233 protein-coding genes, 2 tRNA genes, 2 other RNA genes, 2 pseudogenes and 1 other annotated feature (2 of these 240 cut by a window edge) are annotated in these 227,994 nt (G+C 52.1%); of the genes and pseudogenes, 125 read left to right on the top strand and 114 right to left on the bottom strand.

Features of this window, described 5'->3' with window-relative positions:
- On the top strand, positions 1-666 hold the 3' portion of the coding sequence (locus tag ACI2J2_RS04965; protein WP_404759552.1) for an LLM class flavin-dependent oxidoreductase. 306 nt of this gene lie to the left of the window's left edge; 666 of the gene's 972 nt are visible here — the last part of the coding sequence; its start codon lies off the left edge, out of view; it ends in the stop codon at positions 664-666.
- A gap of 8 nt (positions 667-674) precedes the next feature.
- Here the strand turns inward: ACI2J2_RS04965 and ACI2J2_RS04960 are convergent, their stop codons facing one another.
- Positions 675-1,979, bottom strand: coding sequence for an aminotransferase class I/II-fold pyridoxal phosphate-dependent enzyme (locus ACI2J2_RS04960; RefSeq protein WP_404759551.1), 1,305 nt, complete (start codon positions 1,977-1,979; stop codon positions 675-677).
- 68 nt (positions 1,980-2,047) lie between these two features.
- Between ACI2J2_RS04960 and ACI2J2_RS04955 the strand changes: the two genes are divergently transcribed.
- From ACI2J2_RS04955 to ACI2J2_RS04945, 3 genes are read left to right on the top strand one after another with little or no spacing between them, the layout of a single operon-like run.
- Positions 2,048-2,302, top strand: a complete 255-nt coding sequence (locus tag ACI2J2_RS04955; RefSeq protein WP_209633635.1) for a hypothetical protein — start codon at positions 2,048-2,050, stop codon at positions 2,300-2,302.
- Complete coding sequence (locus tag ACI2J2_RS04950; protein ID WP_265553382.1) at positions 2,299-3,015, top strand: glutamine amidotransferase; 717 nt, start codon at positions 2,299-2,301, stop codon at positions 3,013-3,015. Before ACI2J2_RS04955 ends, ACI2J2_RS04950 begins: the two co-directional genes overlap by 4 nt.
- Positions 3,016-3,855, top strand: coding sequence for a PfkB family carbohydrate kinase (locus ACI2J2_RS04945; RefSeq protein ID WP_404759550.1), 840 nt, complete (start codon positions 3,016-3,018; stop codon positions 3,853-3,855).
- Between the two features lie 40 nt (positions 3,856-3,895).
- Here ACI2J2_RS04945 and ACI2J2_RS04940 read toward each other — a convergent pair whose 3' ends face one another.
- From ACI2J2_RS04940 to ACI2J2_RS04925, 4 genes are all read right to left on the bottom strand, one after another.
- On the bottom strand, positions 3,896-4,609 hold the full coding sequence (locus ACI2J2_RS04940) for a flagellar brake protein (RefSeq protein ID WP_209633641.1): 714 nt from the start codon (positions 4,607-4,609) through the stop codon (positions 3,896-3,898).
- 74 nt (positions 4,610-4,683) lie between these two features.
- The gene (locus tag ACI2J2_RS04935) at positions 4,684-5,466 is read right to left on the bottom strand and encodes an N-formylglutamate amidohydrolase (RefSeq protein ID WP_404759549.1); all 783 of its coding nucleotides are present in this window, start codon (positions 5,464-5,466) and stop codon (positions 4,684-4,686) included.
- Positions 5,467-5,565: 99 nt separating this feature from the next.
- Entirely contained in the window at positions 5,566-7,287 is a 1,722-nt protein-coding gene (gene olsF, locus ACI2J2_RS04930) for an ornithine lipid synthase OlsF (protein WP_404759548.1), read from the bottom strand.
- A 172-nt stretch (positions 7,288-7,459) separates the two neighbouring features.
- Complete coding sequence (locus tag ACI2J2_RS04925; RefSeq protein WP_404759547.1) at positions 7,460-9,121, bottom strand: DUF4091 domain-containing protein; 1,662 nt, start codon at positions 9,119-9,121, stop codon at positions 7,460-7,462.
- Between the two features lie 464 nt (positions 9,122-9,585).
- Between ACI2J2_RS04925 and ACI2J2_RS04920 the strand changes: the two genes are divergently transcribed.
- The 11 genes from ACI2J2_RS04920 to ogt all read left to right on the top strand — a co-directional run bounded on the left by ACI2J2_RS04920 (position 9,586) and on the right by ogt (position 20,589).
- Positions 9,586-10,839, top strand: a complete 1,254-nt coding sequence (locus ACI2J2_RS04920; RefSeq protein WP_209633650.1) for a sugar ABC transporter substrate-binding protein — start codon at positions 9,586-9,588, stop codon at positions 10,837-10,839.
- Between the two features lie 80 nt (positions 10,840-10,919).
- The gene (locus ACI2J2_RS04915) at positions 10,920-11,861 is read left to right on the top strand and encodes a carbohydrate ABC transporter permease (protein ID WP_265553389.1); all 942 of its coding nucleotides are present in this window, start codon (positions 10,920-10,922) and stop codon (positions 11,859-11,861) included.
- A gap of 12 nt (positions 11,862-11,873) precedes the next feature.
- Complete coding sequence (locus tag ACI2J2_RS04910; protein WP_209633654.1) at positions 11,874-12,692, top strand: carbohydrate ABC transporter permease; 819 nt, start codon at positions 11,874-11,876, stop codon at positions 12,690-12,692.
- A gap of 22 nt (positions 12,693-12,714) precedes the next feature.
- Positions 12,715-13,827, top strand: a complete 1,113-nt coding sequence (locus ACI2J2_RS04905; protein ID WP_209633656.1) for an ABC transporter ATP-binding protein — start codon at positions 12,715-12,717, stop codon at positions 13,825-13,827.
- Between the two features lie 19 nt (positions 13,828-13,846).
- The gene (locus ACI2J2_RS04900) at positions 13,847-15,130 is read left to right on the top strand and encodes a Gfo/Idh/MocA family protein (protein ID WP_209633659.1); all 1,284 of its coding nucleotides are present in this window, start codon (positions 13,847-13,849) and stop codon (positions 15,128-15,130) included.
- 18 nt (positions 15,131-15,148) lie between these two features.
- Complete coding sequence (locus ACI2J2_RS04895; protein ID WP_209634215.1) at positions 15,149-16,057, top strand: ROK family protein; 909 nt, start codon at positions 15,149-15,151, stop codon at positions 16,055-16,057.
- A 332-nt stretch (positions 16,058-16,389) separates the two neighbouring features.
- Positions 16,390-17,160, top strand: a complete 771-nt coding sequence (gene agaR / locus ACI2J2_RS04890) for a transcriptional repressor AgaR (RefSeq protein WP_209633661.1) — start codon at positions 16,390-16,392, stop codon at positions 17,158-17,160.
- A gap of 26 nt (positions 17,161-17,186) precedes the next feature.
- On the top strand, positions 17,187-18,353 hold the full coding sequence (locus tag ACI2J2_RS04885; RefSeq protein WP_404759546.1) for an SIS domain-containing protein: 1,167 nt from the start codon (positions 17,187-17,189) through the stop codon (positions 18,351-18,353).
- A gap of 9 nt (positions 18,354-18,362) precedes the next feature.
- Entirely contained in the window at positions 18,363-19,217 is an 855-nt protein-coding gene (locus ACI2J2_RS04880) for a tagatose bisphosphate family class II aldolase (protein WP_209633666.1), read from the top strand.
- Positions 19,218-19,534: 317 nt separating this feature from the next.
- Positions 19,535-19,846 carry a hypothetical protein gene (locus tag ACI2J2_RS04875; protein ID WP_404759545.1) on the top strand — a complete coding sequence of 104 codons (312 nt, stop codon included), beginning with the start codon at positions 19,535-19,537 and terminating at the stop codon, positions 19,844-19,846.
- Between the two features lie 218 nt (positions 19,847-20,064).
- On the top strand, positions 20,065-20,589 hold the full coding sequence (gene ogt, locus ACI2J2_RS04870; RefSeq protein WP_404759544.1) for a methylated-DNA--[protein]-cysteine S-methyltransferase: 525 nt from the start codon (positions 20,065-20,067) through the stop codon (positions 20,587-20,589).
- 48 nt (positions 20,590-20,637) lie between these two features.
- Here ogt and ACI2J2_RS04865 read toward each other — a convergent pair whose 3' ends face one another.
- Together ACI2J2_RS04865 and ACI2J2_RS04860 are read right to left on the bottom strand one after the other, a co-directional pair.
- Entirely contained in the window at positions 20,638-21,174 is a 537-nt protein-coding gene (locus tag ACI2J2_RS04865) for a glycine zipper family protein (RefSeq protein ID WP_404759543.1), read from the bottom strand.
- An 18-nt stretch (positions 21,175-21,192) separates the two neighbouring features.
- Positions 21,193-21,552, bottom strand: a complete 360-nt coding sequence (locus ACI2J2_RS04860) for a hypothetical protein (protein WP_209633674.1) — start codon at positions 21,550-21,552, stop codon at positions 21,193-21,195.
- 415 nt (positions 21,553-21,967) lie between these two features.
- Between ACI2J2_RS04860 and ACI2J2_RS04855 the strand changes: the two genes are divergently transcribed.
- Entirely contained in the window at positions 21,968-22,732 is a 765-nt protein-coding gene (locus tag ACI2J2_RS04855) for an FNR family transcription factor (protein WP_404759542.1), read from the top strand.
- Between the two features lie 127 nt (positions 22,733-22,859).
- Positions 22,860-23,822 (top strand): universal stress protein UspE, encoded by a 963-nt coding sequence (gene uspE, locus ACI2J2_RS04850; protein ID WP_209633676.1) that lies wholly within the window; start codon positions 22,860-22,862, stop codon positions 23,820-23,822.
- Positions 23,823-23,874: 52 nt separating this feature from the next.
- Here the strand turns inward: uspE and pntB are convergent, their stop codons facing one another.
- Positions 23,875-25,269, bottom strand: coding sequence for a Re/Si-specific NAD(P)(+) transhydrogenase subunit beta (gene pntB, locus ACI2J2_RS04845; RefSeq protein WP_209633678.1), 1,395 nt, complete (start codon positions 25,267-25,269; stop codon positions 23,875-23,877).
- A 10-nt stretch (positions 25,270-25,279) separates the two neighbouring features.
- Complete coding sequence (pntA, locus tag ACI2J2_RS04840; RefSeq protein ID WP_209633680.1) at positions 25,280-26,809, bottom strand: Re/Si-specific NAD(P)(+) transhydrogenase subunit alpha; 1,530 nt, start codon at positions 26,807-26,809, stop codon at positions 25,280-25,282.
- 539 nt (positions 26,810-27,348) lie between these two features.
- Between pntA and ydgH the strand changes: the two genes are divergently transcribed.
- Positions 27,349-28,299: a DUF1471 family protein YdgH gene (gene ydgH, locus ACI2J2_RS04835; RefSeq protein WP_209633682.1), complete on the top strand. Its 951-nt coding sequence runs from the start codon at positions 27,349-27,351 to the stop codon at positions 28,297-28,299.
- Positions 28,300-28,543: 244 nt separating this feature from the next.
- Entirely contained in the window at positions 28,544-29,935 is a 1,392-nt protein-coding gene (locus ACI2J2_RS04830) for an amino acid permease (protein ID WP_265553413.1), read from the top strand.
- 29 nt (positions 29,936-29,964) lie between these two features.
- On the opposite strand, the gene ACI2J2_RS04825 is transcribed toward ACI2J2_RS04830, so the two are convergent.
- Positions 29,965-30,381, bottom strand: coding sequence for a hypothetical protein (locus tag ACI2J2_RS04825; protein WP_037415624.1), 417 nt, complete (start codon positions 30,379-30,381; stop codon positions 29,965-29,967).
- A 126-nt stretch (positions 30,382-30,507) separates the two neighbouring features.
- On the opposite strand from ACI2J2_RS04825, the gene folM reads away from it, so the two are divergent.
- From folM to ACI2J2_RS04795, 6 genes are all read left to right on the top strand, one after another.
- Positions 30,508-31,230 (top strand): dihydromonapterin reductase, encoded by a 723-nt coding sequence (gene folM / locus ACI2J2_RS04820; RefSeq protein ID WP_209633687.1) that lies wholly within the window; start codon positions 30,508-30,510, stop codon positions 31,228-31,230.
- Between the two features lie 74 nt (positions 31,231-31,304).
- Positions 31,305-32,030, top strand: a complete 726-nt coding sequence (gene rstA / locus ACI2J2_RS04815) for a two-component system response regulator RstA (protein ID WP_037415986.1) — start codon at positions 31,305-31,307, stop codon at positions 32,028-32,030.
- The gene (gene rstB / locus ACI2J2_RS04810; RefSeq protein ID WP_404759541.1) at positions 32,027-33,331 is read left to right on the top strand and encodes a two-component system sensor histidine kinase RstB; all 1,305 of its coding nucleotides are present in this window, start codon (positions 32,027-32,029) and stop codon (positions 33,329-33,331) included. The genes rstA and rstB overlap by 4 nt, the downstream gene beginning before the upstream one ends.
- Positions 33,332-33,398: 67 nt before the next feature.
- On the top strand, positions 33,399-34,898 hold the full coding sequence (locus ACI2J2_RS04805; RefSeq protein ID WP_404759540.1) for a carboxypeptidase M32: 1,500 nt from the start codon (positions 33,399-33,401) through the stop codon (positions 34,896-34,898).
- Between the two features lie 381 nt (positions 34,899-35,279).
- The gene (asr, locus tag ACI2J2_RS04800) at positions 35,280-35,570 is read left to right on the top strand and encodes an acid resistance repetitive basic protein Asr (protein ID WP_265553419.1); all 291 of its coding nucleotides are present in this window, start codon (positions 35,280-35,282) and stop codon (positions 35,568-35,570) included.
- 302 nt (positions 35,571-35,872) lie between these two features.
- The gene (locus ACI2J2_RS04795) at positions 35,873-36,694 is read left to right on the top strand and encodes a serine protease (protein ID WP_061806348.1); all 822 of its coding nucleotides are present in this window, start codon (positions 35,873-35,875) and stop codon (positions 36,692-36,694) included.
- A gap of 1 nt (position 36,695) precedes the next feature.
- Here ACI2J2_RS04795 and ACI2J2_RS04790 read toward each other — a convergent pair whose 3' ends face one another.
- Positions 36,696-37,514: an AraC family transcriptional regulator gene (locus ACI2J2_RS04790; protein ID WP_404759539.1), complete on the bottom strand. Its 819-nt coding sequence runs from the start codon at positions 37,512-37,514 to the stop codon at positions 36,696-36,698.
- 102 nt (positions 37,515-37,616) lie between these two features.
- On the opposite strand from ACI2J2_RS04790, the gene ACI2J2_RS04785 reads away from it, so the two are divergent.
- A complete protein-coding gene (locus tag ACI2J2_RS04785) occupies positions 37,617-38,762 on the top strand; it encodes an MFS transporter (protein WP_404759538.1) in 1,146 nt (381 codons plus the stop codon).
- Here ACI2J2_RS04785 and hrpA read toward each other — a convergent pair.
- On the bottom strand, positions 38,740-42,627 hold the full coding sequence (hrpA, locus tag ACI2J2_RS04780) for an ATP-dependent RNA helicase HrpA (protein ID WP_404759537.1): 3,888 nt from the start codon (positions 42,625-42,627) through the stop codon (positions 38,740-38,742). The genes ACI2J2_RS04785 and hrpA overlap by 23 nt on opposite strands.
- A 269-nt stretch (positions 42,628-42,896) precedes the next feature.
- Here hrpA and azoR point away from each other — a divergent pair, with 269 nt between their 5' ends.
- The gene (gene azoR, locus ACI2J2_RS04775) at positions 42,897-43,502 is read left to right on the top strand and encodes an FMN-dependent NADH-azoreductase (RefSeq protein ID WP_037415646.1); all 606 of its coding nucleotides are present in this window, start codon (positions 42,897-42,899) and stop codon (positions 43,500-43,502) included.
- A 127-nt stretch (positions 43,503-43,629) separates the two neighbouring features.
- Here the strand turns inward: azoR and ACI2J2_RS04770 are convergent, their stop codons facing one another.
- The 3 genes from ACI2J2_RS04770 to ACI2J2_RS04760 are packed head-to-tail and all read right to left on the bottom strand — an operon-like array spanning position 43,630 to position 46,768.
- Entirely contained in the window at positions 43,630-43,953 is a 324-nt protein-coding gene (locus ACI2J2_RS04770; RefSeq protein ID WP_209633702.1) for a YdbL family protein, read from the bottom strand.
- Positions 43,954-43,961: 8 nt separating this feature from the next.
- On the bottom strand, positions 43,962-44,159 hold the full coding sequence (locus ACI2J2_RS04765; protein WP_209633704.1) for a YnbE family lipoprotein: 198 nt from the start codon (positions 44,157-44,159) through the stop codon (positions 43,962-43,964).
- Complete coding sequence (locus ACI2J2_RS04760) at positions 44,156-46,768, bottom strand: YdbH family protein (RefSeq protein ID WP_404759536.1); 2,613 nt, start codon at positions 46,766-46,768, stop codon at positions 44,156-44,158. Before ACI2J2_RS04760 ends, ACI2J2_RS04765 begins: the two co-directional genes overlap by 4 nt.
- Positions 46,769-47,304: 536 nt before the next feature.
- Here ACI2J2_RS04760 and ACI2J2_RS04755 point away from each other — a divergent pair.
- A complete protein-coding gene (locus tag ACI2J2_RS04755; RefSeq protein WP_209633709.1) occupies positions 47,305-48,297 on the top strand; it encodes a 2-hydroxyacid dehydrogenase in 993 nt (330 codons plus the stop codon).
- Between the two features lie 144 nt (positions 48,298-48,441).
- On the top strand, positions 48,442-48,870 hold the full coding sequence (hslJ, locus tag ACI2J2_RS04750; RefSeq protein ID WP_209633711.1) for a heat shock protein HslJ: 429 nt from the start codon (positions 48,442-48,444) through the stop codon (positions 48,868-48,870).
- Positions 48,871-48,913: 43 nt separating this feature from the next.
- Here the strand turns inward: hslJ and ACI2J2_RS04745 are convergent, their stop codons facing one another.
- Complete coding sequence (locus tag ACI2J2_RS04745; RefSeq protein WP_209633713.1) at positions 48,914-49,174, bottom strand: DUF333 domain-containing protein; 261 nt, start codon at positions 49,172-49,174, stop codon at positions 48,914-48,916.
- Between the two features lie 491 nt (positions 49,175-49,665).
- Positions 49,666-49,998 (bottom strand): SMR family transporter, encoded by a 333-nt coding sequence (locus tag ACI2J2_RS04740; protein WP_209633715.1) that lies wholly within the window; start codon positions 49,996-49,998, stop codon positions 49,666-49,668.
- Between the two features lie 251 nt (positions 49,999-50,249).
- Here ACI2J2_RS04740 and nifJ point away from each other — a divergent pair, with 251 nt between their 5' ends.
- Positions 50,250-53,783 carry a pyruvate:ferredoxin (flavodoxin) oxidoreductase gene (gene nifJ, locus ACI2J2_RS04735; RefSeq protein ID WP_404759535.1) on the top strand — a complete coding sequence of 1,178 codons (3,534 nt, stop codon included), beginning with the start codon at positions 50,250-50,252 and terminating at the stop codon, positions 53,781-53,783.
- Position 53,784: 1 nt separating this feature from the next.
- Here the strand turns inward: nifJ and ACI2J2_RS04730 are convergent, their stop codons facing one another.
- Positions 53,785-55,029: an alginate lyase family protein gene (locus ACI2J2_RS04730; protein ID WP_404760271.1), complete on the bottom strand. Its 1,245-nt coding sequence runs from the start codon at positions 55,027-55,029 to the stop codon at positions 53,785-53,787.
- A gap of 263 nt (positions 55,030-55,292) precedes the next feature.
- Here ACI2J2_RS04730 and umuD point away from each other — a divergent pair, with 263 nt between their 5' ends.
- The 4 genes from umuD to ACI2J2_RS04710 all read left to right on the top strand — a co-directional run bounded on the left by umuD (position 55,293) and on the right by ACI2J2_RS04710 (position 58,581).
- On the top strand, positions 55,293-55,715 hold the full coding sequence (umuD, locus tag ACI2J2_RS04725; protein ID WP_209633720.1) for a translesion error-prone DNA polymerase V autoproteolytic subunit: 423 nt from the start codon (positions 55,293-55,295) through the stop codon (positions 55,713-55,715).
- On the top strand, positions 55,715-56,983 hold the full coding sequence (gene umuC / locus ACI2J2_RS04720; RefSeq protein WP_404759534.1) for a translesion error-prone DNA polymerase V subunit UmuC: 1,269 nt from the start codon (positions 55,715-55,717) through the stop codon (positions 56,981-56,983). The genes umuD and umuC overlap by 1 nt, the downstream gene beginning before the upstream one ends.
- A gap of 127 nt (positions 56,984-57,110) precedes the next feature.
- On the top strand, positions 57,111-58,043 hold the full coding sequence (gene ttcA, locus ACI2J2_RS04715; protein ID WP_404759533.1) for a tRNA 2-thiocytidine(32) synthetase TtcA: 933 nt from the start codon (positions 57,111-57,113) through the stop codon (positions 58,041-58,043).
- Between the two features lie 139 nt (positions 58,044-58,182).
- On the top strand, positions 58,183-58,581 hold the full coding sequence (locus tag ACI2J2_RS04710) for a VOC family protein (protein WP_209633726.1): 399 nt from the start codon (positions 58,183-58,185) through the stop codon (positions 58,579-58,581).
- Positions 58,582-58,798: 217 nt separating this feature from the next.
- Here ACI2J2_RS04710 and zntB read toward each other — a convergent pair whose 3' ends face one another.
- Positions 58,799-59,782 carry a zinc transporter ZntB gene (zntB, locus tag ACI2J2_RS04705; RefSeq protein WP_209633728.1) on the bottom strand — a complete coding sequence of 328 codons (984 nt, stop codon included), beginning with the start codon at positions 59,780-59,782 and terminating at the stop codon, positions 58,799-58,801.
- Between the two features lie 193 nt (positions 59,783-59,975).
- On the opposite strand from zntB, the gene ACI2J2_RS04700 reads away from it, so the two are divergent.
- Entirely contained in the window at positions 59,976-61,049 is a 1,074-nt protein-coding gene (locus tag ACI2J2_RS04700; RefSeq protein WP_404759532.1) for a hypothetical protein, read from the top strand.
- 193 nt (positions 61,050-61,242) lie between these two features.
- Complete coding sequence (locus ACI2J2_RS04695; protein ID WP_209633732.1) at positions 61,243-61,491, top strand: hypothetical protein; 249 nt, start codon at positions 61,243-61,245, stop codon at positions 61,489-61,491.
- Between the two features lie 171 nt (positions 61,492-61,662).
- Here the strand turns inward: ACI2J2_RS04695 and ACI2J2_RS04690 are convergent, their stop codons facing one another.
- Together ACI2J2_RS04690 and ACI2J2_RS04685 are read right to left on the bottom strand one after the other, a co-directional pair.
- The gene (locus ACI2J2_RS04690; RefSeq protein WP_209633734.1) at positions 61,663-63,297 is read right to left on the bottom strand and encodes an ABC transporter substrate-binding protein; all 1,635 of its coding nucleotides are present in this window, start codon (positions 63,295-63,297) and stop codon (positions 61,663-61,665) included.
- Positions 63,298-63,456: 159 nt separating this feature from the next.
- A complete protein-coding gene (locus ACI2J2_RS04685; RefSeq protein WP_265553442.1) occupies positions 63,457-63,807 on the bottom strand; it encodes a hypothetical protein in 351 nt (116 codons plus the stop codon).
- Positions 63,808-64,139: 332 nt separating this feature from the next.
- On the opposite strand from ACI2J2_RS04685, the gene mpaA reads away from it, so the two are divergent.
- On the top strand, positions 64,140-64,847 hold the full coding sequence (gene mpaA, locus ACI2J2_RS04680) for a murein tripeptide amidase MpaA (protein ID WP_209633738.1): 708 nt from the start codon (positions 64,140-64,142) through the stop codon (positions 64,845-64,847).
- Between the two features lie 5 nt (positions 64,848-64,852).
- Here mpaA and ycjG read toward each other — a convergent pair whose 3' ends face one another.
- Positions 64,853-65,824: an L-Ala-D/L-Glu epimerase gene (ycjG, locus tag ACI2J2_RS04675; protein WP_404759531.1), complete on the bottom strand. Its 972-nt coding sequence runs from the start codon at positions 65,822-65,824 to the stop codon at positions 64,853-64,855.
- 224 nt (positions 65,825-66,048) lie between these two features.
- Here ycjG and tpx point away from each other — a divergent pair, with 224 nt between their 5' ends.
- Entirely contained in the window at positions 66,049-66,552 is a 504-nt protein-coding gene (gene tpx / locus ACI2J2_RS04670) for a thiol peroxidase (protein ID WP_037415704.1), read from the top strand.
- A 64-nt stretch (positions 66,553-66,616) separates the two neighbouring features.
- On the opposite strand, the gene tyrR is transcribed toward tpx, so the two are convergent.
- The 7 genes from tyrR to pspA all read right to left on the bottom strand — a co-directional run bounded on the left by tyrR (position 66,617) and on the right by pspA (position 72,616).
- Positions 66,617-68,188 carry a transcriptional regulator TyrR gene (gene tyrR / locus ACI2J2_RS04665; RefSeq protein ID WP_404759530.1) on the bottom strand — a complete coding sequence of 524 codons (1,572 nt, stop codon included), beginning with the start codon at positions 68,186-68,188 and terminating at the stop codon, positions 66,617-66,619.
- Between the two features lie 329 nt (positions 68,189-68,517).
- Complete coding sequence (locus ACI2J2_RS04660) at positions 68,518-69,579, bottom strand: TIGR01620 family protein (RefSeq protein ID WP_404759529.1); 1,062 nt, start codon at positions 69,577-69,579, stop codon at positions 68,518-68,520.
- Positions 69,576-70,973 (bottom strand): YcjX family protein, encoded by a 1,398-nt coding sequence (locus ACI2J2_RS04655; RefSeq protein ID WP_209633746.1) that lies wholly within the window; start codon positions 70,971-70,973, stop codon positions 69,576-69,578. Before ACI2J2_RS04655 ends, ACI2J2_RS04660 begins: the two co-directional genes overlap by 4 nt.
- The gene (pspD, locus tag ACI2J2_RS04650; RefSeq protein ID WP_265553456.1) at positions 70,954-71,220 is read right to left on the bottom strand and encodes a phage shock protein PspD; all 267 of its coding nucleotides are present in this window, start codon (positions 71,218-71,220) and stop codon (positions 70,954-70,956) included. Before pspD ends, ACI2J2_RS04655 begins: the two co-directional genes overlap by 20 nt.
- An 84-nt stretch (positions 71,221-71,304) precedes the next feature.
- The gene (pspC, locus tag ACI2J2_RS04645) at positions 71,305-71,664 is read right to left on the bottom strand and encodes an envelope stress response membrane protein PspC (protein WP_404759528.1); all 360 of its coding nucleotides are present in this window, start codon (positions 71,662-71,664) and stop codon (positions 71,305-71,307) included.
- Positions 71,664-71,891, bottom strand: a complete 228-nt coding sequence (gene pspB, locus ACI2J2_RS04640; protein ID WP_012145351.1) for an envelope stress response membrane protein PspB — start codon at positions 71,889-71,891, stop codon at positions 71,664-71,666. Before pspB ends, pspC begins: the two co-directional genes overlap by 1 nt.
- Positions 71,892-71,950: 59 nt before the next feature.
- The gene (gene pspA, locus ACI2J2_RS04635; protein WP_037415723.1) at positions 71,951-72,616 is read right to left on the bottom strand and encodes a phage shock protein PspA; all 666 of its coding nucleotides are present in this window, start codon (positions 72,614-72,616) and stop codon (positions 71,951-71,953) included.
- Positions 72,617-72,800: 184 nt separating this feature from the next.
- On the opposite strand from pspA, the gene pspF reads away from it, so the two are divergent.
- Positions 72,801-73,808: a phage shock protein operon transcriptional activator gene (gene pspF / locus ACI2J2_RS04630; protein WP_209633752.1), complete on the top strand. Its 1,008-nt coding sequence runs from the start codon at positions 72,801-72,803 to the stop codon at positions 73,806-73,808.
- A gap of 195 nt (positions 73,809-74,003) precedes the next feature.
- Here the strand turns inward: pspF and zigA are convergent, their stop codons facing one another.
- From zigA to folE2, 3 genes are read right to left on the bottom strand one after another with little or no spacing between them, the layout of a single operon-like run.
- Positions 74,004-75,191: a zinc metallochaperone GTPase ZigA gene (gene zigA, locus ACI2J2_RS04625; protein ID WP_404759527.1), complete on the bottom strand. Its 1,188-nt coding sequence runs from the start codon at positions 75,189-75,191 to the stop codon at positions 74,004-74,006.
- Between the two features lie 12 nt (positions 75,192-75,203).
- Positions 75,204-75,764: a carbonate dehydratase gene (locus tag ACI2J2_RS04620; RefSeq protein ID WP_265553463.1), complete on the bottom strand. Its 561-nt coding sequence runs from the start codon at positions 75,762-75,764 to the stop codon at positions 75,204-75,206.
- Complete coding sequence (gene folE2 / locus ACI2J2_RS04615) at positions 75,754-76,683, bottom strand: GTP cyclohydrolase FolE2 (protein ID WP_404759526.1); 930 nt, start codon at positions 76,681-76,683, stop codon at positions 75,754-75,756. The genes ACI2J2_RS04620 and folE2 overlap by 11 nt, the downstream gene beginning before the upstream one ends.
- Positions 76,684-76,888: 205 nt before the next feature.
- Here folE2 and sapA point away from each other — a divergent pair, with 205 nt between their 5' ends.
- The 6 genes from sapA (at position 76,889) to ACI2J2_RS04585 (ending at position 83,810) form a co-directional block, all read left to right on the top strand.
- Positions 76,889-78,538: an ABC transporter substrate-binding protein SapA gene (gene sapA, locus ACI2J2_RS04610; RefSeq protein WP_209633760.1), complete on the top strand. Its 1,650-nt coding sequence runs from the start codon at positions 76,889-76,891 to the stop codon at positions 78,536-78,538.
- Complete coding sequence (gene sapB, locus ACI2J2_RS04605; RefSeq protein ID WP_209633762.1) at positions 78,535-79,500, top strand: putrescine export ABC transporter permease SapB; 966 nt, start codon at positions 78,535-78,537, stop codon at positions 79,498-79,500. Before sapA ends, sapB begins: the two co-directional genes overlap by 4 nt.
- Positions 79,487-80,377 (top strand): putrescine export ABC transporter permease SapC, encoded by an 891-nt coding sequence (gene sapC / locus ACI2J2_RS04600; protein ID WP_404759525.1) that lies wholly within the window; start codon positions 79,487-79,489, stop codon positions 80,375-80,377. The genes sapB and sapC overlap by 14 nt, the downstream gene beginning before the upstream one ends.
- Complete coding sequence (gene sapD / locus ACI2J2_RS04595) at positions 80,377-81,369, top strand: putrescine export ABC transporter ATP-binding protein SapD (RefSeq protein ID WP_209633768.1); 993 nt, start codon at positions 80,377-80,379, stop codon at positions 81,367-81,369. The genes sapC and sapD overlap by 1 nt, the downstream gene beginning before the upstream one ends.
- Position 81,370: 1 nt before the next feature.
- Entirely contained in the window at positions 81,371-82,183 is an 813-nt protein-coding gene (gene sapF, locus ACI2J2_RS04590) for a putrescine export ABC transporter ATP-binding protein SapF (RefSeq protein ID WP_209633770.1), read from the top strand.
- Positions 82,184-82,610: 427 nt separating this feature from the next.
- Positions 82,611-83,810 carry a CMD domain-containing protein gene (locus tag ACI2J2_RS04585; RefSeq protein ID WP_404759524.1) on the top strand — a complete coding sequence of 400 codons (1,200 nt, stop codon included), beginning with the start codon at positions 82,611-82,613 and terminating at the stop codon, positions 83,808-83,810.
- On the opposite strand, the gene ACI2J2_RS04580 is transcribed toward ACI2J2_RS04585, so the two are convergent.
- The 24 genes from ACI2J2_RS04580 to ACI2J2_RS04465 form a co-directional block, all read right to left on the bottom strand.
- On the bottom strand, positions 83,802-84,698 hold the full coding sequence (locus ACI2J2_RS04580) for a LysR family transcriptional regulator (RefSeq protein ID WP_209633775.1): 897 nt from the start codon (positions 84,696-84,698) through the stop codon (positions 83,802-83,804). The two genes, ACI2J2_RS04585 and ACI2J2_RS04580, sit on opposite strands and share 9 nt — an antisense overlap.
- A 573-nt stretch (positions 84,699-85,271) precedes the next feature.
- On the bottom strand, positions 85,272-86,030 hold the full coding sequence (locus ACI2J2_RS04575; RefSeq protein WP_404759523.1) for a hypothetical protein: 759 nt from the start codon (positions 86,028-86,030) through the stop codon (positions 85,272-85,274).
- A 7-nt stretch (positions 86,031-86,037) separates the two neighbouring features.
- Positions 86,038-88,179 (bottom strand): hypothetical protein, encoded by a 2,142-nt coding sequence (locus ACI2J2_RS04570; protein ID WP_404759522.1) that lies wholly within the window; start codon positions 88,177-88,179, stop codon positions 86,038-86,040.
- Positions 88,180-90,675: a host specificity factor TipJ family phage tail protein gene (locus ACI2J2_RS04565; RefSeq protein ID WP_404759521.1), complete on the bottom strand. Its 2,496-nt coding sequence runs from the start codon at positions 90,673-90,675 to the stop codon at positions 88,180-88,182.
- Positions 90,623-91,027 carry an NlpC/P60 family protein gene (locus ACI2J2_RS04560; RefSeq protein WP_404760270.1) on the bottom strand — a complete coding sequence of 135 codons (405 nt, stop codon included), beginning with the start codon at positions 91,025-91,027 and terminating at the stop codon, positions 90,623-90,625. Before ACI2J2_RS04560 ends, ACI2J2_RS04565 begins: the two co-directional genes overlap by 53 nt.
- A gap of 19 nt (positions 91,028-91,046) precedes the next feature.
- On the bottom strand, positions 91,047-91,517 hold the full coding sequence (locus ACI2J2_RS04555) for a DUF1833 family protein (protein ID WP_404759520.1): 471 nt from the start codon (positions 91,515-91,517) through the stop codon (positions 91,047-91,049).
- Complete coding sequence (locus ACI2J2_RS04550) at positions 91,518-91,985, bottom strand: hypothetical protein (RefSeq protein WP_404759519.1); 468 nt, start codon at positions 91,983-91,985, stop codon at positions 91,518-91,520.
- Positions 91,986-92,041: 56 nt separating this feature from the next.
- On the bottom strand, positions 92,042-95,524 hold the full coding sequence (locus tag ACI2J2_RS04545; RefSeq protein WP_404759518.1) for a tape measure protein: 3,483 nt from the start codon (positions 95,522-95,524) through the stop codon (positions 92,042-92,044).
- A 43-nt stretch (positions 95,525-95,567) separates the two neighbouring features.
- Positions 95,568-95,921, bottom strand: coding sequence for a hypothetical protein (locus ACI2J2_RS04540; protein WP_404759517.1), 354 nt, complete (start codon positions 95,919-95,921; stop codon positions 95,568-95,570).
- 70 nt (positions 95,922-95,991) lie between these two features.
- Positions 95,992-96,666, bottom strand: coding sequence for a DUF6246 family protein (locus ACI2J2_RS04535; protein ID WP_404759516.1), 675 nt, complete (start codon positions 96,664-96,666; stop codon positions 95,992-95,994).
- A gap of 54 nt (positions 96,667-96,720) precedes the next feature.
- A complete protein-coding gene (locus ACI2J2_RS04530; RefSeq protein WP_404759515.1) occupies positions 96,721-97,476 on the bottom strand; it encodes an Ig-like domain-containing protein in 756 nt (251 codons plus the stop codon).
- Between the two features lie 65 nt (positions 97,477-97,541).
- Positions 97,542-97,922, bottom strand: coding sequence for a hypothetical protein (locus ACI2J2_RS04525; RefSeq protein WP_404759514.1), 381 nt, complete (start codon positions 97,920-97,922; stop codon positions 97,542-97,544).
- Positions 97,919-98,287 (bottom strand): HK97 gp10 family phage protein, encoded by a 369-nt coding sequence (locus ACI2J2_RS04520; protein ID WP_404759513.1) that lies wholly within the window; start codon positions 98,285-98,287, stop codon positions 97,919-97,921. The genes ACI2J2_RS04525 and ACI2J2_RS04520 overlap by 4 nt, the downstream gene beginning before the upstream one ends.
- A gap of 1 nt (position 98,288) precedes the next feature.
- A complete protein-coding gene (locus tag ACI2J2_RS04515; RefSeq protein WP_404759512.1) occupies positions 98,289-98,639 on the bottom strand; it encodes a hypothetical protein in 351 nt (116 codons plus the stop codon).
- Positions 98,640-98,736: 97 nt separating this feature from the next.
- A complete protein-coding gene (locus ACI2J2_RS04510; protein WP_404759511.1) occupies positions 98,737-99,117 on the bottom strand; it encodes a hypothetical protein in 381 nt (126 codons plus the stop codon).
- Between the two features lie 2 nt (positions 99,118-99,119).
- A complete protein-coding gene (locus tag ACI2J2_RS04505; RefSeq protein ID WP_404759510.1) occupies positions 99,120-99,449 on the bottom strand; it encodes a hypothetical protein in 330 nt (109 codons plus the stop codon).
- 35 nt (positions 99,450-99,484) lie between these two features.
- Positions 99,485-100,516 carry a major capsid protein gene (locus ACI2J2_RS04500; RefSeq protein ID WP_404759509.1) on the bottom strand — a complete coding sequence of 344 codons (1,032 nt, stop codon included), beginning with the start codon at positions 100,514-100,516 and terminating at the stop codon, positions 99,485-99,487.
- An 11-nt stretch (positions 100,517-100,527) separates the two neighbouring features.
- A complete protein-coding gene (locus ACI2J2_RS04495; protein ID WP_404759508.1) occupies positions 100,528-100,962 on the bottom strand; it encodes a hypothetical protein in 435 nt (144 codons plus the stop codon).
- Positions 100,962-102,350, bottom strand: a complete 1,389-nt coding sequence (locus ACI2J2_RS04490) for a DUF2213 domain-containing protein (RefSeq protein ID WP_404759507.1) — start codon at positions 102,348-102,350, stop codon at positions 100,962-100,964. Before ACI2J2_RS04490 ends, ACI2J2_RS04495 begins: the two co-directional genes overlap by 1 nt.
- 42 nt (positions 102,351-102,392) lie before the next feature.
- Positions 102,393-103,298 carry a phage minor head protein gene (locus ACI2J2_RS04485; protein WP_404760269.1) on the bottom strand — a complete coding sequence of 302 codons (906 nt, stop codon included), beginning with the start codon at positions 103,296-103,298 and terminating at the stop codon, positions 102,393-102,395.
- 61 nt (positions 103,299-103,359) lie between these two features.
- Positions 103,360-104,775, bottom strand: coding sequence for an anti-CBASS protein Acb1 family protein (locus ACI2J2_RS04480; protein ID WP_404759506.1), 1,416 nt, complete (start codon positions 104,773-104,775; stop codon positions 103,360-103,362).
- An 11-nt stretch (positions 104,776-104,786) separates the two neighbouring features.
- Positions 104,787-106,343, bottom strand: a complete 1,557-nt coding sequence (locus tag ACI2J2_RS04475) for a terminase (protein WP_404759505.1) — start codon at positions 106,341-106,343, stop codon at positions 104,787-104,789.
- On the bottom strand, positions 106,340-107,362 hold the full coding sequence (locus tag ACI2J2_RS04470) for a terminase small subunit (RefSeq protein WP_404759504.1): 1,023 nt from the start codon (positions 107,360-107,362) through the stop codon (positions 106,340-106,342). The genes ACI2J2_RS04475 and ACI2J2_RS04470 overlap by 4 nt, the downstream gene beginning before the upstream one ends.
- Before the next feature lie 103 nt (positions 107,363-107,465).
- Positions 107,466-107,708, bottom strand: coding sequence for a DUF2560 family protein (locus ACI2J2_RS04465; RefSeq protein WP_404759503.1), 243 nt, complete (start codon positions 107,706-107,708; stop codon positions 107,466-107,468).
- A gap of 182 nt (positions 107,709-107,890) precedes the next feature.
- Between ACI2J2_RS04465 and ACI2J2_RS04460 the strand changes: the two genes are divergently transcribed.
- Positions 107,891-108,082, top strand: coding sequence for a YnfU family zinc-binding protein (locus tag ACI2J2_RS04460; RefSeq protein ID WP_404759502.1), 192 nt, complete (start codon positions 107,891-107,893; stop codon positions 108,080-108,082).
- Between the two features lie 70 nt (positions 108,083-108,152).
- Positions 108,153-108,314, top strand: coding sequence for a YnfU family zinc-binding protein (locus tag ACI2J2_RS04455; protein ID WP_404759501.1), 162 nt, complete (start codon positions 108,153-108,155; stop codon positions 108,312-108,314).
- A 471-nt stretch (positions 108,315-108,785) separates the two neighbouring features.
- On the opposite strand, the gene ACI2J2_RS04450 is transcribed toward ACI2J2_RS04455, so the two are convergent.
- From ACI2J2_RS04450 to ACI2J2_RS04395, 12 genes and pseudogenes are all read right to left on the bottom strand, one after another.
- Positions 108,786-109,157 (bottom strand): hypothetical protein, encoded by a 372-nt coding sequence (locus tag ACI2J2_RS04450; protein ID WP_404759500.1) that lies wholly within the window; start codon positions 109,155-109,157, stop codon positions 108,786-108,788.
- The gene (locus tag ACI2J2_RS04445; RefSeq protein WP_404759499.1) at positions 109,154-109,639 is read right to left on the bottom strand and encodes a lysozyme; all 486 of its coding nucleotides are present in this window, start codon (positions 109,637-109,639) and stop codon (positions 109,154-109,156) included. Before ACI2J2_RS04445 ends, ACI2J2_RS04450 begins: the two co-directional genes overlap by 4 nt.
- A gap of 2 nt (positions 109,640-109,641) precedes the next feature.
- Complete coding sequence (locus ACI2J2_RS04440) at positions 109,642-109,884, bottom strand: phage holin (RefSeq protein ID WP_404759498.1); 243 nt, start codon at positions 109,882-109,884, stop codon at positions 109,642-109,644.
- 248 nt (positions 109,885-110,132) lie between these two features.
- Positions 110,133-110,945: an antitermination protein gene (locus tag ACI2J2_RS04435; protein ID WP_404759497.1), complete on the bottom strand. Its 813-nt coding sequence runs from the start codon at positions 110,943-110,945 to the stop codon at positions 110,133-110,135.
- A complete protein-coding gene (locus ACI2J2_RS04430) occupies positions 110,942-111,298 on the bottom strand; it encodes a RusA family crossover junction endodeoxyribonuclease (RefSeq protein ID WP_404759496.1) in 357 nt (118 codons plus the stop codon). Before ACI2J2_RS04430 ends, ACI2J2_RS04435 begins: the two co-directional genes overlap by 4 nt.
- Positions 111,295-112,266 (bottom strand): DUF968 domain-containing protein, encoded by a 972-nt coding sequence (locus tag ACI2J2_RS04425; RefSeq protein ID WP_404759495.1) that lies wholly within the window; start codon positions 112,264-112,266, stop codon positions 111,295-111,297. Before ACI2J2_RS04425 ends, ACI2J2_RS04430 begins: the two co-directional genes overlap by 4 nt.
- 569 nt (positions 112,267-112,835) lie before the next feature.
- Positions 112,836-113,285, bottom strand: a pseudogene (locus ACI2J2_RS04420) (helix-turn-helix domain-containing protein); the annotation flags it as partial.
- Complete coding sequence (locus ACI2J2_RS04415; protein ID WP_404759494.1) at positions 113,282-113,458, bottom strand: DUF4222 domain-containing protein; 177 nt, start codon at positions 113,456-113,458, stop codon at positions 113,282-113,284. The gene ACI2J2_RS04415 and the pseudogene ACI2J2_RS04420, both read right to left, overlap by 4 nt.
- 2 nt (positions 113,459-113,460) lie before the next feature.
- Positions 113,461-114,147, bottom strand: a complete 687-nt coding sequence (locus tag ACI2J2_RS04410; RefSeq protein WP_404759493.1) for a phage antirepressor KilAC domain-containing protein — start codon at positions 114,145-114,147, stop codon at positions 113,461-113,463.
- Between the two features lie 20 nt (positions 114,148-114,167).
- On the bottom strand, positions 114,168-114,446 hold the full coding sequence (locus tag ACI2J2_RS04405) for a hypothetical protein (protein WP_404759492.1): 279 nt from the start codon (positions 114,444-114,446) through the stop codon (positions 114,168-114,170).
- Between the two features lie 8 nt (positions 114,447-114,454).
- Entirely contained in the window at positions 114,455-114,769 is a 315-nt protein-coding gene (locus tag ACI2J2_RS04400) for a hypothetical protein (protein WP_404759491.1), read from the bottom strand.
- 17 nt (positions 114,770-114,786) lie between these two features.
- Positions 114,787-115,020 carry a helix-turn-helix domain-containing protein gene (locus ACI2J2_RS04395; RefSeq protein ID WP_404759490.1) on the bottom strand — a complete coding sequence of 78 codons (234 nt, stop codon included), beginning with the start codon at positions 115,018-115,020 and terminating at the stop codon, positions 114,787-114,789.
- Between the two features lie 98 nt (positions 115,021-115,118).
- Here ACI2J2_RS04395 and ACI2J2_RS04390 point away from each other — a divergent pair, with 98 nt between their 5' ends.
- Genes ACI2J2_RS04390 through ACI2J2_RS04380 form a run of 3 tightly spaced genes read left to right on the top strand, consistent with a single transcriptional unit; the run spans position 115,119 to position 116,577 of the window.
- Positions 115,119-115,781 (top strand): XRE family transcriptional regulator, encoded by a 663-nt coding sequence (locus tag ACI2J2_RS04390; protein ID WP_404759489.1) that lies wholly within the window; start codon positions 115,119-115,121, stop codon positions 115,779-115,781.
- Positions 115,782-115,837: 56 nt separating this feature from the next.
- Positions 115,838-116,284, top strand: a complete 447-nt coding sequence (locus tag ACI2J2_RS04385) for a hypothetical protein (protein ID WP_404759488.1) — start codon at positions 115,838-115,840, stop codon at positions 116,282-116,284.
- The gene (locus ACI2J2_RS04380; protein ID WP_404759487.1) at positions 116,284-116,577 is read left to right on the top strand and encodes a hypothetical protein; all 294 of its coding nucleotides are present in this window, start codon (positions 116,284-116,286) and stop codon (positions 116,575-116,577) included. The genes ACI2J2_RS04385 and ACI2J2_RS04380 overlap by 1 nt, the downstream gene beginning before the upstream one ends.
- A gap of 29 nt (positions 116,578-116,606) precedes the next feature.
- Here ACI2J2_RS04380 and ACI2J2_RS04375 read toward each other — a convergent pair whose 3' ends face one another.
- Positions 116,607-116,816 carry a hypothetical protein gene (locus ACI2J2_RS04375; RefSeq protein WP_404759486.1) on the bottom strand — a complete coding sequence of 70 codons (210 nt, stop codon included), beginning with the start codon at positions 116,814-116,816 and terminating at the stop codon, positions 116,607-116,609.
- Positions 116,817-117,174: 358 nt separating this feature from the next.
- On the opposite strand from ACI2J2_RS04375, the gene ACI2J2_RS04370 reads away from it, so the two are divergent.
- The 25 genes and pseudogenes from ACI2J2_RS04370 to ACI2J2_RS04250 all read left to right on the top strand — a co-directional run bounded on the left by ACI2J2_RS04370 (position 117,175) and on the right by ACI2J2_RS04250 (position 128,898).
- The gene (locus ACI2J2_RS04370; RefSeq protein ID WP_404759485.1) at positions 117,175-117,336 is read left to right on the top strand and encodes a hypothetical protein; all 162 of its coding nucleotides are present in this window, start codon (positions 117,175-117,177) and stop codon (positions 117,334-117,336) included.
- Positions 117,337-117,355: 19 nt separating this feature from the next.
- Positions 117,356-117,838 (top strand): hypothetical protein, encoded by a 483-nt coding sequence (locus ACI2J2_RS04365; protein ID WP_404759484.1) that lies wholly within the window; start codon positions 117,356-117,358, stop codon positions 117,836-117,838.
- Between the two features lie 382 nt (positions 117,839-118,220).
- Positions 118,221-118,805, top strand: a complete 585-nt coding sequence (locus tag ACI2J2_RS04360) for a pentapeptide repeat-containing protein (protein WP_404759483.1) — start codon at positions 118,221-118,223, stop codon at positions 118,803-118,805.
- A gap of 124 nt (positions 118,806-118,929) precedes the next feature.
- Positions 118,930-119,133 carry a DUF551 domain-containing protein gene (locus tag ACI2J2_RS04355; protein WP_404759482.1) on the top strand — a complete coding sequence of 68 codons (204 nt, stop codon included), beginning with the start codon at positions 118,930-118,932 and terminating at the stop codon, positions 119,131-119,133.
- Between the two features lie 123 nt (positions 119,134-119,256).
- Positions 119,257-120,294, top strand: coding sequence for a cell envelope biogenesis protein TolA (locus ACI2J2_RS04350; protein ID WP_404759481.1), 1,038 nt, complete (start codon positions 119,257-119,259; stop codon positions 120,292-120,294).
- 24 nt (positions 120,295-120,318) lie between these two features.
- Complete coding sequence (locus ACI2J2_RS04345) at positions 120,319-120,456, top strand: protease FtsH-inhibitory lysogeny factor CIII (protein WP_404759480.1); 138 nt, start codon at positions 120,319-120,321, stop codon at positions 120,454-120,456.
- Between the two features lie 112 nt (positions 120,457-120,568).
- Positions 120,569-120,739 carry a hypothetical protein gene (locus ACI2J2_RS04340; RefSeq protein ID WP_404759479.1) on the top strand — a complete coding sequence of 57 codons (171 nt, stop codon included), beginning with the start codon at positions 120,569-120,571 and terminating at the stop codon, positions 120,737-120,739.
- An 8-nt stretch (positions 120,740-120,747) separates the two neighbouring features.
- The gene (locus tag ACI2J2_RS04335; RefSeq protein WP_404759478.1) at positions 120,748-121,425 is read left to right on the top strand and encodes a Rad52/Rad22 family DNA repair protein; all 678 of its coding nucleotides are present in this window, start codon (positions 120,748-120,750) and stop codon (positions 121,423-121,425) included.
- A complete protein-coding gene (locus ACI2J2_RS04330; RefSeq protein WP_404759477.1) occupies positions 121,426-121,902 on the top strand; it encodes a single-stranded DNA-binding protein in 477 nt (158 codons plus the stop codon).
- A gap of 31 nt (positions 121,903-121,933) precedes the next feature.
- On the top strand, positions 121,934-122,311 hold the full coding sequence (locus ACI2J2_RS04325; protein WP_404759476.1) for a hypothetical protein: 378 nt from the start codon (positions 121,934-121,936) through the stop codon (positions 122,309-122,311).
- 19 nt (positions 122,312-122,330) lie between these two features.
- Positions 122,331-123,167, top strand: coding sequence for a hypothetical protein (locus ACI2J2_RS04320; RefSeq protein ID WP_404759475.1), 837 nt, complete (start codon positions 122,331-122,333; stop codon positions 123,165-123,167).
- Between the two features lie 13 nt (positions 123,168-123,180).
- The gene (locus ACI2J2_RS04315) at positions 123,181-123,642 is read left to right on the top strand and encodes a hypothetical protein (RefSeq protein WP_404759474.1); all 462 of its coding nucleotides are present in this window, start codon (positions 123,181-123,183) and stop codon (positions 123,640-123,642) included.
- Positions 123,639-123,821 carry a hypothetical protein gene (locus ACI2J2_RS04310; RefSeq protein ID WP_404759473.1) on the top strand — a complete coding sequence of 61 codons (183 nt, stop codon included), beginning with the start codon at positions 123,639-123,641 and terminating at the stop codon, positions 123,819-123,821. The genes ACI2J2_RS04315 and ACI2J2_RS04310 overlap by 4 nt, the downstream gene beginning before the upstream one ends.
- Positions 123,818-124,363: a hypothetical protein gene (locus ACI2J2_RS04305; protein ID WP_404759472.1), complete on the top strand. Its 546-nt coding sequence runs from the start codon at positions 123,818-123,820 to the stop codon at positions 124,361-124,363. The genes ACI2J2_RS04310 and ACI2J2_RS04305 overlap by 4 nt, the downstream gene beginning before the upstream one ends.
- The gene (locus ACI2J2_RS04300; protein ID WP_404759471.1) at positions 124,350-124,865 is read left to right on the top strand and encodes a class I SAM-dependent methyltransferase; all 516 of its coding nucleotides are present in this window, start codon (positions 124,350-124,352) and stop codon (positions 124,863-124,865) included. The genes ACI2J2_RS04305 and ACI2J2_RS04300 overlap by 14 nt, the downstream gene beginning before the upstream one ends.
- Positions 124,866-124,983: 118 nt before the next feature.
- A complete protein-coding gene (locus tag ACI2J2_RS04295) occupies positions 124,984-125,124 on the top strand; it encodes a hypothetical protein (RefSeq protein WP_404759470.1) in 141 nt (46 codons plus the stop codon).
- 18 nt (positions 125,125-125,142) lie between these two features.
- Positions 125,143-125,328, top strand: coding sequence for a hypothetical protein (locus tag ACI2J2_RS04290; protein WP_404759469.1), 186 nt, complete (start codon positions 125,143-125,145; stop codon positions 125,326-125,328).
- A pseudogene (locus ACI2J2_RS04285) lies at positions 125,318-125,647 on the top strand (ead/Ea22-like family protein); the annotation flags it as partial. The gene ACI2J2_RS04290 and the pseudogene ACI2J2_RS04285, both read left to right, overlap by 11 nt.
- 8 nt (positions 125,648-125,655) lie before the next feature.
- The gene (locus ACI2J2_RS04280; RefSeq protein ID WP_404759468.1) at positions 125,656-126,204 is read left to right on the top strand and encodes an HNH endonuclease; all 549 of its coding nucleotides are present in this window, start codon (positions 125,656-125,658) and stop codon (positions 126,202-126,204) included.
- On the top strand, positions 126,205-126,519 hold the full coding sequence (locus tag ACI2J2_RS04275; protein WP_404759467.1) for a hypothetical protein: 315 nt from the start codon (positions 126,205-126,207) through the stop codon (positions 126,517-126,519). It begins immediately after the preceding gene.
- A 57-nt stretch (positions 126,520-126,576) separates the two neighbouring features.
- Positions 126,577-126,834, top strand: coding sequence for a hypothetical protein (locus ACI2J2_RS04270; protein WP_404759466.1), 258 nt, complete (start codon positions 126,577-126,579; stop codon positions 126,832-126,834).
- A 303-nt stretch (positions 126,835-127,137) separates the two neighbouring features.
- On the top strand, positions 127,138-127,683 hold the full coding sequence (locus tag ACI2J2_RS04265) for a hypothetical protein (RefSeq protein WP_404759465.1): 546 nt from the start codon (positions 127,138-127,140) through the stop codon (positions 127,681-127,683).
- A 15-nt stretch (positions 127,684-127,698) separates the two neighbouring features.
- The gene (locus ACI2J2_RS04260; protein WP_116690639.1) at positions 127,699-127,881 is read left to right on the top strand and encodes an ANR family transcriptional regulator; all 183 of its coding nucleotides are present in this window, start codon (positions 127,699-127,701) and stop codon (positions 127,879-127,881) included.
- A 2-nt stretch (positions 127,882-127,883) separates the two neighbouring features.
- Positions 127,884-128,546, top strand: a complete 663-nt coding sequence (locus ACI2J2_RS04255; protein ID WP_404759464.1) for an MT-A70 family methyltransferase — start codon at positions 127,884-127,886, stop codon at positions 128,544-128,546.
- Between the two features lie 172 nt (positions 128,547-128,718).
- Positions 128,719-128,898, top strand: a complete 180-nt coding sequence (locus tag ACI2J2_RS04250) for a helix-turn-helix domain-containing protein (protein WP_187961430.1) — start codon at positions 128,719-128,721, stop codon at positions 128,896-128,898.
- Here ACI2J2_RS04250 and ACI2J2_RS04245 read toward each other — a convergent pair.
- Both ACI2J2_RS04245 and dacD read right to left on the bottom strand, forming a co-directional pair.
- Entirely contained in the window at positions 128,884-130,110 is a 1,227-nt protein-coding gene (locus ACI2J2_RS04245; RefSeq protein WP_404759463.1) for a tyrosine-type recombinase/integrase, read from the bottom strand. The genes ACI2J2_RS04250 and ACI2J2_RS04245 overlap by 15 nt on opposite strands.
- A 322-nt stretch (positions 130,111-130,432) precedes the next feature.
- On the bottom strand, positions 130,433-131,602 hold the full coding sequence (dacD, locus tag ACI2J2_RS04240; RefSeq protein ID WP_404759462.1) for a serine-type D-Ala-D-Ala carboxypeptidase DacD: 1,170 nt from the start codon (positions 131,600-131,602) through the stop codon (positions 130,433-130,435).
- A 281-nt stretch (positions 131,603-131,883) separates the two neighbouring features.
- Between dacD and ACI2J2_RS04235 the strand changes: the two genes are divergently transcribed.
- On the top strand, positions 131,884-134,190 hold the full coding sequence (locus ACI2J2_RS04235) for an FdhF/YdeP family oxidoreductase (protein ID WP_265553478.1): 2,307 nt from the start codon (positions 131,884-131,886) through the stop codon (positions 134,188-134,190).
- A 15-nt stretch (positions 134,191-134,205) separates the two neighbouring features.
- Here ACI2J2_RS04235 and ACI2J2_RS04230 read toward each other — a convergent pair whose 3' ends face one another.
- The gene (locus ACI2J2_RS04230) at positions 134,206-135,060 is read right to left on the bottom strand and encodes a LysR family transcriptional regulator (RefSeq protein ID WP_209633781.1); all 855 of its coding nucleotides are present in this window, start codon (positions 135,058-135,060) and stop codon (positions 134,206-134,208) included.
- A 99-nt stretch (positions 135,061-135,159) separates the two neighbouring features.
- On the opposite strand from ACI2J2_RS04230, the gene gloA reads away from it, so the two are divergent.
- The 4 genes from gloA to ACI2J2_RS04210 all read left to right on the top strand — a co-directional run bounded on the left by gloA (position 135,160) and on the right by ACI2J2_RS04210 (position 140,927).
- Positions 135,160-135,687, top strand: a complete 528-nt coding sequence (gene gloA / locus ACI2J2_RS04225; protein WP_265553482.1) for a lactoylglutathione lyase — start codon at positions 135,160-135,162, stop codon at positions 135,685-135,687.
- A gap of 184 nt (positions 135,688-135,871) precedes the next feature.
- Positions 135,872-137,806, top strand: a complete 1,935-nt coding sequence (locus ACI2J2_RS04220; protein WP_209634221.1) for an exoribonuclease II — start codon at positions 135,872-135,874, stop codon at positions 137,804-137,806.
- A 172-nt stretch (positions 137,807-137,978) separates the two neighbouring features.
- Positions 137,979-138,644 (top strand): CPBP family intramembrane glutamic endopeptidase, encoded by a 666-nt coding sequence (locus ACI2J2_RS04215; RefSeq protein ID WP_209633785.1) that lies wholly within the window; start codon positions 137,979-137,981, stop codon positions 138,642-138,644.
- 225 nt (positions 138,645-138,869) lie between these two features.
- Positions 138,870-140,927, top strand: coding sequence for a carbon starvation CstA family protein (locus ACI2J2_RS04210; RefSeq protein ID WP_404759461.1), 2,058 nt, complete (start codon positions 138,870-138,872; stop codon positions 140,925-140,927).
- 59 nt (positions 140,928-140,986) lie between these two features.
- Here the strand turns inward: ACI2J2_RS04210 and fsa are convergent, their stop codons facing one another.
- Complete coding sequence (fsa, locus tag ACI2J2_RS04205; RefSeq protein ID WP_265553487.1) at positions 140,987-141,652, bottom strand: fructose-6-phosphate aldolase; 666 nt, start codon at positions 141,650-141,652, stop codon at positions 140,987-140,989.
- Between the two features lie 146 nt (positions 141,653-141,798).
- Between fsa and ACI2J2_RS04200 the strand changes: the two genes are divergently transcribed.
- From ACI2J2_RS04200 to ACI2J2_RS04190, 3 genes are read left to right on the top strand one after another with little or no spacing between them, the layout of a single operon-like run.
- Positions 141,799-142,698, top strand: a complete 900-nt coding sequence (locus ACI2J2_RS04200) for a glycyl-radical enzyme activating protein (protein WP_404759460.1) — start codon at positions 141,799-141,801, stop codon at positions 142,696-142,698.
- A 4-nt stretch (positions 142,699-142,702) separates the two neighbouring features.
- Positions 142,703-145,135, top strand: a complete 2,433-nt coding sequence (locus ACI2J2_RS04195) for a formate C-acetyltransferase/glycerol dehydratase family glycyl radical enzyme (protein ID WP_404759459.1) — start codon at positions 142,703-142,705, stop codon at positions 145,133-145,135.
- Between the two features lie 48 nt (positions 145,136-145,183).
- On the top strand, positions 145,184-145,930 hold the full coding sequence (locus ACI2J2_RS04190; RefSeq protein WP_209633795.1) for a DNA-binding transcriptional regulator YciT: 747 nt from the start codon (positions 145,184-145,186) through the stop codon (positions 145,928-145,930).
- Positions 145,931-145,977: 47 nt separating this feature from the next.
- Here ACI2J2_RS04190 and araD read toward each other — a convergent pair whose 3' ends face one another.
- Positions 145,978-146,673, bottom strand: a complete 696-nt coding sequence (gene araD, locus ACI2J2_RS04185; RefSeq protein ID WP_404759458.1) for an L-ribulose-5-phosphate 4-epimerase — start codon at positions 146,671-146,673, stop codon at positions 145,978-145,980.
- A gap of 364 nt (positions 146,674-147,037) precedes the next feature.
- Here araD and osmB point away from each other — a divergent pair, with 364 nt between their 5' ends.
- On the top strand, positions 147,038-147,256 hold the full coding sequence (gene osmB / locus ACI2J2_RS04180) for an osmotically-inducible lipoprotein OsmB (RefSeq protein WP_004945176.1): 219 nt from the start codon (positions 147,038-147,040) through the stop codon (positions 147,254-147,256).
- A gap of 205 nt (positions 147,257-147,461) precedes the next feature.
- Here osmB and yciH read toward each other — a convergent pair whose 3' ends face one another.
- Both yciH and pyrF read right to left on the bottom strand, forming a co-directional pair.
- Positions 147,462-147,788 carry a stress response translation initiation inhibitor YciH gene (gene yciH / locus ACI2J2_RS04175; protein ID WP_404759457.1) on the bottom strand — a complete coding sequence of 109 codons (327 nt, stop codon included), beginning with the start codon at positions 147,786-147,788 and terminating at the stop codon, positions 147,462-147,464.
- 10 nt (positions 147,789-147,798) lie between these two features.
- Positions 147,799-148,527: an orotidine-5'-phosphate decarboxylase gene (gene pyrF / locus ACI2J2_RS04170; RefSeq protein WP_265553499.1), complete on the bottom strand. Its 729-nt coding sequence runs from the start codon at positions 148,525-148,527 to the stop codon at positions 147,799-147,801.
- A 327-nt stretch (positions 148,528-148,854) separates the two neighbouring features.
- Between pyrF and ACI2J2_RS04165 the strand changes: the two genes are divergently transcribed.
- Both ACI2J2_RS04165 and ACI2J2_RS04160 read left to right on the top strand, forming a co-directional pair.
- Positions 148,855-149,115 carry a YdgH/BhsA/McbA-like domain containing protein gene (locus tag ACI2J2_RS04165; RefSeq protein ID WP_209633803.1) on the top strand — a complete coding sequence of 87 codons (261 nt, stop codon included), beginning with the start codon at positions 148,855-148,857 and terminating at the stop codon, positions 149,113-149,115.
- A 170-nt stretch (positions 149,116-149,285) separates the two neighbouring features.
- Positions 149,286-149,582: an Arc family DNA-binding protein gene (locus ACI2J2_RS04160; protein WP_209634223.1), complete on the top strand. Its 297-nt coding sequence runs from the start codon at positions 149,286-149,288 to the stop codon at positions 149,580-149,582.
- 55 nt (positions 149,583-149,637) lie between these two features.
- Here ACI2J2_RS04160 and lapB read toward each other — a convergent pair whose 3' ends face one another.
- From lapB to pgpB, 3 genes are all read right to left on the bottom strand, one after another.
- A complete protein-coding gene (gene lapB / locus ACI2J2_RS04155; protein WP_209633805.1) occupies positions 149,638-150,807 on the bottom strand; it encodes a lipopolysaccharide assembly protein LapB in 1,170 nt (389 codons plus the stop codon).
- Between the two features lie 6 nt (positions 150,808-150,813).
- Positions 150,814-151,116 (bottom strand): LapA family protein, encoded by a 303-nt coding sequence (locus ACI2J2_RS04150; RefSeq protein ID WP_404759456.1) that lies wholly within the window; start codon positions 151,114-151,116, stop codon positions 150,814-150,816.
- Positions 151,117-151,410: 294 nt separating this feature from the next.
- A complete protein-coding gene (pgpB, locus tag ACI2J2_RS04145) occupies positions 151,411-152,175 on the bottom strand; it encodes a phosphatidylglycerophosphatase B (RefSeq protein WP_404759455.1) in 765 nt (254 codons plus the stop codon).
- 278 nt (positions 152,176-152,453) lie between these two features.
- Between pgpB and ribA the strand changes: the two genes are divergently transcribed.
- Positions 152,454-153,047, top strand: a complete 594-nt coding sequence (gene ribA / locus ACI2J2_RS04140; protein ID WP_209633811.1) for a GTP cyclohydrolase II — start codon at positions 152,454-152,456, stop codon at positions 153,045-153,047.
- A 46-nt stretch (positions 153,048-153,093) separates the two neighbouring features.
- On the opposite strand, the gene acnA is transcribed toward ribA, so the two are convergent.
- Complete coding sequence (acnA, locus tag ACI2J2_RS04135; protein ID WP_265553505.1) at positions 153,094-155,766, bottom strand: aconitate hydratase AcnA; 2,673 nt, start codon at positions 155,764-155,766, stop codon at positions 153,094-153,096.
- 276 nt (positions 155,767-156,042) lie between these two features.
- Here acnA and ACI2J2_RS04130 point away from each other — a divergent pair, with 276 nt between their 5' ends.
- Both ACI2J2_RS04130 and ACI2J2_RS04125 read left to right on the top strand, forming a co-directional pair.
- The gene (locus tag ACI2J2_RS04130) at positions 156,043-157,794 is read left to right on the top strand and encodes a hypothetical protein (RefSeq protein WP_404759454.1); all 1,752 of its coding nucleotides are present in this window, start codon (positions 156,043-156,045) and stop codon (positions 157,792-157,794) included.
- A 416-nt stretch (positions 157,795-158,210) separates the two neighbouring features.
- Positions 158,211-158,816, top strand: a complete 606-nt coding sequence (locus ACI2J2_RS04125) for a hypothetical protein (protein WP_404759453.1) — start codon at positions 158,211-158,213, stop codon at positions 158,814-158,816.
- A 156-nt stretch (positions 158,817-158,972) separates the two neighbouring features.
- Here ACI2J2_RS04125 and cysB read toward each other — a convergent pair whose 3' ends face one another.
- Positions 158,973-159,947, bottom strand: a complete 975-nt coding sequence (gene cysB / locus ACI2J2_RS04120; protein WP_209633818.1) for an HTH-type transcriptional regulator CysB — start codon at positions 159,945-159,947, stop codon at positions 158,973-158,975.
- Positions 159,948-160,306: 359 nt separating this feature from the next.
- Complete coding sequence (gene topA, locus ACI2J2_RS04115; RefSeq protein ID WP_265553507.1) at positions 160,307-162,910, bottom strand: type I DNA topoisomerase; 2,604 nt, start codon at positions 162,908-162,910, stop codon at positions 160,307-160,309.
- 426 nt (positions 162,911-163,336) lie between these two features.
- Between topA and ACI2J2_RS04110 the strand changes: the two genes are divergently transcribed.
- The gene (locus ACI2J2_RS04110) at positions 163,337-163,588 is read left to right on the top strand and encodes a YciN family protein (RefSeq protein WP_037415813.1); all 252 of its coding nucleotides are present in this window, start codon (positions 163,337-163,339) and stop codon (positions 163,586-163,588) included.
- 45 nt (positions 163,589-163,633) lie between these two features.
- Here ACI2J2_RS04110 and sohB read toward each other — a convergent pair whose 3' ends face one another.
- A complete protein-coding gene (gene sohB, locus ACI2J2_RS04105; protein WP_209633822.1) occupies positions 163,634-164,680 on the bottom strand; it encodes a protease SohB in 1,047 nt (348 codons plus the stop codon).
- Positions 164,681-165,040: 360 nt separating this feature from the next.
- Here sohB and ACI2J2_RS04100 point away from each other — a divergent pair, with 360 nt between their 5' ends.
- Together ACI2J2_RS04100 and cobO are read left to right on the top strand one after the other, a co-directional pair.
- Positions 165,041-165,802: a YciK family oxidoreductase gene (locus ACI2J2_RS04100; protein WP_404759452.1), complete on the top strand. Its 762-nt coding sequence runs from the start codon at positions 165,041-165,043 to the stop codon at positions 165,800-165,802.
- 12 nt (positions 165,803-165,814) lie between these two features.
- Entirely contained in the window at positions 165,815-166,405 is a 591-nt protein-coding gene (cobO, locus tag ACI2J2_RS04095; protein WP_404759451.1) for a cob(I)yrinic acid a,c-diamide adenosyltransferase, read from the top strand.
- A gap of 37 nt (positions 166,406-166,442) precedes the next feature.
- On the opposite strand, the gene rluB is transcribed toward cobO, so the two are convergent.
- The 5 genes from rluB to ACI2J2_RS04070 all read right to left on the bottom strand — a co-directional run bounded on the left by rluB (position 166,443) and on the right by ACI2J2_RS04070 (position 170,539).
- Complete coding sequence (gene rluB / locus ACI2J2_RS04090) at positions 166,443-167,339, bottom strand: 23S rRNA pseudouridine(2605) synthase RluB (RefSeq protein WP_209633828.1); 897 nt, start codon at positions 167,337-167,339, stop codon at positions 166,443-166,445.
- Positions 167,340-167,548: 209 nt separating this feature from the next.
- Positions 167,549-168,361: an alpha/beta fold hydrolase gene (locus ACI2J2_RS04085; protein ID WP_404759450.1), complete on the bottom strand. Its 813-nt coding sequence runs from the start codon at positions 168,359-168,361 to the stop codon at positions 167,549-167,551.
- Between the two features lie 148 nt (positions 168,362-168,509).
- Complete coding sequence (locus ACI2J2_RS04080) at positions 168,510-168,869, bottom strand: Rap1a/Tai family immunity protein (protein WP_404759449.1); 360 nt, start codon at positions 168,867-168,869, stop codon at positions 168,510-168,512.
- 114 nt (positions 168,870-168,983) lie between these two features.
- Complete coding sequence (locus ACI2J2_RS04075; RefSeq protein ID WP_209633835.1) at positions 168,984-169,604, bottom strand: L-threonylcarbamoyladenylate synthase; 621 nt, start codon at positions 169,602-169,604, stop codon at positions 168,984-168,986.
- 47 nt (positions 169,605-169,651) lie between these two features.
- On the bottom strand, positions 169,652-170,539 hold the full coding sequence (locus ACI2J2_RS04070; protein WP_209633836.1) for an RNase RNM: 888 nt from the start codon (positions 170,537-170,539) through the stop codon (positions 169,652-169,654).
- A 243-nt stretch (positions 170,540-170,782) separates the two neighbouring features.
- Positions 170,783-170,886, top strand: a sequence feature (Trp leader region).
- A 24-nt stretch (positions 170,887-170,910) separates the two neighbouring features.
- On the opposite strand from ACI2J2_RS04070, the gene ACI2J2_RS04065 reads away from it, so the two are divergent.
- From ACI2J2_RS04065 to ACI2J2_RS04035, 7 genes are all read left to right on the top strand, one after another.
- Complete coding sequence (locus ACI2J2_RS04065; protein ID WP_265553517.1) at positions 170,911-172,473, top strand: anthranilate synthase component 1; 1,563 nt, start codon at positions 170,911-170,913, stop codon at positions 172,471-172,473.
- Entirely contained in the window at positions 172,473-173,054 is a 582-nt protein-coding gene (locus tag ACI2J2_RS04060) for a gamma-glutamyl-gamma-aminobutyrate hydrolase family protein (RefSeq protein WP_404759448.1), read from the top strand. The genes ACI2J2_RS04065 and ACI2J2_RS04060 overlap by 1 nt, the downstream gene beginning before the upstream one ends.
- 14 nt (positions 173,055-173,068) lie before the next feature.
- On the top strand, positions 173,069-174,067 hold the full coding sequence (gene trpD, locus ACI2J2_RS04055) for an anthranilate phosphoribosyltransferase (protein ID WP_209633841.1): 999 nt from the start codon (positions 173,069-173,071) through the stop codon (positions 174,065-174,067).
- Between the two features lie 3 nt (positions 174,068-174,070).
- On the top strand, positions 174,071-175,432 hold the full coding sequence (gene trpCF / locus ACI2J2_RS04050; RefSeq protein ID WP_404760268.1) for a bifunctional indole-3-glycerol-phosphate synthase TrpC/phosphoribosylanthranilate isomerase TrpF: 1,362 nt from the start codon (positions 174,071-174,073) through the stop codon (positions 175,430-175,432).
- 31 nt (positions 175,433-175,463) lie between these two features.
- The gene (gene trpB / locus ACI2J2_RS04045) at positions 175,464-176,654 is read left to right on the top strand and encodes a tryptophan synthase subunit beta (protein WP_006321162.1); all 1,191 of its coding nucleotides are present in this window, start codon (positions 175,464-175,466) and stop codon (positions 176,652-176,654) included.
- Complete coding sequence (trpA, locus tag ACI2J2_RS04040) at positions 176,654-177,460, top strand: tryptophan synthase subunit alpha (protein WP_404759447.1); 807 nt, start codon at positions 176,654-176,656, stop codon at positions 177,458-177,460. The genes trpB and trpA overlap by 1 nt, the downstream gene beginning before the upstream one ends.
- Before the next feature lie 219 nt (positions 177,461-177,679).
- Positions 177,680-177,994, top strand: a complete 315-nt coding sequence (locus tag ACI2J2_RS04035; protein WP_209633845.1) for a BON domain-containing protein — start codon at positions 177,680-177,682, stop codon at positions 177,992-177,994.
- A 47-nt stretch (positions 177,995-178,041) separates the two neighbouring features.
- Here the strand turns inward: ACI2J2_RS04035 and ompW are convergent, their stop codons facing one another.
- Complete coding sequence (ompW, locus tag ACI2J2_RS04030) at positions 178,042-178,686, bottom strand: outer membrane protein OmpW (RefSeq protein ID WP_115185164.1); 645 nt, start codon at positions 178,684-178,686, stop codon at positions 178,042-178,044.
- A gap of 283 nt (positions 178,687-178,969) precedes the next feature.
- On the opposite strand from ompW, the gene ACI2J2_RS04025 reads away from it, so the two are divergent.
- Positions 178,970-179,410 carry a YkgJ family cysteine cluster protein gene (locus ACI2J2_RS04025; RefSeq protein ID WP_209633847.1) on the top strand — a complete coding sequence of 147 codons (441 nt, stop codon included), beginning with the start codon at positions 178,970-178,972 and terminating at the stop codon, positions 179,408-179,410.
- A gap of 39 nt (positions 179,411-179,449) precedes the next feature.
- Entirely contained in the window at positions 179,450-180,202 is a 753-nt protein-coding gene (locus tag ACI2J2_RS04020) for a YciC family protein (protein WP_037415868.1), read from the top strand.
- Between the two features lie 46 nt (positions 180,203-180,248).
- Here the strand turns inward: ACI2J2_RS04020 and ACI2J2_RS04015 are convergent, their stop codons facing one another.
- Positions 180,249-181,952: a SulP family inorganic anion transporter gene (locus ACI2J2_RS04015; RefSeq protein WP_265553528.1), complete on the bottom strand. Its 1,704-nt coding sequence runs from the start codon at positions 181,950-181,952 to the stop codon at positions 180,249-180,251.
- Between the two features lie 234 nt (positions 181,953-182,186).
- On the opposite strand from ACI2J2_RS04015, the gene ACI2J2_RS04010 reads away from it, so the two are divergent.
- Both ACI2J2_RS04010 and yciA read left to right on the top strand, forming a co-directional pair.
- Positions 182,187-182,726, top strand: a complete 540-nt coding sequence (locus tag ACI2J2_RS04010) for a septation protein A (protein ID WP_037415874.1) — start codon at positions 182,187-182,189, stop codon at positions 182,724-182,726.
- 75 nt (positions 182,727-182,801) lie between these two features.
- Positions 182,802-183,230: an acyl-CoA thioester hydrolase YciA gene (gene yciA, locus ACI2J2_RS04005; RefSeq protein WP_012145405.1), complete on the top strand. Its 429-nt coding sequence runs from the start codon at positions 182,802-182,804 to the stop codon at positions 183,228-183,230.
- A 179-nt stretch (positions 183,231-183,409) separates the two neighbouring features.
- Here yciA and tonB read toward each other — a convergent pair whose 3' ends face one another.
- Together tonB and ACI2J2_RS03995 are read right to left on the bottom strand one after the other, a co-directional pair.
- The gene (gene tonB / locus ACI2J2_RS04000; protein ID WP_209633854.1) at positions 183,410-184,156 is read right to left on the bottom strand and encodes a TonB system transport protein TonB; all 747 of its coding nucleotides are present in this window, start codon (positions 184,154-184,156) and stop codon (positions 183,410-183,412) included.
- 237 nt (positions 184,157-184,393) lie between these two features.
- Entirely contained in the window at positions 184,394-185,047 is a 654-nt protein-coding gene (locus ACI2J2_RS03995; RefSeq protein WP_209633856.1) for an epoxyqueuosine reductase QueH, read from the bottom strand.
- A 181-nt stretch (positions 185,048-185,228) separates the two neighbouring features.
- Between ACI2J2_RS03995 and ACI2J2_RS03990 the strand changes: the two genes are divergently transcribed.
- Positions 185,229-185,525 (top strand): YciI family protein, encoded by a 297-nt coding sequence (locus tag ACI2J2_RS03990; protein ID WP_209633858.1) that lies wholly within the window; start codon positions 185,229-185,231, stop codon positions 185,523-185,525.
- Between the two features lie 273 nt (positions 185,526-185,798).
- Entirely contained in the window at positions 185,799-186,062 is a 264-nt protein-coding gene (locus ACI2J2_RS03985) for a DUF1471 domain-containing protein (protein ID WP_209633860.1), read from the top strand.
- An 80-nt stretch (positions 186,063-186,142) separates the two neighbouring features.
- On the opposite strand, the gene ACI2J2_RS03980 is transcribed toward ACI2J2_RS03985, so the two are convergent.
- Entirely contained in the window at positions 186,143-186,694 is a 552-nt protein-coding gene (locus tag ACI2J2_RS03980; protein ID WP_209633862.1) for a TetR/AcrR family transcriptional regulator, read from the bottom strand.
- 124 nt (positions 186,695-186,818) lie between these two features.
- On the opposite strand from ACI2J2_RS03980, the gene ACI2J2_RS03975 reads away from it, so the two are divergent.
- Positions 186,819-188,291 (top strand): MFS transporter, encoded by a 1,473-nt coding sequence (locus tag ACI2J2_RS03975; protein WP_404759446.1) that lies wholly within the window; start codon positions 186,819-186,821, stop codon positions 188,289-188,291.
- 196 nt (positions 188,292-188,487) lie between these two features.
- Entirely contained in the window at positions 188,488-188,979 is a 492-nt protein-coding gene (locus ACI2J2_RS03970) for a Dps family protein (protein WP_209633867.1), read from the top strand.
- Positions 188,980-189,025: 46 nt separating this feature from the next.
- On the opposite strand, the gene ACI2J2_RS03965 is transcribed toward ACI2J2_RS03970, so the two are convergent.
- Positions 189,026-189,202, bottom strand: a complete 177-nt coding sequence (locus tag ACI2J2_RS03965) for a YciY family protein (RefSeq protein ID WP_071593055.1) — start codon at positions 189,200-189,202, stop codon at positions 189,026-189,028.
- 252 nt (positions 189,203-189,454) lie between these two features.
- On the opposite strand from ACI2J2_RS03965, the gene cls reads away from it, so the two are divergent.
- Entirely contained in the window at positions 189,455-190,915 is a 1,461-nt protein-coding gene (gene cls, locus ACI2J2_RS03960; protein ID WP_209633868.1) for a cardiolipin synthase, read from the top strand.
- 177 nt (positions 190,916-191,092) lie between these two features.
- The gene (locus tag ACI2J2_RS03955; protein ID WP_004945300.1) at positions 191,093-191,416 is read left to right on the top strand and encodes an HI1450 family dsDNA-mimic protein; all 324 of its coding nucleotides are present in this window, start codon (positions 191,093-191,095) and stop codon (positions 191,414-191,416) included.
- 63 nt (positions 191,417-191,479) lie between these two features.
- Here ACI2J2_RS03955 and oppF read toward each other — a convergent pair whose 3' ends face one another.
- The 7 genes from oppF to ACI2J2_RS03920 form a co-directional block, all read right to left on the bottom strand.
- On the bottom strand, positions 191,480-192,481 hold the full coding sequence (gene oppF, locus ACI2J2_RS03950; protein ID WP_209633870.1) for a murein tripeptide/oligopeptide ABC transporter ATP binding protein OppF: 1,002 nt from the start codon (positions 192,479-192,481) through the stop codon (positions 191,480-191,482).
- Positions 192,478-193,494, bottom strand: coding sequence for an ABC transporter ATP-binding protein (locus tag ACI2J2_RS03945; protein WP_209633872.1), 1,017 nt, complete (start codon positions 193,492-193,494; stop codon positions 192,478-192,480). The genes oppF and ACI2J2_RS03945 overlap by 4 nt, the downstream gene beginning before the upstream one ends.
- A gap of 11 nt (positions 193,495-193,505) precedes the next feature.
- Positions 193,506-194,414 carry an oligopeptide ABC transporter permease OppC gene (gene oppC, locus ACI2J2_RS03940; RefSeq protein WP_209633874.1) on the bottom strand — a complete coding sequence of 303 codons (909 nt, stop codon included), beginning with the start codon at positions 194,412-194,414 and terminating at the stop codon, positions 193,506-193,508.
- A gap of 14 nt (positions 194,415-194,428) precedes the next feature.
- Entirely contained in the window at positions 194,429-195,349 is a 921-nt protein-coding gene (gene oppB, locus ACI2J2_RS03935; RefSeq protein ID WP_209633876.1) for an oligopeptide ABC transporter permease OppB, read from the bottom strand.
- A gap of 83 nt (positions 195,350-195,432) precedes the next feature.
- The gene (gene oppA / locus ACI2J2_RS03930; RefSeq protein WP_209633878.1) at positions 195,433-197,070 is read right to left on the bottom strand and encodes an oligopeptide ABC transporter substrate-binding protein OppA; all 1,638 of its coding nucleotides are present in this window, start codon (positions 197,068-197,070) and stop codon (positions 195,433-195,435) included.
- A 150-nt stretch (positions 197,071-197,220) separates the two neighbouring features.
- On the bottom strand, positions 197,221-198,858 hold the full coding sequence (locus ACI2J2_RS03925; protein WP_404759445.1) for an ABC transporter substrate-binding protein: 1,638 nt from the start codon (positions 198,856-198,858) through the stop codon (positions 197,221-197,223).
- Between the two features lie 690 nt (positions 198,859-199,548).
- Complete coding sequence (locus ACI2J2_RS03920) at positions 199,549-200,193, bottom strand: YchE family NAAT transporter (RefSeq protein ID WP_037425714.1); 645 nt, start codon at positions 200,191-200,193, stop codon at positions 199,549-199,551.
- A gap of 525 nt (positions 200,194-200,718) precedes the next feature.
- Between ACI2J2_RS03920 and adhE the strand changes: the two genes are divergently transcribed.
- On the top strand, positions 200,719-203,391 hold the full coding sequence (adhE, locus tag ACI2J2_RS03915) for a bifunctional acetaldehyde-CoA/alcohol dehydrogenase (protein ID WP_209633882.1): 2,673 nt from the start codon (positions 200,719-200,721) through the stop codon (positions 203,389-203,391).
- A 124-nt stretch (positions 203,392-203,515) separates the two neighbouring features.
- On the opposite strand, the gene ACI2J2_RS03910 is transcribed toward adhE, so the two are convergent.
- Positions 203,516-204,100 (bottom strand): thymidine kinase, encoded by a 585-nt coding sequence (locus tag ACI2J2_RS03910; RefSeq protein ID WP_261444212.1) that lies wholly within the window; start codon positions 204,098-204,100, stop codon positions 203,516-203,518.
- Between the two features lie 699 nt (positions 204,101-204,799).
- Between ACI2J2_RS03910 and hns the strand changes: the two genes are divergently transcribed.
- The gene (hns, locus tag ACI2J2_RS03905) at positions 204,800-205,207 is read left to right on the top strand and encodes a histone-like nucleoid-structuring protein H-NS (protein ID WP_006321188.1); all 408 of its coding nucleotides are present in this window, start codon (positions 204,800-204,802) and stop codon (positions 205,205-205,207) included.
- A gap of 209 nt (positions 205,208-205,416) precedes the next feature.
- Here the strand turns inward: hns and ACI2J2_RS03900 are convergent, their stop codons facing one another.
- The 5 genes from ACI2J2_RS03900 to rssA form a co-directional block, all read right to left on the bottom strand.
- Positions 205,417-206,427 carry an NAD-dependent epimerase gene (locus tag ACI2J2_RS03900; RefSeq protein WP_404759444.1) on the bottom strand — a complete coding sequence of 337 codons (1,011 nt, stop codon included), beginning with the start codon at positions 206,425-206,427 and terminating at the stop codon, positions 205,417-205,419.
- Positions 206,428-206,436: 9 nt separating this feature from the next.
- Positions 206,437-207,780 carry a UDP-glucose dehydrogenase family protein gene (locus ACI2J2_RS03895; RefSeq protein WP_404759443.1) on the bottom strand — a complete coding sequence of 448 codons (1,344 nt, stop codon included), beginning with the start codon at positions 207,778-207,780 and terminating at the stop codon, positions 206,437-206,439.
- Between the two features lie 43 nt (positions 207,781-207,823).
- Entirely contained in the window at positions 207,824-208,741 is a 918-nt protein-coding gene (gene galU / locus ACI2J2_RS03890) for a UTP--glucose-1-phosphate uridylyltransferase GalU (RefSeq protein ID WP_404759442.1), read from the bottom strand.
- A gap of 199 nt (positions 208,742-208,940) precedes the next feature.
- The gene (gene rssB, locus ACI2J2_RS03885; protein WP_404759441.1) at positions 208,941-209,954 is read right to left on the bottom strand and encodes a two-component system response regulator RssB; all 1,014 of its coding nucleotides are present in this window, start codon (positions 209,952-209,954) and stop codon (positions 208,941-208,943) included.
- 105 nt (positions 209,955-210,059) lie between these two features.
- The gene (rssA, locus tag ACI2J2_RS03880) at positions 210,060-210,965 is read right to left on the bottom strand and encodes a patatin-like phospholipase RssA (protein WP_209633895.1); all 906 of its coding nucleotides are present in this window, start codon (positions 210,963-210,965) and stop codon (positions 210,060-210,062) included.
- A 142-nt stretch (positions 210,966-211,107) separates the two neighbouring features.
- On the opposite strand from rssA, the gene ACI2J2_RS03875 reads away from it, so the two are divergent.
- From ACI2J2_RS03875 to ACI2J2_RS03835, 9 genes are all read left to right on the top strand, one after another.
- The gene (locus tag ACI2J2_RS03875) at positions 211,108-211,572 is read left to right on the top strand and encodes a YchJ family protein (RefSeq protein ID WP_209633897.1); all 465 of its coding nucleotides are present in this window, start codon (positions 211,108-211,110) and stop codon (positions 211,570-211,572) included.
- A 125-nt stretch (positions 211,573-211,697) separates the two neighbouring features.
- A complete protein-coding gene (purU, locus tag ACI2J2_RS03870) occupies positions 211,698-212,546 on the top strand; it encodes a formyltetrahydrofolate deformylase (RefSeq protein ID WP_209633899.1) in 849 nt (282 codons plus the stop codon).
- A 158-nt stretch (positions 212,547-212,704) separates the two neighbouring features.
- A tRNA-Tyr gene (locus tag ACI2J2_RS03865) sits at positions 212,705-212,789 on the top strand.
- Between the two features lie 195 nt (positions 212,790-212,984).
- Positions 212,985-213,069 (top strand) — tRNA-Tyr (locus ACI2J2_RS03860).
- Between the two features lie 44 nt (positions 213,070-213,113).
- Positions 213,114-213,239: non-coding RNA, RtT sRNA (locus tag ACI2J2_RS03855), on the top strand.
- Positions 213,240-213,283: 44 nt separating this feature from the next.
- Positions 213,284-213,409, top strand: a non-coding RNA gene (locus ACI2J2_RS03850) — RtT sRNA.
- Positions 213,410-213,631: 222 nt separating this feature from the next.
- On the top strand, positions 213,632-214,204 hold the full coding sequence (locus ACI2J2_RS03845; RefSeq protein WP_265553572.1) for a TIGR00730 family Rossman fold protein: 573 nt from the start codon (positions 213,632-213,634) through the stop codon (positions 214,202-214,204).
- A 102-nt stretch (positions 214,205-214,306) separates the two neighbouring features.
- A complete protein-coding gene (gene xthA / locus ACI2J2_RS03840) occupies positions 214,307-215,113 on the top strand; it encodes an exodeoxyribonuclease III (protein ID WP_404759440.1) in 807 nt (268 codons plus the stop codon).
- 45 nt (positions 215,114-215,158) lie between these two features.
- Positions 215,159-215,560 carry a pyrimidine (deoxy)nucleoside triphosphate diphosphatase gene (locus ACI2J2_RS03835; RefSeq protein WP_404759439.1) on the top strand — a complete coding sequence of 134 codons (402 nt, stop codon included), beginning with the start codon at positions 215,159-215,161 and terminating at the stop codon, positions 215,558-215,560.
- Positions 215,561-215,578: 18 nt separating this feature from the next.
- On the opposite strand, the gene ACI2J2_RS03830 is transcribed toward ACI2J2_RS03835, so the two are convergent.
- The 5 genes from ACI2J2_RS03830 to ACI2J2_RS03810 all read right to left on the bottom strand — a co-directional run bounded on the left by ACI2J2_RS03830 (position 215,579) and on the right by ACI2J2_RS03810 (position 220,662).
- A complete protein-coding gene (locus ACI2J2_RS03830; RefSeq protein ID WP_209633907.1) occupies positions 215,579-215,872 on the bottom strand; it encodes a DUF1496 domain-containing protein in 294 nt (97 codons plus the stop codon).
- On the bottom strand, positions 215,869-217,794 hold the full coding sequence (locus ACI2J2_RS03825; RefSeq protein ID WP_209633909.1) for a DNA topoisomerase III: 1,926 nt from the start codon (positions 217,792-217,794) through the stop codon (positions 215,869-215,871). Before ACI2J2_RS03825 ends, ACI2J2_RS03830 begins: the two co-directional genes overlap by 4 nt.
- Positions 217,794-218,912, bottom strand: coding sequence for a tRNA 2-selenouridine(34) synthase MnmH (gene mnmH, locus ACI2J2_RS03820; protein ID WP_404759438.1), 1,119 nt, complete (start codon positions 218,910-218,912; stop codon positions 217,794-217,796). Before mnmH ends, ACI2J2_RS03825 begins: the two co-directional genes overlap by 1 nt.
- Complete coding sequence (gene selD, locus ACI2J2_RS03815; RefSeq protein ID WP_209633913.1) at positions 218,912-219,955, bottom strand: selenide, water dikinase SelD; 1,044 nt, start codon at positions 219,953-219,955, stop codon at positions 218,912-218,914. The genes mnmH and selD overlap by 1 nt, the downstream gene beginning before the upstream one ends.
- Positions 219,956-220,110: 155 nt before the next feature.
- Positions 220,111-220,662 (bottom strand): NAD(P)H nitroreductase, encoded by a 552-nt coding sequence (locus tag ACI2J2_RS03810; RefSeq protein ID WP_404759437.1) that lies wholly within the window; start codon positions 220,660-220,662, stop codon positions 220,111-220,113.
- A 160-nt stretch (positions 220,663-220,822) separates the two neighbouring features.
- Here ACI2J2_RS03810 and sppA point away from each other — a divergent pair, with 160 nt between their 5' ends.
- The 4 genes from sppA (at position 220,823) to ACI2J2_RS03790 (ending at position 225,954) form a co-directional block, all read left to right on the top strand.
- Positions 220,823-222,679, top strand: coding sequence for a signal peptide peptidase SppA (gene sppA, locus ACI2J2_RS03805; protein WP_404759436.1), 1,857 nt, complete (start codon positions 220,823-220,825; stop codon positions 222,677-222,679).
- Between the two features lie 93 nt (positions 222,680-222,772).
- Positions 222,773-223,789: an asparaginase gene (gene ansA, locus ACI2J2_RS03800; protein WP_209633921.1), complete on the top strand. Its 1,017-nt coding sequence runs from the start codon at positions 222,773-222,775 to the stop codon at positions 223,787-223,789.
- Positions 223,790-223,812: 23 nt separating this feature from the next.
- Positions 223,813-224,445 (top strand): bifunctional nicotinamidase/pyrazinamidase, encoded by a 633-nt coding sequence (gene pncA / locus ACI2J2_RS03795; protein ID WP_404759435.1) that lies wholly within the window; start codon positions 223,813-223,815, stop codon positions 224,443-224,445.
- A gap of 228 nt (positions 224,446-224,673) precedes the next feature.
- Positions 224,674-225,954, top strand: coding sequence for a glycoside hydrolase family 18 protein (locus ACI2J2_RS03790; protein ID WP_209633925.1), 1,281 nt, complete (start codon positions 224,674-224,676; stop codon positions 225,952-225,954).
- 38 nt (positions 225,955-225,992) lie between these two features.
- Here ACI2J2_RS03790 and ACI2J2_RS03785 read toward each other — a convergent pair whose 3' ends face one another.
- Complete coding sequence (locus ACI2J2_RS03785) at positions 225,993-226,265, bottom strand: YeaC family protein (protein WP_037419701.1); 273 nt, start codon at positions 226,263-226,265, stop codon at positions 225,993-225,995.
- A 63-nt stretch (positions 226,266-226,328) separates the two neighbouring features.
- On the bottom strand, positions 226,329-226,742 hold the full coding sequence (gene msrB, locus ACI2J2_RS03780; RefSeq protein ID WP_037419703.1) for a peptide-methionine (R)-S-oxide reductase MsrB: 414 nt from the start codon (positions 226,740-226,742) through the stop codon (positions 226,329-226,331).
- Positions 226,743-227,090: 348 nt separating this feature from the next.
- On the opposite strand from msrB, the gene gapA reads away from it, so the two are divergent.
- Positions 227,091-227,994: the 5' portion of a glyceraldehyde-3-phosphate dehydrogenase gene (gene gapA / locus ACI2J2_RS03775; protein ID WP_404759434.1), read on the top strand. Its footprint extends 92 nt past the window's final position; 904 of the gene's 996 nt are visible here — the first part of the coding sequence; the start codon lies at positions 227,091-227,093; its stop codon lies beyond the right edge, outside the window.

The raw sequence follows: 227,994 nt of genomic DNA, 5'->3' as shown, positions 1-227,994 counted from the left end.
GTCGATCTGGGGGTGGGCAAAGCGCCGGGGGGGCTGCCACTGTCGACCCAAGCGCTACAGGCCGCTCATGACCAACAGAATAAACCGGATTTTCCTCAGCAACTCGCGCAGCTCAATGCCTATCTGAATGATGACGCGCAACCGGGCCTGAGCGCCACGCCGCAGCCGTCACAACCGGCACAACGCTTTCTGCTGGGTGCCAGCGAAGAAAGTGCTCAGTTGGCTGCCGAACACGGTTGGGCCTTTGTCTTTGCTGCTCACCTCAATGGCAATCAGGACGACATTAAACGGGCGCTAGTCCATTACGCCACGCAAAGCGGTGGCCGCAACGCCCTGCTGGCTGTCGCGGTGATCGTCGCCGACAGTGCCGAACAGGCCAACGCACTGGCGTCAGGGATCCAGCAATACCGAGTGCACGTAACCGGTGGCCAAAGCGTGACGGTCGGCAGCCTGGAACAGGCGGAGAGTTTTGTGCAACAAGCTGGCGCGACCGATTACCGCATTGAACCCCGCGAAAGCCATATCCTGCGGGGCACCGCTCAGCAAGTACGCCAGCAGTTGAACCAATTGCACCAGCAATATGGCGTGGAAGAGTTTGTGATTGATACCCCCATCACCCAGCCCGCCGCCCGTCTGGCCTCTTTACGGCTGTTGGCGCAGGTTTGATTCCGGGGTTAGTTCACCAGAGTACCCGCACCGATAGCGACAACCAGATCCTGCGCCAGTGTTTCCAGCTGTGCTGGGATCAGGTTAGCCAAACTGACACGGATCGCCGGGCCGCTTTTCAGGCGGAACGGCTCACCGCTTTGTACTAACCATCCGCGCTGCGCCATGATTTGACTGGCTGCGGCCTCTGAACGTACCGGCAACCAAATATGGACGCCTTCGCCCGGCGGCAAGGGGGTACCACTCAACGCATGTAACCGTTCCGTCAACGTATCCCGCCGTTGCTGATAGGCATGTTGCGCCCGCACCAGCAAACCATCGCGCTGCGCTTGCGCCCAGAGTTTAACGGCAATCTGCTGCAAGATATGGCTGACCCAACGCTCGCGAATGTATTGATCCGCACGCATCGCTTGCAACAGTGGCGGCTTGCCGCAGGCCAGTGCAATACGCAGATCCGGGCTGAGAAACTTACTCAAGGACAACACATACAAACCGTTATCCATGTCACAGGGCAAATACAAAGGCTGCTGTGACAACGGCCCCCAGAAATCGTCAACGATCGCCAAACACGCAGGATTGGCCGCTAAAAATTCACGCCAACTTTTGGCGCGAGCGGCGCTTAGCGACATGCCTGTCGGGTTCTGTGCTCGCGGCGTCAGTATCACCGCGCACCCTTGCGGGCCGGCCTCTTTCTCGGGCAAGCGGCACCCTTGATCGTCTATCGGCAAGGGCAGCGGTTTGAGGCGAAGATGCCGCAACAGCGTCAGTAATGGCGGCCAGCAAGGGTCTTCCACCCACACCGAGGCTCCCGGCGTAGCATGGCTACGCAGTGCCTTCTCAATGGCATCAAGCGCGCCGGAAAACACCGACATCTCACCTGACGATGCCCCTTGTTGGGTTAGCCATTCGCCTGCACGTTGACACAGCGCCGGCAAATCGCCGCTAACGTCATAGCCGTTCTGCTGTGGGAAGACATCTTCTGCACCGAGCGACAGGGCCGGTAACAGTGTGGCGTCCAGGTTGCCGCTGGCCAAATCACGCATACCTTCAGGCACTTGCCTGACATTTCGCGCAGCCATCAAGGGTTGCTCAAGCACTTGTGTCCCTGCACGGCCGCGGGTAGCGACCAAACCGGCATCTCGTAGCTTGGCGTAAGCACTGGCGACCGTATTGGGATTGACCCCCAATTCCACAGCCAGTTGGCGCACAGGTGGCAGCAAATCACCCGGTTGCAAATCACCCTGCTTTATCTGCGTGCTGAACTGTTCAGCAATCTGGACAGCACTGCCGCCTTTTGCATACAATGAACCCATACATAAAACCTTTTTGTATTAGTTCAAACAAGATTACCTGTTTCGAACGTAAAAGTTAAGGGGTAAAGATGGAAAAACATTACGTACTCGATATTCAACATGACGGAAAAGCCTTCGCCCGTCTGCAGATGCTCACACCTTGGGCAGAGGCTCATCTGCAACAGGCTCAGGCGCTGTTTCCCGCCGAACAGGGTTATCAGTTGCAGGTAAACCAGGTCAAAGAACGCCGGATAGTTTATCAAAGCGGTATCGGCGGCATCACAATTTTGGGCGATACCCTGGAACTTGCCCCTTACCCCAACACCACAGAGGGACAACAATGAAAAAAGTGGTCGCTATCAGACATGTCAATTTCGAAAATCTCGGTATTTTGGGTTCACTGCTTTCATTACGTGGCTATCAGATTGATTATTACGATGCCGGTCGTGACGACATCCGCGCCATCGATAATGAGGAAACCGATTTGTTGGTGGTGCTTGGCGGGCCGATCAGTGCCGCACAGCATTTTGCCGGCCAACAGCACTATCCGTTTCTTAATGACGAGCTGGCGCTGGTCACACAGCGGTTGCAGCAAAAACGGCCTACACTCGGCATCTGCCTTGGTGCACAGGTGATGGCTCAGGCCTTGGGGGCTGATGTCATCTCGCTCGGCGTGAAAGAAATTGGCTTCGCCCCCCTGACCTTAACGACACATGAAGACTCCGTGCTGGCCCCCTTGGGCGCAACGCCAGTGCTGCACTGGCACGGCGACATGTTTATGATCCCGGAAGGGGCAACCTGTCTGGCAGGGACCGAGATTTGCCCTAATCAGGCATTCGAATACCAGGATTTTGCCCTTGGGCTACAGTTTCATTTGGAAGCCGATCATCGCGACATTGAACGCTGGCTGGTGGGCCATGCCTGTGAGTTGGGGTTGGCGGGGGTCATTCCGCAGCGTTTACGCCAGCAGGCCGCGCGTTACGGCACAGAGTTAGAACAACGCGCTCGGCAGGTGTTTGCACAGTGGTTGGATAAAATTGAACCAAGGAAGTCCTAGATGCATCAGATTTCTCAACTACAACCACCGCAGATTGATGTGATCAGCATTCAATCCCAAGTGGTGTACGGTAGCGTCGGCAACGGTATCGCCTACCGCACCTTACTGAAAAAAGGGCTGGAAGCCTTGCAGGTACCCAGCGTGCTCTTTGGTTGCCCGCCTTACTATGGCGCCCCCAGTGGAGGTGTCATTTCCGCGGAATGGTTCAGCGGTTTTCTGGAGGATTTGTTGACCCGCGGTGTCATGTTGCGCACCCGAGCCGTCATTGTTGGCTATCTGGGCGATGTCCGTCAGTGCCACATACTGGAAAACTGGTTACAGCGTGTACGCACTCTCAATCCGCAGATAAAGATTTATATCGATCCGGTGATGGGCGATTACGGCGAAGGCATTTATGTCGATGAACGCATCGTCGGCTGCTACCGCTCCCCCTTCCTGACGTTAGCCAATGGTCTCACCCCTAACGGGTTCGAGCTGGAGCAACTGTGCGGGCACCCATTACTCAGCCGCGAACAAACCCAGCGTGCCGCAGGGGCATTGTTGAATGACACCACCGAGTGGGTGTTGGTAACCAGCGCGCCGGGGGTAGCAGAAAACGACGACGAAGTAGGGTTGCTGCTGGTCAGCCGCCACGAAGTGCAAAGCTATACCCACCCTAAAATCCAATCGAAGGTCAAAGGCACCGGGGATATGTTCACAGCTTTGCTCGTAAGCCACCTTCTACAGGGTAAAAACCTCAACGAGGCCATTGTCACGGCAAGTGGCGAGGTATGCGACGTGTTGGCAGAAGCGGAGCATTTTGGTTGGGAGGAAATTGGCAGTTTGCGTGCCTTGAAATAGGCCGGGGGTGACGGGGCAGCTGGCTGCCCCACTCGTCTGCTTAACGCTTTTTCTTTTTATTGAAGTCCAATTCGAATGCAAACACTGCGCTCTGAATTTTTCTTTCCATTGCCAAACCCAACTTCATAAAACGGCATGACAGGCGCGAAAAATGCACTAATTTGTCGTCGTCATCCAGCTCTTGATCTTCGTTGATCACCACCAGTTCCATATTGACCTTGAAGCTGCCGTAGCTGCCAAGATCCAATAACGCCTTTTTGAACTGGAAGCCAGGCTGAAGGTTTTCCGGCAATGGGCCATCTACGCGCAAACCGACGCCACCCGCAGAGAGATCGTGGATCCTCAGTTGGTACTCGCTGCCGTCGGCATATTCGCCGCTGCAGAGAAATTCACGCCAGTGTGGCGTCGTCACGCGGAACTGACGACGGCGCTGAATGTAGACCAGTTCCTTCGGCAATTGAGTTGAACATGCATTAACGCCCTGATGATGAGTGGTTTCCGCCTTACCGACAGAGAACTCGATCTTCGCATCATGGCTTTCGATCACAATGGTACATTCGCCGTCGACAACCGTCTCCGCCTCATCGCCACTGAACACGATGTTATCCGGCCCGACACTCAGCAACAGACTCTGAAACTGCTGTCGTTCATTGACGACTCGCAGTGGCGTGCGCTGTTTACAAATTTCGCGCAAAATCGCCAGCACTTCAAAGCGCTCCTGCTTGATAAACAATCCGTTATCATTTTGCTCCACTCGTCGCTCCTGACTCTTCCCAATGACGATTTACATATTCCTTACAGTTATCATCTCTGGGAATATTCCTAAAGTCAAATTTGCCAACGATGCCAAGCCTGTGGCAGCAGTCTGGCGAAGCGTTTTGCCCAGTTCTGCTGGCCTTGTTGATCGGCGATCAGATCCTGGCGGATCTCAATGCCGACATAGGGAAGCTGCCGCCGCTCTGCATGTACCGGCAGCGTGTAATCCGTGGCGTCGGTCATGGCGTAGGGTTCGTTGATCCCCACGTCCAAATCCCCTTCTTCTCGCAACAGTTCAGCCAACAGCAAGGCGAATTCCGGGTGGCGATTAAACAGCAGCCCCACCTGCCATGGCCGCGTACTCCCTTTAAATACCGGCGTGAAACTGTGCATCGCAATAACCGCCGTCGGTAAACCGGCACGTTGACGCTCGTCCAAGGTATCGGCAATGGTGCGGTGATAAGGCAGAAAAATCTCATGTTCACGGGCTAAACTTTGTTCAGCAGGAATACCGACATTGCCGGGAATTGGCGTCAGCTCGGACACCTGTGGTATCGAGCTGACAATGCCGGGTGTACGGTTACAGTCAATCACTAATCGTGAGTAACGCTGGTGAATCAGTGTGGTATCCAGTTGGCGGCTGAGGTGACGTGAAACGCCTAGTGCGCCCATGTCCCAACCGATATGGCGGTCAATCTCCCCCGCCGGCAAGCCCAGATCACCCAAACGTTGGGGGATTGCCTGGCCTGCGTGATCGCACAGCAATAAAAAGGGAGCGATACCCTTTGCTGTTTCAACCGCCACGGCGGCGGGGTCATCCAGGGTTAATAAAGACGGGACAAACGACTGTGGCATGAAAGACTCCGACGCTGGAACAAAGCCTTATCTTAGGCTATATCCCACCGCCGGCGCCAAGGCTCGGATTAGATCAAAAATGCATGAATGAGAAGCTAATCATTCTATGCACGCATCCTGGGGCTGATGTACCGCAATGTAACGCTGGAAACGCGCCGGTTTAAGCCGGGTCAGATCGACCAATACCAGACCATCAATGCAGTTATTGAATGCCGGGTCGGTACCAAAATCAATAAACTGTACCCCGCCCGGTTCACACAGCTCGGTATATTGCTTGTATAGCGTTGGGATAGAGCAACCAATGTTGCTCAGCAGGCTTTTCAGTCTGACCAGGTCTTCCTGATAGTTATCGCCGGCAAACTGCGCCAACACCTGCGGCAATGAGGCAGGATAAGGTTGACGAGACTGCGCCAACGCATGATTGGGCGAGAAGTACAATCGGTAGAAGGCAATCAACAGGTCACGCGCTGTTACCGGCATACCGCCGGAAATGGAAACCGGGCCAAAGAGATAGCGGTACTGTGGGTATTTTGCCAGATAAGCGCCAATGCCAAGCCACAGATAGTCCAGCCCGCGCTTGCCCCAATAGGCCGGCTGAATGAAGCTGCGGCCCAACTCAATGCCCTGCGCCAGTATGGGTGCCATATCGCGGTCATAATGGAAGAGGCTGTTACTGTAGATGCTTTCCAGCCCTTTGCGTTCTAGCTGCTCGGCGGTTGGAATAAAACGGTAAGCACCGACGATTTCCAACTCGTCCGCATCCCACAACACCAAGTGGTAATAGTCGTCGTCATAGCTATCCAAATCCCGACGACGTCCTGACCCTTCACCAACGGCCCGGAAGGCGATTTCACGCAGCCGACCCAGTTCACGCAGGATGGGCGTACGCGCCTCATCCTGACGGCGATACAGGAAGATCTCTTTGCCGTCCGGCGTTACCCCTAACCGCTCACAGTTTGCCAGCGCCTTTTTCAGTTCCAACCGGTCTTCCGGCAAGGCAATCGGCGATTCACTGGCAAACAGTCCTTCTTTCCCCTGACCCAGTCGGTATACGTGACGACGGAAGCGTTCCGCCAGATCTTTAGCACTGGTGTGCCCATCGTGCCAGTTGGCGAACGGGATACGCCCTCCAACACGGATTTTGATACGACCACCTTGCTGTTGGAACATTTCCCGCACCAGCAAGAGCGTCGACAGAGGGCGATAAACCATCGACGTGAAATAAAACAGGTTGCTGTTCCGCGCACTGATGTGAATGGGCACAATAGGCGCACGTGCCTTCGCCGCCAGGCGCAAGAAGCCGGTATGCCAGTGACCATCACGTATGCCTTTCGGGCTCAAACGTGATACCTCTCCGGCGGGGAACAGGATCAATGCGCCCTGTTTATCCAGCTGCGCCTGCATGCCTTCAATTTGCTTGCGGCTGGTCTTATACCCCACATTGTCTACCGGCACGAACAGGCTGCGCAGCGGTTCAATGTAGGTCAACAATTGGCTGGCGACCACTTTGACATCCGGACGTACCGCCGCCACCGCACGCAGCAGCACCAGCCCATCAAGCGAGCCGATCGGATGGTTCGCGACTAACACTACCGGACCTTGGCTGGGAATATTTTCCAGATCGCCATCCACTAATTCACAGCTGAGGTTGAAGTAGTCCACCACCTGCTCGATCAAATCCAGCCCTTTAAGGTGTGGATAGTCGGCGGCAAACTGTTTGAACTCTTTTTCGAAGAGTAATGATCTCAGCAGGCTACGCTGCCAGGCAGGGGTTTTGCGGTGTGGAAATGCATCATGCAACAGAGAGTCCAAGCTAAACATCGCGTTATCTCCTGGCTTAGTCGCTGCAAACTTAAGCCAGCGCTATGACCCTAACATGTCAGTATCATGACAAAAAAATGAAATCCCTCGACCTATCAGGTATAGCAAATAATTGAAAACTTGGTGGCAAGGGTGTGTCCCTCGCCACCTGCGTCGCATTTTATGCCGCTCCCTACAGCAAGGCTTCGATACGTTTGTTGACCGCTTCGCGTAATCGCAGCAGTGGATCCGCCTGATGCGGGTAGTGTTTAAAGGTGATGCGCATCCCCAATTCCTGTTCAATCAGCGCCTCTACCGCTGCACGATCGGTCAGGCTTTCCAACAGTTGCAGAGCGCGCATGTCCTGCAACCCTTGATGCAACACCCGCAGGCGTAACGACTCCACGGGCTCCCGATTATCGCCGGGATAGACCACAAAGGCATCGCCAGACGGAAACGCGTTCCGGCAGTCCGTCACGGCATAGGGATCGAGTTTTTCTCGTGAATGGCCGCTGTTATAGAAGTTGAAGCCCCAATGCAGAAAACCCGTGATGTCGTACAAATAAAGCTGGATACCCAAAATACGGTTGCGTGCCGAGGGCTGGGCGAAGAAACGGTTGGCTACCTCCGTTTTTTGTACGCAGCAGTAATAAGCCCATAACCCCGGCACCCGGTTTTCAATAAAAGGTTCTATATGATCGGTCGCCGCAACCGGTGTCTCCACCAACCCCTGCTGGTAAAACGCATAGTCTGACAGGGCATCAAACGTATGGAATCCCGCCAGTAGCGGACGTAACGTCATACTGGCGCGTTGGTAAGCGGCGATGTTTTCCAGCGTCGGTTCGTCAGAAATATGGAACCACACGCGCTGCTGCAACTGCCTATCGCGGAACCAGCCAGTCAGCGCCGGCAACAACGCCTGCAGGAACTGTTGATACTCTTGCGCATGTGCGTCGGTATGCCAGCCAAACAACGGACGCAGTTGCCCTTCAACCTCCACCATAATTTTCGGCGCATGCGCGGCACCCCATTGGGTAAACAACGGCGCAATCTCAAAGTGTTCAATACCTTCCTCCTGAGCCAGATCTACCCACTGGGCCAGGCGTTGGAAATCAAACCGATACCCTTGTGTTGACTGCTGCACCCCCACCAGTTGCACGGTGGTTCGTTCCCCACCGATGGCGGTATCCAGCGGTGGCGTGAAGATTGGCGTCAACAGCATGTTGACCCCACTGTTGACTGCGCTGCGGACAAAATTACGCACCGCCAGCCAGTATTCGGGGCTGAATACCTCGAGACGGTAATAGTCCGCCAGGCAATCAGAATGCAGCCATTCGGTGTGCAACAGGGTTTGCGGGGGCAGCACCGCGGGGACGATATGCAGCGTCAGCGTCGCGCTGGCCAGCACTTCATCAGTCGCAACATCAGACAGCGTGAGGGTTAACGGAGAGTCCCCACCGGCAACCGGCGTCGACGGTGGCGTAAGGGTCAGCCACAGGCTGCCATAATAATGGGTGCCGGCAAAGAAACGACAATCGGTCACCGGGGCCAACGGATCGGGAAATAACCCCGGTTCAGTCCGCAGGTAGTTCTCATCGGTCTCGGCATAACAGGGAAAATGACTGGGTACAGACTGAACCTGACGCACGCTGATATACTCTGCCAGCGGCCCTTCGAGGCGGTACCTTAATTCTCGCCGCGTTTCATTACCCGTCGGATGTAAACAATAGACCCCTTGCCAGGAAACTATTTCGTTACTCAGCCCACTGAGTGTATTTATCTGTGAAATCTGTGGTGCATTGCGGCTATGAAATACCTTTTCCAGACAATGGGTAAAGGTTAATGAAAGGCGCATAACATTAATCTCTCTTTAATTGTTAAATACCGATGAGTGATTTTCAGGCTAAACCCTTTTATCGCGGCAAACAATAGCGGCAATCAAAAATCGATGACAAGCCTGTTCAGGCGTTGCGATATACAATTTTTTTGTTTATTTGCATCACAAAAATGAAAGATAGCCAAGCCTGCACAATAATAATGTTTTTAATCCCCATTATGGTGCAAGGGTTATCACTTATTCCTATGACCGCCACAGTCCGTAAATGGCGTGCGGCAGGGCTAAAATCACCCCAAAAGGTTAATGACTTGTAAACGAATGGTGCTTTCGGTTTGACCCTAAACCCTTTCGATTTTAACAACAACGAAACATTCCCGCCCCATTTTTGGGCAGATCGGGGTGTATTGACACATTGAAAGTTAAGGGATAGAAAGAATTCACGTTACGAAAATATTTATTCGTCGTTCACCGAGGGGAAAGCAATGTCACCGATAAAAAATACCGGCCGTCTTCTTGTGCACTCTGCCATCGCGGCTGCGTTATTATTACCAACCATGTTATATGCCGCAGATCAAATAACTTTGCGCTATGCCGTATGGGACAGAAACCAATTACCTGCCGAACAAGAAATTGCCAAACGATTTGAAAAAGAAAACCCTAACATCAAAATAGCGATAGAATTAACCCCATCAGCGCAATACTTTGTAAAATTAGATTCAGCAGCGGCTGGCGGCGTTGCCCCTGATATATTCTGGATAAACATGCCCTATTTTGTGCAATATGCCAAGAATGGCATTATGCAACCCTTAACACCTTATATGACCGGCAGCAGCGTTAACGTAAATAACATCGTCGCCAGTTCGGTGAAGGCTTATCAGTATGACGGTCAGCAGATGGCTATCCCCCGCGACGTAGACTCCATCGCAGTTTGGTACAACAAAAAGCTGTTTGACCAGGCTGGCGTCAGCTACCCCACCAACGACTGGGATTGGGACACGCTGAAAAGCAAAGCGGCAGCGTTGAAAACCGGCTTGAAAGGCAGCGCCTTCCCCCTGGTGATGGATCTGAGCATTGACGGCCAGGACAGCTATATGAATCTGCTGTTCCAGAACGGCAACCATATTGTGCCGAAAGACGGCCAGCCAACCGATATTGCCAACGATAAGTCGATCTGGGTGTATCAGCAGTTGCAAACCATGATGAAAGACGGGCTGATGCCAAGCGCTCAACAAATGAGCGAAGTCAAAACCGAAAATATCTTCCAGTCCAACCGTGCAGCAATGGTGTATGCCGGCTCATGGTTGGCCGCGCCCTTCGCCAATAACCCGCTGATTAACGACCATATCGGCGTAGTGATGATGCCAAAAATCGAGCGTCAGTCTGGCGTCGCACACAGCCTGGCATTCGCCATGTCCGCCAACAGCGCCCACAAACAGGAAGCCTGGAAATACATCGAATTTATGAGCTCCGAAGCCTCGCAAGCCGAGCTGGCGAAGGTGGTGATCCCAGCCAACAAGGTGGCTGCCAAAGTCTGGGCTGCGGAGATTAAAAAAGTCGATGTCACGCCGTACATTCAAACCCTCAACGTGACCGAGGCTTACCCAACCGCCGGGACCAACACGCCAAAGTGGCAGAATATGTGGATTGCCAGCCTGAAGAAAATCTTCATGGGCGCGGATGCCAAGTCTGAAATGGACAAATCGGTCAAGAAGATCGAACGCGTCATGGAGCAGTAATCACCCCGTGCCGGTAGCGCCTGCCCGAGGGCGCACCGGCTGCGGACACCGCAGAGCAGTTACAGGTGAGGAATGGCAACATGTCGCTGGCAGAAACGGCTACGGTCACCCTAAAACAACAAAAAAGTGTCCCTCGACCGGCACTCAGCCGCCTGGAGCGCGCCGAGCGCTTTTGGGGATGGGTAATGATTTTACCGCTGCTGATTGGGTTGATGGTTTTCTATTTCATCCCTTTTTTGCAGAACATCTTTTACAGCTTCACCGATCTTAATCAGTTTATGCGCTGGACTACGTTCAGCGTTGATAACTACGTCAATCTGTTTGAGGACGACGATTTTTATACCGCCGCCGCTAACACGCTGTTCTACGTGGTGGTCTGCGTCCCTGTCAGCCTGAGCCTATCCCTGTTGCTGGCGATTGGCTTGAACCAGAACATCCGCGGCAAAGCGGTGTTGCGCACGTTACTGTTCCTGCCTGCAGTCACCATGCCTGCCGCGGTGGCGATGGTTTGGCAATGGCTGTTTAACAAAGACTTTGGCCTGATTAACCAGGCGATGGGTTTCTTGGGTATTTCGCCGGTGGCCTGGCTGTCCGATCCGGACGTGGTGCGGATCAGCGTTTCCATCATCATTATCTGGTCGTCACTGGCGCTGAAAATCATCATTTTGCTGGCCGGGTTACAAAGTATTCCACGCCAACTGTATGAGGCCGCAGACATTGACGGCATCAGCACCCTGCGCCGATTTTTCTGTATCACTCTGCCGATGATGGTACCGACGCTGTTTTTCGTCTCAGTAATGAGCTTTATCGAGATCCTGCAAGTCTTTGACGTGGTGTTCCTGATGTTTGACCGCGCATTGGTGGAAAGTGACGTGATGACTGTCACCAACCTGTTCTACAAATATGCCTTCTATCTGCAGGAGAAAGGCTACGCCTCTGCCATAACCGTGGTGCTGTTCGCCGTCACCCTACTGATCACCCTGATTCAAATGGTGATTGGCAAACGCCTGAAAGTCAGCTGAGGAGCCATGACGATGAGCATAAGTAAAAAAACACTGGTTTATCTGTTTATGGCCCTGGCGGCGCTCGCCTCTGTCGTCCCTTTTATCTGGATGCTGGTTACCTCACTGAAAACGCAGGCCGAGAGTATTCAGATCCCGCTAACACTGCTGCCGACGCACCCCAGCCTGCAGGCCTACGGCAAGATCATGCATGAAATTCCGTTTACTGATTTTTATGTGAACTCGCTGCTGGCGACATTCTTTACCGTCACACTACAAATGGTCATCGCCACCATGGCCGCTTACGGTTTCTCGCGCTTGCATTTTCGCGGCCGCGACGCGGTGTTCCTGGTCTGTATTTCCATTCTGATGGTGCCTGGTCAGGCGTTTCTGATCCCACAATTCCTGGTAGTGCAGAAGTTGGGCTTGGTAAACAGCATCACCGGGCTGGTGTTGCCAGGCATTTTCAGTATTTATGCCACTTTCCTGTTGCGTCAGTTCTTCCTGGCAGTGCCAAAGGAGATGGAAGAAGCGGCGTTGATCGACGGCTACAGCTACTTCGCTATTTTCTGGCGCATCATGCTGCCCCTGATTCGCCCCGGCATCATCGCCTGCATCATTATTAATGGCCTGTGGAGCTGGAACAACCTGATGTGGCCGCTGATCGTCAACACCACCACCGAGAAACTGACGCTGCCCGTTGGACTGGCATCACTGTCAAGCCGTGCCGGGGTGGAATATCCGTTACTGATGGCCGGCGCGCTGATGGCGGTCATCCCCATGCTGATGCTGTTCATTCTTTTCCAACGCTACTTCATCCAAGGCATCGCCAGCGCTGGGGTAAAAGGCTAACCGCGAATACAAGGTAACTAACATGGCCGGTATACAGTTAAACAATGTGAAGAAGGTCTATCCCAATGGGTTCAATGCTTTGCATGGGGTCGATCTGGACATCAAAGACGGCGAATTTATGGTATTTGTTGGCCCCTCCGGCTGCGCAAAATCCACCCTGCTGCGAATGATCGCCGGCCTGGAAAGCGTCAGCGAAGGCCAGATCCTGATTCACGACCACTGCGTCAACGACACCATGCCGAAAGATCGCGGCATTGCGATGGTTTTCCAGAACTATGCGCTCTATCCCCATATGACCGTCTACAAGAACATGGCGTTCGGTTTGATCGGCAAAGAAAGCAAAGCCGAAATTGATCGCCGTGTGCGGGATGCGGCCGAAAAATTGGAAATCACCAATCTGCTGCAGCGTAAGCCAGGTCAGTTGTCGGGTGGCCAGTGCCAGCGTGTGGCGGTCGGCCGCGCTATCGTGCGTAAACCCAAGGTGTTTTTGTTCGATGAACCCCTGTCGAATTTGGATGCCAAGCTACGCGTCTCGATGCGCGTGCAGTTGATTGAATTGCATAACCAGCTGAAACAGGAAGGTGCGGCTGCCACCATGGTCTATGTCACGCACGATCAGGTAGAGGCCATGACCATGGGAGACCGTATCTGTGTGATGAACCGTGGCGCCATCATGCAGGTAGACAAACCGATCAACCTGTATCACCAACCCGCTAACCGCTTTGTCGCCGAGTTCATCGGCAGCCCATCGATGAACCTGCACGATATGGCGATTACCCGCACCGCTCAGGGAATTGGGCTACGCATCGGTAGCGAATATCCACTCGAACTGCCACCGGCGCTGCAACAGCAATTAGAAAAATACCCGCACCCGCGCGTATGCCTCGGCATTCGTCCAGAGTCCTTGCGGTTGTGCGCTCCCGGCAGTGCCAACTGCTTCCCGGCAAAGATCGTCACCATCGAACGCATGGGCAACGAAGAATTGCTGCACTGCGAGCTGGCTGAGCTGCGGTTTGTGCTTCGTATGGCGTCACAACCAGACTGGGAACCGCGTTTGGGAGAACAGATCCACCTGGCTTTCGATCTGTCCCGCGCACACCTGTTTGATGAAATCAGCGGCCAAAACCTCAAATAACAAGATCGGAGAATGTGCAATGTCGTCATCTCAACAAAATGGTTATGCCGGTCGCCCGGTGAAGGTACTGGTTATTGGCGCCGGAGCGCGTGGGGAAATTTATTCACGTTACGCGTTGGCACACCCGGATTTAATGCAGGTGGTCGCCGTGGCAGAGCCGCGTGATGTTTATCGGCAACAGTTTGTCGAACAACATGGCATAGCGGCAGATAAGGTATTCACTGACTGGCAGCAGGCTGCCAACGCAGGAAAACTGGCCGATGCGGTGCTGATCTGTACCCAAGACACGTTACACCTCGAGCCCGCGCTGGCCTTCGCCAGGCAGGGTTACGCCATGCTGCTGGAAAAACCGCTGTCACCGGATGCCAGTGAATGCCGCACCATCGTTGAAGAAGTGATACGTCAAAAGCTGATTTTCTCGGTTGGCCATGTGTTGCGCTATACGCGCTATACCCAGAAACTGAAGCAGCTGCTGCGTGATAACGTGATTGGTGACATTGTCAGCCTGCAGCACCTGGAACCGGTCGGTTACTGGCACCAGGCTCATTCCTTCGTCCGCGGTAACTGGCGCAATGACGGTGAAGCCGCCTTTATGCTGCTACAAAAATCCTGCCACGACATCGACTGGATCCGCTACATCATGGAGCTGCCCTGCGAGCAGATCAGCTCGTTCGGTGGTTTGCGTCACTTTCGCCAGGAAAATCAACCTGCGGGCGCGGCGGACAATTGCCTGGACTGTTCAGTGGAAGCCCATTGCCCTTATTCCGCTAAACGTATCTATCTGGGCGACGACCACAAAGCGACACCGGGCTTCCTGCGGGTGTTAACGCCAGAGGTCAGTCAGCCACACCTGTTGGCGGCCCTGCGCGAGGGGCAGTATGGCCGCTGTGTCTACCGTTGCGACAACAACGTCGTTGATCATCAGGTGGTCAACATGCAATTTGCCGGTGGACGCACCGCGTCCTTCACCATGACGGCGTTCACCCGCCTTGAAGATCGCAAAACCCGCATTTTCGGCAGCCACGGTTGTCTCGAGGGCGACGGACGCTTCATCCGTATCACTTCGTTCGTTGACGACAGTGAAAAGGTCTACGACGTTGATGAGGCTGAAGATCTGCATACCATGTCCGGTCACGGCGGCGGCGATTATTATCTGATGCAGCATTTTATCGACGCTATTCGCACGAACGACCCTTCACAGGTGCTGTCAGGCCCAGCGGAAACGTTGGAAAGCCATTTGATGGTGTTTGCGGCTGAACGTGCTCGCCGTGAATCTGCCGTCATCACCCTGAGCGGAGCCTGAAACGTGGAGATATCACAGATGCGCTACGGCTTCGACATTGGGGGAACCAAGATCGAAATGGCAGCCTATGACCAACAGCTTACGCAGGTGTTTTGCCAACGCGTCAGTACCCCTACGGGCAATTACCGCGAATTTCTGTCCTGTATCCACCAATTGGTGGATCGTGCCGACCGCGAATTGCATACCCAAGGCAGTATCGGCATCGGCTTACCCGGCGTAACCGATCCTCGCAGCCGCCGGCAACTGGCCGTCAACGTGCCTTGCCTGACCGGTCACTGTCTGGCTGACGATCTGGCCCAAGCATTGTCGCGGCCGGTTGAAATTGAAAACGACTGCCGTTGCTTCGCCCTTTCCGAAGCCAGCACGCCACAGACAGAGCATCTGGCGCTGGTGTTCGGCGCGATTATCGGTACCGGTGCCGGCGGTGGCCTGGTCATGAACAAACAGTTGCATAAGGGCCGTAACGGTCTGGCCGGTGAATGGGGCCACACGCCGATCTCTGCTCAGTTGGCACAACGTTACGATTTGCCGCTATTCACCTGTAATTGCGGCCTGACCGCCTGCTTTGAGCGCTACGTATCCGGCAGTGGGTTGCTGGCGTTAAGCCGCCACTTTGGCCACCCTGCCGATACGGTACCGGCGCTGATCGCCAGTTACCGGCAGGGACAGCCAATGGCACAGCACCTGATGGTGATGTATGTCGATATTCTGGCCAGCGCGTTGGCAAGTCTGCAGCTGTTACTGGACGTGGACGCCTTCGTGCTCGGCGGTGGGCTGTCGAACGTCAAGGAGTTGTATTCCCTCCTGCCGCCGGCCATGGGCCAGTGGTTGTTGCCCGGCACGGAACCGGCGGCAGTCTACCCGCCAGTGCACGGTGACAGCAGTGGCGTACGCGGTGCTGCGCTATTACGTCAAAGCTGGCAATAAAAAACAATGAAAAGGCGAACAACAAGAAATGAATGACGCAGCTTTCACCCTGCTTTTGGTAAATGACAGCAAGCGATGAGTTTTCGCCTGATTAATAACGGATTACCCATTTTCACTTTATTTATTCGCTGCTTTCGGTTTGACCGCAATCGAAAGATAAAATCAACATAAGCAATTGATACATATGATTTTTTATAAAATAACCGATTGCATTTCACTGTTTCGTTTGCTGTAATTCGACACGAACAACTGAAAGCACTCCTGCCAGATTAGCTGCGACGCATTGCGCCGCGGCCGGGTATGACTACAGCTAAATCAGGAGTCACGCGTTTATGATCAATACCGTAAAACGACGGGAATTAATTATCGACCAGCTTTGTCGCGAAGGCTCGGTGCGCGTCGAACAACTCAGCGCCCAGTTTTCGGTTTCCAGCGTCACTATCCGCAGCGATCTGCGCCAGTTGGAAAAAAGCGGCTGCGCCGTACGTGCCTATGGGGGCGCAATGCTCAATAAGCAGTTCGCCTTCGATCGCCCGTTGCAGGACAAGGGCCGTATCAATCGCGATGTGAAATTCGCCATTGCCTGTGCGGCAGCCGAATTGGTCAATGACGGCGATGCCATCATTCTCGATTCCGGCTCCACCACCAGCCAAATGGCACAGCAGTTAGCCGGCAAGAAAGATCTGGTGGTGATGACCAATGCATTGAATATCGCTTTCGAACTGGCCAACAACGAACAGGTGGATTTGATGGTGGTCGGCGGCAGCGTACGGCGTAAATCCTGGTCGCTGTATGGACCGGCAGCAGAGCAGCACATGCGCCAGTTCCGGTTCGACAAGCTGTTTCTCGGCGTTGACGGCTTTGATCTGCTCAGTGGTATCACCACACCAGACCCCGGAGAAGCGCAACTCAACCGCGCTATGTGCGATGTCGCACGCGAAGTGATCGCCGTCGCAGACGCCAGCAAATTTGGCCGCACCAGCTTTTGCATGATCCGTGAAATCGGCCAAATCCAACGTTTGGTCACTGACAGCCGCATTCCGGAAAGCTACCTGCATGCGCTGAAGCATTTAGGGGTCGACGTCATTATCGCCGACCGTTAACAGACGTTTCTTAAGGAGTTTTCAACATGAATGGTTATTTTGCTTACGATGCGGGCTGGCTGGAGCAACGGCATGCGTTGCATACCGCACGTGAAATCTGGCAGCAGCCGGACCTCTGGGCCGCCCTGCACCAGCAACTACACGCGCAACAGGCGCAGTGGCAACCTTTCCTTGCCCCGTTACTGTCGAATCCCCGTTTGCAGATTGTGCTTTGCGGTGCGGGCAGCTCCGCCTTCGCCGGCCGCGCGCTGGCGCCATGGCTCCGCGAGAAAACGGGCCGTGATGTGGTGGCTTATGGCACCACCGATATTGTCGCTAACCCGCACCAATACCTCGACTTGACGCGCCCTACGCTGCTGGTTTCTTTCGCCCGCTCCGGCAACAGCCCAGAAAGCGTGGCGACGGTGGAATTGGCCGATCAGTTGCTGCCCGAAAGCTATCACCTGATGCTGGTGTGCAACCCGGACAGCAAGCTAGCGCAGTACGCACACCAACGCGATAACGTTTGTTCGCTGGTGATGCCGCAAGGCTCCAACGATCAGAGCTTCGCCATGACCTCCAGCTTTAGCTGCATGATGCTGTCCGCAGCGCTATTGCTGGGCCCCTATTCCCTTGCCGACGCGCAACGGCCACTGACCGCCATGGTGGAACGCTGTCGTGAACTTCGCGAGACACTGCAACCTCAGGTGAAAACCTTGGCTGCCAGTGGGTTCAGGCGCTACATCACGCTGGGTGGCAGCTGTTTTACCGGGCTTGCGGAAGAGGCATCGTTAAAGATGCTGGAACTGACAGCCGGTCAGATTGTTACCCGCTACGACTCCCCGCTCGGTTTGCGTCACGGGCCCAAATTTATGGTCGATAGCCAGACGTTAGTCCTTCTGATGTTCTCCAGTGGCGACTATGCCCGTCAATACGATCGCGATTTGTGGAACGAACTGCAGCGTGACGGTTTGGCGATGCAGATGGTCGGCTTGACCGGCAGCACACAACCACTCAGCGACATGATACTGAATCTGCACCATGCCGAGGATGACGTCTGGTTACTGTTCCCCTACTTGTTATTCACTCAGATGCTGGCATTTGAAAGCTCGCTGGCGCTGGGCCTGACGCCGGATAATCCGTGCCCGACCGGTGAAGTTAACCGCGTGGTGAAAGGCGTTACCATTTACCGCTATCCGTCTTCTGTGGCGTAAGGAGCCCCTATGTACCTGATATCCAATCGCGAAATGCTGTTAAAAGCGCAGCGCCAGGGTTATGCCGTACCCGCGTTCAACGTGCATAACCTGGAAACTGTACAAGTGGTGGCGGAAACCGCCGCAGAGCTGGGATCCCCGGTGATCATGGCAGGAACGCCCGGCACTTTCAGCTATGCCGGTACCGACTATTTGATCGGCATCTGTCAGGCGGCAGCGCACCGTTACGATCTGCCCTTTGCGCTGCACCTTGATCATCATGAAGAAATGGATGATATCGAGTTCAAGGTCAAAAACGGCATCCGCTCAGTGATGATTGACGGATCGCACTTGCCCTTCGCACAGAACATCGCCAAAGTCGCCGAAGCCGTCGCCTTATGCCACCGCTATGGGGCCAGTGTGGAAGCAGAGCTGGGTCGCCTGGGTGGCCAGGAGGATGACTTGATTGTCGACTCCGCAGACAGTTTCTTTACCGATCCCGCCGCCGCGCGAGAGTTTGTCACCGCTACCGGCATAGACTCGCTCGCGGTAGCCATTGGTTCTGCCCATGGGCTATACCAGGGTGAACCCAAACTGGATTTCGAACGCTTGGCGCTGATCCGTGAGCACGTCGACATTCCCCTGGTGTTGCACGGCGCATCCGGAATTCCTGAAGCCATGGTGAAACGCGCGATTTCGCTGGGTGTATGCAAGGTCAACGTGGCCACTGAACTGAAAATCGCCTTTGCTGATGCCGTGAAGAGCTATTTCGCTCAGCATCCGGACGCCAACGATCCACGCAAATACATCGTACCCGGCAAGCTGGCAATGAAAGAGGTGGTCGCAGAGAAGATCCGCATTTGCGGTAGCAGCGGTATGCTGTAACCCAGAATAGTGCTTTATGTTTGGCCGCAGTGGCATTGGCAACTGCGGCCAGGGGCGTTTTTACCGTGACACAGTTCACAGTACATCCGCCACGTTCGCCTGCTAATCATTAAGCCGCCTTCACTATGATCTAAATCATGGTTTTAGCCACACCCCCTCCCTATTATTAAATCCGCAACACAAAGAATTAAGAATAGTATATAAACCATTCGCAATTGCGCTGCGCAAACTTGTTCGAGAATCGTCATTAACACCTATTTTGTTTTTATTTAATTGGCACCACTTATTTGTTTTTCATTTTAGAAGAGGAGTTAATAATGAAGCGTTCTCTTATCGTACTCGCACTTCTGACCCTTATTCCCGCAACCTTACAGGCCGCCACAGGCTCCAGCCACCCTGTAGCCTCAGGCACCATTCGCTTTGTCGGCGAAATCACGTCGCCAGCCTGTAACATTAAACAGAGAAATGAAGAACTCGTTTCCAATTGCTTCGGCACAGGTTCAACAAACGGCAACGGCATTGTCACAACGTCATTAAACAATATGCCATCTGAATTGGTTTCTAATGTAACCACCGAATCAGTAAATAATGACCATCGATTAAAGAACATCACGATAAGCTACAAGTAACTCGTAGTGATGTTTATTGTTAACACTGTTTTAACTGATAAAATAATATTTGTATTTTATAAATTTATTTTATCACTTCGCACCCTGAACTATGCTCTGTTCACATCATTACGTTGGAATGGGCAACCCCCGGTTGCCCATCTTCATGTCCGAAATCCGCCATCGCTCCGCTGCATTTCATGTAATAATCTGCCCATCAAACGAGAGGAGTGATCAAAATGCAGACTTTTTTTATTGACCGTATGGCGACGCCAGTGGGCGAGCTGGTTTTGATTGCCGATGAGCAGGACCGCTTGCGCGCTATCGACTGGACCGAACACCAAGTTCGCCTGATGAAGCTGCTGAACACACATTACCGGGCCGATCGTTTTCAACTGGTAGACAAGCACAATCCTGGCGGCCTGACTGACATCATGCAGCGGTATTTCTCCGGTGAGTTGGACGTGATCAACAGCGTGCCGGTAATGACAGCAGGCACAGAATTCCAGCGCACGGTGTGGCAGCAGCTGCGCCAGATCCCGTGCGGTGAGATCATTACTTATGGAGAATTGGCAAAGCGCATCGGTCGCCCAACGGCCTCACGGGCGGTCGGCATGGCAAACGGCTCTAACCCAATCAGCATCGTGGTGCCTTGTCATCGTGTGATTGGTTCACAAGGTGCCTTGACCGGCTATGCCGGCGGTGTTCAGCGCAAAGCGTGGCTGTTGAAACATGAAGGGTATTTGCAAAACGATCTGCTTTAATCAGCCATTGGCGGGATATCGCAGGAAAAGTGCGATATCCCGGCGCTATTAGCGTGGGACGTAATCCGGCGGTGCCCCGCGATCCGTTGGCGGTGGGTAATAGTCCGGCGGAACCGGTGAGGCTTGTTGCATATCCGCGCTGCCGTAGCCATAGGCCACCGGTACTTTATTGCCTTTGGCATACATACATTGGCTGTAGACCGTATCGTAGCGATCTTGCAAATCTCCAGAACTCTCCGACGCGCTGCCGCTGGCCATTGAACTGCCTACCAATAATCCACCGCCGGCACCAATAAGCGCCCCTGGCCCCGCATTACCCGATGCCGCACCGATTAATGCCCCCGCGGCCGCACCCACCAGCGTACCCGCTGCGGCAGTACCCGCCGCATTATTAGACGCGCTCTGGGCACCGCCATTCACGCTATTTTGCGCATAGCCGCGGCACATCGCCTCATCGCGATTAAATTGTTCATAGCTTTTGCCGGTGCCCGGTAAAGCCATCACATCTGGGCCGGTCGGCGGCGAAACGCAACCACACAGCCCGGTAGCCAAAGCCAGTAACGTAAAAACAGGAAATAATTTCATCACTGATCCGCCTTAGAGTCACCGAGATGTCGGGCCATCTGTTACCACTTTCATCCAACCGTCAGGGCAACGTGCTACTTGCGGGTAATAGCCCGCGGGACGTCGGCAGTAGTACGCGTAATTGGGTGCCTTTTCTATGTAGTTCTGTGGCGGCGGCGGTGCTACATACACCACCGGCGGTGGCGCATAATAAACCGGAGGGGGTCCCCAAGGGATACCTATCACCACATTGGGACCGTAGTACCCGTGGCCATAGTATCCGTGGCCATAATAACCATGACCGTAATAGCCATGCCCATAGTAGCCGTGTGCAAACGAGGCAGCGCTGGCCGACATTAATGCTCCGGCCGCCAGCATCAATAACATGACCTTTTTCATCATTCACTCCTGAATCTGATTGTCACCACACCCATAGTGAGCAAGATAACGCCACGGTGCGTTTTATCTGCGGCAACGATTGGGATGAATGCGATCGGTTTTCGCCAGTAAATGTGTACAAATATTGACTTGATACGGCGGAAAGCACCTTGGATGAGCAGGGTTAAATATTGCTTACCTAAAAATCCGCTGTATGGGCCTGACTTTCTCTTTCACCTGCGGTCACCAGCGCATCGGCAATCTGCCGGTGTAAGTAACAAATAAATCAAAACATTTCAGGTAACTACAGAATAATCGGCGGCATGGTCGCGTGAAATTCGCACAGAATGCCCCCGTTCTTATTAATGCCACCCTTATCACCTGCCGGAAAAGATGTTAAAATTGACGCATATCAATTATTGAATGAGCGTAATCTATGATCCCGGAAAAACGCGTGATTCGTCGTATCCAGTCTGGTGGTTGTGCGATCCATTGTCAGGATTGCAGTATCAGCCAGCTGTGTATTCCTTTTACTCTTAATGCCCATGAGCTAGACCAGCTCGACAACATTATCGAAAGGAAAAAGCCTATCCAGAAGGGCCAGACCCTGTTCAAGGCCGGCGATGAACTGAAATCGCTGTACGCTATCCGCTCCGGGACAATCAAGAGCTACACCATCACCGAACAAGGTGATGAGCAAATCACCGGCTTCCATCTGGCGGGCGATCTGGTGGGTTTTGATGCCATTGGCGGATTAAAACACCCGAGCTTTGCTCAGGCGTTGGAAACGTCCATGGTGTGTGAGATCCCTTTCGAAACGCTGGATGATCTCTCGGGTAAAATGCCGAATCTTCGCCAACAAATCATGCGTCTGATGAGCGGCGAGATCAAAGGCGATCAAGACATGATCCTGCTGCTGTCGAAGAAAAATGCCGAAGAACGCCTGGCGGCGTTTGTCTACAACCTGTCACGTCGTTTTGCTGAACGCGGCTTCTCACCACGCGAGTTCCGCCTGACCATGACCCGTGGCGATATCGGCAACTACCTTGGCCTGACGGTAGAAACCATCAGCCGCCTGCTTGGCCGCTTCCAGAAAAGCGAGATCCTGAGCGTTAAAGGCAAATACATTACCATCGAAAACGTCGACGCCCTGTCGGTGCTGGCCGGTACGCCACGTATTAACGTGGCCGTAAACGCCTGATCCTATGCTGGGTTAGTAATTCCACAGAATTATTGACCCAGCACAACCTCTGCTGCTGTTCTGTTTTTCAATGTTGGGTTACTCTGTAAATTGACAGACTGTTGATTTTCAGCTGTAAGGAGGCCCTATGGCGAAGTATCAGAATCTTCTGGTGGCTATTGACCCCAATCAGGATGACCAGCCGGCATTGCGTCGCGCGGTGTACCTGATAAAACGCAATGGCGGGCGCATTAAGGCCTTCCTGCCTATTTACGACTTCTCATACGAGATGACGACCCTGCTCTCTCCAGACGAAAGAACGGCGATGCGGCAAGGCGTTATTAGCCAACGTGCCGCATGGATCAACGAGCAATGCCGTTTTTACCTCGACGAAGGCGTTCCTATTGAAATCAAAGTGGTCTGGCATAACCGCCCTTATGAGGCGATTATTCAGGAGGTGATCGCCGGCAAGCACGATTTGCTGCTGAAAATGGCGCACCAACATGACCGCCTCGAATCCGTCATTTTCACCCCAACCGACTGGCATCTTTTACGCAAATGCCCTTGTCCAGTGTGGATGGTTAAAGATCAACCCTGGCAGGACGGCAGCAAAGCCGTGGTTGCCGTCAACCTGGCCAGTGAAGAGCCCTACCACGATCCGTTGAACATCAAGCTCGTCCAAGAAACGGTTGAGCTGGCGCACAATGTTAACCAAACGGAAGTTCATCTGGTCGGCGCCTACCCGGTTACCCCGATCAATATCGCCATTGAATTGCCCGATTTTGACCCCAGTGTTTATAACGACGCCATCCGTGGGCAACATCTGATCGCCATGAAGGCGCTAAGACAAAAGTTCTGCATTAACGAAGAATTTACCCACGTTGAAAAAGGCCTGCCTGAAGAGGTCATTCCCGATTTAGCGGAACATTTACAGGCGGGTGTGGTGGTGTTGGGTACGCTAGGCCGTACCGGCATTTCTGCAGCCTTTATCGGTAACACGGCAGAACACGTGATCGATCATCTAAAATGCGATCTGTTGGTCATTAAACCGGATAACTTCAATTGCCCGATCGAAGCTGACGAAGACGACGAGCACGACGACGAAGATTGATGTTTGCCGCATAAAAAAACGGGCCTGATAGGCCCGTTTTTATTTGCTTCCGTTACGCCTGCAGCGCACGCAGTATCGCTTCCACACTCTCTTTGGCATCGCCAAACAGCATTTGAGTGTTCTCTTTAAAGAACAGCGGGTTCTGCACGCCGGCATAGCCGGTGTTCATTGAACGTTTAAAGGCGATGACGTTCTGCGCTTTCCACACTTCAAGCACTGGCATACCGGCAATTGGGCTGCGCGGATCTTCCAGCGCGGCTGGGTTCACCGTGTCATTAGCCCCGATCACCAACACGGTATCGGTATCGGCGAAATCGTCGTTGATTTCGTCCATCTCCAGCACCACGTCGTACGGCACCTTGGCTTCCGCCAACAGCACATTCATGTGCCCCGGCAAGCGCCCAGCGACGGGATGAATACCGAAGCGCACCTTGACACCACGTGCACGCAGTTTCTCGGTAATCTCCGCCACCGGGTATTGTGCCTGCGCGACAGCCATACCGTAGCCTGGGGTGATGATCACCGACGTTGAGTTCTTCAACTGCTCGGCCACGTCTTCCGCCGTGGTTTCGCGATACTCGCCCATTTCTTCCGCATTACCGGTCGACGAGCCGTCAGTCCCGAAACCACCGGCAATCACGCTGATAAACGAACGGTTCATCGCCTTGCACATAATGTAAGACAGAATGGCCCCTGAAGACCCCACCAACGCACCGGTCACGATCAGCAGATCGTTGCTCAGCATGAAGCCCGCCGCCGCCGCCGCCCAGCCAGAATAGGAGTTGAGCATCGACACCACCACGGGCATATCGGCACCGCCGATGGAAGCCACCAGATGCCAGCCAAACGCCAGTGCAATGGCAGTCATCAGCACCAATGCCACAGCCTGCCAGCCCACGCTGTCGGCACGAACGAACACCACCAGCAACAGGAAGGATACGACCAGTGCAGCCAGGTTCATTTTATGACGATTTGGCAGCGCCAGCGGTTTGGACGAGATAATGCCGCGCAGTTTACCGAACGCGACAATCGAACCGGTGAAGGTCACCGCACCGATAAAGATCCCGAGGAAGACTTCGGTCAGATGGATATTTTCCATCACCGGCTCCATCGGTGCGCCGTGATCCAGGTAGCTATTTAAACCCACCAGCACCGCCGCCAGGCCAACAAAGCTATGCAACACTGCCACCAACTCTGGCATTTCGGTCATTTCGACCTTTTTCGCCAGATAGACACCGATAGAGCCACCGATAATCATCGCAATGATTATCCAGCCTACGTTGCCGGAATCCGGCCCGAGGATGGTGGCGATCAGCGCAATGGCCATCCCGGCAACGCCGAACAGGTTGCCCCGTTTCGACGTTTCATGGCGCGACAGGCCTGCCAGACTGCAAATAAACAAAATAGCGGCAACAATGTATGCAGCTGTAACTAATCCTCCAGACATGTGTTACCCCTTAGTTCTTGCGGAACATCTTCAGCATGCGCTGAGTGACGGTGAATCCACCAAAAATATTGATGCTGGCGATCAGTACGGCGATAAAGGAGAGGAAACTCACCCAGCCACCGTGACCAATCTGTAATAACGCACCGACCACGATAATCCCTGAGATCGCATTGGTGACCGACATCAACGGGGTATGCAATGCATGGCTGACGTTCCACACCACGTAGTAACCCACCACGCAGGCCAGCGCAAACACGGTAAAGTGAGACAGGAACTCTTTCGGTGCGGCGTCAGCCAACCAGCCAAACAGAATAATCGCCAGCGCCATCAGGCCGTACTTCAGCCAAGGTGAAACCGGTTTTTCCACTGGTTTGGCGATCGGGGCCGCTGCCTGTGCCTGTTTAGGCTGGGCGGAGACCTGGATTGGCGGGGCCGGCCAGGTGACTTCGCCACTGCGCACCACGGTAACGCCGCGGATAACGGTATCGTCGAAGTCGACATCGATTTCACCGTTTTTCTCTTTCGACAGCAGCTTCAGCAGGTTGACCAGGTTGGTGCCATAAAGCTGTGAGGATTGGGTCGGCAGGCGGCTTGGCAGATCGGTATAACCTATGATTTTCACGCCGTTGTCAGTCACGGTGACGCGATCGGCGACGGTTAGCTCACAGTTACCGCCGTTTTGCGCAGCCAGATCGACAATCACGCTGCCTGGCTTCATCGACGCCACCATCTCTTTGGTGATCAACTTCGGCGCAGGTTTACCTGGGATCAAGGCGGTGGTCACAATAATGTCGACCTCGGCTGCCTGTGCAGCAAACAAGGCCATCTCGGCCTTGATGAAGGCCTCGGACATCACTTTGGCATAGCCGTCGCCACTGCCCGCTTCTTCCTCAAAATCTAACTCGAGGAATTCCGCGCCCATGCTCTGCACTTGCTCTTTTACTTCCGGACGGGTATCAAAGGCGCGAACAATCGCCCCCAGACTACCTGCCGCGCCAATGGCCGCCAGACCCGCTACGCCAGCACCGATGATCATCACCTTGGCCGGTGGAACCTTACCGGCAGCGGTAATCTGGCCGGTGAAGAAGCGGCCAAATTCGTGTGCGGCTTCAACAATTGCCCGGTAGCCTGCGATATTGGCCATTGAGCTTAATGCATCCATAGATTGCGCACGTGAGATACGCGGTACCGAATCCATCGCCATCGCTGTGACATTGCGTGCAGCCAGCTTCGCGATCAATTCAGGATTTTGCGCTGGCCAAATAAAGCTGACCAGGGTGCTGCCCTCACGCATTAACGCGATTTCGTCCTCAAGCGGCGCGTTAACTTTCAAAATCAGATCTGACTGCCAGACATCGGCAGTATCGGTAATCGTCGCCCCTGCCGCTTCATAAGCGACATCGTCAAAGCTTGCCAGTTTACCCGCCCCGCTTTCGATCGCGACGGTAAAGCCCAGCTTCAGCAGTTGTTCCACCGTTTTCGGCGTTGCTGCAACCCGAGCTTCATTGGCCAACCGTTCTCTTGGTACACCAATACGCATAATGTTCCCTTCTCACCTGTCTTTGATGATGTTTATTATCTTCTACCCCATAGCGATGGCGCCGGCTGACAGGTTTTTTCTTAACCTTGTCGGCAGCAAATTAAGGCGTCATCTATAACCTACTGAAAATATGATCGATGATCCATAATTGCTTACGTATTCAGGTCTGTTTTTACATAAAAATCTGGGCAACGTTATGACAAATCGCAATTTAAAGTTAAAAAGCCCGCTGGAATGCCGTTTTAACGGGCACATTGTGATTGTCTTTCACTGGATGACATCTGGCATCACGCGGCTGGAACGCATGAAAGTTATAAAATTGTGAATAATTAACACTTATGACATCAAAGGCTTTATTATTGAAACTTATGGTGATTCTGCACAAAATAATCGGCACTCGCCTTTGTGGGATTTGTCTCATGGGATGACATAAAATGCTGAGACACTGGTCGAGATTACATGTAATAATCGGCGGCTGAATTACACCTAAACAGTTCAGCACGTTATAAACGTTAATGCGCTAGGCGAAAGGATTTTTTATGAAGCTGAAGAACACGATCATCGCATCAGCCTTGTTATCACTCACTGCCCTGTCTGCTCATGCAGCGCAAGAGTTAACTCCTGAAAAAGCAGCGGCGTTGAAGCCGTTTGATCGCATCACGATTACCGGCCGCTTTAATGCCATCAATGAAGCCGTTGATGCCGTTTCTCGCCGTGCAGACAAGCTGGGTGCAGACGCCTTCTACATTCAGGATAGCAATAACAGCAACAATGGCGGCAACTGGCGCGTCACCGCAGACCTTTATCATAAAGATGCGCCAGAAGTGAGCAAAGAGCCAAAATACCGCGTTATTAATGGCGTCACTGAACTGCCGAAAGAGCAAGCCTTCCTGCTGGAGCCTTACGATACGGTAAGCGTCAGCGGCTTCTACCGCAGCCAGCCAGACATCAACGATGCCATCACCAAAGAAGCGAAAAAGAAAGGCGCAGCCTCCTTCTTTATCGTGCGCCAGGTTGATGCCAACCAGGGGGGCAACCAGTTCATCACGGCTTACATTTACAAAGCCGATGCTCCTAAGCGTGTTGTTCAGAGCCCGGATGCGATCCCTGCCGACTCTGATGCCGGTAGAGCCGCGTTAGCTGCCGGTGGTGCTGCTGCTGCCAAGGTTGAAATCCCGGGCGTGGCATCTTCAGGTTCGCCAAGCCGCGACGTAGGCCGTTTCTTCGAGACGCAGTCTTCTACCGGTCAACGTTATACCGTCACGCTGCCAAATGGCACCAAGATCCAGGAAGTGAACAACGTGACTGCTGCGCAGATGGTGCCGTTTGATTCTGTGACCTTCACTGGCCACTTCAACAGCATGACTGACGTCTCCACCGAAGTGGCGAAACGTGCAGCCGAGAAAGGCGCCAAGTACTATCACGTGACCCGTCAGTGGCAGAACAAGAGCGGCGGCAACCTGACCGTCAGCGCCGACTTGTTCAAATAAGTTCCACTTTAAGGTTTACCATCGGGCAGCCATTGAGCTGCCCGTTTTTTTGTTGCATATCCCCTCACTCAATTGAATAGTTTTTTGTAAATTTCGCATATTCAATCATTGCATCCACGCCGATCCATCCGTAAAATTTGCGCCAATTTTTAGGGCTATTGTCTATTTGTTCAGTAATTGCCATTACGTTGTTACTGCCAAGCAGTTCCCTCCCAGTTGTTTATTCTGCGTTCAGGATCCGTCATTGGAAAAAAAACTAGGTCTTACCGCGTTAACGGCATTGGTACTCAGCTCAATGCTGGGCGCCGGCGTTTTCAGCCTGCCGCAAAACATGGCGCAGGTCGCCAGCCCTGCCGCGCTGTTGCTGGGTTGGGCGATTACCGGCGTGGGCATCCTGTTCCTGGCTTTTGCGATGCTGTTACTTACCCGCTTACGGCCTGATCTGGACGGCGGTATCTTCACCTATGCGAAAGAAGGTTTCGGTGAGCTGGTGGGTTTCTGTTCTGCCTGGGGTTACTGGCTATGTGCGGTGATTGCCAACGTTTCTTATCTGGTGATCGTATTCGCTGCACTGAGTTTATTCACCGATCGCGGCGGCGAGGTCATTCTGGGTGACGGTAATACCTGGCAGGCACTGTTGGCCGAGTCTGTGCTGCTGTGGATCGTGCATGCATTGGTGTTACGCGGCGTACAAACGGCCGCCAGCATCAATCTGGTCGCAACGTTGGCCAAGTTGTTGCCCCTGGGAATGTTCGCCGTCTTGGCGGCGATAGCGTTCAACATGGATGTGTTTACCCTGGATTTCCACGGTGTCGCGCTGGGTAAACCCGTGTGGGAACAAGTAAAAAACACCATGCTGATTACCCTGTGGGTATTTATCGGGGTAGAAGGTGCCGTGGTGGTTTCGGCGCGGGCACGTCATAAAAAGGATGTCGGCCGTGCCACCATGCTCGCGGTGATTTCTGCGCTGGCCGTGTATTTGCTGGTCACGCTGCTATCCTTGGGTGTTGTGCCACGCAGTGAATTAGCCGAGATGCGCAACCCGTCCATGGCCGTGCTGATGGTTGATTTGATTGGTCCCTGGGGTGATGTGATCATCGCTGCCGGATTGATCGTGTCAGTCTGTGGCGCCTACCTGAGCTGGACAATCATGGCCGCCGAAGTGCCGCTTCTGGCCGCACAACATGGTGCCTTCCCCAAAATATTCCGTAAGCAAAATAAGAATCACGCGCCGTCAGCGTCCCTTTGGCTGACCAACATTGCGGTACAGTTCGCTCTGGTGTTGATTTGGCTCACAGGCAGCAACTACAACTCCTTGCTGACTATCGCGTCAGAAATGATTCTGGTGCCCTATTTCCTGGTCGGCGCCTTCCTGTTCAAAGTGGCAATCCGTCGTCAGGATAAACGCCTGATGTTCGCTGCGACAGGTGCCTGCTTGTATGGGATTTGGCTGCTTTACGCATCAGGATTGATGCACTTGCTGATGTCGGTTCTGTTATATGCACCAGGGTTATTGGTATTCATCTATGCCAGACGTGGGCATGATGACGTCAAGCTGCTGAATCAACTGGAAAAAGGCAGTATTCTACTCTTGCTGGTGGCAACGGTGCCGGCGGGCTGGTTTATGCTGCAATAAGTCGTGTATGACCGGGTGGGACCACCCGGTTAATTACCTTGGGAGATGCGCAGACTGATCGTCATGCGTTCTTCAACCTGAGAAATGATAACGCCCTCGACACACTCTTGTTGAATGGTCGCCAATTGCTGCGTATCCAATGCATACGGCAATTTAATCTCAAATACCGCCAAGCCCTGCTGCTGAGCCAGATCTATCAGGCGTACAATATTGGCTTCGTCGCTGACCTGGGTGGACACGACCTGCAACGCCAACGCCTTCAAATGCTCTTTCCGCGTTTGTGTGGCACTTGCCTGAGACTTCAATACCATGCCAAAAAATGGCATCACACCGTAGATTGCATCAACAAATCGCCAGTGCTTCTTGCACGATGCAGACAGAAATTCCATGTAATCAAAGCAGATTTTTTCACTGCGGGCGACGGGTGCAAGGTGACTGCTGTTCATCCCTTCCTCTCATTGCCTGGGTATTACATCCTGAAATGGATAATCGATGCGAAGCTTTAACGAATTTCCGCCGTATAATGGCATAATTCCCCTATTGTTTGCCAGTCTGTCCAGGAGCTTTAATCAATGGAACATCACAACTCAGCCCCGGTGCTGATAACAGGCGGCGCACGCCGGATTGGTCTGGCACTGGCCAAGTCATTCTTGCAACGCGATATTCCCGTTATCATTGCCTATCGCAGTGACTACCCGGCGTTGAACGAGCTGAAAGGACTGGGGGCAATCTGCATTCAGGGGGATTTTTCAACGCACGACGGTATCTACCTTTTTGCCGAGCAAGTCCGTCTAATCGCGCCTAAACTGCGTGCCGTGATCCACAACGCCAGTGCCTGGCAGGCAGAGTCGCCAGAAGTGCCGCCAGAGCAAGTCATGGCAGCGATGTTGCAAATTCACGTTTACACGCCTTATTTACTGAATCAATTGCTGGAACCCTGCCTGCTGGGTCAGGGACAAGCCGGGGCGGATATTATCCACCTGACCGACTATGTGGTGGAAAAAGGCAGCGATAAACACATTGCCTATGCGGCCAGTAAGGCTGCATTGGACAACATGACGCGTTCATTTGCCCGCAAGCTGGCACCAGAGGTTAAAGTGAACGCCATCGCGCCGGCGCTGATTATTTTCAATCCAGGCGACGATGAGCCTTATCGTCAGCAGGCACTGGCAAAGTCACTGATGAAAATCGCCCCCGGCGAGAGTGAAGTGGTTAACCTGGTGAACTACTTGCTCAGCAGTCGTTATGTCACAGGCCGTACCCACGGCGTTGATGGCGGACGTCCGCTGCGCTAGCACAAAGATCTGCATGGCGTATCGCGGAACCCCGCGTTATGCTGAACGCCGTTATTCTGATAAAACCGCTGAATATGCATAAAATTGTTTTTGTAGAAGACGATCCTGAAGTCGGCAAGCTGATTGCCGCCTATCTGGGCAAACACGACATTGAAGTGTTGATTGAGCCGCGTGGCGACAGTGCGCAGGCACGCATCGAGCTGGAACAGCCGGATCTGGTCCTACTCGACATTATGTTGCCTGGTAAGGACGGCATGACGCTGTGTCGCGATCTGCGTCCGACCTTCCCTGGCCCGATCGTCCTGCTTACCTCACTCGACAGCGACATGAACCATATCCTCTCCCTGGAAATGGGCGCCAATGATTACATCTTGAAGACCACACCGCCTGCGGTGTTACTGGCTCGGCTGCGACTGCACCTGCGTCAGCACAGTAATCAACCCAAGGAAGAGTCGAGCCAGCCGATCACCCAGCACAATGCGTTGCACTTTGGGCTGTTGTGCATCGACCCGGTCAACCGTCAAGTGACGCTGGGCGAAGAGACCATCACCCTTTCCACCTCAGATTTTGATCTGCTGTGGGAATTAGCCACTCACGCAGGTCAAATCATGGATCGTGAAGCCTTGTTGCAGAACCTGCGCGGCGTGAGCTACGACGGCCTTGATCGCAGTATAGACGTGGCCATTTCGCGCCTGCGTCGCAAACTCTATGACAATACCCTTGAGCCATTCCGCGTAAAAACCGTGCGCAACAAAGGCTACCTGTTCGCTCCGAACGCCTGGGAGTTCGTGCAGCAATGAGAAAGCTCTTTGTCCAATTCTTCCTCTTGCTTTTCGTGTGCTTCCTGGTGATGGCAATGCTGGTTGGGCTGGTGTACAAAGTCACCGCCGAACGCGCCGGTCGCCAGTCGATGGACGATTTGATGAAGAGCTCCCTATACCTGATGCGCAGTGAACTGCGGGAAATTCCACTGAAAGACTGGAATAAAACCATCGCGACGCTGGACTTAAATCTGTCGTTCAAGCTGCACATCGAACCCCTCGGTAAACAGGATCTGAGTGAGGATCTGAAGAAACGGCTTCGTCTTGGGGAGATCATCGCCCTCGACGATCAATACACGTTTATGCAACGCATTCCGCGTAGCCACTACGTGCTGGTTGTCGGTCCCATACCCTATTTGTTCTATCTGCATCAGATGCGGCTGCTGGATTTGGCACTGCTGGTGTTTATAGGCATGTCGCTGGCGTTACCGGTTTTCCTGTGGATGCGACCGCACTGGCAAGATTTGCTCAAGCTTGAAAACGCGGCTCAGCGACTCGGCGCCGGGCATCTTGACGAGCGCACCCATTTTGACCCAACGTCCAGTCTGAACCGGCTGGGGGTGGCGTTTAACCAGATGGCGGATAACGTCAATACCCTGATCGCCAGCAAGAAGCAGTTGATCGACGGTATCGCTCATGAATTGCGCACACCGCTGGTTCGTCTGCGCTACCGACTGGCAATGAGTGAAAACCTGTCAGATAGCGAACAACAAGCTCTGAACCGCGACATCGGCCAGTTGGAGTCGCTGATCGACGAGCTGCTCACCTATGCACGGCTTGACCGTCCGCAGGTCGCACTCAATATAGAACCGCTCGATTTACCCAAGTGGCTGGAAGATAAGGCTGACGATCTGCGCCTAATCCACCCTGAGCGTGAAATAGAGCTGGATATCCCCCATACCGGTGATTTTGGTGGCGTTGATTTGCGGTTGATGGAGCGGGTGCTGGATAATCTGGTAAACAATGCGCTGCGCTATTCCGAACAACGCCTGCGTATCGGCTTGTGGTTTGATGGTGACAACGCCTGTCTCCAGGTAGAAGACGATGGGCCAGGCATTCCGCCGGAAGAACGAGAGCGGGTATTCGAACCCTTTGTCCGTCTGGATCCAAGCCGTGATCGCGCCACGGGTGGCTGTGGGCTGGGGCTGGCCATTGTCCACTCTATTGCTGTCGCCTATCAGGGCCAGGTTTACGTCGATGCCAGTTCTCTCGGCGGCGCTTGCTTCCGCTTCTGTTGGCCGGTCAAACCCAATTTCAATTTAAAAGCAGACCCGGTGTAACCCTGCCTACGCAATTGCTTGAAAGGCCTGGAGGGTTCTCCGGATTACAATAATATGGAGCTAAACGATGACATCTGCACATACCCCTTCACCTTCATATGACGAGCTACGCGCCCTTTTCACCCGGTTGTCGCGTTTCGGTCACCTGTCAGCCATTGCCGGTTGGGACATGCAAACCATGATGCCATCGGGCGGCAGTAAAGCACGCTCAGAAGCACTGGCGGAACTGAGTGTCTTGCAACATCAAATTTTGACGGCAGAAAAAACCGGTCGCCTGTTTGAACGTGCCCGACAAGAAACACTTGATGACATCGATCAGGCCAATCTGTTGGAAATGCGCCGCCAATATGACAACGCAGTGCTGGTGCCTGAGTCATTGGTTGAAGCCAAATCGCTGGCGGGTGCTCGTTGTGAACACGCCTGGCGCGCCCAACGTCCGGCCAATGATTGGGACGGCTTTTCAGAAAACCTGCGTGAAGTGGTCAAACTGAGCCGCCAGGAAGCACAGATCCGTGCTGAAGCGGCAGGTTCCAGCCGTTATGACGCCTTGCTGAACCTGTACGAACCGGGTATGCGCAGCAGCGATATCGACCGCATCTTTGGCGATCTGAAAACCTGGTTGCCTGACCTGCTGCAAAAAGTGGTGGCCAAACAGGCTCAGGAACCCTGCCTTATTCCGCAAGGCCCGTTTAATGTCGATACCCAACGCCAACTGAGTTTGAGCGTGATGAAACTGCTCGGCTTTAACTTTGATGGTGGCCGCGTGGACGTCAGTGCACACCCATTCTGCGGCGGCGTTCCGGAAGATGTGCGCATTACCACTCGCTACAACGACAAAGAATTTCTGACGGCCCTGCTCGGTATTGTGCATGAGACTGGCCATGCCCGTTATGAGCAAAATCTGCCGCGTGAATGGCTGGGTCAGCCCGTAGCACAAGCGCGTTCTACCGCTATTCATGAATCGCAGAGTTTGTTGTTTGAAATGCAATTGGCGCGCAGTAGCGACTTTCTCAAGATTCTGCGTCCACTGATCATCAAACAATTCGGTGAGCAACCGGCACTGGAAGAAAATAACTTCATCCGCCTCAACCAACGCGTGAAACCCGGTCTGATTCGTGTAGACGCTGATGAGGTGAGCTACCCGGCCCACGTGATCCTGCGTTATGAGATCGAGAAAGCCTTGGTCGAAGGCGACATTGAAGTGGAAGACATTCCAGCGCTGTGGGGCGAAAAAATGCACCGCTACCTTGGTTTGGATACTGTCGGTAATTATCGGAATGGTTGTATGCAGGATATCCACTGGACCGACGGTGCCTTCGGTTACTTCCCGACTTACACTCTCGGTGCCATGTATGCAGCGCAGCTTTTCCAGACCATCGGCAAAGCGCTACCTACACTGAACAATGATATCGCCGAAGGCAACCTGACCCCACTGTTCCAGTGGCTGAAGCATAATATTTGGCGTCACGGCAGTCGCTTCCCTACCGATACACTGATCACCAATGCAACCGGTGAACCCTTGAATCCAAGCTACTTCCGTAAGCATCTGGAAAGCCGCTACCTGTAATGCATTCCCCAGGCACGGCTAACCCCGTGCCTTTTTCCCCTGTTTGACCGTCATTGCGTCATAACGCACTGTCCCTACTTGCGACACCTTGGTTACAGAGTGGGGGTTGGCTACTCACTTAATGTATGTTGTAACTAAAATAAGATTAAGTGATAACCGCCGCAAAGGTGTATATCCGCTCATTTATCATCGCCATTCGCGCCAGACAGCGCATATGCCGGTTGATATTCGCCCCGCCATCCGGGCCCCAAAAACCACGATGTACATTAGGTTACACGCCGAAACCAATCACTCACGGAAAGCATTCCGCTGTTTGCCTACTATCTTAACACCGGCCCCGCAGTGGGCTTGATACATGATGAGTAACTTGAGGAATCAACAATGAAAAAAGTATTAGCTCTGGTTGTTGCCGCTGCAATGGGTCTGTCTTCTGTTGCTTTCGCTGCTGACGCTGCCACCACCACGACCGCACCTGCGGCGACCGCTACCACCACCATGGCTGCACCGGCCAAAACAACTCACGTGAAAAAACATCACGCGAAGAAAGCACCGGTACAAAAAGCGCAGGCGGCTAAAAAGCACCACAAAGCCACAGCCAAAAAAGCCCCTGCTCAGAAAGCACAGGCAGCCAAAAAACACCACAAAAAATCCAGCCATAAAAAAGCTGCGTAACAGCAATCTGATGTGAGGCTCCCCTCACCAGTCCAGGCTTGAGTTTTCCAACACCCGGTTCGCCGGGTGTTTTTTCATCGGGGGTTCTCATCATGCTGCGTCGCTACTTATTTGAAATTATTTTGGCCACTCTGATCCTCTGCGGACTGATCGCCGCCTTTTTTTATCTGTAGCTGCACAGCCTTTCTGGATTAGAAATTATTGAAAAATCAATCACTGCCCATCCACACGGCAACGAAATCAGTCTATAGTTACCATTCAGTGTGTTTATGGATGACCCGTATTTTCCAGGCAAGAAACTTATGCGCATAACCGTTTTGCTGTTGCTGTGCTCATTTCCGCTCGCACTTTCCCTTTCAGCTCGGGCTGATAGCCCATCCGACGCGTCGGCTGCTGAGCAAACCCGCCTATTTTTTGGCAAAGATGAACGCGTTAAGGTCACTGAAACCGACGGTTGGCCGTGGCAGGCGATTGGGCAAGTGGAAACCGCCAGCGGTAACCTGTGCACCGCCACGCTTATTTCCCCTCATTTGGCACTTACTGCCGGTCATTGTGTACTGGCACCTCCGGGCCAACTGGACAAAGCTATCGCGCTGCGTTTTGTTGCCGGTAATAAAACGTGGAAATACCAAACGAGCAATATTGAAACGTTAGTTGACCGCAAGCTGGGCAAAAAGCTCAAACCTGACGGTGATGGCTGGATTGTTCCCCCCGCGGCGGCGGCTTATGATTTTGCGCTGATTCGCTTGAAGGATAAAAATACCTTGCCGATTAAACCGCTGCCACTGTGGCAAGGCGACAGCAAGGCGCTGACCCAAGCGATGAAACAAGCCAAACGCTTAATTACTCAGGCGGGGTATCCGGAAGATCATTTGGACGACCTTTATAGTCACCAAAACTGTAAAGTGACAGGTTGGGCCCAGCAAGGTGTTCTGTCGCATCAGTGCGATACACTCCCTGGCGATAGCGGCTCTCCGTTACTGCTGAAAACGGCCGATGGGTGGTCGTTGATTGCCATTCAAAGCTCCGCACCGGCGGCTAAAGATCGTTACCGTGCCGATAACCGAGCGCTGGCCGTCACCGGCATTCGTGATGCGCTCGACGCATTGGCAGCCGGAAAGTAAGCTATTCCCCTCCGGCGTGGGTCTCCGCGCCGGTTGTTTCTCTTTCGTCTCCTTTCATAAACCGCTTGGGTGTCGTGCCGGTAAACTGGCGGAAGAAAGCGATAAAGGCACTGTCGCTGGAAAAACCCAAACGCTGCGCCACTGAACTGACCGACGGCATTTCCGCCAACAGCGCTATCGCCCGCATCAACCGCCATTGCTGACTCCATTGTTGATAACTCAGCCCAGTCTCGCGCTGGAAAATACGCGTTAGCGTTTTGGCGTGCAAATTCAGTTGCTGTGCCAATACACTCAACCCCGCTAATTCATCGTGCCTATCGAGATCCTCCAGCCAAAGGGCCAGACGAGAGTCGCATGGCAGTATCAGGCCGGTACTCTCAAGCCGCGCCATATGCAGTTCGTTAACCAGTACCGGCACCAGATCTCGTGCTGACGGGCATTCAATAACCTGGTTGAGTGGCCAGTAAGCGATACGCTCAATCACCGCGGCCAGCAAAGGATTGGCCGCCAATATTGCACACTCATGCGACATGTTGGGCGCTAACGCAGGCTCCAGATAGATCGAGCGATAGGCTACCTGTCCGTGCAGTTGAACCCGATGCCGGATACCACCGGGGATCCACAAGCAACGCGTTGGCGGCAAAATCAGCCAACGGTCGGCCAGCGTCACCGTCATGCATCCACGTGCGGCATACAGCAACTGCGCACGTCGATGTTCATGCTCTTCAGAATCATGTTTGGCCAATTCCGCTGCAATCCCCAGCAACGGGGCCGGCAGAATATCAGGGTCAAACACATCCTGCTGGGTAATGAATGCCATCGAATTGTCTCTTTTTCGTTGTTTTTTGTCCTTATGATTGTAATCGAGCATGTAGCCTTTCCCTATACTGGCGCGATTATTCACTCGTAAAGGTTTATCTCCATGTCACGCTTACCATTGCCATTAATGGTTGCCGCCATAATGGCTCCACAAGTGCTCGAAACACTCTATAGTCCGGCACTCACGGCAATCCGTGCCGATTTCAACGTCAGCGCTGCTCAGGCCAGCCAGACGCTGTCGATCTATTTCTTTGCTTTTGCCTTAGGCGTTGCCTTCTGGGGGGTGATGTGCGATCGGCTCGGCCGCAGAATGACAATGCTTGCAGGGCTGTCGTTCTATCTTGGCGGTGCCGTTATGGCGCTGTTGAGCAACGATTTCACGCTGCTATTGGCCGCCCGTGCCACCATCGCGTTTGGTGCAGCAGTCGGTTCCATCGTAACGCAAACCATGTTGCGAGATGTTTACCAGGGGCATGCTCTGGGGAAAATCTTTGCCACCCTCGGTATTGCCCTCTCTGTCAGTCCGGTGTTGGGCATGTTGGCGGGGGGAATATTGGTCAACTGGGGTGGCAGTATGGCGATATTCGCCGCTCAATGGGTGCTGGCTCTGGTGCTGTTGATTTGGTGTTGGGCCGCACTGCCGGAAACACAGTCGGCAGACTCCTCGACGGTTTCTTCGGCAAGAAGCGGCTGGATTATCCTGCGGGACCGACATATCTGGTCTTGCGCGTTATTAGTGGCGGGCTTCAATGTCATGGTGTTCAGCTACTTCAGCCTGGCCCCCTTTATGTTCGAACGATTGGGGCTGAGCAGCCAGCAGTTTGGTTACTCGGGCATTGTTCTGGCACTGGGCAGCCTGCTCGGGGCGCTGGTGAACCGTCATCTGTTAGCCAGGGGCATCGGCGCTGAACGTCAGATCCTGATGGGCAGTCTGTTAGCATTCGGCGCCGCACTGGCTTTATGTTACTGGCAAGACAGCCTGATGATGCTGCTACCCAGCATGTTGATCACCCTGGCTTTCGGGTTGGCGATCCCCAACGTATTGAGCCAGGCGCTGAATAACTACCGACAGCAATTGGGCACCGCCGGCGCAATTTTTGGCCTGCTCTACTACCTGTTGATTGGTGCCGGGCTCTCTCTGGCTGCCCTTGGGCAAGACCTGGCAGCAACACTGCTGGTGTGCAGCCTGCTGTGTCTGAGCTGTGCAGGCTGCCTGTTAGCGTCGCTTAACCAGAAAGCTGCTCCATAGTCTGCATAATACGTTTGTCAGAGATGGGGTAAGGTGTACCCAGCTGTTGAGCGAACAAGCTCACGCGCAGCTCTTCAATCATCCAGCGTACCTCTTTCACCTCATCATCCTGCTGTCGCTTCGGCGGCAGCTTGTTCAGCCACTGTTGCCAGGCCTGCTGTACCTGTTCCACCCGCAGCATCTGTGCACGATCGCGGTGTGGATCGACAGCCAACTTCTCCAGGCGACGCTCAATCGCCTGCAGATAACGCAGCGTATCCGGCAAACGCTTCCAGCCGTTGTTGGTCACAAAACCGCGATACACTAAGCCACCGAGCTGAGCTTTAATATCCGACAGCGCCAGTGCCAACGATATATCCACCCGGCCTTTCAACCTTTTGTTGATGTTAAACACTGCCGTCAGGATTTGCTCAACCTGCTTAGCGACCCCAACCACGGTTTCGTTCAGCTCGCCACGCACCAATTCCTGCAGGCGGGCAAAGTTTTCCTCCTGCCACACTGGCCCGCCATGTTCTGCGATCAGTTTGTCGATGCCACACGAAATGCAGTCGTCGATCAGATCCAACACTTTGCCGTAGGGGTTGAAGTACAACCCCAACTTGGCTTTGTTAGGCAGTTTTTCATGCAGATATTTGATTGGTGAAGGAATATTCAGTAACAGTAAGCGGCGAGTACCCTGCCACATTGCTTGCTGTTGCTCTTGTTCGCTGTCGAACAGGCGGATCGCTACGCTGTCTTTTTCGTCCACCAGCGCCGGATAGGCTTTCATCGAATAGCCGCCGCGTTTCTGCTCATAAAACGCCGGCAATGTACCAAAGCTCCAAATGTGCAGATTGCTTTGTTCCAACCCGTCGTCCGCCACCGCAGATAGCGTCTCTTGCACTTTGTCCTTCAGTTGTAATTTCAGCGCCGTCAGATTTTTTCCTTCGAGCAGGGTTTTGTGTTTTTCACCCACCACCCGGAACGTCATCTTAAGGTGATCGGGCACCTGATCCCATTGCCAATCATCACGTGACACCGTCACACCTGTCATGCGACGGAGTTCGCGTTCTAACGCATCAAGCAACGGCAATTCCAACGCAGTCACTCGCCCAAGGAAGGCTTCTGCGTAATTGGGTGCCGGTACAAAGTTGCGGCGGACGGGTTTGGGTAACGACTTAATCAAGGCAATCACCAATTCACGGCGAACGCCCGGAATTTGCCATTCAAACCCCTTTTCTTCTACCTGGTTCAAAATGGGCAACGGAATATGCACCGTAACGCCGTCGGCGTCGGTACCCGGCTCAAACTGGTATGTCAGACGCAGTTTGAGATTGCCTTGGTACCACGTGTTCGGATAATCCAGCGCGCTGACCTTATTGGCGCCATCCTTGATCAGCATCTCTTTTTCAAAGCTGAGCAGATCCGCATTCTGCTTACTGGCGTTTTTCCACCAATGGTCGAAATGGCGCCCGGACACCACATCATTCGGGATGCGCTGGTCATAGAAACTGAACAGGGTTTCGTCATCCACCAGAATGTCACGGCGACGCGATTTATGTTCCAGCTCTTCCACTTCTGCTCGCAGCTTCAGGTTGGCGCTAAAGAACGCATGGCGCGTTTGCCAGTCGCCCTCCACCAACGCATGACGGATAAACAACTCACGACACAATAAAGGATCGATGGTGCTGTAGTTCACCGCGCGCGCGGCAACAATCGGCAAGCCGAACAGCGTCACTTTCTCACTGGCCATGACCGCTCCCTGGGATTTCGACCAGTGCGGTTCACTGTAGCTATGCTTCACCAAATGCTGAGCCAGCGGCTCTATCCACTCCGGCTCAATCCGCGCGGCAATTCTTCCCCACAGGCGGCTGGTTTCCACCAGTTCGGCCACCATGGTCCATTTCGGTGGTTTTTTGAACAACCCTGAGCCAGGGAAGATCGAGAAACGTGCGTTGCGGGCGCCGGTGAACTCCTGTTTGTCGGCATCTTTCTGACCGATATGTGACAGCAAGCCGGTCAACAGCGCGGTGTGCACGCTGCGATAATCGGAAGGCTCACTGTTCACCGGCAGCCCCAATTCTTTCACCACCTGGCGCAATTGGGTGTAAATATCTTGCCATTCACGTACCCGCAGGTAGTTCAGGAAGTCATTGCGGCATAGCCGGCGGAACTGACTGGAAGAGTGTTCTTTTTGCTGCTCTTTCAGCCAGTCCCACAGATTCACGTAGGCCAGGAAGTCGGAGTCTTTATCAGCGAAGCGGCGATGTTTTTCGTCCGACGCCTGCTGTTTGTCCATTGGTCGTTCACGCGGATCCTGAATAGACAGTGCCGCGGTGATGATCATCACCTCGCGCACGCTGCCGCTTTTTTGTGCCTCCAGAACCATACGCGCTAACCGGGGATCAATGGGTAACTGTGCCAATTGACGCCCTTGCGGGGTGAGCTGGTAATGGCCGTTTTCCGCTGTTTTAATCGCCCCCAGTTCTTCCAGTAGGCGCACGCCATCCAGAATATTACGCTTGTCCGGGGCCTCCACGAACGGGAAAGCGGCGATATCGCCCAACCCGAGTGAGGTCATCTGCAGGATGACCGACGCCAGGTTGGTACGTAAGATCTCCGGATCGGTAAACTCAGGCCGTGACAGGAAGTCTTGTTCCGCATACAGGCGAATACAAATACCGTCCGATACACGCCCACAGCGGCCTTTACGTTGGTTAGCCGACGCTTGCGACACCGGCTCGATCGGCAAACGCTGCACCTTGGTGCGGAAACTGTAGCGGCTGATACGGGCGGTACCCGGATCAATGACGTACTTGATACCCGGAACGGTCAGTGAGGTTTCTGCCACGTTGGTCGCCAGCACAATACGCCGGCCGTGGTGCGACTGAAATACTCGGTTCTGTTCGCTGTTCGACAGCCGAGCATAGAGGGGCAAGACTTCGGTATGTGGCAGATTCAGACGGTTCAGCGCGTCGGCGGTGTCGCGGATTTCGCGCTCACCGCTCATAAAGATCAGGATATCCCCCGGCCCTTCGCGGCCGAGCTCATCTACCGCATCAAAAATCGCCTGCAGTTGATCGCGATCGGTATCATCGGCGTCATCCACGACGGGACGATAACGTACCTCCACCGGATACGTACGGCCGGAGACTTCGATAATCGGCGCATTATTAAAATGGCGCGAAAATCGCTGCGGATCGATAGTGGCGGAGGTGATGATAACTTTAAGATCTGGCCGCTTAGGCAACAATTCACGCAAGTAACCGAGGATAAAATCGATATTCAGGCTACGTTCATGCGCCTCATCGATGATCAACGTATCGTACTGCATCAGCAGCCGATCCTGTTGGATCTCTGCCAACAGGATGCCGTCGGTCATCAGCTTGACCAGGGTATTTTCCCCAACCTGATCGTTAAAACGCACCTTATAACCGACACTGCCACCCAACGGCGTTTCCAGCTCGTCGGCAATGCGGTTAGCGACGGTACGTGCCGCCAAACGCCGTGGCTGGGTGTGACCAATCAACCCCTTCACCCCGCGCCCCAGCTCCAGACAGATCTTCGGTAACTGGGTGGTTTTCCCCGAGCCGGTTTCACCGGCGACAATCACCACTTGATGATCGCGGATGGCCTGCAGAATATCCTGCTTTTTCTGGCTGACCGGCAGATTTTCCGGGTAGGTGATTTTCGGGCATGTCGCCGCACGCGACTGCACTTTACGCAGCGCGGTGGTTATGTCACTTTCGATTTCAACGGCCGCCGCCAACTGAGCATCGGTATTTTTGATTTTTCGTGCGCCTTGCAGGCGACGTTGCAGGCGTTGTTGATCACGGAGCATCAGCTCGCCCAGTTGGGCAGACAATGCCGCGAGCGGAGATTTCACGTTCGGTATTCCTTGTTTCATCGCTGCTGTATCAAGCGTTAGCAACGGTATAATGATGTTTTAGCCATTTTTCAGCGTTAGCCGCGCAGAATATCACAAGCCGCTTTCTCCCCATAATCCCGCTGTTTATGTCTCAACAGGTTATTCAATAAAATCGAACAAAGGTCTCGAAATATTGCGCTATCACTGATGAAAAAATGTGAATAGAGTGTACTGCATGCAAGGGACGCTTCGTCCTGATGTCACTGTCATAACGTAAGGAATTAACGATGAGCAAAGTATTGGTTCTCAAATCAAGCATCCTGGCGGGCTATTCTCAGTCAAACCAACTGGCCGATTTCTTCGTTGAACAGTGGGCCAATACCCATGGCAACGACACCATCACCGTGCGTGACTTGGCTGCACAGCCAATTCCGGTGCTGGACGGTGAGCTGGTTGGCGCGCTGCGCCCTTCTGATGCGCCGTTGACTCCGCGTCAAATCGAAGCACTGGCGCTGTCCGATGAGCTGATCGCTGAGTTGCAGGCCAATGACACTATCGTTATGGCAGCACCGATGTACAACTTCAACATCCCAACCCAGTTGAAAAACTATTTCGACCTGATTGCCCGTGCCGGCGTCACTTTCCGCTACACCGAAAATGGCCCTGAAGGCTTGGTAAAAGGTAAACGTGCCATCATCCTGACCAGCCGCGGTGGCATTCACAAAGGTACGCCAACTGACCTGGTAGAACCTTACCTGCGTCTGTTCCTGGGCTTTATCGGTATCACTGACGTTGAGTTCGTGTTCGCGGAAGGCATCGCCTACGGCCCAGACGTCGCGACCAAAGCACAAGCCGATGCCAAGGCTGTGCTGGCACAGGTTGTTGCCGCCTGATGCCCCACGCAGGGGCGTTATGCCCCTGCGAAGCCGCAACGGAAAGCCCCAAGTCCTGTCACACCTGCATTACCCTCATAAAAATCCAATGCTGTATTTTATTGCGCGCCTGATGGCGCGCTTTTTTTTATTTCTTCAGCCATTGACCGTTAATGCCACGTACATACTCCCCTGCGGGTGCACGCGACACCAGTTTCTGCCCGGCCATACGCGCTACATCGTCGATGGCGATATGGTTACCATCCGCAACTTGCTGGTATTTTTCAGTGCGCCCGGCATTGATGCTTTTCACCAACGTCAGCGTTTCGGCATCCTGCTTCACCGGTGCGATATAACCGCTGAGCGTTTCCCCTACGCGCCCCTGCAGCTTGGCTTCATCCAGTGTCAGTGCCATCGCCATGCTGCTGAACAACCAACCGGCGCCAATCAAGCCTAAGTAACGTTTTTTCATGTTGGCTCCTAGAATAAACCGCTTTGGTCTTTCAGCAGATTTTCGACGTCTTTATCCACTTTGATGTGAATTTCATGTTCGATCTTCACATTCATGTTGATGGTGATCGGATCTTTAGGTGTTGCGACCTCAATGCGCGGCACGCAGCCGCTCAGCATAGACGTGCTCAGCACGGCAACCAGTAAAGGTCCGCTAATAATTTTCATGGTTGTTCCCCTGGTTTTGAGAGGGCCTGCTCAAGCCACTCCTGTAAATTGTCGCCAAAGCGCAAACTGCGCCAAAGCTGAAACACGTTTTCTTGATGGCTATAGTTCAGGATAACCTCCCGCTTGGCGCTTTTTTGCGGATTGACGCCGTCAATTCGGGCTTTCAGCGTCAACTCACCGAGGTTGTCGAGATCAACGCGGGCCTGTGAGCGGTTGATCTCCATATAGCGCAGCCAATCAATCGCCGCACCGGTCGCCAGATTGTTGCTGCCAATCGCATCGGCCATGTCTTTGTCCAGCCGTAGCGTCAACATGCCTGAATTGGCGATCCAACCGTTATGCACCAACCATTTGGGGTGATTCAGGTACAGCGGTAATTCACCGTCAACCCGCCCGGACATCGCAAACTGTTTTGGCTTCAGGGCGGTAAACAACGCGCTGAGGTCAACTTTGTCTAGTTTCAATACGGCGGCGTCATGCTGCGGCATTCTCAGCGCCGACAGGCTGATATGCCCATTCAAGGCGTCCATGCCGACATTGCTCAATGTCAGAGGGGCTTGATCGCTGTAAGGATAGGTGCCTTGAAGATCGGCAGTGATGTTCTGCACTTCAAACAGGTTACTGAATGATTTGATGCGCAGCATCACCGGTCGCTTGGCACCCAACTGCCACAAATGGTTTTTCAGCCGGTACGACATGACGAAATCCAGACCGCTCATCTCACCGTCTTTCAACCACATACCGCCATTTTTCACCACCCAATGGCCCCCCGCCTCAAAGCCTTGTTCCCGAGCGGCGGAAAATGCAGATTGAGCGTAAAACTCACCATCGCGCAGTTTGATATTCAGATCGGGCGAAATCAGTGGCTGGAACACGTTCAGCGGCTGTTTAGGCCACCAGCCTTCACCACGTAAACGTTCACCGTCCCAGCGGCCACGTAACGCGATGGGCCCTATTTGCTCAGCCTGCAACTTGCCCTGTAACTGAAAACTGTCCGGCGTCTTGCCCTGCAGTTGCAGTGACAGCACGGGCGCGGGCAGGTAACCACCCTGAGTGAAGTTCACCTTGCCCGAGACCAGTTGCAGCTCACCGTTGAACGCGGGATTTTGCTCATCACGCTGCCATCGCAGCGGCTGACTGAGACTCAGGCGCGGCGCATCTACCGTCACGATGCTGTACTTCAACTGGTCAAAACCGGTAGAAAGGCGATCGAGAGTCAGTGTACTGTCCTGCCAACTGCCGCTGCCGGCGACGTCCCAGGTGGCTTGTAACGGTGGCAATTGCCCATTGCCCCAGTAGCGCCATTGCCAGTTACCGTGATCTGGCCAAAAGTCCTGCGCTTTGCCATCCAGATGCAGCTTGAAACGGCCCCAGTAACTGTCACTGGCGTTAATAATGGCCTGCAAACGCCCCGTAATACCGGCAGCAGTGACTTTTACGCCAGCCAGCGGCAAACGAGCCTCTTCCAGCTTCATTTCTGGCGTAGCGCTCCCCCACAGGCGTAGCAACGCCCCTGGCTGTAATACCAGCGTCGGGTTGAGGATAGTGCCGCTGATAATGCCGGGAATCGAGGCGGTCATCGAGAAGTCGGCCAGATTCGCCTGTCCGGTCAGTTGGAAGCGCAGATTACTGTCGATCAGCCCGATTTTACCCGGCCCCAACGTCAACACCGCATTGCCTTTGCCATTGTGACCGTCGGTGATAACGTTCAAACGAGCGCTGATCTGGGTTTCATCAAACCCTTTGCTCCAATCGTGCAGTGCAATGCTCACCCCGCCGTTAAGCGGCTGCTGGCTGTATGGCCAGTGCCACTCACCCTGCGTAATACTGACCTGCTGCGCGTTGATTTCCCACGGCAATGTTGCCAAAGGTTTGTCTTCACCCTTTTCCGTCAGCGTCAGCACACCCTGCTGCTGTTGCCAGCGCATATCCAACAGCAACGGCTTTTTCAGGTAACCGGTCTGCATTTCACCCTGCAGGGCCCCCTGAGCCGGGATGCTGTCCAAATCCAGCGGAATGGCGATTTTGCCCGTTAGATGCAACGGCTGCGGGCTGTTTGGTGCAGACAATGTCAGGTCGTTGAGTGTCAATTGTTGATGCGGGTCCAACAACGCGTCAACGCTGATGTTTGGCCCTTGATACTGTAAACGCTGGCCCTCTGCGGAGGAATGGACCTGCAGTTTTCCGGCATAGTATTGCCATGGGGTCACTGCGAGATTCTTGATGGTGATATCCAATAGCGGCAATTGCTTTTGCAATTGATCTAACGCCAGTGGCGCACTGCTGGCGTCACCGGGAGGCAATTTTGATAAACAGGCACTATCGATAGTCAGCGTGTCGCTGACCAGTTGCCAACGCCCTTGATGATAAGCCAAACGTGTCGGTCCGACGGCGGCAAGTAAGCAGTCCTGCGCTAAAAAACGGGCGCCATCCAACTGCAATGCCCCTTGTTGCCACTGCAGTTTGCCCTGCAAAACCAACTGGCTACCTTGCGGCAACCAGTGAGAAAGCACGCGGGGTAGCCAGCGCGGCAATGTTTGCCATAGCGCCAGCAGCAGGATCAACGTGCTAACCACAATCCCTATGAATACTTTCAATCGCTTAGTCATTAAATGATTGCTTCATTCCTGAGTGAGGCACTCTTTTTCGGACCCAAGGCCGTTTAGGGTAAGTCTATGCCTGAATTAGCAATAATGATGGCATGAATTTGACATAGGGTGAAGCCGAGGCCGACGAAGATACCCCGTACAGGCACTTTTACAGGCATTGATACGGAGCCTGTAAGCTTTAGTTACATATTCACCGCATGTATATGACCTGTTTCAGACTTTTGTTATTGTCGTTACATTTGATCATTAATAGTCTTGCAATCATTCTAACAAAAGTCAGCTGCTAGCTAACTATACTAGAGAAGCCATTCCCCACTCCCCCGTGGGGATTTTTTTTATCCTCTGCTCAGCAACGTCCCTTACCCTCCTGCACACACTGAATATCCTGCCTGTTTCAGCGTCGCCAGCTACCTTTATTGATACAGCTTCACCTGATGACCCATACCACTTTTTAGCGTTACCGACATGGGCTAACCAATTGTAGAATTTACCAAAATCTGTTAAATTGATCACAAAATCACGCGGGAGAAACCACGATGAAATTGGCGATATACAGCACCAAACAGTATGACCGTAAATATCTCGAACTGGTGAATCAGCAGTTTGGCTTCGAGCTGGAGTTCTTTGACTTCTTGCTTAGTAAAAAAACCGCCAAAAACGCCGCCGGCTGTAAAGCTATCTGCATCTTCGTCAACGACGACGGTAGCCGTGAAGTCCTTGAAGAGCTGGCGGCATTAGGCGTCGAAATCCTGGCGCTGCGCTGTGCGGGCTTCAACAATGTGGATTTGGATGCCGCCAAAGAATTGGGCATCAAGGTGGTGCGCGTACCGGCCTATTCACCCGAAGCCGTTGCTGAACATGCGGTAGGGATGATGATGTGCCTTAACCGCCGTATTCACCGCGCCTACCAACGCACCCGTGATGCCAATTTCTCGCTCGAAGGGCTGATTGGGTTCAATATGCATAACCGCACTGCCGGGGTCATCGGCACCGGTAAAATTGGCGTCGCCACCATGCGTATCCTGAAAGGGTTCGGCATGAAACTGTTGGCTTATGACCCATACCCAAGCGATGAGGCTCTGGAATTGGGTGCAGAATACGTCGATCTGAAAACGCTGTACGCACAGTCTGACGTGATCACCCTGCACTGCCCGCTAACGCCGGAAAATCACCACCTGCTGAACACCGACGCTTTTTCAGCCATGAAAGATGGCGTGATGATCATCAACACCAGCCGTGGCGGTCTGATTGATTCATCAGCAGCGATTGATGCGTTGAAACAGCAAAAAATCGGCGCTCTGGGTATGGACGTGTATGAGAACGAACGTGACTTGTTCTTCGAAGACAAATCCAATGACGTGATTCAGGACGATATTTTCCGCCGCCTGTCAGCCTGCCACAACGTGCTGTTTACCGGTCATCAGGCTTTCCTGACGGAAGAGGCGCTGACCAGCATATCGGAAACCACGTTACAAAACGTGAACCTGTTGGATCGCGGCGAGAACTGCCCTAACCAGCTCAATGCCTGATTTTTATACCCTGGATAATTGGCGTTGCGTCGAGGCGGCAAGCCTGTAAATCCCCGGGAGCCTGGTCAACCAGGTAACCGGGGTGAGCAGACGCAGCCAACAAAGAGGCAGTTTCAAGTATGACGGGTATAGCAAGGAGAGCCGATGAACAAGCCTATCTTGGTGGCGTTAACGGTGCTGCTGTTAGCCGGGTGTGGAATGAATCAGAAAAGTAAGACGGTGACAGAAAGCGATCTGTTGCATCATCACTTTGTGCTGCAAAGTGTCGACGGTATAACGGTGACGCCAGGGCACGGCAATGGGCCTAATATCGAGTTCGGTGAAACAATGCACGTTTCCGGTGCCATGTGTAACCGCTTCTTCGGCAATGGCCAATTGCAAGACGGCGTATTGACGGTGCAAGGCCTGGCCTCTACCCGCATGCTGTGCACCGATCCGCAGCTCAACCAGTGGGACGCAATGATCGGCGACGTGCTGAGCAACGGGGCAAAAGTAACCCTCAGCGCACAGCAGTTAACGCTGAGCGGCGGTGACCATACCCTGGTTTATAAACTGCGCGATTGGGTGCAGTGATCCCTGTGCACCAGGCTGCCCGGCGGTCTGGTGCGCTTTTACGTTAGCCGGCGCTCGCGCAGGCGCCCCGGCCCAACGTGGATTCTTCGCACTGTTTGCCATTCGGCATCTGACACATTCTGATCGCCTCGCCGTTCAAGTTGTGGGTCACGGTAGTGACGCCGCCAACGATGGCGCAGTTTGCGCTAGTCTGTAAGCTATTGATTCTTGCACTGTTGCCTTGTTGGACTGGTTCTTCATTCTTGCTGCTGCAGGCTGCCAAAAGCAATACGGCACTGGCCAGCACCCATTTAGATGTTGTCATTATTCCACTCCTGAACCCGGAACTTCGCTGTGTAAAATCGCCATTGCTGATAACTCGCATCACTTTATTGCGGACGCGTTTTGTTATCTTTGATGCAAACCTATTTAATCTAGCCTGATATATAAATAATGAAAATATATTCCTGCAATTATTTGGCGTTTATTTGAACAGCGCAGTGATTATTATGGTTACCGGGTTTTTCCGTCTTGTCGGCAGCGCAGATGTCGAACCCTCAGTGCGAGGCCCGAGAGCGGGTTAACCTTGGGCGAATTGAGGGGACGGTTGAGGACCTGCAGGCGATTTCAGCTACGCCGAATGGCACAAAACGCAGGCGAGAAAACAGTGCTGATGTTGCTGACAGATGCAGGTGAAACACTGCCGAGAGAAAAGCAATGATTATAATCAATCCATTATTTTCAGTTATTTATTACTGCAATTTTCAGCCAGCGCCGCTGAATGTCACGCTGGCTATTTTTATGTTGGAATAAGGATCAATGCGCGGCAGTTTTTGACAGTAAATTAATCACCAGTACCCCGGCAATAATTAATCCCATGCCAAGTACAGCAGGCAGATCCAGCTTTTGTTGATAAACAAATACTGCCGCAATCGACACCAGAACAATGCCCATGCCCGACCAGATAGCATAAACAATCCCCAATGGCATGGTTTTCACCACCATTGACAGCCCCCAGAAAGCCACACCGTAACCAATCACGACCACCAGTGACGGCCATAGGCGGGTAAAGCCCTCAGAGGCTTTCAGCATGGTTGTCGCGATCACTTCTGCAACAATTGCCATGGCCAAATACATAAATCCACTCATCGTTTTTTCTTCTGTAAGTTTGCCGTTTTACCAGTATGACGTGCCGGAAATAAATTGTCGTTAAACAAGCATGACAATTCTCCATCACAGAACGGTCTCAATTCAAGAAATATCCGTTTACACCGATTTTTGTCGATTTATCGTCCGCCACACAAACGCGATAAAGAGCCAATATATCCCTCTGCTAGACTTTTGTTAATTATTGCAAGAGGTGACTCCTGCAGCTTTTTGAGCAATGAAAGGTAAAGTCGATGATTACTACAGATGGTAATAACGCAGTCGCTTCCGTCGCCTATCGCGCCAGCGAAGTGATTGCCATCTACCCAATCACCCCCAGTTCGACCATGGCAGAGCAAGCCGATGCCTGGTCCGGTGACGGCCGCCAGAATATCTGGGGAGACGTACCGCGAGTGGTGGAAATGCAGTCCGAAGGCGGCGCTATCGCCACGGTACACGGGGCGTTACAAACCGGTGCGCTGTCGACGTCGTTTACCTCATCGCAGGGCCTGCTGTTGATGATCCCGACGCTGTACAAATTGGCCGGCGAACTGACGCCCTTTGTACTGCACGTCGCCGCCAGGACGATTGCAACTCACGCGCTGTCAATTTTCGGTGACCATTCAGACGTCATGGCCGTACGCCAAACGGGGTGCGCCATGCTGTGTGCCAGCAATGTGCAGGAAGCGCAGGACTTTGCGTTAATTTCTCAAACCGCCACCCTCAACAGCCGCCTGCCATTTATTCATTTTTTTGATGGTTTCCGTACCTCGCATGAAATCAACAAGATCATACCGCTGAGCGACGACGTTCTGCGCCAAATGCTGCCACAGGATGCGATTGATGCACATCGCAGCCGCGCCCTGTCGCCAGACCACCCCGTGGTACGCGGCACCTCCGCCAATCCGGACACGTATTTCCAGTCGCGTGAAGCCACCAACCCTTGGTACAACGCCGCGTGTCAGCATGTGATTGATGCCATGGACACATTCGCCCAAATTACCGGGCGGAAATACCAACCTTTTGAATATTATGGCCACCCGCAGGCCGAACGCGTAGTGATCCTGATGGGTTCTGCTATCGGCACCTGCGAAGAAGCGATCGACGCCCTGCTGACCCGTGGTGAAAAAGTCGGCGTGTTGAAAGTCCGGTTGTTCCGGCCATTTTCCGCGCAGCATCTGCTCAGCGTTCTGCCGGAGAGCGCAAAAAAAATCGCCGTACTGGATCGCACCAAAGAGCCGGGGGCATTAGCGGAGCCGCTCTATCTGGACGTGATGACCGCGCTGGCCGAAGCCTTCAGCCGTGGTGAACGTGCCAGTATGCCAATGGTCATTGGCGGTCGTTACGGGTTGTCCTCAAAGGAGTTCGGGCCAGACTGTGCATTGGCGGTATTTAACGAACTGGCATTGGAAAAACCGCGTCCGCGCTTTACCGTCGGCATTTTCGATGATGTCACCGGCCTTTCTCTGCCACTCAGTGAAGACCCCCTACCGCAGCGTGCTTCGTTGGAGGCACTGTTCTACGGCTTGGGCAGCGACGGCTCCGTATCCGCCACCAAGAACAACATAAAAATCATCGGCAACAGCACACCGATGTACGCGCAGGGCTATTTCGTTTACGACTCTAAAAAGGCCGGCGGCCTGACAGTGTCACACCTGCGCGTCAGCGAGCACCCGATCAACTCGGCCTATCTGGTCAGCCGCGCCGACTTTGTAGGCTGCCACCAGTTGCAATTTATCGATACCTACCAGATGGCGGAACGCTTGAAACCAGGGGGTATCTTCCTGCTCAATACTCCATACGGTGCCGAAGAGGCCTGGTCACGTCTGCCGCAGGAAGTGCAGGCGGTGCTGCTGCAACGTCAGGCGCGTTTTTACATTATCAACGCGGCAAAATTGGCGCGTGAATGCCGGCTCGGTGCGCGTATCAATACCGTGATGCAGATGGCGTTCTTCCACCTGACCCAGATCCTGCCAAGCGACGTCGCGCTGCAGCAATTGCAGGACGCCATCGCCCGCAGCTACAGCAGCAAAGGTCAGGACATTGTTGAACGTAACTGGCAGGCGCTGGCCGCCACGCTCGACGCACTGGTTGAAATCCCGCTGCAGCCGGTTAACGACAATAGCCCAATGCGCCCTCCCGTGGTCTCCGACGCGGCACCCGACTTTGTCAAAACCGTGACTGCCGCGATGTTGGCCGGACTGGGTGATGCACTGCCGGTGTCGGCCTTCCCGCCTGACGGTACCTGGCCGGTTGGCACCACCCAGTGGGAAAAACGCAATATCGCCGAAGATATCCCCATTTGGCAGCCGGATCTGTGCACCCAATGCAACCACTGCGTGGCCGCCTGCCCGCACTCCGCGATTCGCGCTAAAGTGGTACAACCGGAAGCGATGGAACATGCTCCTGCCTCACTGCAATCGCTAGATGTGAAGGCACGCGATATGCGTGGCCAGAAATACGTCCTGCAGGTAGCCCCGGAAGACTGCACCGGCTGTAATCTGTGCGTTGAGGTGTGCCCGGCGAAAGATCGCCAGAACCCGGACATCAAAGCGATCAACATGGCGCCGCGCCTGGAGCATTTGGCTGAGGAAAAAGCGCATTACGACTTCTTCCTGCAACTGCCGGAGATCGATCCTGCACAGCTCGAACGGATCGACATTCGCACGTCGCAGCTGATCTCACCGCTGTTCGAATATTCCGGTGCCTGTTCCGGCTGTGGCGAAACGCCGTACATTAAGCTCTTGACCCAACTTTATGGCGATCGACTACTGATTGCCAACGCCACCGGCTGCTCATCTATTTACGGTGGCAACTTGCCTACCACCCCTTACACCACCAATGCCGAAGGCCGCGGCCCTGCCTGGGCCAACTCGCTATTTGAGGATAATGCAGAGTTTGGTCTCGGTTTCCGATTGACGGTCGATCAGCATCGCAGCCGCGTGTTGCGTCTGTTGAACACCCTGGCACCGCAGTTGCCGGCACAGTTGGTTAATGCCCTGCAGATGGATGATATCGCTCCGGAACCTCGCCGCCAGCAGATTGCTGAACTGCGCAGTCTGCTGATGCAGATTGAAGGTAACGACGCACGCCAGCTGGCGACCGACGCCGATTATCTGGTGGACAAATCTATCTGGCTGATTGGCGGCGATGGCTGGGCTTACGACATCGGATTCGGTGGGTTGGATCACGTCCTCAGCCTGACCGAGAACGTCAACGTACTGGTGCTGGATACCCAATGCTATTCCAATACCGGCGGTCAGCAGTCGAAGGCCACCCCACTGGGCGCCGTCACCAAGTTCGGCGAGCACGGCAAGCGTAAGGCACGTAAGGACTTAGGCGTCAGCATGATGATGTACGGCCACGTGTATGTCGCGCAAATCTCGCTGGGTGCGCAGCTCAACCAGACGGTGAAAGCGATTCAGGAAGCCGAGGCCTATCCGGGCCCGTCCCTGATTATCGCCTACAGTCCTTGTGAAGAGCACGGTTACGATCTGGCACTCAGCCACGATCAAATGAAGCAGTTGACCGCCACTGGCTTCTGGCCGTTGTATCGCTTCGATCCGCGTCGTGCAGATGAAGGTAAAGCAGCACTGGCACTGGACTCACGGCCACCCAACAGCAACCTGACCGAAACCCTGCTCAAAGAGCAGCGCTTCCGCCGCCTGAACTCACAGCAGCCGGAAGTCGCCAGCGCGTTGTATCAGGCCGCCGAGAAAGAGCTGAAGGAAAAGTACGACTTCCTCAGTCTACTGGCCGGTAAAGGAGAAAAAACCTCCGCTGAGTAAATCATTGGGGCGCGACCGGTTCGCGCCCCGCTTCCAGCCAGCTTTGCCGCTGCGCCTCTTTCACCGCACCGCGTACGTAACTGCTTTTGCCCTGCCATTGCCTGACGTCAAATTGCGCTTTTTCAATCACCGTTTGATAGCGTTTGGTTTTCAGCATGCTGTCGGTTTGGATCAGCAGCGGAACAAGACGAACCCCGACCCGATCCAGACTCGGATAAGGCCACGGGTGCGCCGCATCAACATAAGGCGCCATAAAATCCAGCGCAGCCAATAATGAGCTGCCCTGTTCTGTAGGGTAATGCCAGAGATCGATGCCCTGTCGCTGTGCCAAACCCGCCATCAGGACCAAGGCTTGCAGATTAAAGTAACTGTAGTGAAACGAACGAGTACGCAGCAGTTCCTGCGGTTGCGTCCCGTTGACGGCAAGCTGCACATCCAGCTTATGCTGCATCAAAACGGCCATATCACGCACCACGTCGTCACGCCCGAGCCAGGCAGCAATGCCCGCTACCTGCACGGTATACCAACTGCCGTGATTATTCTTTGCGGCGCCCTCCTGTTTACCGGCTGGGCTGTGTAACAACCAGTCGAGGTAACGGGCAAACCATTGCCGCATCTGGCTTTCATCTTGCGCCGTCCACCCCGGAGTCTGTTGCAGCAATAACAGGCTGTCGACAATGCGAATGGCAAAATAGCGCCCATCGAGAATGCCATTACCGCGCCCGCTGTCGCGGCCCGGAATACCCTGAGCGTAGTTGAGGTTTGGGTTCATCCGCGTTGATGGATCGATGAACCAGGTACGGATCAGCCTAATCGCCCGATCGCTGTAACGTTGCTGGCCGGAGAAATACCCCGCCAATGCCAGTGTTTGTACCCGCTGGGTGAACTCTGCCAGCCGCACGCCATCACTCTGTTCATTTTTACTGGCCGGGTTCACCTGCCCATCGCGACGAACCCAAGGCAACCCATTGGGTTTACTCGCATCCGGCCACCAATAGGCCCCCAGGCTCAGGTAGTCATGCCTGTCTCCGCTCGGCGGGGTCAGGCCTTTATCAGTGACGCTGAGCAACGGCTTTCGCAGTGCACTGTCAGCATCACGTATCAGGCGTTGATAGTTGGCATCCCCCTGAGTCTGTGCTTTTACCTGTGACAACTGCGGCTGCTGCAAGAAAATACAGCACTCAACGGCGTTAGCGGTAAAAGGCGTCAGGCAAAGCAAGAGGGCTGCACGCAGGCAGGTACGTATCATCAGGCAGGTACCCCATTATGATCATGAGTGACTGAGAGTATCCTGCCCGGTTTTGTGTGTCCCGACAGATAAAAAACGTTTCTGAGCGTAAAAACGCACGGACACTGGCGCTTGTGAGCCACCCCCTAAAACTTTTCCGAGAGGATCATCTTGCCCAACAAGGGGATAACTGACGATCGTCTCGCCCCTGACTTTCTTTATGGTTGTAATGGCTAAAATTCGATTATACTGTATATAAAAACAGTATAGAGAAATGCACCATGAAACACTTTTTACCCACACCAACCCCAGAGAAACAGCGCATTCCGCTTTACGCCGATAATGTCCCGGCTGGCTTTCCCAGCCCCGCGCAAGACTACATACACGCACGGATTGACCTCAACGAATACTGCATTAGCCACCCTTCGGCGACGTACTTTCTGATCGCTTCCGGAGAAAGCATGATCGAAGCCGGGATCACCGACGGATCCATGCTGGTGGTTGATCGAAGCATTGGCGCCTGCCACGGCGATATCGTGATCGCCAGCATCGCAGGCGAGTTCACCGTTAAGCGCCTGTGTCTGCATCCTGTCGCGCAGCTTGAGCCGATGAATCCGAAGTTCCGGCCAATACCGCTGCGGGATGACAACGACGAGCAGAATATCGTCGGCGTGGTCGTTTCAACCATCACGAGGCTGAAATAATGTACGCCCTGGCCGACGTGAACAGTTTTTATGCGAGCTGTGAAATACTGTGGCGCCCAGACCTCCGTGGGCGGCCCGTTGTTGTGCTGTCTAACAACGACGGCTGTGTGGTGGCGCAGAGTAAAGAGGCTAAAGCCCTGGGCCTGAAAACAGGTGCGCCCTACTTCAAAATAAAGCATGATTTTGAACGTGCAGGCGGTATCGCATTCAGCAGCAACTATGAGCTGTACGCCGATATGTCGATGCGAGTGATGGCCGTGCTCGAAGAAATGGCCCCCCGTGTTGAAATTTACTCCATTGACGAAAGCTTCCTTGATCTTGCCGGCGTACAAAATTGTGTCGATTTGACAACGTTCGGGCACCAGGTTCGCGACCGCGTTTTGCAATGTACCGGCCTCACCGTCGGTGTCGGTATTGCCCAGACCAAGACGCTGGCAAAACTGGCGAACTTCGCAGCGAAAAAATGGGAACAAACCCGCGGTGTGGTTGATCTTTCCAATCGGGAGCGGCAGCGAAAATTAATGGCGAAAGTGCCGGTGATGGAAGTCTGGGGTATCGGAAGACGCCTAACCAAAGAGCTGCAAAATATGGGGATCGAAACCGCACTGCAATTGGCGGAGGCAAGCACCACAATGATCCGCAAGCATTTCAGCGTGGTGATTGAACGCACGGTACGTGAACTGCGCGGTGAACCCTGCTTGTCGCTCGAGGAGTTTGCCCCAACCAAACAGCAGATTATTTGCAGCAGATCATTTGGTGAACGCGTCACCGAATATGGTGATATGCATCAGGCAATCTGTATGCATGCTTCCCGCGCGGCAGAAAAACTGCGTGCAGAGCACCAATATTGCCGGAATATCAACGCATGGGTTAAAACCAGCCCCTTCTCGGCCAACGAAAAGTATTATGGCAACACCGCGAACATCATGCTCAGTACGCCAACGCAAGATACGCGCGACATCATCGCAGCAGCGATTCGGTGCCTTGATAAGATTTGGCAGCCCGGCCACCGCTATCTAAAAGCCGGCGTTATGCTGCAAGACTTTTACTCGCAAGGCGTAGCTCAGTTAGACCTGTTCGATGAATATCAGCCACGCCCCAACAGCGAACGTTTGATGGCCGCCCTGGACAAAATCAATCAGTCCGGGCATTCAGGGGTGTGGTTTGCCGGACAAGGAAACCAGCAAACATGGTCGATGAAGCGTGAGTTTCTCTCTCCGGCTTACACCACACGGGTGGAAGATTTACCGCGTGCTCGCGTGTACTGAAAATCGGCAATCAGCCTTTGCGGCCAAGAGCGTATGGATGAAATACCCAATCAGCCCATAGAATGCTAAACTCGCTGCCTAAAACGTCATGCCCATAGTGCCCCCAATTGAGAACGAGCACGATTTAATGTCAGAAAATCAAACCATTAGCCAAAAAGAGCAGTACAATCTCAACAAGTTGCAAAAGCGTCTGCGTCGTAACGTGGGCCAAGCGATCGCCGATTTCAACATGATTGAAGAAGGTGACCGTATTATGGTCTGCCTGTCCGGTGGCAAAGACAGCTACACCATGCTGGAGATCCTGCGTAATCTGCAGCAGAGCGCACCGGTCAACTTCTCACTGATTGCGGTAAACCTCGACCAAAAACAGCCTGGTTTCCCCGAGCATATTCTGCCAGCCTATCTGGAAAGCCTGGGTGTGGAATACAAGATCGTTGAGGAAAATACCTACAGCATCGTCAAAGACAAAATTCCCGAAGGCAAAACCACCTGTTCGCTGTGTTCACGCCTGCGCCGCGGGATCCTTTACCGCACCGCCACCGAACTGGGCGCGACCAAAATTGCCCTTGGCCACCACCGTGACGACATTCTGCAAACGTTGTTCCTCAACATGTTCTATGGCGGTAAGCTGAAAGGCATGCCACCGAAACTGATGAGCGACGATGGCAAGCACGTGGTAATTCGCCCGCTGGCTTATTGCCGTGAAAAAGACATTGAGCGTTTCTCGATCGCCAAGGCATTCCCGATTATTCCATGTAACCTGTGTGGTTCGCAGCCTAACCTGCAACGCCAGGTCATTGGCGATATGTTGCGTGACTGGGATAAACGTTACCCGGGCCGTCTGGAAACCATGTTCAGCGCAACGCAGAACGTCGTGACCTCGCACCTGAGTGACTTTAACCTGTTTGATTTTAAAGGTATTCATCACGGTAGTGAGGTTGTTGACGGCGGGGATTTGGCCTTTGACCGCGAAGACCTCCCCATGCAACCGATCGGCTGGCAACCGGAAGATGCGGATGACGCCGCCCCGGTGCGTTTAGACGTTCTCGAAATTAAGTAAGTCGATATACCGCCCGCACTCTGCGGGCGGTTCCTTTCCTTCCCCGTTTTTGATCCCGCTCGCAATTTCAGCAGAATTCGTCGGACAGTGCGGTTTTTATCCTATACTGTGTTTTTATACAGCAACCAGGAGATTACCGATGAACATCACCCCCTGCTTATCCCACGTTTCTCTCGGCAGCAATAATTTTGAAGCCGCAGCTGATTTTTACGATCGCACGCTTGCCGCATTAGGCTGCCGACGGGTGTTAGAACATCCTGGTGCTATTGGCTATGGGCGTGATTATCCGGAGTTCTGGTTGCAGATCCCGATCGATGGTAAACCGGCGACAACCGGTAACGGTCTGCATGTGGGATTTTTCGCCACCAGCAAACAACAGGTTGATGATTTCTACCGCCAGGCGCTGCAGGCCGGCGCAAAAGATGAAGGTGCTCCCGGCTCACGACCGCATTATGGTGAGGCCTACTATGGCTGCTTTGTGCGCGATCTGGACGGGCACAAGATCGAGGCCAGTTTTTGGGATGAGAGTGCCGCCTGACGGGGAAAATGACAGACAAAAAAATGCCGGTGATTAAACCGGCATCGTATGAATCAATGTGCTATGCAGTAATTCTAAATATAAGAAAGTAAGACAATTATGGAGCACAACGCCCATCGCTTGACGTTGCATTCACCTGCGGGAGAGATCATGCCCCATTTCCCCCCCGGAAAAGTTGATATCGCTCAATGTTAACCGGGTTTTCAGGGCTTTTTGGTTACAGCCAACGACGCCGCTTCAGCCACCAGCCCACGCCTAGCACCAGAGCGAGCAGCATCAGGCAAAACGACCCAAAACCAAAGGGCGCTGTATTGCCAGGGATGCCACCAAGGTTGACACCAAACAGCCCGGTCAAAAAGGTGGTCGGTAAAAACACCATCGCCAACAAAGACATTGTGTAAGTACGGCGATTCATCGCATCGGCCATTACGGTGGTGATTTCGTCGGACAGGATCGCGGTACGTGCAATGCTGCCGTCCAGGTCATCCAGCCCTCGCCCCAACCGGTCGGCGATATCCTGCATACGGCGACGATCATCATCGTTCATCCAGGGCAGGCGATCGCTTGCCAAACGGGAAAATACGTCACGCTGCGGCGCCATGTAGCGACGCAGTACAATCAATTGTTTGCGGATCAACGCCAACTGCCCGCGTTCAGGGATTTGTTGCTCTAACAGCGCATCTTCCAGATCGATGATCTTATCGTGCAAGTCTTCGATAAATTCACTGGCATGGTCTGTCAGCGCATCGGATATTTCCACCAGCCAATTACCACTGTTGGTCGGCCCGCTGCCATTTTGCAGATCGTTCACCACCTGATCAATGGAGTACACCTTACGGTGACGGGTAGACACGATCAGTTTGTCGGTCATATAAACACGGATCGTCACTAACTGATCCGGCCGCGAGTTAGTGTTGAAATTGATACTGCGCAGCGTGATCATGGTGCCATCGCCAACCCGACTGACGCGCGGTCGCGAACTTTCTCCAGATAACGCCTCCCTTACCGCATCCGGCAACAGCGGCGTGGTGGTCAGCCACTCGGCGCTAGCTGAATGAGCATAATCGAGATGCAGCCAGCAAGGTTCGTCGCAGGTGACTTTATCTTCGTAATCAATCGGTGTTACGCCACCCTTGCCGTCAAGCTGGTAAGCATACACTGCGTCAGGAACCTGTAACTCGCGCCCCTCAATGACTTCCATTCCTCATCCCCTCTGCTTTTCAGTTATCCGAGAGTCTAGCGTTATTGGTATGCAGATCAAAGACCAAGCTGTAAGGGTTGGTTTCTCCCACGCTCCGACCCGAACTCACTATACTTGTGCATACCAAGGAGTGACTGAATACCCGGTGGGAGAGAATCATGTTTGACAGTAGTGCAACGGCAGAATGATGATAATGAAAACAATAACGCGGCTCTGCCGTCTGGTGAGCCTGTCTGGGCTCTTGTACGCTTTCTGCCTGCACGCCAGCCCAGCACTGAACCACTATGCTGAAACTTACCCGCTACAACTGGCGGGGTCAGGCCAACTGCCGTACTTTGTGGCTAAACCGCAGGCTAACTCCCCACGCTCTGCTTTGGTCGTCATTCATGGCCACCCGCGAGATGCCGGTAAAACACTGCAGGCCGCCATTAAGGCCGCCCAACTGTCTGCCAGAACGGGGGACACGCTGCTGGTCGCCCCTCTGTTCCCCGTCAGTGGCAGCCAGGCCACGCACTGCCATTCACCGGGAGTCCCAGCCGCTCAGGCAGGCGACGCGCTGTGGAGTTGCAGTTCCTGGATCGAGGGAGGCCTCGACACTCTGGGGCAAACCAGCTCATTTACCGCACTGGATCGTCTGGTTGCCGAACTGAAAATAAAATGGCCGCAAATACAGTCGATCACCGTTGCTGGTTTTTCCGCCGGTGCGCAATTTGTGCAACACTATGCTGGATTTGCCAAACCGCCTGCCGGCGTGGCGCTGCGTTATGTCATCGCTGACCCAGGCAGCTGGCTCTATTTTGATCGCCAACGGCCACAACCGATAGAGAACACACACCCTGCCGACTGGCGCAACTGTAACCAAAAAGGACGCTGTCGCTTTGATTGGGTTGTGAGCAATACGGACGCTTGCCCGAACATCAATCGTTGGAAATACGGCATTGATTCTATGCCCCCTTTTCTCGGACAAAGCCCAGAGTCTGTACGTCAACGCTATGCAATGGCAGATATCACCTACATTGAAGGCGAGAAAGATACCGGTAATGCACCAGGCACGTTCTACAAGATACTCGATAAATCCTGCGCGGCGCAGGCTCAAGGCCCTTATCGGCTGCAACGCGGTATCGCTTATGCCGCTTACGATCGGCAATTTATCGCCCCGCACGCCAAGCGTGACTTACTGATTGTGCCCGGCTGTGCGCATGACGTGGCCTGCGTATTTCCGTCTTCTCTTGGCCGCAAGGCATTATTTAAGCAAGACGCAGACTAATAATCACCGAGATGAAATAAAATCATTTCCAATCTTGGCGAATAGAGTGAATAAAGCGCTGGCGATGATGCCATTATTATGACTTAACATATTCACAGCAATTTTAATTCAAAATAACAATAAAAAATCAACATAAAGCTGTTCCAGCTCAAATTTCAGAGGCATATACTTCCCTAACTACGAGGAGGTAGTTATGTTACGTGACCATTTAAAATTAGATGACAGCGATACGCTGGAAAAAATCCGCAGTGTCAGTTTTCAAAATCAGGGCCAAGAAGAAATCAGTGAATTTATCGTCAAGAACGCCCAGGGCGCACACGTTGGCAACGTCTCAGTCCATGACCATTTGAGTACCCGCCGTTCCTATCCAACCAGTTATCGCATTACCCAAACAGATATGACAGGTCGCGTACTGGTCGATGCCATGCGGGACAGCTTATAAGCGATAAATAACGCTACGCGTCGTACCAGGATTAATTGTCCAAATAAAAATAAGCCCATTTTGCTTGAGCCTGAATGATTGCCATGGATGAAATAAACGCCAGAGGCTTATTTTATTCTTCGGCAAGCAAACGTAATCCGGCCCCGATTAACGGAGCCGGATTAACTGTCATTAATGTTGGGTAATATACATCGTTTGGCTGTAGGCCACGTCTTCCGGATTGGTGATCGGATAGCCTTTCACCCAAGGCTTGATTAATCGACCATTGGTGTACTGGTAAATTGGCGCAATCGGTGCCTGTTCGGCGATGATCTGTTCCAGCTTGTTGTAGTCTGTGGTCAGGGACGCGGGATTGGTTTCACGGCTGGCCTGTGCCAACAGTTTGTCATAATTCGCACTTTTGAATTTGGCGATATTGCCGCTGTGGGTAGAGCTCAACAACGACAGGAAAGTCGATGCCTCGTTGTAATCCCCCACCCAAGAAGCGCGCACCACGTCGAAATTGCCGGTATTACGGCTATCAATGTAGGTTTTCCATTCCTGGTTTTGCAGCTTGACGTCGATACCCAGCGTTTTCTTCCACATTGAGGCCACGGCAATCGCTATTTTCTGATGACTTTCTGAGGTGTTATACAACAGTGTCAGCTTCAATGGATTATTCGGGCCATAACCTGCGGCCTGCATCAATGCCTTGGCTTGCGCATCCAGCTCCGCCTGCGGTTGTTGTTGTAACAAGCTCACTTCAGGTTTAAACCCGGCGGTGACGTCCGGCGTGAAGTGGTAAGCCGGTTTCTCACCGGTACCCAGCACCTTCTCGGCGATAATCTTGCGGTCGATGGCGTAAGACAAGGCTTTACGCACCCGTACATCGTTGGTGGGTGCACGTTGGGTGTTAAACGCATAATAGTAGGTACCAAGCTGATCCGGCGTGTAGACCTGCCCCGGAATATCTTTCAGCAACTTTTGATACATATTCTTCGGGAAGGACTCCGTGATATCGATATCGCCGGCCAGATAACGTTTGGTGGCGTTGGATTCCTGGTTGATCGGTACAAAGGTCACTTTCGTCAATACCGTATGCGCGTGATCCCAATAGTGTTCATTTGGCGTCAATACCAGCTTCTCGTTGACCACCCGCTCTTGCAGTTTGAACGCACCGTTACCGACCAGATTGCCGACTTTCGTCCAATCGTTGCCAAATTTCTCCACGACGGTCTTGTTCACCGGGAACAGACTGAAGTTGGCAGTCAGGCTGACAAAATAAGGCACCGGCTTGTTCAACTGCACTTTGAAGGTGTAGTCATCCAGCGCCGTGACGCCCAGTTTGTCGGCAGGTAATTTACCGGCAATGATCTCATCCGCATTCTGGATACCCGCCAGTTGAGCAAACCAGGCAAAAGGGGACAAGTTTTTGGGCTCAACCAGCCGTTGCCAGCTATAAACAAAATCCTTTGCCGTGACAGGGTCACCATTGGACCAGCGAGCATCTTTGCGCAACGTGAAGATATAGGTTTGGTTATCTGCAGTTTGCCAACGCGTGGCAACACCAGGGATCACCTTTCCGTTGGCATCCTGATTCACCAATCCTTCAAACAAATCGCGCGCTAGCTGCGCTTCCGGCAACCCCACCGCTTTGATGGGATCCAGTGAGGCCGGCTCATCTTTAATATGACGAACAATTTCCTGTTTTTCCGCCAGAATGGTGCCTGGGGGAACCTGTGCGGCCATCGCGCTGTTCAATCCTGCGCCGATCGCCACTGCACACAATGCCAAACGAAAACCCTGTTGAATTTTTTTTCTCGTCATTCTGATTCATCCCCAGTTAACCATCTGAATTTTTTATCTTATAGCACAAGAGTAGACTCACATAGAGTTCGAGACGGACAAGATGCAAAAACTGGGGGCCAGGCAATAAAAAATGCCCGCACGACAATGTCGATACGGGCATTTTTACTTCAGACGTTTTTACTCGTAAAGGTGAATGCTATTGATGCGGTAGCTGAACTCTTCACCCTCTTCTTCATCAAAAATGGTGAAGAAACCTTTTTCAGCCAGTGGTTTGGCAGAAATATCGGTTTTCTGCATCTGGCGCGATTCGGCATCATCATAGCCATAATCGAGATAGAAGCTGTTTTTCTGGTAGTCGACGTGCAGGGTAAACGGATAGTTTGACTCATCTCCACGCCCGTCGTCGTTCTTCACCACGCCAAACCACTCCCCCTGACGGATCTGGTTTTCTTCGTCCACGCCACACAGCAACGTAATGGTATCCTTATCATTTTCGCTATAGCTGGCGACTATTCTGGCTACTGGCATGTTAAATCCCCTTGCTGGTTATTGGCTTAGCTTCTGCCGTTAGTATATACCCGTAATACTTGAAGCTGCATCTTTGTTGGCTGCCCTTACTCACCCGAATCACTGACTTGAGTAAGCTCATCGGGATTCATGCGGTTGCCGCCTCGATGCAACTCCAATTATTTGGGGTATAACAACAGCAACCTGCCTGGTGCGGTTTTATTAGCATTTTCGCTGCAGCCGGTTCACACATTGCGCAAAGGGTGCACAAATGCTCTGGGAAAGAGAAGCAAAACCGTAATACACTGAATAAAATGATAATCACTCTCGACCTTTAAATCAGGGACTACAGCATGATCCAGCATCGACCGCGCAGTGAACGTGGCCAATTGGCCGTTGCAGGAGAGAATTACGGCAGTTCGCTGTTGGGCGCGCCGCTCCTCTATTTCCCAGCGGCCATCAGTGGCCCAGAAACCGGGCTGATCATCGCTGGCACCCACGGTGATGAGGGTGCCGCGATCGTTACCTTGTCCTGTGCACTGCGCAGCATCGCGCCAAACCAATTACGTCATCATGTTGTGCTGGCGGTCAATCCCGATGGCTGTCAGCTTGGGCTACGTGCCAATGCCAACGGCGTTGATCTCAACCGTAATTTTCCTGCGGCCAACTGGCGTTCAGGCGACACGGTTTATCGCTGGAACAGCGCAGCAGAGGCCCGGGATGTCAAGCTCTCGACCGGCGGTCGCCCTGGCTCCGAACCTGAAACTCAGGCACTGTGTCATCTGATCCATCGGCTGAAACCACACTGGGTCGTGTCGTTCCACGAGCCCTTGGCCTGTATTGAAGACCCAGCCAGCTCTCGGCTAGGCGTTTGGCTTTCACATAAGTTTGCCTTGCCGCTGGTAACCAGCGTTGGCTATGAGACGCCAGGGTCATTCGGCAGCTGGTGCGCCGATTTGTCGCTGCCCTGCATTACCGCAGAATTCCCACCGATATCAGCCGATGCCGCCAGCGAAAGTTACCTTGATGCCATGGTAGAGTTGCTGACTTACCCGGACTAAACCGGTTATGGGGCGAGGTTAATCGCCCCACATTCAAAATCCAGCCCTGGCTCAACGTCCTTCGCCAACCAGGTCGGCCCATCCAGATCGACAAAACGCGCCCCCGGCGCCAGCGGCAACGCGGCATTGATCGCCCGCGAGGTGCACAGCATGCACCCCAGCATAATGGCAAATCCGTCTTCCCGTGCCTTCTCAGCCAGCGCAAGCCCTTCCGTCAAACCACCGGTTTTGTCCAGCTTGATATTGATCATTTGATAGCAGCCAACCAATTTGGCGAGATCACTGCGGGTATGGCAACTCTCATCAGCACAGATCGGTAACGGATGGATAAAGTTTTCTAGTGCGCCGTCATCCGTCGCCGGTAGCGGTTGTTCCAGCATCGCCACGCCCAAATCCGCGAGCAGTTGGCAACGGGCCGCCAGGCCTTCGACCTGCCACGACTCATTGGCGTCGACGATCAACGTCACATCCGGCACTGCCGAACGGATCGCCACCAGCCGTTCGCTGATCAAATGGTTGTCCAGTTTGATCTTCAGCAATCGCGCGCCCTGCTGCTCAAGCTCCCGTGCGGCGAAAGCCATCGCTTCCGGCGAACCGATACTGACGGTTTGCGCCATCAAAATACGTTCTGGTTCTACAACGCCACTGCGCTGCCAAAGATTATGACCATTCAATCGGCATTCCAAATCCCACAATGCAGAATCAACAGCATTACGCGCAGCACCTGCTGGCATGAGGGCTTGCAGTTGCTCACGCGTCACGCCTTGCTCGACGGCCGGCACCACGTCAGCAAGCTGCGCCATCACCGAAGTTTCACTTTCACCATAGCGGGGATATGGCGTACATTCACCGATGCCACGCACGCCTTGCTGTTCAATTTCGACCACCACCACATTGGCTTCAGTACGGCTGCCGCGGGCAATAACAAAGGCAGTATGCAACGGCCAGGCTTCTGGGTAAAAACGCATGCTTCTCATAGCGGCTCCTGGGCGGAAATAGCGCATAAAGTCGGACAGATGCGCGGGCGGTTTTTTCAACACACTCTAATATATACAACTATTTAGCAAACTTTATATATCCAACCCACAATTGTTGACATAAACTGAGGCCAGGGTGTGAACCTAATGTTAAACACGGGCCGAAAGGCACGTCTATTAGGCTCATGCCCTTTGTACGTACCCAAAATAAAGGAATCAAGCTAATGACTCAGACAGTACATTTTCAAGGTAACCCGGTAAGCGTTGCAGGACACCTGCCACAGTCAGGCGAACAAGCCAAAGCCTTCTCACTGGTTGCCAAAGACCTGTCAGACGTAGCGCTGAGCAGCTTCGCAGGGCAACGTAAAGTCCTGAACATTTTCCCAAGTATTGATACTGGCGTTTGCGCGGCGTCAGTACGTAAATTCAATCAACTGGCCAGCGGTCTGGATAATACCGTTGTGCTGTGCATTTCCTCCGATCTGCCATTTGCACAGTCACGTTTCTGTGGCGCAGAAGGCCTGAGCAACGTCGTCACTCTGTCTACCCTGCGTGGCGCAGAGTTCAAACAGGCTTACGGTGTTGAAATCGCTGAGGGTCCGTTGGCGGGTCTGACTGCCCGTGCCGTTGTGGTGTTGGATGGTCAGGACAACGTGCTGTACAGCGAACTGGTGAATGAAATCACCAACGAGCCAGACTACGATGCAGCGCTGGCTGCGCTGAACTAATAAAAAAGACCGGTAATTCACCGGCCTTTTTACCTTGAAACGGGCGCTTATTGCGCCCGTTTTTTTATTCTTCGCTTTCCTCTGCCGGCTTACGGCTACTTAAGCCATACTCCCGCAGTTTATTGGCGATCGCGGTATGCGAAACCCCCAAACGCTTTGCCAGTTTTCGCGTACTGGGGTAAGTACGGTACAACCGCGTCAGCACTGAGCGTTCAAAACGTTTGCTGATGTCGTCAAGCGAACCGTCCAACACTTCATCACCCAGTGACATCTCAACTTCAAACTCCGGCAATACAATATCTTGTGGGCGTAATTCGAAGCCTTCGGTTTGTGTCAACGCACGGTAGATTGCGTTTTTTAACTGCCGCACGTTGCCCGGCCAGCCATATTTACTGAGGAAACTGCCCAGATCGCTCGCCAGCTTTGGTCGCGCTACACCCTGCTCATCGGCAAAGCGCGCCACAAACAGCTCGGTCAGCGGCATAATGTCTTGCGGGCGTTCACGTAACGGCGGAATGGTAATGGTCAGTACGTTAAGGCGGTAATAGAGATCCTCGCGGAACTCACCGCGCTGCACCAGCTCAATCAGGTTTTTCTGCGTCGCGCAGATCACGCGCACATCCACATGCACTTCGTGTTCTTCACCGACCCGGCGGAAAGTGCCATCGTTAATAAAGCGCAGGAGTTTTGTCTGCATGCGCGGGGACATTTCACCGATTTCATCCAGCAGCACTGAACCACCGTGCGCCTGCTCGAAGAAGCCCTTCTTGCCTTCAAGCGCATTGGGATACGCACCCGCGGCATGGCCGAACAGTTCACTTTCCGCGACATCATCCGGCAATGCGGCACAGTTCAATGCCAGGAACGGTTGCTTGCCCCGCGGGCTACGCAGGTGACAAGCACGGGCCAGAATATCTTTGCCAGTACCGGTGTCCCCCACAATCAGCAGTGGTGCATCCAGCATCGCTAACTTGCGGGCCTGGTCCAACACGTGACGCATTTTCGGGCTGGCGGCGACGATATGATCAAACTCGGTATCATCATTCACCGACAAATTCTGTAGCTGACGCCCCATACGTGCCGTAGATTTCAACATCACTACCGCGCCTACGGCGGCACTCTGCTGGTTTTCGTCTTCCAGATAGATTGGCGTGATATCCATCAGGAAATCCTGGCTGCGGATCACGACACGTTCAGATTGCGGCGTCGTCTGTTCGCTCTCCAACCAGCGGTTGAAGTTATAACCCCCAATCAATGCAGTCGCGGTCTGATTACGGATCTTGTCTTCGCTGAAACCGAACAATGCTTGCGCTGCCGGGTTGGCCAGTTCAACCTTGCCTTTCATATCAATTGAAAATACCGGCTCCGGCATTGACTCCAACAGCGCACGTAGCGCACGGTGCTCACGCTCCGACGGCATGAAATTCACAGTACGGACATCTGTCACGCCGGCAATACGGCGGATCTCCGCCATCAGCGCACGGAAGGTGTCAAAGTCCAATTGGGAAAAGTTGAGGTAAATGCGGCCAATGGGATCGATTTCGATGCCACGTAAATCGATGCTGCGCAATACCAAAAGATCGAGCAACTCTCGAGTCAGACCGAGACGGTCTTCGCAAAAAACTTCCAAACGCATCAGTATTGGCCTTATCTCAGCAGGTGCGGGGATGACTGGCGATGATGATACTCTCTCACCTCAAGCGGTAGAAGCAATCTGTCAGCAAAAGTTGACAGAACTCTGATTTATCGCTGTTGTTGATGATTTTAAACGCAAGTGAATAACACCATCGGCGTCATTTTAGCTTATCTGTAGAGTGTTATCACAACCATCAATAAATTAGCAGATAAATATAATGCATTTGCAGGGGGATCGTCTTTCGTCAAGTGAGGGTTACGTCTTGGCGTTATCAAGGGCTGATCGAGGGCGAAATAAACAACGGCGCCAAAAGAGGCGCCGCCGATCGGTTATTTGGCTTTGTTGTCGCTTTTTTTCAGCGTGTCTTTCAATTGCCCCACCAATTGGCTGCGGAAATCACCCAGCTTTGGTTTTTCCCCTTCAAGCCAGGGCAACGGGCGGCATAGTTCCATCGCCTTGATACCCAGTCTGGCAGTCAGTAAGCCGGCCCCGATCCCCTGCGCCGCACGGGCAGAGAGTCTGGCCGCTAAATCTTGCGACATCCAATCCATACCCACTTCACGCACCAATTCTGACGCGCCGGCAAAGGCAATATTCAACAACACCAACCGGAACAACCGCAGACGACTAAAGTAACCCAGTTCGATGCCATACAACGCCGCAATGCGGTTGATAAGACGAATATTACGCCACGCGATAAACGCCATATCCACCACCGCCAGCGGACTGACAGCGATCATTAACGTAGACTCGGCTGCCGAGCGGCTAATTTCACGCCGCGCCTGGTTATCCAGTACCGGTTGTACCAACTTGGCATAGAGCGCGACAACTTCACGATCGTTTTGAGTTTCATGCAGCGATGCCTGCCAACGTTGCAATGCGGGGTGCCCCTGATCAAGGCCTGCCTGGCGCGCCAGTTTTTCACAAAACTCACGGCCTTTACCCAGCCCGTGGCTATGCAGCAGCTCACGCGCGACATCGCGTTCTTCTGCACGCTGGCGCAACCGATATAACCGGCGCCACTCGGTCACGACCGAGCCCACACCGGCAAAGACGATCAAACCGCCTGCCACGCCGCCGCCCAGGGCGATCCAATCCTGCTGTACCCAGGCGGTATGCACCCACTGTACGCCCTGTGCCACCACGCTAATGCCAAACAGCCCCAGCCCAGCGGTGACCATTTTGCGCCACAGACTGCGTTTGGGTTTCAGCGCCGCGTTAATAATGCCTTCGGCGCGCCCTTCTTCCTCTTCTTGTTCTAACTCCGGCGCCGCAGGGAAAAAGTGCTCAGCCTGCTGTTCGTCAAACGCCACATTGGCGCGCAACACAGGCTCTTGCGGCGCTTGTAACGGTTCTTCAAAATCGATACGCGGTTTTATCGGCTCGCTCATCGCAATTTATCTCCCAGTAAAAACTCCATTACCGCGTCCAGACGAATATGCGGTAATGGACTGTCCACACTCATGGCGCGTGGACGAAACTCATCGAAATGGAAGCCCTGATTCTGCCAAAATGCCGGCCCCGGCAAACGCGCGGGGACTTCGCCGGGGAATACCGTCAGCGGTGCGCCGTCGTTCAGGCGGTTGCCCTTTAACGCCGGGATCCGCTGCCCCTGATGGTCAACAATGCCACTTTCAGTGGCCTGCACCGAAGCCAGCCCGACGCAATCCATGCTGATCCCCTCAAACGCGGCATTCTGCCATGCCTCCTGCACTAACTGTTGCAACAGCGACACCAAATTGGCGTGTTGGTCGGCAGTGATGTGATCGGCCTTGGTGGCAGCGAACATCAGTTTATCGATGGTGGGTGAAAATAACCGGCGAAACAGCGTACGCTTACCGTAGTGGAAGCTCTGCATCAATTGGGTCAGCGCCAGCCGCATATCGTTAAACGCCTGTGGACCGCTGTTGAGTGGTTGCAGGCAATCCACCAGCACGATCTGACGATCGAACCGGACAAAATGTTCTTTATAAAAGTTTTTGACGATCGTCTGGCAGTAATAATTGAAACGCGCTCGCAGCATGCCGATGTTGCTGTGTTTATCTGCCTGTGCCAGTTTCGACTCACCGAGACTGTCCACATTTGGCCATGGGAAGAACTGCAATGCGGGTGCGCCTGCCAGATCGCCCGGCAGTACAAAACGGCCCGGCTGAATAAAATGCAGCCCTTCGCTTTTACAGCGCAATAGGTAGTCGGTATAGGCTTGGGCGATCGCCGCAAGCTTGTTTTCATCAGCCGGGGCGAGCGGATCACAACTTTTGCACAGTTCCAGCCAAGGTTTGGCCCACTCGGCACGATCGCCCTGCAGTAAGCCCGCCATTTGACGCGACCAGGCCAGGTAATCCTGTTCCAGCATCGGCAAATCCAACAACCACTCCCCTGGATAATCAACAATCTCCAGATACAGCGTTGAGGTGTCTTTGAAATGGCGGAGCAGTGAATCATTGGAGCGGTAACGTAGCGCCAGCCGAATTTCGCTGACGCCACGGGTCGGGGTTGGCCAACTTGGCGGTGTGCCATAAAGCTGTGCCAGCCCTTCATCATACGTAAAACGCTGAATGCCAAGATCGCGCTGCGGGATACGCTTTACACCCAGCAGCCGCTCTTCACGCACGGGTGAGAACAGCGGCATGCGCGCACCGCTGTGAACGTGCAGCAATTGATTGACGAAGGCAGTGATAAAAGCCGTTTTGCCGCTACGGCTAAGGCCGGTTACCGCCAGACGCAGGTGGCGATCCATTCCGCGGTTGACCAGCGACGTTAACTCATTTTGCAGTCGTTTCATTGTTCTCCTTGGCATAACGCCCAAATACTTTGTTCAGGCCTTTGCGGAACAAGGGTTCCAGAACCAGCGCCAGTACAAAGCGAATCGGTTTGCGACCGACGGTCCGCAACAGCCAGCCGGCCGCGCCTGCAGGACCGTAATTCAGTAACGCTATGATGATGACTTTAGACAATGTCTTCAACATTGCACCGGCTCCTTGTTTAAATCCACCGGATTTAACGGTGTTTACGGCATGGATTTTGTTCACTATCAATGCCCTCCGGCACAGTTGGGTTCAAAAGGATGTCACGGGTGCAATGCCTGACCTGCGCCAAGCGCAGGCCTTCGCACGCTATAACTTGCGGAAACGACTCTGCACGCCAAAGGTATCCGACGTCACATAACGCTCAACCTGCCGCAATTGCTGTTCGCCACTGCCCAATTCATATTCAAGCTGGTCAAGCAACTGCCGCGGTGATTTTTGCTGTTCGCCTTCGAAGCGGCTGGCCGGTGCTACGTCCAACACAAACACCAACGCGAAATACGCGATCAAGGTGAAGAAAAACAGCCCGAAGAACATCGATAACACCACAATCACGCGGATCAACCGCACCGGCACGTCAAAGTAATGGGCTAAACCGGCGCAGACCCCCTTCAGCATCCCTTCCTCAGGAACGCGATAAAGCTTTTTGCTGCCCAGAGTCGTGTTCATCAAGACTGTCTCCAGTTCGGGTGTTCTGCATCGAGGATCTCTTCCAGCGCCTGGATGCGTTCACGCATGCGCTTGGCATCTTCGGCCAACTGCGCCAACCGCTGCATTTCCTGATGGCTTAGCTGGATGCCGTTTTGTTGCCGATTGCTGTAATGCAGCCAAAGCCAAATCGGTGCGACAAACAACACAAAGATTGTCAACGGAATGGCAAGTAATAGAGCACTCATTTCTTTTCCTTCTCAATGCGTCTTGGGTTGGCGGCCACACCACCGTGGCCGCTGCCGCCTTACTCAGAGCGGTTCATTTTAGCTTTCAGCGCCGCCAGTTGCTCACTGATCGCGTCGTCAGCTTTTAATTCGGCAAATTCTTGATCCAGAGACTTCTTTTTGCCGATGATGACGCTTTCTGCCTCGGCTTCCATATGGTCAATGCGGCGTTCGAACTGTTCGAAACGCGCCATTGCCTCATCCAACTTGCCGCTGTCGAGCTGACGGCGTACGTCGCGGGAAGACGACGCGGCCTGATGGCGTAATGTCAGGGCCTGCTGACGAGCACGAGTTTCGGTTAGCTTGTTTTCCAGCTCGCCGATTTCGCTTTTCATACGGGCCAGCGTTTCTTCTACGGTAGAGACTTCATGAGTCAACGTAGCGATCAGGTCAGCCACTTTTTGTTTTTCGATCAGGGCCGCACGCGCCAGATCTTCTTTATCTTTACGCAGTGCCAGTTCAGCTTTGTCCTGCCAGTCGCTAAGCTGGTTTTCACCCTGCTCAATGCGGCGCAGCAATTGTTTCTTCTCCGCCAGCGCGCGTGCTGAGGTAGAGCGGACTTCAACCAACGTGTCTTCCATTTCCTGGATCATCAAACGCACGAGCTTTTGCGGATCCTCTGCCTTATCCAGCAGCGTATTAATGTTGGCGTTCACGATGTCGGCAAAACGAGAAAAAATACCCATAATTCACTTCCTCTTGGTTCTGATGGCGTCTGAAGCGCCGCGTTAGGTCATACAGATTGCCCAAAGACTTAATCAAAACCCGTGCCAACTTTTATATTGTTGAATATAAACGATTATTTATTTTTGACTCTCTACACACATACTGTAGAGTGATTATTTTCACCAAACATTGGCGAATTTCATCATGAGCGAACAGTTAGAAAACCTGCTGGGCGAAGCAAACGCCTTTGTCGAAGTATTGGAGCAAGTCTCGAAACTGGCAAAGCTGAACAAACCGGTGTTGGTGATCGGTGAGCGCGGGACCGGTAAAGAGTTGATTGCTCACCGATTACATTACCTTTCCAATCGTTGGCAGGGGCCGTTCATTTCACTTAACTGCGCCGCATTGAACGAAAACCTGCTGGATTCAGAGCTGTTCGGCCACGAGGCGGGGGCCTTTACCGGTGCGCAAAAGCGCCATTTGGGCCGCTTTGAACGTGCCGACGGCGGTACCCTATTTCTCGACGAACTGGCCACCGCCCCCATGTTGGTGCAGGAGAAACTGTTAAGGGTCATTGAATATGGTCATCTGGAACGCGTCGGCGGCAGCCAGCCATTACAGGTTGATGTGCGCCTCGTGTGCGCAACCAATGACGATTTGCCTGCACTGGCTGCGGCGGGTAAATTCCGTGCCGATCTGCTGGACCGGCTGGCATTCGACGTAGTCCAGTTACCACCGTTGCGTCAGCGACAACAAGACATCATGTTGCTGGCCGAGCATTTTGCGATTCAAATGTGCCGCGAGCTGTCGCTGTCATTGTTTCCTGGTTTTACCGAGCGGGCCAAAGACACCTTGCTTGGCTATCACTGGCCGGGCAACGTGCGCGAATTGAAAAACGTGGTGGAGCGTTCAGTGTATCGACACGGTACCAGCGCCAGCGAACTGGACGAGATTGTCATTAATCCCTTTGCCCAACGGGCAAGTTCACCGCGGCCTTCTGAACACGTCACCCGTGAGGATGGCCCCTCTCTACCAATGGATTTAAAAACGTGGCAGTTGGCACAGGAAAAGTCGTTAATCGAAGCGGCGCTGCAACAGGGGAGATTTAATCAGCGCAAAGCGGCTGAACTGCTGGGGCTGACCTATCACCAGTTGCGCGGCATGCTTAAAAAGCACGCGTTATTGCAAAATGGTGAGGCGGACGAAGAATAACAGGCAAAAAAAAAGCCAGCACCCGAGCTGGCTTAAAAAACACTGGAAGCAATGTGAGCAATGTCGTGCCTTTCACAGCTGAACCACCGTGTACATGGCCTTCCGTGAACTGCCAAATGATGATAATAGTTATCAGTATCATCTGTAAAGCACTTTGTTGAGAATTTTTCTCATTACCACACTGTCATTGTGCAATTACCACTCAGGGAAGGGATCTGCCAGCTCATGCCAATAATCTACCCCCGCCGCCATTTCCTCATCACTCAGCAGGCAAGCGTCAAGTAAACGCGTTATTTCAGCCTCCTGCAGGTTTTGTCCGATAAAGACCAATTCCTGACGCATATCGCCAAAGGGTTCCACCCAGTTGTCCATAATATGCGCCCGGGTCTCTTCATCTTGTGGCCAGTTTTCCTGGGCAATCGCACGCCAGAACGTGCCCGCCAGCCCATAATGAGCGATGCCACCGGCCTGACTCCACTGACCAGCCTGGCGCGGGCGTGTCGCCAACCAGTAGAACCCTTTGGAACGTAACAGCTTGCCACCGCCCCAATCGCCATTAATCACGCGGTAAAACTTATCGGGTGCAAAAGGCCGCCTGGCCCGGTAAACGAAACTGCTGATGCCATAGTTTTCTGTTTCAGGCAGATGTTCACCACGCAGTTCCTTAAGCCAACCCGGTGCCTGCTGTGCTTTATCAAAACTGAAGCTGCCCGTGTTCAATACCGCCTCCAATGGCACCTTGCCGGGGGAGATGGCGATAATAGTGGCTTCCGGATTCAGACTGGCGAGCAACGCCATCACCTCACCCTGCTGTTCTGGGGTCAGCAAATCCGTTTTGCTGACCAGCATCACATCGCAGAACTCAATTTGTTCTATCAGCAGATCCGCCACGCTGCGTAAATCGTCTTCACCCAGGCTTTGCCCTGCCTCTTGCAGCGTTTGTGCCTGCTGGTATTGCTGGATAAAATTCACCCCGTCCACCACGGTGACCAACGTGTCCAACCGGGCGAATTGCGACAGGCTTTCCCCTTGTTCGTCTTCAAAGGTGAAGGTTTCTGCCACCGGCAAGGGTTCGGAAATGCCACTGGATTCGATCAGCAGATAATCAAAACGACCGGCCTGCGCCAGTTCACGCACCGAAATCAGCAGATCTTCGCGCAATGTGCAGCAGATACAGCCATTGCTCATCTCCACCAATTTTTCCTGCTGGCGATCGAGCTGAACTTCGTTCTCTACCAATGCGGCATCGATGTTCACTTCGCTCATGTCGTTAACGATCACCGCCACACGCATGCCCTGGCGATTATTCAGGATATGGTTCAATACTGTGGTCTTACCGGCGCCGAGAAAACCGGAAAGCACGGTTACGGGTAATGGATTCATGGAATTCCTCACTCAAAACTCATTGCGTAATGCCTGGTAGCCGCGAACCAATTCAACGTTGGTGGCCGCTACCTCTTCAGAAAATTGCAGGGCGTTGCGATCAACCTGCGGATACAACGACAGATCGCTGTCGGCGCCGACACGTTCGGTTGAGGGGATATACAGGTTTTCCGGGAGCGTCACGCCGTCCACCACCGCGTTGTAGCGCACCACACACCCGGAGCCGATGTGGCAATTGAACAGCACGCTGTTAAAGCCGATAAACACCCGATCGTCGATACGGCACGGGCCATGAACGATGGCACGGTGGGCAATAGAACTAAAACTGCCGATGGTGACCGCCGCGCCGCTTTTCGAATGGATCACCACACCGTCCTGAATATTGGAATGGGAACCGATAATGATCGGATCCATGTCACCTGCTGCATTCAGTTCATCCGCGCGGATCACCGCGTACGGCCCTACGTAGACAAAATCTTCAATAATCACCCGGCCGCAGATAATGGCGGTAGGGTCGATATAGGCTTTCGGCGAGACCTGCGGCAAATGGCCACTCGGGTTTTTACGTAGCATCCTGATGTTCTCCCCAACTCAATTCCGCCACTGCATTGTGTGCATGCAAGCTCTCTTGATGCTCCACACGCAGCGAAAAGGCACGGTGACTGCACTGGCTGCGCAATGTTCGGTACAAACGGCGCGCAGCGTCCTCACAAAACATCAGGTTCTGCCCGTTGGCCAGGGCAAATGCCTGCTCATCCCGGCGTTTCACCAACGTCTGCAACGGCGTCCCCAACGCATGCTCGATACGGTCAATTAAATTGACCACCGGCAAGACCGTTTCACCGTCATTCAATGTGACCGTCACCCAAGCCCAACTGCGCTGACTGTGAGGTGTGGCAGGCATTCCCTGTTCTCCCAGCCAATCGATAACCTGCTGTTGGTCAACCGCGTCCGATGCCTGTTCGAAATCAAACTGAAACTGTTGCTGTGCCAGTTGGCGACTCAGCGCCGCCGAACTTGGGCAAGTAGAGGAATACGGCACACCGACCGTCAACGACAGCGTCATTAGGGTTGTCAGCGTGGCGTCAATTTTCAGCGGATAGGCTTTCCAGCCACGGTGTGGTGACAACAACGCCGGACGTGACAACAGCAGTTCGCCGCTGATACTCAGATTTGCGCGATCGCTGTTCTCCGGCTGGGACGCCAAAAAAGCCCGCAGCTGGTCGGCAATGCGTTGCGGCGTCAATTCCCCTTGCGTTAATTCATCCAACGCCAGATAAAGACGCGACATATGTATGCCTCGCGAACCCTGCTGGTTGGCACGCAGATTGATCCCAACGTTGACCCGAGCCATCAGCGGCTTACCTGCCAATTCCAGCGGCAGAGCAATCCCTTGCATCCCGACCCAATCGAGCCCGACATCACTCATTGCGCCCTGCCATGCCTGTGCATCCGGCAGCGGCTGGCAGGGTGGAAGTGCAACCTTGTTCATACATCCCCTTGCGATTATTGGTACATTGCCAGAGAACGGTAACATGAATTTGTAATGTTATAACATAACAAATATAACTTTTTTGCCGACGACCGCGAATTGTTCAATCAAGTAGCAGAAAACTCAGCCATTTTGCTCAATGGATTGGGCTGTTCGCCAGAGTGCGATACACTAATGCTATTGCTTATTAACCCATGAAGCCTCTATGCGTGGTTTACCCCTTTGGATCTTGTCGTTGTGCCTTACGAGTTCAGCTCTGGCAGCGACACCCCCTTCGCCCGCTGCGGTGCAGCCGTTGCCGGATATCCGCCAGAGCGGTTTTGTTTATTGTGTCAGCGGCATACTCAATACCTTTAACCCGCAGATGGCCAGCAGCGGCCTGACCGTCGACACGTTGGCCGCACAGCTTTACGATCGCCTGTTGGATGTCGATCCTTACACCTATCGGTTGATCCCCGAACTGGCACAAAGCTGGGAAGTGCTGGATAACGGCGCAACTTACCGTTTCCATCTGCGCAAAGATGTGCCATTCCAGACCACGGCCTGGTTCACACCGACCCGAAAACTGAATGCCGACGATGTGGTGTTCAGCTTTGAGCGCGTGTTTAACCAGAAACACCCGTATCACGACGTTAACGGCGGCGAATATCCGTACTTCGATAGCTTGCAGTTTGGCGACTCGGTACAAAGCGTGAAGAAGCTCGACGACTATACGGTAGAAATTCGGCTGCAAGCGCCTGACGCCTCCTTCTTGTGGCATATCGCTACCCATTATGCGCCCGTGCTGTCGGCAGAATACGCAGATGACCTGACGCGTGAAGGCCACCAAGAAATGATCGACCGTGAACCTGTTGGTACCGGGCCGTTCCTGTTAAATGAATACCGGTCCGGGCAATATATTCGTCTGGCGCGCAACGATGTTTACTGGAAAGGCAAACCGCGCATGCCACAGGTGGTGATCGATCTGGGTGCCGGCGGCACCGGTCGGTTATCCAAATTGTTGACCGGTGAATGTGACGTGCTGGCCTATCCTGCCGCCAGTCAGCTTTCGATTCTGCGCGATGACCCGCGCCTGCGTCTGACGCTGCGGCCGGGCATGAATATCGCCTATCTGGCCTTCAACACCCGTAAACCGCCGCTTAATGATTTGAAAGTCCGTCAGGCAATTTCACTGGCGATAAACAACCAACGCCTGATGCAGTCGATTTACTACGGCACGGCGGAAACCGCCGCCTCAATTCTGCCGCGCGCCTCGTGGGCCTATGATAACGAAGCACATGTCACTGAATTTGACCCGGCCAAATCCCGCGAAATACTGAAACAGGCGGGTATTGAGTCGCTAAGCCTGCGCCTGTGGGTGCCAACGGCATCGCAATCCTATAACCCCAGCCCGTTAAAGACCGCTGAATTGATCCAGGCGGATCTCGCTCAGGTCGGCATTAAAGTCACCATCGTGCCTGTCGAAGGCCGTTTCCAGGAAGCCCGCTTGATGGAAATGAATCACGATCTGACCCTCACCGGCTGGGCCACTGACAGTAATGACCCGGACAGTTTCTTCCGCCCGCTGCTGAGCTGCGCAGCAATCCGCTCGCAAACCAACTATGCTCACTGGTGTGACCCAGGGTTTGATGAAGTGCTGCAAAATGCCCTGCTGTCGCAGCAATTATCACAACGCATCGAAAACTATCAGAAGGCGCAGAAAATACTTGAACAGCAACTGCCGGTGCTGCCGCTGGCGTCTTCATTGCGTCTGCAGGCCTACCGTTACGACATCAAAGGACTGGTATTGAGCCCGTTCGGCAATGCGTCATTCGCCGGGGTGTACCGTGAGTCTGCGGAGGGGCCGAAAAAGTGATTATCTTTACCTTACGCCGTTTCTTACTGCTGCTGATCACGCTGTTTTTCCTGACGTTGGTCAGCTTTAGCCTGAGCTATTTTACGCCGCGCGCACCACTCAACGGTGCCGCTCTGTTGGATGCCTATCAGTTCTACTTTGTCAGCCTGCTGCATTGGGATTTTGGCGTTTCCAGCATTAACGGCCAGGCGATCAGTGAACAATTGCGAGAAGTGTTCCCGGCAACCATGGAACTGTGCATTCTCGCTTTCACCCTGGCGCTGTTTATCGGCATCCCTCTTGGCATTATTGCCGGCGTGATGCGTGGTAAATGGCAAGACACCGCCATCAGCACCTTTGCATTGCTCGGTTTTTCGATGCCCGTGTTTTGGTTGGCGCTGCTGCTGATGCTGTTTTTCTCATTGCATCTTGGCTGGCTGCCGGTTTCCGGCCGCTTTGATCTGCTGTATCAGGTTAAACCTATCACCGGTTTCGCCCTGATTGACGCCTGGCTGTCCGACTCACCTTATCGCACTGAAATGATCGGCAGCGCACTGCGCCATATGATCTTGCCGATTGCCGCGCTGGCGGTGGCACCGACAACCGAAGTGGTACGCCTCATGCGCATCAGCACCGACGATGTCCTCAGCCAAAACTACATCAAGGCCGCGGCCACCCGGGGTTTATCCCGGTTCACCATTATTCGCCGCCACGTGCTGCATAATGCACTGCCACCGATCATTCCCAAGCTGGGGCTGCAATTCTCCACGATGCTGACGCTGGCGATGATCACCGAAGTGGTGTTCAGTTGGCCAGGCCTCGGGCGTTGGATGATCAACGCCATCCGTCAGCAAGATTATGCGGCAATCTCCGCCGGCGTCATGGTGGTCGGTACCTTAGTGATCACCATTAACGTATTGGCTGATATTTTAGGTGCTGCCACCAACCCACTGAAGCATAAGGAATGGTATGCCCTTAGATAACGTATACCGCGAAAAGAAAATGCCAAGCCCGCTACTCTATACCTGGCGGATTTTCTACGGTGATGCATTGGCGATGATTGGCTTCTACGGCGTGATAGCGTTATTGCTGCTTTCGCTGTTTGGCAGTCTGTTGGCACCTTATGCGCTAGATCAGCAATTCCTCGGCTATCAGTTATTGCCGCCCTCCTGGTCGCGTTACGGCAACGTTTCCTTCTTCCTCGGCACCGACGATCTTGGCCGCGATATTCTCAGTCGTCTGCTGACCGGTGCCGCGGCCACGTTTGGCTCGGCGCTACTGGTGACCCTTGCCGCCGCCCTTGTCGGGGTGATTCTCGGGGTATTCGCCGGGGTAACCCGTGGCCTGCGTTCTGCGGTGCTGAATCATATTCTCGATACCCTACTTTCCATTCCTTCGCTGCTGCTGGCGATCGTCGTGGTCGCATTCCTCGGGCCAAAACTCGAGCACGCCATGTTAGCCGTTTGGCTGGCGCTGTTGCCACGCATGGTACGTACTATCTACAGCGCAGTGCACGACGAGTTGGAAAAAGAATATGTGGTGGCCGTACGTCTCGACGGCGCCTCTACATTGCAAATCCTGTGGTACGCCGTAATGCCTAATATTGTCGCGGTGCTGGTGACCGAGTTCACCCGCGCATTGTCGATGGCCATTCTGGACATTGCCGCCCTGGGCTTTCTCGATCTTGGCGCACAGCTCCCGTCCCCGGAATGGGGGGCCATGCTCGGCGATTCGTTGGAACTGGTGTACGTAGCCCCCTGGACCGTGATGCTGCCAGGTGCAGCGATCCTGTTCAGTGTGTTGCTGGTTAACCTGCTGGGCGACGGTATGCGTCGTGCAATCAATACAGGGGTGGAATAATGCCATTACTTGATATCCGCAACCTGACAATTGAATTTATGACTGCCGAAGGGCCGGTCAAAGCGGTTGACCGCGTCAGCATGACGCTGAGCGAAGGTGAAGTCCGCGGGCTCGTGGGCGAATCCGGCTCAGGCAAAAGCCTGATCGCCAAAGCCATCTGTGGCGTCACCAAGGACAACTGGCGCGTCACCGCTGACCGTTTCCGCTTTGATGATATTGATCTGTTGCAGCTAACGCCACGTGAGCGCCGCAAGCTGGTTGGCCACAATGTTTCGATGATTTTCCAGGAGCCACAGTCCTGTCTGGATCCTTCTGAAAGCATTGGTCGCCAGTTGGCACAGGCAATCCCCGGTTGGACCTATAAAGGCCGCTGGTGGCAACGCATTAACTGGCGCAAACGTCGCGCTATTGAGTTATTGCACCGTGTCGGCATCAAGGATCATAAGGACATCATGGGCAGTTTCCCTTACGAGCTGACCGACGGCGAGTGCCAGAAAGTGATGATCGCCATCGCGCTGGCTAATCAGCCGCGCCTGCTGATTGCCGATGAACCCACCAACGCGATGGAACCCACCACCCAAGCGCAGATTTTCCGTTTGCTGGCGCGCCTGAACCAAAACAACAACACCACCATTTTGCTGATCAGTCACGATTTGCAAATGATGAGCAAATGGGCCGATCGGGTTAACGTGCTGTACTGCGGCCAAACGGTAGAAAGCGCCCAGTGCGAAGATCTGCTGGCTGCACCGCATCACCCTTACACGCAGGCGTTAATCCGCGCAATGCCGGATTTCGGCCGCGCATTGCCGCATAAAAGCCGCCTCAACACCCTGCCTGGGGCCATTCCGTCGCTGGAGCATTTGCCGATCGGTTGTCGTTTGGGGCCGCGCTGCCCCTATGCGCAGAAAAAGTGCATTGAGACACCGCGTCTGCGTCCGGTAAAAAACCACCTGTTCGCCTGCCACTTCCCGCTGAACATGGAGGAGCAATAACATGGAAACGCTGTTGGAAGTGCGTAATCTGAGCAAAACCTACCGCTATCGTACCGGGCTATTTCGCCGCCAACATGTCGAAGCGGTGAAATCGGTTAGCTTTACCCTGCGCGAACGGCAAACGCTGGCGATTATCGGTGAGAACGGTTCGGGGAAGTCAACATTGGCCAAGATGTTGTCCGGCATGGTAGAGCCATCATCCGGCGAGCTGTTGATCGATGACCATCGACTTAACTACGGCGATTATCGCTATCGCAGTCAGCGGATCCGCATGATATTTCAAGATCCGAGTACCTCACTCAATCCGCGCCAGCGTATCGGCCAGCTGCTTGATGCTCCGTTACGGCTTAATACGGACATGGCTGCGCCAGAGCGCGAGCAACAAATCAACCAGACATTACGCCAAGTGGGGATGCTGCCCGATCACGCCAATTATTACCCGCACATGCTGGCCTCCGGCCAAAAACAGCGAGTGGCGCTGGCCCGAGCGCTAATCCTGCAACCCAAAGTGATTGTGGCTGATGAAGCATTGGCCTCGTTGGATATGTCGATGCGCTCGCAAATCATTAACCTGATGCTCGAGCTACAAGAGAAGCATGGCATCTCCTATATCTACGTGACTCAGCATCTGGGGATGATGAAACACATCAGCGATCAGGTCATGGTGATGCACGAAGGGGAAATCGTTGAGCGCGGCAGCACCGCCGAGGTATTGGCTTCGCCGTTACATGATCTGACCAAACGTCTGATTGCGAGCCACTTCGGCGAAGCGCTCACGGCTGACGCCTGGCGGCGCGACGGCGGTAGGTTCTGACAGCCAGCCTAACGAAGACAACCCGCTCCCGAGCGGGTTTTTTACCGCCGGAATTCGGCCGCCCCTTAGCCAAAAACCTCAGATACAAACTACATTTTTGTTATATATCATTATATTTTATTCCATTCAGTTATTGATTAGCACGTAACATTATTTTATCTCGCCAATCGAATCGGTGAGGATATCCCCTACGTTGAGCTTCTTAAACGACAGGATATCGCACTGATGAACAACCTACGCCATCGCCGACTCGCGCAGTTTTTGCTCGCTTTAGCCGCAGGTTTCTCTGTTTATGGTCACGCACTGTGTTGCGATGGCCAGCGCTAATCCTGTCATTTCATGCCCGCTTTCGGGCATGTTGCCTTTTGCCCTGCCGCCGTTGCTCGCCGCACCGGTGGCTGTTGCTCTTGATTAAGGATTATCCTCTATGGAACTACTACGTCGACAACATAATGCCCAGTGGTATCACGAAACCCAAAGCAGCGTACGCGGGGAGCAACCACTGGAGCCGCAGGCGGCAGGTATTCGCGACCGGTTCTTACTCGGGCTGGGTGCCTTTGCCGACGAAGCGCTGAACACCGCACTCACTGCCCGGGCTGGCGTATTCAACGCCTCGCTTGCCAGTTACCACGTGTTGTTTCCCGATCGGGTCGCGTTAACACGAACAGTGACACTGTCACCTTATGACCGCCTCAGTACCGCGTTGACCGTAGCCCAGGTCACCGGTGTTCAGTCTCTTTGTAGTCATTACGCGGCCCGCCTTGCCCCGCTTTACAGTCCCGATGCCTCACGTGAAAGTAATATCCGTCTCGCACAAATCACTCAATATGCACGCCAGCTTGCCACACAACCGACGTTGATTTGCCGTAAGGCGCTGCAACAGTTGAGTGACGTCGGGCTGAGTCCGGCGGATATCGTGACGTTTTCGCAAATCATCGGTTTTGTCAGTTATCAGGCAAGAGTGGTTGCGGGTGTGGCAGCATTAGCTGGGCGGCCGGCAGGCGTGGTTCCGGGCTTCCCGAAGATAGACGATGCAGCAGGGATAGAATTCACGGAAGAAGAACTGAGGTGGCAGTCCCGGTTATCGGTTGTTGAATTGGACAGCGCTCGCGCGGAGCAATTAGACGTACTTGATCAGAGCCATCCTGATGCCCGCAGCGAATCATATTACCTGTTGCTGGCCCACGATGCCCCAGCGCTACGTGAACGCAATGGCGTCTTTAACAGCATTAATGCTGACGGGTACGGCTTATCCGGGCGGTTGAAAGCGCTGGCAACACTGGCGGTTTCTCGTATTAACGGCAGTCGTTACTGCGCCTCAACCGTGGCACAGGATATCCAGGACGACTCGCTGACGAATGCGCTCTTTGCCAGCATCCACCACGGGCTGGTAAGTGTGAATAATCCCGTCGCTCATGCGGTGATCAGTGTTGTCACAGACCTGACCCGCACGCCGGAAAAATTCACTCCACGCAGCGTACAGCCGTTGTTTAACAGCGGCCTGAACCAGGCACAGGCCTTGGACGTCATTCTGACTGGCGCACTCTACGCCTGGGAAAACCGTTTACGCCAAACCCTTGGCGACACACAGGGTGTCAGCGAAAGCCAAGCGGAAGCGTTATCGTAACAACCAGCCGCGCGCAGCATCAAAGAAGTGCTGCGCCAACGGTGATGCACGCCCAGGCTCAGCAACAACAACTGCGGCATGGCGCGGCATGGCAGCGATAGCGACCGGCCGGTGATGCAACTCAGGCATCATGGTCGGCAACAGGTTGCCAGGCGGGAATAACCCACAGCCCAACCCGACAAAAATCCCCTGCAGTAACTGGAATATCGACGTAGTTTCCATACGCACATGCAGCGTCAAACCGGCCTCGCGAAAGTTTTGATCGAGGTAACGACGGAAGTAACGCGTCGGTTCCGCCAGGCACAGTGGCAATGCAGCCACGTCCTCCAACGTCAGTGGCGCGTCGCCGACTAATTCGGGAAAGTGTTCAGGGTGGAAAACCAACTCAACGCCAGCGTCCGCCAAGGGCTGCGACTGAAAGTGCAGCTCTTGCAACGTGGACAGTTCAAAGAAACCGATACCGATATCGACAGTATGCGCCGTCAGCGCTTCGAGTAGCTGATCGGCGCTCAACACCGAGACCCGGTAATCTAATTGGGGAAATCGCTCGCTGACCGCCTTTAGCATTTGCGCCAAGGATATACTGCATTGCGGTACAGCACCGATCCGCAACGTGCCGTTCAGGCCGTGCTTAAGCGACTCCACCTCCAGTTTCAACCCCTGATAAACCGATACAATCTCACGCGCCCACGACAGCACCCGCTCTCCTTCGGCAGTGAAACCTTCGAAGTTGTTACCGCGGTTGATCAACGACACGCCAAGCTCTTTTTCCAAATTTTTCAGCCGCATAGATAACGTCGGCTGGCTGACAAAGCTGGCCTCCGCCGCGCGGCCAAAGTGGCGTTCACGCTCAAGATTACACAGGTAGATCAGTTGCTTTATGTCTATTTTCTTTTATTCCATGCAGTTAGGATAAGAAAATCAAGTGCGAACGAAAAATATGTACTAACAGGTGTACTAAGATAAATTCTGGTCAAAATACAACCTACACACGCAGTGATTTTTAAACAGACTAACATATGTCAGATATACTGAAAAATCGCATGAGGTCCACCACCGACAAAAAAAACTGGGAGCCTTACCAGATATCCCTACCCAGCGGCCATTACTCCATGACCATCACCGGAGTGACACAATGGCAGTATCCCCCGTCATCGGAAAAATTGATTATTAATAGCGCAGGCAAATAATTCGAATTGCGATCGATTTCAACGATCGATACGAGATAATTGATCTATCAAACCAATTTGAACGCATCCCCCTATGCACTCACCATATGCGCACCTACCTTGCAGGGATGTAAAAATGTTCATAAGGACGCTAGTGCGGTTGGCCGCGCTGATATCTATCATTTCAATTTTCACAGGTACGACAAAGTGGCCTGACAGTTTGTTCATAGCCAGCGTGGTAATGCTGGCTATTTGGTTGCAAGCAGAATGGGATTGGTGGAAAAATAAATAGTTAGATGACCTTGCCTACACCAGCATAGTAGCTCTTATAAGCACGGTAGATAGTTGTCATCTCTGCGTCTGTAATCGCCCTGCTAAATGCCAGCACAGCCATCACCTTACCCGTCACTGTAGTACCATGATCGAGGCTTGCCCCAATCAGAATGTTTCCAGCAATGGTTGGTGAGGGTGTAGTCCCATTAGTTACAAGCGCATGCGCCCCTGTCACTGGAATGTCGGCGTGAATGCCAACCCTCCCACTACCGTCATTAACCACCGTTCTCGACACAGCAAATATGCTGTCCAAAGCCAGTGCCTCTGTTGGAGCTGTATCGAGCACAGAGAACCAAGCCGCACCGGCAGAGTTCAGCCAGCGCCCCCCTACTTTTTTCGTCGCTTCATATTCGTGGCATCGGGAGCGCATAGGCGCTGCCACCTGCATCACCCCAACAATGTTAAATTTTCCACCGGGATTTTTGGTGATACCGATAAATGTCATGTCGCTGTTCGCATACGGTGCGATGCTAATTCCGGTATCGATATAGTTTGTTTCGTTGAGAGATACCTCATAACTATTAATCGAAGGTGCGCCAACCACTGTCATGGCTGAGCCGACCCGGTTACGAGTTAAAGAGGCTGTTGTGGTATCAACGTCAAACTGCAGGATCATTCCAGGTACCAAATCTGGCAGTGAGGTAATTGGGAATGCAATATTGCCCAAAGAACGGCTGGCAGTGACCGTACTGTCGATATAAACACGTGTTGTTGTCATTGTGGCCTCAGAGAGATTTGTTGAAAGCGATAAGGTCGTTATAAAGCGGGAGCCCTGAAACCAGGGATACATCAGTAGCAGAATCTCTAATGCATCCCCTGCTGCCGGTTGTCACGCCTGGCATGCTTGCCCTGTTACCGACATAGGCATAGTTCACTGCGGTTGCTGTTCCTGTTTTAGCAATGCGGATAACATTTCCTGCGGTAATGGTTACGCCGGTGATCGTTGCACCAACAAGTCGGAAACCATAATTACCCGGATCGGATACCCGGACAGTATCAGCAACGGCATTCCCCACACCTCCAAGCAAAGGTATAACCACCTCACTTGAGGTCTGAGTTATATTTCCGTCATCCGGTCGCAGTGCCAATTTGCTTCCTGAAGTCACGTAACCAGAAATAGCCACTCCGGCGATCTCACCATCGGTTCGATAACCGTTATTCGACAAGTGATCTTTATCTACATATGGCCGTGCGTATTGCGTACCAGTCAGAATAAAATCTTCATTATCACGACAAATTTCATACTGAGCGTTACCAATAGTCAGGTTAACATCAGCCCCGGCAGCACCAGCCTGTACAGTGGCGTTGCTAAATTGCTGAACAAACATTTTCAGTGAGAAATCACCATCATTCATTAAATCAGCCAGGTAACCTTCATAATCTTGACGCAGGCTCATCATCAGGCTTTTGTAGGTATCCGCACTGGTATTATTTGTAGCATCGGCGTTACCGTGAATAAAAAGCATGTAGGGGCGGTATTTCATACCTAACCCTGTTGCAATCTCAAAAGCACGCCGCATCACCAATTGCGTCGCAATAAACGAAGCCGTTCCTTTAGATATATTGGCTAATGTCGTGCCTGATGATCCAGTTGCAGATACCATGCAGGTAATGCCTGATTTATCACACAACCTTTCGGCAAGCCCGCCACAATCAGACTCTTGCCCTCCTGCTTTGCCGATATTCTCAGCCATAGGCACAAGGTACTGCAGATCAGACAAAGCTACTGATTGGTTGACATGAGCGCTGTCATACTTCGGGCCTCCGTTGAACGTCACAGCGCCGTATGGGTATCTTGGCGTTGTTGTTACTGCCGGTTGAGTGATAGAGGCGGCACCCACAGCAAGGGACTGACCAACAATGATGATGTGAATAAGCTCGCCGCTTCCTTGTCGGATTCGAGATGAGACAGCAGCGGCCACTCGATGGATTTTGAAATCCCCACTTCCCCCTTCTTGTGATGCAAACTTAACGAAGTATTCACCATTCACCGCTTTAAAAGTGACCGGTGTATTATTACCCGCATCAACAGTCAAAGCGTTGTTATTTCCGTTAGGGTGAATAAAGTAAATTACGCCATTCACCTCAATCGCCAGCCCACCATCGGAAGAAACAACAGGCTCACTTTGAGTTCCCTCCCCGCTCCTTAAATCAATAATCTCGCCATTTCTTTTTACAATCTTGAATATCTCGCCATTCTTATCAGCGTGGACTTCTGCATAGTCTGGATAAGCAGAGGAAAAGAAAGTGTTATATTTAAGCATTCCAACGCGACCATCCTCTGATAACGAAAGAATAGAATCGCCCGATGCTCTTGACTGGAATACAGAACCGTCTGACTTTTGAACCTGTTCAATACTGCTACCAACCATTACAGCCGGAAATTGTGAGGTGCCATCATCTAAGCGCTGATAGGTTACATTTCCATTTTTATCTGTCGCCATTTCAGCTATCCCCGGAAAACCAGATACATTCTTTGCATTGCTGTCAAAAATGAAATCAACTTGTCTCTGTAGCTCAAAAACAAATTCACTTGAGGGGTAGCTTTTATCAGTTCTTGTGGCGACACCGTTCACGTTCCGCCATACATCAGCAACGCTGTTTTTGTTATCAGACCATACGAAATAAAAAGCGTTGTTTGGTATTTCTCCAGAGGCTATCGCAGCATTAGCCTCTGCCTCTGTCCAGGGATGACCAAGAGGCTCAATGTTTGCCAACGCTCCGGCCCACGTATATCTTTCAACTCCTAATCTATCGATATACGTTTTATTATTAGATGAGACAATTTCATCTATTTTCCCTGAGTTGAATTTTAAATCTCTGACGTCTTCGCTTGGGACAGTATTTGTCGTTGGTGTGGTAGCCATTTATTCAGTTACCTCGTAATTATACATTTCATCGTTGTATTCAGACATGGTTAACGAGGTCGTCCCGTCGCCATTTGGTTTCTTTTCGGTGATAGTCCACTTTGTTGCATCCATCTCCATTTGCGTGGCGATGACATAGCGGGAAGGTGACTGAACGTTGTAGCCGTCGAAGATATTAAGGGTGATTGCTGGTATTGCCGCAGTGAATCCAAAAATCGTGTCGCTACGAGGAAATGCCTGTACTCTCGCGGTTGGTGTGCCATTTGCATCGGTGACAATGACAAACATATCGCCCTGCCACTCTATACGTTCACTGGTATCAAAATCGTTTCCGTTCCTTGCGACGATATACCCATCTTGTTGATTGGCATCATAGATGTCTGGCACCTGTACCATTTGCCCTATATTTACCCACTCACCATCTGCCAGTGGCTTAATCGACATAGTTTGACGAGAATAGAGTAAGCGCCGAACTTCCTTCAGAGCCCTATCTCTAGCCTGGTAAGAATTTCTGACATACAGCATGTCGAACTTCTTCGCCTTGACTGGCTCCCCCTCTTCAATGGTTGAACCGGTGATCCGGTAGCGAATGAATGCCTGCTTGTTTGTCGAGGGGTTCTTGTAGGTGACCTGCACGCCGTCAAATCCGCCAGGCAATGTCATATCGTAGGAAAGGCTGTAATCCTCCGCCTTAGTGTTGGCGCGGTTAAACACGGTCACTGCGTTTGACTTTCGCTCGTCACGTGTAAACGACAACACACCGTCATCCCAGAACGCTGTAACAGTGGCTGCATCACAAATGGTCTGCACCCTGGCACCCAGCGAGATATCTTCATCGTCAAACGTGTAGTCGAAGTAACCCAGGCGGGGATCCGGAAGGGATGCCGCTATGGAATACAACTCGTAAATGTCGATGCTGGATTCAGCCTGCCCGCCCATTTTTATCCATGTGTGCAGCACAGCGTCTGCAAATGAACGTGAGGGCCGTTCGGTGAAATCAACTGCCTGGGTAGCAAGGTCATAACTGATAACGTGACGAGTGATCAGTGCGTTATATTTGCGGTCACGCGAGCTTGTCGCTCTCTCAGTCGCAGTGACCGTAACGGTGACAAGAGTGTCATTTGGATAAACGACGTTGGTGCGTGTTCTAACAATGTGGACCGCTTCAACTTTCAGAACCGAGCGATCGTTGCTGTTGTTCGTTCTGACGAATTGCAGTGCATAACGCCCATAACCCGCTGCTGGCGTTATCTTGAATGTTCCGTATTTAGTGTCAGAGTTCTCATCATCGTTATTAAGTCCGATATTGAGCAGCTCAGACGTTCCAGGTATTTGGTTATTATCTTCATCAACTTTCCACCAGGTTACCGTTGTCCTGGCATAGTCACCGTGCCCTAACTGTGCCTGAAGATGTACCCAAAGTTGCTCACCCGCTACTGGAGCAAATGACGGGCCAATTACCAGCGGCTCGTTATCGTTCAGTGTGAATATCGTCGTATTGATAACTGCATCGCCAGGTATCTGCCCGATGTCATTACCGCCAAGATTTGAAAATGTAAACTCATAGAAATGCTGGGGATCAACCGGTGCACCATCGTCAGAGGTCGTTGCATTGGTTAGATCGGCGAATACGGTGATATCCCGTGTTACTGGGCCAGATACGGTGCTGTAGGTGACGGTAACCACGAATGACACGGAGTGTGGTTTAGGCAGGTCATAGAAGTAGTCGAAGTCGCTATTTTGCTTAATCTTCACCTTAGCCTGACCGGCAACAAACTCACCAGAAACCATATCTGTGGTTGTCGTAGCCGTTTCAGCGGGGAAGTCTTCACTCTCGTTTGGCCCAGGTAGCTCTTGGCCGTCGATGTCGTCGAACGCGAAACCCTCATTGATGACCGGTATATTTTGCCCTGGCTGGAAGATCTGGTATGAGGCACCCGCTAGAGCACCAAGATTCGACTCTGAGTAGCGAACAGACGTCACGTCATACTTGCCCAGACCAAAGTTCATCCACTCGGTCACCTTTTTGATGTTATTGGTGTACTCGAATAGAGACTCCTGGATCAGGTCTGGAAATGCCCTCACCTGTCCATAGTTATCCGGCTTAGCCTCACCATTACGGGCGATATTGGTTTGCCCTTTCAGGCTATTATTTGGTGAGGTCTTAGAGTTGTTACTGGCTGCATTGGCGCTGGGCTGGCTGATGAGCGACGAGAGGATTTTTTGGGTAAACTTTATCGGATTGAGGTGCTCAAGCGGGTTCAGGATTGTGCCGAGGGTTCCGCTTTTGGGTTGGTCAAATACACTGATAATGTCGCCTTGGTTCAGTGGAAAATTCAGCTCATCATCAGGTTTTAACTTTACTCCGTTCCTCAGTATCTCAACATCAAAATGCAGGTTGGCCGTTTTCAGCCAAGGATAAAACATACTGCCGGCTGCGAGGTTATGTCGCTCTTTCGATATCCCCGGCACACGCTGAACTTCGATCAACGGCATAGTCGTAAAACTCCACTTTGGTGAACACTTTCTCTAATGTCCGAAGCTTGTCGAAACGCACCTGTCCAGACTCGCCGCGGCTATGGAATGCTTGCCCATCCACCACCAAACCAACATGCTTTGGCTCTGCGCCGTAATACGCGATAAATATGCTACTGTCGGCGGCCTTCTCTACCCGCTGCCAGAACACGACATCACCCGCAAAGCACGTCAGGAAGTCGCTACCGGCTTCGTAGTCCGGCGTTTGGTGTATCTCAATGCCGAGCACATGCCGGTAATACATGACCACCAGCCCCCAGCAGTCCACGGCATCAAACGAGCACGCTCTATTGCTCCACGGCTTGCCATCCATCGCGGATACAAAGTCAGCTTTATGCATTGGCTAGTCCTGGGAAGTCCGTTGTGTTGTAGAGGAAGGCGATATTGTTGTTCAGCGGGTTCTGTAACGTCAGCGAGCATGTAACGTCACTCTCATCCATCGATACGTCTTTCACGTAAAGCGTCCACGGCTTAAGAGGTGTATTCATGTCGGCGGCATCAAAGCGCTGGTACGTGGCCGATATCGGCGTTATCCGCGAATATGTGCGCCACAACTTCAACTGCTGTTTAAAGTCCTGTGCCAGACGGCCAAACTTCACCGTGGCATTGATTACCGGCGTGTTGCTCTGCTGGCTCTCTGACACATCCATCCTGCAAGGCGTGTAAATCTGCCCCGCAAACGTCTTTGGGTAAATCTGACGATTCACCAGGCGGATATAGCCGAAAGTCGAGTGATAAAACGTCATGGTGTCGTACAGAATGCGGTTAGGCCGTTGAGACTGAAATTCGCGTAACGTTGGCATTTAAATCTCCGGTAAATCTCGGTTAACCACCTCATCAATGAGCCCCCACTGGTTCGGAGGAAGCTCAACGATGACGTCTGAATACTCATCATCCGGGTTGTATAACTTCCGGGTTATAACGCTGGCTGTCCATGTCGTGGTATTGCCGTTAATGCTCGTCTGTACTGGCGGCGCGATGAAATGAAGCTCCTGCAGTTGCAGCCCAGAACCACCCAGATTGCACAGCATGGTGAACCACTGGTTGCCGTTATCGAGATAGCGTGGACTGCGGTACCACTGCTCAAATGCACGGTCTTCCTGCAGTGTGAAAACCCAGTTCAGTGACCAGGTGGTTTTGAGGTCGTCAGTCAGCCGCTGGAAGATAGGAGCACCCACTGCTGGTTGGTCAGTACGAAACCCTGAATCAATCGTGCGATTCTTGTTGGCCTTCTGAGGAAGGGATAGCCAGTCGGGATAAGGTATTGCCACGGTTTTCTCCCGGTAATAAAAAACCCGCCGAAGCGGGTTATAGGGTTTATGTACTGCTATTCAGTAGCCCTGCGCGGGGCTTGGTGATATTTGGATATAGCACCACTCAAAGGGCCACCAGCCTGTATATCAGCTATCGCAAGCTGGATGACGCTGCCACCGTCAGAGCCCTGGCTAACCTGGTAATCTTGCACGCCAGCACCAGATGACATGTTCTGCACAATGAGCGTGATATTTGGCGATCCACCCTGCATATCCTTATTGCTGATCACCTTCCCGTTATCGCCGGGGATCATGTACTGGCTGCCATTCGAAGCTTGGTAGATTTCAGGCATGCCACCTTCACCTACCTGGTACATGCTGCCAGCAGACACAGGGCCACCATTCTTACGCTTACCAGCAATACCACCAGCCAATGCCATTGCGGCAATGACTGCGCCTACACCAATTGCTGCTGCACCACCGAAAGAACCTATTGAAGCAACCACCGCAGCAGGAGCCCATGCGGCTGTAGTAGTTGCTGCTGCTGCTGTACTGGCTGCAGTGGTGGTTGCTGTGCCAGCAACTGAGGCTGCAGTGGTCGCTGTAGTTGCAGATATTTGGGCGGCACTCCCCATTACGGCGGATTTAACCCATTCCGCACCCACTTGCACAAAGCTATTAATGAGAGCATTAAGGCCATTACTAACTAAGGACATTGCCGCGTCCCCTGCTTCCATGCTCCCGGTAATGATGCCAGTAAACGCATTCGATGCATTTCCCGCCAGAGAGTCAAGCGATGCGGCTAATGCTCCATTGGCGGTACTTTGGTTGCGCCACAACTCCCACTGCGCAGCTACTCGCTTCTGCTCATATTCCGTGTTTGCAGCATTCATTAACGCCAGTCCATTAGCGGTTAAAACTCCTTTTTGAGTTTCAAACTGTTGTATTAGGGCTATCTTTTTAGCCTGCTCATTGGCGAGAGCCTGCACGGGGTCAGCGCTACCTTGTGCCTCCTGCATTGGACTGACCGCCTGTCCGGCACGAATCTGAGCCAAGGCAACCTGATGCTGCTGTTCAAGCTGCTCAGACGTGGTGTTGTACTGTTCTTGGCTGATTTTCTTAGCGGCAAGAGCGGTGTTTAAATCCTTCACATCCTGCGCATAACTGGCGCTCTCTCTCGCTTCAGGTAACAGTTTCTCTGCCGCTGCCTGCGCCTTGATAGCGTTTGCCGTGTCCCATTTTTTGGCGGCGTACGCACCAGCTTCGGCGATCTGCGCCTGAGTCGCACCTTTGCCAAGTGACTGCTGAGCATTGAGGATGGCTTGCGCCCTGCTGAGTTCGTTGGTCGACTCAGCAGCCAGGTCAGATTGTTGTTTTAGATTAGCAAGCTTCTGGGAAATGCTTTCAGCCTGATTGGCTGCTTTTGTCCCTTCAGTTGTACTTTCCTTGGTGGCTTTCTTTTGCTCCTGGATTGCTTTCGTGGCATCGTACTCTGCCCCGGCGCGTTGACGAGCCAGCAGGACATCCTGTTCAAGACGATCCGTGCTTGCCCCACCCGTATTATCTTTTCCGGCTAAGTTACGAATATCCTGCTCAGCTTTAAGTTGCGCCCTTTTCCTGTCGTTAAGCTCACTTTGAAGTTCAACTTGCTGCTCTTGTTTATCGAGGTAATCCTGAATGTTTTGTGGACGCTCAACTTTAATGCTGGATGAATTAAATTTATCCTTTGCCCTCGATGCAATATCCAAGGAATTTCCGAGCTGATTAAACAATCCAGCAGACACGCTAGCTTCATGTCCGTCGCGTTTAAGTAGGTCAATACCTTGCACAAGAGTGCCATTTAGCTGTGCGCGTAATATTCCTGCCTTGCTGACTGTCTGACTTAGCTTCGATTGTTCTGACTCAACCTGTGCTGTTAATTGAACATGCTCGCTTTCAAGCTGATTAACCTTCGATATGGCATCTGAATAAAATAGGTTCCCTTGAGACAACCCCGATACAGCTGCCTTAGCATTTTCAAGCCTGGCTGTGAGGTCTGCTAATCTCGCTTCGCTATTCTTAACTTCGCCAGATTGAACATTTATTGATTTTGTTGCCTTATCAATTTCAGCAGCGAGCTGGACATTGCTCATAGTTCGCATCTTCGCGATCACACCATCAAGCTTGTCTGCAAAATCGATAGCTTCTTGTTTTGCTTGCTGTGTTTTCTGGTAGAAATAGAATAATGCCGCCCCAGCGATCATTGCGAACCCAGCGGGCCCGCCAATTAATGCCAGTGCATTTCTAGCCAACCCGCCAATAGTCGTGGTTGCCATAGCTGCCGCCGTGGTTGCTGTTCTCGTAGCAGCTGATTGTGCCAACTGAGCTTCAGCAAATGCAGCTGATCGCTGGATGGCAATAGACTTCGTTGCGTTGAGATTTTCTAAAGCAAATGCCTCGGCGGAGGATCCTTTAGCAACGTTATATTCAGCTTGCGCCAAAGCTAGCGATGATAATGCTGCTTCTTTATCTAACAATGCCTTTCTTGCCGTTACGGTCGCAGCATTCTCTGCTGCTGCTGCTGAAGAGGACACAGCTACTGCCTGAGCCCTCGCGGCCAGCATGTCACTTACTTTTGCCTGAGTCGCCAAAGCCAACGCACCAACATACCGACCACCAAGAACCGCGGTAAAAGCAGTTACCACGCTGGCCGCAATATCAATGTTCTCACTTAACGAAATAACCGTATCATTGAATACTTTCAGGCCTGTCTGCACTGACGTTGATTCACCAACAAACTTGGTGATGTTGTTGCCCGCAACCTGGAATGCTTGCCCCATAGTCATTACTGTGTTGCTGAACTCTTTAGCTATTGCATCCCCTTGACCAAGGAGTCCTTTCACAACTACATCGGTGGTTAACTTACCTTCCGCCGCCATCGATCTAAGCTGACCAATCGTAACGCCAAGTGAATCGGCTAATGCCACGGCAAGGCGAGAGCCATTCTCTGAAATGGAGTTAAATTCCTCGCCACGAAGAACCCCAGAGGCAAGCGCCTGCGATAACTGGATCATGGTTGAACTGGCTTCTTCTGCCGTCGCTCCTGATACCACCAGCCCTTTATTTATTGTCGTGGTAAGTTTTGCGAGGTCCGCCGTACTGGTTCCCGCACTTCGTGTAGCCCGTTCCAAACGACCATAAAGCGCCGCAGTAGCTTCAAGTCCCGATCGCGAACTCTGGGAAATATCAAATACCCGCTTAGTAACATCAGCCAGCTGTTCAGAAGGCCGTACTGCGTTGACCAATTTGTTGCTTACATCAACCCAGGCATTGGCATACTGCGCAACCTGCTGAACAGACAGCGCGGCGGTTAGACTTGCAGCCACGCGAGATAAAGAAAGAAAAGATTTCTCCGCAACGCCAACAGCCTTCCCGGTCGAATTGAATTTGCTTTCCATATCATCAAGACGAGCGTTAACCTGTCGCTGCCCAACCAAAAGACCAGCAACGTCCATTTCGACTTGGTAAACAATATTCCCTTCGCTTTTTTCCGCTGTCATTTGCTGATCTCCAGACATAAAAAAACCCCGCCGAAGCGAGGTTTATAGTGTTTGCTTTTGCTTATTTGTAATTAGAGGTTGCATTATCTGTAAATGCATAATTAGTTACTACACCATTTTTTATTAATACTTCTAACGCCTTGCGTTTGGTGTCTATTTTGGGTTTTGTTGAGAAAACTCTCACAGCTGCTGTTGAAGTAATTTTTTCATAAATCCATTTTGTTTCGTCAGCGCTAACAACCTCTTTTTTAACTGGCTCACCTAACGAGGAAAGCAAATCTGATTCAGTGGTTTTTCCTTTTTGAATACTGGAAATCTTAGTTTGGTCAAAATCTTTCCCAGCCCCTGCCGTACTGCGGTAAACACATCCTGAAAGCAACGAAGAAATAATTATCGCAAAAATTACTTTTTTCATTTAGCCCCTTCCCATAGACAAGTAACAAGTCGTTACATGGTAGCAGAGGAAGATCGCAACACAATGCAATTCAAGAAGCTTTTGCCCGTCTACGTGCTCTCTTCGCAAAGAACTCATCTGCTGCTGCATCGTACTCTTCTCGCGTATACCCCTTTTGCTCAGGGTACTTGGCCGCCAGTAGAAGTTGAAAGTCGGTCATTGTTAACTGTTCAGCCTCAACACGCGGCATATTGAAGTGGTTACGAGCAGCACTGATGTACTCAAACGCTTTGAATTCGTTCACGTAGCTGTTCGACTCATTGCGCTGCAACTTACGTACCTTTGCTTTGCCGATGATTCCGTGAGTGATGAGTGATTGCGCCAGCACAATGATGTCGCTTGCAGGGATCTTACCTTGGCGAAATACAAATGCCCGTTTACCTCTTTTGCTGGGCCGTAGTTCCCCCACCAATGCACTGACATCATCATCACAGCATGCCTGCATGACTATCATTCCCGCATAGATGGCATCGCTACTGAATGAGGGATCATTGATATGGTTCAATAACCACCCAGGAACTGAGCCATACGCATCAATGGCGGCTTCAAGTAGTCTAGGTGCGTCACTGGTATGCAATTCGGCAAAGCGCTCTACAATCGCCGCTGGTGAGCCTATGCGGGTCATGTTGGCAAATGACGGACGAAAGAAATAATCGCGGTTAGTATCAGAAATAACCATTTCGCCGATTTCGGTCATTGGTGTCATTGGGATGGCCTCAAATAATTATCATCAAGGGCACATGCATGCCCTTTGTGATAGTTACGCGGTGACAGTCACGGTATGGGTAGCAGTGAATTCACCATCAACAGTTTTAACAGTGATTACCGCAGTACCCGCTGTGGCTCCTGAAGGTGCAGACACGGTAACAGTATTACCTGCAAACGCTGCCGTAGCCCTGGCGGGCACTGAAGAGGTAACGGTAAACAGCTTGTTGTCTGCATCCGCAGGCGCAACAGTAACCGCAAAGGTGGTGCTGGCACCGGCAGCGATAGAGCTTGTAGTTGGGGCCACAGTGACGCCGGTAACGGGAATGTCTCCAGCAGCTTCGATGATCTGGAAGGTTGAACCTTCGTTAATCTTCAACTCAAGGCTGTAGGTAACTATCTCCTTAACGCCACCACCATCACTTAAACCAGAGGCTACCATATAGCCGATATGGTAATAATCGCCCCATTGGAAACGCATCCAGACTGTTGGCTGGCGGCGAGCGCGTACTTCATCCACCACGTATTTAACAAACTGCTGAATGCCAAACTCGTCAGTTCGATCGTTAATCCGAACCTCCCCCTCAAGGGAGTAAGTCGGGTCTAAGCTTGCGATCAGGTTTGCACTGAAACCGCCGTTGTCGGCGTCTGACGTCAATGACTCGGGGCTTAAGTCCCAGGTGGCAGAGGTAGGAAGCCCAACCAATTTCCAATCCCCTTCAGCAGGCACCTGATCTGGGCAGCCATAAGCCAGTTCCAGCGTCTTGGCGCGGCCAATTAACTGACCATTTTGTGTGGAGCAGCCTTGCATAGTTGCTTACCTCATTTCTGATAATAAAAAAGGCCGCTCCAGGCGACCTTGATAGATTTTGTTATTTACCCGCCGTACAGGCAGGAAAACTGAAGACGGTAGACTAATCTCCCTTCTGCTGTTGATACCGGTGGTGGTATTCCTCCCACGTTCTCAATCTGTCCCAGGCATCCATTCGGCATGGGGTTGTTTTGGATGTGGTTGATAATGTTCTGCACCGCGTTATCGACTTCTTCGTCCTCGTTGACCGCTCCAACTACGTCAACAAGTACCAGGTAATCACTAGATAGGTCTTTTTGGATCGGACTGCCGCCATTTGGTCGAAACACAATGAATTTATCGGCGTCCTTGCCATCCCGCCATCGCAGCATTTGAGTGATAAAGCCGGTAGTCAGTCCCGCATCAACAAAGTAATCACGCACCCGGTGATGCATGGCAGGCATCATAGCTGCATCTCCTTCTTAATGGCTCGGTCGATCTGCGCCTTAGTGTCTTCAAAGCCCTTAGTGAGGAACTCTTTCTGAGCGGTAGCGCGTCGGAATGTTTGCGGGATATTAGGGTCGTGCACGTAAATGGCATAATTGGCTGAGTAACCAACCCTCCCCGTCACCCTGGAGCCATTGACCGATATTTCACGGTACTGGCTATTGAGAAGCGTGGAAGTGTCGATCGGGGTGTATAACGCTGCCTGGCTGCCACCAATCAGCAGAGCGGACTGAATGGCCCTTACAACCCTTCGCCCTCGGATGTCGCCAATAAGCCTATCCAGATTGGCCCGAGCCTCACGAATGCCTTTAACCTTAACGGCCATATCAAACTCCCGTGATAATCGCGTAGTCGTCGGCTATGCGGTCGAACGTGTCAGCGTAACGGATGATGTGGCGAACCTCATCAGCTCCATCCACCTTGGTCGGGTCAAGCGCTGCAGATGAACCAATCAAAATGTAATCACCCTGCTCAGCCAGAGCGTACTCAGTCCAGTGTGTGTTTTTGACGACAAACTCTATACCGATGTCACCCAGCCGCGTTGTAGCATCACCGCCGTAGTCGCACATAATGGTTATCGGTGGTAACCACTTCTGCTTGCCGTACTCATCCGCTGGTCCGTCCTTTCGCCAGACAGTAGCCACTGCCGTATAGCTCCAGTTGGCCGCTGCGCTCATGATAGATACTCCTCATACTGATCAGGGCATCCGGGGCAGTCTGGGCATTTCTCACAATCAGGCTGCTCTTCTATTTCCTCTTCTTCAGGTTCTACCATTAGCAACCTCCCGTAACGAAGAAGAACCCCACACTATTGCCAGCACTGATTGGCAGGCTGGCTGTACAACCGCTGGTATCGAGTTGTGATAGCGAGGTGCGCAACCAGGAGAGAGCATCTTCGCCATATTCGAACGAACGGCTTGCGCCTGAGGGGGCGCTCTGAGATTTAAGCTTCCTGGCACCGGACGAGGCGGACATTAACGCAACCGCATAGAGCTTGATCAACTCTTTGCTGCATTCGTCATAACCCGCCCCGTCCAAACACTCATCTATACCATTCACACGGCACACAATCGGCGTCAGTACGGCATCTGGAATGGTGTACCCCAGCTCAGCCAGAAATGCTTTAACCTGCTCATTGGTGATTGGGGTGGCCATAGTTACTTACCTTTCGCAGGTTTCTGCAGTTCAGCGATCTGGACCTTCACCGCTTCCAGTTCGGCAGACAGTTCGTTATTTTTTTTCGCCAGCTCATCGCGCTCAACGATCAGTGCCGCGTTGCCATCAGTAAGATTTTTCACATCACCCTTCACCGCTTCCAGTTCGGCAGACAGCTTCTCAAACTCTGCGTTAGGCGTTGCCACTTCAAAAGACCGATCAGCGATAGGTGTTGCTTTGCCTACCAACCAAAGCGGCAAAATGTCGCCTTCATAAAACTCACCCTTTGCCAATTTGTGGCTATCGTGAGTAACAATCCATTTCTGGGTCATAAAGCCTCCAGTTACAGGGGCCGGAGCCCCATCAGTTATGCTTTGGTGAGTTGGACGTAGCCAGCTTGCCCGTTAGCGTCATGTTTGAACTGTGGAGCCGCGGCAGCCAGCACTGTGAAGACATAATCGTCCTCAGGGTTTTGGCGGGCTTTCGGTCGCATAGTCATTGGCATGCCATTGAGGATCTGAACCACATCTGGACGCTTAACCACACCCAACAGCTCGTTGGCTGGAACCTTGGAACCCGGCACCAGAGCTGTTACTCCTGGAATTTCCATGATGCGTGAGAGGATAGTCTTCGGATAGTTTGCCGCGTAGTCGTTCACCGAGGCATAGAACCAGTCTTTGTAGTTCAGGTAAATGGTCACCGGCGCATAGTAGTTTTCGCTGTGCAGCAGGTTAATCAGATTGGAGATGGCCGCAACCCACTGCGCACCACTGGCACCGTTCAAATCTAAGCCATGCGTACCCGTACCACGATTTGGGGCGGTACGTAGGCCGTAAATGGTCGAGCCGCCAACGTTGATGCTTGGATCGCCGTTGAGAACCATATCCTCCAGCTTCTCTGCCACTTTACGTTGATGGTTAGAGATAGCATCACTATCCAGCGAATAGCCTTCCGTCTGGGCCGACAACATTTGACGCCAACCAAACGTCAATTCGCTATCAATGATTGGCAGTGGCGTACCTTCATACGCCATGACAGGCTGATCACCCTTCGCTTTACCACGACCGTCCAGGCTGATGTTCACATCACCTGAATCAGATAGGGTCATGAAGTAGTGAACGATCTTACCCAGAGCCATTGGGCGAGATACACTCGCTGCCAGATCGTTAAAGACCGCCAATACATCGCGCTGAACGGTAATTGCAGAACGGTCCCACTCACCCCAAACGTCTTTAGGCAATACGGAGGCATTACCCACCAGGTCATCATATGCAATGAATTGACCGTTGGAGTCATTAACAGAAAAACCATGCTGCGCTGCCATGTTTCGCTGCATCAGATCCCAGCGGCGGCGTGCATTAATAATCAGCGCCTGCTGTTGCTTGGTAAACTTTAACATTCGTTTTTTCCTTATGCCTTGGCGTATGGAGTGGAAAGGATCGCCACGTCAGCGAAACCTTCCGCCGCCAGAGTGCGCCCTGCTTTTTCGTCAAAAGTTGCAACGACTTGGTTACCCGTAGCCGCGGCTTTGAAAACGCCACCTGCACCAATGGTCAGTTCCTGTCCTACGGTGTAAGCCGCTGCAGCCAGACGCACGTAATACTCCTGCTCACCTTCAACGCGATACGCAACGCCGGTTTCATTAGCCGCATAAGCGGTATTGATGTCCTGGCCGATAAAGCGACGATTGCCAAGAATGAACCAGCGACCAGTAGTATCTGTTGCCACTGCGAGCTTCCCAGAAGCAATCTTCACTGCCACACCAGGGTTAAGCGCAGCAGCAACCTGAATATTCAAAGTTTCTGGCTCACGCTCTACTGGGCCACGATAAATGACGTTCGCCATTATTTATTCTCCTGTTCCATGCCTGCGTTCAGGTCATAGTCATTCCACTGATCGTTATCAGCATTCACCTGCTGGAAGGTCGGATTTAATCCTGTGCTGGTTTGGCACTGAGAAAACATGTCGTTCAGCGCATCGCCAGTCAGCGAGTTGATCGCACCTTCAGTCATGAATGGGAATTTGGTTTTCACCGCCTGGCGTTTGGTTGTCAGGTCTTTTTCGGCATTGGCTTGCAGTTGAACCTCAAGCTTGTCGATTTTATCAGTCAGCGGAGTGAGCGCAGCATTCACAGCAGCAGTGATTGCCGCAGAGTTAACCTGAGAGCCTGCCGGGTCACCTTTACCATCGCTTTTCTGCACCTGCTGGTTATAGGCATCCCAGACCTGATCGTCGGTTAGCCCTTCGGTTTTAACGCCTGCGGAATTAAGCGCGGCGATCATCTTCTCTTTCATCGGGTTTCTTTCTCCGTTGGTTTTTACTTCGTCGTATTCGACTTTTTTCACTACTTCGATGGGCTCGCTAACCATTTGGGCTGTTTGCGATTCGTCTATCAGGTAGGACTGTTTGTATTTCTTGCCCTGGTCTTCATAAATGAAGTAGGACGGGTAAATGGAGTCGATCCAGCGCCGTTGATTTAGGTCACGGTCACCATTAATTTCGTCATTAATGCGTTGGTAAATTTCATCAAATGAAAGCTGAGAATTCGTGCTTAGGAAGAATTTCGTTCTATTCAGCAACCCTTCTTTGGTCAGGTCTGACGCATCGGACAAATTGACTTCTTCTATGCCAATTTTGTCTCCAGCGGAGTTAACGAAAATTCCAACCCCTTCACTGGGAGTTCCTGCGCCTGGCTCATCCAGCAAAATTGCTGTGTGGTCGAATGCCAGATTCCGTGCAATCCAGGAGTGCCGCTTCCCTTTGGATTTTCCGCTATTCTGTTCCCGCTGCAGTAACAGGCCTGTAGACACATGGATAGGCTCTACATCTTCGCCATTTACCATTGCATCTAGCCGATCAATCAGTCGCTTGCCTTTTTCAGTTGCGCCCGCGTAACGCTTATTGATGTACATATCCATGACGACGCGATCGCCGTCTTTACAGACATTCTCTTGCCATGCGCCGATGTGATACTGGTTAACCGCTCGCGGGTTCTCGGCTGAGACGTACTCACTGCCAATTTTTGGATGCCCTGCGGGCATTTTCTTCCCTTCGAGCGTTTGATAGCTTTTGTTAATCTCCGTCGCCGGGTAAAGGCCGCCATTCATCACGATGTCATCAACGATCGGCACAACGCCGCGAATAACGTAATGTTCTTCACCGTCGATAGTTTCAGTTGAGATATTTGAGGCGTTAATGGCGAGGGATTTAACGTGGATGCTGGATAGCTTCACGCTTCGTCCTCATGTTGAATTTAAGGCAATAAAAAAGGCCACTTACGCAGCCTCTTGGTTTTTCCAGGCGTCTCGCTCTTTCGCTAAACGCTCTGCCAGTCCTATGTTTACCACGTTGTCTTTTTCATCAACGATTGCCGGTATCTGGCTGCAGTAACAGTTAAAGCGGTTGCCATCTTTCGAATACCACTCTCGCACCTCTTCAACCGTGTACAGTTTGCCATGGCGTGATGCATGCCATGAGCGCGTTGTTGGCTTCAGTGCCGATAAGTGCAGGAGCTTGGTTCGCAAGCCTAACCTGTCCTGCACCCATGAAGTTTCGTTCCACTGAGCCTCACGCAGTGCGCCAACTTGTTCAGTCTGGGCAATAGTTTTTGCCCTGGACATTGAAACATCCAGACGCTTACTGATGACCTTCATGGTTTCGCGAGGGTTAACGCCGCGCCCTACCGCATCAGCAACAATATTTGCTAAATCAGCGCGTGCCGCATCACTAATGCCTTTCCAGTCGCTGTGCGTGGACACATACGCGGAAGCAATCTGATTCTGATAGGCTGGCGATGACAAGAGAGTGCTCAGCGTGGTTTGAGAGGCATAAGCCGGTGACTGCACAGAAAGGTTTGTGTATGCCCCCAGCGTCCCACGCTCATACTCAGCAGCGATGTACTGGAGGGCCCAGATATCTTGCCCATTACCTGCCAACAGATAGTCATCCAGAATCGTCTGTATCACCTCCAGAAGGTCAGCTAACTGCTGAGCACTCATGTCATAGATAAACGTTCCTGCGTTGACCTGGTAAAGCGTGGCGGGCTCGTCGGCATCGTTATTAAATAACAAATGCCACGAATGGCTGTTCCCTTGCGTTTCTCGCCCCACCAGCACCCGATCAAGCAACTCTCTTAGCCGAAGCTTAATCTGGTAATAGCGCTCCTCAATATCCCGAGCCATCTTATTAACTGAGCGATAGGACATTGTTGGATCTGTTTTATTGCGCGGAATTACTGGGCTTTTAGGTTTCTTCGCCATCAGTGAGAGGATCAGGTCGATTTTGTTTGTTGCCATCATCTCCACCTAAGTCAAATCCAGGAATGGCTTGCATCTCTCCCGCTGCCCTTATCTCGTTCTCTGTTACAGCCGAACGCCCAAATGCACTTTGTGTTTTAACCGCAACATCAGCCTTTTTGTCCATATTGGCGATCTTTTCCGCCTCACTTGGAGCGAGTAAATCAGACCACTCTACGGTTATCTCACCAGATGACGGCGCGTCTATCACCCCCAACATCCAGAAGCGTGTAACCAGTTCCGTGATTGTGTCCGTAAGGAATCCATTACGTCTGGTCATTCTGGTGCGGGCCCAGTCCTTATTATCCTCGGTGGATGCTCTTTCACCCGTAATCTGCCCAATCAGTATTTTCACAGCGATTGGAACAGTAGAGCAAAACGCGCTAAGCGCCGTCCTCCATGTCGGCTCAGGGTCAGCTGCCGTGACTGATAACACTTCTGCCGTCCCAGCCTGCATGAAGCTTGCGGCGTCAGTGTTGTTGTTTAATCGACGGGCCTGATCATCAAGCGCATCAGCAAGTTGGTTATCTGGCACACCTAATGCTTTCGCCAGCGCGGAGAAGTTCGTCTTTTCACTGAAGTTATAATTCAGCTGCCGGCTTGCATTCTTCAGGAAACCTTCTGACGAACCACCGCTAACCTTTTCGATATCGAGGAGGGAGTTAAAGCCAGCCTCAAGCAGTGACGTCCCAGAACCTAAATTATCGTCGTCAGCCCCTTCAGCCAGAATAAGCACTCGATCGGGATGGACGTTGATTATCCTTCCTGGCTTTGCATCTCGCTGGCCGTGTACTGGTAATTCAATGAACGAATACATCTTGGGCTGGCCGAAGTTTTCACTTTGCTCATCAACTTCCCATTCGATAGGCTCGATCTGGGCTTCCCATGCTGGTATTAGACGCACAAGCGCCTTTTCCTTAAGCAGCTTAACTTTGCCGGTGTTTACAGGCTCGTTCCATTTGCCATCGTCTTTAAGTTGTATCAGTAGAGCAGAATATCGGCCTACCAAGTTACGGCGGTCTGCCCCCCTGATCTGCTTCCAGCAGCGCTTAAGCAGCTTAGCTATGCGCTTGTCCCATTCTGTTTGTTGAGTAGCATCTTTGGTCTTGTCACCTTCATAAACCTCGGGGAAGTCCTCCCAGCAGTCCAATATTCGTTTAACTGCAGCCCCAGCGATAGCATTACGCCGGTAAGCCCTGTAGAAGTCTTCAAAGCACAGCTCAACAGGATATCCAAACTCCTGGTAAAGCCTTTCCCGCTTGGTATTGCTGGTGCCGCTCAGGAGTAAAGAGAGGTTGCCTGCCCGATCCTTGAACTGGCTGTTAGCGGCACGCTGTTCTGATTTCATTTCGCTTTCGTTCACGGTTTCCTCCGTCAGCGCGAGCGCACCAACATGCCGGTAATAAGTTCAGGGGAATGCAGGACGCGATATCTTGTGCCGTCCCAGTCATGATCTTCTTGGGTGGTATCGACATCGTCAGGGTTTTTGCTGTCACGGACTAACACAGGGATACGGCTAATCCAGCCTCGGCAGTATTCGAATACATAAAAGCCTGGGTTTTCAGGTATGCCTGACTCGGAGCTTTTGCCTTCTAGCACCGCCTCCAGCATATCGGCAAAAATAGATGCGCCATTGGTTCGAGAGCCAGGGCTCTTATTGGCGGGGATCCAATCGACGCCCTGATTTTCCATTTTATCCGCGATGGATAGCTCGTTATCTCCAGTGTTGTAAATAGCACCATCAGCAGGCCCTGGAACAACTTCTGAACAGATGCCTGGCATGATATTTACTTGGCCTTTTCCCTGAGTTTCTGCAGGTTCATCTACTTCTTCACCCACCAGCCGCTGATCTATCCACTTAACGCCTTTCGCGACATTTGTAGACGACATATTCAAACCTTTATTCAGCTCGTCAGGCGGGCAGCCATACCACTCACCTATGAGAATCAATGAGCCAGCCGGAGGGCAGAACTTTTTGCCATCAGGAAGCGTTGCTTCTGTGCCATCAGCCTGAGCCCACCAAAGGTTTGAGAATGGTTTCGACTCACCCCAGTCATGAGAGCGGTCTACAGTCCAGCCGTCCGGTATCCTGAAAGGCTTAATGACGTGAATCGCCTCATTCCAAAGATGATCGAAGCGGCCGCCGCTTGTAACGTCCCAAGAGCCCTCAACCCAAGCCTTTTTACGGTTAGGGTCTTTGATGCTCATCAGGGTTGCGATGTACTGCGGGTCGAGATAGGGGTTTTCTTTGAATGAACCGTGAATGGCCACCCTTGTAAGGGTCACGTCCTCTTCACACTCCGTCTGTGGGTTGAATACTCGCTGCTTTTCCCGAATGACAGTTCCACGCGGTGCTGGTTGAATGAAACGCTTCTTCACCCAAGTGTGACCGATTCCGAATGGGTTGGTTGTGCTGAATGTCTCCAGCGGGATCGGCTTAAGCAACGTTCCGTTGTCGCGAGGATAATCCTCTGGTCTGAACGACGAGCGGCGGCAGGAAAACATCATTTCGTAGAATTCTGATGATTGTTGCTTTGTCAGCTCATTGAATCCTATAAACGGGAACTCCTGACCGTGATAGTCCCAGTAGTCATCCTCTTCACTGCCAAATCGAAACAGCAGCTCCTCACCAGTCGGCCATACCCAGCGTAATTCTGACGCTGATGCTAAATAGCGTGCTCCGTCATTAAACAGCCGGTACATACGCTTAGACTGAGTGATGATGTCAGCAAGGTTTTTATATTCAGTATCGAAGATTACACCACGCCAAAACGTCCCATAACCTAACCCGACATTACGACGAAATCGGGCAAGTTGAGCCGCTGTCTTACCGGGGCCGCGAGTGCCTTCATACAATATTTCGTCACAAGGACAACTGAGGGATAGTGATTGCGAGCCTGGCAAAGGCTTCCATACAGCTCGATAATTCATTCACCTAATACCCCTCTTTGCTGCTGTTGCGCTGCCTGCTCCCAATCATCCACGCTGTCGCATGATGGAACTAGCATGATGTTATGTGACTGGCCGGAGTCTTTATCCTTGTCCAATTCTTTGCGCAGTCGATCAATCTCAAGCTGACGCCTTTCGATCTCCAGCTCTTGGAGCTTTTGCGCAAATTGACTATCTGCAAGCCCCATCCGTTTGGCGACGGCCTCAAACATCCGCTCGCGACTGATCGATAAAATCTCAATACCATTCTTGCCTATGCGCGTACCTGAATAAGCCAGCTTTGCTACTGCATTCAACTTTCGCGAATCTAACAGATGTGGCTTGCTGATCCCTAAGCCATCACAGCGAGGGCAGTCTTGGTTTGGGGACTTCGTGGAGTTGTAACCGAAGCCGCCTGGATCTTGTGGCTCTGGCTTCTTCCTCTCTACAGCCTTCAGTCGTTCCTCTTCGAACTCCACCATGTCGCGCCACTGGTAGTTGTGTCCGAAACCCCAGCAATAACGGCAGCACCCAATGCGATGCTGTGAGATTTCGTTAGCGTCGAAGGTAGCTAGCTGCCACATCGTTTCAAGCACTTCGTCAGCGGAAATTAGAGCGCGTTGCGCAGACTCTTTTTGCTGTTGAGCGATTACGCGCTCGACGTGAGGAAGCGTGATGAGCTGCCGACCGTAGCTTGCATCGCTATACCCAGCGCGTGAGGCGGCCTGTGTTGCGTTATTATCTTTAAGATATTCAATGACAAACAGCTTTTGCTGGTCAGTCAGAGTTACATCTTCGATTAAGTTCTCTGCGCTTTTCTTTACCTGCGCACTGCGCACATTCTTGCGCACTTTAATTTGCGCAGGCTGCGCATCACTCTGCGCAGATACCTTCTTGATGTACCGGCGAGCTGTAGCGTAGTTAATGTCCCGCGCTTCGCACCAGTCCTTGGGGGATATGTTCGTTTTGGCATGGTCGGCGAGGAACTGTTTCTGAAGTGCCCCCCAATCCGGTCTTGCCATGAAATCCTCCAGAATAAAAAAGCCGCCAGCAACGGGAGGCCACTGGCGGCTCTATGACTAAACATTGAATCAGCCACTCTCTGAATGGCTGCTGCGATGCCTGCTATGCCTCGGTGTCGAACAGCGCCAGGGCTTCTTTGCTTTCCTGAATAGCTTTGACCGTCTTGGCGACAATCTCGCTCTCTGTATAAACGCGTGAAAACTGTTGCTGGAAGATGGCGTTCTTGAGTACATCATCACCAACGAACTCAATGGCCTTAGCTGCTGCGGCGGTGTCGTAATTGACCATCTCAAGTAAACGAAGCCGGATTGTTTGAGCTGGGGTGATCTCTACAGTGCCTGACATATAGATTTTCCTATTCAAGGGGCATAAAAAAACCCGCCGTAGCGGGTCGTTATCGATGTTCTGTTACTTCTTGCCGTTGACCTCAGACAACTAACGTCGATAGCGCAAAAAATAATCTATTGTGAGCTATTGCCACTTTTGAGGAGTATAGTTATCACCCATGCATCATATAGGTGAACACCATGAGCATTCCCGCCTCTGGAAACATTCCTTGTTACCATACAACTGCGATGACATGTCCACAATGTGGCCATGTGTCCGAGTATAGATTGAGTCAAATCGGCAAAAACTTATTGATGATATGTCCTGAATGCTCGCGCTCATTTTCAAGAAGTGAATCAAGAAGTTATACACTCAAAAAAACCATATGTTAGGCTTGGTTTTTAAACGTCATAATTGCCGGAGTGTATCCTATCAAAACCTAGCATCTACTCGGTGAAAGATATGTCTATCTTTAATGCCCTAAAGATGTTCAGTGACTCGTCCGTGAAAGTTACTTGCCCGAAATGTTCTTATGTCACTGAGCAAAGCTCACAAAAGCTCCGCAAGAACATCACTCTTATCTGCCCTAAGTGCGGTCATTACTTCTTACCAGAGGAAGAGTAAAAAGACGTTTTACCCTTCCCTATCTTATTTTCAAGGAATTATCGTTTAGGACTTAAAGCAGCAAACACGGAACCATTACAAATGTCCGACGATGAGCTAAAAATATTTTTGTTTACTCAAACATGTGTGATCCTTTCTGGTGTTCTAGCGGCCAGGGAAGGTCAACCACTGATCATCCAACAGCGCTTTAGTAAGGTGTATGAACTCTTGGCGAAAGAATATGAGAAGTTAATCTAACAAACTATTTTCCTTGTGTGTTTTTGGGTTTATTTGCACCTCATGAAGGTGCTTTTTTATTTTATCGATGACATTCAATGGTTAGTACCTTCAAGTCCATCTCGCCACTGGTTCAAAATAGCTACCTGCCCGGAACAGATTTGCAGCGAGGTCTGAAGCGACACCGTATAACTCAGGGCATCGCCCCAGGTATCACCCTGTAGCGCAGGTTGCTCACATGGCGTGAATACGGACTCAGGGGGTAGCAGCACCACCTGTTGTGGCGGTACCGGCGTTTTGCTGCAGGAGGTCAATAACAGCGGCAGGCATAGGACTATTGCCACATTTATCGCTTTTAAGTGCATCGCGTAATTTCCTCTGGTACGTTTCCCCCTGCTGGCGTAGTTGCTGCTCTCTTCTCTGTTGTTCTGCCGTTAAGGCTCTGTTTTTCTGGTCTTGTTCTTGCAGAGTTGAGATTAGTCCTGACTGCTGCGCCAGCGTCTTTTCCTGCTGCTTAATCTGAGCACCAGCCTTTGCTGCGTTATTGTGGAAGTGAAACGCCAGCCATGCCAGTACAATGAAAATGAGCAGCAACACTGCGGCCATGATGGCGGTAACTCGGTTCATTTTTGGCCCCAATTACAGATTTCTCGCTCAACCTCGCGTCGGTTAATCAGTCCCTTCCAGACCTTTCCACCCGCTTTATTCCAGCGGCGCATTTCATCACAAGCACCGGCACTGTCACCGGCGTTGAGTTTTTTTAGCAGTGTTGAGGATTCGAAGGCTTTAACACCAACGTTGTAACTGAAGCTGATAAGCGCAGCCTTTTGATATTCACTGGCTGGCACCTTCACCGAACGCTCGACAGAACGCGCAAACGGCACCAGATCTTTATCCAGCATGGCTTTGCATTCAGTGGGGGTGTAGGTCTTGGTGGGTATGATGTCAGCGCCAGTGTGACCGTAGCAGACCGTCAGGACGCCAACTACATCACGGTAGGGCTTGTACTCCACTCCCTCCAGTGAAGGAATAAACACCGCCGCAATCGCAAGAGCACCACCACTAGCCACACCTATGATCGACTTACGCAATGTAGGTGATATAGCCATGATTAATCCCTCTCAGGGACGATTGCGATCCCCATGCCAGCCGCACGTTCAATAGCTTTCGTCTGGCGGCGCTTGTAATAAGCGTTAGTTAAAAAGGTCGCAATACCAATCACGATACCGCTAATTACTGCTACTTGGTTCCAGTCAATATGACGGAACCACTCAACAAGGCCCCCCATGCAGATCAAACCTCCAGATATGCAGTAAGAAGCCATCGAAGCAATTTTCTCCGGCATGATTTTCATACCTCCCCCTTCCGGGGATTGGTCCCGGCATCGGGTGATAGATAAGGGTTAGCGCCGCGAATGCGGGGCGACATACGTCAGTGAGTGAGGCATTGGGCGCTAAAGACGAAAAAGCCCGCGCAATGGCGGGCCTCAAAAGAATGGTCATGTGACAGGCGTAAATATCACATCATGGGGATAAAGCTAGTCCATTTTCGCCAAAATGTCAACACTTTGCTTTTAACGTGTCGCTATAATTCATTGAGTGTTTAAATCGTGACCGCTGCCAGCATTGCATCAGCAACACTTTCCTCTTTGTGACATTGGGTAACAAGTTGCTCATAAAATGATTTGTAGTCGCGACGCCATGTTGTTTCAGCTATTTCCAATCCTTCCAGCGCCAATGCTTTTCTAACTTGCTCTGCTGGTAAACGCGCATATCCCCTACCGCTGCATTTTCCGCATTCTTTCATGGTCGGTATGCCAGTTTTTTCTGTGAGCGCCTTATCCAGAACCTTTCCTCTACCGCTGCATCTACATGCATTGCTAATCACCCCTTTCCCTTTGCACGTCGGACAAAGCACCTTCACTACCTCTCTAACTGCCTTCACTTCCTCCCAGTACGAAGGGAACACGCCTTTTGTAATGCTTGCCCATTTTGGCGGCTTCCCATCTGGGTACTGCACCTTGTTGGTAAATACCTCAGCATCAATAAAGCCACCACCATTACAGCATTCGCAGGTTCTAACACTGGCTGCACTGCGTGAGTAATCCTGAAACGCGAACACTACCATGATGCCGATTGCTCTCTGCTGAAGCTCATTACTGTGCTTGCTCATGGCCTTGTGAAAAGCGGCCGCATTCACTGCGTACTTTTGCAGGCTTTCCAGTGCTCGTTCTGGAGAGCTTATTCCCTGTTTAGCCAGAAACAGATCCAAACCGAAGCCACCTTTTAAATCGGCGAGCCCAAGCGTCGCCATAATGTCAGTGCTGGTTAGAGCGTCAGTAGCAGTAGCGCGAGGGGAATCGCTGAACGTTGGCGATTTTGGTGCAAAGTATTTTGGAATCGACTCTAATCTCATGCTATTTCTCCAATAATTATTTGGCATACTTCGCCCCAAACCTTTGTTACTCGACCGTCCCAGATCCGGCAGTCGTCCTCAAAAATGGCATCCAATAACGCCTTTTCCAGGTTGTCTTTGTCTGGCTTCTGCTGATGCGGCTTACCGGCCATGTCGGCGCGTTTCTTCTTGCTCCAGCTATCTGGCATGGGTAATACAAACGTCACGTGATAACCGCTCTCAGGTAGCGATATGCGATGCAATCTCACTTCGTCGCAGAATGCCCGATAGCGGAGAACAGGCGGGCGCTTGGCCCACCGGTCTTTTTGCGTTTGGCGTGGCTTTGAAATTGGCGTGATGAGATATTTCTTCACAAGATAGCCCCCATACCAACCGAGTAGTCAAAGAACTGTGCGAACAGGTCCGTTTGGCTACCATGTTCCGCTTCCCATGCAGCAGGGTCGTCATGTAGGTTGCGGTGGCAGGTACGGCACAACGGAATTGTCAGATAGTCACTTGGCTTGGTTCCCATACCACCGAGGCCATGCCCGATGATGTGATGAGGGTCATCAGACCGTGCACCGCATGCGCAGCAAGGCTGAGTCTTTACCCAGCGGGTATATTTACTGTCTTCAACGCGAGTCAGCTTAGGCCGCAACATGAACGCCTTTGGCGGTTCAGGGTCAACGGTGAAGCACTTAACAGCCTGCTTGGAGATGATTTCATTAACCGATGGCATGCAGTCCATATCGGACTCTTTGCGGGTCCTCGTGATAACTTTCGGCTCGGGAATGTTGGTAACAGTTCGCGCCACATCTTCGGGGATCAGATCAAACACACCTGACAACATGGACCAGAGCATGAGCTCAGGGATAGTTAACTGGCCTTCAGATTTCAGGCGATGCTTAGCCGTAGCAACAACCCAGCGGGCAGCATTACGGGCCGCGAGAATGTCCATCCGTTCAGAACCAATTCCCCGCTTGTAGCAACCTGGGCAGATGCGAACGGCTGAATTCCCTAAACGCTCGGTGTCCAAAATTGTCGGTGGGTGTTCATGCTTCTTGTACTGGCATTTAGTGAACTGAGTAGCCCAGGCTTCAATAGCGTTGATACCCCCGCAAGCACTCGTAACACGCTCATGCTGGAAGAATGACTGCAGGCGCGGGTCATTCGCTATCTCATGCTCTACCGCTGGGAGAATTCCCTCTGGCGTATCCTTGAACTCTTTCGGCAGCGTTGAAACCATGACGCGGCCCGTCATGTGTAATGCCAGATCACCGCTTACAGGGATCAGTGCAATCCCCATATCACGCTGTAATGCTGCTTTGACAATCGCTCTCATGCCTGTGCTCCTGTCATTGCGTAGGCTCTGGTTAACATTGGACGCCATTTCTGACGCGCTCCGGCTTCTTCAACATCGCCAAATCCGTTCTTGCGAGCTTGCTGCTGTGCGCGTTTTTCTGCGGCGTTCGCTGGCATACCTGCATCACGAATTAGGCGGTCAAATGACTCATCGAAATCTATCTCGGGGATATCACCAGCAGGCGGATCCTGACGTTGTTGCTCCACTGCATTGGCCATTGCTGCTTTACGGGTGCGCTGGTTATTCCAGGTGTTAGCCGCTGCCAGATATCCACCGAAGCGTACCGGGTCAAAAATCATCTTGGCGCTGAGCATGTGCCCCATTGCTGGGTTGTTCAGCAGCAGGCTTGCGCGGTGTTCTGCCACCAGCTTAAGTTCGTCCACAGAGTTTCCTTCAGCCAGGCGCTCAGTGATTTCTAACAGGGTGCTGACGCGCTTCGGTGTCTTGCCATTGATTTTCAGATTCAAGAAATCCAGCACTTCCCCAGCCATGTCCGATGTGTCCGCCACAGGTTGTTCGCTCTGGGGGGCTATAGGGGGTTTTTCTTTTGGTTCAATGACAGGTTCAAGAGAGTGACTGGTTCTGGTGCCATCTGGTGACACAGGGGGTGTGCTTTCTGACGGCATAGGGGGTGCCACCTGCTGGCATAGCCCTGTGTTTTTTGACGACATAGCCCTATGCTTTTTGACGGCACAGGGGGCTATGCTTTCTGATGACACAGGGGTATCTAATGTCAGGTAGTAAAGATTCGAGGTATTACCCTTGCCGTTGTTCACACCCAAACGGTTCTCTTTGGTGATTAATCCCATCTTGATCAATGCCTCAATGTGCGCCCTCACGGCGCTTTTGCTGCACTCGCAGTGGTCAGCGACATGCTGATAGGAAGGCCAGCATTCGCCCTTGTCGTTAGCGTTGTCGGCTATCTTGATCAGCACCAGCTTGCGCAGTGGATTACCCACTTTGATGCTCATAGCCTGCGCCATCAGGTTCATGCTCATACTTCGACTCGCTTAAATTTTTCTCTAAATCGCTCAAGTGGCTGCATGCATTCATACGGGTAGCCCTCTCGCATAAAAATCACCTGTTGCGCAGTCCGATCCCAGCGAATGACAGTCACGCGATTGCCGCGGTCATCCAGATAAATTCGGTTTAATGGGACGGATTGGCTCATGGTTAACTCGCCATCAGTTCGGATGCGTAGCGCTCAGCAATCCACTGAATACCGCGTGGTGTTACTCTGGTCTGTGTGAAGGCATGACCAGACTGCTCGGCGGTACCGGTTTTGACGGTGAAATTTCCTGAGTGGTGATGACTGGCATACGGCAGCAGGTTCCCAGACTGACGGAACAGAACCTTGTCGCGGATAAGTGATTCGATCATCGCCTTTTCCGGCATGTTCAAAACCTTCGCCGTAGCTCGGAGGCTTTTGGAACCGGCCGTTTCAACATAGTGATTAACAAAATCCACTTTAGGGGCATCAGCCTGAACCTTCTGCTCCAACTGCGCTTTTTGCTCTGCCATGTCAGCAGCCAAGCGCAAAGCCTCCGGGAGGGTCTGCGGCAATGCCGGATACTGCGTACTTTCTAATTCATGCAGTCGCTTAATGACTTTCATGCGCAGGCTAGCGCTGTAACCAGTTACCAGACATTCGGTGTGCTCCCTATCGAGAGCATATTCCCGGTAATGCTGGCCGTTCTGGGGGTGTACCCAAAGCTGGATATACCCCTCAGCGGTTTCGCCAAGCTGCTCAAACATGGCTTCAATATCACGCATGACGTGACCGTGCTGCTTGCCAGTAAGCTCGGCAATTTCACGGCTGCTCATTTTCAGGCTGTTGCCACAGATCGCTACGTTTGCCATAATGAATCCGCCTCTTAGAATTAGTTCTCAGATAAGTGATGGCCGACCAGTTGCAGCTGTTCGGCTTTTTGCTTTCTTACCCGCCTTCTCTGGCTTTTCTTCCTTCGTACAGCTCGCAAGTGAAAACTGCCTGGCACGGGTGAGACAGTCGTCGAATGCCATCCCCTTGCGGCTCGCCTGCGACATACGGCGATAGTGATCAGCACCATGATTTGCCCCCCCTGAGCTACTGCCTCGCTGAATCCCTCAGCCATTAATTGCCGTTTGATGTTGTCGTAAACAAAAGTATCCCAGGCCATAAAGCCCCCTATTCCGTTTTTGGTTCCCGGATGCCTTCCAGCATGGAGATAAGCTTTTTAGCCACCTCGCCGGTTAGCACTACGTTTTGTTCGCACCCTGTTTGAGCAACGCAGCCAGCAGGCAAACCAAGCTGGGAAATCATCCGGCAGGCCAAACCCACCAGCCTTACCTTCTCCCTGCTCAGCCCTGACGGGTGAATCCCCATATCCAGTGCCAGCGGCTTGTTACCGCGAATAATTGCCTCTTTGTGAAAGAAGCTTTCCAGTAACTCAGGCTTGCAGTTGATGCGTACTGAATTGCTACTTGTTGCGATTGATTCCATTTACAATTTCCGTTGTCTTACAGTGAGTTGTTTGGGGTGTTGGTGTTTCCACCATGAATTCCGTATTGCAGCCATGCTGGGTCGCAATTTAGAGCTTGAGCAATCTCAAACAAAAACCGAGGACGCTTAGTAGTTCCAGCTTCAATTAACTGGATCGACTGCTGTTTAACCCCGGCAGCTTTAGCTAGCTCTGCCTGGGTAAGATTCAGCGCCGCTCGCTTTTCTTTGAGGCGATCCGAAATGGTTTCCATAATGCCTCCTTAACAAAATTTCTTGTATTTTTATACAAGTTAGTTTGTTTGTCAATTACAGGTTTTCTTGTAAATATCGAGGCTGATATGAGGTGCATATGACTATCGGCGAAAGAGTGAAATTAAAGCGGGAAAGTCTTGAGCTAACTCAGGCTGAATTGGCCGCAAAAGCAGGCACTTCCCAGCAATCAATAGAGCAGCTCGAAAGCGGCAAAACCAAAAGGCCGAGATATCTTCCTGAACTGGCTTCCGCGTTGGCGGTTTCATTGGAATGGCTGCTGCATGGAAAATCGCTTGGTTTATCGGATAACGATGAATCTATTGAATATATAGGCAAGGTACTACCAGGTTTGGTTCCGGTTGTTGGCGATGCCATTTTAGGGGTTGATGGCATGATCGACATGGTTGAATACCGAGGTGGGTGGCTAAAGATATACAGTGATGATCCAAATGCTTATGGCCTGCGTGTTAGAGGCGATAGCATGTGGCCACGTATTCAGTCTGGTGAGTTCGTTCTGATTGAGCCAGGCACAACTATTCATCCTGGTGACGAGGTGTTTGTACGAACCAGTGACGGACACAACATGATAAAGGTACTCAACTACACCCGTGATGGTGAGTACCAGTTCACCAGTATCAATCAGGATCACCGGCCAATCACCATTATGCGTGGGGATGTGCTGAAAGTGCATTACGTAGCTGGCATCTTAAAAGCATCACGTCACGTAGATAATGATGCCGTTACTGACTCTATGTTTTAGCCAGTCGCAGGCATTTAAGCGACATGGCTAAATGCTGAAGATACAAAGGATTCCACATGTCAGAGCGTCAAGAAAAAATAGCCTTTCTATACCCTACATTAATCCAAGAGGGGACTGCAGCATCAGGAGTGCATCAACCAACATTAATTCTTTATCATATTGACTTCTCTAAACTATATTCTTTCTACATAACTGCTGGGTTACTGTTTTTTGATGAACATATGTACGAGACATCAGCTGATGTTTTCTACGATGGTCAATCTGTGTTGAAAGTAGATAAAAACGAAAAGAGCACCATGGACGTTCCTTTATACGATATCCCTATCCCTAACCAGCTAGCGCTTATATCGTCAATGTTCATGAGGGGTGTTGCGTTAGAAAAGCCGGGAATATATACGTTTGTTCTTGAGCTTTTTCGGTATAAGTCTGATGGCAAAGAAAAAGAGTTGGTTGAAAAAAAGTCTTGTTCCCTTATCGTTGCTGAACATAAGGATGTAGCTTAATGGCCCAGGTGTTTGAGTTTAAGCGCAAGCTACCACCAATTGAAAATCAACCAGAACAGCCCCATACTGTTAAACATGGTGACAGCAATGGCGGAGGTGATGACATGCTAGAAAGAGTAAAAAAACTCGAAGAAAAGGTTATTACCTTGGGTTCAGACATCGCTGTCATTAAGGCAACCATCTGCACCAAAGAAGATCTTCATAAAGAATTAAACGGGCAGACATGGAAGATTGTCACTGCGCTAGTGATTGCGGTTCTGCTTGCTGTTTTGTCAAAATACTTCATTAAATGACCCGGCCACCGAGCCGGGTTTTTTAATGCCTACAATCCTCCTTCTAACTGCTCTATCGCCAGCTTAATAGGTAAATTCGACTCTCCTGTTTCCTCCATGACCTGCCAGTGAATACGCTTTAACTGGTATGCCACCTGTTCGCGGCTTATCTCGTCGCCATTCCGTGCCAACATCAAACAAGACTGCCCCACTATCCTGCACGCCTCGTCATAAACCGGATCTGAATCTGGGTCTGCCATAGTCGCCTCCGTACAAATTTCACCCAAATTACACCTCATGCCCGGCCAAGTCATGCCATTCCAGCAAACTTTAAAAACTAAATTCACTTAAAAAACAAAAAAGTAAGTATTTCACAAACAAAATAACAAGATTTATTGTTTACTAAATACAATCTTTCTTGTAATTTTACCCCATCGACAACAACGTCACCCCAAACCACCGGGAAATGGCAGGAAGCCAAATAAGCAAACGCATCAGGTGAGCGACGTAATCACCCACAGACCCCGAGAGGGACCGATCTGTAACGTTCTTTAGGGAGAAGTGAACTTATCAAGCGTCCTTTGGGGCGCTTCATTAAGACCACTGAGGAATAACACGATGAAAGCGATAAACGAGCACGTTGGCTGGGGCGTTGATGGTCACGACATGAAGGTTTTGTTTTGCAGCAAATGCCGTGACGTTTTCTACCGCACTCCAAGCGCGGGTAAAGCAATTCAGGCTCAGCGCATCTTCAGCAAAAAGCACCAGTGCGCGAACTAACACAGCAGAGGGTTACACGATGGAAACAATCTGGAAGAAACCAACAGAGACGCCAGACATTAAGCGTGGCGATGACATTAAGGTGTGGGGGCTGGTTGATTTTTACCAGTATTCGCAAAAGTGGGGAGGCCTCGGCGCTGACGGCAAGGCCGAATGCAACCTGATCCTTGAAAAAGTTGAACGCCGCGTCATCGAAATGCGGTATGCGCTTACCGCTGCAACCAATGACGAGCTGGCTGAATTCAAGGATAGCGGGGAATTTCCTGAAGGCGCTCCAGGATGGCTTGATAACTGGGTAAGCGAAGATGGTGATTTCTTTGGCATGAACGGATTCTACCGCGATTACTTCGAAGAAGGCGGCATGTACTACGACTATCTGAAACCAGACGATAGCGGCAGGTTGGTGATTAAGCACGCCTACGGGCGGGACGAACCGAGCACCGTTTTTCTGTCCTGGGCCGACTTTATTCGCCCTTCAGTTCCAGACGAATTACCTGAGTAACACCCACCGCGCCCTACGGGGCGCTATTCAAATGAGTGCCAGCGCAGACGGGTCCATGCGTGTCAGTTGGCATAACGCAGCTGACTGGCACTCATTTGAATAGTGAGGACTAGCACCAGCTTATCAGCTTCGGCTATGACGGGTTGTGAAGAGCCTAAAACCCTCACTCGGCGGCGAACAGAGCCATAGCACACAACCAAGGGGCGAATATGTGAGTGGTAACGCTGGCGAGCGAATACGCACAATCGAGTAGGCATTCTATGAGTGCTTATTCGATTAACACGGACTGTTGATGTCTGGGGAAAGCGCAAACACAAAGCCTCTTCGGAGGCTTTTCTTTTACATCAAGCTGCCACTCGGCGGCTTTTTTATTGAGGTCAATATGAACGCCACTGAGTTACGCAAGATTCTTGATGACCATAAGGTCTGGGTAACATCGTTACGTAAAAGCGGATCCAGAGCCGACCTGCGCGGTGCCGACCTGCGCGGTGCCGACCTGCGCGATGCCAACCTGTGCGGTGCCAACCTGTGCGGTGCCAACCTGTGCGATGCCAACCTGTGCGGTGCCAACCTGTGCGGTGCCAACCTGTGCGGTGCCAACCTGCGCGATGCCAACCTGTGCGGTGCCAACCTGTGCGGTGCCAACCTGTGCGGTGCCGACCTGCGCGATGCCGACCTGCGCGATGCCAACCTGCGCGATGCCGAGCTGCCTGATCACACATTCGTAATCATGGGCGAACCGTATTACCTACAGATATCGAATGGCGAATATATCCGTGCCGGTTGCCAGAATCATACCGTTGAGCAATGGCGCAAGTTCACCAAGCGCGAAATAGCAGAAATGGACGGCAAGAGGGCGCTTAAGTTCTATCCGCGCCTGCTGAAGATTATCGATTTCTATCTCGGCGCTGGCGAACATCCTGACTGGGTTAACGAACCCGAAACTGATACCGAAGAGGCTGCATAGCGCGGCCTTTATTTTTAACTGGAGGGTGCAGTATGCCGTACAACACAAAGGTTTGGTTTGGTGTATTAGTCGTCTGCGCCCTCTTCTGGTCGCTGGTTATTATTGGAATGATAGGAGTTGCGTGATGAGTGAATGGATTAAGTGCAGTGAGAGGATGCCAGACGCCGAGACCAATACTGATGTGCTGGTTTACTGTGCGGACACTAAGGAACAGTTTGTCGGATTCCATATTGGTCGTGGAGATTTTCAATTCTTCAACATGGATGATGTTACAGGAGCCTGCCACCCAACCCACTGGATACCACTACCAGAACCACCCACTGACTGACCATCCCAAAGCTCGTTATCTAGCGGGCTTGATGATGTAACAGTAAGAAGACATAACCCCTCTTGTTATCACTTCGGCCGCCATTGTGCGGCCATTTTTTTACTCATAATTAAGGAGATCACGATGAGCGAAGCAACCGGCTTATCGATTGTGATTGAGCCAGTAAACGCGCTTGCCGTGTTTACCCAGCCTGATCACATCGAACAGATTTTGCAGCAGGTAGAGGAAGAGGTAAGTGCCTTTGTCTTTGATGCCAGCACCAAGAAAGGTCGCGATGCAATGGCATCACTTGGCTTGAAGGTCGCCAAGACGAAAACCTACCTGGACGGCCTCGGTAAAGATTTGGTCACCGAGTACAAAGAGGTTCCGAAGAAAATCGACGCCAGCCGCAAGGTGGTGCGTGATCGGCTGGACGCCCTGAAAGAAAAGGTGTTGCAGCCGAAATTGGAATGGGAAGCCGAGCAGGATCGCATTAACGCTGAGGAAGAGGCTCGCAAAGCAGCCGAAGCCTACAGCGCAATGCGTGATGAAGCAGAACGTATGAATACCGAGTTTGACACAGCAGCGGCGGCAGCACTGGCGGCACGTATCGAATCAGACCACGAACTGGCGTTGCTGATGAACGAAAAGCACGACCGAGACGTGGCGGAATCCAAAGCTGAAGCGGAGCGCCAGCGCATCGCCCGTGAAGAAGAGTTAAAGCGCCAAGCAGCAGAGCAGGCTCGCATCGAAGCTGAGCAGAAAGCCAAGGCTGAGCTTGAAGCTGCTGCACGCAGAGAAGCAGAAGCTCAAGCGGCAAAGGAACGCGCAGAACGTGAAGCCAAAGAGGCTGCGGAGTTAGCGGAGCGCCAACGTGTCGAAGCGCAACAGAAAGCGGAGCGTGAGAAGCAGGAAGCTATCGCAGCTGAACAACGCAAAGCTCAGGAAGCGGCTGACAAGGTTAGGCGCGAAGCAGAAGCGAAAGAAACTGCGCGGCTGGCAGAAGAAAAACGCGTTGCCGATGAAGCCGCAAAACGTGCCGCGGATGTTGAGCATCGCAAGGCAGTAAATAACCAGGCACTGGCTGACCTAGTAGCCGCTGGCGTGCCGGAAGATTGTGCCAAGAAGTGCATCACCGCTATCGCCAAAGGCGAAGTATCAGCCATCCGCATTACCTACTAATCAAATCAAATTCAGGAGTCACCCATGATTTTCGCAATCGCGGGAGGCGCTCGCATGGGTGCTTTCCAGCTACATGAATCCCTACTCGAAATTATCACTCGCCGTATGCGCGTTATTGGCCGGTGGTTGAAAGACACTCTCAATCAGCGAGGTGAGCCCTAATGAACAACGCATTCAACACCGCGCAGTTTACAGCCAGGGCAGCTATTAGGCTGCATAGTCCCGCATTATGGGCAATGGCGATGGTGCAGCTTAAACAAGCATGGAGGTCGAAATGAGCCTCGCAACCACTATCGAACAGAGCAAGGCCAATCGACGCGAGCACGTCCTTGATGCCTTGTACTACCGCCGCAAGGGGATGCATAACGCAGTTCAAGCAAGTCTGAACCTTTCGATGCTGGAAAAGATGAATCAGCGTTACTTCTTGGGGCCAGCGCCATTCTGAGGTGATTTATGGATTTAGCAAAACTTGATGAGCCTTTCGCTATTGAAGACATTGAATGGCGGGTTCAGCAGTGTGGTATGGCAAGCAATGGTCCGTGGGCAATGGTGCTGTGCTATGTAACTAACCGGGCAATCATGAAGCGCCTAGATGAAGTATGTGGCAAGACTGGCTGGCGCAACGAGTTCCTTCCCTCCCCAGGCGGTGGTGTGTTGTGCGGGATATCAATCAAATATGAAGGTGAATGGATCACAAAGTGGGACGGCGCAGAAAACACGCAAGTGGAAGCTGTTAAGGGCGGGATATCAGGGGCGATGAAGCGTGCCGCTGTTCAGTGGGGGATTGGCCGGTACCTGTATCTGCTTGAAGAGCGGTTTGCCGTGTGCAGCACCGAACGTAACAACCAGTGGAACAAAGCAGCATTTAAAGACAAGTCGAATAAGTACGTCAATATCTGGTGGCAAACCCCAGAACTACCATTGTGGGCGCTACCACCTGCACCGCCAACCCCAACTCTTGATGACATCACCCTAACGTTCAGCAACGAGGCGACAAAGGCGACCACGAAAGAACAACTGGAGGATTTATATAAGGCTGCATGGGCGGCTGTAGGTGACTCCAAGGCGCATCAGGACCAGGTAATAGACATCTTTAAACATCGTAAATCAGACTTCAAAAAGGTGGCATAAATGGCCAGTAAGGGCGTAAACAAAGTGATTTTGGTGGGGAATTTAGGGGAAGACCCCGAGGTTCGCTACCTTCCCAATGGTGGTGCAGTTGCCAACATCACCCTAGCAACCTCAGAAAGCTGGCGTGACAAGGCGACCGGCGAGCAGAAAGAAAAAACTGAGTGGCACCGAGTGGTGCTGTTCGGAAAGTTAGCTGAGATTGCTGGCGAATATCTGCGAAAAGGCTCTCAGGTGTACATAGAAGGAAAGCTGACCACAAGGAAATGGACTGACCAGGCTGGCGTTGAAAAGTACACCACAGAGATTCATGTCAACGTCGGCGGTGTACTGCAGATGCTCGGCGGCCGTCAAGGTGATGGTGCTCCGCAGCAAAGCGGGAAGCAACAACAACGCCATGCACCTGCGCAAAGCGCCAACCATAGTAGCAGTGAGCCACCGATGAACTTCGACGATTGCGATTCTGATATCCCATTCTAAGCCTAACCTCACTCCCCCGCAGGTAACACCAATGACCAAACAAGAGCTATACACTGCAATCGCGGTGGATGTCCTCGCGGCCATAGACTGTGCCGACCGGGGAGAAACCCATTGGCGTATTAACGGAATGATGGCAAGGACCGCTGCATATTTAGCTTCATTTAATCCTCCATGCCCAGAACATCTATTCCCAAAAGAACGGCAAGCATTCAGCAGCACCAATCCAAAAACTCCCACAACATGCAACTCAAGCAGCCAGGTTAAAACCGTTGTGCGGCTAGTCGGTATTTGCTGGGAGTTCCCGGATGGTACGCGACTATCCAGATTTTTGGCTGCAGACCGGAAAGCAAAATCACTCGGCATGGAACTAGAGCGTCGTCGTGACTGGCGATTCAGCACAACCGAATAACTCCACTCTGGAGGTCATCATGAGCACCCACCCTCTTCATGCGAATAACTTTCGTAGAGATGCCCTTTCTCGCGGAAACGTGATGACGTCTCCAGGGAAACTAATTTCTGTATTTAAGCTTGAGAATATCAACAGAGAGTCGCCACTGGCCCTGCTCGGCTGGACGCACTACCTGCCATCACCAACATTGCATTCACCTGATGGTGATTACACCTACGTCTATCAGCTCTTCACGGACAGCTACAGGGTCATTCACACGGTCGTCAAAGAGGATGACCTGCCTTGTAGCAAGCTGATGCCTGGTGAAATTCAATACCTGAAACACCTGCTGATAAATATCGGCAAAGACAAGCCAGATATGGGGGAGCTTCGCTTTAAGGCATCCATATTCCTGGGGGAAGAGCTAGCCAACGTTACATCGCCGTTCTCGTTCAACGCAGGCATTAAAAACGCCATTCAGCGCGGTCGCCGGTTAACTCCAGTTGAGATTGAAAAGCTGACAACGGATAGCGGATTTTACTCGGCTGAGGAAATTAAATTCATAACTGAGCGTCTTGGCAAGGTGTCAGCGGCTGAAATCGCCAGGATATGCCAGCGTCCCTATCAGTCAATCGTTACATGGGCAAACGCCCACGGATTTTCTTCCGCTACTCAATACCAGCCATGGTCAGGTGAGGACGAAGACGAGCTCGCATCACTCTATCAGGCTGGTTATTCCATCAGCCAAATAACTGAAATCATGAGCAGAGATTCCAAGCGAATCGTCAGCCGCATTGCCGTGCTTATCGCTAGCGGGAAATACCCGGATATGAAGCCACGACCACGCGGTCGCCTGCCGAAAATCAAACAAATTTAACGAGAGGATTTGTATGTCAGCACGAATTAACGATGAATTAGCCCCTACATACGAACAATTGCTGGCGGAGAATGTGGCGCTGAAGGGGTCTTCCTCCGACTTACGCAGGCAAGCATTTAATGGTCGCCGCAATTCTCATAACTGCGGCCCATTTCAATACTCAGATTTGTGCGAGTCGATTATTGAATCGACAAAGGTCGAAACCCCAGCCACCTCCGCCGCCCTTGCCGCTATCGAAGCGCGGTTCTGCGGGCTCCTAGAAACTTACGAAACAGTTGAGCCAGAACGATTCAACCCTGAATTTGCAGACCTCTACGCAAAAATCGTCAATCGTATTTTCAGCTCGGCGATGGATAACCCATCGGTAACTGACCTTGAGTCATTGACTGACTATCTGGATAGCAGCGCCGAAAATGCTCGCGCTTACGCCGATATGTCCATGAAGTTTCATGCCGAGCAGCAGGAGGCCAAATGAAAGAGCTTAACTTTGACCCATCCGACCCTGACAAAATGAGACTACCCGCTGGCAAGACGTGCGGAGGCTGTGCACACATACGCCGCTGCAAGGCAATTTTCGGCCACGTTGAAACTGACACATATTGCGACTGGTCGCCTTCACGTGCTGTGTTCATGGACAAGGTGGAGGCCAAATGAAAATCACCGAAACCAAAGTTCAGAGCCTCGAAATCACCGAGGTTGAATGCCTCGACCCTATCCGCGTTATGGCTGAGAACTACGAGCCGGGGCGCGGTCGCATCACTATTACCTGTTATGGCAAGGCATGGACAGCTTTTTGGACCAGTATGAGTGGCGATTCCGTACAGCAGTTTTTTATTCGCGTATCTAATGACTATCTGATCGGATATTTCGCACCGCAAATGCAGAGAGATATCGATGACGACAACGACGCCAACACTGAGTTTGTTAAGTCTGAAATCTGCAAGCTTCGCCGCTCGGGTGAAATTGACCACGCAAAAGCGCGTGATATGTGGGAATCAGCAGAGTGCAGCGGAAACGTCAAAGAAGACTGCTGCTCTTGGACTCATGGCTCTGTGCTTAATGAGTTGCTTGGTGATGATCCTTGGTATGCCAAATGGCCTACCGTTCCTAATCACGAATACCAATACCTTGAACGCATTCTGGATGCGGTGCGCGAAGCACTGAAGCAAGTGGAGGTGCGTGATGCCAGCAAATGAACTCTGCCTCGACGGCAAAAGCATTCTCGACATGTGCTGTGGCTCCCGCATGTTCTGGTTCGACCGTACCGATCCGCGCGTAGTGTTCGGTGATATTCGCGATGAGTCATTCAAGCTTTGTGATGGTCGCCCTTTGCATATCAAACCTGATGTGCTGTTGGACTTCCGCGAACTCCCGTTCAATGACGAACAATTCAGCCTGGTTGTCTTCGACCCGCCGCACCTTGAGTTTGCCGGTGAAACCAGTTGGCTCCGCGCAAAGTACGGCGTACTCAACCGAGAGACATGGCGCGACGATCTGGCCAAGGGCTTCAGCGAGGCATTTCGGGTGCTGAAACCTATGGGAACGCTGATTTTTAAGTGGAACGAAACGCAGATTAAAACCAGTGAAATTCTCGCACTGACAGACCAGAAACCAACGTTTGGTCACCCGTCAGGCAAGCGAGCTAACACTCACTGGATCGCGTTCTTCAAAGACGCCGTGGAGGCCCAGCATGGCTAAGCGTAAGAGCAACAGAGCGGCGCGGCGGTTGTTCGCCCACCGTACGAAGATAAGCAATCGTCGTCGAGCATCCAATTACCATCGATTCACAATGTGGGATGACTCAGGGACTTGGCAAGTGAGCGAAGTTGAGACTTTCAAGCGCTCCCATCGTCAACAGCGCAATGATAAACGCCGCTTTGAGTGGCTACGCGAGCACGCCAGCACTGATTGCGACTATAGCGGTATCGCTGACCACAACCCGCAGTTTCACCACTGAGGCCCAGGAGAAAGCATTATGAGCATATTTATCGGTGCGCTTCGCACCCTGATTTTAGCGGCGGCAGTGCTTCAGTTCTCTGTCATTAAAGTTACCGCGACGGGGCCACTTTCCTACTTCTTCGCTGGAGCATTCCTCAGCCTCTACTGCTGGGCCGTACTGGCGTTACTTGACCACATAAAGGAGTGCCGCAATGGACAATAAGCTGAGAGAACTGAAAGACGCGTTGGAATTTCTGGAAACAACTGAATTCGACGGTGAATGGGACAGCGCACTGGTCGGTGGTGATAACGGCGAAAATTATCACGCCGTTATCAACGCCAATGATGTGGTTGTTCGTGCTGACGATGACAGTCGCCATACATCGTGGGTGTGTGATTATCTGGAAGCGGTGTCGCCGGTGAATATCCGCGCCCTGCTGCCAGAGCTGGAACGCTACAAACAGTACGCGAAAGAACGCGATGCAGAGAATGAAAGCTTGGCGTTAACGGTTGGGCGGTTGCGCGTAGAGCTGGAAGCGAAGGGTTAAATATGAATAAAAAGCAAGTGAAGGAAATTTCTATAGAGTTAATAAATAAATATCTTACATACAACGGTAATTTTTTTATTTGGAATTATAGAGATGTCTCATGTTTTGCTTCAAGAGCGGCATATTTAACTTGGAATAAAAAGTTCCAGGGAAAGAAAGCTGGCACCATCTCCCCTCAGGGATATGAGGAAATTCAGATCAACAGATCCAAATATAAAGTTCATCGATTAGTTTGGTGTCTGCATCATGGTGAAATACCAATCAATATGCAGGTTGATCATATAAATCACATCAGGAGTGATAACCGCATAGGCAACTTAAGGCTTGTTAATCAGTCTCAAAACCAAAGAAATAGCACGCTAAGAAAGGACAACAAAGATGGTAAGCCAGGAGTTAGGTGGCACTCATCTCAGCGTAAGTGGCATGCATTTATCCGTGCGAATGGAAAACAAATTCACCTTGGTTGCTTCTCTGATTACTCATCAGCTGTAGTAGCAAGAGAAAAAGCTGAATTGGCCCACGGATACCATCAGAATCACGGGAGAAACTAAATGACACTAACGACTGAAAGACTGAAACAGCTGGCCGACCAAAAAATGATTTGTAAATGCAGCGGGGATGAATATCAATCGATGGCCCGCGAACTCCTGGCTAACCGGGAGGCGCAGCCGGTGTATCAATGCCGCTTCTTCACAACGGATGTTGATGGCAAGCAAATCGGGGAGTGGCAGGATATGGATAAAGGGTTTTATGACCAATATGACCCATACTGTCGCCGTATCCTTTACACCGCCCCGCCAGCGCCAGCAGTGCGCGCAGCAAACTGCCAGTTCTGCGGTAGGCGACAACCGGATGGCGGTAATTGACTCCCGCTCAACCATAATTATACTGTATGCATAAACAGTATTTTTACGGTGTGCATCATGTCCTCAAAAGACCTCGGCTATCAAATCGTCTATCGCGGTGAAATGCTTCCCTACTTTGTAGAGGGTGGCTGGGTATTCTTCCAGCGCCTCAAAGAGTACGGCGGCGGTTACTGGCTAGGCCGAACCTATCACGACGCTTTTATCTTCGGCTTAGAACGCCCTACGTCACTTTCCGACGGGATAGACTTCATCTTTCTAACAATTGCCACAGAGAGAAACTCAGCTAAGTTTGATGACGAGTTCAAGCTAACTTAAGAAGGAAATCACACGTTGCTGCTAATGCCAGATGACAATGAAATCCTCGCACGGCTCAGCGCTACCGGATCCACCCCTGACTCAGTTGCAAACCTTCTCCGCTGTGCCGGTTACAAAGGCATGACTGGCATAGCCATACGCAGAAGGTTGATTAAGCTTGAGAAAGAAAAAGCTGTTGAGCGCGTACGCCGCCCAGACATCAAAAAAATCTGCTGGGCACCAACCACAAAATAACCCTTCCCTACCGGACAAAATGAAACCTCGAATTCCGCAACGAATCAGCATCAAAGCTGATGGGGTTCTATGCGCCTTCAGAGAGGGCAAAAAGACACCCACCCGAACATATCAACACAACCATTTAACGCTGCCAGTGGCCCGCTGCTGGCGTCTGCTTTCAAAAGACAACGGTCACTCATGGAAAGTTATGAGTCACGAAAAGTACAACGTGGAGATAAAGAAGTGAAAGAAAAAACGAACTATGACTTCTTAAAATTCCTGGTGAAAGATACCGGCTATTACGACGTCGCTGGCCACCTGGAGGTTTTGCAAAAGGCATTCCCCAAGTCTGGGATTGACATAAAAATCGTCAGACGGCTTCGCAGGCAAATTGCCGAGTCTAACCATGTAGTTTTTGACTCCTACATAGCCAGGAGCCGACAGAAAGCAGTGAAGGTCATATCTGTAGATCCCCGCTACGAGATGCATGCAAAAACACCTTCGGAAAAATGCCGGGACAGAATAGCCGACAGTTACCTCACTTACGGGCATGAGACAGAAGCTCGCGCAATTCTGCTCGTTCAGCAATTCAACAAACTCTTAGCCCCAGTAACCCACCAGCGCGCCTACTAACACCGGAGCATCATCATGACATTTGGATATAAAAACTTAGCGCACCAGGCCGCTGAGGCGGAACGCCGTGCCCATTATGCCGACGCGGCCAGTATTTGGCTTAAAGCTTACGAGGTGGCTCGGGCGGTCGATGTGGTGTGGGTGCAAATTCGCATCGATTTTTGTGTCAACGCCGCATCACGCAACTGGGGCAGATAACGATGACCTATCAACTTATCTATGCTGACCCTCCGTGGAGTTACGGCAACACGATCAGTAATGGTGCTGCTGATAAACACTACAGCACAATGAATATGACCGATTTAAAACGGCTCCCAGTATGGTCAATAGCAGAAGACAATGCAGTCCTAGCTCTTTGGTATACCGGCAACCACAGCCAAGAGGCGATCGCACTGGCTGAGGCATGGGGCTTTAGTGTGCGAACGATGAAAGCTTTCACATGGGTGAAGCTCAATCAGCAAGCCGAACTGCGTTTCAATAAAGCGCTGGAGCAACAAACCATCTTCGACTTTACCGACCTACTCGACATGCTCAACGCTGAAACGCGGATGAACGGCGGCAACTATACGCGGGCCAATTCGGAGGATGTGCTGATCGCGGTTCGCGGACAGGGCATTGAGCGTGCCAGTGCATCGATAAAGCAGATTGTCTTTAGTTGCCTTGGTGAGCATAGCCAAAAACCATGGGAAGTAAGGCACCGTCTTGAACGGCTTTATGGTGACGTATCCAGAATCGAACTGTTCAGCCGCGGCGATGCGCCAGGCTGGGATCATTGGGGGAATGAATGCCCAGTAAACAACCTGACGCTGATTCCCGCAGCGTTCAGAAAAACCTTCTCCGTAGCACAGCCCGAGAGCTTCTAAGAGACTTCGACTCCCCCACCAACAATTTCACCCTTCGACAGCTACTCGACAAACACGCAGTGAAAATCGCGCCCTATTGGCCTAAGTATCCACCGGCATGGCTGCGACTAAATTGCGAGGTTCACAGAGTGCGGGAAGGAAAATAGCAGAGGTAATCATGAACTCTCCATATATGAGTACGCAAGAAGTTGCCGATCTGTTTCGCAGATCAAGAACCACCATTCACAACTGGAATAGCCGCAACAAAAAAACAGGAGAGAAAGCGAAGAAAGGATTTCCCGATCCGGTGATACACGGTTTCTTTCTTCGCTCTGAAATAGAGGAGTTTGGAAGGCTATCAAAACAAGATTGAACGCCCTACTATCCTGCAAACCTCATCCCACCAAGCTACATAGGCTTTTCTTTGCTCTTCCAGATAATCATTGTGGTCATAAACAGACCAGATCCCTGGGAGCTTATGGCCCAGCATAATTTCGCATACATGCGGTGGTGCAAGGACTGCCCACCGCGTCCGCGCTGTTCTACGCAAGTCATGCATTGTCCAATGCTTCATCACTAGGCCTTTATGGGTCAAAACCCATGATTTTACTGTTTTTGGCAATGAAAGTGCTGAAGCGCTATCCATAGGACGATCTGGGAAATTACCTTTCAATGCCCTTTCAAAAAGAAACTCTGAGCCGCCGTTAAACTTCATCGCCTCCTTAATCATCACTTTTGCTGCTGGCGTAATTGGCCTTAAGAGCGGCTTTCCACTTTTCCCTCCTTTATGATTTTCTGGCGGAACAGTCCAGATATCCCTTTCAAAATCAAAATGTGAAACTTTTGCAGCTATTAACTCTCCCGACCGACAACCGAACAAAAGAACTAACATCATGAAAAGTTTATTTTTCTGAGTCATTCTAGAATGTACTAGCACTTCAAATAGCAATCGAATCTCACTATCATCAAGAACGCGATCAATCACATTACGCTTAATCCCCATATCCTTAGCCGACACGCCTTCCAAGGGGGTAGTTTTTACCATACTTCTACGGAGCGCCCATGAATGCGCCTGGATCCCTGTTGATAAAATCCGCCTGGCGATTGAAGGTGATTTTTTGGTAATTGAGTCTATTAAGTCCATCCACACATGCGGGCTAACGCTATCGTGCTTCATTTGACCAATACTGGGGAAAACGTGAATTTCGAAAGAGCGCAAAAGTATACTGTGCCGCTTTATATTTACCGTCGCATATACCCGATCCCAGTCACGCACGACCTCTTCTACCGTCATGGCTTTTTGATTGTCTGCAATACGGTTCGCTATGTGTCCAGCTGGGTCTTTCCCTTCCTCAAGTACACGTCGCAGAGTGACTGTCTCATCGCGGGCATCTTTCAGCGTCATGCCCGGATAGGTTCCAATATCTAACCGGCGCTGCTTTCCAGCACGCATATAGCGCATCTGGAAAACTAACTTACCTTTTTTGCTGATCCGAACTGATAAGCCATCTCTATCAGATTTTTCTCTAACTGCATCAGACTCTTTCCCTGCTACAGACCGCAAAAAACTGTCAGTAAGTGCCATAAGAACCCCATCTAGTACACACATGTGTCAACAATAGGAGTAACAGTAAATTATGTACTACTGTGTGTACATGAAAATGTGGTAGGAATCGTGAGGATTGGGTAAAACTAGAGGGATGAAATGAGGAGAAGCGCTTACTTCTCCTGATTTATAAAGGGGATTTAGTGAAGTGGAGGGAGATTAACAAAACAACAGTGAGCTAGTGCTTGATGTCACAGGTAGATCAGTTGCTTAATATCCATAAAACGGCTCAGTGAGTCACGACTGGCTTGAGTATATCATTGCTACAGAATTTCGGGCGCCGCGCCCAGCGCCCCAAGCATCAGATTTTCAGTTTTACCGCATCCATCAGTCGCGAGAACATGCCGCCTTGTTTGATCTGTTGCAACGCCACCAGCGGTAACGTCTTCAACAGGTTACCGTTGTCACTGATGCGAATTTCACCCACAGGCTGCCCTTGTTCCAGTGGTGCATCCAGGCGCGTTGCAGTCACCACATATTGCGCCTTCAGCTTGTTCGCCTCCGTTTTCGGCAGGCTAATGTATTGATCCTGCGCGCTACCCACGGCGACCTCATGGCGATCGCCATACCACACCTTTTCCTGCCCCAAACGTTGCCCAGCGCTGAAAAGATGGACCGTGGCAAAATCACGCAGGCCCCAGGTCAGCAATTTGCGAGCCTGCTCTTCGCGCCCTTTCGCGCTTTTACCGCCCATCACCACCGCAATCAACCGGCGGTCCCCCTCAGTCGCTGAAGCAATAATATTAAAACCGGCAGATTCGGTATGACCGGTTTTCAGCCCGTCTACCTGCAATGCTTTATCCCACAGCAACCCGTTGCGGTTCTGCTGGGTGATGCCATTCCAGGTCAGCGATTTTTCGCTGTACATATGATATTCCGCCGGTTCACTCATGATGATGGCGCGTGAAATTACGGCCAAATCACCGGCGGTGGTGAACTGGCCCGGGGCGTCCAAGCCGTGGACCGTTTCGAAATGCGTATTTTGCAGGCCAAGTTGGGTGCTCTTTTCATTCATCAGCTTCACGAACGCCGCTTGGCTGCCCGCGACATAATCGGCCATCGCCACGCAGGCGTCGTTGCCGGAGTCAATGATAATGCCTCTACTGAGGTCGCGAACCGTGACCCTGTCACCTGGCTTCAGGAACATCAGCGATGATCCCTTGAATACCGGATTCCCCGCCGCCCAAGCGTCTTTACCCACCGTCACCACGTCATCCAGACCGATTTTGTGTTGGTCGAGCGCATGATCAATCACCAACCCAGTCATCAGTTTGGTCAGACTGGCCGGATTACGACGTTCATCTGCGTTTGCCTCAGCCAGCACCTGGCCGGTGGTATAGTCCATCAATACGTAAGAGGCGGCGTCTATCGCTGGCGGCGTATTGAGTGGAAAGTTAAGGGGGGCATCTGTCGCCTGAGCTGCCAACGGCAGCAAAATACCGCTTATCACCGCCAATGTTAAATGCTTCAATCACTGTTCCTCAGGCCCTGGGGGCTAAATAAAATACCAATATAATCTGAGGCATAGACTGCATTAATCGGAGGTAAAGCGGAATCAATACTCTTTTTCAGCGGGTGTCATTATGCAACGATTTGTATGTTAATCATTTCTACGCGATAGACTTGCTCTATGCCGCCATAGTCCTATTCGATTAGACGCCCGTGCCTCACCCTCCTAAACTTGTGACATAAACACTGAAAACGCTTAAAAAAGCGTTCACTTTTTAGCTACAACCACCTGCGAAGACCAATATGAAATTCAAACCGTCAATAAAGCCTTATACCGGCGCGGCGGGCGGCTGGGGTTCACTCGAAGCCACCACTCGCTATGTACTCGACAGCAAACAGACGCTGAAAAACCTGCGTAACCTGATGCGTGTGAATAAAGCGCGCGGTTTCGACTGCCCGGGCTGCGCCTGGGGCGACGACAATCACAGCACCTTCAGTTTCTGCGAAAACGGCGCGAAGGCCGTCAGTTGGGAAGCCACACGTAATGCGGTTGAACCTGAGTTTTTCGCTGCCCATAGCGTCAGTACCTTGCTCCAGCAAAGTGACTATTTCCTGGAGTATCAGGGGCGACTCACCCACCCGATGCGCTATAACGCCGAAACCGATCATTATGAACCGATCGCGTGGCCGGATGCGCTGGCGTTAATCGCCAAGCACATCAACAGCATGGACAATCCAAACCAGATTGAACTCTATACGTCGGGCCGTGCCAGTAACGAAGCTTCATATCTGTATCAATTGTTCGGTCGCATGCTCGGCACCAGTAATTTCCCTGACTGCTCCAATATGTGCCACGAAGCCAGCGGCGTGGGGCTAAAACAGAGCATCGGCGTCGGTAAAGGCACCATCCGTATGGATGACTTTGAAAAAGCCGATGCGATTTTCGTGTTTGGTCAAAATCCCGGCACCAATCACCCGCGCATGCTGCACAGCCTGAAAAACGCAGCCAGTCGCGGGGCCCGTATCGTCAGTTTTAACACGCTGCGCGAGCGTGGGCTTGAACGCTTTGCCGACCCGCAAAGCCCCATTCAAATGCTGACACCTAAGTCATCACCGATCAGTTCTGCCTACTTCCAGCCTAATCTCGGTGGCGATATGGCGGCGGTGCGCGGCATGGTGAAAGCCCTGTTGGAAGGTCACCGCCAGCGTTTGGCCGCCGGTGAGCCCGGCCTGTTCGATTTGGCCTTTATCGAGCAGCACAGTGTCGGTGTAGAGCGCTATTTGGCTCAGGTCGACGCCACCTCTTGGGATCAGATCACCCATCAGTCCGGCCTGAGCGAGGCGCAGTTGCGCCAGGCTGCTGCCATTTATCAGGGGGCTGAGCGCGTAATCTGCACCTGGGCGATGGGCGTGACACAGCATAAACACTCTGTGCCAACGGTGCGTGAAATCACTAACTTGCAGCTGCTGTTCGGTCAATTGGGCAAACCCGGTGCCGGACTGTGTCCAGTGCGTGGTCACAGTAATGTGCAAGGCAACCGGACGATGGGCATCGATGAGAAATCCCCTAAAGCCCTGCTCGACAGCCTGGAGAAACACTTTAACTTCTCGCCACGCCGTGAACAGGGCCATAACACCGTCGAGGCTATCGAAGCGATGCTGCGCGGCGACGTTAAGGTATTGTTGGCGCTGGGCGGTAATCTAGCCGCTGCGGCACCCGATACCGAACGCACCGCACGTGCCTTACGCTGTTGTGACCTGACGGTGCATATCAGCACCAAACTCAACCGTAGCCATCTGGTGACCGGCAAAGACGCCCTGATCTTGCCTACGCTGGGCCGTACCGAACAGGACCTGCAGGCCAGCGGCCCGCAATACATTACGGTCGAGGACTCCTTCAGCATGGTGCATGCCTCTGAAGGCGTCGGCAAGCCGCTAGCAGAAACACAACGCTCTGAAACGGCAATAGTCTGCGGTATCGCTGATGCCGTATTGGGCAACCAACAGCTCGACTGGCTGGAACTGGCAGATGACTACTCATTGATTCGCGATCATATCGCCGCCACGATCCCTGGTTTTGAGGATTTCAATCGTCGCTGTGATCAGCCCGGCGGTTTCTATCTGGGCAACGCTGCCGCAGAACTTCGCTTCGCCACCCCCAGTGGTAAAGCAGAGTTCGGCTCGGCACCGTTACCGGACAGTCTGTTCCCGCAACTGGATGGCCGTCAGGCGCCCTTCACGCTGCAAACCTTGCGCTCACACGATCAGTACAACACCACTATCTACGGGTTGGATGATCGCTATCGTGGCGTGTATGGCCAGCGAGAGGTGTTGTTTATTCATCCTGAAGACCTGGCCGCACTGGATATGCAAGACGGTGAATTAGTTGAGATCGAAACCCTGTGGAATGACGGTATAACCCGCAAGGTCAGTGGTTTCAAGCTGGTGAGCTACGATATCCCGCGCGGTAATTTGGCCGCCTACTACCCCGAAACCAACCCGCTGGTACCGCTGGCCAGTTTTGGTGATGGCACCGGCACACCGACGTCCAAGTCAATACCGGTCGCTATCCGTCGTTGCGTCGCACAGCCCACGTTACGCATTGCCTGATCTGCTGCGCCCGGTTTACGCCGGGCGCACTAATAGATCGATAGCCGTCTGCAACTCCTCAGAGAGTTGATGGCGGCGCCATACAAAGTACAGATTGCTCACCCCTTCCGCCCCCATCTCCACAACGTTCAGCGCCTGCGACGGCAAAATCATCGGCAGCAACGATCCTGGAATGCAGGCCACGCCGCAGCCCGCTTTTACGCAGGCCGCCATCGACGTGTATGACTCCATCTCCAGCGTCATACGCGGCTTCAATTGCCGTGAGGCTAGCCAGTGATCTATTTTTAGACGGAAAGAGCACTCGCGACTGAAGGTATAAAACTCCAACTGCGCCAAAGTTGCAGCGTCTAACTGCGTTACGGATGCCGGTATCAGCAGCACCAGACGTTCATCAAATGCCACACGGCTGGCCAGCAGTGGGTGTTCTATGGGGCCGTCTGTCAGCGCCAGATCGAGCTCACTGTCAATCAGCATCCGCTCCAGCACCAACGAGTCCCGGCTCAGCACATTGACCTGCATTTGCGGTTGGCTGCGGCGCAAGTGGGCAATACGGTCAGGTAAATGGCTGATCAGCGAAAAGTCCAGTGCCCCAAGATTCAGCAAACCCTGCGGCTGCCGGCCGGCGAACAGATGTTGACTGCGTGACGCCAGAGCCAGAATTTCGCCTGCCTGCTGATAGAACAACCGGCCTTTGGGTGTCACATACAGCCGATTTTTATCGCGGAAGAACAGCTCACCGCCAAGTGAATCCTCCAGCTCTTTGATGCGTAATGTCACGTTGGAAGGCACACAGTGCAATTCCCGTGCAGCGGCGGCAATGGTTTTATGTTCAACCACGGCGCAGAAAAATTTAAGCTGGCTCAGCTTCATGAAGCATTCACTTTTAATGAGTGTTTTGGTTAAAAACAATCACTTTAGATTAGCATTAATTTACCCTAGAGTCGTATCAACAACCTAAGAGGGATCCCTATGCCACTGAATGATTTACTGACGCTGCCGGGCGTGACCGCACAACCGGAAACGGTCACCGACGGCTACGTGTTCAACCACACCATGATCCGTGTGAAGGACTTAACCAAAGCGCTGGATTTCTATACCCGCGTGCTGGGCTTTACCCCGGTGTATCTGGAAACCTTCAACGAAGCTGCGTTTACCATTTGCTACCTGACCCGCAGCCCGCGTGACCAGATCCCACAGGATGACGATGCCCGTAAACGCTGGGCACTGAGCCAACCGGGCATTCTGGAGCTGACCCATAACCACGGTACCGAACAGCAAGCCGATTTTCATTACCACAACGGCAACAGCGAGCCGCGTGGCTTTGGCCACCTCTGTGTGACCGTGCCGGACGTGCGTGCTGCCTGCGACCGTTTTGAACGGCTTGGCGTGACGTTCCAGAAACGTCTGCATGAAGGTCGTATGAATTACGTGGCCTTTATCAAAGATCCCGATGACTACTGGATTGAAATTCTGCAGCCCTCACCGCTACAGGACTGATCTGCCCCTCGTTTCCCCCGGCGTCTCAAGCCGGGGTTTTATTCCTGCCTTTTGAATGCTCAATATTCCGCAAAATCGCGCCCCAACGCAGGAAAACCGTGACGTTAGGCTTGCCCGCAGCGGGTGATTCGCGTAAAACTGTCAGCCGCAAATCTTGCCACTCACAACCCATTCACTGGACGATATGTTTCAAGATAACCCGCTGCTGGCGCAGCTTAAACAGCAACTTCACTCTCAGACCCCGCGCGTTGAAGGCGTAGTAAAAGGGACTGAGAAAGGCTTTGGCTTTCTTGAGGTAGACGGTCAGAAGAGCTATTTCATTCCACCCCCGTACATGAAGAAAGTGATGCACGGTGACCGAGTGACCGCGACGCTGCATACCGAGAAAGAACGCGAAATCGCCGAGCCGGAAACCCTGATCGAGCCTTTCTTGTCGCGCTTCGTCGGCCGTGTGCAAAAGCGCGATGACCGTTTGTCCATCGTGCCCGATCATCCGTTGCTGAAAGACGCGATTCAGTGTCGTCCTGTGCGTGGTTTGAACCACGACTTCCAGGCTGGCGATTGGGCGGTCGCAGAAATGTGTCGCCACCCGCTGAAAGGCGATCGCGGCTTCAACGCCGATCTGACCCAATTCATTACCGATGGCGAAGATCACCTTGCGCCGTGGTGGGTTACCCTCGCCCGTCACAATCTGGAAAAAGAAGCACCGGAAATGATCGCTACCCGCGAGCCGGACGCCTCTTTGCCACGTGAAGATCTGACCGCGTTGAATTTTGTCACCATTGACAGCGCCAGCACCGAAGATATGGACGATGCGTTGTTTGTGCAGGACAACGGCGACGGCACGCTGCAGTTGACCATCGCCATTGCCGATCCGACCGCTTACGTCGAACAGGGCAGCGAGCTGGATGAAATCGCCCGCAAGCGTGCTTTCACCAACTATCTTCCGGGCTTCAACATCCCTATGTTGCCGCGCGATCTGTCAGACAACCTGTGTTCACTGCGCCCTAACCAGCGCCGCCACGTGTTGGCTTGCCGCGTAACCATCGGTGCCGACGGCGCGTTGGCCGATGACATGCGCTTCTTTGCCGCTGAGATCGAGTCTAAAGCCAAGCTGGTTTACGACGAAGTGTCCGACTGGCTGGAAGGCATTGCCGGCTGGCAGCCGCCAAGCGATGACATTGCACAACAAATCACGCTGCTCAAGCGTGTGTGTGATGCCCGTAACGCATGGCGCCACCAGCATGCGTTGGTGTTTAAAGATCGCCCTGATTACCGCTTTGTATTAGGCGAGAAAGGCGAAGTGTTGGAGATCGTGACTGAACAACGCCGTAGCGCCAACCGTATCGTTGAAGAGTGCATGATCGCTTCCAACGTCTGCGCCGCTATCGTACTGCGCGACCGTCTGGGCTTCGGTATTTACAACGTGCATACCGGTTTCGACCCGCTGCTGGTTGAACAAGCGGTTACCGTTCTGCAAGCCAACGGGGTAGAAGCTGAAGCCGAGAAGCTGCTGACGTTAGAGGGGTTCTGCGAACTGCGCCGCCATCTGGATGCACAGCCGACCCAATTCCTCGACAGCCGTATCCGACGCTCCCAGACCTACGCCGAGATCAGCACGACACCGGGCCCGCACTTCGGCCTGGGGCTGGAAGCCTACGCGACCTGGACCTCACCGATTCGTAAATACGGTGACATGGTTAACCACCGTCTGCTGAAAGCGGTTATCACCGGCCAGCCCGCCGAAAAACCGCAAGATGAAGTGACCATTCAACTGGCTGAACGCCGTCGTCTGAACCGCATGGCGGAACGTGACGTGGGTGACTGGTTGTATGCACGTTACCTGAAAGACAAAGCAGGTACCGATGAGCGCTTCAACGCAGAAATCATCGACGTGACGCGTGGCGGTCTGCGGGTACGTTTGCTGGACAATGGCGCAGTGGCCTTCATCCCAGCACCGTTTATTCACGCGGTCCGTGACGAAATGGTCTGCAGCCAGGAAACCGGCACGGTCCAAATCAAAGGTGAAGTTGTCTACCGCCAAGGTGATAGCCTGCAAGTCACCATTGCCGAAGTGCGTATGGAAACCCGCAGCGTCATCGCCAGACCGGCGGCATAACCTCGTGAGATAGCGCTCACACAAGACAAACACCGGCAGGTAAGCCTCCGGTGTTTTTTTTTGCCATGTGATGCAGTCATCGACCGGGAACAGGTAGACCTGCCTGCACGGGCAGAGCCTGATAACACATGGATAACAGCAATTATCACTTAAAATATAAAGGACTATAAAAATGACCGATTGGGATAAGGAAATCGCACGACACAGGGAAACCAAAGGGTTCTTTTCCACGTTTTTGTTGATGGTAGCCCTGACATTTCTACCGCTGCTCTTCCCCAACAGGGAAAAACTGCAAGCCGAGGGATGGCTGGTCCCTATATTACTGGTGATTGAGTTTGTCGTTATCGTTCCGCTATACCTGAAATTTTATAAAAACCGCCCTTCTTTTGGTGCCGGTAATTTCAAACCCGCTTCATTCTTTGGTTTTCTATTGATCATTTTGGCATTGCAATTTATTGCACCACCTTTACTTGGCATAACCAAAACGGAAAGCTGGGTCATTGAACAGGTTTCACGCCAAGGTAACGTGTTTTTCTTGGTGCAGCTCACCCTGATCATCCTCGCCCCCATTTATGAAGAAATCGTCTTTAGAGGCTGCCTTTATGGCGCATTTCAAACCTGGTTTGCCGGCGGTAAAATCGGGGCAGCGATAGTGACATCGATTCTTTTTGCCTTACTGCATACACAATATGCGGATGCGCGCATGCTACTCATTCTGTTTTGTGTTTCATTGACGCTGATAGTCGCCAGGGTCAAATCAAACGGTCTGTTAATGCCCATCAGTCTACATATATCCATGAACGGCATCGTGCTGGGTGTCAGTTATTGGATGATTTAAACCTGGGTGTAAATAGCTACCAGGCGATGCTACAGCGTCGCCTTTTTTATTGCAGGACCGGGTCGCGCCACAACTTCATCACATTGTTTTTACGCCATTACTCAATCTGCTTCACATTTCTCATCCGACCTGCTGTTCTTCACGCGCAAAACTCCTACTTTTAATCTGTACCTAGTCTCCATAAGAACACGCCTTTTATTTCTGCACACCAAGGAGTTGTTGAACATGAAAAACGTCAGGTCCGGAATCATCTGGCTGGTGGTGGCGTTGGTCGGTGCATTTGCCTTCGCCATGCTGGCACTCAGCCGCGGGGAACATGTCAATGCGGTTTGGTTGGTGGTAGCGGCGATCGCCTGTTACAGCATCGCTTATCGCTTCTATAGCCTGTTTATTGCCAAGAAAGTATTTGAGCTCGACGATCGCCGCATGACACCGGCTGAACGTCATAACGACGGACTCGATTACGTCCCCACCAACAAATGGGTGCTATTTGGTCACCACTTTGCTGCTATCGCCGGGGCTGGGCCATTGGTGGGTCCGATTTTGGCGGCGCAAATGGGCTTTCTGCCCGGAACCATCTGGATCTTGGTCGGGGTGATGTTGGCCGGTGCCGTGCAGGACTTCCTGATTCTGTTTATATCTACCCGCCGCGACGGTCGTTCGCTCGGGGAAATGGCCAAGCAAGAACTTGGGGCCTTCGCGGGAGTGATCACCATGCTCGGTGCACTGGGCGTGATGATTATCATCCTGTCTGCATTGGCATTGGTGGTGGTAAAAGCCCTGGCAGACAGCCCATGGGGCTTGTTCACCATCGCCGCGACTATTCCCATCGCGCTATTTATGGGCGTGTATATGCGTTTCATCCGGCCAGGTAAAATCGCCGAAATATCGGTGATCGGCTTTGCACTGATGCTGCTGGCGATTATTTACGGCGGCAATGTGGCACAAGATCCCTACTGGGGCCCATTCTTCACGCTGCACGGCACCACGCTGACCTGGGTGCTGGTGGTTTATGGCTTCGTTGCCTCGGTACTGCCGGTATGGTTGCTGCTGGCGCCGCGTGATTACCTGTCCACCTTTATGAAGATTGGCGTCATCATTGGGCTTGCAGTTGGCATCGTCTTTGCCATGCCGGAAATGAAAATGCCCGCAGTATCACGCTTTATCGACGGTAGCGGCCCTGTGTTCGCGGGTTCACTGTTCCCATTCCTGTTTATCACCATCGCCTGTGGCTCTATCTCTGGCTTCCATGCGTTGGTGTCCAGCGGCACGACACCAAAACTGGTAGAGCGCGAAAGTCACATTCGCTTTATCGGCTACGGCGCAATGCTGATGGAGTCTTTCGTGGCCATCATGGCGCTGATCTGCGCCTCGGTCATCGACCCCGGTGTTTACTTCGCTATGAACTCCCCGGCAGCGCTGATCGGCACCACGGTGGAGAATGCCTCGCAGGTGATTAATAGCTGGGGCTTTATGATTACCCCAGAAACGCTGACGCTGATTGCCAAAGACGTCGGGGAGCATTCAATCTTGTCTCGTGCCGGTGGCGCACCGACCTTTGCCGTGGGGATGGCACACATCATTACTGAGGTGTTTAACAGCCGCGCAATGATGGCGTTCTGGTACCACTTCGCCATTCTGTTCGAAGCGCTGTTTATTCTGACCGCCGTCGATGCCGGTACCCGTGCCTGTCGTTTCATGGTGCAAGATTTGGTGGGTGTTGCGATCCCAAGACTGGCCAACAACCGTTCGTGGTTCGGCAACCTGGCCGGTACCACCGTTGCCGTCGCGGGTTGGGGGTTCTTTGTCTATCAGGGGGTGGTCGACCCACTCGGTGGTATCAACACGCTGTGGCCTTTATTCGGCATCGGCAACCAAATGCTGGCATCAATGGCCTTGATCCTGGGTACCGTCGTGCTGTTCAAAATGAAAAAGCAGCGCTATGCCTGGGTAACAATCCTGCCGACAGTCTGGCTGTTTATCACCTCGATGACCGCCGGCTGGCAAAAAATCTTCCACGAGAAGCCAAGCATCGGCTTCCTGGCACAGGCGAAGAAATTCTCTAACGGCATTGAACAAGGCACGCTGATTGCGCCCGCGAAAACGCTGAAGGATATGGAAACTATCGTTTTCAGCAACCAGATTAACGCCGCACTGTGCGCTTTCTTTATGCTGGTGGCAGTCACCATGCTGGTCTCCGCCTTCTTTGTGATACGCCGTGCACTGAACGCCAACCAGCCTACTGCGCACGAATCGCCGATCGTTCTGCGTGAGAACGGCTGAATGAATGTTTTGTTAATCAGGGCGCTGCGGCGCCCTTTTCTTTGCTTATTTCACACGGCTCAGTTCAACAAGTTTGTTCCAAACGCGCCCTGCCAGTCCTGCTCGAATTTCTCTACCGCCGCCTGAACCGCTGGGGCCGCAAGAAATTGCTCTGCCACGTCAACCGGTAACGTGATGGCCTGACAGCCCGCCAGCAAGCATTCCAGCGCCTGACGCGGCGTTTTAAAACTGGCTGCCAGCACCCGTGCATTCGGTGCATGCAGCGTTAACAGCTGTTGCAGCTCATGAACCATCTCGATGCCGTCACCGCCCTGGGCATCCAGACGGTTAACATAAGGGGCAACATACTCGGCGCCAGCCAGTGCCGCCAACAACCCCTGACCTGCACCATACACTGCCGTCCCTAGCGTGGGGATCGACATGGACGTCAGTTTTTTAATCGCTGCCAGCCCCTCTGCGGTCGCGGGTATTTTCACCACCAGCCCTGGGACTCGCTGATGCAGCAATGCTGCTTCTGCCACCATACGCTCGGCATCGTTGGCCATCACTTGCGCAAACAACTTGCCGGTGCCGCCCAGGGCATCACGCAGCGCGGGCAACACTTCCCAAATGGGTTTGCCTTCTTTGGCAACAATGCTCGGATTGGTGGTGACACCATGCAATGGCAAGATGCGCGCCAGGCGTTTGACTGCATTTACATCAGCGGTATCGAGATAAAGCTCCATTACGGACTCCTGAATCTTCTGTGGGCGAATTCAAACTCTCATCATAGTAGGACATACAATGCGTTCATATTTTATCGAAATCAAATCAACTTTCATTCGAAACAACTTTAATGAAATAAGAAAAGCAACCGAATGACAGGTGACTCGTGATATTCAATCTGCAGCGCTATTCCACCCACGATGGCCCAGGTATTCGCAGCGTAGTCTTTCTCAAGGGCTGCTCGCTGAGTTGCCGCTGGTGCCAAAACCCGGAAAGCCGTGCACGACAGGCCGATCTGTTGTTCGACCCACGCCAGTGCCTGAGCGGATGCATGTTGTGCCGTGACGCGAACCCGCAGGCAATCCAGCGAGTAAACGACGATCTGGTAATCCAACGCGAACGACTCAATCACGAAGATTATGCCGCATTGGCCGCCCATTGCCCAACCGGCGCGCTCAGCCTGTGCGGAAGCGCGATAAATATCGACGAGATCATGGCCGACGTGTTGCGCGACCGCCCCTTTTATCTGCGGACCGGTGGCGGCCTGACGCTGTCCGGTGGGGAACCCTTTATGCAACCGACAGTCGCGGCCGAACTGCTGCGCCGTGGACGCGAAGCCGGTATTCATACCGCCGTGGAGTCCTGCTTGCACACCCCTTGGTCGTACATCGCCCCCTCGCTCCCCTGGCTTGACCTGATGCTGGCGGATTTGAAACACGTCGATGAACGGCGCTTCAAACAGTGGACCGGCGGATCCGCCAAACGGGTGATGGACAATTTTTGTCGACTGGCTGAGCACGGCACCCAAACTGTCGTGCGTGTACCACTGATCCCTGAATTTAACGCCGATCGCCACTCTGTCCGTGCAATTGTCGATTTCGCCGCCGATGAAGCCGGCGTCAAAGAGATTCATTTTTTGCCGTACCACACATTGGGCATCAACAAATATCACCTGCTCGGCGAACCCTATCATGCCGCCCGAACCCCACTGGATGACCCCGAACTGCTGGCCTATGCCGAGCAGTACGCCGAAACCAAAGGGCTGACTGCTATTTTGCGAGGATAACATCATGACCACTCTGGACTTGACCACCCTGACCGAACGCACCCTGGCCCACAAGAACGCGCTGATACATATCGTTAAACCGCCTGTTTGCACCGAACGCGCACAGCACTACACCGAAGCCTATCAACAACACCTGGATAAACCCTTGCCGTTGCGTCGGGCGCTGGCACTCGCTAACCACCTGGCCAAACGTACCCTGCGCATTGACAATGATGAGCTGATTATCGGCAACCAGGCCAGCAAATTGCGCGCCGCGCCGATCTTCCCGGAATATACCGTCAGTTGGATCGAAGACGAGATTGACCAGTTAGCCGATCGCCCCGGCGCCGGTTTTTCCGTTAGTGAGGAGGACAAGGCTGTACTGCACCAAATTTGCCCATGGTGGCGGGGCCAGACGGTACAGGACCGCTGCTATGGCATGTTTACCGATGAGCAAAAAGCCTTGTTGGCCACAGGCATCATCAAAGCCGAAGGCAATATGACCTCGGGAGATGCCCACCTGGCGGTGAATTTCCCATTGCTGTTAGAGAAAGGCCTCGACGGGTTGCGTGACAAGGTAGACGAGCGCCGCAGCCGCATTCACCTCACCGACTGGCATGAGTTACAGCAGGAACAATTCCTGAAGGCTATCGACCTGACCCTGACGGCGCTGAGCGACCATATCCTGCGCTTTGCCGAACTGGCCCGCAGTATGGCACAGACAGAAAGCCGTCACTGGCGGCAGAAAGAGCTACTGACCATCGCAGAAAACTGCGAGCTGATCGCCCACCGACCACCGCAGACTTTCTGGCAGGCCCTGCAGTTGTGCTACTTCATTCAGTTAACGCTACAAATTGAATCCAACGGCCATTCGGTGTCCTTTGGCCGTCTCGACCAATATCTGTACCCTTGGTATCGCCGCGATGTCGAGTTGGAGCAGACTCTGCCGCGTGAGCGTGCCATTGAAATGCTGCACAGCTGCTGGCTGAAACTGCTGGAGATCAACAAGATCCGTTCTGGCACCCACTCCAAAGCCTCGGCAGGCAGCCCGCTGTATCAAAACGTCACCATCGGTGGGCAACAACTTATCGACGGTAAACCCTGTGATGCCGTCAATCCTTTGTCTTACACCATCCTGGAATCCTGCGGTCGCCTGCGCTCGACCCAGCCGAACCTCAGTGTGCGTTACCACGCGGGAATGAGCCGTGATTTTCTCGATGCTTGCGTGCAGGTGATTCGTTGTGGTTTTGGCATGCCGGCGTTCAACAACGATGAAATTGTTATTCCCGAATTTATCAAGTTGGGTGTAGAACCGCAGGATGCCTATGACTATGCGGCGATAGGCTGTATCGAAACTGCCGTTGGCGGCAAATGGGGTTACCGCTGTACCGGCATGAGTTTTATTAACTTCGCACGCGTGTTACTGGCAGCGTTAGAACAGGGGCGCGACGCCACCTCTGGCAAGGTTTTCCTGCCACAGACGCTTGCGCTGTCGCAGGGTAACTTCACCCATTTCGATCAGGTGTTGGGGGCCTGGGACGAGCAAATTCGTTACTACACCCGTAAATCGATTGAAATTGAGTGCGTGGTCGATAGCGTATTGGAAGAGAACGCACACGATATTCTCTGTTCGGCACTGGTGGATGACTGCATCGAACGGGGCAAAAGCATCAAGCAAGGCGGTGCAAAATACGATTGGGTTTCAGGTTTGCAAGTCGGTATCGCTAACCTGGGCAATAGCCTGGCGGCGGTTCGCAAGCTGGTGTTCGAACAGGGCGTGATCGGCCAACAGCAGTTAGCGACGGCGCTAGAGAATGATTTCGACGGATTGAGTGGCGAACAGCTACGCCAGCGGCTGCTCAACGCCGCGCCAAAATATGGTAATGACGTGGATGAGGTTGACCAACTGTTGGTGCGCGCCTATCAGACTTACATTGATGAATTGAAGCAATACCACAACACCCGTTTTGGTCGTGGCCCGATTGGCGGCACCTACTACGCCGGAACGTCATCCATTTCGGCCAATGTGCCGTTTGGCGCAGCGACGCTGGCAACACCGGACGGACGCAAGGCACATACGCCGCTGGCGGAAGGTGCCAGCCCTGCCTCCGGCACCGATTATCTTGGCCCAACCGCCGTGTTCAATTCACTGTCCAAATTACCCACCGCGTCGATCCTTGGTGGCGTACTGCTGAACCAGAAACTCAACCCCACGACATTGGAAAATCCACGCGATCGCGAAAAGTTGATGTTGATGCTGCGCACCTTCTTTGAGACATACCGAGGTTGGCACGTTCAGTACAACATCGTGTCGCGGGAAACTTTGCTTGAAGCGAAGCAACATCCTGACCAGTATCGTGATTTAGTGGTCCGCGTTGCTGGATATTCCGCTTTCTTTACCGCATTATCCCCTGACGCGCAGGATGATATTATTGCGCGAACAGAACATACTATTTAAACAATAAATATTAGCGGCTGCACATTGGTGGCCGCACATCAGGTTGATATGAATTCAAGACAACAGACAATATTGCAATTGGTTAACGATCGCCGGCGCATCAGCGTCAGCGATTTGGCCGCTGCCACCCAGGTTTCAGAAGTGACGATACGTCAGGATCTGAATTTGCTGGAAAAACGCAGCTATTTGAAGCGGGTACACGGTTCCGCATTGGCATTGGAAAGCGACGACGTCGACGCGCGGATGATGTCCAACTTTACGCTCAAACAGAAGTTGGCGCAGTATGCTGCTTCGCTGGTGAATGACGATGAAACCATCTTTATCGAAAGCGGCAGTACCAACGCATTGTTGGCTCGCTATATTGCCGAGCGTAAACGCATCACACTGATCACCGTCAGTCATTATATCGCCAATCTGCTGAAAGAAACCGACTGCGAAGTGATCGTGCTGGGTGGTTTATATCAGAAAAAAAGCGAAACCGTCGTCGGTCCGTTGACCCGTCAGTGCATTCAACAAGTTCATTTCAGTAAAGCGTTTATTGGCATAGACGGTTACCACGCAGAGACCGGGTTTACTGGGCGCGATATGATGCGTGCCGATGTGGTCAACGCGGTGTTGGCTAAGGGTGTCGAGAATATTGTTCTGACAGACTCCTCCAAGTTTGGTCAAATCCAGCCCAACCCATTAGCACAACAGGGTGAGGTTCATCGGGTGATCACCGACTCACGGTTGGCGTTGGAGTATCAGCATCAGTTGAAACGTCAGGGAATACGCTTGGATATGGTGAACGATTAGCCGTTCAAACAGCAGTGAGGGCCGCCCGTTCGCTGCCCTCCTTAATGTTACTGACCGTAGTAGGCATTTTTGCCGTGCTTGCGCAGGTAATGCTTGTCCAGCAGAGTTTGCTGCATGTTCCCCAGCCCCGGCATCAGCTGGCGTGAGAAAATCCCCATATAGGCAATCTCTTCAAGCACCACCGCGTTATGCACCGCATTCTCCGCATCTCTTCCCCAGGTAAAGGGGCCATGTGAATGAACCAGCACAGCCGGGACTTTAGCCGGATCCAACCGACGGTCGCCAAAGGTTTCGACAATCACCCTGCCAGTCTCCCACTCATACCGACCGTTAATCTCTGCATCCCGCATCTGTCGGGTACAGGGAATGTCACCGTAAAAATAATCCGCATGTGTGGTGCCCCAGGCAGGAATATCCAGGCCTGCCTGCGCCCAAATAGTCGCATGACGCGAATGGGTGTGGACAATCCCACCCGCTGACCCAAACTCAAGATAAAGCACGCGGTGTGTATCGCTATCTGAGGACGGTTTTTTTTCACCCTCCACCACTTTCCCCGTTTCCAACTCTACCACCACCATGTCGTCACGGGTCATCGCCGCATATTCCACTCCCGAGGGTTTGATCACCATCAGACCCTCCCGGCGATCGACAGCGCTGACATTACCCCAGGTGAACGTCACCAGGTGATGGCGCGGCAGTGCCAGGTTGGCTTCGAATACGTGCTGTTTGAGCTCGTTAAGCATTTATCTTTCTCAATTAGGCGTGTTGAGCCTATTGTCAGCAGCCCGTCCCCAGGGAGGTATGGTGCAAATCGCTAAAGACCACGCAGGCTTCTGCTGGAAACGAATATTTGCGAGAGAAAGGGTGAATCGCCTGTACATAACAGGAGAACGGACTTTAAGACTATTTACCTGTTTATTACTTACCAGATGCTTATAGTGAATATGGGCAGAAGTTGTACATTTGGCCTTTTAATTATTCTGCCTTTAACAAAAAATGCCATTTTTTATATCGATACTCTATGGGAGCCAATAGCAGGCCGAATTCGGGGTTCATGCCTATACTTAAGAGGCACTCCCATATAGCCAATGCTAAGGAGAAGTCATTATGATGATTATCAATAAACGTTTCGCCACCGCCGCTTTGGCGCTTACGCTAGCGTTTTCACTCAGCGCTTGTTCCAACATGTCCAAACGTGACCGCAACACCGCTATTGGTGCTGGCGCGGGGGCAGTAGGCGGTGCAGTGTTGACCGATGGTAGCGCACTGGGTACGCTCGGCGGGGCCGCCGTTGGGGGGATCATTGGTCATCAGGTGGGTAAATAATCTGACTGACCGTTCTACAGATACCTCTGCCGACAGGCTGGCAAAAGCATTTTTGCTTTGACGTATTAGCCATAATAAAGATTATTTCAGGTCTGTTTTATCTTCATTCGATGGCATATTACCATCAGCGGGCTCAGGCCCGGCAGCAGTACCCTTAAGCCATGCCGCAGTGTGGTATCGCGGCATGGCCGTTCGCCAGATGCAGTTAACCGCCTGCCAGCTTGACCTTCATTCCTTTGCCTTCCAGCAGCTGTTTAAGCAAATCGCGCTTATCGCCTTGGATTTCAATGACGCCATCCTTGACTGACCCGCCGCAACCGCACTTTTTCTTCAACTCGGCGGCTAATTTATCCAAGGCTGCATCGTCCAAATCCACACCCGAGATAAGACACACACCCTTACCTTTTCGCCCGCTGGTCTGGCGTTGAATACGCACGATACCGTCGCCCTTTTCGCGCTGCGGTTTACTCTCTTCCTGCTTGATGCGCCCTGTGTCGGTGGAATAGACCAGCCGGCTGTTATCATCACTCATGATCTTTTCCTCAAGCCAGTGAGGCGCGAATGGCGCTCAATGTGGCGGCAGGATCGGCTGATTGGGTGATCGGACGCCCAATAACCATATAATCGACACCAGCCGCCTGCGCCTGTACAGGGGTCATGATACGACGTTGATCGCCCGCGGCACTGCCCTCCGGGCGAATGCCTGGCGTTACCAATTGGAACTGTTGACCACACGCCGCTTTCAGGCGCTCAGCCTCATGTGCCGAACACACTACGCCGTCCAATCCACAATCACGGGTCAGACGTGCAAGCCGTTCCGCGTGCTCAGCGGGTGAAAGGTCGATACCGATAGCCTGCAGATCTTCTGCTTCCATGCTGGTAAGTACAGTAACCGCAATCAACAACGGTGCCTGGGCACCGTAAGGCAGCAACGCTTCTTTCGCGGCTGTCATCATACGTGCACCGCCGCTGGCGTGGACATTCACCATCCAGACACCCAGCTCGGCAGCTGCGGCTACGGCATGGGCTGTGGTATTCGGAATATCGTGGAATTTCAAATCCAGGAATACCTCGAATCCGCGGTCGTGCAACTCGCGTACGACTTGTGGCCCAAACAGGGTGAACATTTCCTTGCCCACTTTTAACCGGCAGTCTCGTGGATCGATGCGATCAGCAAATGCCAGCGCAGCACCAATATCTGCGTAGTCCAGCGCCACGATAATCGGAGATGATTTTAAGTCATTGTTATTGATGTTATTTTCAGACTTCATTTCTTCTACCTTCTGTAAAATGGACGTAAATAGGCAACAACCTACCAAACTGACGCCGCATTCTACATGTCAGTCGACAGAAATCCCAGCCACAGCGCGCCCTGCCGTTAAGTAATGTTAGTCGTTGATACGTCATCAAGCGTCAATATCACCCCGACGTCCTTAACCCAGCTGATGTAAACCGCCGTAAAGATGCGTAAATTATCATTCATATAATTTGAACAAGATACTCAGCATTATCAGATTTTAAATCCAATCAGATGCTTTATTATTCAACACATCGGAAGCGAACGCCTTCCAACCTAATTAAACAGACTGGAGTCTCATATGAAAAGCATCAAATATTTTGCAGCAGCCGCAGTTGTCGCTATGACCTCTTTTGCCACTCTGGCCGCTGAGCCGGTGGATATGCAACAGGCAACCAGCCTGACCGCTTCCGGTGTTGTTTCTGCCGGTCATGCTACGACGCTGAGCAGCCTGGAAGCCAAGTTGGCCGCTAAAGCCGATGCGCAAGGTGCAAGCAGTTATCGCATCATTTCTGCCGGCGGTAATAACATGCTGAGTGGCACTGCGGTTATCTATAAATAAGCACTTCAGTATGGGGCCCGGTCTACCGGGCTCTACCGCTTTATCCCTTCAATATCGCGCGTTATTCCCCCTCCTCAGTGTTACAGAAATATTAAATTTTTATTACACACTGGACACTCACTCATGACTGGCTTAGCTTGAAGGCAATCTTCCCGCATAAAGGCTTCAAAATGAGCGAGATATCTACACTAACGATTAAAATCCCTCTGGAACTCAAAGAAAAAATTCGTGCCATTGCCGCCGATAACCAACTTTCTTTGAGCGCTGAGGTTTGTCAACGCCTTGAACACAGCTTCGACTTACCGGCTAAAGCAGAAAAAGCCGCTAAGAAATCGCCGGAGTTACACCATGGCGAAATCGATAATCAGGGGATTGAAGAGGAAATCGAACAACCTTTGAACCAGAAAGAATTGAAAAAACTGCGTCAGTTACTGAAAGGTGGCGTGAAAGCCAGCAAGAAAAAATAAAGCTGCACCAGCACAATAAAAAACGGGGCTAAATAGCCCCGTTTTTTATTGTGCATTATTGCCCATCCAACCCACGGATAGGCTTAACCGATGACCAGGCTCGGCATGACGGGCAATGCCAATACAGGGAATGTGCAGTAAAACCACATTTATGGCAGCGGTAACGCGGCTTGGTCCGTATTTGTTCCCCAACCATATCCCGCAGCAGCAACAGGCTCTCTTTTGCACGCCCGTCTTCCGCATCCGCCAGGTGATAATCCATCAAGCGGTAAAATACTCTCATTGTCGGATGGCGCTGTAACTGGCGGTTGATATACACCTGCACCACGTCACGCCCTTCATGCTGTTCAATAATCTCTGCCAGCATTAATTCGGCGGTGGCGCCGGTGTTTTCTTCCACGCAACGCTTGAGGAAGTCCGCCCAATCCTGCTTTTGTTCCAAATGTTGGTAACACTCATGCAGCATCGGCAGGGTTTCGCTAACCAGTTCTTTATCCTGGCTCAACACCCGCTGTAACGACTCTACCGCTTTGGCATATTCACCCTGCGCCATATAAATGCGGCCAACCATAATCGATACGCGAGCACACTGTTTGTCAGCCGAGGCCGCCCGCTTCAGCAAGCCCATCGCTTTATCGAGATCGTCGCTGCCCATGGCCTGCAGCGCCAGCTCGCAATAGAAATGTGCGATCTCGGTACGTTGCTTGTCTTTGCCCAACTTGACCAGTTTTTCCGCCACGTCAATGGCGCTCAGCCAGTCGCTGGTCGCCTGATGGATCGCCAACAACTGCTGCAACGCAGAGAGGCGAAAATCCTCTTCACCGACCAGTTGGCCGAACATGTCTTCGGCGCGATCGTACATACCGGCAGCCATGTAGTCGCGGCCCAACTGTTGGATAGCCAGCAGGCGTTGTTCGAAGGTGAGAGAGGCGCTTTCCATCAGCGCTTGGTGGATACGGATGGCACGGTCTACTTCACCGCGCGAACGGAACAGGTTACCCAGTGTCAGGTGTGCTTCAACGGTGTTACTGTCCTCTTTCAACATATCAAGGAACAGATCAACCGCTTTATCTTGCTGATTGGAGAGCAGGAAGTTAACCCCAGCCACGTACTCGCGCGACAGACGGTTGGCTTCCTGTTGTTTATCCTGTTGAGCACTTCTGCGCCCCATGTACCAACCGTACGCGGCAGCCACGGGCAGCAACAGAAACAGCAGCTCTAACATAGAAGATTATTCCTTGCTGACAACGGACTGAGCTACCGGCTCAGCAGGTTGTTCAAGCTGCAGTTCCAGCCTTTTGATTTTGCGTTCGGCCCGCCCCAATGCAATACGGGTGCGCAAATAAAACAGGCCACAAATGACCCAACCGAGAACAAAACCAGCACCAAACAACGCCGCCAACAGGGTCGATACGCGATAGTCGCCCTGCGCAACCAGGTAATTAAAACTCACAACCTGATCGTTATGCGCGCCCAACGTGACAGAAATCACGAAAATCACCAGAACCAACAAAAAAATCAGCAAATATTTCACATTCTTTCCCGCGATGCCGAGTTAATCGGATGAATTATGCCAATGCGTGGCGTCCCTAACCATTAAGTTAGCATTTCCCATCGTGGCAGGGAAACCCTGCGGCACGATAAAACCACATATCTGCTGGCATATTCGACAGTAAACGACGCTCCCGAACAAATTAATGAGAAAGCTTCTCAAAATAATGGATTAATAAGGATATGGGGACATTGATGCGAATTGCAATGAAGGTATATGTAAGCGGTTAATGCGGCGTCAGTGCGACACCGCATTATGTGACATGGTCACTTATAATTATTTTGTCGCCGTTCTTTCCGCGATTTCATGCTGCTCTTGCGGGGGCGGAGTCAAAGGCCCAAACCAGCGCTGTGCCAGCCAGCAGGCAATCGTCACCAACAGCCAACTGATCAGCGTCGCCATCACCAAGTCACGCGGCCAGTGCATACCCAACAATAAACGACTGCCCATGACCCCCGTTGCCCACAGCATCAATACCGCGACAGTCTTATAATGCCGACGTGGCCATAACAGCCCTACGCCCAGCAGCGCCCAACTGGCAGCAAACATTGTATGACCCGAAGGGAACGCAAAGCCGGTCTCAAATTGCCAATGCTCACGTAACCATGCAGGCACAAGTGTATGATCTTGTAACTGCTCTTTCACTAACGCGCTCCGCTCTTTGCGGTTGAGCGAGTAAAAGTATTTCTCGTCAATCTGATGGGCTGACTCCAGCCATAACACAAAGGGACGTGGCTCCTGCACCCGATCTTTAATCATTGACTTAACGCCCTGCCCGATCAAAATCGACGCACTCAGCAAAACCAGCAGGCCGATGGCTGGCTTGATGCGAAAACGCAGACACCACAAGAACCAGGCTGCGAGGATAATACTGGTCAGAATGCCCCACGGTGACGTGACCGTTTCGGTTATCCAATACAGGCCTTTCAATAGCCGCCCGTCACCGCCCGGCAACCATTGCCACCCGGAAATCCATGCCGCTAACGGCATCAACAACAATATTATCGCCCCTGCTGCCGTACGCTTTGCTATCTCAAACATTCCAATCGCCCTTTGTCTAAGCCAATTGGCAGTGTAACAATCTTGCAATATTGATAACACTCGAAAAATTAAACAGATAGAAAACCTATTGCAATAATAGTTGGCTGAAAACATCGGATGCTGATTTGCTGAGCACCTCAGGGCAAGAAGTTATGGCAAAATAGCCGATAATTAACGAAATGCCGATCGTCGTTGCGCATTTTAATCCTGGTCAGTTCACTGTGCCGGACGTAGGATGCCCAACCATGATTGAATCGGAAGTATTTGTGGAGAGTAACATGCAGCTTAAACGGGTGGCAGAGGCCAAATTGCCAACACCTTGGGGCGATTTCCTGATGGTAGGATTCGAAGAACTGGCTACCGGGCACGATCACCTGGCTCTGGTCTTCGGTGATATTTCTGGTACGAAGCCGGTACTCTCACGCGTGCATTCTGAGTGCCTGACCGGTGATGCATTGTTCAGCTTACGCTGTGACTGTGGTTTTCAATTGGAAGCTGCGCTGGAGCATATTGCAGAAGAAGGCCGCGGTATTTTGCTCTACCACCGCCAGGAAGGTCGCAATATCGGTTTGCTGAATAAAATTCGGGCTTACGCCTTGCAGGATAAGGGCGCGGATACCGTCGAAGCCAACCACCAGCTGGGTTTTGCCGCAGATGAGCGCGACTTCACCCTGTGTGCAGACATGTTCAAACTGCTGGGTGTGGATGAGGTCCGTTTACTGACCAATAATCCTAAAAAGGTTGAGATCCTGACTGAAGCCGGTATCAACATCACCGAACGTGTTCCGTTGATCGTGGGTCGTAACCCGAAAAACGAGCGTTACCTGGCCACCAAGGCTGAGAAGATGGGCCATTTACTGGACCAAAAGTGATTTCTTCTCTGGAAAAATAAGGGCGCCACGAAAGGCGCCCTTTTTATTACAGCATTTTCCTGATCACATAATGCAGAATGCCATCATTTTCATAGTAGGTCAGCTCATTGCCGGTATCGATACGGCAACGGGTATTAACCACTTCCTTGCGTCCATCGGCATACGTAATCAACACCGGCACCGTCTGTCCCGGTTTCAGCGTTTGTAAACCGCTAACGCTAATCTGCTCATCCCCGCTCAGGCCCAAGGTTTTACGTGTCACACCAGCAGGGAACTCCAGTGGCAGAATGCCCATGCCAATCAGGTTAGACCGGTGAATACGTTCAAAGGACTCGGCAATCACAACCCGAACGCCCAATAAGCGAGGACCTTTCGCCGCCCAGTCACGGCTGGAACCAGACCCATATTCTTTACCGGCAATCACCGCCAGCGGTACATTTTCCTGTTGATACTGCATAGCCGCATCGTAGATGGACAGCTGATTCTGTGACGGAATATGCCGGGTGTAACCGCCTTCAACACCCGGCACCATTTCATTGCGGATGCGGATATTGGCAAAGGTACCGCGCATCATCACCTCATGGTTACCACGGCGAGAGCCATACGAGTTGAAGTCCAGCGGCGCAACGCCATGCTCACTCAAGTAGCGCCCTGCCGGGCTGTCACGCTTGATATTCCCCGCAGGGGAAATATGGTCGGTGGTCACGGAGTCGGCCAGGATGGCCAAAATACGCGCGTCCTTGATGTCCTGCACCGGATCCGGCTGCACTTTCATGGTACTAAAGAACGGCGGATGACGAATGTAGGTGGAGTCTGCCTGCCACTGATAGGTGGCGGATCCGGCAACCTGAATCGACTGCCAGTTGGCATCACCGTCAAATACGGCCCCATACTCCTTGTGGAACATGTCGGTACGAACCTCTTCCACCGCTTGGGCAATGTCTTTACTGCTCGGCCAAATATCTCTCAGGTACACCGGCTTGCCATCGTGCCCTTCACCCAGCGGATCCTTGGTAAGGTCGATCTTCATGCTGCCCGCGAGCGCGTAAGCGACCACCAGCGGTGGAGAAGCCAACCAGTTGGTTTTCACCAGCGGATGTATGCGGCCTTCAAAGTTGCGGTTGCCTGACAGCACCGCGCCCACGGTCAAGTCGCCTGCTTTAATAGCCTGTTCTATCGGCTCTGGTAAGGGCCCGGAGTTACCGATACAGGTTGTGCAACCATAGCCGACCAAATTAAAGCCCAGTTCTTCCAGGTATGATGTCAGCTTCGCACTGTCAAAATAGTCGGTTACCACTTTGGAGCCCGGGGCTAATGACGTTTTGACCCAAGGCTTGGTGCGTAAGCCTTTTTTCACCGCATTCTTCGCCAACAGGCCTGCCGCCATCATCACGCTTGGGTTCGAGGTGTTGGTACAGGAGGTAATGGCCGCAATAACAACCGCGCCATTATGCAGATCGTGCGCCTGTCCATTGAGCGTAAAGGGTTTGAATTCCGACGCATGCTGCTGGCCGCCAATATCCAGTTCAGTTGCAGCATTGAACGCCTTTGGCACATCGGGCAGTGCTACACGATCCTGTGGACGCTTCGGTCCGGCCAGGCTGGCAACGACCGTCGACATATCCAGCGCCAGAGTACTGGTAAACACCGGCTCGTCGCCAGGATTACGCCACATGCCCTGCGCTTTGGCGTAAGCTTCCACCAGCGCAATTTGCTCATCACTGCGTCCACTGAGCTTCATATAGCCCAACGTCACCTCATCCACCGGGAAGAAGCCGCAGGTGGCACCAAACTCTGGCGACATATTGGCAATGGTTGCACGGTCAGCCAGCGGCAGATCGGCAAGGCCGTCACCGTAGAATTCAACGAACTTGCCCACGACACCGTGCTTACGCAACATCTGCGTTACGGTTAACACCAGGTCAGTGGCGGTGATACCTTCGCTAAGCTTGCCGGTAAGTTTAAAACCCACAACGTCCGGGATTAGCATTGATACCGGCTGTCCAAGCATTGCTGCTTCAGCTTCGATCCCCCCAACCCCCCAGCCAAGAATACCCAGGCCGTTGATCATGGTGGTATGGGAGTCGGTACCGACCAGAGTATCTGGATAGGCTATACGCTGGCCGCTTTCGTCGGTGTGCCATACCGTTTGGCCAAGATATTCCAGGTTAACCTGGTGGCAGATACCGGTGCCGGGTGGAACGACACGGAAACGGTTGAAGGCTTTTTGTCCCCAACGCAGGAAGGTATAACGTTCGTGGTTACGCGCCATTTCGATACGCACGTTTTCTTCAAACGCGTCGTCATCGCCAAATTCATCGACGGTGACCGAATGGTCAATGACCAGATCGACAGGTGAAAGCGGGTTAACCTGGTCAACATTGCCGCCCAAGCGTTGTACCGCTTCGCGCATTGCAGCTAAATCTACCACCGCAGGCACGCCAGTAAAGTCCTGCATCAGGACGCGAGCCGGACGATAGGCAATCTCCCGGTCGGCATGGCCGGTCTTCAACCAGCCAACGATAGCCTTCAGATCGTCAACCTGCACGGTGTCACCATCCACATGGCGCAGCAGGTTTTCCAACAGCACTTTCATTGATTTTGGCAGCCGGTCGATATCACCCAACTGTCTCGCCGCCAGTGGCAGACTGTAATAGCCATACTCGCTATTCAGCGCAACCAGCTTATCCATACTCGTTTCACGAAGATCGGACGACATAGCTCCTCCATTTCTTATTATGTCTAAAACAGGGTAATCACTGAGGTCTTATTTAAAGATAACACAAAGACGATGTAACGTTTTGATAACAACACGTTTTGATCATAACGATAGGCAGAAGCAATCAACTGAAAGAACCAGTGATAGCTCAATAAGTTAACCGTGAATGTTTGGTTACTCCTGATAGGACGGGAACAAAGTGTACTTTCTTTCCTCCGGCATTACTCTTCTTGGGCAAACTCATGCAACCGGTGTAACCATCAGGCTGCACCTGTTATGCATATCGCTACCTCACTACCTGAGAAGAAAAACATGGCCGAAACTAAGATCAATACCCTTGCCAACGTCGAGGCATTAAGGACTACAGAACCCGAATCAGAGGGACAGGTAATTCTGTTACGCAGTACTGCAGAACGCATACTTTTTTATGTATATAAGGCAGGCGACAACACGCCTGATGACGGCACATTAGTGGTAGTCACTAATACCGGTAAACGCTGGCACCTGATTAGAGACGGTAATACGCTTCAACTTGCCTGGTTCAAGACAGCTAAGAACAACTGGGACAATGCAATGGACTTGTTGCTCAGCTATGCTTCGACTATCAGTGGTAACGTAGCCAAAATTGTGTTTCCACGTGGAACATTGAACTTTAAAAAACCAATAATACTGGATTACAGCAAAGACTGGTTTTTGGAAGGTCAAGGTGGACACGGTGCTTCAGGTACCGTACTAGATTTTAATATCCCACGTAGCGCTGGTTACGGCGACTATGGTGCAATTCATTGTTGGGGAGAACCCTTCGGATTCCAGCAGCTCACACTACGCAACCTGATGGTGCAAGGAATTGGCACCAGTATTGTTGACCCTACTCAAGACGAAAAAGGTCGAGCATATTGTCATGGCGTTTATTGCCGCACCATTGCCACCTTGTGGGAAGATGTCGCTATACAAAACTTCCGAGGTTCAGCGTTGTACCTCGATAATGCCTTCGATAACAACTTCAATCGCGTTTCCGTTTTTGCGTCTGGCCGTATGAAGGATGGCTACAGCTACACTAGCCTTGATGATATCGCCAACCCAGATGCGACTGCTTTCCCACCGTTATTAATCATGAGCACTCGCCCTGGCGATCAAAGCAACTTCAATCGCTTTTTTGACGGCTCTTTCGAGCTGAACAACGTTACGCCATTTGTTGAGGTTCGCGGCGGCATACAAATGCACTTTACGCGGATCCATGCTGAACGTCCTGGTGGTAGCTTGGCTGAAGGTCATTGGCCGTTAGGCACCTTTATCAAGATAGGAGGGGAAGTTTGGCTAACCGAATGCGGCATTAGCAATTTCACGCAAGCAGTTTCGTATGGTCCATATGCTCAAATAATCATCAACGGTTGTAACCGCCTTTCAGGTGATATTTATCCTTACGATATGATAACTACTGGTAATGGACGCATCAAACTCGATAACTCCATCTGCGGTGGCCTGTATATATCAGGCAATATTCAGGGTGATTACCAGATCAGTAACAGCGTGCTGAATTACTTGAGAACCGCGGTGATGTCAGGATCGACCCTAGTCACCAATTGCAGGATAAATGGTGATGTTACGGTCACAGCACCGGCCAGTGCACCACTCGGCTCCGCTGGCGGGCTCAAGATTAGCAATAGTCAGATAACTGGTAACCTTACCGCTGGAGCAACTGCACAAAGAATCAGCGTTGCCGGATGCCATATCTTTGGCAATTTGACGCTCCCGGGTGCCAACTGCAGCGCAGTACATAACGTAGTGGTCGGGCAAGAATATATTGCTGCGACAGGCAATAATATCAGCATCGGTAAAACCTCCCCCGCCATTATTTATGTTGATACCAGCTATACCGAAATTAGCGGTGTCATTCAAAAAGGCACCCTCATTCTGAAGCGAGAGGCGCTAGCAAACCTCTCACCGGGATGGATGTGTACGGCCAGTGGTGCTGAAGGTTCAGGATTAAAAGTAGCGCAATTAGCCGCTCTGGGTGCAGAATCTTAATACTCAGGCCGCCTTCGCTATATACAAGGCGGCCTATATTGATTGGGAAGCATGGGGGTTCTTTTGAACCTCATATCGTTAGCGGCAGTCATTACCTCAGAGTATTTAACCACCTCACTAAACGTGAATTACCGCTGCGGCAGTTCGATAGTCTGTTATCAATACAGAATCTGTTAATATTGGAGGCGACCGTGTCATCAGTCTGGTAAGCGCCACTGACTGCGTCGGGGTGTCAACACAGAACATTAAGTCAGCGAAAGTTGCTTGGGTAACACATGTCCAAATTGGAAGTAAACATCCACGGCGGGTATAGAGAACTACTTTATTGATTGTGCTGGCATTTGGACAATGTAAGCTAGCATCAGCAGATATTTGTTGGTGATGACAGCATAATATTTTAAACCCAGGAGAGCACAGTGGCATTTTTGGGGTTCGTCAGTGAACGGGAGTGTCAACAATGGAAAGGTGCTTCGCCGTATCTTCCCGCGTTCAGCTTTTATGAACAGCACCAATCAGAACCTATCCATGCATCCCCTGAAGCTATTATCCAAGCCGTACTTTCCCTGGATATGACAGAAGATCCCATCATCCGTCGTTTGCTGATGCTTCGTCAGTTACCCGGTAAATTCTGGCAGTCGCTCACCAGAATAAAGAAAACAGAACAGCCGGCTGCGTTTGGTTTCGATACCTTTACCTTGCTGCATCATGGCAGTCATGAGGTTTCACTGGGGTTGACCGGCCGTTTTTGGCGCCCAATGTTAGACGTGAAAAAACTGGAAACCGCGGAAGAATTTCACCGTTTTACTGCGCCTGATGCAGCCAAACTGGTATTACGCTTTAGTGTCACTCAGGACAGTGCAGGTTTGGCAACGCTTAGCACCGAAACCTTCGTCTGGTGCCCGACACCCCAGGTAAAAGCACGGTTCGCCTGCTATTGGGCAGCCATTCGCCCGGCCAGCGGTTGGATAAGGCGACGTACCCTGCGTAGCGTGCAACAGAAACTGGCAACATCCGCTACCTGACACATTAGCGATGGGTGATGAAGAGAAGAGGTAAAAACCGCTCAGTACGCGTGAGAAGTGAATGAGATAATGATAAACAAGCTGCATAGAACGAAGAGCAGAATGTAACACTGAGAGGGGGGCCCCTCTCAGATTACCCGTGATTAACCCAACGGCTTACTTTTCCGGCAGCTTGATGTCTTTAAACATCGCTTCGATCTCTTCATTCGAGCGTAGCGCAACTGCATTATCGACCACGTCACGCGTCAGATGTGGCGCAAAACGCTGGATGAAATCGTACATATAGCTACGCAGGAAGGTACTCCGGCGGAAGCCAATCTTCGTGGTACTGAAGGTGAAGATATCGCGCGCATCCACTGTCACCAGATCCGGATCTTGTACCGGGTCAACTGCCATACTGGCGATAACACCAACACCCAGCCCAAGGCGAACATAGGTTTTAATCACGTCGGCGTCAGTCGCCGTGAATACGATACGTGGCGTCAGGCCAGCACGGTTAAACGCGGTATCCAGCTCAGAGCGCCCCGTGAAACCGAAGGTATATGTGACAATCGGATAAGCAGCCAGTTCTTCAATGGTGATATGGCCTTTGCCCGCTAATGGATGATCGGGTTTCACGACTACCGCGCGGTTCCAGTGGTAGCACGGCAGCATAATTAAATCGTCGTAAAGATGCAGCGCTTCTGTGGCAATGGCAAAGTCTGCGGTGCCTTTGGAGACCGCTTCCGCAATTTGCGTCGGCGACCCCTGGTGCATATGCAACGAAACACGCGGATAGCGTTCAATAAAGCCTTTGATCACGTTAGGCAATGCATACCGCGCTTGGGTATGCGTGGTCGCAACGTACAATGAGCCTTTATCCGGGTAGGTATGCTCGCCGGCGACGGCTTTAATCGCATCCACCTTGGACAACACTTCACGTGCAATACGGATGATTTCCAGACCTGCTGGCGTCACCTGAGTCAGGTGTTTTCCGCTACGCGCGAAAATCTGAATGCCCAGTTCATCTTCCAGCATCCGCACCTGCTTGCTGATACCGGGTTGCGAGGTATAAAGCCCTTCTGCCGTCGAGGAGACATTCAGGTTGTGGTTAACCACTTCCACGATGTAACGAAGCTGCTGCAATTTCATATCTTATACCATCCTAGGTTAAACACTGCGTTGAGCCGCAGCCAGGTATATCGGTGTCGCCCCGGTATGCTGAAAAGTAACAAGCCTTAAACACAGTGCCTCATCCAAGTGATGAATAAACCGCCGTTATTAATAAGCTTTAATCATAAAAAAACTTTTTATATAACCATTATATCATGCCACAGCTTCAAGTATAGATCCGTGTCACACTCTGGTAACGATTATTTTGCATTGCGATCAATATGAAATCCCCGGCCCAGGAGGGAAAAAACAGCAAAGGATAGATCCGTTCTCAGCTTTAGCCAATAAAAAAAACCAGCCACAGGGGCTGGTTTTTATATTGCATTCAGGCTGCAAGTTTACTTTTTACCTTCAACCCATTTGCCATCTATGTAGAAAGCAGACCAGCCGGTGGCTTTTCCGTCTTTCTCAGAAGAGACATACTGTTGCTTGGTCTTGCGGCTAAAGCGCACCATGGTCTTGTTGCCTTCGGCATCCGCTACGGGCGCATCGGCCAGATAACGCAATTTTTCAGGCAAGCGATCCTTGAAGCGGGCCAACTCTTCGACCAACGGCGCACGGGTCTCGCGCGATTTAGGGAACGTGTTGGCAGCCAGGAAGACGCCGGCCGCACCGTCACGCAGAACAAAGTAAGCATCTGACTTTTCGCATGGCAGCTCCGGTAATGGAACCGGATCTTCCTTGGGTGGTGCTACGTCGCCGTTACGCAGGATCTTGCGCGTATTTTTGCATGTCTCGTTGGTACAACCCATGTACTTACCAAAACGCCCCATTTTCAGGTGCATTTCAGAGCCACATTTATCGCACTCAACGACTGGACCATCATACCCTTTCAGGCGGAACTCGCCCTCTTCGATCTCATAACCATCACAAGCCGGGTTGTTACCGCACACATGCAATTTACGCTGGTTATCGATCAGGTAGCTGTCCATTGCCGTGCCGCATTTCTGGCAGCGACGGCGGGCACGCAACGCGTTGGTTTCCGCGTCATCCCCTTCAAGAATGTTCAGTACTTCGGTTTCCGGCACCAGGTTAATGGTGGTTTTACAGCGTTCTTTCGGCGGCAACGCATAACCAGAACACCCCAGGAACACGCCCGTACTTGCCGTGCGAATGCCCATCTGACGACCACAGGTTGGGCAGTCAATACTGGTCATTACCATTTGATTCGGGCGCATGCCGCCTTCTTCAGGATCTTTTTCTGCCGTGTCTAGCTGCTCGCTGAACTCGGCAAAGAACTCATCCAGTACCGCTTTCCATTCTGCGTGGTTATTCGCTACCTGATCCAGGCCGTCTTCCATGCGGGCGGTGAAGTCATAGTTCATCAGCTCGCGGAAGTTTTCTTCCAGACGGTCAGTCACGATCTCGCCCATTTTTTCTGCGTAGAAACGGCGGTTTTCAACACGCACATAGCCACGATCCTGAATGGTTGAAATGATTGACGCGTAGGTCGATGGACGACCGATACCCCGTTTTTCCAACTCTTTTACCAATGACGCTTCGCTGTAACGCGCTGGCGGCTTGGTGAAGTGCTGACTTGGGATCAGTTTTTGCAGTTCAAGTTCGCTGCCTACCTCAACAAACGGCAAGGTACGATCTTCATCACCCTTACGCAGAGCAGGCATCACTTTGGTCCAACCGTCGAAACGCAGCGTACGGCCCTTGGCGCGCAGCTGGAAATCACCGGCTTTTACCGACAGCGTGGTGGAATCGTACTGCGCTGGCGTCATCTGACAGGCCACAAACTGCCGCCAAATCAGCTGATACAGCTTTTGCGCATCCGCTTCCATATCTTTCAACTGTTCAGCCAGCACATTGACATCCGACGGACGGATGGCCTCATGCGCTTCCTGCGAGTTTTCTTTACTGCTGTACTGGTTCGGTGCCTTCGGCAAGTATTTGTCGCCGAAGTTATCACCGATATAACCACGCACCATGTTGAGCGCATCCTGGCTCAGGTTGGTGGAGTCGGTACGCATATAGGTGATGTGACCTGCTTCATACAGGCGCTGGGCCATCATCATGGTTTTCTTCACGCCAAAGCTCAAACGGGTACTGGCCGCTTGCTGCAATGTGGACGTAATGTAAGGTGCACCCGGTTTGCTGCTGGTCGGCTTATCTTCGCGATCCAGTACGGTGTAGCGGGCTTTTTCCAGCAGTTTAAGTGCTGCATGCGTCTGCTCACGATTAACCGGCTTGAACGGTTTGTCGTGGGCATGCGTCACTTCCATCTGCAACGTGGTGTCACCCTTCGCTAACAGATCTGCGTGCAGCTCCCAGTACTCTTCCGGTACGAAGGCTTTGATGTCGCGCTCACGCTCCACCACCAACCGAACAGCAACGGATTGCACTCGCCCGGCAGACAGGCCACGGGCAATTTTTTTCCACAGCAGTGGCGAAACCATATAACCCACAACGCGGTCCATAAAGCGGCGCGCCTGCTGTGCGTTAACACGGTCAATATTCAGCTCACCCGGCTGTTTGAACGCGTTTTGGATCGCGTTCTTGGTGATTTCGTTAAATACCACACGGCTAAAGCGTTTGTCGTCACCCCCGATAACTTCCCGCAGGTGCCAGGCAATGGCTTCCCCTTCGCGGTCAAGGTCCGTTGCGAGATAAATGTGGTCGGCGTTTTCCGCTAACGACTTTAACTCGGCGACAACTTTTTCTTTACCCGGCAGGATTTCGTATTGCGCAGCCCAACCATGGTAAGGATCGACGCCCATACGATTTACCAGCGCCGCCTTCTCATCCTTTTTAACTTTAACTTTCTTCTTGGCTTTGTCTTCGGTTGAGTCAGCGCTCTTTTTGCTGGCTGAGCCACTGGTCGGCAAATCACGGATATGACCGACGCTGGACTTCACCACGTAGTCATTACCTAAATATTTATTAATAGTTTTGGCTTTTGCCGGGGACTCAACTATTACTAGAGCTTTACCCATATTTACCTTTACCTAATTTTATTTCTTCTAAAAAGAAGTCTTTTATCTCGCCGTGCCGCAGCGGTTCATATCTCTTTTTTATATTGCGGCAGTCTGGCAAGAGATCAACATGTTTTTTTCTATTGGTTGCTTAACTGCTCAACCTGAACGCAAGTTGTTGATCCTGCCTGCAATTCACCCATGCCCCAGAAGTATGGCTGTGTGAGACTCATTCATGGCGTAAACAAAACCTTCCACCTGACGCCGCAAAATCCCACACTGTACCTGATAAAAAGCGTCACGCAACCTAATTAGCACGGAAAGGCAGATTTCGCCAATCGACAGATACCGCTAGACATCCAGACGGCAAATAAACCTTAGTCTGTTTGCGGATAAATGCGAACTGGCGTTAGAATATGTCCAGAATTTATGATTGGAGTGTAATAAATGCGCACTAATACCTCACCCATTGATCGCGAAACCTTACTGCAAGAAGCAAATAATCTTATTCGTCACCATGATGATTATATGCATGGCATGATTGCCACTGAGGTTGAACAAAAAGGCAGCGTTTTAGTTTTCCGTGGTGAATTCTTTTTGGACCAAGATGGATTGCCAACGGCAAAAACTACCGCCGTATTTAATATGTTTAAACACTTGGCCCACGTGTTCTCTGATAAATATCACCTGGTCGATTAAGCATAAAAAAGGGGGCCTAAGCCCCCTCCTGTTTAATCGTTTCGCTTAAAGCAACGGCTTTTCGCCCCGTTGCCACCAGCGCAATAACAGACGGTCGACACTTTCCGCCGCACTGCCGGTAAAACGGTCCATCATGCGTTTACGGCGTGCATAACGCACCCCGATCACCTCATGGTTTTCCATTTCAGCAATCAGCAAATCGTCACTGGTACCAATCGCGTCGATGAGTCCCTTCTCTTTCGCTTGCGTACCGAACCAATGCTCACCGGTCGCTACGCTGTCAATATCCAGTGATGGGCGCTGCTGGTGAACGAACTCTTTAAACAGCACATGAGTTTCGTTCAGATCTTCACGGAACTTCTCACGCCCCTGCTCCGTATTTTCGCCAAACAACGTCAGCGTGCGTTTGAACTCGCCGGCGGTGTGCAATTCAACATCAATATCATTCTTTTTCAACAAGCGGTGGAAGTTAGGGATCTGCGCCACAACGCCGATTGAACCGATAATTGCAAAGGGTGCGGCCACAATACGATCCGCCACACATGCCATCATATAGCCGCCACTGGCCGCGACCTTATCTACAGCCACCGTGAGACGAATCCCGCCGGTACGCAAACGCGCCAGTTGCGATGAGGCCAACCCGTATCCGTGCACTACACCACCCGGGCTTTCCAGTCGTAGCAGAACTTCGTCCTTCGGTGTCGCTACCGCCAGCACGGCCGAGACCTCCTCGCGCAATGAGGTGACTTCATGGGCATCCATGCTGCCTTTGAAATCCAGCACATACAGGCAAGGTTTGGCGGCTTCAACGGCCCCTGCTTTAGCCCGCTGTTTCTTCAGTTTATCGTCGGCTTTGGTCTGCTTTTTAAACTGCTTGAGCCACGCCTTTTGTTCCGCCTCGCCCATACGTGCCAGACGCATGTCGCGCTGCATATCGCGGTACTGCTCTCCAAGGTCAGTAAGCTGCAGTTCCCCTTTCTGTCGGTTCTTACGTTGCCCCAGGCTGACCGCCAGCAAGGCCAGCGCAGCGATGGCAATCACTACCGTCGCGACTTTGGCCAGAAATAGGCCATAAACAGATATAAACTCCACAGATTCCGCCTTTATTAACAGGTTGTTAGTATGACTTCATTCATTCTAGCCAACCGACGCGGTGGCTGTCGCGGCTAAATAAAAATTCCTTGTGCTGCTTCTTTACTATGTGGGCGCATTTGGGCTTACCCAAGGCGGCACAGTTCCATTTTTGTTACAAAAGAATGCCGATTCTGCCGCCTAATCATTGAAAATACGATCCATTTGAGGCATATAACACGGATTATTCATCAACATGATGAGCCAAATTCGCTGTGGGGCCATATATGCAGTTGAGCCGTTGCTCCTGCTATGGCCTCTCAATCCACACCGCTCCCCGACGTAAGTGGGAGACCAGCCACCCAGGCGCGAGGAATTATTGTGCACTACCAACCCAAGCAGGATTTACTGGAAAACCGTATCATTTTAGTCACTGGTGCCGGAGACGGTATTGGTCGCGAAGCTGCACTCACCTACGCCAGATTTGGCGCGCAATTGGTGCTGCTGGGCCGTACCGAAAGTAAGCTGCAAGCGGTGCAGGCCGAGATTGCCAAATTCAGCAGTGCGCCAACCTACATCATCACACTTGACCTGTTGCATACCACCCAAGAACAGTGCAAACAGGTGGCAGACGAACTTGCGACGCATGTCCCGCGGCTGGACGGCGTGCTGCATAATGCAGGCCTGCTCGGCGATATCGCCCCCATGGCGGACCTGTCGATGGCGATGTGGGAGGACGTCATGCAGGTCAACGTCAACGCAACATTTATGCTCACTCAAGCACTCTTGCCGCTGCTGCTGAAATCCAATTCGGGTTCGCTGGTATTTACCAGCTCCAGCGTCGGCCGTACCGGGCGCGCAAACTGGGGCGCTTATGCCGTTTCAAAGTTCGCAACCGAAGGGATGATGCAGGTATTCGCCGATGAATACAAAAATCGCAACTTGCGGGCAAATTGCATCAATCCTGGCGGAACTCGTACCCAAATGCGTGCATCTGCCTTCCCGAATGAAGACAAAAGCAAGCTGAAAACCCCGGCGGATATCATGCCGCTTTATCTCTATCTGATGGGGGATGACAGCCGTCGTAAAACCGGCATGAGCTTCGACGCCCAACCGAACCGCAAACCCGGCGCAGCCGAATAAAGGGGCTTTATCATGGCTGAAGATCGCCACCAACAACGTCAACAACGTTTGAAAGAACAGGTCGACGCCCGCATTGCTGCTGCGCAGGAGGCTCGGGGTTTACTGCTGGTGTTCACCGGTAACGGTAAAGGCAAAACCACTGCGGCATTTGGCACAGTAACGCGGGCCGTTGGTCACGGTATGAAAGCCGCCGTTATCCAATTCATTAAAGGTGAATGGCCGAACGGAGAAAAAAACCTGCTGCAACAGCATGGTGTTGAATTCCAGGTAATGGCGACCGGCTTTACCTGGGAAACGCAGAATAAAGCAGAAGACACCGCCGCTTGTCAGGCCGTATGGCAACAGGGTAAGCGCATGCTGGCCGACAACAGCCTGGATCTGGTGCTACTGGACGAACTGACCTATATGGTCAGCTATGGCTATCTTGAGCTGGATGAACTGCTGGAGGCGCTTCGGCAACGACCTGTGCACCAAACGGTGATTATCACCGGGCGTGGCTGCCATCGCGATATTTTAGCGTTAGCGGATACGGTTACGGAAATGCGGCCGGTGAAGCACGCGTTTGATGCGGGTATCAAAGCACAACAGGGTATTGACTGGTAATAGAAAACGCCGCAGTCCTGGGGCTGCGGCGTGCTGATTAACTGCGCTTGCTTGGTTTGCCCGGTTTGCTGCCCGGCGCACTACGGCGACCGCTGCCAGCAACCTGTGTGTGACGCTTGACGGCACGACGGATCTGATTGGCCTTCACTCGGCGGCGTTCACGCTCAACCGGCATCTTGCTGACGGTTTCCGGCTTCAACTCAACCAGTTCACGCAGATAGTTAATCGCCGGCAGTTCGAGCTCGGTCCAACCGCCACGTGGCAGGCCCTTCGGCAAATCGATATCACCATAACGCACGCGGATCAAACGGCTAACCTGGACACCAACGGCTTCCCAAAGGCGACGCACTTCGCGGTTACGTCCTTCAGTCAGGGTTACGTTATACCACTGGTTAATACCTTCGCCACCCTGGAAGGTAATGGTGCGGAAAGCGGCTGGGCCGTCTTCCAACTGAACGCCCTTACTCAATTGCTTCACTTTCTCGTCGTCAATCTGGCCAAATACGCGCACTGCGTATTCACGCTCAACTTCACGACTCGGGTGCATCAGGCGGTTTGCCAGCTCACCGTCTGTGGTGAACAACAGCAAACCGGAGGTATTGACGTCCAAACGCCCTACCGCGACCCAGCGTGAGCCGCGCAGCTTAGGCAGACGATCGAATACCGTTGGACGGCCTTCAGGATCGCTACGGGTACAGAGTTCGCCTTCCGGCTTGTAATACGCCAGTACACGGCAAACTTCTTCTTCAGATTCTTTAATCGCAACAATATGGCCATCCAGGCGGATCTTCATTGAAGGGGTTACTTCAACGCGGTCACCCAGCTTGGCAATTTTACCGTCGACGCTAACGCGCCCGGCTTCAATAATGGTTTCGATTTCACGACGCGAGCCATGGCCGGCACGCGCTAAAACTTTCTGTAACTTCTCGCTCATTGAGCAACCTCTAGTGTCGCCTTCACAGGCGTCGGGGGGATGACCGCCGCGGCGTCTGGCACCACAACAGTAACAATACATTTACTTGGATCGAACCGCGCATTATACAGGCTTTCAATAGTGTTGAAACCCACTTTATTTCCTGATCGATTATCCAAAATTATGGGTGGTAAGAAATCGTGAAACAGCGGGCGCCAACCCGCTTCGATTCAAACAGGAAGGGAATTGCGCTCTAGGAAACAGATAACCGCCTGATATACGCTCTCTGGACATTCGAGGATACCAAGATGGGTAGAAGCATGCTCAAGTCGTACAACCGAAAAGAAAGAATGAACCTCCGCAAACCGCTGTTGTTGCCGCAAATAATCGTCGTCACGATCCAACGCGTAAATATGGCAACAAGCTGGGTGCAAGGTTAATGCATCCAACCGGTTAAGCGGCGATTGATATTGCCGATAGGCTTGTTCGATCGCCACACCGGCAGCCTGCCATACACGGAAATCCTCCTTCGCCATTTCAACGGTTAAATGATGTTTAACCTGCGGGTGCACAATGCCGCCCTGCCAAAAGCTAAACAAAGCATCACGTGCCGCTACCCAGCGTTCAGGACGCTGCATGTGTTGCACAGAATCAAAAAATGCCGGATCAGGTTGCGTCATTATCCAATCGAGAAACACCATTCCTTGCACTTGTTGAGGTAAGCTCTCAGCGAGAGCAACCGCAATCCAACTGGCATGTGCCACCGAAAGTGTCACACATTTCCCCACCTGCAACTCAAGCAGCAGTTGGCGAAGGTCTGCCAGCAGTTCCTCGGCACCAAGCGAAAGCTGCTCATCGCGGTCAGACAGCGCATGGCCTCGCCAATCAAGGCTAATCACACGGAAGTGTTGTTCAGCCAACGCGATAAAGGGGGCAAAAACGGTTTTCGGTTCACACCAACCAGGCAGCAGTACCAGCGTCAGCGGGCCTGAGCCGGAATCATGGTAATCGAGGGAAAGGGTACCGTAGCGAAACGCTGTCATTTTTTCTCCTGAACGTCATATCCCAAATCGGTGAAGGGACGTTTGCGTTAGCGGTAAAATGACAGCGTTTATCAATTTCATCTATTGGAAATAATGCTAAAGAAAAAGCATCGCACCTAATGAAAAAATACGCACTAAACGGACAACGTTAATGCCGTGCACAAGGGTAAGCGGCGGTTAACGCCAGCATAATCACCGACGGTGCGGAGTAATGCAATTGCTCCGGATGTTCATTTAAATACTGCATAACCGCATCCGAAGCCGTGCCTACGCTCATGCCCGCTTCCGGACAAATACTACGGTTACCTTGCATAGAAAAGGTATCAAACACGCCTGCAACGTACCCCATAAACATCCCCGCATCGAGAGCTTCAGCGACGGTAGCTGCCCCACTTTTATTTTTCACATAGCCGCTGGTTTCAGACAGCAAAGCGCTACCGGAATAAAACCCCGCGCTGGCCACAGAGGAAAATAATAACGCCACCAATAAAGAAACCCATTTAATCATCGCTACGCATCCTGCCTAATTATCAATTTTTGATATTGTAGGATAGCGGTTTTACCGATAAATGACGCCGTTTCAGTCACTTTTCAGAAAATGAGCAAACATTATGGCCATGCATCAGCGGAAGGGCGTTGGGTCACCGGCGCCCTCGCGTACCACTTCCGGTGCGGACTCCGTCAGGTCAATCACCGTGGTAGGCTGCTGGCCCAGGAAACCACCGTGGATCACCAGATCTACCTGTTTTCCCAAATGTTCGCTGATCTCTTCCGGATCGGACTCGGCAAAATCATTACCCGGAAGCATCAACGTAGTCGACATCATTGGCTCGTTAAGCACTTCCAGTAATGCCAGCGCAATCGGGTTCGAGGGCACACGCAAACCGATGGTTTTGCGCTTGTCGTTCATCAACCGCCGCGGAACTTCTTTGGTCGCTTTCAGGATAAAAGTGTAGTTGCCCGGCGTGTTATTTTTGATCAGCCGGAACGCGGTATTGTCGACGTAAGCGTAAGTCGACAATTCAGACAGATCGCGGCACATCAGCGTAAAGTTATGATTACCATCCAATTGACGGATACGGCAGATACGTTCCATCGCCGACTTTTCTTCCAGCTTGCAGCCCAGTGCATAACCAGAATCCGTGGGATAGACGATCACGCCCCCTTTACGCAGTACATCCACTGCCTGATTGATAAGACGTGGCTGTGGGTTGTCTGGGTGAATATAAAAAAGCTGACTCATGACTTGCTCCTAAAATGATGCACGCGGGCGGCATCGCCCACGTTAAATCAATCGACTTTAGCCAGTTGCGGTTGCGGCCAGTCACGCCACACGGGTTCAACCCCACCGGGTAACCACAGTTTACGGCCCAGTTCGATCCACGAGCAGGGTTGATGGAAATCAGACCCCTGCGACGCCAGTAATTGATATTCTTGCGCATACTTTGCCAACAGGGAACGCTCATGCGGTGCTTGCTGACATTGGGCCACTTCCATCGCGTCACCGCCATGTGCGGCAAAATGCGCAAACAGCCGCTTCAACCATTTGGCCGTCAGATCATAACGGCCCGGATGCGCGATCACTGCCTGACCGCCGGATTGATGAATCACATCAATGGCTTGTTCTATTGTACACCACTGCGGCGGAACGTAACCGGTTTTGCCTTTCGCCAGGTATTTCTTGAATACCTGAGCCATATTGTCCGCCATACCAATTTGCACCAGATAACGCGCAAAATGCCCGCGGGTCACTGCCCCGCCGTCGGCTAATTTTTGCGCCCCTTCAAATGCCCCTTCGATACGGGCTTTGGCTAATCGTGCACCTATTTCCTGTGCACGGAGGTTACGGCGTTCTGTCTGTTCGGACAGCAGTTGTACTATCGCCGGATGCCGGGTTTCAATACCCAAACCGACGATATGAATCTCATGGTTTTCCCACAACGTGGAGATTTCCACACCATTGACCAACTGCAGCGGCAGGGACAACTCAGCAATGGTTGCCGCTGCGGCGGCCAAACCATCTGTGGTGTCATGATCGGTTATCGCCAAAACACCCACTCGCATTTCAACCGCACGTTGCACCAACTGCGCCGGCGTAAGGTAGCCGTCAGAAGCGGTAGTATGGCTGTGGAGATCGTAGAGAGTAAATGCGGAGGGCTGGGGGCTGCTGTCTGTCAAAAGAAATATCCGGCAATGGCTTGGCTTTCTATCATACCCGCGATCGCCCGTTGGACGGAAATCTATTATGACGCGCTGCCGTTTCAGCTTAATGAAAATAATTCACACTTAGCGATAAAACATTGTACGAAAAGAGGGTTGACTTTATTCTCGCGAACCAGTTAACTAGTACACAAGTTCAGGGCATATCCCTGGTTGGATGATAAACAAGAGAGCACAGAAATGACTAAGCAAACTTCTCTTCTTCGTTGGTGGCGTACTTCCCTTTTTCGGGCGGAGTAATCACGCATACCTGTCATCTGACACTGCAGATTCCCTAAGCCCGCTGGTAACGCGGGCTTTTTTTTGGACAAATTTTAACTGGAACTCCCATGACGAACATCAAACCACAGCTCAAATTACTGAAGGCGGAGGCCAGTTACCGGGGCGATCCCACCACCATTTTTCATCAGTTGTGCGGCGCGCGCCCGGCAACCCTGCTGTTAGAGTCAGCAGAAATCAACAGCAAGCAAAACCTGCAAAGCTTGTTAGTGATCGACAGCGCTTTGCGCATTACCGCACTGGGGCGCACCGTCACATTGCAAGCACTGACGGCTAACGGCGCCGCGATGTTGCCATTGCTGGATGAAGCATTGCCCGCCGAAGTGCAGATTCAGGTGCGTCCTAACGGCCGTGAACTGACCTTCCCGCTGATTGATGCTATCCAGGACGAAGACGCACGACTGCGTTCACTGTCGGTGTTTGATGCACTGCGCACCTTACTCACACTGGTCGACTCTCCCGCAGACGAACGTGAAGCGGTGATGCTCGGCGGCCTGTTTGCCTATGATCTGGTTGCCGGTTTCGAAGACCTGCCTGAACTGCGTCAGGATCAACGTTGCCCTGATTTCTGTTTCTACCTGGCGGAAACCCTGCTGGTGCTGGATCACCAGCGCGGCGTTGCGCGCCTGCAGGCCAGTGTCTTCACTGCTGACGCCGCAGAAGAACAGCGTCTGCAACAACGTTTGGAACAGCTACAGGCTCAATTGAAGCAGACACCGCAACCCATTCCTCATCAGAAACTCGAAGACATGCAACTGAGTTGCAACCAGACCGATGAAGAGTACGGCGCAGTGGTCAGTGAATTGCAACAGGCCATCCGTCAGGGCGAAATCTTCCAGGTGGTCCCCTCACGTCGTTTCTCGCTGCCCTGCCCAGCCCCGCTGGCAGCCTACCAGACGCTGAAAGACAATAACCCAAGCCCGTACATGTTCTTTATGCAGGACGATGAGTTCACCCTATTTGGTGCTTCACCTGAAAGTGCACTGAAATACGACGCCAACAACCGTCAGATCGAGATCTATCCGATTGCCGGTACCCGCCCGCGTGGCCGTCGCGCCGATGGGTCGCTGGATTTGGATCTCGACAGCCGTATCGAACTCGAAATGCGCACAGACCACAAAGAGTTGGCCGAACATTTGATGCTGGTCGACCTGGCTCGCAACGATTTAGCGCGCATCTGCCAGGCCGGCAGCCGCTACGTGGCCGATTTGACCAAAGTAGACCGCTATTCTTTTGTCATGCACCTGGTTTCTCGCGTGATTGGCACCCTGCGTGCTGACCTTGACGTGCTGCATGCCTATCAGGCCTGCATGAACATGGGTACGTTAAGCGGCGCCCCAAAAGTACGTGCCATGCAGCTGATCGCTGCCTCTGAAGGCACCCGCCGCGGCAGCTACGGCGGTGCGGTGGGTTATTTCACCGCTACCGGTGATTTGGATACCTGTATTGTCATCCGCTCCGCGTATGTTGAAGACGGGATTGCCACTGTGCAAGCCGGCGCTGGCGTGGTGTTGGACTCTATTCCTCAGGCGGAAGCCGATGAGACCCGTAATAAAGCACGTGCCGTGCTGCGTGCCATTGCCAGTGCGCATCAGGCCAAGGAGGTGTTCTGATGGCCGATATCTTACTGCTCGATAATGTTGATTCCTTCACCTACAACCTGGTCGATCAACTGCGCGCCAGCGGCCATCAGGTGGTGATTTACCGCAACCAGATTTCTGCCGATGTGATTATTGAGCGTCTGCAGCAGTTAGAACAGCCGGTTCTGATGCTATCACCGGGCCCAGGTACACCGTCTGAAGCGGGCTGTATGCCTGAACTGTTACAACGCTTGCGCGGCCAACTGCCTATTATTGGTATCTGCCTGGGGCATCAGGCGATTGTTGAAGCCTACGGCGGCCACGTAGGCCAAGCCGGTGAGATCTTGCACGGCAAGGCGTCAGCAATCAGCCACGATGGCGAAGGCATGTTTACCGGCATGGCGAATCCATTGCCGGTGGCGCGCTACCATTCACTGGTAGGCAGCAAGATCCCGGCCGAGCTCACGGTTAACGCACATTTTAACGACATGGTGATGGCAGTACGTAATGACAAGCATCGCGTATGCGGTTTCCAGTTTCATCCAGAATCGATCCTGACCACCCATGGTGCGCGTTTGCTTGAGCAAACTCTGGCCTGGGCGCTGGCGAAATAACGAGGGAAACGACCATGCATACTATTCTTGAAAAGTTGTACCGTTCAGAGTCGATGAACCAGCAGGAAAGCCAGCAATTATTCAGCGCCATCGTGCGCGGTGAGTTAGAACCAAGCCAGCTGGCAGCGGCGCTGATCAGCATGAAAATTCGCGGCGAGCGCCCGGAAGAGATTGCCGGGGCAGCCAAAGCACTGCTGGCCGATGCGCTGCCATTTCCTCGTCCAGACTACCCGTTTGCCGATATCGTCGGCACCGGGGGCGACGGCACTAACAGCATTAATATCTCCACCGCCAGCGCCTTTGTAGCGGCGGCGTGTGGCGCAAAAGTAGCCAAACATGGCAATCGCAGCGTTTCCAGCCGGTCTGGTTCATCAGATTTGCTGGCGGCATTTGGTATTCGCCTGGATCTGCCGGCGGATGAGGCTCGTAAAGCGCTGGACGAGTTGGGCGTCTGTTTCCTGTTTGCGCCGCAGTACCACACCGGCTTCCGCCATGCGATGCCCGTACGCCAGCAGTTGAAAACCCGCACGGTATTCAATGTGCTGGGCCCGCTGATTAACCCAGCTCGCCCACCGCTGGCACTGATCGGCGTTTACAGCCCAGAATTGGTGCTGCCTATAGCTGAAACACTGCGCGTATTGGGTTACCAGCGAGCGGCCGTGGTACACGGCGGCGGAATGGATGAAGTGGCGATTCATGCCACTACCCATGTGGCCGAATTGAACAACGGTGAAATTGAGAGCTACCAGTTAACACCGCAATCCTTTGGGTTGCAAAGCTATCCGCTGGAAGCCCTGCTGGGCGGCTCACCCGAAGAAAATCGTGACATTCTGGCACGGTTGTTACAAGGTAAAGGTGACCCGGCTCACGCCGCTGCGGTAGCCGCTAACGTGGCGCTGCTGCTGAAGTTATTCGGGCATGAAGACCTGCGCCAAAATGCGCAGCAGGCACTGGACATGATTCACAGCGGGCAAGCTTACGAGCGCGTTACCGCACTGGCAGCAAGAGGATAAATGATGCAGGAAACCGTGCTCAACAAGATTGTTCGTGATAAAGCGCAATGGGTCGCAGCACGACAGCAACAACAGCCACTGGCCAGCTTTCAAAATGAAATCGTCCCAAGCGAGCGTGATTTTTACCATGCGCTACAGGGAACCAGAACGGCGTTTATTCTTGAATGTAAAAAGGCATCCCCTTCAAAGGGCCTGATTCGCGAAAATTTTGATCCTGTCGAGATTGCTTCGGTCTACAAGGATTTCGCCTCGGCGATTTCAGTTCTGACCGATGAAAAATACTTCCAGGGTAGCTTCGATTTTCTGCCGCTGGTCAGCAAGACGGTCACACAGCCCGTATTGTGCAAAGATTTTATTATCGACCCGTATCAGATCTACCTGGCGCGTTTCTATCAAGCCGACGCTATTTTGCTGATGCTTTCAGTGCTTAACGACGACCAATACCGTCAGCTCGCCGCTGTCGCACACAGCTTAAACATGGGCGTACTGACGGAAGTGATCAGCGAAGAAGAACTGCAGCGGGCCATTGATCTGGAAGCGCGCGTGGTCGGTATCAACAACCGCGATCTCCGTGACCTGAGTATCGATCTGGATCGTACTCGCCAGCTTGCGCCACGCGTCCCACAGGGTGTGACGGTGATCAGCGAGTCCGGCATCAACAATTACGGCCAGATCCGCGAGCTAAGCCACTTTGCCAACGGTTTCTTGATCGGCAGTGCGTTGATGTCTGAAAGCGATCTGCGTGCCGCCGTGCGCCGGGTGATTTTGGGGGACAATAAAGTCTGCGGGTTGACCCGCGCCCAGGATGCCGCCGCTGCCTACCAGGCTGGGGCCGTCTACGGCGGGTTGATTTTTGTCGGGCGCTCCCCCCGCTATGTCGATATAAACCGTGCCCGCGAAGTTATTTCCGGTGCACCGCTGAAGTATGTCGGCGTGTTCTGCGATGCGCAGGTAGAGACTGTAGTACAAACCGTTGAACGTCTGGGCTTGAGAGCCGTGCAACTGCATGGGGCGGAGGATCAAAACTATATCACCGCCCTGCGTGCCGAGTTGCCGAACGACTGCCAAATCTGGAAAGCACTGAGCGTGAAAGACCATTTACCGAAGCGCGATTTGAAGCACGTCGATCGCTATCTGCTGGATAACGGTGCGGGTGGGACTGGCCAGCGTTTCGACTGGTCGGTGCTGCAGGGTGAAAACCTGGATAACGTCATGCTTGCAGGGGGTCTGGGTGCCGACAATTGCGTTGACGCAGCCAAACTCGGCTGTGCCGGTTTGGACTTTAATTCCGGCGTTGAGAGCCAACCCGGAATTAAGGATCCTGCCCGTCTGACGGCGGTTTTCCAGACGTTGCGCGCTTACTGAACATTATTAACGGATAATCACGGGAACTATAATGACGCTGCTTAACCCCTACTTCGGCGAATTTGGTGGCCAATATGTGCCACAGATTCTGATGCCGGCCTTAAAACAACTTGAAGAAGCCTTTGTAAGCGCACAGCGCGATCCGGAATTTCAGGCTGAATTTATCGACTTGCTGAAAAACTACGCAGGCCGCCCTACGGCATTAACACTTTGCAAGAATCTCACCGCAGGAACTAAAACCAAGCTGTACTTGAAACGTGAAGATCTGCTGCACGGTGGCGCTCACAAAACCAACCAGGTGTTGGGTCAGGCACTGCTCGCGAAGCGCATGGGCAAAACAGAGATCATTGCCGAGACCGGTGCAGGCCAACATGGCGTGGCTTCGGCATTGGCGTGCGCCCTGCTCGGCCTGAAGTGTCGCATCTATATGGGTGCCAAAGATATTGAACGTCAGTCACCCAACGTATTCCGCATGCGTTTGATGGGCGCAGAGGTAATCCCGGTTCACAGTGGATCTTCCACACTGAAAGACGCCTGTAATGAAGCGTTGCGCGACTGGTCTGGCAGTTACGAAACCGCCCACTATATGTTGGGTACCGCTGCGGGCCCACACCCGTACCCAACCATTGTACGTGAATTCCAGCGCATGATTGGCGAAGAAACCAAAGCACAGATGCTGGAACGCGAAGGCCGCCTGCCGGATGCCGTCTTGGCGTGTGTTGGTGGTGGTTCCAACGCTATCGGTATGTTTGCCGATTTTATCGATGATGCCAGCGTGGGCCTTATCGGCGTAGAGCCAGCCGGTCTGGGGATCGAAACCGGTCAACACGGTGCACCATTGAAACACGGTCATGTCGGTATCTATTTCGGCATGAAAGCGCCGATGATGCAGACCTCCGAAGGCCAGATCGAGGAATCGTACTCCATTTCTGCCGGGTTGGACTTCCCTTCAGTCGGGCCACAGCACGCTTATTTGAACAGTATTGGTCGTGCGGAGTACGTGTCGATTACCGATGACGAAGCCCTGGATGCATTCAAAGCGCTTTCGCGCAGTGAAGGTATCATTCCGGCTCTGGAGTCCTCCCACGCGTTGGCGCATGCACTGAAAATGATCCGTGAAACGCCGCAAAAAGAACAGATACTGGTGGTTAACCTGTCCGGACGTGGCGACAAAGACATATTTACCGTTCACGACATTCTGAAAGCTCGGGGAGAAATCTGATGGAACGTTACCAGCAACTGTTCGACCGCCTGGCGAGTCATAAGGAAGGCGCTTTCGTCCCGTTCGTGACGCTCGGTGATCCAAACCCGGCGCTGTCATTACAGATCATTGATACTCTGGTTGAGGCCGGTGCAGACGCGTTAGAGCTGGGTATTCCGTTTTCGGACCCGCTGGCTGACGGCCCAACCATTCAAAGTGCAGCACTTCGCGCTTTTGCTTCTGGCGTGACGCCAACCCAATGTTTTGAAATGTTGGCCGCTATTCGTCAGAAACACCCAACGATCCCTATTGGTCTGTTGATGTACGCCAATCTGGTATTCCATAAAGGTATCGATACGTTTTACCAGCGCTGTGCCGAGGTAGGCGTTGATTCGGTGCTGATTGCCGATGTGCCTTATGAAGAGTCTACCCCTTTCCGCGCTGCGGCCACCCGCCATGGCATTGCGCCTATCTTTATCTGTCCGCCAAATGCAGACGACGACTTGCTGCGTGAAATTGCCTCACACGGTAGAGGTTACACCTACCTGCTGTCGCGTGCAGGCGTCACCGGAACCGAAAGCCGCGCACAGTTGCCACTTCATCACCTGGTAAACAAGCTGCGCGAGTATCATGCCGCGCCGCCCCTGCAGGGCTTTGGTATTTCTGAACCGACGCAGGTACGCGATGCGCTGCAAGCCGGGGCTGCTGGCGCAATTTCCGGCTCGGCAATCGTTAAGATTATCGAACAGCACCAGGACCAACCGGCAGAAATGCTGAAACGACTGGCAACCTTTGTCAGTGAAATGAAAGCAGCAACACGGGCTTAATCCCATTAACAACGGGTGCAGTGGATCGCGCCCGTTGTTAACATCTTGTTTCCTATCAAACTTGTGCTTTTTTTTTACACCAACAATTTGTACAAACCCAATTCTTGTCTCACACTTAACCTTGCGCGTCGGGCATTTCAGTATTTTTAGGAGTGCGTTACGTCTTCAGGTGAAAACCCGAATGTAGTTTCAACAATAACATTGCATGGAGAGTAATTTATGAAGCTATTTAAAACCCTTTCAGCCTTATGCATGGCAGCCGTTGTGGCATTCGCAGTGAGTGCCTGCGCGCCAACAGCGAAATCTGAAGGGACTGGCGGTTATATTGACGATACGGTAGTGACTACCAAGGTGAAGTCAGCACTGCTGGCGGATAAAACCATCAAGTCTACCGAAATCAGCGTTGAGACCTTTAAAGGTCGTGTACAACTGAGTGGCTTTGTTAGCTCAAGCGCCGATGCCAACCGCGCTGTGCAGGTCACGCGTGGTGTTGCGGGTGTGAAATCCGTTGATAACGTTATGCAAATCAAGTAGCGATAAAAAAACGGAGGCGCAACATGCGCCTCCCTGTTTAACACCTGTCAGAAGCGATAACCTGCCCCGAACATAAACACCCACGGATCCAAACGCGTATCAATGCTGTGGTGATTACCGTCCGCATCGTCAAAGCGGGTTTTGGTCTCGATGTTCATCCACCACACTGACATGTTCAGCATCCAGTGTTCATCCAGGTTGTAATCCAGGCCCGCTTGCGCAGCCACGCCCCAAGAATCTTTGAGACTCAGGTTGCTCAGCCCAGCACCTTTACCGTTGTCATTGAATTTTTCATCAAAGAAAGTGGTGTAGTTAACACCCAGTCCAAGATAGGGACGCAGTTTGTCTTGCTTGTCGCCAAAATAGTACTGTGCCATCAAGCTCGGGGGGAGATCACGTACCGTCGCGATATCACCGTTCACTGCCGAACCATTCAGCCCGACCTTGTGACGAAACGGCGTTGCTGCCAACAATTCGACACCAATATTGTCGGTAACCATATAGCCGAAGGTCAGGCCAAGTTGGGTGTTGTTATCGGCGCTGAATGAGCCCTGCCCCAATACGTCGTCCGATCCGGCATTTGGCCGCACCGTTGCAGCGCCAGCGCGGAAAAGAAAATCACCTGCCTGATGTGCACTTGCCAACATCGGCGCCATCATCGCCGCCAATACCACCAGAGTTGTCTTTTTCATTATCCATTCCATTTGTGTGGTTATCATCCAGGGGGAATATACCTACTTACGGGTATTTATGATCCCATCGAGATCACATCTTATGTGTAAAAGTTTTAATTCCTACTAAAAACAAGGTTACCTAAAGGACTAATAAATCAAGGATTGATCTGAATCAAAAAACGCCTTTTGTTGCAAATTATCCACATGTTTAAATTTCAGTTGCTAAAAAAAACGCCGCTGCGTAATTTCATCTTCCGTGTTGGTTTTGGTTGGTGCCGTAAGGAGTCGGCGAGCAATCAAGATGAGCGAAATTCTAAATCCCTGTGTCAGTTGCGGCGCGTGCTGCGGCTATTTTCGAGTATCATTCTATTGGGCCGAAGCGGAAGATGGCGGCGGCGTGGTTCCTATATCCCTTACTGAGCCGCTAACCCCCTTCTTGCGCTGTATGCAGGGGACCAACAGCAAGTCCCCACGTTGTACCGCACTCGACGGCGAAATCGGCAAAGCCGTTTCTTGCTCGATTTACCTTAATCGTCCCACCCCCTGTCGCGAATTCGACCAATCAGGCGAAAACGGCCTACGTAACGAAGCGTGCGATCGCGCCCGTGAACGTTATGGCCTGCCGCCATTGCCCGTTCCCCTGCCGCTGTCTTTGCCGAGCGTCACGATCGACGAAGAAATAGCCGTAGTGCAATTCGCGGGGTGCCACAGCGACGTGGAACAGGGTACAATCGCCCACTGATTTTGATTTATCTCTGTTTCTCGATGCCAAGGAGTCTGCATGCCTATCACGGCCAACACGTTGTACCGTGACAGTTTCAATTTTTTCCGTAACCAACTGACCAGCATCTTGATGCTGGCGCTGTTGACTGCGTTCATTTCTGTATTGCTCAATCAGGCTTTCAGTCCTGACGTTGAACAGCTGAAAATTCTGAGCGCAACGGAAGGTGACTTTGCTGCATCTGCCGGTATGGGGATCCAGGAAATCATTCAACAAATGACGCCAGAGCAACAAATGGTGTTATTGAAGGTCTCAGCCGCCGCCACGTTTTCTGCATTAGTGGGTAATGTGTTGCTGGTAGGTGGGATGTTGACGCTGATTCGCCTGGTTTCCCAGGGGCAGCGTATCAGCGCATTGCGTGCTATTGGTGCTTCTGCACCGGAGCTACCGCGTCTGCTGCTGCTGCTGTTTATCTGTACGTTGTTGACTCAACTGGGCCTGACGCTATTTGTCGTGCCTGGCGTGATCATGGCAATCGCCTTCTCGTTAGCGCCGGTCATTACCGCTACCGAGAAGAAAGGCGTCTTTGCCTCGATTAAGCTGAGTTGCAAGTTGGCATTTGCCAATGCGCGCGTAATTGTTCCAGCCATGATGCTCTGGCTGGCGGCAAAACTGCTGGTGCTGTTTTTGGTGAGCCACCTTTCTGTGCTGACGCCAAACGTCGCGAGCGTGGTACTGACTGCGCTGAGCAACCTGGTTTCCGCACTGCTGCTGATTTACCTGTTCCGTCTGTATATGCTGCTGCGCAGCTAACCTTTCGGCAGGACCTAAAAGGCACGCTTCGGCGTGCCTTTTTTGCTTACTGGGCCGTAGAAGGCTCTGCCTGCTCCTTGCTCTGAATCAACTTCAGGGCCAGGTACAAATCCGGCACCAGGATTAATTCCCGATCGCGCCCCAGGCGATTGATACGGAACCAACGTGTCAATTCGGTTCGCCGCCCCGCCAGCACCAACTTAACGTTACGCTGTAATAAATCGCGTTTCAATTCGTCGATCGCGGCCAATACACTGATATCCGCATGGGTAAAACTGGCGACAGCATCCACAACGACCCAACGCGGCTGAAACGGCGTGCTGTCCACCAGGTTAAGGATCCGCCGTTTGAAATAGGCCACGTTGAAGTAAGTCAGCGGCGAATTGAAGCGGTACATCATCACCCCGGGCACCGCCTTTATACCGTTATTGTTGCCCATTGAGTGGATCATACCTTCATCATTAACACCCAGGAGCTGTTCGGTCGGGCGGAAGACCGTGCGCAGAAACTGCATCAAACCCAGTAATACCGCCAACCCAATGCCACTTATCACCCCGACCAGCAGTACGCAGAGGAAGGTAAACATCGCCAACCTGAATGCCTGGGCGTTACGGCGACGCATGACCCAGATACCGCGGATATCCAGCAGAGACCAAGCAGCATACATCAGCACCACACCCAAACCCGCCACGGGAATAAACTGCAACGGCGCCATCAGAAACAGCAACACGAAGGCAATCACAGCGGCTGCAATGATTGATACCAACTGACTTTTACCACCGTTAGCATCATTGACCGCAGTACGCGAATCCGCCCCGCTGATGGCGAACCCTTGAGACAGCGCAGAAACAATATTCACCAACCCGAGCGCACGGAACTCCGCGTCGGCGTTAACCTCGTAACCGTTCTTGGCTGCAAAACTACGGGCGGTCAGCATCATACTGACAAAGCTCACCACCGCGAGGTTAAGCGCCGGAATGACCATGTCACGCAGTAAACCTGGTTGGAAATCTGGCCACTGTACGATAGGCAACACATCACTGAACCCCCCTACCGTCACCACACCATGTTGTTGCAATCCACCAGCCCAGGTCACAAAGGTGACCAGAACGATAGCGAATAATGGCGCTGGCCAGTTAGGGCGCCATTTCTTGAACCCGATCAGCGTAACTAACGTCAACAACGATACCGACATCGTCAGCCAATCGCTGTGCATCAGATTGCCCGGCAGCGCATAGATACGTTCAATCAATTGCGCCGAGTGCACACCAAAACCGAACACTTTGCCGATTTGATCGACCATGATGGTAATCGCCACACCGTTCAACAACCCACTCAGTATCGGCCGTGAGAGCAAATCGGCTAACGCACCCAACTTGAAGCGGCTGGCCAATAGGCACCAGGCGCCCATCATCGCCGTCATCATAATGGTCAATTGCCAGTGTCGTTCCATGTTGCCAGCCGCCAACGGGGTCACAACAGCGGCAATCACCGCACACGTCGCAGCGTCTGGCCCGACAATAAGCTGACGTGAGGATCCGAAAAATGCGTAGGCAACCATCGGTAAAATACATGAGTAAAGCCCGACGACTGGGCTAACACCTGCCAATTCGGCATAGGCAATCGCCACCGGCAAGGCCACAGCCGCAACGGATAGTCCGGCGCGTATGTCCGGTTTAAGCCAACTGCGTTGATACCCTAATAAATGCGTCAAACCAGGCGTTAGCGCCTGGAGAGATTTCCACTGCATAAACTGTTTTCCGTTATAAATTATCCGGCTATTATTACGCGTATCATGCGATGCCAATGCCGCATTGGCAATCTGCCCACCGTGAACTCGCGACCTCAATCGTAAGTTTATGCAAATTCCTGCTTTCACGGCGGAAATCCCGTGGCTAAACGCCGATAATCAGCACTTTCCAGCGGTACACAGAGACCGCCAAATCCGGTATAGTCGGCCGATGAACAGATGATGGATTGATTTATGAAGCAGTTTCTTGATTTCCTCCCGTTAATTGTCTTTTTTGCATTTTATAAGCTCTACGATATCTACGTTGCGTCAGGTGCGCTGATTGTCGCCACGGCACTGGCGTTAGTGTTCACCTGGTTCAAATACCGCAAAATCGAGAAGATGACACTGATCACCTTCCTGATGGTATTGGTGTTTGGTACCCTGACGTTGGTGTTCCATAACGATTTGTTTATCAAATGGAAAGTAACCATCATCTACAGCCTGTTCGCGCTGGCGTTGCTGATCAGCCAGCTGGTGCTCAAAAAGCCGCTGGTGCAACGTATGCTGGGTAAAGAGATAACACTTCCCGATAGAGTCTGGAACAACCTCAACCTGGCATGGGCCGTATTCTTCCTGGCTTGCGGTCTGGCAAATATTTACGTTGCTTTCTGGCTGCCTCAGAGTGTGTGGGTTAACTTTAAAGTGTTCGGGTTGACCGCACTGACGCTGATATTTACCCTCCTCAGCGGCGTTTATATTTACCGACACATGCCAGAAGAACAGAAAAAATAGTTACAAAATTGTTAATGCCCGTGACCTTGGCTACGGGCAGTATAGTGAAATCCCTTCCTTGATAAGCAGACAGCTATGACTCAACAACGACCTTTACCCAGTGGCGAAATGGTGCTGCGAACGCTGGCGATGCCGGCAGATACCAACGCCAACGGTGACATTTTTGGCGGCTGGCTGATGTCGCAGATGGACATCGGCGGCGCTATTCAGGCGAAAGAAATTGCCGAAGGCCGCGTCGTCACCGTGCGTGTCGATGGGATGACTTTTCTGAAACCGGTCGCAGTCGGTGACGTGGTGTGTTGCTACGCGCACTGCATTCGCACTGGGCGGAGCTCCATCACCATCAATATCGAAGTGTGGGTCAAGAAAGTGTCCTCTGCCCCAATCGGTCAGCGCTACCGTGCAACCGAAGCGGTATTTACCTATGTGGCCGTGGATGACGAAGGTAATTCACGTGCCCTGCCAGATGGCAAGATGAACTTCCGCGTAGGATTTGAAGAATAAGCTGAGATACAGTGGCTAGCCCTGATTTTGGTTAACACTTTCCAGCCTTATAACGCCCGATGAACTTCATCGGGCGTTTTGCATTGTAGCGACAGTACAGTCGCCGTGTGTTGTCGGTCAGGGGCCAACAAAAAGGGCCGCAGTAGCGCCCCTTCATCTTGATTAACAATACCAGCCTGTCAGTTCAATTCCGTGGTGCCATTAATTTTAAAGCGAATGTTTACGGTACGATCTTTCGCTTCTTTGGCTTCATAACGCCACTTACGCAGCGCCTGTTTTACTTCACGCTCAAACATATTACGTGGTTCCGCAGACAGGATACGTACGTTGCTCACACGGCCATCACTGTCGATATCAAACTGCACCCGCACATTACCTTCAATCTGCAAGGCTCTGGCTCGTGGCGGATAAATCGGATCGGCGCGGCTGATCGGCCTTGGCCCTACATCACGTGAGTTCCCCTGCACTGGTGCCGACGGGGCCTGCTTCACCGGCGCTTTGTCGATAGGCTTGGCCGGCTCGTTATTTTCAAACGGCGATGGCTCACGCGGCTCGGTTTTCTGCGGTTCACGCTTAACCGTTTTCTCTACCTTTGGCTTCGGTTTTGGCTTCGGTTTGGGTTTCACCGGCTCAGGCTTCAGGATCGCCTTCGGTGGCGGCTCTGGAATAGGCTCCGGTTCCGGCTCGGGTTCAGGCTCAACCTGCGGTTCTGGCTCAGGTTCGGCTGGCGCAGGCGGTGGCGGCTCCGCCATCGCGGCGGTATTGACCATCATGACGCTGATTGGCGCCTCTTCAGGTTTCGGTAACTCCATCACTTCCTTGACGGAAGCATAAAGTAAACCCGCCACCAGGGCGCTATGTAAGCCAACTGACAGGACAATCGGCACGGACAAACGGCGATTAAGGAACATCTTTTTTAGCGGCATAATGATTCTGTTTCCTCTGGTTCGCCAAGTTTAAATGCAAATAGCAATCATATTCAATAACGAATGGCAAACTATCGCTCTAATCGTCATTAATCATCGCTAAAACCTGCAAACTCATGGGGATATTAACCTTTCATTTGCCTTTTAACTGAGGGTTTTACACGCTTTATTAACCTGATTTACGGTGATTAAAACGAAAAAACCCGCCTTAGCGGGTTATCTTTCACCAATGTAGCGCTATTCTTCATCACCGTAATACAGCACACCCAACTTGATCAGCGGTCTTCCCTGCGCTTTACGGTGCAAGTTGGTATCGCGTAATGAATAGACACAGCCGCAGTACTCTTGCTGATAAAAACGCTCGCGCTTGCTGATGTCGATCATCCGCGACGCACCGCCTTTTTTACGCCAGTTGTAATCCCAATACGCCAGGTCTGGGTACTTTTCCGCCGCGCGTATGCCACAGTCGGTGATTTGCTGCATGTTCTTCCAGCGAGAGATTCCCAGCGAACTGGAAATAGTGTCGTACCCGTTTTCATGTGCATAGAGTGCAGTGCGTTCAAAACGCATGTCGAAACACATGGTGCAACGGATCCCGCGTTCCGGTTCGTGCTCCATGCCTTTTGCACGGGCAAACCAGTTATCGGTGTCGTAATCGGCATCGATGATAGGCACACCATGTTGCTCGGCAAAACGGATGTTCTCATCCTTGCGCAGCAGGTATTCCTTCTGAGGATGAATATTCGGGTTGTAGAAGAAAATGGCGTAGTCGATGCCGGAGGCCTGTATGGCTTCCATCACCTCTCCGGAACAAGGCGCACAGCAAGAATGCAACAGCAACTTGCTTTTGCCCTCAGGCAAGTCGAGTTTATCTCTAACCAGTTCCGTCATTTCCTCACCTCTCAACCCTTGTCCTAGTAAATCGTGCGGCCGCACTATACGAATAAAAGCGAGTTGCTTCAAGGTATAAGCTCCAGCCATAGGCAAATTCCAGCGGGCTGGCATTCCCTTGTCTCCCCTTTTGCGCTACTTTAAATTCACCGTTCTATAGCAATGATTTTAAAGGTGAAACATGCTTTATCTGATCTACGCGCAAGACGTACCCAACTCATTAGAAAATCGCTTGTCGGTACGCCCGGCACACCTGGCTCGCCTGCAGGCACTGCGTGATGAAGGCCGATTGGTGATTGCCGGCCCCAATCCGGCGATCGACAGCAACGATCCTGGCAGTGCCGGTTTCAGCGGTTCCACCGTGATTGCGGAATTCGCCTCATTGGCAGATGCACAAGCGTGGGCTAAGCAAGATCCCTACGTCGCCGCGGGCGTATATGCTGACGTAACGGTAAAACCCTTTAAGCAAGTATTCTAGTTTAGTCGCACTGAGCGGGTTAGGCATTATCACCTTCCCGCTGTATTGCGGACAAAAAAAAGCCAGCACGGAGTGGCTGGCTAAAGGGTTCTTCGAGGGAATATCTTGTTCGCTAACGTTACTCTCTTCACCACGCGGTTCGCCATCTATCGATGTGATAGGCAAATCCACCTCTTTTTTGGGCCGAATGGAATATTCCTCGTGTTGTCCTACACTTGAGCCGTAGTCAGAGCAAAATTTATCGATTCTTTCTACCTTCCAAAAGGAACAGTGATGAAAGCAACTAAATATCTCTTGGCAGCACTGGCATTCGCCTCTTTCTCTTCCATGGCAGCTATCGAAATCACCAAAGAAGAAGCGGCGAAACACACTGAAATTGGACCGGTTACCATCTCACAAGACGGTGACGACACTGTGGGTATCGACCACGCAAGATTGTCTAAAGCGGTTGATGAAAAAGGCGGCAAGTACTACGTCATTATTGGCCGTGAAGGGAAAACCACCTTCGAAACCATCAATGCCGTAGCCTACAAATAATACCGGTATAGCTGAACATCATATTATTAACGCGGTGGGCAAGTCATACCGCGTTAATCGTTAACTCCCCCAAACCCCAACTATTTTTTATCCTGTTGTAATACCACTGACTGCATATCCGCAAACATGCTTTCCCATTCTGACTGGTCAATGTCCATCAGACCAAAGAATCTCAACATAAATGCCCCTTCTGTTGCCAGGAAAGCCAACCGGGCACGCTTACCCTCTTCGGTCGTTAAATCCAGACCGATAATCCTGCTGCGATACCATTCACGGGTGCTGTCTAAATGTTCCGGCGTTTGGATCAAGGTCGCCATCAGCCCTGCCGCCTTCGCGCTGGAAGCTTGATCAGAGCTCCGGGTTGCCTGCATATGCGCTTGAACAGTGGTTGTCGCTGAGGGATTTTCCCCGGCAATAGCATCGAATACGTTGTCATACGCCTTGCCCCAGCGATCAAACATTGCGTCGATCAACGCATCTTTGCTGCCAAAGCAGTATTGCACCCCGCCCTTGGAAATTCCCATTGCTTTAGCAACGGAATCAATGGTCAGCCCGGCTGCGCCTTGAGTAGCGACAATCGCTTCAGCCACATCCAAAACCTTGTCACGATCGATGCTGCGTTGACGTCCCATTGATAAACCCTCTTTTCAATACATACGTATGGATATATATTACGACCAGTATACCACCCAGAGCCTCCGGGTAGTTACCTAATGGCAACGCATCCGCGTCGCCCGCTTCTTTTGGAATAATATTATGCACGTTAACAACCGCTGGTTGATCCTGGCAATGATCTCCAGCGCGCTATTTTTGATCATCATCGACATGACGGTGTTATACACCGCCTTGCCACGGCTCACGCAGGCACTGGATGCCAGCGCGTCACAGAAATTGTGGATCGTAAATGCCTATCCGCTCGTGGTCGCCGGTTTATTGCCCGGCGCAGGTATGTTGAGCGATCGCGTTGGTCATAAACGGCTGTTTATTGCGGGGTTGCCTGTTTTTGCCATCGCCTCCCTATGTGCGGCCTTTTCTCCATCGGCCGAATGGCTTATTGCCGCCCGCGTGTTCCTGGCGGTAGGCGCAGCGATGATGATGCCAGCGACGCTGTCCATCGTCCGACATGTTTTTACCGACGAACGTGAACGCGCCTTGGCGATAGGTATTTGGGCCGCCGTCGCTTCCGGTGGTGCCGCCATCGGCCCAGTGGTTGGCGGCGTGTTGCTGGAGTATTTCTGGTGGGGCTCGGTGTTTTTGATCAACGTACCTGTCGTTATGCTGGTTCTGCCTCTGGCATGGCGGTTGATACCCCATTGCGGCGGTGAAACTGAGCGTCCCTACGATATTCTTGGGTCGGTACAGATCATGGCGGGCTTGGTGGGCTGTATCTATGCGCTGAAAGAGTTGAGCAAAGCGTCGCCATCCTTTACTGCATTGGCGCTTGCCGCCGCGATCGGTATTACGGCACTGTGGTTGTTTGTTCGCCGCCAGCGACGGTTGCCCTACCCGATGATCGACTTCTCTTTGTTCAAGAACCGGCTGTTTGCTGGTGGTGTAGGCGTCGCGTTGGTGTCCATGGTAGCGCTAGTGGGCGTGGAATTGGTGCTAACCCAACGCCTACAGTTAGTGCTTGATTTGAGCCCATTACAGGCCGCGCTGTTTATTCTGCCGATCCCACTGGCATCCGCTTTGGCTGGCCCACTGGCCGGTTTATTGCTACCGCGCTACGGTGAGCGCAGCATGATACTTGGCGGATTACTCCTGACGGGATTCGGTATCGCCGGTCTGGCCCTGCTTTATCAAAGCAATCTGATGCTGCAGCTGGTTTGCCTGTTTATCGCCGGTTTTGGTATCGGCGGCGCCATCACTGCTGCATCAACCGCCATCATGCTGAATGCCCCGAAAGAGAAGTCCGGTATGGCAGCATCAATCGAGGACGTCTCCTACGAGCTGGGCGGCGTTCTGGGCATTACGCTGCTCGGTGGATTAATGTCGGCTGTTTATAGCCATAGCCTGGTGCTGCCGGATAATTTATCGGTGGGCAGCATCGCCTACGACAGTATTGATGAAGCCCTAAGATTGGCGGCCAATCTGGCTACCGAACAAGCAACACAGCTTAAATACCTTGCGCGTCTGGCTTTCGACCGTGCATTCATCGTCGTTTTGTTTGCGGCGGCGTTGCTGATGGCGTTGGGCGCTGGCGTGGCAAAAATGGCCTTGCGCAAGTAATGGCACGAAGCCGCTTTTGTTGTTAACGCATTCTGCTTAAACTGATTTGGCAATTTGCTTTACGGATTTACCGGTATTGGTTTCAGCGATGGCAGTGATGCCTTTGAACGTCTTTAACCACAAGGTAAATCCGGTTACTGTGTTTGTTATGGGTATTGTGTGAATCATCGAAACAAATAATCAGGAGAAGATTATTATGGCAACGACGAAGAAAGCAGCGAAAAACCATATCGGCCTGGACAGTAAACAATCGGCAAAGCTATCAGACGCGTTAAATGCGCTTCTGGCGAATTATCAGGTGCTGTATATGAACGTGCGCGGCTATCACTGGAATATTTCAGGCCCGCACTTTTTTGAACTGCACGTCAAATTTGAAGAAACCTATAACGATCTGCTGACCAAAGTTGATGAGCTGGCAGAGCGTATTCTTACCCTGGGTTCACAACCGCGACATGCCTTCAGCGATTATCTGAAAACATCCGACATCAAGGAAGACACTAACGTCACTGATGATAAAGGCACGCTCACAGGGCTGCTGCACGGTTATTCCGTGTTATTGCAACAGCAACGCGAGCTGCTGACACTGGCCGCGGATGCCGGTGATGAAGGTACAGCCTCACTGATGAGCGACTACATCAAAGAGCAAGAAAAGCAGGTTTGGATGCTTAACGCTTATTTGGGTAAATAAGCCCTACCGCACGAAACAAAACAGTCCCCTCAGGGACTGTTTTGTTTTACCACTCGTACGCCACCACAAACAGTAATGAACGCCGGTGCTGGTCATCCAGGCGGCGTCGCACCCGAATAATATGCCGATTACTGCATGACTGGCGCTCCAACCAGCGATGCCTGCGGCGCTGACTCTGTCGCAACATCCGCCAGCGCCCCACCTCATTTCTACTGCGTCTCATCGTTTCGTTACTCGTCCGTCAAATGCCAACGGCGGGCATTATAGCCCTTTCACCGCACGATCCAAGCCACAGTTCGCCGCTTTTCATCTCCGCTGAGTGGTAGGACAGCCGGGACAAAATGTTTTTTTATTTGCAGCAAGTCCCTTAAGGTAATCATATTTTTGCAACATAAGCGCCGAGAAAAGGTTTCGCCTTTACCATTCTGTGCGTACACTCATCATTGGTGGTTTGCGAACGGGATTTTTCGCCTTTATGACAACATTTTATACCGTAATCAGTTGGCTCATGGTATTTGGTTACTGGCTGCTTATCGCCGGGGTGACGCTGCGTATCTTGATGAAACGCCGGGCAGTGCCATCCGCGATGGCTTGGCTGCTGGTTATCTATATTCTGCCGCTGTTTGGTATCGTGGCTTATTTATCTTTTGGTGAGTTGCATCTGGGCAAACGTCGCGCGGAGCGCGCCAAGGCGATGTGGCCTTCTACCGCACGCTGGCTCAGTGAATTAAAAGAAAGCCAACGTATCTTCGCCACCGACTACAGCGAGGTCGCCCGGCCTCTGTTCCAACTGTGCGATCGCCGCCAAGGCATTGACGGCGTTAAAGGCAACCAACTCCAATTACTCACCACCACTGATTCAACGCTAAAAGCGTTAATCCGTGATATTGAACTGGCGCGCCATAATATCGAGATGGTGTTCTATATTTGGCAACCCGGCGGCTTGGTTGACCAGGTGGCCGAATCACTGATGGCTGCTGCACGCCGTGGTGTACACTGCCGTCTGATGCTGGATTCTGCCGGCAGCTTGCAATTTTTTCGCAGTCCCTATCCCGGCATGATGCGCAACGCCGGTATCGAAGTGGTCGAAGCGCTCAAAGTTAACGTGTTCCGTGTATTCCTTCGTCGAATGGATTTACGTCAACACCGTAAAGTGGTGCTGATCGACAACTATATTGCTTATACCGGCAGTATGAATATGGTTGACCCACGTTACTTCAAACAGGACGCCGGTGTCGGTCAGTGGATCGATCTGATGGCCCGTATGGAAGGCCCGGTAGCCAGTACCATGGGCATCGTTTACGCCTGTGACTGGGAAATTGAAACCGGTAAGCGCATTCTGCCGCCGCCGCCCGACGTCAATATTATGCCGTTCGAACAGGAAAGCGGTCATACCATTCAGGTTATCGCCTCCGGCCCCGGCTTCCCGGAAGAAATGATCCACCAAGCCCTGCTAACCGCGGTTTACTCAGCGCGTGAGCAGTTGATCATGACCACCCCCTATTTCGTACCCAGTGACGACCTGCTGCATGCCATCTGCACGGCCGCACTCCGTGGTGTTGAGGTCAGTATCATTGTTCCACGTGATAACGACTCCACCATGGTGCGCTGGGCAAGTCGCTCTTTCTTCTCCGAGCTGCTGGAAGCAGGCGTGCGTATTTATCAGTTTGAAGGTGGCTTGCTGCATACCAAAAGCGTACTGGTCGATGGCCAACTTAGCCTGGTTGGCACGGTGAACCTGGACATGCGCAGTCTGTGGTTAAACTTTGAAATCACATTGGTGATCGACGACGACGGTTTCGGCAGTGATTTAGCCTGTGTGCAAGATGACTATATTGCTCGCTCACAGTTATTGAACGCCAAAGAATGGCAGAAACGGCCGTTCTGGCACCGCATTGTTGAACGCCTATTTTACTTTTTCAGCCCGCTGCTATAAATGCCGTAGCGGGTATGTTTTATGCCCGTCGCCTTTCAAGCTGCAGTGTTGTTAACTCACTCACTCTTCCCAGTGACTGACGAAAGTCAGCGGCTGGGGATGAATGAGCGGGTTGTCTAGCTGCAACTTGAAATTCATAGGGTATAATGAGAAATCATTTGTTATCAGGATTTGATTATGGATTTGAATAACCGCCTTACTGAAGACGAAACGCTGGAACAGGCTTACGACATCTTTTTGGAGTTGGCCGGCGACAATCTGGATCCGGCGGATATTCTGCTGTTCAACTTACAGTTTGAGGAGCGCGGTGGCGCAGAACTGTATGACCCGGCAGAAGACTGGTCAGAACATGTAGACTTTGATCTGAACCCGGACTTCTTTGCCGAGGTCGTGATTGGCCTGGCGGACAGCGACGGCGAACCGATCAACGACGTCTTTGCCCGCGTGCTGCTCTGCCGTGAAAAAGACCACAAGCTTTGCCACATTCTGTGGAAAGAGTGAGTCACACGTCAGCATAAAAAACCCGCCAATATTGGCGGGTTTTTTGTTGCCGGACGTCGGGCGTTATAGCGGGTCGACCTTGAGGCAGGACACCGCATGGCGGAAACTGCCTTCCAGCAACGGGCGCGTCTTGGCGCATTCCGGCCCGGCGATGGGGCAACGGGTACGGAAAACGCAGCCTGATGGCGGGTTAATCGGCGAAGGCAGCTCCCCTTCCAACAACTGGATCTGCTTGTCCTTCTCCTTGTCCGGATCTGGAATCGGCACCGCCGACATCAACGCTTTGGTGTAAGGGTGCTGCGGGTTATGGTACACCTCATCATAGGTGCCCAGTTCCACCGCATGGCCCAGGTACATGACCAACACGCGATCAGAGATATGTTTTACGACCGCCAAGTCATGCGCGATAAAGATCAGCGACAGGCCCATTTCACGCTGCAGTTGCTGCAACAAGTTGACCACCTGCGCCTGAATCGACACGTCCAGCGCCGAGACCGGTTCGTCGCAGATCACCAGCTTAGGTTCGAGAATCAAGGCGCGTGCAATACCGATACGCTGACACTGGCCGCCAGAGAACTCATGCGGATAACGGTTGATCAGGTTAGGCAGCAGGCCCACCTTCAACATCATCGCTTTAACCTTGTCCTTCACTTCCTGGCGAGGCATTTTCGGATAATAAGTACGCAGAGGCTCTGCGATAATTTCACCGATCGTCATGCGCGGGTTCAGCGAAGCCAGCGGATCCTGGAAGATCATCTGAATATCGCTACGGGTTTTCCGCCAATCCATATCGCTCATGCCGAGCAGATCTTTACCCAACCAAGCGACACGCCCGCTCGTGGCTTTGACCAAACCGATAATGGCGCGGGCAAAGGTTGACTTGCCGCAACCAGATTCACCCACCACGCCCAGAGTTTCCCCTTCGAACAGGCGCAGCGTTACGCCATCAACCGCCTTTAACGTTTTCGGTGGCTGCCAGAACCACTGTTTGTCATCATGAATGTCGAAGTGCACTTTCAAGTCAGCGACTTCGAGCAACACTTTCTTGTCGGTTACCGTACTCATACCAACGCCTCCACCGGTTTAAAGCAGGCGCGCAGGCGCCCTTCACCAAACTGCTCCAGAGGTGGAGCGCTCGAACATTGCGCCATCGCGTATGCACAACGCGGTTGGAACGGACAGCCTTTCGGCAGGCGTAACAGGTTCGGTGGGTTGCCAGGAATGGTCATCAGTGACTCGCCCTCAGCATCCAGACGCGGTACTGCATTCAGCAAGCCGATAGAGTACGGATGGCTCGGGTGATAGAACACATCACGTGCGCTGCCGTATTCCATGGTCCGACCGGCGTACATCACCAGCACCTTATTGCAGATACCTGCCACGACGCCCAGGTCGTGGGTAATCATGATGATGGCGGTGTTGAACTCGCGCTTAAGTTCGTTCAGCAGCGTCATGATCTGCGCTTGCACGGTTACGTCCAGCGCGGTAGTAGGCTCATCGGCAATGAGCAATTTCGGCCGGCACAGCAACGCCATGGCGATCATGACGCGCTGGCGCATGCCACCGGAAAACTCATGCGGATACATACGCATGCGTTTACGTGCTTCCGGCATTTTAACCGCGTCCAGCATGCGAACGGACTCTTCGAAGGCTTCGCTTTTGCCCATCTTTTTGTGCTGCATCAGCACTTCCATCAACTGCTCACCCACGCGCATATAAGGGTTGAGAGACGTCATTGGATCCTGGAAGATCATCGAAATCTCTTCCGCACGCAGCTTGTTGAGCTGTTTTTCCTCAAGGTTGAGGATTTCCCGGCCATTAAATTTCGCCGAACCGCCGATGCGACCGTTGCTGGCCAGAAGCCCCATCAGCGCAAAGGCCGTCTGGGATTTACCTGAGCCAGACTCCCCCACGATACCCAACGTTTCACCGGCACGCAGGTCAAAGTTCAGATCGTTTACTGCGGTTACATCACCGTCCGGTGTACCGAAGGTCACACGCAGATCTTTTACATCCAGCAACAGCGACGATTTAACGGCGGTGCTGGTTTGCAACTGTGGATTTTCAATGGTGCTCATGATTGCACTCCTTAACGATCTTTCGGGTCGAGGGCATCACGCAAGCCATCGCCGATAAAGTTGAAACAGAACAGAGTGACAACCAGGAAACCCGCCGGGAACAGCAGCAACCACGGTGAAACTTCCATCGAGTTAGCACCATCGCTGAGCAATGCCCCCCAACTGCTTAAGGGTTCCTGAGTCCCCAATCCCAGGAAGCTAAGGAATGATTCAAACAGGATCATGCTAGGCACCAACAAGGATGCGTAGACCACCACGACACCGAGCACGTTCGGCACGATATGGCGCAGCACGATATTGCGGCTAGAAACTCCGCACACCAACGCCGCTTCGATAAATTCTTTACGCTTCAGGCTCAGCGTTTGCCCACGGACAATACGCGCCATATCCAGCCACGACACCATGCCGATCGCCACAAAGATCAGCAGGATGTTTTGACCGAAGAAGGTGACTAACAGGATCACGAAGAACATGAATGGGAAGGAGTTGAGGATCTCCAGCAAACGCATCATGACCGAGTCAATTTTACCGCCCAGATAACCGGACATCGCGCCGTACAGTGTCCCAACAATCACCGCCACCAGCGCAGCCGATACGCCAACCATTAATGAGATACGCCCACCAATCGCCACGCGCACCAACAAATCACGGCCGGATGAGTCAGTGCCAAAGTAATGCCCCGATTCAAAACTTGGCGCGGCCGACATCATTGCCCAGTCGGTATCGTCATAGGCAAACTGTGACAACCACGGCGCCACCATGACAAACAGGGTAATCAGCGCTAAGACAAACAGGCTGCTCACCGCTGCCCGGTTGTGCACAAAGCGGCGACGGGCATCCTGCCACAGGCTGCGCCCTTCTACTTCAAGCTTTTCGCTGAAGTTCTCCAGAGCCTCGCTGTTCTTTTTCGTCAACATCATTTGCGTGCTCCAGCTTAATAACGAATTTTTGGATCGATAACGGCGTACAGCACATCAACGATCGCGTTAAACAGAATAGTCAGGCCACCCACCAAAATGGTCAGGCTCAATACCAGAGAGTAGTCACGGTTCAACGCGCCGTTAACAAACAACTGGCCGATGCCAGGCAGACCGTAGATGGTTTCGATCACCATCGAACCGGTGATAATGCCGACAAATGCCGGGCCCATATAAGAAAGCACCGGTAATAACGCAGGTTTCAACGCATGGCGCAATATAATGCGGCGCATCGGTAACCCTTTGGCACGAGCAGTACGGATGAAGTTTGAATGCAGCACTTCAATCATCGACCCCCGCGTGATACGAGCGATGCTGGCAATATAGGCCAGTGACAACGCCACCATGGGCAAGATAATAAACTTCGGCGCGCCACCGTTCCAACCGCCACCCGGCAGCCATTTCAGCGTGATGGCAAAAATCAGAACCAGTAACGGTGCCACCACGAAACTGGGTATAACCACCCCGGTCATGGCAAAGCCCATCACCGTATAGTCCCATTTAGTATTTTGATTCAACGCGGCAATGACACCGGCACTTACGCCCAGGATCACGGCCAGCAAAAACGCGGCAAGACCCAATTTGGCAGATACCGGGAAAGAGGCAGCCACGAGGTCATTGACCGAATAATCCTTGTATTTGAATGATGGCCCGAAATCGCCCTTCGACAGCTGAACCAAATAATGGCCGTACTGCTTCCAGATCGGATCGTTCAAATGATATTTGGCCTCAATATTGGCCATCACTTCCGGCGGCAACGCGCGTTCGCCGGTAAATGGGCTACCGGGCGCCAAGCGCATCATAAAGAATGAGATGGTAATAAGAATAAATAGTGTCGGGATCGCTTCTAATAAGCGACGAAATATAAATTTAAGCATTGCCCTAACCCTGTGCTGCAGCCTGATAACGGCTTATTATTTACAACATAGGCCGGCGGTTCACACCGCCGGCGCTTACCGTATCAATGCTTGATGATGTACAGGTTTTTGTCGTACACGTTATCAAGCGGGTCTTTACCGGTATAACCCCCAACATAAGGTTTCACCAGGCGGGCATTCACATAGTAATAAACCGGAACGATGGCAGAATCTTTATCCAACTGAACTTCAGCTTTCTGATAAAGCTCAGCACGTTCTTCTTTGGTTTTCGCTGTCAGCACATTGGCCATCAACTTATCGAATTCGGCGCTCTTGTAGTGCGGGGTGTTACTGCTGCTGTCAGACAGCATCATGTTGAGGAACGAGCTAGGCTCGTTGTAGTCCGCACACCAGCCGGCACGCGCTACGTCATAGGTCCCCTGATGGCGGGTATCCAGGAAGGTTTTCCACTCTTGGTTCACCAATTTCACATCCACACCCAGATTTTTCTTCCAGATTGAGGCTGCGGCAATCGCCAGCTTCTTATGCAGATCTGAGGTGTTGTACAACAAAGAGAAAGTCAGTGGTTTGCCTGGGCCGTAACCTGCATCAGCCAGCAACTTTTTCGCCACTTCATTACGTTTTTCTTGTGTCCAGCTGAACCACTCAGGCGGAGTCAGTTTAGCGCCATCGGTATAAGGAGGCGTGAAGCTGTAAGCCGGCAGATCGCCCTGGTTTTTCACTTTGTTGGTGATGATGTCGCGATCCAGACCCAGTTTCAGCGCTTCGCGAACGCGTTCGTCGGTAAACGGCGCTTTCTGGTTATTGATTTCGTAGTAGTAAGTACACAGGTATGGATCGACGTGAACTTCTTTCGGGATCTCTTTTTTCAACTTCTGGAACAGTTCGATCGGCATGTTGTTATAGGTCATGTCGATTTCGCCGGTGCGGTAGCGGTTCACATCGGTAACTTCCGATGAAATAGGCAGGAACGTGACTTTATTAATGATGGTTTTCGCGTTATCCCAATATTCCGGGTTACGTTCCAGGACAATACGTTCGTTAACAATCCAATCTTTTAACTTGTAAGCACCATTGCTGACGTAGTTTTGTGGCAGGGTCCACTTCTCACCAAACTTCTCGACGGCCTCTTTAAATACTGGCTTCATCGCATAGTGTGGCGTCATTTCGACCAGGTAAGGCACTGGCTCGGTCAGGGTAACCTGGAAGGTATGATCGTCGATGGCTTTTACGCCCAGCGTTGATTTATCTTTCTTGCCGGCGATAATGTCATCCACGTTTTCTACGTGAGCATATTGCAGATAGCTGGCATAAGGCGAAGCCGTTTTCGGATCAACAACACGCTGCCAGCTATACACGAAATCTTGTGCCGTTACCGGCTTGCCATTCGACCATTTTGCGTCTTTACGCAGATGGAAGGTCCACACTTTAAAATCTTTGTTATCCCAGCTTTCCGCAACGCCCGGCACGATAGAACCATCTGGGCTGTTGTTAGCCAAACCTTCCATCAGATCACGCGTTACGTTGTTTTCCGGTACGCCTTCGATTTTATGTGGGTCAAGGGATTGTACTTCCGAACCGTTATTTTTAACGATCTCTTGTTTGTCCGCCAGTTGCACGCCCGCCGGCACATCGGCCGCAAAAGCACTTCCGGTTGCTGTGATGCCCAGCGCGGCAATGATGCCGGCAGCAAGGATGGTTTTTTTCGTGATGTTGGTCATGTGTATACTCCAGTTTTTATTATCACAGGCTCATCGTGGAGCCTGCGTTGCCCGTGAGCGGACCTTGTTAAACCGACTGCCGAGGAACGAATACGGCAGTTGGCCTTCCCTGTATTACTCACCGTTGTTTGCGTGACGTAATACCCCTCGTTACTGCTTGATGATGTACAGATTTTTCACATCGGTGTAATCCAGTGGATCTTTACCCGTAAAGCCCCCCACCGACGGTCTGATTAGGCGTGCGCTAACGCGGTAATACACCGGGATCAGCGCCGAGTCTTTATCCAACTGAGCCTCCGCCTGCTGATACAGCGCTGCTCGTGCAGCCTCGTCCGGCGCTTTTAGCGTGCTGGCCATGATGGCGTCAAACGCTGGGCTCTTATAAAAAATTGTGTTGATGCTGCTGTTGGAGAGCACCAGATTCAGGAAAGCGCTGGGTTCGTTGTAATCACCGCACCAGGTAGCACGTGCCACGTCGTACTGACCTTGATGGCGGCTTTCCAGCGAAGTCTTCCACTCCTGATTGCGCAGCGTAACCTCAGCACCAAGGTTTTTCTTCCACATCGAAGCGGCGGCGATGGCCTGCTGCTTATTTTGATCTGAGGTGTTGTACAACAGCGTAAACTTAAGCGGCTTGGCTGCGCTGAAACCCGCTTGCTCCAACAGCTTCTTCGCCTCGGCATTGCGCTGTTCCTGGCTCCACCCTGCCCATTCTGGCGCAGTGAATTTGGCACCTTCGGTAAAGGTTGGCGTAAAGCTGTAAGCAGGGATCTGACCCTGGCCCATGATTTTGTTAGCGATAATGTCGCGGTCTAGCGTCAATTTCACTGCAGCACGCACCCGCGGATCGGTAAAGGGCGCGCGCTGGTTGTTAATCTCGTAATAAAAGGTGCACAGGTATGGGTTAACGTGCAATTGCTCAGGGATCTCTTTCTTCATCTTCACGAACAGGTTCGGCGGGATAGCACTGTTGGTGATGTCGATCTCCCCGCTACGGAAGCGGTTGACGTCACTGACTTCTGAAGCAATCGGCAAGAACGTTGCCTTGTCGATAATCGTCTTCTTGTTGTTCCAGTAGCTCGGGCTGCGTTCAAGCACAATGCGCTCATTCACCACCCACTCGTTCAAACGGTAAGCGCCATTGCCAACATAGTTCGCCGGCAGCGTCCATTTATCGCCAAACTTTTCAACAACCGAACGCTTTACCGGTTTAAGCGAGGTATGGCTCAGCATGTTGATAAAATACGGCACCGGCTCACTCAGGGATACCTGCAGCGTTTTGTCGTCGATAGCCTTAACCCCGAGCGTTTGCGGGCTTTTCTTCCCGGTCAGGATATCGTCGATATTTTCAATCTTGGCGTACTGCAGATAGCTGGCATAGGGGGAACCGGTTTTCGGATCTGCCAGGCGCTGCCAGCTATAGACAAAGTCTTGAGCTGTGACCGGAGAGCCGTCACTCCACACCGCGTCGGGTCGCAGGTGGAAAGTCCAGGTTTTAAAATCCTGGTTTTCCCACTGGGTTGCCGCTGCCGGTACCACATGCCCATTAGCATCGGTGCTGACCAACCCTTCCAACAGGTTCAGAATAATATTACTTTCCGGAATTCCCTCGACCTTATGCGGATCCAATGAAGCCACTTCAGTGCCGTTATTAATGACAATGTTCTGCTGTTGCGCCAATTGTACGCCGGCCGGAACATCGGCCGCTTGAGCAGAATAAACGGCGCTGATGCTCAGCAAGCCGGCAATGAACATCGCCAATGGAGTGCGCTTTCGGGTTTGCTGCATGATCGAGGCTCCTTTTCACCAACAAGCATTGCTTATCGATATTCGTGAAGTATTTATAAGAATTCTAAATAACAGGCACCAGCAAAAATCATTCCCACTTTGACGACGCGATGCGGTTAATGACGCGTAGAAAGTTGCTCGGAAATTAGCAGAAGGCAAATTCCATAGCCAATAATTTTTACAGAAATGTTAAGCAATTCTCTTTTATTGCATCAAGCACGATCTTCCCCCCTGACTAGCGAGAGACGGGCCGCCATAATAACATCATGATTTTTATCATAATAAATTAAAAATAGACAATGAAAGCCGTGCACAGCAAACCCAAACACCAAGCAAAGAAACATTCAGTTAACAAAGTTGCGCTTCAAAGAACAAACACCTGCTTATGTGCTGTTAATCACTAATAACACCTGGATGAAAGCGAGACAAGCCCTACAGAATGATGTGATTAAATTAACAGCAAATTTGATGTTCAGTAGGTTAAAAAGGGGAATAATGGCGGGAGATAAAGGCTAAAAACAACGCTTAGGAGTTTTATTGAACAACAAATTGGCATTTATGCCACATTGTGGTGCAACTGAATAGAATTCATTCATATTGCGCACTATATTAATGCGAACCAATAATTGATTTTAATTCTTAAAAATAATTTGAGCCACGAATAATCCTATTCGCGGCTCACCTGTCAGATTAGAGCAGCCCCGGGAAAATGGCCTTAATACCGGTAACGATAAACTCAATCCCCAATGCCATCAGCAACAACCCCATGATTCGGGTGATTACGTTAATGCCGGTTTGTCCCAATAAACGCACCAATAGTGGAGCAGCACGGAACAACAACCAACAGCAGAAAGCGAACAACGCAATGGCCAGAGTAAACCCCAACAGGTTTTGCCAGCTGTGGTAACGAGAGCTCCAGACAATCGTAGAACTGATAGCACCCGGCCCCGCCATCAGTGGCAATGCCAGCGGCACGACACCAATACTTTCGCGGATCGCGCTCTCTGACTTCTCCTGTTTATTCTGTTTGTCCTCACCCAGCTTCCCGCTGATCATCGACATCGCAATGGTCACCACCAAGATACCGCCGGCAATTCGGAACGAATCAATAGAGATGCCGAACATGCGCAAAATCCCTTCCCCCAAAAAGAGCGAGGTCCACAGGATAATGGCGACCGACAGGTTAGCGGTCAGATTTGTTTTATTGCGCCCTGCCGCTGCCTGGTAGCTGGTCATGCTGATAAATACCGGCAAAATGCCCACCGGGTTCACCAGCGCAAACAGGCCGACAAAAAATTTAATGAAGCCGGAAAAATCTAACAGAGATTGGCCCACAAATGACTCCGCTTTAATAGCTTTAAAAGTGACACTGCCTACGCGCGCTAATGTAATGGAATTGCCACGGGTAATCCATGGGTCTTGAGCGGGATTTTTATCTATTCATATCCATAATGATAAAACAATTCACTATTGTTAAAGCAATGTACGGTTTATGATTTTTTATGTTGAGAAAAGTGCCTGACATCACAGTTATCAAGAATGATTCTCAAAAACTTACAGCTGAATGGTGTCAGCTTGCGCTTTTTATGATTTAAATCACAAAATCACTAACCAAGAGTAGTTAAGCTCTTAGTCGTAGTCAGGGAGTAGAACAGGTTAAGGAAAAAGTGGCATCTCTGTTCGGCCCGCTGTCTTCTCCTGCTGAAGCATCGGGTAAAGCTCTTTAAGCAAATCAGCAGCATGCAGCACAAAAAGGTGGAAAGCCTTTGTTTTTTAAACAGCATTTTCCATCATTCTGTCTATACTAGTGGCTCGCACGGCTGATTTACTGAAAGAGTTTAACATTATCAGGAGAGCATTATGGCTGTAACAAATGTCGCTGAACTGAACGAGCTAGTTGCACGAGTCAAAAAAGCCCAGCGCGAATATGCCAACTTCACTCAAGAGCAAGTTGATAAAATTTTCCGCGCTGCTGCCCTCGCCGCTGCCGATGCCCGCATTCCTCTGGCTAAATTGGCCGTCGAAGAATCCGGTATGGGTATCGTTGAAGATAAAGTGATCAAGAACCACTTTGCATCAGAGTTTATCTACAACGCCTATAAAGATGAAAAAACCTGCGGCATCCTGTCAGAAGACGATACTTTCGGTACCATCACTATCGCCGAGCCTATTGGCCTGATTTGCGGTATCGTGCCAACCACCAACCCGACTTCTACGGCCATTTTCAAAGCATTAATCAGCCTGAAAACCCGTAACGGCATTATCTTCTCCCCACACCCACGTGCGAAAAACGCGACCAATAAGGCCGCCGATATCGTGCTGCAGGCAGCGATTGCCGCCGGGGCACCAAAAGACATCGTAGGCTGGATCGACCAACCTACCGTTGAACTGTCCAACCAATTGATGCACCACCCTGACATCAACCTGATCCTCGCAACCGGTGGTCCAGGCATGGTGAAAGCCGCCTACAGCTCCGGCAAACCGGCAATCGGCGTTGGCGCAGGTAACACCCCGGTAGTGGTTGACGAAACCGCAGACATTAAGCGCGTCGTTGCTTCAATTCTGATGTCTAAAACCTTCGACAGCGGTGTGATTTGCGCCTCTGAGCAATCTGTCATCGTGGTTGACTCCATCTATGATGCCGTGCGCGAACGTTTCGCTACCCACGGTGGCTATATGCTGCAGGGTAAAGAGCTGAAAGCCGTACAGGACATCATCCTGAAAAACGGTGGCTTAAACGCAGCTATCGTTGGTCAGTCCGCACCGAAAATCGCTGAAATGGCCGGCATTAAAGTGCCAGCAAGCACCAAGGTGCTGATCGGTGAAGTGAAACTGGTTGATGAAACCGAGCCTTTCGCTCACGAAAAACTGTCCCCTACACTGGCTATGTATCGTGCCAAAGACTTCGCGGACGCTGTCAGCAAAGCGGAGAAACTGGTCGCGATGGGCGGCATCGGTCATACATCTTGTCTGTACACCGACCAGGATAACCAGCCGGAACGCGTTGCCTTCTTCGGCGACAAGATGAAAACCGCGCGTATCCTGATCAACACCCCTGCCTCTCAGGGGGGTATCGGTGACCTGTACAACTTTAAACTCGCTCCGTCTCTGACGTTGGGCTGCGGTTCCTGGGGCGGTAACTCCATCTCTGAAAACGTCGGTCCAAAACACCTGATCAACAAGAAAACTGTAGCGAAGCGAGCAGAAAACATGTTGTGGCATAAACTTCCGAAATCAATCTACTTCCGCCGTGGCTCATTGCCTATCGCGCTGGAAGAAGTAGCGACCGACGGGGCAAAACGCGCCTTCATTGTGACCGACCGCTACCTGTTCAATAACGGCTATGCTGACCAGATCACCTCGGTTCTGAAGTCACACGGTATTGAAACAGAAGTGTTCTTTGAAGTTGAAGCAGACCCAACGCTGTCCATCGTGCGTAAAGGCGCTGAACAGATGAACTCCTTCAAACCAGACGTGATTATCGCGCTGGGTGGCGGTTCACCGATGGATGCGGCGAAGATCATGTGGGTATTGTACGAACATCCTGAAACCCATTTCGAAGACCTGGCGCTGCGCTTTATGGATATCCGTAAGCGTATCTACAAGTTCCCGAAAATGGGCGTCAAAGCAAAAATGATTGCCGTGACGACAACTTCAGGTACCGGTTCAGAAGTCACGCCGTTTGCGGTAGTGACCGACGACGTAACTGGCCAGAAATACCCACTGGCTGACTACGCACTGACGCCAGACATGGCCATCGTTGATGCTAATCTGGTGATGAACATGCCAAAATCCCTGTGCGCCTTTGGCGGCCTGGATGCGGTGACCCACGCACTGGAAGCGTATGTTTCAGTACTGGCGAACGAATACTCAGACGGCCAAGCGCTGCAAGCGTTGAAATTGCTGAAAGAATATCTGCCAGCCAGCTACAAAGAAGGTGCCAAGAATCCGATTGCCCGTGAGCGTGTGCACAATGCCGCAACGATTGCCGGTATCGCCTTCGCTAACGCCTTCCTGGGGGTGTGCCACTCAATGGCCCACAAACTGGGCTCTGAGTTCCATATCCCACATGGCTTGGCTAATGCCATGCTGATCTCCAACGTTATTCGCTATAACGCGAATGACAATCCAACCAAGCAAACGGCGTTCAGCCAGTACGACCGCCCTCAAGCGCGTCGTCGTTACGCTGAAATCGCCGACCACCTCGGCTTGAGTGCACCGGGCGACCGTACCGCACAGAAAATCGAGAAGCTGCTGACCTGGCTGGACGAGATCAAAGCTGAACTGGGTATCCCGGCGTCAATTCGTGAAGCCGGTGTCACAGAAGCTGATTTCTTGGCTAAGGTCGACAAACTGTCTGAAGATGCCTTTGACGACCAATGTACCGGTGCCAACCCGCGCTACCCGCTGATTGCCGAGTTGAAGCAAATCATGCTGGATACCTTCTACGGCCGTAAGTTCAGTGAAGCGGTTGATGAAGAAGTTTTGGCAGCACCGGTTGCGGCTAAAGCAGAAAAAAAGACCAAGAAATAACGGTTAATTAAACCAACAAAAAACCGCCGAAAGGCGGTTTTTTTATCTTGCGTTGCACCTCAAACTGCCAGGTAACTACCCCCACGCTAAAACGCTGCCAGAGGTACCCTACAGCACCCACATTTTACTCTAGTGCCTGTAGTGCTTCCTTATAATGCTTACGGCAAACGGAGACGTAGCTCTCGTTACCGCCTATCACTACCTGCTCGCCAGCATGCATCGCCTGCCCACTTTCATCCAGCCGCAGTACCATGTTCGCCTTGCGCCCACAGTGGCAGATGGTTTTCAATTCCACCAGCTTATCCGCCCAGGCCAGCAAATATTGACTGCCGATGAACAACTCACCCAGGAAGTCGGTACGCAAGCCGTAACACAGAACCGGAATATCCAGTTGGTCAACAACATCACATAGCTGCTCGACCTGTTCCTTCGTCAAGAACTGGCTTTCATCCAACAAGACGCAGTGTACGGGTTGCTGCTGATGCTCCTGCGCGATCATCGCATAAAGCATCGACTCATTATTATAGAGCTGTGCCTGGGATGACAGCCCGATCCGCGAGCTCACCTTGCCAACACCGAAGCGGTGGTCTATTTCGGCAGTAAACACCAGTGTACGCATACCACGTTCTTGATAATTATATGAAGATTGCAACAACGCGGTAGATTTCCCTGCGTTCATAGCAGAGTAATAAAAATAAAGTTGAGCCATGGGCCCGTAACTCCAATGGTATAAGAAATATTCAGACGTTGATTCAGAAGCCAAGTGTACCATAACCTGCTGGCCTGCTCACGCCTCCAACTTAATCAATAACCAGGCAAACGAATACCAAACTTTCAAATGAAACATTCCATTCTGCACCACTGCGCTTTTACATCTATTTACAGGACGATCCCTGTCTGTCATCACATTTAATTACTGCTAATGATTAGCATCAGGCATTAATCGTCTGTCAGTGAAGAGAACCCCCCAGCATGACGCCGGGTTGGTAAAGGATTAAATCTATTAACGCCCGCAGACAGCGCTTCGGCGTATTTAATGGCATAAAAAAGCCAGCAGCACAGTTCTTGACGTTATCTTTACTCTTATACCCCCATTGTTTACAGTGTTTGCATACTAAAGCACGTGATTTAACCCACAAAACTCATCGTAATATTGATATAAAACACAATTATAACTTAGTCCTGAATGCCTTTCTGGTGCGGTAATCATACCGCCACTGTTGAAAATTTGACTTAAAAATTGAGCTTGTAATACTTATGTCTTCTCCCTATATTTGCCAGAGAGTTCTGATTACGCCTTTTTAAAAGATGAATTTGAGCGTTCCTTTCAATTTGTCTATTGCAGAAAAGAAAAGAGCACTCTATTATTATCCAGACGCCCCCACCAATATAATTTGAGACTAGGACAATGAGCGAAGCATTAAAGATTTTGAACAACATCCGTACTCTACGCGCACAAGCAAGAGAATGCAGCCTGGAAACGCTGGAAGAGATGCTTGAAAAACTGGAAGTTGTTGTGAACGAACGTCGCGAAGAAGACAGCCAGGCTCAAGCAGAAGTTGAAGAACGCACCCGTAAACTGCAGCAATATCGTGAAATGCTGATTGCTGACGGTATTGACCCAAATGAACTGCTGCAAACTATGGCTGCAACTAAAGCAGCAGGTAAAGCTAAACGTGCAGCACGTCCGGCTAAATATCAATATAAAGACGAAAACGGCGAACTGAAAACCTGGACCGGCCAGGGCCGTACCCCAGCAGTGATTAAGAAAGCTATCGAAGAGCAAGGTAAATCCCTGGACGATTTCCTGCTGTAATAGCGTTCCGCTGCATGTTAAAAAGGCTCCCCAGGGAGCCTTTTTGTTATGCTTAAAACGCCTGGAAAGGCAGCTTATACAAACCCGGTTTTACACAATAATCTGAAGCAGGCCATCTCAATCATTCACCTCCCAAATTGCCACCCTGCCTTTCCTCAAGCATAAAAAAAGGGGCCTAAGCCCCTTATAGCATTTTACGCGCTGTTCAATTACTGAACTTTATAAAATGACTTATACCATTCAACAAAGCGTTTCACGCCTTCTTCAACACCCGTTTCCGGCTTAAACCCTATCACACGATAGAGCTCCGCAGTATCAGCACTGGTATCGAGTACATCGCCAGGTTGCATTGGCAACATATTTTTGCGTGCTTCCATCCCTAATGCCTGCTCCAGTGCCTTGATATATTCCATCAGCTTCACGGGCGTGCTATTGCCGATATTATAGACATGATACGGAGCAGAACTGGTCGCCGGCGAGCCCTGTTCAACTGTCCAAGCTGGATTTGATTGAGGAATAACCGCCTGCAACCGGACAATAGCCTCGGAGATATCGTCAATGTAGGTAAAGTCACGGTGCATCTCCCCGTGGTTATATACATCGATACTTTCGCCAGCCAATATAGCTTTAGTGAATTTAAACAGCGCCATATCCGGGCGCCCCCACGGGCCATATACGGTAAAGAAACGCAGCCCAGTGGTAGGCAGACCATATAAGTGGGAATAGCTGTGTGACATCAGCTCATTGGCTTTTTTAGTCGCCGCGTACAATGAGATTGGATGATCGACAGAGTCTTCCGTAGCAAATGGCAACTTGCGATTCAGGCCATATACCGAACTGGAAGAAGCATATAACAAATGCTCGACTTTATTGTGGCGACACCCTTCCAATACGTTTAAATGACCGATGAGATTCGTATCCGCATACGCTAACGGATTTTCCAGCGAATAACGCACCCCGGCTTGTGCCCCCAGGTGAATCACTCGCTGAAATTTATGCTCTGCAAACAGCGTTGCCATGCCTTCTCGATCGGCTAAATCCAGCTTGATAAACTGGAAGGCAGGCTTGTCCGCAAGCAGGTCAAGACGGGCCATTTTCAGACCCACATCGTAATAATCATTCAGGTTGTCGATACCGACAACCTGATGCCCAGCGGCCAACAAGCGCTCAGCAGCGTGATAACCAATAAATCCTGCCGCACCTGTAACCAGGAATTTCATATATGTCCCTTAAATAACTGGCTGAATGGATGCACCGCGACCGATCGCATAATAGGTAAAACCACGGTTTTCCAAACGTTCCGGATCAAACAGATTGCGACCATCAAAGATCACCGGTTGCTTCAGCGTGTTTTTAATTATGTCGAAGTCTGGCGCACGGAAATTCTGCCATTCGGTGCAGATAACCAGCGCGTCAGCACCGTGCAACGCCGCTTCTTTGGTGCCTACCAGCTTCAGGTCATCACGCTGACCGTAAATGCGCTGTACTTCGTTCATCGCTTCAGGATCGTAGGCCTGGACGGTAGCACCGGCCTCCCACAGTTGCTCCATCAGAACGCGGCTGGAGGCTTCACGCATATCGTCAGTATTTGGCTTGAATGCCAAACCCCACAGCGCAAAAGTTTTGCCTTTCAAGTCTTCACCAAAGTGATGCTTGATAAACTTGGTCAGCTTATATTTCTGTTGGTAGTTAACCTGCTCTACAGCCTGCAACAGTTTTGGCTGGTAACCGATATGCTCGGCCGTGCGAATCAGTGCCTGGACGTCTTTCGGGAAACATGAACCGCCGTAGCCGCACCCTGGATAGATAAAGTGGTAGCCGATACGGGAATCAGAACCGATACCCTGGCGTACTTTTTCAATATCCGCACCCAACATTTCAGCCAGGTTAGACATTTCATTCATAAAGCTGATTTTGGTAGCCAGCATGCAGTTAGCAGCGTATTTGGTCAGCTCAGCACTGCGAATATCCATCATAATCATGCGATCGTGATTGCGGTTAAACGGCTCGTACAGCTCACGAATAGGCTCGATTACATCCATGTTATCGGTACCAATCACGATACGTTCAGGGCGCATGCAATCCGCAACTGCCGCACCTTCTTTCAAAAACTCTGGATTGGAAACCACGTCGAAAGCTATGGAGCTACCGCGCTTCTGCAACGTTTCTTGCATAACCTGGCGGACTTTATCTGCGGTACCTACCGGCACGGTAGATTTATCGATCACCACTTTGTGATCTGTCATGTGTTCCGCGATGGTACGCGCTACAGCCGTCACATATTTCAAATCGGCAGAACCGTCTTCGTCCGGCGGTGTACCTACAGCAATGAACTGAATGCTGCCATGTGCAACACCCGCTTTCGCATCGGTGGTGAACTGCAAACGACCGGCTTCATAGTTTTTTTGCACCAACGGCGTCAGGCCCGGTTCAAAAATAGGGATGTTCCCTTTCTTCAGGTTTTCGACTTTACGTTCGTCTATATCAATACACATAACGTCATGGCCAACTTCGGCCAGGACTGCTGCCTGCACCAAACCAACGTAGCCAATACCAAAAACTGTTACTTTCATGGGAAAATCCTAGTTTTTCAAATTAAGATGAAAGATAAATAAATTATTTCTTATCAGCGGCCAGCAATTGACTCAACCACTGAGAAAACTCTTGCCCTAACCCGGTATGGCGCATGCCATATTCAACAAAGGCCTTCATATAGCCCAGTTTGTTACCGCAATCATGGCTAATCCCTTTTAGGTGATAGGCCTCTACCGTTTCTTGCTGCATCAGCATTTCGATACTGTCGGTAAGCTGGATTTCACCACCGGCGCCCGGCGGTGTTTTTGACAGTAATGGCCAGATATCGGCGGAAAGCACATAGCGACCAACAATGGCCAAGTTAGACGGGGCTTCATCCGGCGAAGGTTTTTCGACAACGCTGACCATCGGCGCGCTTTCGCCAGGTTGCAGTTCATACCCTTTACAATCAGCCACACCGTAATTACCCACATCTTTATGGGGCACGGGCTCGACCATAATTTGGCTGACGCCGGTTTGCTCAAACCGCTCTAACATTTCGTGCAAATTATCTTTTTTCAGGTCAGCACTGTACTCATCGAGGATCACATCCGGCAAAATCACGGCGACCGGCTCGTCGCCCACCAGTGGATAAGCGCACATAATCGCATGCCCCAACCCTTTTGCTACCCCTTGACGTACCTGCATCACAGTAACGCCCTTCGGGCAAATAGACTGTACTTCGTCCAGCAACTGACGTTTAACACGTTTTTCCAGCATCGCTTCAAGTTCGAAACTCGTGTCAAAATGGTTTTCGATCGAATTCTTGGAGGAATGGGTAACCAACACAATCTCGTTAATTCCAGCCGCAATACATTCATTGACAACGTATTGGATCAAGGGTTTGTCAACCAGCGGCAGCATTTCTTTTGGAATGGCTTTTGTCGCTGGCAACATCCGTGTTCCCAAGCCTGCAACCGGGATCACAGCCTTTCTGACTTTACGATTTACAGCAGGCATTATTTCCTCTCTTAATGTTGCTCATTTTATGAGCTTTTTCACCATATGAAAAACCTTCGGAGTATACCAGCTTATGAGTGTCTGGCATTAACCTCAGCACAAATAGAAAAAAATTAAGACAATTACTCAATCTATGGCCTGAGGAAGTAATAGGCACATCGAATATTTGTATTTCAAATAATAATTTTTAAGGATCACGTTATTCGGTACTGAGCATCAACCGCAGCCTACCGCCAGCGCCCCAAACCTGACACTGCCAGGCTGCACAGTGTTGGCTGATTTGGTTCATGTAGGTCGCACCCAGCGTGCCAAGCGGGACACCATTGTTCAGTTGAATTTGATTATCACCGGTATTAACGCTGGCATGAAGACCTGCTGAGACCAAAATCAGGTTTTTATATTCGGTGTGATAATAGCCGACCAACAATGGGAATTGCCCTTCCAGCTTGCCTTGACGTAATAATTGATTAACTTGCTTTAACAATGCGGTCATTTGCGGCAGCCGATGACGCTGATTAGCTAAATGGTCCTGTAACAAACCATTAAATAAAGCACGTAATAGCAACGCCGCTAATACGCCGTTATCTCCTGCACGAGTGACATCCAAACAATAGAACGCCAGATCTTTATCCGACAGTGCTGCTATATCCAACACCAAACCCGGGTTCTCACCGGTCGTTAATTGCCGGTAATTAATCCGGCAATGAGCAATGGTCTGTTGCACCGGAGGCTGCAGCTGTTTGAGCAACCTTACGGCTTCAGACGGATTTTTACTCAATGCATCCCAGTCCTGAAGCAGTTCCACCTCTTCGATAGCCTGGGAGGTAAACATATTGGGGTACAGGCAACCCAACACCGACTCGCGCAGGCGGTTGAGATCGGTCACGGGTTTTAACAGTACGTCCTGTACCCCCAAACGCAATACCTTGGCGATATCCGCCATTTTATCGGTGGCCGATATCACCAGCACCGGAATTTGCACGCCTTGTAGACGGAGATGCTCAACAAACTCTATCCCGCCCATTTCCGGCATCGCCAGATCGCACAAAATCAAGTCGGGCTTAACGTCATCCACAGCACTCAGCGCTTGCAATCCATTGGTCGCCTCACTGGTTTCTGCGCCCAACGACGTCAAGTAGCCAACAAGCACAGAACGAAAAACCAGTTCGTCCTCAACGACTAAAATGCGCTTGTGAGTCAATGGTAATGCCATCAGCCGAGCCTCTTCCCTTTCCATAGTGTAATAGTGGCTCAAAAAGGCCATTTCTGCTTGTCGGAAATGGTCTCTATCGCAGACCACCTCCGCAATATCTGATAATTATTTGTTTTTTATTAACGGTAAAAGTGCATCAATCTGTTTTTCAACGGCTAATTTACCCGCTGCAATCGCTTCTTCGGCACGATGGAAATCCAACGTCGAGATTTGCGGACAATAAGGTTGGATCAATACATCTGGCGGGTCACCCGCCATACGATTACGTTTCAGTCGATTTTCCAAAACCTGGATCGACGTCCCCATAATTTCCATCGCCGTCGGCGTAAAATTGGGCTTTCTGGTCGTCATTTTGCTGATACGGTCTCTTAAACGCCCCCGCCAATTCTCCGTGGGGATATCGCCTGACGTTTCCGCGTCATGATGGCGTACAGAGAATAAATCCTGCTGCATCAGATGCGCATCATGTTGCAAGTCAACGGCAATAACGAGATCGGCTCCCAGGGCTCGTGTTAATGAGATAGGCACAGGATTCACTACCGCACCATCCACCAGCCAATAACCATCAAACCACACCGGTGCCAACAAGCCGGGCATGCTGCACGAGGCACGCACTGCCTGATGAATATCTCCTTCGGTCAACCACAACTCCCGTCCCGTACTGAGGTTCGTCGTTACTGCACCGAACTTTAGCGAACACTCGGCGATATCGTTGATTTCTAATAATTGCCCCACCGCATTGAACACCCGCTCGCCGCGTAATAGACCGCCCCGCCGCCAGGAAAGATCCATCAAGCGGATCACATCCCAATAGCTAAAAGAACGAACCCAGGCCTCCATGGCCGGTAAACGGTGGCTGGCAAAAGCGGCACCGACCAGTGCACCGACTGAGCAGCCGGCTACTATATCGACTTCAACCCCCAATTTCTTTAGCGCGTTGATCACGCCGATATGCGCCCACCCTTTAGCGGAACCTGCACCCAATGCCAGTCCAATCTTAATTTTCCGCATCTTTCCGCCTCTTGCCCGGTGAATTGTATCAACTCTGCTGCCAGCGTAGATTGTCACGATCGAATATTGTTAGGTAACATAGACGCTAAATACCTTTCAGCATCGGCCCGTTCTTATCGTTCCGGCCATTTTAGGAGTCAACTTGCCAGAATTATGCCCCTGCGGCGGCGGACTGGAGTATAGCGCATGCTGCGAACCCTACATCAATGGCACACAAACGCCACTGACCCCCGGTAAGTTGATGCGTTCACGCTTTAGCGCTTATGTGAAGCACAACGTCGATTACTTAATTGCGACCTGGCATCCCGACTGCCATGCCGCTGAATGGCGTAATGCAATCGTTGATAGCTTCAAGAACACTCAATGGCTTGGCCTGACGGTGGTAGAAGAAAAACAGGGCCATGAGAGCGATGAAGGTTTTGTCGAGTTTATTGCCCGCTTCATTGATAGCAACACCGGCGAACACAAGGCAATGCACGAACGTTCGCGCTTTCTTCAGCTTGAACAACGCTGGTACTATATTGATGGTACCAAACCCCAGCCTGGCAGAAATGCGATTTGCCCCTGTGGTTCAGGTAAAAAATATAAAAAGTGCTGCGGCCGTTAGCTGGCAGTTACTGAGACCCATAGATTTCAGACCGCTGCCATTTGGCAACAGTGTGAAAATGAAGATTATAAAAATGCTCGCCTGCGCAGACAGGACGTTCAGTATCAGACAGGATCCTCATCGCCATGCCACATCAAAATGTCCAAAGAAAAGTTTTGCGTACCATTTGTCCGGATGCCAAGGGCCTGATCGCCAAGATCACCAACATCTGTTACAAGCATGAACTCAACATTATTCAGAACAATGAGTTTGTTGATCACCGTACCGGTCGTTTCTTTATGCGTACCGAGTTGGAAGGTATTTTCAACGATACGACGCTTCTGGCAGATCTCGACGGTGCACTGCCGACGGGTTCCGTTCGTGAACTGCATAACTCCGGCCGTCGTCGCATCGTGGTTCTCGTGACCAAAGAAGCGCATTGCCTGGGCGATCTGCTGATGAAGAGCGCTTACGGCGGCCTGGATGTAGAGATTGCCGCGGTTATCGGCAACCATGATACGTTGCAAACGCTGGTTGAACGCTTCGATATTCCGTTCCACCTGGTCAGCCATGAAGGCCTGACGCGCGATCAGCACGATCAGAAAATGATGGCCCAGATTGACCAATACCAGCCAGACTACGTGGTACTGGCCAAGTATATGCGCGTGCTGACGCCAGCATTTGTGCAGCACTACCCGAATCAGGTGATCAATATCCACCATTCGTTCCTGCCAGCCTTTATTGGGGCAAGGCCTTATCATCAGGCTTACGAGCGTGGCGTGAAAATTATCGGTGCCACCGCGCACTACGTTAACGATAACCTGGACGAAGGCCCAATCATCATGCAGGACGTAATTCATGTCGATCATACCTATTCTGCTGACGACATGATGCGCGCGGGGCGTGATGTAGAGAAAAATGCGCTCAGCCGCGCGCTGTATCACGTGCTGGCGCAGCGCGTATTTGTCTACGGGAACCGAACAGTCATTCTATAATTGCTCAATAAAGCGGTGCCTTTCGTTCAGGGATGCACCGCCACGGGCAAAAAATCGGCAAACGATACATTTTCTGCATTTCAATACTTTACACGCCCGCTTCATTTGATATGATGCGCCCCGCTTACCGAGACAGATGTTTCGCAAGCAAGGCCAGTGGTGGGGTTCCCGAGCGGCCAAAGGGAGCAGACTGTAAATCTGCCGTCACAGACTTCGAAGGTTCGAATCCTTCCCCCACCACCATCTTCTCTCTGTTGATGAGAGCACAGCGCAAGCTGAAGCTGCATAAAACACGGAGGGAGAAGATGAGAAGCTTCGACAAGGTTCTAGCCGGGCGCAGAAAGACAACGCGTTTCAGCGAGGTAACACTTCAGACGAAGCGCCACAGGAATCTAGCCGATTTTCTGTTAAACAAACAAGTACAACCATGAATACCATGGTGGGGTTCCCGAGCGGCCAAAGGGAGCAGACTGTAAATCTGCCGTCACAGACTTCGAAGGTTCGAATCCTTCCCCCACCACCATTCTTATTTATTCCCCAGAATCAAATCAAACCTGAAAGCATCCATATCGCTCCTTACGGGGAAGGTGAGAAGCTTCGACAAGGTTCGAGTCTCACAACGTGAGACAACGCGCTTCAGCGCGGCCCACAGGGCGAGGAGTGTAACGACGAGTCATCCTTCCCCCACCACCATCCTTGTATATCCCCCCAAATAAAATCAAACCTGACAGTCTCTATACCACTCCGTATGGGGAAGGTGAGAAGCTTCGACAAGGTTCGAGTCTCACAACGTGAGACAACGCGCTTTAGCGCAGCCCGCAGGGTGAGTCGCTCTGCGACGAATAATCCTTCCCCCACCACCATCCTTATCTATTCCCCAGAATCAAATCAAACCTGAAAGCATCCCTATCACTCCTTACGGGAGGGATGAGAAGCTTCCCGTATTACAGCGTAAATATCCTCCTTTGGCCTCTCAGATTTAGCATTTATCAATTCCCTTAACCATTCAGCACATCCTCAACTTGAACTCCAGCTAACAATTCGCTATACCACTGACTTCTTTAATGCAGTAAGGAAAGAAGTGCATGCGTAACAATATCTGCGTTTTTTGTGGTGCCAGTGAAGGTGTCAATCCCGCTTATGCCGATAACGCGCGGCAATTGGGCCAAACACTTGCCGCTCAAGGCCGACGCTTAATCTATGGCGGCGGTAAGAAAGGATTAATGGGCATTGTGGCTGATGCCGTGCTTGCCGCCGGTGGCGAGGCAATTGGCATCATTCCTGAACGATTGGTAGAAGCGGAAACGGCGCACAGGGGCCTGACTGAGCTGGAAGTCGTGCCCGACATGCACACGCGTAAGGCTCGCATGGCAGCCCTGGCAGACGGTTTTATCGCGCTACCCGGTGGCATAGGCACGTTGGAAGAGCTGTTTGAAATCTGGACCTGGGGGCAGATCGGTTACCACAGCAAACCGGTTGGCCTGCTGGATGTTAACGGTTTTTATCGCCCGCTGAACGGGTTCTTGCAACATGTCGCCGATCAGGGCTTTATGCGCCATGACTACCTCGGCACCATGCACATCAGTGAGTCTGCGCACACCTTGCTGCAGCAGTTCGACGATTACCAGCCAAAGACTTACGATCGCTGGGCGAAATAGCACAGCATGCAGCTGGCGGCCATAGCCGCTGGCCTGCGTTACATTTCTGGCTAAACTCTGCTACTATCTCAACACATTTTTCTCGTAAAAACGGCATCGCTCATGAAGTTTGTCTCTTTTAATATCAATGGACTGCGTGCGCGTCCGCACCAACTGGCTGCCATCATCGAACAGCACCAACCTGACGTGATTGGCCTGCAAGAAACAAAAGTTCACGATGACATGTTCCCACTGGAAGACGTCAGCCAGTATGGTTATCACGTGTTCTATCACGGCCAGAAAGGCCACTACGGTGTAGCGCTGTTGACCAAAGAAAAACCGCTTGCCGTACGTCGCGGTTTCCCGACCGATGAAGAAGACGCGCAGCGCCGAATCATTATGGCCGATCTGGCGACGCCGCAAGGCACGCTGACGGTGATCAATGGTTACTTCCCTCAGGGCGAAAGCCGCGACCACCCTATCAAATTCCCCGCCAAGACACGCTTCTATCAGGACTTGCAAAACTACCTGGAGCAGCAAATGTCGGTGGACTCACCGGTACTGGTGATGGGTGACGTGAATATCAGCCCAAGTGATTATGATATTGGCATCGGCGAAGAAAGCCGCAAACGCTGGCTGCGCACCGGTAAGTGTTCCTTCTTGCCGGAAGAGCGTGAATGGATGGAGCGCCTACTGAATTGGGGTCTGGTAGATACCTACAGACACGCAAACCCAGGGCGTAACGATGAGTTTTCGTGGTTCGACTACCGCTCACGGGGTTTCGATGAAAACCGAGGTCTGCGTATCGATCTGCTGTTAGCCAGCACACCATTGGCTGCTCGCTGCACCGCAACCGGGATCGATTATCAGATCCGCGGAATGGAGAAACCCTCGGATCACGCCCCGGTCTGGGCGGAATTCTCGCTGTAATGAATCCAACCCCGGCCATTGCCGGGGTTTCGCTATGTGATAAAGATGAAAATAGTCGATGTTGTCGCTGCCATCATTGAAAAGAATGGCAAAATTTTACTGGCACAGCGTGATGCCAACAGCGATCAGGCCGGCCTGTGGGAATTTCCAGGCGGCAAAGTTGAACAAGGTGAAAGCCAACCACAAGCATTAGCGCGTGAACTGGACGAAGAGTTGGGGATTGTGGCCAGCGTCGGCAACTACGTAGCCAGCAATCAATGGCAACAGGACGAACGAGTGATTACGTTGCATGCCTGGCGTATTGCGGCATTCAGTGGCGAATTACAAAACCGTTGCCATTCCGACTTTGTGTGGTTAACGCCGGAGCAGGCATTTGACTATCCCCTGGCTCCGGCCGACGTGCCGTTACTTACCGCGTATATAGCTGCACTCGCCTCAGAGGCCTGAGCTATTAAGGTTACCGCGTCACTTTTTCAAACGCACCCAGATCAGGGGATTGGTGCCAACCACGTTGGGATCACGAATGCACTGTAGCGCTTCTCCTTCCACCTTGAGAATCGCCCCTTCCGAATAGTTTTGATTCTGATAAATGCAACAGCGGCTGCAGGGTTGCGCAGCCGGCTGAGCCGCGGCGCTCTTCGCCGTGCCCCAGATTTCCGGTGATACCGGCACAACAACATCCACATCACCACGATGGGCCGTCGCTGCGGCAGAAAATAGCAGTATGCCCGTCGCCAGCATCACTAACCTGTGATTCATTCACTTTTCTCCCGCGCCTTACCAGCGCTTTTTTTACGTTTCTTCGCCCCGGAGGAAGGTGACGGCGGCAACCCGCGAAACGCCATACTCGCCCGGCTCTGCTTGGCCTGATAAATCAGATCCTGCAAAGTACCTACCAGAGGTTGCATAAAGTCCTGATAGCGACAGGATTTCTCACTGATTTGCGTCAGTGTCGCCTCCCAATTAGCCGTCATATCGGGGCGGGCGGCAATATCCGGTAACGAATGGATCAAGGCTCGACCCGTTTCGCTAGAATGAATATAACGCCCCTTCTTATACAAAAACGCACGCTTGAACAGTAACTCAATGATTCCCGCACGCGTGGCCTCGGTTCCTAAACCATCGGTCGCTCGCAGGATTTTCTTTAGCGCTTTATCCTGAACAAAGCGCGCAATACCCGTCATGGCGGAAAGCAGGCTGGCGTCGGTGAACGGCCTTGGTGGCTGGGTCTGACGCTCAACCACCTCACCGCGTTCACACAAGAGTTCGTCATCTTTCGCCACCACCGGCAATGGTGCGCCTTCGTTTTCTTCATCACGCTCTTTACTGCCCAACAGGGTCCGCCACCCGGCCTCTGCCAGAAAACGGGCTTTGGCAATAAACTTGCCCCCAGCGATATCCAGCTCAATCACGCACTTGCGGAACATGGCGTCCGGGCAGAATTGCATCAAATATTGACGCGCAACCAACCCGTAAACGTTCATTTCATCCTGACTGAGATTCACTTTACTGGCACGAGCGGTAGGAATAATGGCATGGTGAGCATCCACCTTCTTGTCGTCCCAACAACGGTTACGGCGATCGCTGTCGATCACCGGCTGTGGGTAAAGATCGGGTTGATGAACGCTGATGGCATTTAAGACAGAATGACGTCCAGCGAAATGCTCTTCCGGGAGATAACGACAATCGGAACGTGGGTAGGTGATCAACTTATGGGTTTCATACAAACGCTGACACACATCCAGCACCTGCTGGGCGCTCAGGTTAAAGCGCTTGGAGGCTTCAATTTGTAAGGTCGACAGAGAAAATGGCAACGGCGCAGTATCTGATTCCCGTTTATCATTATAGGACGTAACCAGCGCCGGCTGGCCTTCAATACGTTTGAGCACGTGCTCTGCCAATGGCCGGTGCAGCAAGCGCCCCTCTTCATCCTGATAAGGCTCACAGGATTCACTGGGTTGCCAGAGAGCGACAAAGCGCTCCTCTTTTGGCGTCACTATGTGCGCTTTAACTTCGAAGAAGTCTTTCGACACAAAGTTTTCAATCTCTTCATCACGCCGTACCACTAGCCCCAGTACCGGCGTTTGCACGCGGCCAACAGACAACACGCCATCATAACCGGCATTGCGTCCCAGAATAGTGTAGGCACGGGTCATATTGATGCCATACAGCCAATCAGCACGCGAGCGAGCCAATGCGGAAACGCATAGAGGGATAAAGTCGCGGTTATCACGCAGCCGTTCAATCGCGCGCTCTACCGCTTGCGGGTTGAGATCGTTAATCAGGCAACGGCGGACACTTTGACGTTTTTCCGGCGTCAGTGACAAATAGTCCAGCACTTCGTCCACCAGCAATTGGCCCTCGCGATCGGGGTCACCAGCATGCACGACTTCATCGGCGTCCTGTAACAGCTTTTTAATGGCATTAAGCTGTTTGCTCACCGAAGGCCGTGGCTGCAATTGCCACTTCTCAGGAATAATCGGCAGATCCGCCAGCGACCAACGCGCATAACGGCTGTCATAGGCATCCGGTTGCGCTTGTTCTAATAAATGGCCCACGCACCAGGTGACCACATCGTTGTTACCGCAAGCGATAAATCCATCGCCACGGCGATGTGGCTTAGGAAGAACGTCGGCAATGGCGCGCGCCAAACTCGGTTTTTCGGCAATAAACAGTCGCATTATTCACCGTTATTCTGGCTGTACGTCATCAGGAAATCTCTTACTTCAGCATAATTCCCGCGGAACACAATTCGTTGGGATTTTTTTTCCAATTGATAGTGATACATCGGATCGTAGTAGTGCTGCAACAGAGACACCAGCCACTCCTGATGCCCGTCACTATTCCCGCTGGCATGCTGGCACTGTAATGCCCATTCCAGGCGCTGTGTCAGCAGTTGGAAACGTTCCATTCCCAAGCGGCGGCGAATGGCAAACAGGCCGTGATGCAGATACTCAACGTATTTCTGCCAGCCCAACTCTGGGCCGTAAGCCTGTTCAAATTCGAGGCGCATACGGTCAATGTATTCGTGCTGCAACCGTGCCAATCGCACGTCAAAGGGATCGTCTATCACCGCCACTGGGGCTTGCTGCATGCGGTTGAAGATGGGTAATGGCACATTATTGCTGCCAATAATACGCCCTTCATCTTCCAGCACCCAACGGCGGCAGCCACCATGCTGTTTTTTCAGCAACAACACAGCCAGACGATTCTCAAAATCAATCTGAGCGCTTTGATCCACGAGCGTTCGGCCAAAAGATGAACCGCGGTGATGAGCAGCCCCTTCCAGATCGACCCCATCGGCCAGTTCATTGATTAACTGCGTTTTACCGCTGCCGGTATTGCCGCCGATTAACACCATCGGTAATTCGGCGCTCTGTTCCAACGTGGTGAGCAAGAAATGCCGCAATGCTTTGTAACCACCGATAATGCGTGGGTAGTCAACACCGACCTCACGCAGCCACTGCTGCACCAACTGTGAACGCAAACCGCCCCGGAAACAGTAAATATATCCTTCTGGCCGTTGAGCGCATTGTGCTACCCATGCTGCTGTCCGTTGCTCACGTAGCCTGCCGTTAACCAGGCGGTAGCCCAATGCAATTGCAGCCTGCTGCCCCTGCTGCTTGTAACAGGTGCCAACCGCCTGCCGTTCTTCATCGTTCATTAGCGGCAGATTGATTGCATTGGCGAACGCGCCCTGCTGAAACTCAACGGGCGCGCGCACATCTATCAGCGGGATATCGTGCAAAAAAATACGGCGATAGTCTTGGGTATCCACCCGCACTGGCGTTACGGACACTACACGACCTCTATCAACGGCTTAGCCGGCACTGCCGCATGCAGTTCACCAATTGCCTGGAGTTGAATGCCATGACGTTCGGCAATGGCCAACACCTGCTGTTCTGCCTCGGGCAGCACAGCCAATAACAAACCACCAGAGGTTTGCGGATCGCACAGTAGCTGTCGTTGCAAATCGGTCATTTCACCGACCAGATGGCCGTAACTGTCAAAGTTACGCCCCGTGCCCCCCGGCACGCACCCTTCGGCAATATAATGCTCGATATCCGGCAACTTCGGCACGTGATCAAACCATACCGTCGCCTGCAGGCCAGAGCCCTGGCAAACCTCGCTCAGGTGGCCCAGCAGGCCGAAACCGGTGACATCCGTCATCGCCGTCACACCCTCAACGTCGGCAAAATCCGCGCCGGGTTTGTTCAACTGGCACATCACTTCGGTTGCCAAACCTGCATGTTCAGGACGCAGTTTGCTTTTCTTCTCGGCCGTGGTCAGCACGCCAATGCCCAGCGGCTTGGTCAGGAATAGTTTGGATCCCGCTTGAGCGGCACTGTTTTTTTTCACCCGTTCAGTATTCACTATACCGGTGACCGCCAGGCCAAAAATGGGCTCAGGGGCATCAATAGAATGGCCGCCAGCCAGCGCAATACCCGCCTGTTGGCAAGCATAACGCCCACCGTCGATCACCTGTTGTGCCACTTCCGGCGGCAGCGTAGCAATCGGCCAGCCAAGAATAGCAATCGCCATGATGGGTTTCCCGCCCATAGCATAGACGTCGCTGATCGCATTCGTCGCGGCGATACGGCCAAAATCAAACGGGCTATCGACGATTGGCATAAAAAAGTCGGTGGTGCTGATAATGCCGACACCGTTACCAATGTCATACACCGCTGCATCGTCACGAGTTTCATTGCCAACCAACAAACTCGGATCGACAAATTTCTCCCGCTCACTGTGCAGAATAGTTTCGAGAACTTTCGGTGAGATTTTACAACCACAGCCAGCGCCATGGCTGTACTGGGTTAAACGGATCGCTGGCGATGACATATACCACTCCCTTCGGTTAACGGCATTCAAGATATCATAGGGTAGCGCTTGCCGACGGGATTGGTAAGAGCAGGTTGTCGATAACCGAACAGCCTGCTCAGAAACAACACAGAATGGCGGGATTTAGTGCATTTTTTCCGCAGTCCGGACGGGGCTCAGAAATAGCTGACGAACGGGGTGCTGTCTGGGGCGACCACTTTGGTGGACGCTTTTAGCTGAGGAGTGCCTAAATACAGGAAACCGACAATTTCGTCCTGTTCGCGGCAACCAAAGGCGTCACGAACCAAAGGATGTTCAGTCCAGGCACCGGTGCGCCAGATACCGTTAAAACCTTGGGCCAATGCGGCCATTTGCATGGCCTGGACCGCACAACCGGCGGAAACAACCTGCTCCCAACGCGGAACCTTGGTTTCTTCGGTACAATACGCTACCACGGTAATGATCAGCGGAGCGCGGAACGGTGCCTTAGTCGCTTTCTCTATGGCCGCATCATCCATTTCATCCTGTTTTGCAGCAGCTTGTAACAATTGGCTAAAGCGCTCCAGCCCCTGGTCTTCGATCATCACAAAACGCCAGGGTTGCAAAGCACCGTGGTCAGGCGCCCGCAGGCCCGCGTTGATGATATTCTGACGAACCTCACCGGCAGGCGCAGGGGCCGCAAGGCGCGACGCAGAACGGCGATTCAGTAAAAGATCCAGTGCATCCATCGTAAACTCCTGATAACAATTTTCATTACGATCACGTTAACATAGCTAAACAGCGAGTGACAGTCTCGGCATTACCCTCTGTGACCCACGATTTAAAGCTGACATTTCCTCGCCCGCTCATTAGGATAGCGGAACATTCTCGACTCTTGTTGGAGAGCACATGCGCACATTGTGGCAAATCATTGCCGGCGTTTTTAGGTGGACATGGCGTCTGCTGAACTTTATCAGGGAACTTATCCTCAATCTGTTCCTGGTGTTACTGATCTTGGTGGGGGTGGGCATTTATTTGTCGTTCCAAAGCTCAACCACGACAACAGTCCCTACTCGCGGGGCATTACTGGTGGATCTGAGCGGCGTGGTCGTTGACCAACCCTCAATGAACAATAAAGTGCGCCAATGGGGCCGCGAACTGCTGGGCGCCTCAAGCAACCGCCTGCAGGAAAACTCCCTGTTTGACGTGGTTGATAGCATCCGTAAAGCCAAAGACGATAAAAACATTACCGGCATGGTATTGCAGTTGAATGACTTTGCCGGCGCCGATCAGCCTTCGCTGCAGTACATTGGCAAAGCGCTGCGTGAGTTCCGTGACAGCGGCAAACCGATTTTTGCCATCGGTGACAGCTATAACCAGACACAATATTATCTGGCCAGCTACGCCAACAAAGTTTACCTGTCGCCGCAGGGTGCGGTCGATCTGCACGGTTTTGCAACCAACAACCTTTACTACAAGTCGTTGCTGGAAAAACTCAAGGTCACAACCAACATCTTCCGCGTTGGGACGTATAAATCCGCCGTTGAGCCTTTGATCCGTGATGACATGTCACCGGCAGCTCGAGAAGCTGACAGCCGGTGGATTGGTGGCCTATGGCAAAACTATCTGGAGACAGTAGCGGCTAACCGTCAGATCACGGCGCAACAGCTGTTCCCAGGCGCTGCGGGCGTATTAAGTGGATTGCAGGCTGCCGGGGGGGACACCGCCAAGTATGCGCTGGACAACAAACTGGTTGATGAACTGGCATCACGAACCGTCATCGAAAATCAACTGATCAAGACCTTCGGTTGGGACAAACAGGCGAATGATTTCAACGCCACCAGCATCTATGACTATCAGCCGAAGCCTACGCCAGATCAGGGCGGCAAAATTGCCGTGATCTTTGCCAATGGCGCAATCATGGATGGCCCACAAACCCCGGGCTCCGTTGGGGGCGATACCACCGCCGCAGAACTGCGTCAGGCACGACTGGATCCGGCAATCAAAGCCGTGATTTTCCGCGTCAATAGCCCAGGTGGCAGTGTCAGTGCGTCTGAAGTTATTCGTTCCGAATTGGCTGCTGTGCGTGCCGCTGGCAAACCTGTCGTGGTCTCTATGGGCGGCATGGCAGCCTCAGGCGGCTATTGGGTCTCTACACCGGCGGACTACATCATCGCCAGTCCGAGCACCCTCACCGGCTCCATTGGCATCTTCGGGGTGATTAACACCTACGAGCAGACGTTGGACAGCATCGGCGTACATACCGACGGCGTGGCAACCTCCCCGCTGGCCGATCTGGCCGTCACCAAGGCGCTGCCGCCTGAGTTCTCGCAGATGATGCAATTGAACATCGAAAAAGGTTATCAAAACTTTATCGATCTGGTCGCCAAGTCCCGCAAAATGACACCTCAGCAGGTTGATCAGATTGCTCAGGGTCACGTGTGGCTGGGCAGCGATGCCAAGGCCAATGGCCTGGTCGATCAGTTGGGCGACTTCGACGACGCAGTGAAGAAAGCCGCCGAGTTGGCGCAATTGAAACAGTGGCAGCTTAACTGGTTTGTTGATACCCCAAGCCTGACCGATATGGTCCTCAGCCAGTTTGGTGTGTCTATTCACGCCATGCTGCCGGCGGCTATCCAGTCAATGCTACCCGCCCCGCTGGCGTCAGTCGCCATGGCAGTCAAAGAACAACCAGGTTTGTTCAATAATCTGAACGATCCGCAAAATCGCTATGCTATCTGTTTGACCTGCGGAGAAGTCCGCTAACAAATTAATCCTCAGCCCGGCACCCGCCGGGCTTTTTTTCTGCGCTTATCCCCCTATAATTCAGCCCATCTAATTTCTGTTAAAACCAAGACTATGCAAAAGAAATCGATTTACGTCGCCTACACCGGTGGCACCATCGGCATGCAACGTTCTGAACATGGCTACATCCCGGTTTCCGGCCACCTACAGCGCCAACTGGCCCTGATGCCAGAATTCCACCGGCCTGAAATGCCGGACTTCACCATTCATGAATACGCGCCGCTGATAGACTCCTCCGACATGACGCCTGAAGACTGGCAGCATATCGCCGATGACATCAAAATGAATTACGACCGTTATGATGGCTTCGTCATCCTGCACGGCACCGACACCATGGCCTTCACCGCATCGGCCCTGTCGTTCATGTTGGAAAACCTGGCCAAGCCGGTGATTGTGACCGGCTCCCAAATCCCGCTGGCGGAACTGCGTTCAGATGGCCAAACCAATCTTTTGAACGCGCTTTATCTGGCGGCTAACCACCCGGTAAATGAAGTCAGCCTGTTCTTCAACAACAAGCTCTTTCGGGGCAACCGCACGACCAAAGCACATGCAGACGGTTTCGATGCCTTTGCCTCGCCCAACCTGCCGCCATTATTGGAAGCCGGTATCCATATTCGTCGCCAAAACGGCATCGATAGCCCGGCCTGCAACGGTGACCTCAAAGTACATGACATCACACCCCAGCCGATCGGCGTAGTGACGATTTACCCAGGGATTTCCGGCGCCGTAGTGCGCAACTTCCTGCTGCAACCGGTGAAGGCATTGATACTTCGCTCTTACGGCGTGGGTAACGCACCACAAAAAGCAGAGTTGGTTGATGAGCTGCGCGATGCGTCTGAACGCGGCATCGTGGTAGTGAACCTGACGCAGTGCATCTCCGGGCGGGTAAACATGGAAGGTTATGCCACCGGTAATGCCTTGGCCCATGCCGGGGTCATCAGTGGGTTCGACATGACCGTTGAGGCTGCCTTGACCAAACTGCATTATCTGCTGAGCCAACCACTAACACCGGAACAAATCCGCAGCCAGATGCAGCAGGATCTGCGTGGTGAGCTGAGCATTAGTGGTTAACCATTCCGCACCACGGAGTAGAAATGAAAACAGCCCTGTTGCTTATTGATTTGCAAAACGACTTTTGTCCCGACGGCGCACTGGCGGTGACAGAAGGCGATGCCGTGATCACGGTCGCCAATCAGGCCATGATGGCCTGTAGCGCACGCGGTGAGCCAGTGATCGCCAGCCAGGATTGGCACCCCGCCAATCATCGTAGCTTCGCGGTCAACGCCAATGCAGAGGTGGGAACCCTGGGTGAGCTCGACGGTTTACCTCAGGTCTGGTGGCCGGTGCACTGCGTGCAGCAAAGCCAGGGTGCCGAGTTTCACCCACAGCTAGAGCAGCAGCGCATCAGCACCGTGTTCCGCAAAGGCCAAAGTACAGATATCGACAGCTACAGTGCTTTTTTCGACAACGGCCACCGTTCACACACTGAACTGGACGCGTGGTTGAAAGCACAGAATGTCACTCACCTTGCCATCATGGGATTAGCAACTGACTACTGTGTGAAATTTAGCGTACTGGATGCATTAGCGCTGGGGTATCAAACATCGGTAATTATCGACGGTTGCCGCGGTGTCAATTTGCAGCCAGACGACAGCCAGAAAGCCCTTCAGGCCATGCAACAGGCTGGCGCTCAAATCGTGACGCTGTCACAGTTTATTGCACAATGATATAAACGGGCGTGAAACACGCCCATCTCCACTCCGCTAGAAACCTCGACGCCGCTCACATTCCAACCATTCTCATGTGATTACATCTTGTTCGTATCCAGCGCTTTTGCTGTTATGACCACTGATGCATTGCATCAATGAGTTATACGCATCCGGGGCCCTTTGAGCCCGGCTTTATGTTACCGCCTCAGGCGGTTTCGGTCGGCCTTGTCGACCAAAGGAGATTACATGGCTTTAACCCGTAAACTGCTGCCTTTGCTGGTAGCGGTACAGCTTGGTATGGCTGGAACCAGCATGGCTCACGCGGCCTCTTATCTGTCCGTTGGTTATTTCAACGGTGGGGGTGACGTTACCGCCGGCCCTGGCGGCGATATCAATAAGCTGGACGTCACACAAATCACCCACCTCAATTACTCTTTCGGCCTGATCTATAACGACGAGAAGCAGGAAACCCACCCGGCACTAAAAGACCCTGCTCGTCTGCACCAAATTTATCTGTCACCCAAGGTGATGGCCGATCTGCAATTGCTGCCCGTTCTGCGTAAGCAAAACCCTGAACTGAAAGTGCTGCTGTCCGTTGGTGGCTGGGGCGCCCGCGGGTTCTCCGGTGCCGCAGCAACACCTGAAAGCCGCGCCGTTTTTATCCGTTCGGTGCAACAGATCATTAAACAGTACCAACTGGACGGCATCGATCTCGACTGGGAATACCCGGTTAACGGTGCCTGGGGACTGGTCGAAAGCCAGCCGGCGGATCGCGCTAATTTTACCCTGTTGTTAGGGGAGCTGCGTAAGGCGCTGGATAACGGCAAATTGCTGACCATCGCCGTCGGCGCCAATGTGAAAAGCCCACAAGAGTGGGTCGATGTTAAGGGCATTGCACCCTATCTCGACTATATCAACCTGATGACCTATGACATGGCGTACGGCACTCAATACTTCAACGCCAACCTGTATGATTCCAAACAGTGGCCAACCGTCGCGGCTGCCGATCGTTACAGCGCCAATTTTGTCGTGGATAACTATTTGGCAGCAGGGTTGAAGCCCGCGCAATTAAACCTGGGGATTGGTTTCTATGGCCGGGTGCCAAAACGGGCGACCGAACCGGGTATAGATTGGGACAAACCAGACGCAGCTAAAAACCCTGTCACCCAGCCCTATTTCACTGCACGTGAAACTGCCGTGTTCAAATCCATGGGATTGGACCTCACCAAGGACAGTTACTTTAAATACAACGATATCGTCAGCAAACTGTTAAACGATCCGCAGCGGCGCTTCACCGCCCATTGGGACAGCGACGCTCAGGTACCTTATCTGACGATGAAATCTGCCGAAGGCAAGCCGCTGTTTGCCATTTCGTATGAGAACCCACGCTCGGTTGAGCTCAAAGCGGACTACATCAAAAGCAAAGGACTCGGTGGCGCCATGTTCTGGGAATACGGCGCGGATGACAATAACCGGTTGGCGCATCAATTGGCGGAATCATTGGGGATTAACAACGGGAAACGCTAAATCAACGGGGCGATGGCAGCATCGCCCCGTTGTCAGATTCACTGTGGTTTTAACTTCACCAGCGGTTCAGCAATGAACTGCTGTTTCAGTTCTTGCTTACTCTTCATCACTATCTGGCCATCAGTGCCGATGCTCATATGCTGAGGATCCGTATTGTGCAATGACTGCCACAGCATCACCGCCTGCAGGCTATTTTCTTTTTGTTCCGGGGTCAACGCGACGCCATCCGGCCATTTACCTAACTCAACAGCCAATACCAGGCGTTGATAGATTTCCGGCGTCATGGCGGCAATCAAGTCTTTCACGTCCATCAGAGCATTTCCTCACTCGTGGAAGAATAATTAGCTGAATCGATTTTTCTAACGGAATAATCGTTAGCCTGCCGTTTTTTCGCCGTTCTCGCCGTCAGTAAAGCTCAGCGACGCGGAATTAACGCAAAAACGCTCGCCGGTCGGTTGCGGGCCATCCGGGAAAACATGCCCTAAATGTGCGTCGCAGTGACCACAGCGAATTTCAACACGGTGCATATTGTGTGTATTATCATCAAGATAACGAATAGCATCGTCAGATACTGGCTCATAGAAGCTTGGCCAGCCACAACCGGAGTCATACTTGCTGTCGGAGTAGAACAGCGGTTGGTTACAGCACAGACAATGGTACACGCCCTCGCGTTTGTTGTGCAGTAATTTACCGGAATACGGAGCCTCGGTACCACGCTCTTGCGTCACATAACGTTGGATTTCATTCAGTTCCGTGCCCGGATGGTCAGGGGTTGTCTCTTTAGCCATTTGTGCGATTCTCTGAATGTGGATAATGTCAACGAAAACAATGAGTAATAATAACAAAAAATTAACAACACTGCAGCGATTTTTGGCCTAAACTGTAGGCCATAAAGGCCATGTCACGGCAATATGTGATGCCGATCACACATCTTAAACGGACTGACTTTATACTTGGCGGTTTGACCCCATATAACGGATGAGGCCGAACGCAAACGGAATGTGCAATAAGCACTCAAACCAACGTCTCAGGTTTGATTTGCAGCAAGAATTGACACGATTCCGCTTGACGCTTGGTAAGGTTTTTGTAATTTTACAAGCAACCTTTTATTCACTAACAAATAGCTGGTGGAATATATGACTATCAAAGTAGGTATCAACGGTTTTGGCCGTATCGGTCGCATTGTTTTTCGTGCTGCTCAAGAACGTTCTGACATCGAAATCGTTGCAATCAACGACCTGTTAGACGCAGAGTACATGGCTTACATGCTGAAATATGACTCTACTCACGGCCGCTTCAACGGCACTGTAGAAGTTAAAGACGGCCACCTGGTTGTTAACGGCAAAACCATCCGTTGTACCTCAGAAAGAGATCCGGCTAACCTGAAGTGGAACGAAGTCAACGTTGACGTCGTTGCTGAAGCAACTGGCCTGTTCCTGACTGACGAAACTGCACGTAAACACATCGCTGCAGGCGCTAAGAAAGTTGTTCTGACTGGCCCATCCAAAGACGACACTCCAATGTTCGTTATGGGTGTGAACCACAAATCCTACGCAGGTCAGGAAATCGTTTCTAACGCTTCTTGTACCACCAACTGCCTGGCACCACTGGCTAAAGTTATCAACGACAAGTTTGGCATCGTTGAAGCGCTGATGACCACTGTGCATGCAACTACCGCAACTCAGAAAACTGTTGATGGCCCGTCTCACAAAGACTGGCGCGGCGGCCGCGGCGCATCCCAGAACATCATCCCTTCTTCTACCGGTGCAGCTAAAGCTGTAGGTAAAGTTATCCCAGAACTGAACGGCAAACTGACCGGTATGGCGTTCCGCGTTCCAACTCCGAACGTGTCTGTGGTTGACCTGACTGCTCGTCTGGCAAAACCAGCGTCTTACAAAGAAATCTGTGCTGCTATCAAAGCGGCTTCTGAAGGCGAGCTGAAAGGCGTTCTGGGTTACACCGAAGACGAAGTAGTTTCTACCGATTTCAACGGTGAAACTCTGACTTCCGTATTCGATGCCAAAGCCGGTATCGCACTGA

This window comes from Serratia sp. NPDC087055 (genome assembly GCF_044900985.1).
GTDB lineage: Bacteria > Pseudomonadota > Gammaproteobacteria > Enterobacterales > Enterobacteriaceae > Serratia.
The sequence above is the reverse complement of the archived record's forward strand: the minus strand, read 5'-3'. Positions and strand labels throughout refer to the sequence as shown.

Coding starts and splice junctions, on each gene's coding strand:
- ribA (WP_209633811.1), top strand. CDS start 152,454: ATGCAGCTTAAACGGGTGGCAGAGGCCAAATTGCCAACACCTTGGGGC.
- ACI2J2_RS04455 (WP_404759501.1), top strand. CDS start 108,153: ATGTCTATCTTTAATGCCCTAAAGATGTTCAGTGACTCGTCCGTGAAA.
- pspF (WP_209633752.1), top strand. CDS start 72,801: ATGAGCGAACAGTTAGAAAACCTGCTGGGCGAAGCAAACGCCTTTGTC.
- ACI2J2_RS03975 (WP_404759446.1), top strand. CDS start 186,819: ATGCACGTTAACAACCGCTGGTTGATCCTGGCAATGATCTCCAGCGCG.
- oppF (WP_209633870.1), bottom strand. CDS start 192,481: ATGAGTACGGTAACCGACAAGAAAGTGTTGCTCGAAGTCGCTGACTTG.
- ACI2J2_RS04230 (WP_209633781.1), bottom strand. CDS start 135,060: ATGAAGCTGAGCCAGCTTAAATTTTTCTGCGCCGTGGTTGAACATAAA.
- mpaA (WP_209633738.1), top strand. CDS start 64,140: ATGATCCAGCATCGACCGCGCAGTGAACGTGGCCAATTGGCCGTTGCA.
- ACI2J2_RS04795 (WP_061806348.1), top strand. CDS start 35,873: ATGCGCATAACCGTTTTGCTGTTGCTGTGCTCATTTCCGCTCGCACTT.
- ACI2J2_RS04740 (WP_209633715.1), bottom strand. CDS start 49,998: ATGAGTGGATTTATGTATTTGGCCATGGCAATTGTTGCAGAAGTGATC.
- rssA (WP_209633895.1), bottom strand. CDS start 210,965: ATGCGGAAAATTAAGATTGGACTGGCATTGGGTGCAGGTTCCGCTAAA.
- ACI2J2_RS04380 (WP_404759487.1), top strand. CDS start 116,284: ATGGCCCAGGTGTTTGAGTTTAAGCGCAAGCTACCACCAATTGAAAAT.
- ACI2J2_RS04880 (WP_209633666.1), top strand. CDS start 18,363: ATGTACCTGATATCCAATCGCGAAATGCTGTTAAAAGCGCAGCGCCAG.
- ACI2J2_RS04385 (WP_404759488.1), top strand. CDS start 115,838: ATGTCAGAGCGTCAAGAAAAAATAGCCTTTCTATACCCTACATTAATC.
- ACI2J2_RS04685 (WP_265553442.1), bottom strand. CDS start 63,807: ATGCCAGTAGCCAGAATAGTCGCCAGCTATAGCGAAAATGATAAGGAT.
- ACI2J2_RS04520 (WP_404759513.1), bottom strand. CDS start 98,287: ATGGCCGTTAAGGTTAAAGGCATTCGTGAGGCTCGGGCCAATCTGGAT.
- ACI2J2_RS04485 (WP_404760269.1), bottom strand. CDS start 103,298: ATGGCTCGGGATATTGAGGAGCGCTATTACCAGATTAAGCTTCGGCTA.
- trpD (WP_209633841.1), top strand. CDS start 173,069: ATGCATACTATTCTTGAAAAGTTGTACCGTTCAGAGTCGATGAACCAG.
- xthA (WP_404759440.1), top strand. CDS start 214,307: ATGAAGTTTGTCTCTTTTAATATCAATGGACTGCGTGCGCGTCCGCAC.
- ACI2J2_RS04560 (WP_404760270.1), bottom strand. CDS start 91,027: ATGGATGGCAAGCCGTGGAGCAATAGAGCGTGCTCGTTTGATGCCGTG.
- ACI2J2_RS03970 (WP_209633867.1), top strand. CDS start 188,488: ATGGCAACGACGAAGAAAGCAGCGAAAAACCATATCGGCCTGGACAGT.
- ansA (WP_209633921.1), top strand. CDS start 222,773: ATGCAAAAGAAATCGATTTACGTCGCCTACACCGGTGGCACCATCGGC.
- ACI2J2_RS04620 (WP_265553463.1), bottom strand. CDS start 75,764: ATGCTACGTAAAAACCCGAGTGGCCATTTGCCGCAGGTCTCGCCGAAA.
- ACI2J2_RS04950 (WP_265553382.1), top strand. CDS start 2,299: ATGAAAAAAGTGGTCGCTATCAGACATGTCAATTTCGAAAATCTCGGT.
- ACI2J2_RS04470 (WP_404759504.1), bottom strand. CDS start 107,362: ATGGCAAGACCGGATTGGGGGGCACTTCAGAAACAGTTCCTCGCCGAC.
- ACI2J2_RS04935 (WP_404759549.1), bottom strand. CDS start 5,466: ATGCCACAGTCGTTTGTCCCGTCTTTATTAACCCTGGATGACCCCGCC.
- agaR (WP_209633661.1), top strand. CDS start 16,390: ATGATCAATACCGTAAAACGACGGGAATTAATTATCGACCAGCTTTGT.
- zigA (WP_404759527.1), bottom strand. CDS start 75,191: ATGAATCCATTACCCGTAACCGTGCTTTCCGGTTTTCTCGGCGCCGGT.
- ACI2J2_RS04085 (WP_404759450.1), bottom strand. CDS start 168,361: ATGACAGCGTTTCGCTACGGTACCCTTTCCCTCGATTACCATGATTCC.
- ACI2J2_RS04390 (WP_404759489.1), top strand. CDS start 115,119: ATGACTATCGGCGAAAGAGTGAAATTAAAGCGGGAAAGTCTTGAGCTA.
- ACI2J2_RS03910 (WP_261444212.1), bottom strand. CDS start 204,100: ATGGCTCAACTTTATTTTTATTACTCTGCTATGAACGCAGGGAAATCT.
- ACI2J2_RS04235 (WP_265553478.1), top strand. CDS start 131,884: ATGAAATTCAAACCGTCAATAAAGCCTTATACCGGCGCGGCGGGCGGC.
- ACI2J2_RS04395 (WP_404759490.1), bottom strand. CDS start 115,020: ATGGAAACCATTTCGGATCGCCTCAAAGAAAAGCGAGCGGCGCTGAAT.
- trpB (WP_006321162.1), top strand. CDS start 175,464: ATGACGCTGCTTAACCCCTACTTCGGCGAATTTGGTGGCCAATATGTG.
- ACI2J2_RS04410 (WP_404759493.1), bottom strand. CDS start 114,147: ATGGCAAACGTAGCGATCTGTGGCAACAGCCTGAAAATGAGCAGCCGT.
- oppA (WP_209633878.1), bottom strand. CDS start 197,070: ATGACCAACATCACGAAAAAAACCATCCTTGCTGCCGGCATCATTGCC.
- ACI2J2_RS04960 (WP_404759551.1), bottom strand. CDS start 1,979: ATGGGTTCATTGTATGCAAAAGGCGGCAGTGCTGTCCAGATTGCTGAA.
- ACI2J2_RS04555 (WP_404759520.1), bottom strand. CDS start 91,517: ATGCCAACGTTACGCGAATTTCAGTCTCAACGGCCTAACCGCATTCTG.
- ACI2J2_RS04690 (WP_209633734.1), bottom strand. CDS start 63,297: ATGACGAGAAAAAAAATTCAACAGGGTTTTCGTTTGGCATTGTGTGCA.
- ACI2J2_RS04900 (WP_209633659.1), top strand. CDS start 13,847: ATGTCGTCATCTCAACAAAATGGTTATGCCGGTCGCCCGGTGAAGGTA.
- ttcA (WP_404759533.1), top strand. CDS start 57,111: ATGTCAGAAAATCAAACCATTAGCCAAAAAGAGCAGTACAATCTCAAC.
- ACI2J2_RS03810 (WP_404759437.1), bottom strand. CDS start 220,662: ATGGATGCACTGGATCTTTTACTGAATCGCCGTTCTGCGTCGCGCCTT.
- ACI2J2_RS04265 (WP_404759465.1), top strand. CDS start 127,138: ATGCGCCTTCAGAGAGGGCAAAAAGACACCCACCCGAACATATCAACA.
- ACI2J2_RS04220 (WP_209634221.1), top strand. CDS start 135,872: ATGTTTCAAGATAACCCGCTGCTGGCGCAGCTTAAACAGCAACTTCAC.
- ACI2J2_RS04015 (WP_265553528.1), bottom strand. CDS start 181,952: ATGCAGTGGAAATCTCTCCAGGCGCTAACGCCTGGTTTGACGCATTTA.
- ACI2J2_RS04320 (WP_404759475.1), top strand. CDS start 122,331: ATGAGCACCCACCCTCTTCATGCGAATAACTTTCGTAGAGATGCCCTT.
- hns (WP_006321188.1), top strand. CDS start 204,800: ATGAGCGAAGCATTAAAGATTTTGAACAACATCCGTACTCTACGCGCA.
- ACI2J2_RS04745 (WP_209633713.1), bottom strand. CDS start 49,174: ATGACAACATCTAAATGGGTGCTGGCCAGTGCCGTATTGCTTTTGGCA.
- cls (WP_209633868.1), top strand. CDS start 189,455: ATGACAACATTTTATACCGTAATCAGTTGGCTCATGGTATTTGGTTAC.
- ACI2J2_RS04700 (WP_404759532.1), top strand. CDS start 59,976: ATGAAAACAATAACGCGGCTCTGCCGTCTGGTGAGCCTGTCTGGGCTC.
- ACI2J2_RS04080 (WP_404759449.1), bottom strand. CDS start 168,869: ATGATTAAATGGGTTTCTTTATTGGTGGCGTTATTATTTTCCTCTGTG.
- ACI2J2_RS04855 (WP_404759542.1), top strand. CDS start 21,968: ATGATCCCGGAAAAACGCGTGATTCGTCGTATCCAGTCTGGTGGTTGT.
- pgpB (WP_404759455.1), bottom strand. CDS start 152,175: ATGTTTGAGATAGCAAAGCGTACGGCAGCAGGGGCGATAATATTGTTG.
- ACI2J2_RS04340 (WP_404759479.1), top strand. CDS start 120,569: ATGAGCCTCGCAACCACTATCGAACAGAGCAAGGCCAATCGACGCGAG.
- ycjG (WP_404759531.1), bottom strand. CDS start 65,824: ATGAGAAGCATGCGTTTTTACCCAGAAGCCTGGCCGTTGCATACTGCC.
- rssB (WP_404759441.1), bottom strand. CDS start 209,954: ATGGCATTACCATTGACTCACAAGCGCATTTTAGTCGTTGAGGACGAA.
- ACI2J2_RS04925 (WP_404759547.1), bottom strand. CDS start 9,121: ATGCGCCTTTCATTAACCTTTACCCATTGTCTGGAAAAGGTATTTCAT.
- ACI2J2_RS04540 (WP_404759517.1), bottom strand. CDS start 95,921: ATGAAAAAAGTAATTTTTGCGATAATTATTTCTTCGTTGCTTTCAGGA.
- adhE (WP_209633882.1), top strand. CDS start 200,719: ATGGCTGTAACAAATGTCGCTGAACTGAACGAGCTAGTTGCACGAGTC.
- ACI2J2_RS04290 (WP_404759469.1), top strand. CDS start 125,143: ATGAGCATATTTATCGGTGCGCTTCGCACCCTGATTTTAGCGGCGGCA.
- ACI2J2_RS04955 (WP_209633635.1), top strand. CDS start 2,048: ATGGAAAAACATTACGTACTCGATATTCAACATGACGGAAAAGCCTTC.
- yciH (WP_404759457.1), bottom strand. CDS start 147,788: ATGAGTGATGATAACAGCCGGCTGGTCTATTCCACCGACACAGGGCGC.
- ACI2J2_RS04365 (WP_404759484.1), top strand. CDS start 117,356: ATGGAAACAATCTGGAAGAAACCAACAGAGACGCCAGACATTAAGCGT.
- ACI2J2_RS04345 (WP_404759480.1), top strand. CDS start 120,319: ATGATTTTCGCAATCGCGGGAGGCGCTCGCATGGGTGCTTTCCAGCTA.
- ACI2J2_RS04245 (WP_404759463.1), bottom strand. CDS start 130,110: ATGGCACTTACTGACAGTTTTTTGCGGTCTGTAGCAGGGAAAGAGTCT.
- fsa (WP_265553487.1), bottom strand. CDS start 141,652: ATGGAGCTTTATCTCGATACCGCTGATGTAAATGCAGTCAAACGCCTG.
- ACI2J2_RS04765 (WP_209633704.1), bottom strand. CDS start 44,159: ATGAAAATTATTAGCGGACCTTTACTGGTTGCCGTGCTGAGCACGTCT.
- ACI2J2_RS03985 (WP_209633860.1), top strand. CDS start 185,799: ATGAAAGCAACTAAATATCTCTTGGCAGCACTGGCATTCGCCTCTTTC.
- ACI2J2_RS04475 (WP_404759505.1), bottom strand. CDS start 106,343: ATGAATTATCGAGCTGTATGGAAGCCTTTGCCAGGCTCGCAATCACTA.
- ACI2J2_RS03955 (WP_004945300.1), top strand. CDS start 191,093: ATGGATTTGAATAACCGCCTTACTGAAGACGAAACGCTGGAACAGGCT.
- ACI2J2_RS04515 (WP_404759512.1), bottom strand. CDS start 98,639: ATGAGCGCAGCGGCCAACTGGAGCTATACGGCAGTGGCTACTGTCTGG.
- acnA (WP_265553505.1), bottom strand. CDS start 155,766: ATGTCGTCCGATCTTCGTGAAACGAGTATGGATAAGCTGGTTGCGCTG.
- rluB (WP_209633828.1), bottom strand. CDS start 167,339: ATGAGCGAGAAGTTACAGAAAGTTTTAGCGCGTGCCGGCCATGGCTCG.
- ACI2J2_RS03830 (WP_209633907.1), bottom strand. CDS start 215,872: ATGAATCACAGGTTAGTGATGCTGGCGACGGGCATACTGCTATTTTCT.
- umuD (WP_209633720.1), top strand. CDS start 55,293: ATGAAACACTTTTTACCCACACCAACCCCAGAGAAACAGCGCATTCCG.
- ACI2J2_RS04805 (WP_404759540.1), top strand. CDS start 33,399: ATGACATCTGCACATACCCCTTCACCTTCATATGACGAGCTACGCGCC.
- olsF (WP_404759548.1), bottom strand. CDS start 7,287: ATGTTTAGCTTGGACTCTCTGTTGCATGATGCATTTCCACACCGCAAA.
- selD (WP_209633913.1), bottom strand. CDS start 219,955: ATGTCATCGCCAGCGATCCGTTTAACCCAGTACAGCCATGGCGCTGGC.
- ACI2J2_RS04445 (WP_404759499.1), bottom strand. CDS start 109,639: ATGGCTATATCACCTACATTGCGTAAGTCGATCATAGGTGTGGCTAGT.
- ACI2J2_RS04300 (WP_404759471.1), top strand. CDS start 124,350: ATGCCAGCAAATGAACTCTGCCTCGACGGCAAAAGCATTCTCGACATG.
- ACI2J2_RS03980 (WP_209633862.1), bottom strand. CDS start 186,694: ATGGGACGTCAACGCAGCATCGATCGTGACAAGGTTTTGGATGTGGCT.
- ACI2J2_RS04495 (WP_404759508.1), bottom strand. CDS start 100,962: ATGGCGAACGTCATTTATCGTGGCCCAGTAGAGCGTGAGCCAGAAACT.
- ACI2J2_RS04190 (WP_209633795.1), top strand. CDS start 145,184: ATGAATTCAAGACAACAGACAATATTGCAATTGGTTAACGATCGCCGG.
- ACI2J2_RS04465 (WP_404759503.1), bottom strand. CDS start 107,708: ATGTCAGGCACTGTAGAGATCACCCCAGCTCAAACAATCCGGCTTCGT.
- cysB (WP_209633818.1), bottom strand. CDS start 159,947: ATGAAATTGCAGCAGCTTCGTTACATCGTGGAAGTGGTTAACCACAAC.
- ACI2J2_RS04315 (WP_404759474.1), top strand. CDS start 123,181: ATGTCAGCACGAATTAACGATGAATTAGCCCCTACATACGAACAATTG.
- ACI2J2_RS03990 (WP_209633858.1), top strand. CDS start 185,229: ATGCTTTATCTGATCTACGCGCAAGACGTACCCAACTCATTAGAAAAT.
- ACI2J2_RS04760 (WP_404759536.1), bottom strand. CDS start 46,768: ATGACTAAGCGATTGAAAGTATTCATAGGGATTGTGGTTAGCACGTTG.
- ACI2J2_RS04570 (WP_404759522.1), bottom strand. CDS start 88,179: ATGGCTACCACACCAACGACAAATACTGTCCCAAGCGAAGACGTCAGA.
- pspC (WP_404759528.1), bottom strand. CDS start 71,664: ATGAACACGACTCTGGGCAGCAAAAAGCTTTATCGCGTTCCTGAGGAA.
- ACI2J2_RS04530 (WP_404759515.1), bottom strand. CDS start 97,476: ATGCAAGGCTGCTCCACACAAAATGGTCAGTTAATTGGCCGCGCCAAG.
- ACI2J2_RS04260 (WP_116690639.1), top strand. CDS start 127,699: ATGACATTTGGATATAAAAACTTAGCGCACCAGGCCGCTGAGGCGGAA.
- ACI2J2_RS04655 (WP_209633746.1), bottom strand. CDS start 70,973: ATGAAACGACTGCAAAATGAGTTAACGTCGCTGGTCAACCGCGGAATG.
- ACI2J2_RS04305 (WP_404759472.1), top strand. CDS start 123,818: ATGAAAATCACCGAAACCAAAGTTCAGAGCCTCGAAATCACCGAGGTT.
- ACI2J2_RS04915 (WP_265553389.1), top strand. CDS start 10,920: ATGTCGCTGGCAGAAACGGCTACGGTCACCCTAAAACAACAAAAAAGT.
- ACI2J2_RS04860 (WP_209633674.1), bottom strand. CDS start 21,552: ATGAAAAAGGTCATGTTATTGATGCTGGCGGCCGGAGCATTAATGTCG.
- ACI2J2_RS04195 (WP_404759459.1), top strand. CDS start 142,703: ATGACCACTCTGGACTTGACCACCCTGACCGAACGCACCCTGGCCCAC.
- ACI2J2_RS04875 (WP_404759545.1), top strand. CDS start 19,535: ATGAAGCGTTCTCTTATCGTACTCGCACTTCTGACCCTTATTCCCGCA.
- ACI2J2_RS04060 (WP_404759448.1), top strand. CDS start 172,473: ATGGCCGATATCTTACTGCTCGATAATGTTGATTCCTTCACCTACAAC.
- ACI2J2_RS04575 (WP_404759523.1), bottom strand. CDS start 86,030: ATGACAACAACACGTGTTTATATCGACAGTACGGTCACTGCCAGCCGT.
- galU (WP_404759442.1), bottom strand. CDS start 208,741: ATGCCTGCTGTAAATCGTAAAGTCAGAAAGGCTGTGATCCCGGTTGCA.
- ACI2J2_RS03995 (WP_209633856.1), bottom strand. CDS start 185,047: ATGACGGAACTGGTTAGAGATAAACTCGACTTGCCTGAGGGCAAAAGC.
- ACI2J2_RS04400 (WP_404759491.1), bottom strand. CDS start 114,769: ATGGAATCAATCGCAACAAGTAGCAATTCAGTACGCATCAACTGCAAG.
- ACI2J2_RS03965 (WP_071593055.1), bottom strand. CDS start 189,202: ATGAGACGCAGTAGAAATGAGGTGGGGCGCTGGCGGATGTTGCGACAG.
- ACI2J2_RS04450 (WP_404759500.1), bottom strand. CDS start 109,157: ATGAACCGAGTTACCGCCATCATGGCCGCAGTGTTGCTGCTCATTTTC.
- pntB (WP_209633678.1), bottom strand. CDS start 25,269: ATGTCTGGAGGATTAGTTACAGCTGCATACATTGTTGCCGCTATTTTG.
- ACI2J2_RS04460 (WP_404759502.1), top strand. CDS start 107,891: ATGAGCATTCCCGCCTCTGGAAACATTCCTTGTTACCATACAACTGCG.
- ACI2J2_RS04425 (WP_404759495.1), bottom strand. CDS start 112,266: ATGAGAGCGATTGTCAAAGCAGCATTACAGCGTGATATGGGGATTGCA.
- ACI2J2_RS04280 (WP_404759468.1), top strand. CDS start 125,656: ATGAATAAAAAGCAAGTGAAGGAAATTTCTATAGAGTTAATAAATAAA.
- ACI2J2_RS03895 (WP_404759443.1), bottom strand. CDS start 207,780: ATGAAAGTAACAGTTTTTGGTATTGGCTACGTTGGTTTGGTGCAGGCA.
- lapB (WP_209633805.1), bottom strand. CDS start 150,807: ATGTTAGAGCTGCTGTTTCTGTTGCTGCCCGTGGCTGCCGCGTACGGT.
- ACI2J2_RS04905 (WP_209633656.1), top strand. CDS start 12,715: ATGGCCGGTATACAGTTAAACAATGTGAAGAAGGTCTATCCCAATGGG.
- ACI2J2_RS03900 (WP_404759444.1), bottom strand. CDS start 206,427: ATGAAATTCCTGGTTACAGGTGCGGCAGGATTTATTGGTTATCACGCT.
- ACI2J2_RS04500 (WP_404759509.1), bottom strand. CDS start 100,516: ATGTTAAAGTTTACCAAGCAACAGCAGGCGCTGATTATTAATGCACGC.
- ACI2J2_RS04755 (WP_209633709.1), top strand. CDS start 47,305: ATGAAATTGGCGATATACAGCACCAAACAGTATGACCGTAAATATCTC.
- ACI2J2_RS03785 (WP_037419701.1), bottom strand. CDS start 226,265: ATGGACGTGAAAGACTTGATTGCCGCCATGACGCCGGAAATCTATCAA.
- msrB (WP_037419703.1), bottom strand. CDS start 226,742: ATGGCTAAAGAGACAACCCCTGACCATCCGGGCACGGAACTGAATGAA.
- ACI2J2_RS04505 (WP_404759510.1), bottom strand. CDS start 99,449: ATGACCCAGAAATGGATTGTTACTCACGATAGCCACAAATTGGCAAAG.
- topA (WP_265553507.1), bottom strand. CDS start 162,910: ATGGGTAAAGCTCTAGTAATAGTTGAGTCCCCGGCAAAAGCCAAAACT.
- ACI2J2_RS04435 (WP_404759497.1), bottom strand. CDS start 110,945: ATGAGATTAGAGTCGATTCCAAAATACTTTGCACCAAAATCGCCAACG.
- sapA (WP_209633760.1), top strand. CDS start 76,889: ATGCGTGGTTTACCCCTTTGGATCTTGTCGTTGTGCCTTACGAGTTCA.
- ACI2J2_RS04010 (WP_037415874.1), top strand. CDS start 182,187: ATGAAGCAGTTTCTTGATTTCCTCCCGTTAATTGTCTTTTTTGCATTT.
- ACI2J2_RS04545 (WP_404759518.1), bottom strand. CDS start 95,524: ATGTCTGGAGATCAGCAAATGACAGCGGAAAAAAGCGAAGGGAATATT.
- ACI2J2_RS04355 (WP_404759482.1), top strand. CDS start 118,930: ATGAGTGAATGGATTAAGTGCAGTGAGAGGATGCCAGACGCCGAGACC.
- ACI2J2_RS04335 (WP_404759478.1), top strand. CDS start 120,748: ATGGATTTAGCAAAACTTGATGAGCCTTTCGCTATTGAAGACATTGAA.
- ogt (WP_404759544.1), top strand. CDS start 20,065: ATGCAGACTTTTTTTATTGACCGTATGGCGACGCCAGTGGGCGAGCTG.
- ACI2J2_RS04025 (WP_209633847.1), top strand. CDS start 178,970: ATGAGCGAAATTCTAAATCCCTGTGTCAGTTGCGGCGCGTGCTGCGGC.
- ACI2J2_RS03945 (WP_209633872.1), bottom strand. CDS start 193,494: ATGAGCACCATTGAAAATCCACAGTTGCAAACCAGCACCGCCGTTAAA.
- ACI2J2_RS04440 (WP_404759498.1), bottom strand. CDS start 109,884: ATGAAAATCATGCCGGAGAAAATTGCTTCGATGGCTTCTTACTGCATA.
- ACI2J2_RS04895 (WP_209634215.1), top strand. CDS start 15,149: ATGCGCTACGGCTTCGACATTGGGGGAACCAAGATCGAAATGGCAGCC.
- ACI2J2_RS04325 (WP_404759476.1), top strand. CDS start 121,934: ATGACCAAACAAGAGCTATACACTGCAATCGCGGTGGATGTCCTCGCG.
- ACI2J2_RS04035 (WP_209633845.1), top strand. CDS start 177,680: ATGAAGCTATTTAAAACCCTTTCAGCCTTATGCATGGCAGCCGTTGTG.
- ACI2J2_RS03825 (WP_209633909.1), bottom strand. CDS start 217,794: ATGCGACTGTTTATTGCCGAAAAACCGAGTTTGGCGCGCGCCATTGCC.
- ACI2J2_RS04160 (WP_209634223.1), top strand. CDS start 149,286: ATGAGCGAGATATCTACACTAACGATTAAAATCCCTCTGGAACTCAAA.
- zntB (WP_209633728.1), bottom strand. CDS start 59,782: ATGGAAGTCATTGAGGGGCGCGAGTTACAGGTTCCTGACGCAGTGTAT.
- ompW (WP_115185164.1), bottom strand. CDS start 178,686: ATGAAAAAGACAACTCTGGTGGTATTGGCGGCGATGATGGCGCCGATG.
- ACI2J2_RS04510 (WP_404759511.1), bottom strand. CDS start 99,117: ATGGCCACCCCAATCACCAATGAGCAGGTTAAAGCATTTCTGGCTGAG.
- ACI2J2_RS04415 (WP_404759494.1), bottom strand. CDS start 113,458: ATGAGCCAATCCGTCCCATTAAACCGAATTTATCTGGATGACCGCGGC.
- asr (WP_265553419.1), top strand. CDS start 35,280: ATGAAAAAAGTATTAGCTCTGGTTGTTGCCGCTGCAATGGGTCTGTCT.
- ACI2J2_RS04215 (WP_209633785.1), top strand. CDS start 137,979: ATGACCGATTGGGATAAGGAAATCGCACGACACAGGGAAACCAAAGGG.
- ACI2J2_RS04525 (WP_404759514.1), bottom strand. CDS start 97,922: ATGATGCCTGCCATGCATCACCGGGTGCGTGATTACTTTGTTGATGCG.
- ydgH (WP_209633682.1), top strand. CDS start 27,349: ATGAAGCTGAAGAACACGATCATCGCATCAGCCTTGTTATCACTCACT.
- sapD (WP_209633768.1), top strand. CDS start 80,377: ATGCCATTACTTGATATCCGCAACCTGACAATTGAATTTATGACTGCC.
- pspB (WP_012145351.1), bottom strand. CDS start 71,891: ATGAGTGCTCTATTACTTGCCATTCCGTTGACAATCTTTGTGTTGTTT.
- tyrR (WP_404759530.1), bottom strand. CDS start 68,188: ATGCGTTTGGAAGTTTTTTGCGAAGACCGTCTCGGTCTGACTCGAGAG.
- gloA (WP_265553482.1), top strand. CDS start 135,160: ATGCCACTGAATGATTTACTGACGCTGCCGGGCGTGACCGCACAACCG.
- ACI2J2_RS04375 (WP_404759486.1), bottom strand. CDS start 116,816: ATGGCAGACCCAGATTCAGATCCGGTTTATGACGAGGCGTGCAGGATA.
- ACI2J2_RS04255 (WP_404759464.1), top strand. CDS start 127,884: ATGACCTATCAACTTATCTATGCTGACCCTCCGTGGAGTTACGGCAAC.
- ACI2J2_RS04350 (WP_404759481.1), top strand. CDS start 119,257: ATGAGCGAAGCAACCGGCTTATCGATTGTGATTGAGCCAGTAAACGCG.
- ACI2J2_RS04075 (WP_209633835.1), bottom strand. CDS start 169,604: ATGAGTCAGCTTTTTTATATTCACCCAGACAACCCACAGCCACGTCTT.
- rstB (WP_404759541.1), top strand. CDS start 32,027: ATGAGAAAGCTCTTTGTCCAATTCTTCCTCTTGCTTTTCGTGTGCTTC.
- ACI2J2_RS04790 (WP_404759539.1), bottom strand. CDS start 37,514: ATGGCATTCATTACCCAGCAGGATGTGTTTGACCCTGATATTCTGCCG.
- ACI2J2_RS04270 (WP_404759466.1), top strand. CDS start 126,577: ATGTCCTCAAAAGACCTCGGCTATCAAATCGTCTATCGCGGTGAAATG.
- ACI2J2_RS04710 (WP_209633726.1), top strand. CDS start 58,183: ATGAACATCACCCCCTGCTTATCCCACGTTTCTCTCGGCAGCAATAAT.
- ACI2J2_RS04275 (WP_404759467.1), top strand. CDS start 126,205: ATGACACTAACGACTGAAAGACTGAAACAGCTGGCCGACCAAAAAATG.
- ACI2J2_RS04535 (WP_404759516.1), bottom strand. CDS start 96,666: ATGACACCAATGACCGAAATCGGCGAAATGGTTATTTCTGATACTAAC.
- ACI2J2_RS04405 (WP_404759492.1), bottom strand. CDS start 114,446: ATGGCCTGGGATACTTTTGTTTACGACAACATCAAACGGCAATTAATG.
- ACI2J2_RS04920 (WP_209633650.1), top strand. CDS start 9,586: ATGTCACCGATAAAAAATACCGGCCGTCTTCTTGTGCACTCTGCCATC.
- ACI2J2_RS04210 (WP_404759461.1), top strand. CDS start 138,870: ATGAAAAACGTCAGGTCCGGAATCATCTGGCTGGTGGTGGCGTTGGTC.
- ACI2J2_RS04330 (WP_404759477.1), top strand. CDS start 121,426: ATGGCCAGTAAGGGCGTAAACAAAGTGATTTTGGTGGGGAATTTAGGG.
- ACI2J2_RS04310 (WP_404759473.1), top strand. CDS start 123,639: ATGAAAGAGCTTAACTTTGACCCATCCGACCCTGACAAAATGAGACTA.
- ACI2J2_RS04585 (WP_404759524.1), top strand. CDS start 82,611: ATGGAACTACTACGTCGACAACATAATGCCCAGTGGTATCACGAAACC.
- tonB (WP_209633854.1), bottom strand. CDS start 184,156: ATGCCGCTAAAAAAGATGTTCCTTAATCGCCGTTTGTCCGTGCCGATT.
- hslJ (WP_209633711.1), top strand. CDS start 48,442: ATGAACAAGCCTATCTTGGTGGCGTTAACGGTGCTGCTGTTAGCCGGG.
- ACI2J2_RS04910 (WP_209633654.1), top strand. CDS start 11,874: ATGAGCATAAGTAAAAAAACACTGGTTTATCTGTTTATGGCCCTGGCG.
- rstA (WP_037415986.1), top strand. CDS start 31,305: ATGCATAAAATTGTTTTTGTAGAAGACGATCCTGAAGTCGGCAAGCTG.
- trpCF (WP_404760268.1), top strand. CDS start 174,071: ATGCAGGAAACCGTGCTCAACAAGATTGTTCGTGATAAAGCGCAATGG.
- ACI2J2_RS03790 (WP_209633925.1), top strand. CDS start 224,674: ATGGCTTTAACCCGTAAACTGCTGCCTTTGCTGGTAGCGGTACAGCTT.
- sapF (WP_209633770.1), top strand. CDS start 81,371: ATGGAAACGCTGTTGGAAGTGCGTAATCTGAGCAAAACCTACCGCTAT.
- ACI2J2_RS03925 (WP_404759445.1), bottom strand. CDS start 198,858: ATGCAGCAAACCCGAAAGCGCACTCCATTGGCGATGTTCATTGCCGGC.
- ACI2J2_RS04885 (WP_404759546.1), top strand. CDS start 17,187: ATGAATGGTTATTTTGCTTACGATGCGGGCTGGCTGGAGCAACGGCAT.
- ACI2J2_RS03835 (WP_404759439.1), top strand. CDS start 215,159: ATGAAAATAGTCGATGTTGTCGCTGCCATCATTGAAAAGAATGGCAAA.
- ACI2J2_RS04020 (WP_037415868.1), top strand. CDS start 179,450: ATGCCTATCACGGCCAACACGTTGTACCGTGACAGTTTCAATTTTTTC.
- ACI2J2_RS04945 (WP_404759550.1), top strand. CDS start 3,016: ATGCATCAGATTTCTCAACTACAACCACCGCAGATTGATGTGATCAGC.
- araD (WP_404759458.1), bottom strand. CDS start 146,673: ATGCTTAACGAGCTCAAACAGCACGTATTCGAAGCCAACCTGGCACTG.
- ACI2J2_RS04165 (WP_209633803.1), top strand. CDS start 148,855: ATGAAAAGCATCAAATATTTTGCAGCAGCCGCAGTTGTCGCTATGACC.
- ACI2J2_RS04130 (WP_404759454.1), top strand. CDS start 156,043: ATGCATATCGCTACCTCACTACCTGAGAAGAAAAACATGGCCGAAACT.
- oppB (WP_209633876.1), bottom strand. CDS start 195,349: ATGCTTAAATTTATATTTCGTCGCTTATTAGAAGCGATCCCGACACTA.
- nifJ (WP_404759535.1), top strand. CDS start 50,250: ATGATTACTACAGATGGTAATAACGCAGTCGCTTCCGTCGCCTATCGC.
- osmB (WP_004945176.1), top strand. CDS start 147,038: ATGATGATTATCAATAAACGTTTCGCCACCGCCGCTTTGGCGCTTACG.
- folE2 (WP_404759526.1), bottom strand. CDS start 76,683: ATGAACAAGGTTGCACTTCCACCCTGCCAGCCGCTGCCGGATGCACAG.
- ACI2J2_RS04360 (WP_404759483.1), top strand. CDS start 118,221: ATGAACGCCACTGAGTTACGCAAGATTCTTGATGACCATAAGGTCTGG.
- ACI2J2_RS04565 (WP_404759521.1), bottom strand. CDS start 90,675: ATGCCGTTGATCGAAGTTCAGCGTGTGCCGGGGATATCGAAAGAGCGA.
- umuC (WP_404759534.1), top strand. CDS start 55,715: ATGTACGCCCTGGCCGACGTGAACAGTTTTTATGCGAGCTGTGAAATA.
- ACI2J2_RS04785 (WP_404759538.1), top strand. CDS start 37,617: ATGTCACGCTTACCATTGCCATTAATGGTTGCCGCCATAATGGCTCCA.
- ACI2J2_RS04370 (WP_404759485.1), top strand. CDS start 117,175: ATGAAAGCGATAAACGAGCACGTTGGCTGGGGCGTTGATGGTCACGAC.
- ACI2J2_RS04065 (WP_265553517.1), top strand. CDS start 170,911: ATGACGAACATCAAACCACAGCTCAAATTACTGAAGGCGGAGGCCAGT.
- ACI2J2_RS04825 (WP_037415624.1), bottom strand. CDS start 30,381: ATGAACAGCAGTCACCTTGCACCCGTCGCCCGCAGTGAAAAAATCTGC.
- yciA (WP_012145405.1), top strand. CDS start 182,802: ATGACTCAACAACGACCTTTACCCAGTGGCGAAATGGTGCTGCGAACG.
- cobO (WP_404759451.1), top strand. CDS start 165,815: ATGGCTGAAGATCGCCACCAACAACGTCAACAACGTTTGAAAGAACAG.
- ACI2J2_RS04110 (WP_037415813.1), top strand. CDS start 163,337: ATGCGCACTAATACCTCACCCATTGATCGCGAAACCTTACTGCAAGAA.
- pncA (WP_404759435.1), top strand. CDS start 223,813: ATGAAAACAGCCCTGTTGCTTATTGATTTGCAAAACGACTTTTGTCCC.
- azoR (WP_037415646.1), top strand. CDS start 42,897: ATGAGCAAAGTATTGGTTCTCAAATCAAGCATCCTGGCGGGCTATTCT.
- pyrF (WP_265553499.1), bottom strand. CDS start 148,527: ATGAAGTCTGAAAATAACATCAATAACAATGACTTAAAATCATCTCCG.
- ACI2J2_RS04695 (WP_209633732.1), top strand. CDS start 61,243: ATGTTACGTGACCATTTAAAATTAGATGACAGCGATACGCTGGAAAAA.
- ACI2J2_RS04865 (WP_404759543.1), bottom strand. CDS start 21,174: ATGAAATTATTTCCTGTTTTTACGTTACTGGCTTTGGCTACCGGGCTG.
- ACI2J2_RS04770 (WP_209633702.1), bottom strand. CDS start 43,953: ATGAAAAAACGTTACTTAGGCTTGATTGGCGCCGGTTGGTTGTTCAGC.
- ACI2J2_RS04250 (WP_187961430.1), top strand. CDS start 128,719: ATGAGTACGCAAGAAGTTGCCGATCTGTTTCGCAGATCAAGAACCACC.
- oppC (WP_209633874.1), bottom strand. CDS start 194,414: ATGATGTTGACGAAAAAGAACAGCGAGGCTCTGGAGAACTTCAGCGAA.
- pntA (WP_209633680.1), bottom strand. CDS start 26,809: ATGCGTATTGGTGTACCAAGAGAACGGTTGGCCAATGAAGCTCGGGTT.
- uspE (WP_209633676.1), top strand. CDS start 22,860: ATGGCGAAGTATCAGAATCTTCTGGTGGCTATTGACCCCAATCAGGAT.
- pspA (WP_037415723.1), bottom strand. CDS start 72,616: ATGGGTATTTTTTCTCGTTTTGCCGACATCGTGAACGCCAACATTAAT.
- trpA (WP_404759447.1), top strand. CDS start 176,654: ATGGAACGTTACCAGCAACTGTTCGACCGCCTGGCGAGTCATAAGGAA.
- sapC (WP_404759525.1), top strand. CDS start 79,487: ATGCCCTTAGATAACGTATACCGCGAAAAGAAAATGCCAAGCCCGCTA.
- tpx (WP_037415704.1), top strand. CDS start 66,049: ATGACTCAGACAGTACATTTTCAAGGTAACCCGGTAAGCGTTGCAGGA.
- ACI2J2_RS03845 (WP_265553572.1), top strand. CDS start 213,632: ATGCGTAACAATATCTGCGTTTTTTGTGGTGCCAGTGAAGGTGTCAAT.
- folM (WP_209633687.1), top strand. CDS start 30,508: ATGGAACATCACAACTCAGCCCCGGTGCTGATAACAGGCGGCGCACGC.
- sppA (WP_404759436.1), top strand. CDS start 220,823: ATGCGCACATTGTGGCAAATCATTGCCGGCGTTTTTAGGTGGACATGG.
- ACI2J2_RS04660 (WP_404759529.1), bottom strand. CDS start 69,579: ATGAGCGAGCCGATAAAACCGCGTATCGATTTTGAAGAACCGTTACAA.
- purU (WP_209633899.1), top strand. CDS start 211,698: ATGCCACATCAAAATGTCCAAAGAAAAGTTTTGCGTACCATTTGTCCG.